Annotated in this window: 191 protein-coding genes, 7 tRNA genes and 15 pseudogenes (2 of these 213 only partly in view); 137 read left to right on the top strand and 76 right to left on the bottom strand. The window is 39.3% G+C overall.

Annotated features, from left to right (window positions below; genetic code table 11):
* The 9 genes from GNP35_RS12095 to mrcB all read left to right on the top strand — a co-directional run.
* On the top strand, positions 1-1,384 hold the 3' portion of the coding sequence (locus GNP35_RS12095) for an isocitrate lyase (RefSeq protein WP_155696361.1). It extends 212 nt beyond the left edge of the window; 1,384 of the gene's 1,596 nt are visible here — the last part of the coding sequence; its start codon lies off the left edge, out of view; the stop codon is at positions 1,382-1,384.
* A gap of 356 nt (positions 1,385-1,740) precedes the next feature.
* Positions 1,741-3,489 carry a bifunctional ornithine lipid synthase OlsF gene (gene olsF, locus GNP35_RS12090; protein WP_155696360.1) on the top strand — a complete coding sequence of 583 codons (1,749 nt, stop codon included), beginning with the start codon at positions 1,741-1,743 and terminating at the stop codon, positions 3,487-3,489.
* 48 nt (positions 3,490-3,537) lie between these two features.
* Entirely contained in the window at positions 3,538-4,371 is an 834-nt protein-coding gene (locus GNP35_RS12085; RefSeq protein ID WP_155696359.1) for a UDP-2,3-diacylglucosamine diphosphatase, read from the top strand.
* Between the two features lie 45 nt (positions 4,372-4,416).
* Positions 4,417-5,373 (top strand): Ppx/GppA family phosphatase, encoded by a 957-nt coding sequence (locus GNP35_RS12080; protein WP_155696358.1) that lies wholly within the window; start codon positions 4,417-4,419, stop codon positions 5,371-5,373.
* Between the two features lie 129 nt (positions 5,374-5,502).
* Positions 5,503-6,039 (top strand): phosphatase PAP2 family protein, encoded by a 537-nt coding sequence (locus tag GNP35_RS12075; RefSeq protein ID WP_155696357.1) that lies wholly within the window; start codon positions 5,503-5,505, stop codon positions 6,037-6,039.
* Positions 6,040-6,050: 11 nt separating this feature from the next.
* Entirely contained in the window at positions 6,051-7,109 is a 1,059-nt protein-coding gene (locus GNP35_RS12070; RefSeq protein WP_155696356.1) for an MJ1255/VC2487 family glycosyltransferase, read from the top strand.
* An 80-nt stretch (positions 7,110-7,189) separates the two neighbouring features.
* Positions 7,190-8,755: a DEAD/DEAH box helicase gene (locus GNP35_RS12065; RefSeq protein ID WP_155696355.1), complete on the top strand. Its 1,566-nt coding sequence runs from the start codon at positions 7,190-7,192 to the stop codon at positions 8,753-8,755.
* Between the two features lie 4 nt (positions 8,756-8,759).
* Positions 8,760-9,770 carry an ATP-dependent helicase C-terminal domain-containing protein gene (locus GNP35_RS16360; protein WP_155696354.1) on the top strand — a complete coding sequence of 337 codons (1,011 nt, stop codon included), beginning with the start codon at positions 8,760-8,762 and terminating at the stop codon, positions 9,768-9,770.
* Between the two features lie 73 nt (positions 9,771-9,843).
* The gene (gene mrcB, locus GNP35_RS12055) at positions 9,844-12,108 is read left to right on the top strand and encodes a penicillin-binding protein 1B (RefSeq protein ID WP_155696353.1); all 2,265 of its coding nucleotides are present in this window, start codon (positions 9,844-9,846) and stop codon (positions 12,106-12,108) included.
* 193 nt (positions 12,109-12,301) lie between these two features.
* Here mrcB and hemL read toward each other — a convergent pair whose 3' ends face one another.
* The 4 genes from hemL to GNP35_RS12035 form a co-directional block, all read right to left on the bottom strand.
* The gene (gene hemL / locus GNP35_RS12050; RefSeq protein WP_155696352.1) at positions 12,302-13,594 is read right to left on the bottom strand and encodes a glutamate-1-semialdehyde 2,1-aminomutase; all 1,293 of its coding nucleotides are present in this window, start codon (positions 13,592-13,594) and stop codon (positions 12,302-12,304) included.
* Between the two features lie 24 nt (positions 13,595-13,618).
* Positions 13,619-14,623: an aspartate carbamoyltransferase gene (locus tag GNP35_RS12045; protein ID WP_155696351.1), complete on the bottom strand. Its 1,005-nt coding sequence runs from the start codon at positions 14,621-14,623 to the stop codon at positions 13,619-13,621.
* Between the two features lie 75 nt (positions 14,624-14,698).
* Entirely contained in the window at positions 14,699-15,211 is a 513-nt protein-coding gene (locus GNP35_RS12040) for a CopD family protein (RefSeq protein ID WP_155696350.1), read from the bottom strand.
* Positions 15,208-16,899 carry a chloride channel protein gene (locus tag GNP35_RS12035; protein ID WP_155696349.1) on the bottom strand — a complete coding sequence of 564 codons (1,692 nt, stop codon included), beginning with the start codon at positions 16,897-16,899 and terminating at the stop codon, positions 15,208-15,210. The genes GNP35_RS12040 and GNP35_RS12035 overlap by 4 nt, the downstream gene beginning before the upstream one ends.
* Positions 16,900-17,104: 205 nt before the next feature.
* Here GNP35_RS12035 and GNP35_RS12030 point away from each other — a divergent pair, with 205 nt between their 5' ends.
* Both GNP35_RS12030 and erpA read left to right on the top strand, forming a co-directional pair.
* Complete coding sequence (locus GNP35_RS12030) at positions 17,105-17,755, top strand: DUF6776 family protein (RefSeq protein ID WP_155696348.1); 651 nt, start codon at positions 17,105-17,107, stop codon at positions 17,753-17,755.
* A 69-nt stretch (positions 17,756-17,824) separates the two neighbouring features.
* The gene (erpA, locus tag GNP35_RS12025; protein WP_155696347.1) at positions 17,825-18,199 is read left to right on the top strand and encodes an iron-sulfur cluster insertion protein ErpA; all 375 of its coding nucleotides are present in this window, start codon (positions 17,825-17,827) and stop codon (positions 18,197-18,199) included.
* A 165-nt stretch (positions 18,200-18,364) separates the two neighbouring features.
* On the opposite strand, the gene GNP35_RS12020 is transcribed toward erpA, so the two are convergent.
* The gene (locus GNP35_RS12020; RefSeq protein WP_155696345.1) at positions 18,365-18,544 is read right to left on the bottom strand and encodes a hypothetical protein; all 180 of its coding nucleotides are present in this window, start codon (positions 18,542-18,544) and stop codon (positions 18,365-18,367) included.
* Positions 18,544-21,042 (bottom strand): penicillin-binding protein 1A, encoded by a 2,499-nt coding sequence (locus tag GNP35_RS12015; RefSeq protein WP_155696343.1) that lies wholly within the window; start codon positions 21,040-21,042, stop codon positions 18,544-18,546. Before GNP35_RS12015 ends, GNP35_RS12020 begins: the two co-directional genes overlap by 1 nt.
* 144 nt (positions 21,043-21,186) lie before the next feature.
* On the opposite strand from GNP35_RS12015, the gene GNP35_RS12010 reads away from it, so the two are divergent.
* The 9 genes from GNP35_RS12010 to GNP35_RS11970 all read left to right on the top strand — a co-directional run bounded on the left by GNP35_RS12010 (position 21,187) and on the right by GNP35_RS11970 (position 30,162).
* Positions 21,187-22,275, top strand: coding sequence for a pilus assembly protein PilM (locus GNP35_RS12010; RefSeq protein ID WP_155696341.1), 1,089 nt, complete (start codon positions 21,187-21,189; stop codon positions 22,273-22,275).
* Positions 22,263-22,832, top strand: a complete 570-nt coding sequence (locus GNP35_RS12005; protein WP_155696339.1) for a PilN domain-containing protein — start codon at positions 22,263-22,265, stop codon at positions 22,830-22,832. Before GNP35_RS12010 ends, GNP35_RS12005 begins: the two co-directional genes overlap by 13 nt.
* 62 nt (positions 22,833-22,894) lie before the next feature.
* Positions 22,895-23,437, top strand: a complete 543-nt coding sequence (locus tag GNP35_RS12000; protein ID WP_155697134.1) for a type IV pilus inner membrane component PilO — start codon at positions 22,895-22,897, stop codon at positions 23,435-23,437.
* Complete coding sequence (locus GNP35_RS11995) at positions 23,434-23,961, top strand: pilus assembly protein PilP (RefSeq protein WP_155696338.1); 528 nt, start codon at positions 23,434-23,436, stop codon at positions 23,959-23,961. Before GNP35_RS12000 ends, GNP35_RS11995 begins: the two co-directional genes overlap by 4 nt.
* A gap of 30 nt (positions 23,962-23,991) precedes the next feature.
* Entirely contained in the window at positions 23,992-26,052 is a 2,061-nt protein-coding gene (locus tag GNP35_RS11990; protein WP_155696336.1) for a type IV pilus secretin PilQ, read from the top strand.
* A 136-nt stretch (positions 26,053-26,188) separates the two neighbouring features.
* Positions 26,189-26,707, top strand: coding sequence for a shikimate kinase AroK (gene aroK / locus GNP35_RS11985; RefSeq protein WP_155696334.1), 519 nt, complete (start codon positions 26,189-26,191; stop codon positions 26,705-26,707).
* A 22-nt stretch (positions 26,708-26,729) separates the two neighbouring features.
* Entirely contained in the window at positions 26,730-27,797 is a 1,068-nt protein-coding gene (gene aroB, locus GNP35_RS11980; RefSeq protein ID WP_155696333.1) for a 3-dehydroquinate synthase, read from the top strand.
* Complete coding sequence (locus GNP35_RS11975) at positions 27,794-29,320, top strand: AAA family ATPase (protein ID WP_155696332.1); 1,527 nt, start codon at positions 27,794-27,796, stop codon at positions 29,318-29,320. Before aroB ends, GNP35_RS11975 begins: the two co-directional genes overlap by 4 nt.
* 8 nt (positions 29,321-29,328) lie before the next feature.
* Positions 29,329-30,162 (top strand): Dam family site-specific DNA-(adenine-N6)-methyltransferase, encoded by an 834-nt coding sequence (locus GNP35_RS11970; RefSeq protein ID WP_155696331.1) that lies wholly within the window; start codon positions 29,329-29,331, stop codon positions 30,160-30,162.
* A 23-nt stretch (positions 30,163-30,185) separates the two neighbouring features.
* Here the strand turns inward: GNP35_RS11970 and GNP35_RS11965 are convergent, their stop codons facing one another.
* The gene (locus GNP35_RS11965; RefSeq protein ID WP_155696330.1) at positions 30,186-30,365 is read right to left on the bottom strand and encodes a DUF2970 domain-containing protein; all 180 of its coding nucleotides are present in this window, start codon (positions 30,363-30,365) and stop codon (positions 30,186-30,188) included.
* 5 nt (positions 30,366-30,370) lie between these two features.
* Complete coding sequence (locus GNP35_RS11960) at positions 30,371-30,649, bottom strand: hypothetical protein (RefSeq protein WP_155696328.1); 279 nt, start codon at positions 30,647-30,649, stop codon at positions 30,371-30,373.
* A 162-nt stretch (positions 30,650-30,811) separates the two neighbouring features.
* Between GNP35_RS11960 and GNP35_RS11955 the strand changes: the two genes are divergently transcribed.
* Positions 30,812-31,681 carry a hydrogen peroxide-inducible genes activator gene (locus tag GNP35_RS11955; protein ID WP_155696327.1) on the top strand — a complete coding sequence of 290 codons (870 nt, stop codon included), beginning with the start codon at positions 30,812-30,814 and terminating at the stop codon, positions 31,679-31,681.
* 94 nt (positions 31,682-31,775) lie between these two features.
* A complete protein-coding gene (locus tag GNP35_RS15305) occupies positions 31,776-32,111 on the top strand; it encodes a ComEA family DNA-binding protein (RefSeq protein ID WP_196492512.1) in 336 nt (111 codons plus the stop codon).
* Between the two features lie 8 nt (positions 32,112-32,119).
* On the opposite strand, the pseudogene GNP35_RS11945 reads toward GNP35_RS15305, so the two are convergent.
* Positions 32,120-33,353 (bottom strand): annotated as a pseudogene (locus tag GNP35_RS11945) (EAL and HDOD domain-containing protein).
* 343 nt (positions 33,354-33,696) lie between these two features.
* Between GNP35_RS11945 and GNP35_RS11940 the strand changes: the two are divergent.
* A complete protein-coding gene (locus GNP35_RS11940) occupies positions 33,697-34,593 on the top strand; it encodes a methyl-accepting chemotaxis protein (protein ID WP_230961431.1) in 897 nt (298 codons plus the stop codon).
* A 27-nt stretch (positions 34,594-34,620) separates the two neighbouring features.
* Here GNP35_RS11940 and GNP35_RS16115 read toward each other — a convergent pair whose 3' ends face one another.
* Both GNP35_RS16115 and GNP35_RS16110 read right to left on the bottom strand, forming a co-directional pair.
* A complete protein-coding gene (locus GNP35_RS16115; protein WP_196492511.1) occupies positions 34,621-35,322 on the bottom strand; it encodes a GNAT family N-acetyltransferase in 702 nt (233 codons plus the stop codon).
* Entirely contained in the window at positions 35,276-35,848 is a 573-nt protein-coding gene (locus GNP35_RS16110) for a peptidogalycan biosysnthesis protein (protein WP_196492510.1), read from the bottom strand. Before GNP35_RS16110 ends, GNP35_RS16115 begins: the two co-directional genes overlap by 47 nt.
* Before the next feature lie 144 nt (positions 35,849-35,992).
* On the opposite strand from GNP35_RS16110, the gene GNP35_RS11925 reads away from it, so the two are divergent.
* The 25 genes and pseudogenes from GNP35_RS11925 to GNP35_RS11805 all read left to right on the top strand — a co-directional run bounded on the left by GNP35_RS11925 (position 35,993) and on the right by GNP35_RS11805 (position 57,839).
* Positions 35,993-36,760 carry a hypothetical protein gene (locus GNP35_RS11925; RefSeq protein ID WP_155696322.1) on the top strand — a complete coding sequence of 256 codons (768 nt, stop codon included), beginning with the start codon at positions 35,993-35,995 and terminating at the stop codon, positions 36,758-36,760.
* Positions 36,761-37,243, top strand: a complete 483-nt coding sequence (locus GNP35_RS11920; RefSeq protein WP_155696321.1) for a regulatory protein RecX — start codon at positions 36,761-36,763, stop codon at positions 37,241-37,243. It abuts the gene before it with no gap.
* Positions 37,244-37,275: 32 nt separating this feature from the next.
* Positions 37,276-39,898: pseudogene (gene alaS / locus GNP35_RS11915) on the top strand (alanine--tRNA ligase).
* Between the two features lie 40 nt (positions 39,899-39,938).
* Positions 39,939-41,190, top strand: a pseudogene (locus GNP35_RS11910) (aspartate kinase).
* Positions 41,191-41,308: 118 nt separating this feature from the next.
* Positions 41,309-41,500: a carbon storage regulator CsrA gene (csrA, locus tag GNP35_RS11905; RefSeq protein ID WP_155696319.1), complete on the top strand. Its 192-nt coding sequence runs from the start codon at positions 41,309-41,311 to the stop codon at positions 41,498-41,500.
* Between the two features lie 189 nt (positions 41,501-41,689).
* Positions 41,690-41,782, top strand: a tRNA-Ser gene (locus GNP35_RS11900).
* Positions 41,783-41,805: 23 nt separating this feature from the next.
* Positions 41,806-41,882 (top strand) — tRNA-Arg (locus GNP35_RS11895).
* A 22-nt stretch (positions 41,883-41,904) separates the two neighbouring features.
* A tRNA-Arg gene (locus GNP35_RS11890) sits at positions 41,905-41,981 on the top strand.
* 86 nt (positions 41,982-42,067) lie between these two features.
* A tRNA-Arg gene (locus GNP35_RS11885) sits at positions 42,068-42,144 on the top strand.
* 401 nt (positions 42,145-42,545) lie between these two features.
* Positions 42,546-42,779 (top strand): OadG family protein, encoded by a 234-nt coding sequence (locus GNP35_RS11880; protein WP_155696317.1) that lies wholly within the window; start codon positions 42,546-42,548, stop codon positions 42,777-42,779.
* 11 nt (positions 42,780-42,790) lie between these two features.
* Positions 42,791-44,602 (top strand): sodium-extruding oxaloacetate decarboxylase subunit alpha, encoded by a 1,812-nt coding sequence (oadA, locus tag GNP35_RS11875; RefSeq protein ID WP_155696316.1) that lies wholly within the window; start codon positions 42,791-42,793, stop codon positions 44,600-44,602.
* Positions 44,603-44,606: 4 nt separating this feature from the next.
* On the top strand, positions 44,607-45,737 hold the full coding sequence (locus GNP35_RS11870; protein WP_155696314.1) for a sodium ion-translocating decarboxylase subunit beta: 1,131 nt from the start codon (positions 44,607-44,609) through the stop codon (positions 45,735-45,737).
* Positions 45,738-46,001: 264 nt separating this feature from the next.
* A complete protein-coding gene (locus tag GNP35_RS11865) occupies positions 46,002-47,633 on the top strand; it encodes a CTP synthase (RefSeq protein ID WP_155696312.1) in 1,632 nt (543 codons plus the stop codon).
* Positions 47,634-47,692: 59 nt separating this feature from the next.
* Positions 47,693-48,983, top strand: a pseudogene (eno, locus tag GNP35_RS11860) (phosphopyruvate hydratase).
* A gap of 134 nt (positions 48,984-49,117) precedes the next feature.
* Complete coding sequence (locus tag GNP35_RS11855) at positions 49,118-49,768, top strand: hypothetical protein (RefSeq protein WP_155696311.1); 651 nt, start codon at positions 49,118-49,120, stop codon at positions 49,766-49,768.
* 95 nt (positions 49,769-49,863) lie between these two features.
* Entirely contained in the window at positions 49,864-50,127 is a 264-nt protein-coding gene (locus GNP35_RS11850; RefSeq protein WP_155697132.1) for a septum formation initiator family protein, read from the top strand.
* A complete protein-coding gene (gene ispD / locus GNP35_RS11845) occupies positions 50,127-50,840 on the top strand; it encodes a 2-C-methyl-D-erythritol 4-phosphate cytidylyltransferase (RefSeq protein ID WP_196492509.1) in 714 nt (237 codons plus the stop codon). Before GNP35_RS11850 ends, ispD begins: the two co-directional genes overlap by 1 nt.
* A gap of 38 nt (positions 50,841-50,878) precedes the next feature.
* A complete protein-coding gene (ispF, locus tag GNP35_RS11840; protein WP_155696310.1) occupies positions 50,879-51,391 on the top strand; it encodes a 2-C-methyl-D-erythritol 2,4-cyclodiphosphate synthase in 513 nt (170 codons plus the stop codon).
* The gene (gene truD, locus GNP35_RS11835; protein ID WP_155696309.1) at positions 51,388-52,449 is read left to right on the top strand and encodes a tRNA pseudouridine(13) synthase TruD; all 1,062 of its coding nucleotides are present in this window, start codon (positions 51,388-51,390) and stop codon (positions 52,447-52,449) included. The genes ispF and truD overlap by 4 nt, the downstream gene beginning before the upstream one ends.
* Positions 52,433-53,182 (top strand): 5'/3'-nucleotidase SurE, encoded by a 750-nt coding sequence (surE, locus tag GNP35_RS11830; RefSeq protein WP_155696308.1) that lies wholly within the window; start codon positions 52,433-52,435, stop codon positions 53,180-53,182. Before truD ends, surE begins: the two co-directional genes overlap by 17 nt.
* Positions 53,183-53,186: 4 nt before the next feature.
* Positions 53,187-53,822 carry a protein-L-isoaspartate(D-aspartate) O-methyltransferase gene (locus tag GNP35_RS11825; RefSeq protein ID WP_155696307.1) on the top strand — a complete coding sequence of 212 codons (636 nt, stop codon included), beginning with the start codon at positions 53,187-53,189 and terminating at the stop codon, positions 53,820-53,822.
* A complete protein-coding gene (locus GNP35_RS11820) occupies positions 53,822-54,403 on the top strand; it encodes a YqaA family protein (protein ID WP_155696306.1) in 582 nt (193 codons plus the stop codon). Before GNP35_RS11825 ends, GNP35_RS11820 begins: the two co-directional genes overlap by 1 nt.
* A 1-nt stretch (position 54,404) precedes the next feature.
* Positions 54,405-55,247, top strand: a complete 843-nt coding sequence (locus tag GNP35_RS11815; protein WP_155696304.1) for a peptidoglycan DD-metalloendopeptidase family protein — start codon at positions 54,405-54,407, stop codon at positions 55,245-55,247.
* Between the two features lie 62 nt (positions 55,248-55,309).
* A complete protein-coding gene (rpoS, locus tag GNP35_RS11810) occupies positions 55,310-56,290 on the top strand; it encodes an RNA polymerase sigma factor RpoS (protein ID WP_155696303.1) in 981 nt (326 codons plus the stop codon).
* A gap of 325 nt (positions 56,291-56,615) precedes the next feature.
* Positions 56,616-57,839, top strand: coding sequence for a hypothetical protein (locus GNP35_RS11805; protein ID WP_155696302.1), 1,224 nt, complete (start codon positions 56,616-56,618; stop codon positions 57,837-57,839).
* Positions 57,840-57,898: 59 nt separating this feature from the next.
* On the opposite strand, the gene mutS is transcribed toward GNP35_RS11805, so the two are convergent.
* The gene (gene mutS, locus GNP35_RS11800; RefSeq protein ID WP_155696301.1) at positions 57,899-60,514 is read right to left on the bottom strand and encodes a DNA mismatch repair protein MutS; all 2,616 of its coding nucleotides are present in this window, start codon (positions 60,512-60,514) and stop codon (positions 57,899-57,901) included.
* 218 nt (positions 60,515-60,732) lie between these two features.
* On the opposite strand from mutS, the pseudogene GNP35_RS11795 reads away from it, so the two are divergent.
* Both GNP35_RS11795 and recA read left to right on the top strand, forming a co-directional pair.
* Positions 60,733-61,237: pseudogene (locus tag GNP35_RS11795) on the top strand (CinA family protein).
* A gap of 109 nt (positions 61,238-61,346) precedes the next feature.
* The gene (recA, locus tag GNP35_RS11790; RefSeq protein ID WP_155696299.1) at positions 61,347-62,387 is read left to right on the top strand and encodes a recombinase RecA; all 1,041 of its coding nucleotides are present in this window, start codon (positions 61,347-61,349) and stop codon (positions 62,385-62,387) included.
* Positions 62,388-62,470: 83 nt separating this feature from the next.
* Here the strand turns inward: recA and GNP35_RS11785 are convergent, their stop codons facing one another.
* The 12 genes and pseudogenes from GNP35_RS11785 to GNP35_RS11740 form a co-directional block, all read right to left on the bottom strand.
* Complete coding sequence (locus GNP35_RS11785) at positions 62,471-63,712, bottom strand: hypothetical protein (RefSeq protein WP_155696298.1); 1,242 nt, start codon at positions 63,710-63,712, stop codon at positions 62,471-62,473.
* 1 nt (position 63,713) lies between these two features.
* The gene (locus tag GNP35_RS11780) at positions 63,714-66,056 is read right to left on the bottom strand and encodes a GGDEF domain-containing phosphodiesterase (RefSeq protein WP_196492508.1); all 2,343 of its coding nucleotides are present in this window, start codon (positions 66,054-66,056) and stop codon (positions 63,714-63,716) included.
* The gene (locus GNP35_RS11775) at positions 66,046-66,717 is read right to left on the bottom strand and encodes a methylamine utilization protein (RefSeq protein WP_155696295.1); all 672 of its coding nucleotides are present in this window, start codon (positions 66,715-66,717) and stop codon (positions 66,046-66,048) included. Before GNP35_RS11775 ends, GNP35_RS11780 begins: the two co-directional genes overlap by 11 nt.
* A gap of 162 nt (positions 66,718-66,879) precedes the next feature.
* Positions 66,880-67,983, bottom strand: a complete 1,104-nt coding sequence (locus tag GNP35_RS11770) for a phosphoribosylaminoimidazolesuccinocarboxamide synthase (RefSeq protein WP_155696294.1) — start codon at positions 67,981-67,983, stop codon at positions 66,880-66,882.
* Positions 67,984-68,107: 124 nt separating this feature from the next.
* Positions 68,108-68,704 carry a methyl-accepting chemotaxis protein gene (locus tag GNP35_RS15830; protein ID WP_230961430.1) on the bottom strand — a complete coding sequence of 199 codons (597 nt, stop codon included), beginning with the start codon at positions 68,702-68,704 and terminating at the stop codon, positions 68,108-68,110.
* Positions 68,670-69,425 (bottom strand): HAMP domain-containing protein, encoded by a 756-nt coding sequence (locus GNP35_RS15825; RefSeq protein ID WP_230961429.1) that lies wholly within the window; start codon positions 69,423-69,425, stop codon positions 68,670-68,672. The genes GNP35_RS15830 and GNP35_RS15825 overlap by 35 nt, the downstream gene beginning before the upstream one ends.
* Entirely contained in the window at positions 69,398-69,727 is a 330-nt protein-coding gene (locus GNP35_RS15820; RefSeq protein ID WP_230961428.1) for a hypothetical protein, read from the bottom strand. Before GNP35_RS15820 ends, GNP35_RS15825 begins: the two co-directional genes overlap by 28 nt.
* Positions 69,728-69,904: 177 nt before the next feature.
* Positions 69,905-70,672 carry an ABC transporter permease gene (locus tag GNP35_RS11760; RefSeq protein ID WP_155696293.1) on the bottom strand — a complete coding sequence of 256 codons (768 nt, stop codon included), beginning with the start codon at positions 70,670-70,672 and terminating at the stop codon, positions 69,905-69,907.
* Positions 70,672-71,607, bottom strand: a complete 936-nt coding sequence (locus GNP35_RS11755) for an ABC transporter ATP-binding protein (protein WP_155697131.1) — start codon at positions 71,605-71,607, stop codon at positions 70,672-70,674. Before GNP35_RS11755 ends, GNP35_RS11760 begins: the two co-directional genes overlap by 1 nt.
* A 27-nt stretch (positions 71,608-71,634) precedes the next feature.
* A pseudogene (locus GNP35_RS11750) lies at positions 71,635-72,218 on the bottom strand (flavin prenyltransferase UbiX).
* A 95-nt stretch (positions 72,219-72,313) separates the two neighbouring features.
* The gene (mpl, locus tag GNP35_RS11745) at positions 72,314-73,699 is read right to left on the bottom strand and encodes a UDP-N-acetylmuramate:L-alanyl-gamma-D-glutamyl-meso-diaminopimelate ligase (RefSeq protein ID WP_155696292.1); all 1,386 of its coding nucleotides are present in this window, start codon (positions 73,697-73,699) and stop codon (positions 72,314-72,316) included.
* Between the two features lie 13 nt (positions 73,700-73,712).
* Positions 73,713-76,118 carry a zinc-dependent metalloprotease gene (locus GNP35_RS11740; RefSeq protein WP_196492507.1) on the bottom strand — a complete coding sequence of 802 codons (2,406 nt, stop codon included), beginning with the start codon at positions 76,116-76,118 and terminating at the stop codon, positions 73,713-73,715.
* A 346-nt stretch (positions 76,119-76,464) separates the two neighbouring features.
* Between GNP35_RS11740 and GNP35_RS11735 the strand changes: the two genes are divergently transcribed.
* From GNP35_RS11735 to GNP35_RS11715, 5 genes and pseudogenes are all read left to right on the top strand, one after another.
* Positions 76,465-77,445 carry a class 1 fructose-bisphosphatase gene (locus tag GNP35_RS11735; RefSeq protein ID WP_155696290.1) on the top strand — a complete coding sequence of 327 codons (981 nt, stop codon included), beginning with the start codon at positions 76,465-76,467 and terminating at the stop codon, positions 77,443-77,445.
* 234 nt (positions 77,446-77,679) lie between these two features.
* On the top strand, positions 77,680-78,600 hold the full coding sequence (locus tag GNP35_RS11730) for a manganese-dependent inorganic pyrophosphatase (RefSeq protein WP_155696289.1): 921 nt from the start codon (positions 77,680-77,682) through the stop codon (positions 78,598-78,600).
* A gap of 252 nt (positions 78,601-78,852) precedes the next feature.
* Positions 78,853-79,994, top strand: a pseudogene (locus GNP35_RS11725) (MFS transporter).
* Between the two features lie 66 nt (positions 79,995-80,060).
* Positions 80,061-80,474: a hypothetical protein gene (locus GNP35_RS11720; protein WP_155696288.1), complete on the top strand. Its 414-nt coding sequence runs from the start codon at positions 80,061-80,063 to the stop codon at positions 80,472-80,474.
* A gap of 68 nt (positions 80,475-80,542) precedes the next feature.
* Positions 80,543-82,795 (top strand): EAL domain-containing protein, encoded by a 2,253-nt coding sequence (locus GNP35_RS11715; RefSeq protein WP_155696287.1) that lies wholly within the window; start codon positions 80,543-80,545, stop codon positions 82,793-82,795.
* Here GNP35_RS11715 and GNP35_RS11710 read toward each other — a convergent pair.
* From GNP35_RS11710 to rpe, 12 genes are all read right to left on the bottom strand, one after another.
* The gene (locus tag GNP35_RS11710; protein WP_155696286.1) at positions 82,778-83,194 is read right to left on the bottom strand and encodes an acyl-CoA thioesterase; all 417 of its coding nucleotides are present in this window, start codon (positions 83,192-83,194) and stop codon (positions 82,778-82,780) included. The genes GNP35_RS11715 and GNP35_RS11710 overlap by 18 nt on opposite strands.
* A 63-nt stretch (positions 83,195-83,257) precedes the next feature.
* Positions 83,258-84,052, bottom strand: coding sequence for an adenosylmethionine decarboxylase (gene speD, locus GNP35_RS11705; RefSeq protein WP_155696285.1), 795 nt, complete (start codon positions 84,050-84,052; stop codon positions 83,258-83,260).
* A 143-nt stretch (positions 84,053-84,195) separates the two neighbouring features.
* Positions 84,196-84,600, bottom strand: coding sequence for an OsmC family protein (locus GNP35_RS11700; RefSeq protein ID WP_155696284.1), 405 nt, complete (start codon positions 84,598-84,600; stop codon positions 84,196-84,198).
* A gap of 11 nt (positions 84,601-84,611) precedes the next feature.
* Positions 84,612-84,962: a DUF3802 family protein gene (locus tag GNP35_RS11695; protein ID WP_155696283.1), complete on the bottom strand. Its 351-nt coding sequence runs from the start codon at positions 84,960-84,962 to the stop codon at positions 84,612-84,614.
* Positions 84,963-84,996: 34 nt separating this feature from the next.
* Positions 84,997-85,803, bottom strand: a complete 807-nt coding sequence (locus tag GNP35_RS11690; protein ID WP_155696282.1) for a DUF1338 domain-containing protein — start codon at positions 85,801-85,803, stop codon at positions 84,997-84,999.
* 79 nt (positions 85,804-85,882) lie between these two features.
* The gene (gene astD, locus GNP35_RS11685) at positions 85,883-87,376 is read right to left on the bottom strand and encodes a succinylglutamate-semialdehyde dehydrogenase (protein WP_155696281.1); all 1,494 of its coding nucleotides are present in this window, start codon (positions 87,374-87,376) and stop codon (positions 85,883-85,885) included.
* Positions 87,377-87,384: 8 nt separating this feature from the next.
* Positions 87,385-88,410, bottom strand: coding sequence for an arginine N-succinyltransferase (gene astA / locus GNP35_RS11680; protein WP_155697130.1), 1,026 nt, complete (start codon positions 88,408-88,410; stop codon positions 87,385-87,387).
* A gap of 66 nt (positions 88,411-88,476) precedes the next feature.
* On the bottom strand, positions 88,477-89,682 hold the full coding sequence (locus tag GNP35_RS11675; RefSeq protein WP_155696280.1) for an aspartate aminotransferase family protein: 1,206 nt from the start codon (positions 89,680-89,682) through the stop codon (positions 88,477-88,479).
* Positions 89,683-90,062: 380 nt separating this feature from the next.
* Positions 90,063-91,208 (bottom strand): HDOD domain-containing protein, encoded by a 1,146-nt coding sequence (locus GNP35_RS11670; protein ID WP_155696279.1) that lies wholly within the window; start codon positions 91,206-91,208, stop codon positions 90,063-90,065.
* 38 nt (positions 91,209-91,246) lie between these two features.
* Positions 91,247-91,834 (bottom strand): anthranilate synthase component II, encoded by a 588-nt coding sequence (locus tag GNP35_RS11665; protein WP_155696278.1) that lies wholly within the window; start codon positions 91,832-91,834, stop codon positions 91,247-91,249.
* 7 nt (positions 91,835-91,841) lie between these two features.
* Complete coding sequence (gene trpS, locus GNP35_RS11660; RefSeq protein ID WP_330997852.1) at positions 91,842-92,849, bottom strand: tryptophan--tRNA ligase; 1,008 nt, start codon at positions 92,847-92,849, stop codon at positions 91,842-91,844.
* Between the two features lie 83 nt (positions 92,850-92,932).
* Positions 92,933-93,598: a ribulose-phosphate 3-epimerase gene (rpe, locus tag GNP35_RS11655; protein ID WP_155696276.1), complete on the bottom strand. Its 666-nt coding sequence runs from the start codon at positions 93,596-93,598 to the stop codon at positions 92,933-92,935.
* Between the two features lie 158 nt (positions 93,599-93,756).
* Here rpe and GNP35_RS11650 point away from each other — a divergent pair, with 158 nt between their 5' ends.
* From GNP35_RS11650 to GNP35_RS11645, 3 genes are all read left to right on the top strand, one after another.
* Positions 93,757-94,020: a DUF4404 family protein gene (locus tag GNP35_RS11650; protein WP_196492506.1), complete on the top strand. Its 264-nt coding sequence runs from the start codon at positions 93,757-93,759 to the stop codon at positions 94,018-94,020.
* Positions 94,021-94,186: 166 nt separating this feature from the next.
* Positions 94,187-94,381, top strand: coding sequence for a competence protein CoiA family protein (locus GNP35_RS15300; RefSeq protein ID WP_196492505.1), 195 nt, complete (start codon positions 94,187-94,189; stop codon positions 94,379-94,381).
* A gap of 47 nt (positions 94,382-94,428) precedes the next feature.
* Positions 94,429-95,151 (top strand): SapC family protein, encoded by a 723-nt coding sequence (locus GNP35_RS11645; protein WP_155696274.1) that lies wholly within the window; start codon positions 94,429-94,431, stop codon positions 95,149-95,151.
* A 238-nt stretch (positions 95,152-95,389) separates the two neighbouring features.
* Here GNP35_RS11645 and GNP35_RS11640 read toward each other — a convergent pair whose 3' ends face one another.
* From GNP35_RS11640 to GNP35_RS11615, 6 genes are all read right to left on the bottom strand, one after another.
* The gene (locus tag GNP35_RS11640; RefSeq protein ID WP_155696273.1) at positions 95,390-96,673 is read right to left on the bottom strand and encodes an inorganic phosphate transporter; all 1,284 of its coding nucleotides are present in this window, start codon (positions 96,671-96,673) and stop codon (positions 95,390-95,392) included.
* 35 nt (positions 96,674-96,708) lie between these two features.
* Positions 96,709-97,386: a TIGR00153 family protein gene (locus GNP35_RS11635; RefSeq protein ID WP_155696272.1), complete on the bottom strand. Its 678-nt coding sequence runs from the start codon at positions 97,384-97,386 to the stop codon at positions 96,709-96,711.
* Between the two features lie 235 nt (positions 97,387-97,621).
* Positions 97,622-98,326 carry a phosphate signaling complex protein PhoU gene (gene phoU, locus GNP35_RS11630; protein ID WP_155696271.1) on the bottom strand — a complete coding sequence of 235 codons (705 nt, stop codon included), beginning with the start codon at positions 98,324-98,326 and terminating at the stop codon, positions 97,622-97,624.
* 25 nt (positions 98,327-98,351) lie between these two features.
* Complete coding sequence (pstB, locus tag GNP35_RS11625) at positions 98,352-99,176, bottom strand: phosphate ABC transporter ATP-binding protein PstB (protein ID WP_155696270.1); 825 nt, start codon at positions 99,174-99,176, stop codon at positions 98,352-98,354.
* Between the two features lie 89 nt (positions 99,177-99,265).
* The gene (gene pstA, locus GNP35_RS11620; protein WP_155696269.1) at positions 99,266-100,915 is read right to left on the bottom strand and encodes a phosphate ABC transporter permease PstA; all 1,650 of its coding nucleotides are present in this window, start codon (positions 100,913-100,915) and stop codon (positions 99,266-99,268) included.
* A gap of 28 nt (positions 100,916-100,943) precedes the next feature.
* Positions 100,944-103,193 (bottom strand): ABC transporter permease subunit, encoded by a 2,250-nt coding sequence (locus GNP35_RS11615; protein ID WP_155696268.1) that lies wholly within the window; start codon positions 103,191-103,193, stop codon positions 100,944-100,946.
* Between the two features lie 225 nt (positions 103,194-103,418).
* Here GNP35_RS11615 and GNP35_RS11610 point away from each other — a divergent pair, with 225 nt between their 5' ends.
* Positions 103,419-103,931 carry a glycine cleavage system transcriptional repressor gene (locus tag GNP35_RS11610; protein WP_155696267.1) on the top strand — a complete coding sequence of 171 codons (513 nt, stop codon included), beginning with the start codon at positions 103,419-103,421 and terminating at the stop codon, positions 103,929-103,931.
* 105 nt (positions 103,932-104,036) lie between these two features.
* Here the strand turns inward: GNP35_RS11610 and udk are convergent, their stop codons facing one another.
* The 4 genes from udk to GNP35_RS11590 all read right to left on the bottom strand — a co-directional run bounded on the left by udk (position 104,037) and on the right by GNP35_RS11590 (position 110,180).
* Positions 104,037-104,666 carry a uridine kinase gene (gene udk, locus GNP35_RS11605; protein ID WP_155696266.1) on the bottom strand — a complete coding sequence of 210 codons (630 nt, stop codon included), beginning with the start codon at positions 104,664-104,666 and terminating at the stop codon, positions 104,037-104,039.
* Between the two features lie 18 nt (positions 104,667-104,684).
* On the bottom strand, positions 104,685-105,929 hold the full coding sequence (locus tag GNP35_RS11600) for an alkaline phosphatase (protein ID WP_414153703.1): 1,245 nt from the start codon (positions 105,927-105,929) through the stop codon (positions 104,685-104,687).
* A 213-nt stretch (positions 105,930-106,142) separates the two neighbouring features.
* Positions 106,143-109,292: a TonB-dependent receptor gene (locus GNP35_RS11595; protein WP_155696264.1), complete on the bottom strand. Its 3,150-nt coding sequence runs from the start codon at positions 109,290-109,292 to the stop codon at positions 106,143-106,145.
* A 51-nt stretch (positions 109,293-109,343) separates the two neighbouring features.
* Positions 109,344-110,180 (bottom strand): S1/P1 nuclease, encoded by an 837-nt coding sequence (locus tag GNP35_RS11590; protein ID WP_196492504.1) that lies wholly within the window; start codon positions 110,178-110,180, stop codon positions 109,344-109,346.
* Between the two features lie 260 nt (positions 110,181-110,440).
* Here GNP35_RS11590 and GNP35_RS11585 point away from each other — a divergent pair, with 260 nt between their 5' ends.
* Both GNP35_RS11585 and GNP35_RS11580 read left to right on the top strand, forming a co-directional pair.
* Complete coding sequence (locus GNP35_RS11585) at positions 110,441-111,328, top strand: PhnD/SsuA/transferrin family substrate-binding protein (RefSeq protein ID WP_155696263.1); 888 nt, start codon at positions 110,441-110,443, stop codon at positions 111,326-111,328.
* The gene (locus tag GNP35_RS11580; RefSeq protein ID WP_230961426.1) at positions 111,325-112,263 is read left to right on the top strand and encodes a hypothetical protein; all 939 of its coding nucleotides are present in this window, start codon (positions 111,325-111,327) and stop codon (positions 112,261-112,263) included. The genes GNP35_RS11585 and GNP35_RS11580 overlap by 4 nt, the downstream gene beginning before the upstream one ends.
* 116 nt (positions 112,264-112,379) lie before the next feature.
* Here GNP35_RS11580 and GNP35_RS11575 read toward each other — a convergent pair whose 3' ends face one another.
* From GNP35_RS11575 to GNP35_RS15810, 6 genes and pseudogenes are all read right to left on the bottom strand, one after another.
* Complete coding sequence (locus GNP35_RS11575) at positions 112,380-112,952, bottom strand: hypothetical protein (RefSeq protein ID WP_155696261.1); 573 nt, start codon at positions 112,950-112,952, stop codon at positions 112,380-112,382.
* Positions 112,953-112,967: 15 nt separating this feature from the next.
* Positions 112,968-114,140, bottom strand: coding sequence for a glutathionylspermidine synthase family protein (locus tag GNP35_RS11570; RefSeq protein ID WP_155696260.1), 1,173 nt, complete (start codon positions 114,138-114,140; stop codon positions 112,968-112,970).
* Positions 114,141-114,142: 2 nt separating this feature from the next.
* Positions 114,143-114,787 (bottom strand): DUF1190 domain-containing protein, encoded by a 645-nt coding sequence (locus GNP35_RS11565; protein WP_155696259.1) that lies wholly within the window; start codon positions 114,785-114,787, stop codon positions 114,143-114,145.
* A gap of 9 nt (positions 114,788-114,796) precedes the next feature.
* Positions 114,797-115,211, bottom strand: a pseudogene (locus GNP35_RS11560) (DUF350 domain-containing protein).
* Positions 115,212-115,303: 92 nt separating this feature from the next.
* Complete coding sequence (locus GNP35_RS15815) at positions 115,304-115,828, bottom strand: MATE family efflux transporter (protein ID WP_230961425.1); 525 nt, start codon at positions 115,826-115,828, stop codon at positions 115,304-115,306.
* 1 nt (position 115,829) lies between these two features.
* Complete coding sequence (locus tag GNP35_RS15810; RefSeq protein ID WP_230961424.1) at positions 115,830-116,651, bottom strand: MATE family efflux transporter; 822 nt, start codon at positions 116,649-116,651, stop codon at positions 115,830-115,832.
* 282 nt (positions 116,652-116,933) lie between these two features.
* Here GNP35_RS15810 and GNP35_RS11550 point away from each other — a divergent pair, with 282 nt between their 5' ends.
* Positions 116,934-117,170 carry a helix-turn-helix domain-containing protein gene (locus tag GNP35_RS11550; protein ID WP_155696258.1) on the top strand — a complete coding sequence of 79 codons (237 nt, stop codon included), beginning with the start codon at positions 116,934-116,936 and terminating at the stop codon, positions 117,168-117,170.
* Between the two features lie 23 nt (positions 117,171-117,193).
* Here GNP35_RS11550 and GNP35_RS11545 read toward each other — a convergent pair whose 3' ends face one another.
* The 5 genes from GNP35_RS11545 to GNP35_RS11525 all read right to left on the bottom strand — a co-directional run bounded on the left by GNP35_RS11545 (position 117,194) and on the right by GNP35_RS11525 (position 121,410).
* The gene (locus GNP35_RS11545; RefSeq protein ID WP_155696257.1) at positions 117,194-118,531 is read right to left on the bottom strand and encodes an AmpG family muropeptide MFS transporter; all 1,338 of its coding nucleotides are present in this window, start codon (positions 118,529-118,531) and stop codon (positions 117,194-117,196) included.
* A gap of 68 nt (positions 118,532-118,599) precedes the next feature.
* Positions 118,600-118,923, bottom strand: coding sequence for a hypothetical protein (locus tag GNP35_RS11540; RefSeq protein WP_155696256.1), 324 nt, complete (start codon positions 118,921-118,923; stop codon positions 118,600-118,602).
* 220 nt (positions 118,924-119,143) lie between these two features.
* Positions 119,144-119,653 carry a peptidylprolyl isomerase gene (locus tag GNP35_RS11535; protein WP_230961423.1) on the bottom strand — a complete coding sequence of 170 codons (510 nt, stop codon included), beginning with the start codon at positions 119,651-119,653 and terminating at the stop codon, positions 119,144-119,146.
* A 17-nt stretch (positions 119,654-119,670) separates the two neighbouring features.
* Positions 119,671-119,883: a YajG family lipoprotein gene (locus GNP35_RS11530; protein ID WP_155696255.1), complete on the bottom strand. Its 213-nt coding sequence runs from the start codon at positions 119,881-119,883 to the stop codon at positions 119,671-119,673.
* A gap of 330 nt (positions 119,884-120,213) precedes the next feature.
* Positions 120,214-121,410 (bottom strand): methyltransferase, encoded by a 1,197-nt coding sequence (locus GNP35_RS11525; protein ID WP_155696254.1) that lies wholly within the window; start codon positions 121,408-121,410, stop codon positions 120,214-120,216.
* Positions 121,411-121,454: 44 nt separating this feature from the next.
* Here GNP35_RS11525 and GNP35_RS11520 point away from each other — a divergent pair, with 44 nt between their 5' ends.
* From GNP35_RS11520 to GNP35_RS11380, 29 genes and pseudogenes are all read left to right on the top strand, one after another.
* On the top strand, positions 121,455-122,120 hold the full coding sequence (locus GNP35_RS11520) for an alpha-ketoglutarate-dependent dioxygenase AlkB family protein (protein WP_155696253.1): 666 nt from the start codon (positions 121,455-121,457) through the stop codon (positions 122,118-122,120).
* A gap of 60 nt (positions 122,121-122,180) precedes the next feature.
* Positions 122,181-122,509, top strand: a pseudogene (locus GNP35_RS11515) (BolA/IbaG family iron-sulfur metabolism protein).
* Between the two features lie 55 nt (positions 122,510-122,564).
* The gene (locus GNP35_RS11510; RefSeq protein ID WP_330997803.1) at positions 122,565-123,104 is read left to right on the top strand and encodes a TRAP transporter small permease subunit; all 540 of its coding nucleotides are present in this window, start codon (positions 122,565-122,567) and stop codon (positions 123,102-123,104) included.
* 1 nt (position 123,105) lies between these two features.
* Positions 123,106-124,471, top strand: a pseudogene (locus GNP35_RS16590) (TRAP transporter large permease).
* Between the two features lie 22 nt (positions 124,472-124,493).
* On the top strand, positions 124,494-125,591 hold the full coding sequence (locus GNP35_RS11500) for a TRAP transporter substrate-binding protein (protein WP_155696252.1): 1,098 nt from the start codon (positions 124,494-124,496) through the stop codon (positions 125,589-125,591).
* A gap of 121 nt (positions 125,592-125,712) precedes the next feature.
* A complete protein-coding gene (fabV, locus tag GNP35_RS11495) occupies positions 125,713-126,903 on the top strand; it encodes an enoyl-ACP reductase FabV (RefSeq protein WP_155696251.1) in 1,191 nt (396 codons plus the stop codon).
* A gap of 330 nt (positions 126,904-127,233) precedes the next feature.
* Positions 127,234-128,574 (top strand): Na(+)-translocating NADH-quinone reductase subunit A, encoded by a 1,341-nt coding sequence (locus GNP35_RS11490; RefSeq protein ID WP_155696250.1) that lies wholly within the window; start codon positions 127,234-127,236, stop codon positions 128,572-128,574.
* A gap of 2 nt (positions 128,575-128,576) precedes the next feature.
* Complete coding sequence (locus GNP35_RS11485; RefSeq protein WP_155696249.1) at positions 128,577-129,779, top strand: NADH:ubiquinone reductase (Na(+)-transporting) subunit B; 1,203 nt, start codon at positions 128,577-128,579, stop codon at positions 129,777-129,779.
* Entirely contained in the window at positions 129,772-130,539 is a 768-nt protein-coding gene (locus tag GNP35_RS11480) for a Na(+)-translocating NADH-quinone reductase subunit C (protein WP_155696248.1), read from the top strand. Before GNP35_RS11485 ends, GNP35_RS11480 begins: the two co-directional genes overlap by 8 nt.
* Positions 130,539-131,162, top strand: a complete 624-nt coding sequence (locus tag GNP35_RS11475; RefSeq protein WP_155696247.1) for an NADH:ubiquinone reductase (Na(+)-transporting) subunit D — start codon at positions 130,539-130,541, stop codon at positions 131,160-131,162. The genes GNP35_RS11480 and GNP35_RS11475 overlap by 1 nt, the downstream gene beginning before the upstream one ends.
* 4 nt (positions 131,163-131,166) lie before the next feature.
* The gene (nqrE, locus tag GNP35_RS11470; RefSeq protein ID WP_155696246.1) at positions 131,167-131,790 is read left to right on the top strand and encodes an NADH:ubiquinone reductase (Na(+)-transporting) subunit E; all 624 of its coding nucleotides are present in this window, start codon (positions 131,167-131,169) and stop codon (positions 131,788-131,790) included.
* 61 nt (positions 131,791-131,851) lie between these two features.
* Entirely contained in the window at positions 131,852-133,075 is a 1,224-nt protein-coding gene (gene nqrF / locus GNP35_RS11465) for an NADH:ubiquinone reductase (Na(+)-transporting) subunit F (RefSeq protein WP_155696245.1), read from the top strand.
* 5 nt (positions 133,076-133,080) lie between these two features.
* Positions 133,081-134,121: an FAD:protein FMN transferase gene (locus GNP35_RS11460; protein WP_330997801.1), complete on the top strand. Its 1,041-nt coding sequence runs from the start codon at positions 133,081-133,083 to the stop codon at positions 134,119-134,121.
* A 2-nt stretch (positions 134,122-134,123) separates the two neighbouring features.
* Positions 134,124-134,336: a (Na+)-NQR maturation NqrM gene (gene nqrM / locus GNP35_RS11455; RefSeq protein WP_155696244.1), complete on the top strand. Its 213-nt coding sequence runs from the start codon at positions 134,124-134,126 to the stop codon at positions 134,334-134,336.
* A 137-nt stretch (positions 134,337-134,473) separates the two neighbouring features.
* Positions 134,474-135,907: an MFS transporter gene (locus GNP35_RS11450; protein WP_155696243.1), complete on the top strand. Its 1,434-nt coding sequence runs from the start codon at positions 134,474-134,476 to the stop codon at positions 135,905-135,907.
* Positions 135,908-135,992: 85 nt separating this feature from the next.
* The gene (gene dinB, locus GNP35_RS11445) at positions 135,993-137,060 is read left to right on the top strand and encodes a DNA polymerase IV (protein ID WP_155696242.1); all 1,068 of its coding nucleotides are present in this window, start codon (positions 135,993-135,995) and stop codon (positions 137,058-137,060) included.
* Positions 137,061-137,138: 78 nt separating this feature from the next.
* Positions 137,139-138,677 carry a M17 family metallopeptidase gene (locus GNP35_RS11440; protein ID WP_155696241.1) on the top strand — a complete coding sequence of 513 codons (1,539 nt, stop codon included), beginning with the start codon at positions 137,139-137,141 and terminating at the stop codon, positions 138,675-138,677.
* A 31-nt stretch (positions 138,678-138,708) separates the two neighbouring features.
* Positions 138,709-139,563, top strand: coding sequence for an MBL fold metallo-hydrolase (locus GNP35_RS11435; RefSeq protein ID WP_155696240.1), 855 nt, complete (start codon positions 138,709-138,711; stop codon positions 139,561-139,563).
* A 32-nt stretch (positions 139,564-139,595) separates the two neighbouring features.
* Positions 139,596-140,273 (top strand): cache domain-containing protein, encoded by a 678-nt coding sequence (locus GNP35_RS11430; RefSeq protein ID WP_155696239.1) that lies wholly within the window; start codon positions 139,596-139,598, stop codon positions 140,271-140,273.
* Positions 140,246-142,306, top strand: a complete 2,061-nt coding sequence (locus tag GNP35_RS11425) for an ATP-binding protein (RefSeq protein ID WP_155696238.1) — start codon at positions 140,246-140,248, stop codon at positions 142,304-142,306. The genes GNP35_RS11430 and GNP35_RS11425 overlap by 28 nt, the downstream gene beginning before the upstream one ends.
* A gap of 215 nt (positions 142,307-142,521) precedes the next feature.
* Positions 142,522-142,869: pseudogene (gene ampD / locus GNP35_RS11420) on the top strand (1,6-anhydro-N-acetylmuramyl-L-alanine amidase AmpD); the annotation flags it as partial.
* A gap of 33 nt (positions 142,870-142,902) precedes the next feature.
* Positions 142,903-143,859: a regulatory signaling modulator protein AmpE gene (gene ampE, locus GNP35_RS11415; RefSeq protein ID WP_155696237.1), complete on the top strand. Its 957-nt coding sequence runs from the start codon at positions 142,903-142,905 to the stop codon at positions 143,857-143,859.
* Between the two features lie 134 nt (positions 143,860-143,993).
* The gene (locus GNP35_RS11410; RefSeq protein WP_330997800.1) at positions 143,994-144,746 is read left to right on the top strand and encodes a GntR family transcriptional regulator; all 753 of its coding nucleotides are present in this window, start codon (positions 143,994-143,996) and stop codon (positions 144,744-144,746) included.
* A 32-nt stretch (positions 144,747-144,778) separates the two neighbouring features.
* Positions 144,779-147,455 (top strand): annotated as a pseudogene (gene aceE, locus GNP35_RS16585) (pyruvate dehydrogenase (acetyl-transferring), homodimeric type).
* Between the two features lie 21 nt (positions 147,456-147,476).
* Positions 147,477-149,477, top strand: coding sequence for a pyruvate dehydrogenase complex dihydrolipoyllysine-residue acetyltransferase (aceF, locus tag GNP35_RS11400; protein WP_155696235.1), 2,001 nt, complete (start codon positions 147,477-147,479; stop codon positions 149,475-149,477).
* A gap of 150 nt (positions 149,478-149,627) precedes the next feature.
* The gene (gene lpdA, locus GNP35_RS11395) at positions 149,628-151,052 is read left to right on the top strand and encodes a dihydrolipoyl dehydrogenase (protein WP_155696234.1); all 1,425 of its coding nucleotides are present in this window, start codon (positions 149,628-149,630) and stop codon (positions 151,050-151,052) included.
* Between the two features lie 190 nt (positions 151,053-151,242).
* Positions 151,243-151,914 (top strand): tRNA-uridine aminocarboxypropyltransferase, encoded by a 672-nt coding sequence (locus tag GNP35_RS11390; protein WP_155696233.1) that lies wholly within the window; start codon positions 151,243-151,245, stop codon positions 151,912-151,914.
* Between the two features lie 17 nt (positions 151,915-151,931).
* Entirely contained in the window at positions 151,932-152,435 is a 504-nt protein-coding gene (locus tag GNP35_RS11385; protein ID WP_155696232.1) for a DUF1543 domain-containing protein, read from the top strand.
* Positions 152,436-152,544: 109 nt separating this feature from the next.
* A complete protein-coding gene (locus GNP35_RS11380; protein WP_155696231.1) occupies positions 152,545-154,623 on the top strand; it encodes a M13 family metallopeptidase in 2,079 nt (692 codons plus the stop codon).
* A 141-nt stretch (positions 154,624-154,764) separates the two neighbouring features.
* Here the strand turns inward: GNP35_RS11380 and GNP35_RS11375 are convergent, their stop codons facing one another.
* The 4 genes and pseudogenes from GNP35_RS11375 to GNP35_RS11360 all read right to left on the bottom strand — a co-directional run bounded on the left by GNP35_RS11375 (position 154,765) and on the right by GNP35_RS11360 (position 160,250).
* Entirely contained in the window at positions 154,765-155,676 is a 912-nt protein-coding gene (locus GNP35_RS11375; RefSeq protein ID WP_196492503.1) for a DNA ligase, read from the bottom strand.
* Positions 155,677-155,821: 145 nt separating this feature from the next.
* Positions 155,822-156,664, bottom strand: coding sequence for a hypothetical protein (locus tag GNP35_RS11370; protein ID WP_196492502.1), 843 nt, complete (start codon positions 156,662-156,664; stop codon positions 155,822-155,824).
* Between the two features lie 312 nt (positions 156,665-156,976).
* Positions 156,977-159,182, bottom strand: a pseudogene (locus tag GNP35_RS11365) (S9 family peptidase).
* A 99-nt stretch (positions 159,183-159,281) separates the two neighbouring features.
* Entirely contained in the window at positions 159,282-160,250 is a 969-nt protein-coding gene (locus GNP35_RS11360) for a tRNA1(Val) (adenine(37)-N6)-methyltransferase (protein ID WP_155696229.1), read from the bottom strand.
* Positions 160,251-160,274: 24 nt separating this feature from the next.
* On the opposite strand from GNP35_RS11360, the gene srmB reads away from it, so the two are divergent.
* From srmB to arfB, 11 genes are all read left to right on the top strand, one after another.
* Entirely contained in the window at positions 160,275-161,498 is a 1,224-nt protein-coding gene (gene srmB, locus GNP35_RS11355; RefSeq protein WP_155696228.1) for an ATP-dependent RNA helicase SrmB, read from the top strand.
* A 138-nt stretch (positions 161,499-161,636) separates the two neighbouring features.
* Entirely contained in the window at positions 161,637-162,155 is a 519-nt protein-coding gene (locus GNP35_RS11350; RefSeq protein WP_155696227.1) for a retropepsin-like aspartic protease family protein, read from the top strand.
* A gap of 76 nt (positions 162,156-162,231) precedes the next feature.
* Complete coding sequence (gene nadC / locus GNP35_RS11345; protein WP_155696226.1) at positions 162,232-163,077, top strand: carboxylating nicotinate-nucleotide diphosphorylase; 846 nt, start codon at positions 162,232-162,234, stop codon at positions 163,075-163,077.
* Between the two features lie 270 nt (positions 163,078-163,347).
* Complete coding sequence (locus GNP35_RS11340) at positions 163,348-163,845, top strand: pilin (RefSeq protein WP_196492501.1); 498 nt, start codon at positions 163,348-163,350, stop codon at positions 163,843-163,845.
* A gap of 277 nt (positions 163,846-164,122) precedes the next feature.
* Positions 164,123-165,826, top strand: coding sequence for a type IV-A pilus assembly ATPase PilB (gene pilB, locus GNP35_RS11335; RefSeq protein WP_155696224.1), 1,704 nt, complete (start codon positions 164,123-164,125; stop codon positions 165,824-165,826).
* Between the two features lie 24 nt (positions 165,827-165,850).
* Entirely contained in the window at positions 165,851-167,086 is a 1,236-nt protein-coding gene (locus tag GNP35_RS11330; RefSeq protein ID WP_155696223.1) for a type II secretion system F family protein, read from the top strand.
* Between the two features lie 78 nt (positions 167,087-167,164).
* Positions 167,165-168,061: a prepilin peptidase gene (locus tag GNP35_RS11325; RefSeq protein ID WP_196492500.1), complete on the top strand. Its 897-nt coding sequence runs from the start codon at positions 167,165-167,167 to the stop codon at positions 168,059-168,061.
* Between the two features lie 5 nt (positions 168,062-168,066).
* On the top strand, positions 168,067-168,720 hold the full coding sequence (coaE, locus tag GNP35_RS11320) for a dephospho-CoA kinase (protein WP_155696222.1): 654 nt from the start codon (positions 168,067-168,069) through the stop codon (positions 168,718-168,720).
* 60 nt (positions 168,721-168,780) lie between these two features.
* Positions 168,781-169,530 (top strand): cell division protein ZapD, encoded by a 750-nt coding sequence (locus GNP35_RS11315; RefSeq protein ID WP_155696221.1) that lies wholly within the window; start codon positions 168,781-168,783, stop codon positions 169,528-169,530.
* A gap of 11 nt (positions 169,531-169,541) precedes the next feature.
* The gene (gene yacG / locus GNP35_RS11310; RefSeq protein ID WP_155696220.1) at positions 169,542-169,772 is read left to right on the top strand and encodes a DNA gyrase inhibitor YacG; all 231 of its coding nucleotides are present in this window, start codon (positions 169,542-169,544) and stop codon (positions 169,770-169,772) included.
* A 1-nt stretch (position 169,773) separates the two neighbouring features.
* Positions 169,774-170,187 carry an alternative ribosome rescue aminoacyl-tRNA hydrolase ArfB gene (arfB, locus tag GNP35_RS11305; protein WP_155696219.1) on the top strand — a complete coding sequence of 138 codons (414 nt, stop codon included), beginning with the start codon at positions 169,774-169,776 and terminating at the stop codon, positions 170,185-170,187.
* A 19-nt stretch (positions 170,188-170,206) separates the two neighbouring features.
* Here the strand turns inward: arfB and GNP35_RS11300 are convergent, their stop codons facing one another.
* Positions 170,207-171,631, bottom strand: a complete 1,425-nt coding sequence (locus GNP35_RS11300) for a hypothetical protein (protein WP_155696218.1) — start codon at positions 171,629-171,631, stop codon at positions 170,207-170,209.
* 203 nt (positions 171,632-171,834) lie between these two features.
* Here GNP35_RS11300 and ndk point away from each other — a divergent pair, with 203 nt between their 5' ends.
* The 6 genes from ndk (at position 171,835) to GNP35_RS11270 (ending at position 178,718) form a co-directional block, all read left to right on the top strand.
* A complete protein-coding gene (ndk, locus tag GNP35_RS11295; protein WP_155696217.1) occupies positions 171,835-172,266 on the top strand; it encodes a nucleoside-diphosphate kinase in 432 nt (143 codons plus the stop codon).
* Between the two features lie 207 nt (positions 172,267-172,473).
* On the top strand, positions 172,474-173,670 hold the full coding sequence (gene rlmN / locus GNP35_RS11290; protein ID WP_155696216.1) for a dual-specificity RNA methyltransferase RlmN: 1,197 nt from the start codon (positions 172,474-172,476) through the stop codon (positions 173,668-173,670).
* Positions 173,671-173,702: 32 nt separating this feature from the next.
* Positions 173,703-175,607, top strand: a complete 1,905-nt coding sequence (gene pilW, locus GNP35_RS11285; protein WP_155696215.1) for a type IV pilus biogenesis/stability protein PilW — start codon at positions 173,703-173,705, stop codon at positions 175,605-175,607.
* A complete protein-coding gene (locus tag GNP35_RS11280; protein ID WP_155696214.1) occupies positions 175,607-176,779 on the top strand; it encodes a RodZ domain-containing protein in 1,173 nt (390 codons plus the stop codon). Before pilW ends, GNP35_RS11280 begins: the two co-directional genes overlap by 1 nt.
* A gap of 16 nt (positions 176,780-176,795) precedes the next feature.
* Complete coding sequence (gene ispG / locus GNP35_RS11275; RefSeq protein WP_155696213.1) at positions 176,796-177,899, top strand: flavodoxin-dependent (E)-4-hydroxy-3-methylbut-2-enyl-diphosphate synthase; 1,104 nt, start codon at positions 176,796-176,798, stop codon at positions 177,897-177,899.
* A gap of 132 nt (positions 177,900-178,031) precedes the next feature.
* Positions 178,032-178,718: a peroxiredoxin-like family protein gene (locus tag GNP35_RS11270; protein WP_230961421.1), complete on the top strand. Its 687-nt coding sequence runs from the start codon at positions 178,032-178,034 to the stop codon at positions 178,716-178,718.
* A gap of 87 nt (positions 178,719-178,805) precedes the next feature.
* Here the strand turns inward: GNP35_RS11270 and GNP35_RS11265 are convergent, their stop codons facing one another.
* From GNP35_RS11265 to folE2, 3 genes are all read right to left on the bottom strand, one after another.
* Positions 178,806-180,212, bottom strand: coding sequence for an FAD-dependent oxidoreductase (locus GNP35_RS11265; RefSeq protein ID WP_155696212.1), 1,407 nt, complete (start codon positions 180,210-180,212; stop codon positions 178,806-178,808).
* Between the two features lie 9 nt (positions 180,213-180,221).
* On the bottom strand, positions 180,222-184,724 hold the full coding sequence (gltB, locus tag GNP35_RS11260; protein WP_155696211.1) for a glutamate synthase large subunit: 4,503 nt from the start codon (positions 184,722-184,724) through the stop codon (positions 180,222-180,224).
* 368 nt (positions 184,725-185,092) lie between these two features.
* On the bottom strand, positions 185,093-186,019 hold the full coding sequence (gene folE2, locus GNP35_RS11255) for a GTP cyclohydrolase FolE2 (protein ID WP_155696210.1): 927 nt from the start codon (positions 186,017-186,019) through the stop codon (positions 185,093-185,095).
* Positions 186,020-186,246: 227 nt separating this feature from the next.
* Here folE2 and GNP35_RS11250 point away from each other — a divergent pair, with 227 nt between their 5' ends.
* Both GNP35_RS11250 and GNP35_RS11245 read left to right on the top strand, forming a co-directional pair.
* Positions 186,247-187,542, top strand: a complete 1,296-nt coding sequence (locus GNP35_RS11250) for a type 1 glutamine amidotransferase family protein (protein WP_155696209.1) — start codon at positions 186,247-186,249, stop codon at positions 187,540-187,542.
* Positions 187,505-187,984 carry a hypothetical protein gene (locus GNP35_RS11245; protein WP_155696208.1) on the top strand — a complete coding sequence of 160 codons (480 nt, stop codon included), beginning with the start codon at positions 187,505-187,507 and terminating at the stop codon, positions 187,982-187,984. Before GNP35_RS11250 ends, GNP35_RS11245 begins: the two co-directional genes overlap by 38 nt.
* Positions 187,985-188,000: 16 nt before the next feature.
* Here the strand turns inward: GNP35_RS11245 and GNP35_RS11240 are convergent, their stop codons facing one another.
* The 4 genes from GNP35_RS11240 to trmB form a co-directional block, all read right to left on the bottom strand.
* A complete protein-coding gene (locus tag GNP35_RS11240) occupies positions 188,001-188,645 on the bottom strand; it encodes a YfiR family protein (protein ID WP_155696207.1) in 645 nt (214 codons plus the stop codon).
* On the bottom strand, positions 188,638-190,215 hold the full coding sequence (locus GNP35_RS11235; RefSeq protein WP_330997799.1) for a sensor histidine kinase: 1,578 nt from the start codon (positions 190,213-190,215) through the stop codon (positions 188,638-188,640). Before GNP35_RS11235 ends, GNP35_RS11240 begins: the two co-directional genes overlap by 8 nt.
* A gap of 300 nt (positions 190,216-190,515) precedes the next feature.
* Entirely contained in the window at positions 190,516-191,592 is a 1,077-nt protein-coding gene (locus GNP35_RS11230) for a methyltransferase (RefSeq protein ID WP_155696205.1), read from the bottom strand.
* Between the two features lies 1 nt (position 191,593).
* Positions 191,594-192,343, bottom strand: a complete 750-nt coding sequence (gene trmB, locus GNP35_RS11225; RefSeq protein ID WP_155696204.1) for a tRNA (guanosine(46)-N7)-methyltransferase TrmB — start codon at positions 192,341-192,343, stop codon at positions 191,594-191,596.
* A gap of 151 nt (positions 192,344-192,494) precedes the next feature.
* Between trmB and mutY the strand changes: the two are divergent.
* Both mutY and GNP35_RS11215 read left to right on the top strand, forming a co-directional pair.
* Positions 192,495-193,567: pseudogene (gene mutY / locus GNP35_RS11220) on the top strand (A/G-specific adenine glycosylase).
* Between the two features lie 77 nt (positions 193,568-193,644).
* Entirely contained in the window at positions 193,645-193,917 is a 273-nt protein-coding gene (locus GNP35_RS11215; protein ID WP_155696203.1) for an oxidative damage protection protein, read from the top strand.
* Between the two features lie 106 nt (positions 193,918-194,023).
* Here the strand turns inward: GNP35_RS11215 and GNP35_RS11210 are convergent, their stop codons facing one another.
* Positions 194,024-196,831, bottom strand: coding sequence for a hybrid sensor histidine kinase/response regulator (locus GNP35_RS11210; RefSeq protein WP_155696202.1), 2,808 nt, complete (start codon positions 196,829-196,831; stop codon positions 194,024-194,026).
* Positions 196,832-196,973: 142 nt separating this feature from the next.
* Between GNP35_RS11210 and GNP35_RS11205 the strand changes: the two genes are divergently transcribed.
* From GNP35_RS11205 to GNP35_RS11175, 7 genes are all read left to right on the top strand, one after another.
* On the top strand, positions 196,974-197,438 hold the full coding sequence (locus tag GNP35_RS11205; RefSeq protein ID WP_155696201.1) for a response regulator: 465 nt from the start codon (positions 196,974-196,976) through the stop codon (positions 197,436-197,438).
* A 16-nt stretch (positions 197,439-197,454) separates the two neighbouring features.
* The gene (locus GNP35_RS11200) at positions 197,455-198,129 is read left to right on the top strand and encodes an EAL domain-containing protein (protein WP_196492499.1); all 675 of its coding nucleotides are present in this window, start codon (positions 197,455-197,457) and stop codon (positions 198,127-198,129) included.
* 149 nt (positions 198,130-198,278) lie between these two features.
* Positions 198,279-198,354 (top strand) — tRNA-Phe (locus GNP35_RS11195).
* A 48-nt stretch (positions 198,355-198,402) separates the two neighbouring features.
* Positions 198,403-198,478 (top strand) — tRNA-Thr (locus GNP35_RS11190).
* A 27-nt stretch (positions 198,479-198,505) separates the two neighbouring features.
* Positions 198,506-198,581 (top strand) — tRNA-Phe (locus tag GNP35_RS11185).
* Between the two features lie 363 nt (positions 198,582-198,944).
* Positions 198,945-199,652, top strand: a complete 708-nt coding sequence (locus GNP35_RS11180; protein WP_155696199.1) for a sulfotransferase family 2 domain-containing protein — start codon at positions 198,945-198,947, stop codon at positions 199,650-199,652.
* 34 nt (positions 199,653-199,686) lie between these two features.
* Complete coding sequence (locus GNP35_RS11175; protein WP_155696198.1) at positions 199,687-201,012, top strand: Na+/H+ antiporter family protein; 1,326 nt, start codon at positions 199,687-199,689, stop codon at positions 201,010-201,012.
* Between the two features lie 17 nt (positions 201,013-201,029).
* Here the strand turns inward: GNP35_RS11175 and GNP35_RS11170 are convergent, their stop codons facing one another.
* On the bottom strand, positions 201,030-201,956 hold the full coding sequence (locus tag GNP35_RS11170; protein ID WP_155696197.1) for a serine/threonine-protein kinase: 927 nt from the start codon (positions 201,954-201,956) through the stop codon (positions 201,030-201,032).
* 280 nt (positions 201,957-202,236) lie between these two features.
* Here GNP35_RS11170 and GNP35_RS11165 point away from each other — a divergent pair, with 280 nt between their 5' ends.
* The 5 genes from GNP35_RS11165 (at position 202,237) to GNP35_RS11145 (ending at position 209,819) form a co-directional block, all read left to right on the top strand.
* Positions 202,237-203,403, top strand: a complete 1,167-nt coding sequence (locus GNP35_RS11165) for a hypothetical protein (RefSeq protein ID WP_155696196.1) — start codon at positions 202,237-202,239, stop codon at positions 203,401-203,403.
* Entirely contained in the window at positions 203,403-203,942 is a 540-nt protein-coding gene (locus GNP35_RS11160) for a polysaccharide biosynthesis/export family protein (protein ID WP_155696195.1), read from the top strand. Before GNP35_RS11165 ends, GNP35_RS11160 begins: the two co-directional genes overlap by 1 nt.
* 2 nt (positions 203,943-203,944) lie before the next feature.
* The gene (locus GNP35_RS11155) at positions 203,945-206,086 is read left to right on the top strand and encodes a GumC family protein (RefSeq protein WP_155696194.1); all 2,142 of its coding nucleotides are present in this window, start codon (positions 203,945-203,947) and stop codon (positions 206,084-206,086) included.
* Positions 206,087-206,160: 74 nt separating this feature from the next.
* The gene (locus GNP35_RS11150) at positions 206,161-208,461 is read left to right on the top strand and encodes an ABC transporter substrate-binding protein (protein WP_155696193.1); all 2,301 of its coding nucleotides are present in this window, start codon (positions 206,161-206,163) and stop codon (positions 208,459-208,461) included.
* A gap of 17 nt (positions 208,462-208,478) precedes the next feature.
* The gene (locus GNP35_RS11145; RefSeq protein ID WP_155696192.1) at positions 208,479-209,819 is read left to right on the top strand and encodes a sigma-54 interaction domain-containing protein; all 1,341 of its coding nucleotides are present in this window, start codon (positions 208,479-208,481) and stop codon (positions 209,817-209,819) included.
* Between the two features lie 60 nt (positions 209,820-209,879).
* On the opposite strand, the gene GNP35_RS11140 is transcribed toward GNP35_RS11145, so the two are convergent.
* Together GNP35_RS11140 and GNP35_RS11135 are read right to left on the bottom strand one after the other, a co-directional pair.
* On the bottom strand, positions 209,880-210,626 hold the full coding sequence (locus GNP35_RS11140) for a PRC-barrel domain-containing protein (RefSeq protein ID WP_155696191.1): 747 nt from the start codon (positions 210,624-210,626) through the stop codon (positions 209,880-209,882).
* Positions 210,623-212,293: a diacylglycerol kinase family protein gene (locus tag GNP35_RS11135; protein ID WP_155696190.1), complete on the bottom strand. Its 1,671-nt coding sequence runs from the start codon at positions 212,291-212,293 to the stop codon at positions 210,623-210,625. The genes GNP35_RS11140 and GNP35_RS11135 overlap by 4 nt, the downstream gene beginning before the upstream one ends.
* 327 nt (positions 212,294-212,620) lie before the next feature.
* Between GNP35_RS11135 and GNP35_RS11130 the strand changes: the two genes are divergently transcribed.
* From GNP35_RS11130 to GNP35_RS11085, 11 genes and pseudogenes are all read left to right on the top strand, one after another.
* Positions 212,621-213,064, top strand: coding sequence for a hypothetical protein (locus GNP35_RS11130; protein ID WP_155696189.1), 444 nt, complete (start codon positions 212,621-212,623; stop codon positions 213,062-213,064).
* Positions 213,057-214,438: pseudogene (gene nhaA / locus GNP35_RS11125) on the top strand (Na+/H+ antiporter NhaA). The gene GNP35_RS11130 and the pseudogene nhaA overlap by 8 nt, the downstream one beginning before the upstream one ends.
* Positions 214,428-214,589 carry a hypothetical protein gene (locus GNP35_RS16640; protein ID WP_330997798.1) on the top strand — a complete coding sequence of 54 codons (162 nt, stop codon included), beginning with the start codon at positions 214,428-214,430 and terminating at the stop codon, positions 214,587-214,589. The pseudogene nhaA and the gene GNP35_RS16640 overlap by 11 nt, the downstream one beginning before the upstream one ends.
* 29 nt (positions 214,590-214,618) lie before the next feature.
* Positions 214,619-215,119, top strand: a complete 501-nt coding sequence (locus tag GNP35_RS16635) for a Glu/Leu/Phe/Val dehydrogenase dimerization domain-containing protein (protein WP_330997797.1) — start codon at positions 214,619-214,621, stop codon at positions 215,117-215,119.
* Positions 215,091-215,786, top strand: coding sequence for a hypothetical protein (locus tag GNP35_RS16630; protein WP_330997796.1), 696 nt, complete (start codon positions 215,091-215,093; stop codon positions 215,784-215,786). The genes GNP35_RS16635 and GNP35_RS16630 overlap by 29 nt, the downstream gene beginning before the upstream one ends.
* A gap of 131 nt (positions 215,787-215,917) precedes the next feature.
* A complete protein-coding gene (locus GNP35_RS11110) occupies positions 215,918-216,193 on the top strand; it encodes an HU family DNA-binding protein (RefSeq protein WP_155696186.1) in 276 nt (91 codons plus the stop codon).
* Positions 216,194-216,349: 156 nt separating this feature from the next.
* A complete protein-coding gene (locus tag GNP35_RS11105) occupies positions 216,350-217,363 on the top strand; it encodes an extracellular solute-binding protein (protein ID WP_155696185.1) in 1,014 nt (337 codons plus the stop codon).
* 24 nt (positions 217,364-217,387) lie between these two features.
* Positions 217,388-219,013, top strand: a complete 1,626-nt coding sequence (locus tag GNP35_RS11100) for an ABC transporter permease (protein WP_230961420.1) — start codon at positions 217,388-217,390, stop codon at positions 219,011-219,013.
* A gap of 9 nt (positions 219,014-219,022) precedes the next feature.
* Positions 219,023-220,075: an ABC transporter ATP-binding protein gene (locus GNP35_RS11095; RefSeq protein WP_155696183.1), complete on the top strand. Its 1,053-nt coding sequence runs from the start codon at positions 219,023-219,025 to the stop codon at positions 220,073-220,075.
* 152 nt (positions 220,076-220,227) lie between these two features.
* Positions 220,228-220,566: a P-II family nitrogen regulator gene (locus GNP35_RS11090; RefSeq protein ID WP_155696182.1), complete on the top strand. Its 339-nt coding sequence runs from the start codon at positions 220,228-220,230 to the stop codon at positions 220,564-220,566.
* Positions 220,567-220,574: 8 nt separating this feature from the next.
* Positions 220,575-221,837: an ammonium transporter gene (locus tag GNP35_RS11085; RefSeq protein ID WP_155696181.1), complete on the top strand. Its 1,263-nt coding sequence runs from the start codon at positions 220,575-220,577 to the stop codon at positions 221,835-221,837.
* 23 nt (positions 221,838-221,860) lie between these two features.
* Here the strand turns inward: GNP35_RS11085 and GNP35_RS11080 are convergent, their stop codons facing one another.
* The 3 genes from GNP35_RS11080 to GNP35_RS11070 are packed head-to-tail and all read right to left on the bottom strand — an operon-like array spanning position 221,861 to position 225,932.
* On the bottom strand, positions 221,861-222,814 hold the full coding sequence (locus tag GNP35_RS11080) for a GGDEF domain-containing response regulator (RefSeq protein WP_155696180.1): 954 nt from the start codon (positions 222,812-222,814) through the stop codon (positions 221,861-221,863).
* A 2-nt stretch (positions 222,815-222,816) separates the two neighbouring features.
* On the bottom strand, positions 222,817-223,239 hold the full coding sequence (locus tag GNP35_RS11075) for a response regulator (protein WP_155696179.1): 423 nt from the start codon (positions 223,237-223,239) through the stop codon (positions 222,817-222,819).
* A gap of 8 nt (positions 223,240-223,247) precedes the next feature.
* Positions 223,248-225,932, bottom strand: a complete 2,685-nt coding sequence (locus tag GNP35_RS11070) for a PAS domain-containing protein (RefSeq protein ID WP_196492498.1) — start codon at positions 225,930-225,932, stop codon at positions 223,248-223,250.
* Between the two features lie 293 nt (positions 225,933-226,225).
* Here GNP35_RS11070 and GNP35_RS11065 point away from each other — a divergent pair, with 293 nt between their 5' ends.
* Entirely contained in the window at positions 226,226-230,074 is a 3,849-nt protein-coding gene (locus tag GNP35_RS11065; RefSeq protein ID WP_155696177.1) for a response regulator, read from the top strand.
* A gap of 146 nt (positions 230,075-230,220) precedes the next feature.
* Positions 230,221-230,686: the 5' portion of a PAS domain-containing sensor histidine kinase gene (locus GNP35_RS11060; protein WP_155696176.1), read on the top strand. It continues 1,322 nt past the right edge of the window; the window shows 466 of its 1,788 coding nt (coding positions 1-466); its start codon is at positions 230,221-230,223; the stop codon falls past the right edge of the window.

The raw sequence follows: 230,686 nt of genomic DNA, 5'->3' as shown, positions 1-230,686 counted from the left end.
AGGTTGCTGGCATGGTTTTATTGGCCAACAAAAAATGATTTCTATCAAAAAGCACTTCCAAACTACTGAGAAAAAATACTTATACCTGTCAGGTTGGATGGTTGCGGCACTTCGCTCTGAGTTTGGTCCACTACCTGACCAGTCAATGCACGAGAAAACATCTGTAGCATCGTTAATTGCTGAGCTTTATACATTTTTACGTCAAGCAGATGCACGTGAGCTAGGCGGTTTATTCCGTCAACTAGACGATGCCCGTGAAGCTGGCGATGAAGTACTAGCGCAAAAAGTACAAAACGAAATCGACAACCACCAAACACACGTTGTTCCAATTATTGCTGACATTGATGCTGGTTTTGGTAATGCAGAAGCAACGTACTTAATGGCTAAACAAATGATTGAAGCCGGTGCTTGTGCCATTCAAATTGAAAACCAAGTTTCTGACGAAAAACAATGTGGTCACCAAGACGGTAAAGTAACGGTTCCTCACGAAGACTTCTTAGCAAAAATTCGTGCTGTTCGTTACGCTTTCCTTGAACTAGGCATTGATGACGGTGTTATTGTTGCTCGTACGGATTCATTAGGTGCTGGCTTAACTAAACAAATCGCGGTAACTCGTGAGCCTGGAGATTTAGGCGACCAATACAACAGCTTCTTAGATTGTGAAGAAGTGGCACCACAAGATTTAAACAACGGTGACTTAGTACTTAACCGTGAAGGCAAGCTATTACGTCCTAAGCGTTTACCTTCAAACTTATTCCAGTTCCGCGCTGGTACAGGTGAAGATCGCTGTGTTCTAGATTGTATTACATCATTGCAAAACGGCGCTGACTTACTGTGGATTGAAACGGAAAAACCACACATTGGCCAAATTGGTGCCATGGTTGACCGTATTCGTGAAGTGGTTCCAAATGCGAAACTCGTTTACAACAACAGCCCAAGCTTTAACTGGACGCTTAACTTCCGTCAGCAAGTATTTGATGCATGGTTAGAAGAAGGTAAAGATGTATCAGCTTATGTTCGTGACGAGTTAATGGGTGAAGTTTATGACAGCACTGAATTAGCACAAGAAGCGGATTCACGTATTCGTACTTTCCAAGCGGACTCTGCGCAACAAGCGGGTATATTCCACCACCTAATTACGCTTCCAACTTACCATACTGCTGCATTGTCTACAGACAACTTGGCAAAAGAGTACTTTGGTGATGCGGGCATGTTAGGTTATGTAGAAGGCGTTCAACGTAAAGAAATTCGCCAAGGTATTGCTTGTGTTAAACACCAAAACATGGCTGGTTCTGATATGGGCGATGATCATAAAGAATACTTTGCTGGCGAAGCAGCGCTTAAAGCTGGCGGTAAAGACAATACGATGAACCAGTTTGGTTAATTGTTAGTTATTTATGGTTAATTGTTGGTGAAGAACCAGCAATCACCATAACTGAGCGATAAGTTCAAAATTTCCAAAGTTATCCTTTCTTTGGATACAAAGCGCCTGTTAGCAATAACGGGCGTTTTTTTATTTTCGTTTAACTGTTTTTTAGTTTACCCGCTGAAACTTATACAACTGAAGTTGAAATTGGATTTTAGATTGTTTGTTCAATTGTCATGAAGTTTAAGTTGAGATTGAAATTGGAGGGAGATTAAAATTGGAGTGAAATTGTCATCAAATTGAAATTTTTTGTTCAACTCTCTGTCATCAAGTCCGCCTAATTTATCACTTAACTCATAGTGTAGGTGAACGTCATGATTTCAGTAAAAAATGTGGTAGCAGAGCAGTTTCCAGCAATTGAAAGTGGCAACCCATTTCTAAAAAATTCTTTCCTTAGGTTTCTTCGTTTTATATTTCACGAAAGTGAATTCCAACGTTTTGAAGCGTTATACCCACATGTAAAAGGCATCGATTTTGTTGAGCAGGCTTTAGAGTTTTTTGAATTTGATTATAGTGCCAATGAGCGTGAAATCAGAAACATTCCAACGTCTGGCAAAGTCGTAGCCATCGCTAATCATCCAATCGGTAGTTTAGATGGGTTGGTGCTACTTAAGCTGTTGAGCAAAGTTCGCAAAGACGTAAAAGTGGTCGCCAATGAGTTACTTTGGGCGATTGAGCCACTCAGACCTATGTTGCTGCCTGTTAACAATATGGGTGGTCGAAATGCAAAAGAAAACATGGCGGCTATCGAACAACACCTCACCAATGGTGGCGCATTACTTATTTTTCCAGCCGGAGAAGTTTCAAGGTTATCAGCAACAGGCATAAAAGACGGCGACTGGCGTAGCGGCTTTTTAAAGTTCGCACAAAAAACACAGTCTGACATTTTACCGATACATGTTGATGGTAAAAACTCGGCGTTTTTCTACGGCTTGTCTATGTTGGCTAAACCTTTGAGCACCATTTGGCTAGTTCACGAAATGTTTAAACAACATGATCAAGAGCTAAAGCTTCGGATTGGAGCGCCTATTGCGCCGAGCACTTATAATAACCTGCCGATTGATAACAAACGATTGATAAAACTGTTTAAAAAACACGTTTACGCTCTTAACAAACGCCGTTGTGTACCAGAGTTTAGTTCTAGTTTAGAAAGCATTGCCCACCCGGAGTCACCAACCTTAGTAAGAGAAGAGCTAAAGCAAAGCCAACGCTTAGGTGAAACTACAGATGGCAAACAAATATATTGTTTCCAGCCCAAAAATGATGATGCGTCAGCCGTAATGAGAGAGCTTGCTCGTCTTCGGGAGTTTACGTTTAGATCAGTAGGCGAGGGCACAGGAAAAATGCGCGACTTTGATGCATATGATTGGTTTTACGATCACGTTATTTTGTGGGACGACAATCAGTTAGAAATTGTTGGCGCGTATCGCATGGTAGCCATGGAAAAGGTGAGAAAGCATCATACTGCGGAAGGCCTTTATACCGATACTTTGTTCGACTTAACCGACATGCCAGAAGCTTTGAGTAATAAAACATTGGAGTTAGGACGCAGCTTTATTCAGCCTAAGTATTGGGGTAAACGAAGCTTAGATTATCTATGGCAAGGTGTTGGTGCATACCTAGCAACAAAACCGCAAATACAATATTTAATAGGGCCAGTGACCATTAGTAATGAGCTCCCTAAACAATGCCAGGCGAGTTTAATTCGATATTACCAAACCTATTTTGGCGGCAAAGAATTAGCCTTTGACCGCAACAGTCTTAATCACAGTTCAACATGGCCAATTGCACGTAACCCTTATCAACTAAGCAACACATTAGGTATTCAATTTGATGGCAATAATGCGGTAGATGACTTTGTGAAATTAAAATCATTTATGAAAGAGCAAGGTTATGCAATCCCAACTCTGTTTAAACAATACACCGAGCTGTGCGATGAACAAGGGACGCAATTTTTAAGTTACAACATTGACCCAGATTTTGCTGACTGCATAGATGGTTTTGTATTTATAGATATCGAAAAAATGAAACCAGCCAAACGAAGTCGCTATTTAAGATTCTGAAAACTACAGAGTCAGCACGTTAGTTTTTGGAAAGTTATAGGAGCAAACATGAGTACTAAACATCATTATGAAAGCCTTTGGATATCGGACATTCATTTAGGGTGCAAAGATTGTAAAGCAGAGTTTTTATTATCCTTTTTAAAGAGCTGCGAAGTAAAACGTATTTTTCTTGTGGGTGACATTGTTGACTTTTGGGCTCTGAATAGAAGAACTTTCTGGCCAGAAGCGCACAATAAAGTGTTTAATCATTTATTAGAATTGTCACAACAGGGCGTGGAAGTCATTTATATTCCAGGCAACCATGACGACGTGGTTCGCTCTTATCAGTCCTTTAATTTTGCCGGCATGAAAATACACCAAGAATATATTCATGAAACCGTGTCAGGTAAAAAGTTACTGCTATTACACGGCGATAAATTTGATCAGCAAGTATGCTTTGGTCGCTTTCATGCGAAGTTAGGCGATGCGCTGTATGATTTGTTGTTATTTTTAAATAGGCAATTACATAAAGCCCGAAAAGCAACCGGAAGACCTTATTGGTCGCTCGCTTCCTATTTAAAAACTAAAGTTAAAAAGGCCAATGAGGCCATTGAACGATATAAACAAGCTGCATTATCGGAAGCCAAACTTCAGCAGGTAGATGGTGTTGTTTGTGGGCATATTCACCATCCTCAAATATGTTTAGAAAATGGTCTGATGTACTGTAATGACGGTGATTGGGTGGAAAATTGTACTGTGCTTGTAGAGACAGAGTTAGGCGATCTTAAATTACTACGCTGGAACGATGCCATTGATAACGTTGATGTTTTAGGTCAAGTTAATTGGAGCAAACAGCAACAGAACAACAATAATCGACAAGTAGACCGGAAATGGGTATCTTAATTGTATTAAAATTGCATAAAACCTTATTTTTGGACAACCTTTTAGATGACAAACTCCCAACCGGGATCGGGCGATTTAGCATTTAGTGATACCACCAAAATCGCTGTACTGGACATTGGTTCAAATAGCTTCCACTTTGTCGTGGGAGAAATGAGTAAACAATCAGTAAAGATCTTATATAAATTAAAACAAAAAGTTCGTTTAGCCGACGGTTTGTCGGATGACATGGTGCTTTCTAATGCCGCAATAGAACGTGGTGTAGAGGCATTGGAGAAGATCAACCAACGAATTCAAACCTATAAACCTGACTTTGTTAAGGTGGTGGGTACTTATACACTTAGAAACGCCACAAATATTGCTGACTTTGAGCGTGCGGCAAAATCGGTATTTTCATATCCCATCCAAATTTTATCTGGCGAAGAAGAAGCTAAACTAATCTTTAATGGTGTGGCTAGAAGTCATACGTTAGACAAATCTACTTTGATTATTGATATAGGTGGCGGTAGTACGGAATTTGTCATTGGCCAAAATAAGCAGTCTGATTTAGCCGCGAGTTTAGACATGGGTTGTGTTAGTTATTCGCACCGTTGTTTTCCTCAAAATATCATGACCAACGATGCCTTTGATAAAGCTATTAACGCGGCAAAAAATAATCTCAAAACCATTGAAGGCTCTTTTGTAAATAAAGGCTGGGAAGTTTGCTTAGGCACCTCAGGCTCGGTAGAAAGTTTAGTGAGTGTTATAGCTCAGGAAACCGGACAACCTTTGTCTAAGCAGGCTATTACGCTTGAAGACTTATACAAACTAAAGCGTTTGTGCATTAATGCTGGAAACAGTGAAGCGTTAAGTATTGGCGAAATTAATGAATGCCGAAAACACGTGTTTGCCGCAGGATTGTCAATTATGATTGCGGCTTTTGAAGTACTAAACATACAATCGTTAAAAGTGGTAACTTCAGCGTTAAGAGAAGGCGTGATGTATGAAGTTTTTGACGCCATGTAAGTAAATGATAAAGCAGAAACTATCATCTTCATTTCATCAATTTGTCTTGTAAAAGTAACATAGAAGAAATATAGCTCACCTAATATTGAATCATGCAAACAATGCATTTCACTAATAGGTGAGGTTACTATGTTCGGTATCGCTAAAAATAACAAGTTACAAGAGTTAGACACTCAGCTTTTTTACCAACTCAATCGCATATCAAAACATTCAATCAAAAACACAAGCAAGTGGGTCTCAAAAACAGGCGATGGCCACTTATACTTTGTTATCGCGCTCGCCACTATTGCTCTTAGTGATGAGTTCAGTCCTGACTTTTTTTATACTGCGTTAGTCGCCTTTGCTGTTGAACTACCAATTTATATACTTTTAAAAAACGTAGTTAAACGTAATCGACCCTTTGAAAAGTTAGTGGCATTTAAGTCTCATATTTCCCCATCAGATAAGTTCAGTATGCCGTCTGGGCATAGTGCCGCTGCTTTCTTATTTGCAACGGTTGTTGCTTCCTATTTTCCTGCTTTGGCTGTGTTTGCTTACATATGGGCGAGTTTAATAGCACTTTCTCGTGTGTTATTAGGCGTACACTTTCCTGGCGACACCATTATTGGTGCAGTACTTGGAATCGCTTGTGCAGAGTTTGTTATTAATACGTTGAATGTTCTTTAAAAGGTGAATTTATGAAAATCTTATACGGAATACAAGGTACTGGAAATGGCCACATAACTCGAGCTAGAGTAATGGCAAAAGCGCTGGCGAAAAAAGGCCTTGAAGTGGATTACGTTTTTTCAGGTCGACCTGCGGGACAGTATTTTGATATGGAAGATTTTGGAAATTACCAAACCTTTAAGGGTCTTAGTTTTGTGTCTGAACATGGCACCATTAGTTATTTAAAAACGATTCAAAAAGCGCGTCCGCTAAAGATGTATAAAGACATCCAAAATTTTGATGTTAGCAGCTACGACTTAATCTTGAATGATTTTGAGCCTATAACAGCGTGGGCAGGACGTAAAGCGGGCAAAAAGGTGATCAATATTAGCCATCAGGCGGTCTTCACAAAAGATAAAGTACCATCTTTAGGATTAGGTTGGTTAAACAGACAAATACTTAGAAATTTTGCACCGAGCGACATTGCCCTTGGTGTGCACTGGTACCATTATGGCCAGTCAATTATGCCGCCCTTTATTGAACGTGAAGTAAGCAGCAGTTCAAGCTCTGAAAATGTACTGGTTTATATGCCCTTTGAGGACATAAATGAAGTGGTTGAGTTATTGGAAAGCCAGCTTGATCAAGAGTTTGTGTTGTATCACCCTGATGTTAAAGCACAAAGAAAAGTAAATAACGTGTTATTTAGACGCGCTTGTAGAACTGGCTTTTTAAAAGACCTTGAGGAATCAAAAGGCGTCATCGCAAATGCGGGTTTTGAACTTAGCAGTGAAGCACTTTGCGCCGGTAAAAAGCTGTTATTAAAACCTTTGCAAGGCCAGTTTGAGCAAGAATCAAATGCTGAAACCCTTCGTAGCTTGGGGCTGGCTACGGTTATTAATGGGTTAGACGAGTCAGAGTTGGAGCGTTGGTTATTATTACCAGACAATGACGCTATTAATTATCCTAGCGACCCAACGCCGCTGGTGGAGTGGTTGATTAGTGGTGATCATACTCAACCCGATGTTTTGTGTAAGCAACTATGGGCGTCAATTTCGTTACCGCAGTTTTCTAGGAGCGTTTGGTCTAAATAAGCATTTGTATTGAATGTTACTTATGAAGACTGACTTCTTGGCATATAATGACGCCAATTTACGTTGTTGTGAGCCATTAAATGAGTCTTCAATCTTTACCTGTTGATCAAATTTTTCCAGAATTATGTTCGCTATTAAAACAGCAAACCCGTTTAGTATTGCAAGCGGAGCCTGGTGCAGGTAAATCAACACGACTCCCATTGTTATTGGTAAAAGAAGGCGAAAATCTTTCTGGTCAATTTTCTCCTAACAATCAGATCATCATTCTAGAACCTCGCCGAGTCGCGGCTCGACAAATAGCCCACTATTTGGCAAAACAATTAAACGAAAAAGTAGGCCAAACCATTGGTCTTGCTATGCGCGGGGAAAATCACACTAGCAGTCAAACCGTATTGACCGTAGTGACGGATGGCGTGCTGGTTAAAATGCTCCAACAAGACCCAGAATTAAGCGGTATTGGGCTGGTGATTTTTGATGAATTTCACGAACGTTCATTGTCTTCTGATTTAGCATTGGCCTTGAGCATGGATTGCCAGCAACTAAATGAAAACCTAGCATTATTGATTATGTCGGCCACTATCGACATTAAAAACATATCTGAGCAATTAGATGCATCAGTTATAAGTGCCGCTGGACGACAGTTTCCAATTGAGTACAGATACGTACCAAGCGAACTTATACCTACTGCTGACAACATAGTATCGGCAATAAAAACAGCGTTAGCAGAAACCCACAGCTCTATTCTGGTATTCCTACCTGGAATGGCCGACATCAAAAGAGTATCAAGTTATATAGCGAGTCATTTACCCAATAACACTGAAGTTCATTCACTGTTTGGAGGCTTGTCGATTGACCAGCAAGTGAAGGCAATTGAACCTGCGCCTAAAGGTAAACGAAAGATTGTATTGGCCACCAATATCGCGCAAACCAGTTTAACTATCGACGGCATTGATGTTGTTATTGATAGTGGCCAAGAGAAAGTGAATGTTTACCAACCTAGAATTAATGCAGACACTTTAATTAGCCAAGCAATATCTAAATCTTCTGCGGCACAAAGAGCCGGTCGAGCAGGGAGACTAAGGCCAGGCGTTTGTTATCGTTTAGGCAGTGAAGAACACTGGGGCCGTAAACCAACCTTTGATGTTGCTGAAATTGAACGAAGTGACTTATCGCAGCTGCTGCTAGAGATCACCCTGTGGGGAAGTCAATTTGATGATTTGTTTTGGGCATCTAAACCAGAAATAAGTGCACTAAAAGCCGCAGAGAAAAAGCTCGTTGCACTACAATATTTAGAACGCAGTCAAACAGAAGTTAAAAAGTTAGGTCATGAGGCATCGACTGAAAACGCTCAGTCAAAGTTAATAACTACAACGCTGTCCACTCAATATCAATCATTTGGCAGTGACATAAGGCTCACGCGTTTACTGAGTTATGCAAAACAAATGGGGCCGGTATTCATACAAACAGGCTGCTATTTATCAGCATGGCTAGATGTTGGGTTAAATGACTCACAGATCCGAATTCCTGAAAACATAAGTGACATGCTTAGTGTTAATCCGGCTAAACCAGACAAAATGCCGACTAGGGTTGCAAAACAATACAGAAAAATTGCTACCAAGCTTTCTATCGAAACCGTCAAAAGGTAATACAGTGGATGCTGATGTATTTGGCGTGTTGCTGGCGCATGCCTTCCCAGATCGAATTGCTAAAAAAACAAGTAAGCGTTGGAAAATGAGTAATGGTGGAGCCGTTGAATTTCATCATAGTAGCGTACCAAGCAATAGTGACTTTATCGTGGTTTTGGATTTTAGTGCCAGTAAATATGGTCATTACATTAGGCACTACGCTGAACTGTCTGAAAGCCAAGTTGATGAGTATTTATCAGATTTAGTTGTGACCAAAGAAAGCGTGACATGGTCTTCACAAAAACAGTCGCCTGTTGCTTTTGTGGAAACAAAAATTGGTGAATTAGTGCTAGAGCAAAAGCCGATTAAAGTGAACTTTAGCGAACAACAATGGCAAAAAGTATGGCTTGATTATGTTTCGCAAACGGGTCTTAAAAGCTTTGGGGCCAATGAGAAAAAAATACAGGTGTGGCTGACAAAGTTAGCCTACATTACAAATTCGGTAAAAGGCACCGAATCTGAAACATCAAGTAAAGCTCAATCTTGGCCAGAATGTTCGGTTGAGTGGTTAATGGATAATACCGAAAAATGGCTAAGTCCTTTTTTAGATAATGTAAGAAGTTTACCGCAACTGCAAAAACTAGATGTGATAACTATGCTAAATAGCCTACTAACGTGGGAACAACAACAGCAGTTAAAAACTTGGTTTCCGTCGCATTATGAAACGCCAGCAGGGACTCGTTGCAAAATTGACTACAGCAATACACCACCAAAAATATCAGTTCGATTACAAGAGATGTTTGGTGAACCCGCGTCACCAGCTATTTTTCAGGGAAAAGTAGCGCTTCTAATTGAGTTGCTGTCACCTGCGCAAAGACCGATTCAGTTGACTCAAGACTTGGCTCACTTTTGGAATAACGCTTACGTTGAGGTGAAAAAAGAAATGAAAGGTCGCTACCCAAAACACAGATGGCCGGATTCTCCACAAACGGAGTTGGCGGGACATTCGCTTAAGAAAAAAATGCCTTCCAAATAGTTTATTTACGCCTTTGGAAAAGGTAAGGTGAGATACGCGTTAAAACAATAATTATTAGAATAAATATAACCTTATGAGCAATGATGTCGACCCAAATCAGGTTTTAAAATCAGGTAGTTACCGAGCACTAAAGGTAGTTATCTTTATTCTTGTGTGTTTGGCATTTTACACTTTGTATATGGATGCCTGGGTACAAAAACGCATGTCAGGCCAAAAGTGGGACACCCCGGTTCAGGTATTCGCTAGACCGTTGTCTTTGTATAACCATAAATTTTTACCTAAACAAGAGCTAGTGGATGAGCTTAAGTTACTAGGATACAAATCTACATCTGTTGTTTCAGAGCCAGGTCAGTACAGTATCAACCAGTCTTTTGTTGAGGTGTATCGTCGAAGTTACATTGGTTTTGATGGCTTGGTTTCTCCTCAAAAGTTGCGTATTGGTTTTAACAATAATCGAATTGCCGCATTACAAATATTAGTGGAGCAACAATGGCAAGCGGAATCACTTGCTTATGTTGAACCTTTGTTAATATCTAGACAAGCAACCGAAAGTAAAGAAGATAGAGAGATACTGGATTTATCAACCATTCCTGAGTGGATGATTGACGCTTTGTTAGTGGTTGAAGACAAGAATTTTTATCATCATCACGGTGTTGCACCGTTAGCTATTGTAAGAGCCTTATTTGCTAATATTGCTGCTGGCCGAAAGGTTCAAGGCGGCAGTACTATTACCCAGCAGTTAGCAAAAAACTTGTTGCTCAATGACAACCGCAAGTCCTATTTTAGAAAATTTAAAGAAGCCATCATTGCACTCATATTGGACTACCGATATAGCAAAGATGCCATATTAGAAGCGTATTTTAATGAGATATATTTAGGTCAGAATGCCAGTCGTGGTGTGCATGGTTTTGCGCTCGCGAGTAAATTTTATTTTAACCAGCGGTTAGCTGATCTGACACCTGGTCAGTTTTCTATGCTGGTGGCAATTGTAAAAGGGCCCTCCTACTACAACCCGATTCGCCATCCTGAGCGTGTTCAAGAGCGTCGTGATCTGGTTTTGCAGCTTATGGTTTCTTCTAATGTGATTAGCCGTGATGACTATCAGCAGTATGTAGATCAGCCGATTAAGCTATCGGTTAACAAAGCAAAACATCGGGCTCGTTTTCCATCCTATTTGCAGCAAGTAGACAGGGAGCTGAAACAACTAGACGTGGTTGCGCCTCTTAACAGTGGCTTGATGGTTTTTACTGGATTAGACCCGTTATTGCAGTCTCGTTACGAATCATTGTTTTCAAAGAGTATAGGTAAGTTAGAATCTGGTTATAAACAAAAAGACTTAAATGGGGCAGTCGTTTCTCTTAGTCTAGAAAATGGCACTATTTCAGCCTTGATTGGCGATAAAAACAATGCCTCTGGTGGATTTAATCGAGCTTTAGATACACAAAGAAACATAGGCTCGTTAGTTAAGCCTGCGGTATACCTTACGGCACTAAATGAACCTGACTATCATTTGGGAAGTCTTTTGCCAGATAAAAAAATATCAATGAAAAGTAACCAAGGAAAGCTTTGGGAGCCCACTAATTACGATAAAAAATTGCGCGGCGAAGTCTTGTTATTTGATGCTTTGAGTCAATCGTTAAACCTACCTACGGTTCATTTGGGTATGGACGTAGGCTTAAACTCGGTTATATCGACACTTAGAAAGATGGGTGTTGAACAACAAATAAATAAATATCCATCGTTACTGCTTGGTGCTTTACCTATGTCGCCTTTACAAGTTGCCGAAACCTTTCAGCCCATTGCTAATTTTGGGCAAAAGTTCCCTGTTAGGGCCATTACCCATGTAACCGACAACAATGGCATTCGGTTACTTACTCAAAATGAAGATAGCCAAATCATATTTGATTACGCCACAAGTTATGAATTGGCCTATGCGCTCACTCAAGTGACTAAAATAGGCACTGCAAAAAGGCTAGCAACTGAGCATAAAGGCATCCAGTTTGGTGGCAAAACAGGCACCACTGACGATTTACGAGACAGCTGGTTTGTAGGTTTTGATCAGAATAAGGTAACTAGTGTTTGGGTCGGCAAAGATGACAACTCACCTATAAACCTTACAGGCAGTCAAGGCGCTTTGTTTATATTTAGTCAATTGCAAAGTGCTCGAAAAGCAGAGTCGGTGAACAAGCCAAAACCAAATAATGTGGAATTTAGATTTATTGAGAAAGAGACAGGACAAGTATTGTCTGATGAATGCGGTGAGAATGTCAGTTTGCCAGTTCGGGTAGATAAAATTACAAAAATTAAAGACTGCCCATCACTTTTTGATTGGCTTTAAACGCTGAAAACCTAAACCTTAAAGTTTCTAAACAAATAGTCAGAATTCCAATGCGAAAGGTCAATGAACAGGCACAAAAAAAGCCACGCTTGGTGGCTTTTAAACAACTGTTAAAACACTTTTGGTCAATCGCGACTTTTAAACGCAGCTTTTAACCCGGGCCTATATTCCTGACGTTAGCAGTCGCCAATAATTAATTCGCTTTTGCTAATTCCGCAAATGCTTCACCAATTACTTCAATGGTCTTGTCTAGCATTGGACGGTCGTGCTTAATAGATACAAATCCAGCTTCAAACGCTGAAGGTGCTAAGTAAACACCACGGTCTAAACAAAGGTGGAAGAACTGTTTGAATCGCTCACCGTCACATTCACAAACTTGAGCAAACGTGGTTACTTTAGATGCTTCCGTGAAGAAAATACCAAACATGCCGCCCGCTTGTGCCGTTGCAACAGGAATACCGTGCTTAGCAGCTTGTGCTTCAACACCTTCTAATAAATAGGCAGTTTGTGCAGTTAGCTGCTCGTGAAAACCATCTTTTTCAAGTTCAGCTAGTGCCGCAAGACCAGCAGCCATAGCCACAGGGTTACCAGACAAAGTACCTGCTTGATAAACAGGACCGTCTGGCGCTAGGTGTGCCATCACTTCTTTTTTGCCACCAAAAGCACCAACAGGCATGCCGCCGCCAATAACTTTACCTAACGTTGTTAAGTCAGGTTCTACATTGTACAGCCCTTGTGCGCTGCCTTTATGGACACGGAACCCCGTCATTACTTCATCAAAGATAAGTACCGCATTGTATTCATCACAAATCTCACGCAGACCTTCTAAAAAGCCAGCAACAGGAGGAATACAGTTCATGTTACCTGCTACAGGTTCAACAATAATACAGGCGATGTCATCGCTGTGCTGCTTACAAATTTCTCTAACTGAATCTAAGTTATTAAACTCTGCTGTTAAAGTGTGTGCTGCAACGTCAGCAGGAATGCCTGGAGAGCTCGGTACGCCCATCGTTAATAAGCCAGAACCAGCTTTTACTAAAAGCGAGTCTGCATGACCATGGTAACAGCCTTCAAATTTAAGAAGCTTGTTTTTACCTGTGTAACCACGTGCTAAACGAATGGCACTCATGGTTGCTTCAGTACCTGAATTCACCATTCGAACTTTTTCTATTGAAGGCAAAAACTCAGTGATTTTTTCCGCCATGGTAACTTCAATTTCAGTAGGGGCACCAAAACTTAAGCCATTTTCAACGGCAGCAATTACGGCATTTTTAATAGCTGGGTGGTTGTGGCCTAAAATCATAGGTCCCCAAGAGCCAACATAATCGATATAAGCTTTGCCATCGACATCATAAGCAATAGCGCCATCGGCTTTTTCGAAAAAGATTGGTGTGCCGCCAACGCCATTAAACGCGCGCACTGGAGAATTTACACCGCCAGGGATGTGCTGTTTAGCTTGTGCAAAAAGATCTGCTGATTTAGTCATAAAACGTTTATTACCTATTTAAAATTATTTTGAGCTTACCCAAGGAACATCACACTGAAATTTATCGACCTTGTCGGCTACTCCAAGTGTTAGTGCAAATAATGCCATTCTAATCAGAACGCCATTGTCTGCTTGGCGAAATATAGCCAAGTTTGGGTTTTGGTTTAAATCGTTGTCGAGTTCATTCGCATCAGAGCGAGAGTCTCTTGGCAGTGGGTGCATGATTACCGTATTAGACTTACAATATTTTGTATAAATATCGCTATTTAAACGGAACTGACCACGGTATTTATTGGCTTCATCTTGGCTATCAAATCGCTCTTCCTGTATGCGGGTTTGGTAAACAATGTCAGCACCAATATTATTTTCCATTTTGTCACTGATTGTGACCTTATGGCCCGCATTTTCTAGCGTATCAATAACGTAAGATGGCATTGATAACTCGTTTGGAGAAACCAAACTAATATGCATATTTTTATATAGCGCGAGCAACTTCGACAAAGAATGTACGGTTCTGCCATTTTTAAGATCACCCACCATTGCGATGTGCATGCCATCCACTTTTTGAGCAAAAGCGGCGAGCTCCTTTTGAATGGTGAATAAATCTAACAATGCTTGTGTTGGGTGTTCATTAGCGCCGTCGCCGCCATTAATAACAGGCACTCGACTACCTTCGGCAAACTCTGCTACAGATCCGGCTTGCGGGTGACGCATGGCAATCACGTCGCTGTAACTGCTAATTACTCGAGCTGTATCGTAAAGTGATTCACCTTTGGCCAACGCTGATGTTTGCATGCCAGTGGTTTCTCTAACTTCGCCACCAAGCAGGTTAAACGCGCAACCAAAGCTCACTCGAGTTCTGGTGGACGGTTCAAAAAAGAGGTTTCCTAAAATTGCACCATCCAATACTTTGGTTCTCAACTGGCGCTTTGCGTAAGGCTCCATTCGGCTAGCAATATCAAAGATGTTTTGTAAATCGTCACGATTAAATTGATTAACTGAAAGTATGTGTTGCCCAGTAAAGTTCATCAGCTTAGTAGCCTATTTAAAAGAGTGGAACATGGTTGGAAGGCAATTTTAGCAGACCAACCCAGACTTCGACAATTAGAAAGGCTTAACAATCGCTAAGATAATAATTGCCAATAAAATTAATACAGGTACTTCATTAAAAATACGGAAAAAGCGAGCGGACTTGTCATTTTTATTATCTTTAAAACGCTTCAGTAAAACAAAACAATAACCATGATAGATATATAAAAATGCCACTAACAACAATTTTGCATGTAACCAATGGCTCATTCTAAACCAGTCCATGCCGTAGCTATGGATGAGTAACAATCCAAATATTAAAGTGAAGATGGCGAAGGGCGTAACAAAATACAGTAATCGACGCTCCATCACTTTTAGGGTTTCAGATGTGTGAAAAATAGACTCGGCTGGTATCGTTTTTTGACTAATATCAGCCTGTTCTTTAGAATCGTTTCTGATTTTATCTTCAGGGTCTGAAGCAGCTTCATTTTCCGCATGGTAAACAAACAGACGCGGCAAATAAAAAATACCAGCAAACCAAGCCACCATAAAAAACACGTGAAAAGCTTTATACCAAAGTATGATCATAACAAGGCGTTCCTATTCATTAGTATTGTGCGTAATTGTTCCCACGTGACGATGCCTACAATTTTTTCTCCGCTGGTGCTGGTAATTAATGTCGCGCCGTCACGTTGATCTTTAATAAGTTCCCAAACGTGCGCTAGAGTTGAACGTGTATCCATTGTCAGTAACGGCGTGTATTTAACTTTGTCGTTGTTACGTGAGTAGCTGGTATCAAATTCTGCCAAAGAGTAATCAACGCCAAGGTCATGTTTCATAGCAACGATAAGCCACTGTGATTCATGCTTGTCGTTTAAGTGGAAACGGACATCCTGCTCAGTCACATAATTGATGAGTTTTAAATTAGTGTCCATTTCTGCCAATACACCAATTTTTTCCAATACGGTGGTTGCTGGCGGTGTTTGATACATCAGGCCTTGGAAATCAAGTTGCTGTAAGAAAATAGAGCGGTTTTTTAACCCTTGAGAACTGGTGATATACGCACTGGCAATAACAATAATAGCGGGCGTTATGGCAGCTGGATTATTGGTTAATTCAACCACAGCTACTAAGGCCGCTAACGGTGCATGTAAACTTGCAGCCATTAAACCAGACATGCCTAATACGGCGTAGGTCCCCATAAAATGAATGCTAGGATCGATAAGCATGACCAAGTTGGCAACAATTAAACCAATCAAAACACCTAACCCAAAAACTGGGCCTATGATGCCGCCAGGAATACCTAAACCTATTGCTACAAGCGTTAAAAATAATTTTGAAATAAGCAGGATTACAAGTAATTCTAGATTTGTAGGGGAGATCATTGCCTGATTTATTGCGCTTGTACCGTCACCTAAGGCTTCAGGCACAAAATAACCGACAATAGCCGTTAAAACACCGGCTAATAAAAGACGTGGAAACATGTTCACATATCGGAAGGTTCGAATGATACGCATTAGGTTAGTATTAAAAATATATGCGCTGACGCCTAAAATAATGCCTAGCAATATTAGCCAAGGGTAGTGGCTACCTGGCAATGTAAATACACTAAGCTGCGCAAATTCAATGTGCTGGCCAAAAACAGCTTGGGTGATTATAGAACCTGCTGAGGAAGCCAACATCACTGGAATAAAAATGTGTATTTTATATTCCCGCAATACTACTTCCATAACAAAAATAACCGCAGCTAGAGGGGTGTTAAACGACGCTGAAATACCGGCAGCTATACCACAGGCTGTTAATGTACGAACTGCGTTATGTGGAAGCCGAAGCCATCTTCCAAAATAACTAGCACCACTAGCACCAATATGAACGGAAGGGCCTTCTCGTCCAACAGAAAAACCACTGGCGAGCGCTAAAATGCCACCTACAAATTGATTGGCTGTATTCCAAAAAGGCATGTTGCCATAATGAGCTTTGATTCGGTGGAGAACAAAAGGGATGCCGAGTCTGTAGTGCTTGTAGCCAGTAATATCTGCGAAGATAGCAATTAAAATGGCTGCAAAAATAGGTAAAGTAGGTAGTAAATAATCTAGGATGCTATCGAAAGGGCCGCCGGCTGAAAACGTCTCTTGAATAAATTCAATTGCTAGGCGAAAAACAACAATCAATAATGCCGCAGCGATACCGCCAAGCAGGCCTAGAATACTAAGCTGTATACTTGTTTGAGGTATTGCTAATCGTTTGCGCAAAGCATAAAGACTGTTAGATAGCATCTATGTTCCGGTATATTCTAAAAATACAGTGGTTACCTTCTTGGGTAACAAACCTTATAATGATGATTATAGTTAAACACAACTAGTCAAACTAAGGTCGCAAAGTGTACCATAAACCAATGACATATAATAAAAATTATCCAATATGAATGAGTGGCTCAGTTTTAATGGCCTAAAACAAAAATTAGGTCGATTTAGATTTTTAATGTTACTGATATTTGTACTGTCACTAACAGCATATATCAGCTACCAGATAGGTGGTAGTGTAAATCACTGGCAAAAGCAGCAATTAGTTAAACAGCAATCTCGGCTTGAAAGTTTGTATCAAGAAATTGATCAGCACGTAAGAAAAAACAACTATTTAACGGTTGAGTTGCAAGTTGAAAAAAAGGCATCAAAACAAACTCAAGAAGAGTTAGTGATGTTAAGAGAAGAGCTGTTTCAATTGCGTAAAGAACTTAGCTTTTATCAAAAGGTATTGGCGCCAGAGCTAGTTGCCGACGGCTTGGCCATTGAGCAATTTAATATCGAACAAGATAAAGGCCAGAATCGTTTTAAATTTCATTTTGCCGTTGTACAAACCGACAGCAAGAAGCGTAATGCAAAAGGGAATATCAGTTTGAACATTGTTGGGTATGAAAATGGCCAACGTTCAACAATTGATCTTGATAAGTTAGCAAACTTAACAGCAAAAGATTTACTCTTTAGTTTTCATTACTTTCAATATTTTGAAGGGCAATTTCAGTTACCGGAAGGTTTTACGCCTGCTCATATTGAAATTAAAGTAGTGCAACCTAAAACTCGATGGCAACCGTATAAGGCCTTTACTGAAAAGAGGGATTGGCCCGATTTATAGGCGCTGGAATACTTGATTAAATTTGTCAGGTATTAGATAATCGCGCCCCGTTTTTAAGAGGTACTTTTTATGACTAACATTGTAACACCGACTGCAGAATCAACAGAGACTCCAGAATTGCCAATTCAATTTTCTGATTCGGCTGCGATCAAAGTGAAGCAGTTAGTTGAAGAAGAAGAGAACCCAGCCTTAAAACTAAGAGTTTATGTAACGGGTGGCGGTTGTTCAGGTTTCCAATATGGCTTTACGTTTGACGAAGACGTAAACGCAGGCGACATGGAAATTGAAAAACAAGGCGTTTCTATGGTGATAGATCCAATGAGCTTACAATATTTAGTTGGCGGCATTGTTGATTACACTGAAGGCCTAGAAGGGTCACGCTTTTTTGTGAACAACCCAAATGCAACAACAACCTGTGGTTGTGGAGCAAGTTTCAGCGTTTAGTATTCAGTAAGCACTTTAAAAGTGAACGTTAAAAAGGTCGATTATCATCGGCCTTTTTTTGTACTTACGCTAAGAAGTTCATTACACGTAAATTACACGTAAGTAGTTAAGTGCGCACAAGTAGTTAAGTGCGCACAAGTAGTTAATTGCGGATAAAAATAGTAGTTAATTTAAGTAGTGATTTAGCCCGTACATCAAACCGAAAAACGCAGCAAGTGCCACTGAGAACGCGATGATATAGAAAAAGCCTCGCTTTCCTTGCTCTATGCTCCAATTATTTATTCTTAAGTACTGCCACCAAATAAGGCTTAGCAACAGCGGTATAATAAAGAAAAACTTAATCATTAAAATATCCCTTCTTCTTCGTCAATGAGATCTTTTTCTTCATCGATAGTAATAGGTGAAAATTCGTCTACATATTTAGTGGGCTCAGTACCCTTTATGAAGTACTCAAACTCCGTTGTGTGGTCAGTTTTTCTAGAAAGCAGCCCTGTTTTTCTATCAATCCTTACGGAAACAATGCCTTCGGGGATCTCTCTATTGGCAAGCGGAATACTATCTGAAATTTGAGATATAAAAGTAACCCAACCTGGCAATGCAGTTGTAGCACCAGCCTCGGCACCTGACACTTGTTCATTGTTACCTAAATTAGAATTGAATGTCGTTCGACCAAGCGGTCTTCCTGGCGCATCAAAGCCAACCCAAGTAGTGGCAACAATCGATGCATTAAAGCCAGTAAACCAAGTATCAGCGGCGTCGTTTGTGGTACCCGTTTTACCACTGAAGTCGCGTCTACCAATAGCGCGAGCTCGCCATGATGTCCCATTCCAACCGTTACCTTTAGACCAAGTGCCGCCGCCCCAAATAGAGCTATTTAAAGCTTCAGATATTAAAAACGCATTTTCAGTAGAAATAACTCGAGGTGCAGGCATTTCTGCAGAAGGTGACTTAAACGTTTCTTCTAAGTTTACCGTCTCTTCTAGGTTAGCTACCATTTTAGTCGCCTGGTAAACCGTGTCACCAGCCACGTTTTCAATTCGTTCTATTAGGTTTGATTCAACCAAAAATCCACCATTAGCGAATGCACTCATACCCGTTACTACGGACAAAGGAGATAAGGCTGCAGAGCCTAACGAGATAGTCTCATTAGATGGTAAGTCTGCTTTTGAAAAACCAAAGCGAGTCAGGTAATCCACGGTTTTATCAACACCCATGGTACGCATTAACCTGACGGCCATTACGTTTTTCGATTCCGCTAAGCCTCGTCTTACTCGTGTAGGACCGTTATAAGTTTCTGGTGAGTTTGAAGGACGCCAAACGCTGTTCTTTTCCCATTTAGTAATAGGCGCGTCGTTTATTAACGTTGCTAAAGTGGCACCATTATCAAGCGCCCCAGAATAAACAAACGGTTTTATGTTTGAACCTATCTGTCTTTTGGCTTGAGTTACACGGTTATATTGATTGTGAGAAAAGTCGTAGCCGCCTACTAACGCCAAAATATCACCGTTATTTGGATTCATAGCAACAAGTGAGCTACTAACAGTAGGCTTTTGCCCTAATCTGAAGTTACCGCTTTCATCTTCGCGAACCCAAACTAAACCGCCTTCCTTCACTATTTGCGACGCGGTTTCAGGAGCATCACCTTGCTTAGTATCACTTATGTACGGACGAGCCCATTTTAAATTATCCCAATCAATAATTTCTACGTTGCCGCCTTTTACCAACACATAAATTTGTTGTTCCATTACATTGGTGACCACTGCAGGAACTAAATCACCGTAATTTTTTATTCTAGACAAGTGCTTAACAATTTTTTCACTGGACCACTCAGCACCAGCTTCAGATGTGGTATCTAAGTTTTCAGCGTCCCATAAATAGCGACTTGGACCTCTATAGCCATGACGTTCGTCATAGGCATGAATGTTAGAACGCACCGCTTGACGTGCTGCTATTTGCGCATCACCTTTTATGGTGGTGAAAACTTTAAACCCTTCGGTATAGGCTGCTTCTAAGCCAAAACGCTCAACCATCTCTTTTCTAACTTGCTCAGCAACATAAGGTGCTGGGGCAGTAATTTTTGCACCGTGCAGTTTAGCGGTAATAGGCGCACTTTTAGCTTCTTCAAAGGTTGCAGTATCAATAGCGCCCACAGTATGCATCCGGCCTAAAACAACATTTCTTCGCCATTTTGCTAAATCTGGATTTCTTATTGGATTGTATCTGGTGGTTGCTTTAGGGATTCCTGCAATCATTGCCAATTGCGGAAGAGTTAATTCACTGATGTCTTTGCCATAATAAACTTGTGCGGCTGCACCAATACCAAAAGCTCGATTACCAAACGGAATCTTGTTTAGGTACAAGGTTAATATCTCTTCTTTCGACATTATTTGCTCAATGTGTAATGCGATATACAGCTCTTTTATTTTTCGCATCCAGCGTTTATCAAGCGAAAGAAAGACATTTCGAGCTAACTGCATGGTTATCGTGCTTGCACCTTGAGCCTTGCGGCCGGTGGAAATGACAGCAATGGCTGAACGCACAATACCGATTGGATCAATACCGAAGTGATCGTAAAAACGAGAGTCTTCCGTTGCAATAATAGCGTCTTTTAATTCTTGCGGAATTTCAGAGTAGAGTACCGGTGTTCTTCTTTTCTCACCAAATTGAGAAATGAGCTCTCCCTCTGCAGTATAAACTTTCATTGGGATTTGAAATTTAACATCACGTATTAAGTCTTCAGTTGGAAGGTCATCTTTAACGTAAAAATAAAACCCGATAACAACTAATATGGACAACAATGTCCCAAAAAATACTAGCTTGCCTAACTTTTTGAGCCAACCCATTGAATAAACCTAGAAAAAAATATGTTATGACGATAATGTAGGTAGTATAACCGGAACAGGATTCTATAAAAGGCTTTTTATTCATACAAAAAAAGTCTAATCTTTAGTTTGTAGGATAAATAACAGGTAGCTCAGTGACTTGACATGTTAGATACAATTAGGAAGTTATTCACAAAAAGTGTTCCCTATATGGTGGGGATAGACATAGGCTCTCATTCTGTTAAAGCTGTATTGCTGTCAGAGCAACATGGTGTATATAGAGTAGAAGAAGCGCTTGTGGAACCTATGCCAAAGGGAATGATAAAGGATAGTGAAATTCAGGACATTGAAGCCGTTGCTCGTGTCGTGAATAAAATCAGAAAGCAAATCCCAAAATCAATTAAGCATGCCGCTGTTGCCATTTCTGGCTCAAGCGTCATTACTAAAGTCATCTATATGGACGTGACTCTTTCAGATTCTGAATTAGAAAGCCAAATTGAAATAGAAGCGGATTCTTTAATACCTTATCCCCTTGATGAGGTTAGTCTGGACTTTGAAAAGATCGCAGTAAATAAAGCAGACCCTTCAAAAATAGATATTCTTTTAAGTGCTGCCCGAACCGAAAATATTGAAGCTCGCTCTCACGCTGTTAATGAAGGCGGTTTTGAGCCTAAGGTGCTAGACGTTGAAAGTTATGCATTGAGTAGGGCTGGCCAGTTATGTATTGGTCAATTGCCTGATGACGCAGACAAGAAAGTAGTTGCATTTATTGATGTGGGCTCACAAATAACCTTATTAAGTATTATTGAGGGCGAACGCTCTTTATATACCCGCGACCAAGTCTTTGGCGGCGAGCAATTTACTAACTCAATTGTTTCTTATTATGGTCGTTCTTTTGAAGAGTCAGAGAAAGCAAAAGTAAACGGTGACCTTCCGCCTAACTATACTTTTGAAGTGCTAGCTCCTTTTCAAACGGCACTATTGCAGCAAATTAGACGTTCTATTCAAATGTTTTTAAATACCAGTGAAAAAGACAACGTCGATTATATTGTTTTATCCGGCGGCACCTCCTTAATATCAGGCTTAGATAGATTACTTATTGATGAGTTGGGTATTCATACAGTAATTGCAAAACCATTCGCAGAGCTTGAAATTGCTGCGGAACTTGATTCAGAAGACATAGACTTAATTCAGTCCCAGTTAATGATTGCGACTGGCTTGGCATTAAGGAGCTTTTCACAATGCCATATATAAACCTCTTACCTTGGCGAGAAACCGCTAGAAAAGAATTACAACAACAGTTTTTGGCGATTTTAGGAATGCTATCTGCTGCTGTGGTGATTTTATTATTCCTTTTAAGCGTTTATTACTCTAAGCAATTAGAAGGTCAGCAATATAGAAATAATTACCTACAAAGCGAAATTTCAATTTTAGATCAGCGTATTAGAGAAATAAGAAACCTTAACGACACTAAGGCCGACCTTAATAAGCGAATCGAACTCATCGAGCAACTGCAAGAAAGTAGGAACTTAGGCACTGAAATTTTTAATGAAGTAGCCGGTATGGTACCAACAGGTATTTATCTAACAAAAATTGAGAAAAAAGGCCCTGCTTTACTCATAAACGGAAAGAGTGAGTCTAACAATAGACTTTCTAATATGATGAGAAATATAGAAAAATCGGACTTGTTAGAAGCCGCAGATTTAGATTCTATTGTGGCTGGTGAAAAAGACGCCGCGCTATTAAGTGACTTTACAATGACAGTGTCCGTGAAAAAGTACGTTGTTGAAGATAAAGGAGATAAAAAGTGAATTTAGATAAATTTAACTTTGATTTCTCGGACTTTGATATCAATGACATCGATTTCGAAAATATGGGCTCTTGGCCTAAAGCCGCAAAAGTAGCGATGGCAGCAATCGTTTCTATCGCAGTGGGCATTGGCAGTTACATGTTTTTTGTGAGCAGTGAAGTAGAGGCGCTGGAAAATGCAGAGCTTCAAGAAATTCAGCTGAAAAATAACTACCGTATAAAATACGGTGCGGCAGTAAACCTAGACTCGTATAAGAAACAGATGGTTGATATGGAAGAGAAGTTCTCTTTACTCCTCAAACGTCTGCCTACCTCACATGAAACGCCTGGTTTGCTCGATGACATTACATACGTGGGTACGACTTCCGGTTTGTCATTTATCAAAATTAACTGGCTCCCGGAGCTAGAAAAACAATTTTACACGGAATTACCTATTCAAATTGAGGTGATAGGTGACTATCACGAGTTTGGACAGTTTGTAAGTCAAGTTGCTGCTCTGCCAAGAATTGTAACCTTACATGACTTTTCTATTAACGAAGCTGATGGCGACAAATTGCGCCTTAATGTTGTCGCGAAGACTTATCGTTATAAGGAGACTGAAAAATGAGTAGAGTTGTTTTATTAATACTCAGTTTATTTTTAGTTGCCTGTAATGATGATGTTTCTGACATACAGCAATACATGAATAAGATTAAGTCTGGTACGCCAGTGAAAATCGAACCTATTCCTGCGGTAAATCAATTTCAACACATTGACTACTCGATGATATCTCGACGTAGTCCGTTTGATTTGCCGTCACCAGAAGTTATCCAAGAAAACTACGAGCCAGCTCAAAATTGTTTGGCTCCAGATCCTAGACGACGTAAACAACCGCTGGAAAAATTTGCTTTGGACAATTTGAGTATGAGAGGTACTCTAGGTACGGACAAAGAAGTTTGGGCGTTAATTCAAGCTTCAGATGGGTCATTACATAGAGTGACAGAAGGGAATTTTGTTGGCTTGTATAATGGCCGCATCACATCGGTGAGTGACAATAGAGTTATTCTTGTAGAATTAATTCCCGATGGCGCAGGTTGCTGGAAAGAACGCACTGCGAGAGTACAATTGGCCGATAGTTCGGTAAATGAATAAAACTAATAAGAATATGGACTGCTAATTACAATGAAAAGTAACGTTATGTTTTATAGAATATTGACGGCATTTTTTGCGCTATTTTTGACTTTCACTGCTGCCTCAGTGCCGCTACTTTATGACATTCGCTATACACCCATTGTAAAAGGCGAAACAGAATTAGAGTTTGTTTTTGATGAAAACTTGTATTCTGATCCGAGTGTGCAGGTATTTAATGAGCCAGCCAGAATAGAATTGTTTTTCGATGAAACCGATTTTGATGAAAGTTTGGTTAATATCCTGATTCAAAAAGAAGGCGTTATCAACATTGAGACAAAGCATCAAGAGAATGGTGTTTTAGTCAGCGTATTATTAGATTATCTCAAACTGTACAAATCTAGAGTTGAAGGTAACAAGTTTTTCATTCGAATCTCTGATAATCCAACCACTGAATTGCAATCAAACAATAATACTAACATTGAACTAATCAATAGAATTCAAGCACTGGACTTTAGGCGTGGAGAAGAAGTTAACTCTGCAACAGAAGGGCGCGTTCTAGTATTTTTACAAGACAATATGGCAGCCGTAGACGTTACCTCTAAAGAACAACAAATATTTATACAATTCCATAACACTGACATATTAACCGACTTACTTTATAAAATGGATGTTGTGGATTTTGGTACCATTGTAACGGGATTAGAGACCTTTCAAAGCGGAACTAACAGTCAGCTAGTTATCGATGTTGAAGGTGATTTTGAATATGATTTTCAGCAACTGGATAATATCTTTACGTTAACAGTAAATCGCGCTCCAGAGCAGCAAGGTACATTGGCAGGTGGCTCAGAGTATCAAGGGCAGCCAATGTCGCTTAACTTCCAAGATTTACCAATTCGTACTGTGTTACAGATTATCGCAGATTTTAATGGCTTTAATTTAGTGGTTTCCGACACGGTTTCAGGAACATTAACGCTGCGATTAAACAGTGTTCCTTGGGATCAGGCATTAGATATTGTGCTTAGAACAAAAGGTTTAGACAAACGAATGGAAGGCAACGTTTTAATGGTGGCGCCTTCTGATGAATTAGCTGCAAGAGAAGCACGAGAATTAGAAGCTAAAAAGAAAGTAGAAGAATTTGAAGTTTTAGTATCCGAGTTTATCCAGATCAACTATGCTAAAGCTTCTGAAATAGCGGCGTTACTTAAGTCTGAAGGTACCTCAATTTTAACACCTCGTGGTCAGGTTTCGGTTGATGCTCGTACTAATACTCTACTTGTTAAAGATACAACAAGCGGTATTGAAACAGTTAAAAAAGCAGTTAAAACATTAGATATCCCAATTAAACAGGTTCTTATTGAAGCTCGTATGGTGACAATTAGGGATAATATTGATGAGCAATTAGGTATTCGTTGGGGCATCTCAGGCAATAGTTCAGATGGTAGTAGCTCAACGGGCGTTTCTGGCTCGCTAGAAGGCGCTAGTCAAACTCGTTTGGGTACAATAGGTTCTGACTCAGGTCCTAGATTAAACGTGAACCTACCTGTGGCAAGTCCAGCTGGTAGCATCGCGGTGCAAATTGCTCGTTTGGCGGATGGCACATTGCTTGATTTAGAGTTATCAGCTCTAGAACGAGAAAATAAAGGTGAGATTGTAGCAACACCAAGAATTACTGCGTCAAACCAACGCATGTCGCGTATTGAGCAAGGTACTGAGATACCGTATGTTCAAGCAGCATCAAGTGGTGCAACATCAGTTTCATTTAAAAAAGCGGTGTTAAGTTTAGAGGTAACTCCTCAAATTACGCCGGATAATAGTGTTATTTTAGATTTAAACATAACTCAAAATGCTCGTGGCGATACAGTTTCAACTCCAACTGGTCCTGCTGTAGCAATTGATACGCAACAATTACAAACCCAGGTTACTGCGCGAAATGGCGAAACCATTGTTTTAGGTGGTATTTACCAGCAGCAAGTAATAAATAGTGTTAGTAAAGTGCCTTTGTTAGGTGATATACCATTTATTGGAAGAGTATTCAGAACGGACACATCCTTCAACGAAAAGAGAGAGTTACTGATTTTTGTAACACCAAAAATTGTAACGGATGCATTATAAAAGCATTTGATCGTCAACTCTTTCTTGCATTTTAGCTACTTTTTTTGCGATAATTCGCGCCTTATTTTTTGGGCGCGACTTTTTGTGTCTGGGGCTTGTTTGTTAACACACTAAAAATGTATTTGAATTAGGTAATATGGCTGAAAAACGTAACATCTTCTTAGTTGGTCCTATGGGCGCAGGTAAAAGTACTATTGGTAGGCACTTAGCAGACCAGTTGCATTTACAATTTGTCGACTCTGACCAGGAAATTGAACGTCGTACCGGTGCAGACATTGCCTGGGTTTTTGATATTGAAGGTGAAGAAGGGTTTCGTCAACGTGAAGAAACTGTTATCACCGACCTTACAGAAAAACAGGGAATCGTGTTAGCGACTGGCGGTGGTTCAGTTGTTAGCAAAGAAATTCGCAACCGATTATCGGCACGTGGAATAGTAGTTTATTTAGAAACTCCTATTGAAAAACAAGTTGCTCGTACGCAGCGAGATAAACGTCGTCCTCTACTTCAAACTGAAGAGCCGGCTCGTGACGTTTTGATTCGACTTGCAGAAGAACGCAACCCTCTATACGAAGAAATTGCTGACATCGTTGTTAAAACCGATGAGCAAAGCGCACGTGTAGTGGCGAATGAGATAATTAGTAAACTAGACTTCTAAACGATATAAAAGGGAGCTGTGAATGAAAAGCCTAACGGTAAACTTGGCTGAACACAGCTACCCAATCTACATTGAGCAAGATAGTAGTAACTTTAAATCTTTGCTCAAAACACATATCAAAGCAAAACAGGTAGTGGTTATCTCGAATGAGACCGTGCTACCTATTTTCTCTACTGCAATATCAGACGCACTTTCAGACTATGATGTAAGGTTTTTTACTTTACCTGACGGTGAAGAATACAAAACACTCGCAAGTTATGAATCAATAATGTCGTTTCTCCTTACTGAGCAGGTTGGTAGAGATGTCACTTTGATCGCGCTTGGCGGCGGTGTAGTCGGTGATATCACTGGCTTTGTCGCTTCAACCTATATGCGCGGTGTCGACTTTATTCAAATCCCAACTACGTTATTATCACAAGTTGACTCCTCTGTAGGCGGCAAAACCGCAGTGAATCACCCTCTAGGAAAAAATATGATAGGGGCTTTCTATCAACCTAAAGCGGTATTGATTGATGTATCCTCTTTACAAACTTTGCCTCCAAGAGAATTTGCTGCTGGCGTTGCGGAAGTTGTGAAATACGGTTTGTTGGCTGATTCGGTATTTTTTGAATACTTAGAGGAACATGTTGCTCAACTTAAAGCGCAAGACCTTAATGTATTGTCTTACGTTATTGGCCGGTGCTGCCAAATAAAAGCTGAAATTGTAAGCGAAGATGAAAAAGAGCAAGGCAAGCGTGCGCTACTTAATTTAGGTCATACCTTTGGACATGCAATAGAAGCTGAGCAAGGTTATGGAAACTGGTTACATGGTGAGGCTGTGGCTGCTGGTATGGTTCAGGCTGCACAGTTATCACATAGCAGGGGTTGGTTGTCGCTTAACGACATAAAACGAACCACGAGTCTTTTAGAGAGTTTTGACTTGCCAGTTCAAGGGCCAGCTTCTATGAACCTAGAGTCTTATCTTAAGCATATGAAAAAAGACAAAAAGGTTCTAGCCCAAACCATTAGATTTATATTGCTCAAATCTCTTGGTCAAGCGATACTGGTTTCAGATGTTAGCGACGAAGAATTGAAAACTATATTGGTATGACAAATACACAAATTACAAACGGCTTTTATATTCCTCCTTCACGTCAACGATTTTTAAATACGGTTCAAGAACTGCTCTCTCGAACTGGTATAGTGGCAATGGAAGGCACTGTAGGCATAGGGAAAACCTCTATGCTTGAAGAGTTGTTAACGTCTGCATTGCCAAACGCCAATAAATGTTACTTAACTGCCGTTAGTTCAATCAATGATATACAAGTTCGTAGCCGCATCATTGAGCAACTTTTTGGTAATGTATTATTTGATCCTGAAAAGCCAATGTTAAATGCGTTTCTTGAGTTTGGTGGAAATACTGAACTTATGATCGCAATAGACAATGGGCATCACTTGTCGGGGCAAATTATAGGTGAAATTTTACAGGTCGTTGCTGAATTTAAAAAACAGTCCCGCGTGATTTCTATTTTGTTTACCTTTGACAAACAAATATCCAATACGATTGGAAGCATAACGTCGGCTTTAATTAGTGTTATGCCCATCCCTAAATTTTCAGAAAAAGAAAGCTATATTCTCATTAAACAATCATTCGATGATGTTCCTAGCCCTGATACTGCGAAAGTAAAACGCTGGATTGAAAACGCTCAAGGGAATCCTATTCAGTTATTGGCATTTGATACACAAGACGCCCTAAAATTAGCTAAACCCGTTGCGATGAATATTAAACTTTGGGTTTCTAATCTTGTTGTTGCTAGTTTGCTATTGGCCCTTGGCGTGTATATGTATCGGTTATACTTCACCGAAGAACAGTCGTTGCCTAAAACCATTAAAGAAAAAACAATTAAGCCTACGGTTGAGCCGATGGTGTCTGATTGGTCGAGTGCTAAAGTTAAAGAGCATGTAGTTAAAGTTAAACAAACTCAAATGCCTGAAGATAATACTGCATCAAGTAGTGATATTTTAGAGGCGCTTAATAATGCCATGGAACCTCAAAAAGAAGTTGAAGCTGTAACCGCTAATATTGAAGCCGTAACAGCTAATATTGAACCTGCAGCAGAAACCCTTGAGTCAGTACCAAATGTAAACAAGCAAAGTTTACCCGCCGAAATAGCTAAAGAAGCCATTTCTGAACCTGTTGTAAATCTTCCAGAGGGCCCGCCGAGTGAGAAAGAAATCAGTCTTGCTCCTTCAGAAGCAAAGTTTGGTTTAGAGTCAGAGTCAGAGTTAAACTTGCCTTCAAGTATCGCCCCCTTAACCGTTGCAGGTTATCGTGTTAACAACCAACAAATGTTAAGTTTGCCGAGTAATAAATTTGTTTTACAACTAACGGCAGTGAGTCAAGAATCCACACTTGAAACTTATTTAATAGAAAAAAGGTTAGATGCGAAGTTAACTCGAATTTACAAAATAAGCCGTAATAATTCAGATTGGCTAGTCGTAACCTATGGATTATTTGATACCATAGCGTCTGCACGCGAAACAGCAAAAAACATTGACCAAAATGCTTGGGCTAAATCCACAGAGGCTATTCAGCAGCAAATAAAGTCATACAATGAATCACTAAGCCAATAGAGTTACCAATGAAAAAGAAAACTAGAGCCTTTTTAAAATGGGCTGGCGGAAAATATGGCTTAGTAGAACAAATTAACGGTCGATTACCAGAAGGTAAAAAGCTAGTAGAACCTTTTGTTGGTGCAGGCTCCGTATTTTTGAATTCCAATTTTGACAATTATTTATTAAATGATGTGAATCCCGATTTAATCACTCTTTATAAATATGTTAAAGCTCGCCCCGTTACCTTTGTTAAAGACGCTAGAAAACTCTTTTCACAAAAGAATAATGACAAGGTTGCCTACTATGGTCTTAGGGCCGAATTCAACCAAACAGACGACCCGTACTATCGCTCGTTGTTATTCTTGTATTTAAATCGCCACGGTTTTAATGGCCTCTGCCGATACAATCTAAAAGGGGGATTCAACGTTCCTTTTGGTGACTATGGAAAGCCTTATTTCCCAGAAGATGAAATCTTCGCTTTCTCTGAAAAAGCCAAAAAAGCAAAATTTGTTTGTGAAGATTATAAGAAAACCTTTTCTAGGGCTCGAAAAGGCGCTGTCATATATTGTGATCCACCCTACGCTCCGCTATCTAGCACGGCCAACTTTACGAGTTATGCGACGGGTGGTTTTGACGCAAATGAGCAAGCAAAGCTAGCCAAGGTTGCTGAACGAGCAGCGTTTAAAAGGAACATACCTGTTTTAATCAGTAATCATGATACTGAGTTAACTAGGAAACTCTATGATCAGAGCGAGCAAAGCTTTGTTAAGGTTTCTAGAACAATCAGTCAGAATGGTGCGGGCCGTCAAAAGGTCGGTGAGATTTTTGCGTATTACGCTAATAAACCGAATGATAAATAGCTATTTTTCTAGAAGGTAACTAGCTACCAAAGAACGATATTAACAATAGTAATAAGCAATAAAACTAAGCCGATGGCTAGAATTACTCCAGCAAGGATAAAGGGGAATGGTGTTTCAGATTCGAAATCTTTTTCATGCGATTCGGATTTTTGTACTCCAAAAAAAGCAGCAGCTGCACTTTTAAACGCCTGAATTAAAGTCAAATTATTTACCTTATGCTTTTACCCGGTGTATGGTCTGAAAATTCTGGATACTTAGGTGTTTCATCAGCATACATGAGTTCAATTAAATCAAAAAAATGAAATTGAGTAGTTTTGTTATCCGTTAACCAACCCCACCACGTTACTTTCTTCACTTCCGATAACTGACAGTCTTTATGATCAGTACCTTCATGCAGGCAAGGCAAGGCATCAGCATTAACTGAAAGTCCTACACCGGCTAAGAACAGGGTAGCAATAACAAATTGTAAAGGCTTGAATCTAATCATTAGATGTTCCCTAAACAAGTCTCTTGTATGTAGCATAAGTTTATTTTTATACATTACACAATTAATGCGTTAAACCACCAAGTTTCTGGGTCAAAATTGAAAAAAACTGGTTATTAATTTGTGATAGTATCAGCGATTACTTTTTTAGAACCATATATAACTATGAAATTGCCTAAACTGCAACAATTAAAATACTTAGTTGCACTTCATGACACGGGACATTTTGGCCATGCAGCAAAAAAGTGTTTTGTCTCTCAATCAACATTATCAAGTGCCATTCAGGCGTTGGAAGAGCAGCTCGATTCTCAGCTAGTAGAACGAGATCACAAAACCTTTGTGTTTACCGCATTAGGTCAAGATGTAGTTGTGAAAGCCAGAAACATTCTAGAGTTGAGTGCCGACTTGGTGGCATCATCATCGTCAAACGGTGATGAATTTTTAGGTGAATTGCATGTTGGTATTATTCCAACGATAGCGCCATTTTTGCTTTCTGAGTTAATTCGTTACTGCAGTGTTCAATATCCGCACTTAAAGTTATATTTACGCGAAGACACGTCAGAAAATAGCCTGTCTTTGTTAAGAAGCGGACAACTGGATATGGTTCTTTTGGCTACACCTTACGACACAAGTGAATTTGTAGAGCTTAGTTTAGCAAGGGACCCTTTTTATAGAGTTTCACATCCTCAGAATTCTGAAGGTAAAATCTACTTACTAGAAAGTGAACACTGCCTTTCTGATCACGCAATATCAGGCTGTCATCTTACTGATAACTCGCATATTCAACCGTTTCAAGCAAGTAGCCTAAACTCTTTACTAGCCATGGTAGAGGGTCACAAAGGTGAAACTTACTTGCCTAAATTAGCCATTAACTCTGGGGTTTTAAATGGTTCGGAGCTTTTAGCTGAGCCGTTAACATTTGAAGATGCGGCTCGAAATATTAGTCTGGTTTGGCGTAAAACCAGTCAAAGGCGTGAGTTTTACGTAGCGGTTGGAAACTTGTTTGAGTCTGTATTAAAGACAAAACTTCAATAAACTAGACCTAAAACTGCACTGACCTACACTCGAAAAATAGCCTTTTTTAAATGACTCTTATTACAGGGAAATAAGTCCCTTATAAGGAGATATTATGAATAAATTAAATAAGGTTGTTGTCGCATTTTTGCTATCTAATGTTAGTTTTTTTGTTACCGCATCAAATCAAAATACAAGTGAAGTAGGGGCTGTGCCTTACACTGAGTCTGATACCTCAATGAAAAGCTCAGTACAAAACACCAAGCTAGATGTTAATGCCGCAACAGCGGAACAGCTAGTCTCAATTAAAGGTATTGGTCCATCTAAAGCTGCCGCGATTATTAAATACAGAAATGAGATTGGCGGCTTCACCTCTATCGAGGAGTTAGTAGAGGTTAAGGGAATTGGCCAAAAAGCGTTGGCCAATTTGAAACTATTTCTGAAAGTTTAATTAAGTCGTTAAAACTCAGAGTCATTTTGAAGTACTGAAATTTGCTCATCAGCCCAATTGACGGCACTTGCGTAAATTTCAGGTACTTTGGCATCCGTTAGATTTAGTGCTTTTTCAGCCTCATATTCTGAATCCCAGTCACCGCGTTTCATAAGCTTTTGCTAGTTTTAGAAATTCAGCTAACTTTCCTTCACCTTCAATTAATGCCACTTTGATCTCGTTAGCCAATGGTAATTGTTCCATCACTTTCTCAATCGTTTCATCTAAAATGGCATCTATCAAAGACATCATTCCGGTTAAAAATGCTTTGCCTATATCTTGGCTTTTTTCTGCTAGTGCTAGTTGCTCGCAAAAACGAGCTCTAACCATCGACATTTTTAATAATTCACCAGGCTTTGAGCTATTCGCTTGAGTAGAAAAAAGAAGTGATATGAATTTCTTCAGTTCTAAATGACCTAGGGCAATAATAGCTTGCTTGATTGTTGAAATCTCAGATACGCGAGAAAAAGCGGCTGAATTCGCATACCTCAATAACTTGTACGAGAGGTTGATATCCCGCTCAAACACCTGAGTTATTTTAGGGATATTCACATCTTCATTTGATGTTTCATACAATAATTCGGCGAGTGTCATTTGAGCAGGCGATAGGTTTTTAGTTTTTACCATTTCAGGCTTAGAAAAGAAAAATCCTTGAAAGTATGTAAAACCGAGAGATTTACACCACTCAAACTCTTCGAGTGTTTCAACTTTTTCAGCTAAAAGAGTGATTTCAGGGTATGCCTTTAAATCAGCTAGTACAGAGGTCACTTCGTCTTGAGACATACTTCTAAGGTCAATTTTTATCATGCTTATATACGGATAAAAATGTTTCCATACAGGCTTATGCTCATAGTCATCTAACGCGATGGTATAACCTTGTTCATGTAACTTTTGGACTTCAGATAGTAAACGCTTGCCGGGCTGAATAGTTTCTAATAACTCAACCACTAATGTGTCTGGCGACATCATGCTCGGATATTTTTTTGCGATTGTTTCTAACGTGAAGTTGATAAATGCGGGTTTGCCGTCTGTAAGGTCTTCAAGGCCGAAGTTTATTTGGGCTCCTTCGATAATTCGAGACGTTGCCATATCGCCATCGACGTCAGGAAAAACATTATCTACGCCATCCCTAAATAAAAGTTCATATGCGTAAAGGTTTTTGTCTGCGTCAAGGATAGGTTGACGAGCCGCGTAAAAGTACATTAAAAATTCACCGCGCTAAGGGTTAGAGAGATTATGGAATAATGTAGTGATTTTAGACTCAAATGCTGAAAAACTCATCTTATTTTTGAATAAATTCAGTTCGATACAAAATTTATGCATCAAAACCTGTTAAATATAAATGCTAAATTAAATTTATTTTAAGTAACTTTTTGATTACATACTATAATTACTGAAACTTAGTGGTTATCAGTAAAGTTTTTCTTAATCTGACCGATAACTTTAAAGCTAGTTACTTGATTAGACTTAAATAATATTTCTAATGAATTATAGCTTTCCTAAATTTTTAAACTTTAATCTCACTAAAAACCGAAGGTTTACACTAATGTTGAATTTTTTGAAGCCAGCTATTCCTGCTGGGCATACAACAATAAGCATAAGAGAGTTGAATGAGCTAAAAGAAAAAGCTCAAGCTTTTGATAGTTCATCAAATGAAAACTCTCTTGAAATTGCGCATCAAATTCATGATACCGCTAAGAGTGTAAATCAGGTTGCCGAAGATAAGCTGCATTCTGTTGACGCAGGCGTTCAAGAAATTACGGCGTTTTTAGATCAGAGCAGTGAAATAGAAGTAAACTCTTCAAGCTCGCAAGAAAGTGCCAATGAAACGTTTCAAATGAGTCAAGAGTCTATAGAGCAGCTTGCAAGCCTAGTAAATACAATTAAGAGTTCAGCGACTTTTATTTCTGAATTCACTCAGCTTTTATCTTCGTTAGATGAGAACAGTAAAAACATCGACCACTTAGTTGAATCGATTAAAGGAATAGCAGAACAAACAAATTTACTCGCGCTAAATGCAGCAATTGAAGCAGCGAGAGCGGGCGAACATGGTCGTGGCTTTGCGGTAGTTGCCGATGAAGTTCGTTCACTGGCGAATACCGCCAATAGTTCTGCTGATCAGATTCAAACTGAAATGAAGAAGATCATGGATATCTCGTCTTCTATTATCACCAAGCAGTCAGAAGTAGAACAGTTAATGGACACCTCTGTTGGTATCGCAGATGAGACTACCGTTAGGTTAAGTGCGTTAGCAGAGCTAGCTGAAACCAGTAAATCTTCTGTAGAACAAACTATTACTATGGTTCAGCATCAGCTAACTTCATCACAAGATATAATGAGTCATCTTGCGCAGATACGAGAAGAAACTGAAAATACCATCAACGGTTCAGCAAAGAACTTGGCGTTAAGCGCTCAATTAATTGAATCATTGCAGCAAAAGTAATTAGTTATTTTTAAACAGAGGCCGACATTAATTGTCGGCTTTTTTATAGGGTAATCGCTCATCGCAAGCTTGCATATAGCTTGAATTGTGAAGGGCTTCTTCAATGCAAAACTGTTCAACTGCGTTATGAAAAGGCTCAAGGGCTAATGTATGTAGGGAATTAGTTTCAATAGGCTTAAATCCTCTCGCTATTTTGTGTTCGCCCTGAGTACCTGGATTAAAGCGTTTAAGTTTGTGCTCAATACAAAACTCAATTCCTTGATAATAACAAGCTTCAAAATGTAGCTGTTCAAACTCACCAAGCGCTCCCCAATAGCGACCATATAGAGTTTCGTCATCAACAAAATACAGCGCGCTAGCAACAACTTTATCTTCATAATTACAAAGTAATAGTCTTACTTTATTTGCCATGGTTGAGAAAATTTGCTTAAAAAATGTTTTGTTTAAGTAGCCTGCTCGGCCTCTTTTTAAGTAGGTGCTTTGGTAACTTAAATAAAAAGCTTCTAATTCATCATCGGTAATTTCATTACCTCGTTTCCAATAAAAACTGAAGAGCTGACTAACCTTATTACGCTCCTTTTTAATCATCTTTCTTTTTCTGGCCGTTAAAACAGACAAGAAGTCGTCAAAGTCTTGAAAATAACTTTCTGGCTCTATGTCTAAGGCACCGGCTAAAGAATACTTAGTAGCAACCGTTTCTGTTGTTAAACCAATGAAATTGATTGCCAACTCGGCGAATAAAATTTTGGTTAGCTTCTGGTAACGTTTTACCAGCCAGATCTTCAAGGAAAAGTAAGTGACAACCAGAGTAACCTTTTTGGTTTGCATAATGATTGGCAACATCAAGTGCTGAGTCTATGCTCAAACTGCTATTTCCTATCCATTTTGAACAAGGAATTGGCGAGTATGGAATGGCGATTGTGTATTTAGGGTAATACTCTATTCCGTTACGGTGATAAGCATCGGCCCAAGCCCAATCAAAAACATATTCACCATAAGAGTTTGTTTTTTTATAACCTAGCAATAAACCGCACTGTCCCTTATTTTCAAACAGCAAATACTCTGGCAGCCAACCCGTATGCTTGCCAATACTGCCGCTATCCTCAAGTGCAGATAAAAACTCAAATGAATTAAAAGGCGTCGTTACATTACGAAATATTTTACTTCGTTGAGCGTCCGTTAAATCATGTATAGAGTATAAAACTTGCCAATGTTCAGGCAGCAATGAAGTTGTATTCGTTCCGGTGTCAGACACATTTTTCCTTACAGGCAAGTAATTCAGCTTTTAGGTGATGGATTTCACTATTTATTAAGGTATTATTATCTATTGGCTAAATATCAACAATTAATCGACTATTTTTAACGTAAATAGTAAAAACCAATAAGTAGACTTTAAGATATGGAATTAGAAGTAACAAGAGCAAAGGTGTTTTCCGGTGTTACTTGGATAAAACAAGGTTGGAAAATTTTTACATTAAAACCTTCTGTATTTATGGCCTTGAGTGCAATCGTTGTTGTTATATCTATATTGCCAGGGTTAATTCCGTTCGCTAACTTTATTGTATTGTTTTTAATGCCTTTTATTTCATTAGGTTATTACCAAACAATTACCAATGTAGAACATGGCGAAAAAGCTGAAGTTCCTGATGTATTTCAGTATTTAGGTAAAATTCCACAGTATGGTGTGCTACTCAGAGTTGCAGCGGTTTCCTTGTTATTATCAATACCTGTCACTTACATAATGACTGATATGCAAGCTGTAATATTGCAAGAACAAATACCGCCTTTTCATAATATTCTAACACTAGCTGTTTTAATGTTTTTAAATGCAATGCTAACGGTTTTTGCAGCACCTACTGCATGGGTTGCACCTAAAACACCACTTAGTGTTATTTTAAAAAATAGTTTCAAAGCTTGTTGGATTAATGCAATGCCATTAACAGTTTACGGCTTACTCGTTTTTATTATCGCGACAATTAGCATGCCGTTTATCCTTATAGGTTGGTTAATAGCATATTCACTAATTACCATTAGTTTTCTACAAGCCTTTTTAGACATTTATCAACCAGTCCATAAGGTAAATGAACCATCTGAAGAAGCAACGGTGGAAGATATCACACAAGCAAACCTTGAATCTGATGATACGAATACTGATATAAAACAATAAATGAGTTATAAACAACCGATAAAATATGACCCAATAATTGACCCTAAAAAGCTATACAACAGGGCTTTGTATTGGTTGTCGAAAAGAGATTATTCGGTTGCTGACTTTCAAAAGAAGTTAGATAAAGTTTGTGAAATAGAAGAAATGAAAAGCTCTTTAATCATTCGTTTAATAGAAAACGATTGGTTGAGTGAATCAAGATATATTGCTGCATTTGTTCGAAGCAAAACTGCAGCAGGGTTAGGAACATATAGGATCATTAATGATCTTAAGCAGCACGGTGTATCGTCAGCAGACGCTGAAGCTTGTATAGAATCTCAAACCACTGATTGGTTTGAACAGGCCAAAGATACATATCACCGAAAGTACGGTGAAACAGAAGTAGAAGAATATAAAGAACGAGCGAAACGATTTAGGTACATGCAGTACCGCGGCTTTTCGGTTGATCAAATTAATTATGCGATGTCGCCAGAAGAAGATTGAGCGACTATTACAAACATTTTTAGGTAGCACATATGTACAATACAACGGCCAGTTTAAGAACCGCCTTTTTAGAGTTTTTTGCAAGCAAGCAACATCAAATTGTTGCCTCAAGTTCTTTAGTTCCAGGTAATGATCCAACATTACTATTTACTAATGCCGGTATGGTGCCGTTCAAAGATGTATTTTTAGGTGCTGAACAACGTCCTTATACTCGTGCAACTAGTGCACAACGTTGTGTTCGTGCAGGCGGAAAGCATAACGATTTAGAGAACGTTGGTTACACAGCGCGTCACCATACGTTTTTTGAAATGTTAGGTAACTTCAGCTTTGGTGATTATTTTAAGCAAGATGCAATTCAATATGCATGGGAATTCTTAACTAACGTTTTAGGGTTACCAAAAGAGAAGTTGCTTGTTACCGTTTATGAAACTGATGACGAAGCATTTGATATTTGGAATAAAGTTATTGGTGTTCCTGCGGAAAAAATCATTCGTATAGGTGACAAGTCTTCAGACAAAAAGTTTGAATCTGATAATTTCTGGTCAATGGGCGATACCGGACCTTGTGGTCCATGTTCTGAGATCTTTTATGATCATGGTGAGCACATTTGGGGTGGTCCTCCTGGATCTCCAGAAGAAGACGGCGATCGTTTCATTGAAATCTGGAATATTGTTTTCATGCAATTTAATCGTTCGGCTAATGGCAACATGGATAAACTGCCAAAACCGTCGGTTGATACAGGTATGGGTATTGAGCGTATTGCTGCAATCTTGCAAGGTGTGCACTCAAACTATGAAATTGATATTTTCCAAACATTGATCAAAGCAACCGCTGACTTGCTGAACGTTACGGATTTAGAAAACAAATCACTACGAGTGATAGCTGACCATATTCGTTCGTGTTCATTTATGATTGTTGACGGTGTAATGCCGTCAAATGAAGGTCGCGGATATGTGCTAAGAAGGATTATCCGTAGAGCCGTTAGACATGGTCACCAATTAGGTGGCAAAGGTTTATTCTTTAATAAATTAGTAGCAACGCTGGTTTCACTAATGGGCGAGGCTTATCCAGAGCTGGCACAGAAACAAGCAGTAGTTGAGAAAATGTTAAAAATTGAAGAAGAGCAATTTGCTAAAACTCTAGAACGAGGATTGGCTATGCTTGAGTCTCAATTGGCTGATTTATCAAGTACTGAAATTCCAGGCTCTGTAGTATTTAGTTTGTACGATACATATGGCTTCCCAGCAGATTTAACCGCTGATATAGCTCGCGAGAAAAATTTAACAATTGATGAAGCTGGCTTTGAGGCTCATATGCTGGAACAGCGCAAAAAATCACAAGCGGCCTCTTCATTTAAAGCTGACTATAACGATCAGTTAACAACAACGCATCAATCTGAATTCACGGGTTATTTAAATGATGCCTCAACTGCAGCAGTGCTTCAGTTATTTAGTAATGGTGAATCTGTTGCTGAGTTAACCGATGGCGAGCAAGGTATCGTGATTTTAGACTCTACACCATTTTACGCTGAGTCGGGCGGTCAGTCTGGTGATAAAGGTGAAATCGAAGTAGCTGGAGGCACATTTGTTGTCGCAGATACTCAAAGTTAGGCAATGCTGTAGCTCACTATGGTACAGCCAATGGCGTGATTAAAGTTTCTGATAAAGTAAGTGCCAAAATAGATACGGCTCGCCGCGATGCAATTCGTAAAAATCACTCGGCAACACACTTAATTCACGCAGCACTTAGAAATATTATTGGTGAACACGTTGGTCAGAAAGGCTCACTAGTTGAAGCTGATAAATTTAGATTTGATTTCTCTCATTACGAAGGTGTAACAGCGGAGCAAATTAAACAAGTTGAATTACAAGTAAACGAGCAGATCCAAAAAAACCACATTTTAGCAACGGATGTTATGAACATTGACGATGCTAAGAAAAAAGGTGCAATGGCGTTATTTGGTGAAAAATACGATGACGAAGTTCGCGTCGTTACGATGGGTGACTATTCAATTGAATTATGTGGTGGTACACACGTAGGCCGCACGGGTGACATTGGTTTGTTTAAAATTATCAGCGAGGCTGGTATTGCTGCTGGTGTACGTCGTATTGAAGCGGTAACAGGCTTAGCTGCGGTAGAATACATGCATGGCTTGGAGACAACGATATCTCAGGCGTCGGCTTTGTTAAAGTCAGAACCATCAGCGTTAGTTGAGAAAGTTGAGCAGTCTGTTTTAAAAACTAAAGCATTGGAAAAGAATTTCGCCAGTTACAAGACAAAGTAGCCAGCGCACAGGGCAGTAATTTATCTGAACAAGTTAAATCAGTAAACGGCGTTAATGTTCTGATAGTTAACCTTGGTGAAGCTGATCCTAAGTCTCTTCGAGGACTTGTGGATGACTTGAAAAACAAGATTGGCTCAGTTGCTATGTTACTAGCGGCTTCAGCAAACGGAAAAGTAAGTCTTATTGCTGGTGTAACTAAAGACTTAGTTGGAAAGGTAAAGGCGGGTGAGCTAGTAAATGTTGCCGCAGCTGAAGTTGGTGGTAAAGGTGGTGGTCGTCCTGATATGGCACAAGCAGGTGGTAGTCAGCCAGAAAACATTGAGGCAGCTATTAAAGCCGCTGATGAGTTCTTGGCCGGTAAACTAAGCTAAACCAATTTAACTTAAATCAATTTAAACTAGGGAATGTGCATTGGCACTACTAGTCCACAAATATGGCGGCACATCGGTAGGTTCAATAGAGCGTATCAATGCTGTCGCCGATAGAATCATTCAAACAGTACAGCAAGGCCACCAATTAGTTGTTGTGGTCTCTGCAATGAGTGGCGAGACAAATCGTCTTATCAACTTAGCGACTCAATTGGATAACCGCCCCTCGAGTCGTGAGCTTGACGTTTTAATGACGACGGGTGAACAAGTTACCGCTTCACTACTTTCTATTGCGCTGGTTTCCCGTGGTTACTCGGCCATTTCACTAATTGCTGATCAAGTTGGTATCAAAACTTCTTCTCACTTTGGTAAAGCTCGTATTCAGTCGGTTAATTCTGACATTCTTAAAGAACATATAGAGCATGGACGTATTGTAATTGCGGCAGGTTTTCAGGGGCGAGACGAAGAGAATAATATAACAACTTTAGGGCGTGGAGGTACAGATACGTCTGCGGTGGCTATTGCTGCAGCCATTGGAGCGGAAGAGTGTCTTATATTTACAGACGTTGAAGGGGTTTATACAACTGATCCGCGAATTGAGCCAAAAGCGAAGAAGCTAGATTCTATTTCTTTTGAAGAAATGATCGAGTTTCGCCAGTCTTGGGGCAAAAGTGCTCCAGAAGCGCTCGGTGGAGTTAGCGGGTAAATACCAAGTAAAACTGCGAGTTCTTTCTAGTTTTTTGCCATTAAGTGCAGATTTATTAGAGCAGGGTACATTAATTACTTATGAGGGCAGGAAGTTGGAAGACTTTGTTATATCTGGTATTTCAGTTTCAAAAGATGAAGCCATGATCTCTTTTTACGATGTTAGCGTAAATAATTTTAACAGTGCAGAAATTCTTACTGAACTGTCGGAACAAAACATAGAGATAGATATTGTTAGCCAAAGTGCAGTTAATGCCGCTAGAGGTGGTGTAATGGACTTTACTTTTACACTAGGTCAAAGTGACTATGTACCTGCATTAGTAATATTAAGGCAATATATTGAAAGAAATAAAAATATTTCAATAGAAAGTATGCAAGGTGATGAATCTGTTGCTAAGATTTCTTTAGTTGGAATTGGAATGAAGAGTCACGCAGGAGTTGTTAGTAAAGTTTTTACCGTACTAGCAGCTGAACACATTCCTGTATTGTTAGTTTCAACATCTGAAATTAAGATTTCAGTACTGATTGATCAAAGGTATACGGAACTTAGTGTAAGGGCGCTTCATAACGCCTTTGAATTACACATGTAAAATCAATTCAATTGTAAGATGCTTTAACTGTAGGTAGAATAGCAACAGTCAGCCCAGTGCTGGTATGGAGCTTTCGCTTTATGAAAGAAACCTAAGTAAGCATATTAAGGAGCTTAGAATGCTTATACTAACTCGTCGTGTTGGTGAAACGTTAATGATCGGTGATGAAGTTACCGTGACTGTCTTAGGAGTGAAAGGCAACCAAGTAAGAATTGGTGTTAATGCCCCTAAAGAGGTAGCGGTTCATCGTGAAGAAATTTATATGCGAATTCAGGCAGAAAAAGGCGGAGCGCCTTCTGAAGCAGAATAGCAGACAACCGGCTTAGGCCGGTTTTTTTATGTGTATAAAAGGTCTAGTGTTTAGATTTTAACGGTGAAGATAAAAGCATTTATTATCGCTTTGAATTAAATTGGTTAAAATGAAGGCAAACAAACATAGATTTACAAATTTTTGTTTGACTTATATTCTTAGATCATTACTATACACCCCGCATTGATTGGAGAGGTGGCCGAGTGGCTGAAGGCGCTCCCCTGCTAAGGGAGTATAGGGTTTGTAGCCCTATCGGGGGTTCGAATCCCCCCTTCTCCGCCATTCTTTGTGTTTTTATGTATTGCGCGCTCGTAGCTCAGCTGGATAGAGTACCTGGCTACGAACCAGGCGGTCGGAGGTTCGAATCCTCCCGAGCGCGCCATTCATAAAGTTTTAAATATTGCGCGCTCGTAGCTCAGCTGGATAGAGTACCTGGCTACGAACCAGGCGGTCGGAGGTTCGAATCCTCCCGAGCGCGCCATTTAAATCCCCCAAGTTATTCAAAAAATAAACCCTGCATAAACGGAATTTTCACACTAGGTTTAGTAAGTTTTAAAAGACTATTGCGCGCTCGTAGCTCAGCTGGATAGAGTACCTGGCTACGAACCAGGCGGTCGGAGGTTCGAATCCTCCCGAGCGCGCCATTCTTTTAAACACACCATCTAAAAATTCAAAAAAATATCGTCATAAAAATAAGATCCGTCTCGGGTCGGATCAGAGCCCTCGTTAGGTTCGATATTTTGTATCGAACAAAATTAAATGCCTTTATTCGGTATCAACTTTTATGCTTTATTTCCTTTTTTAGCCTAAGCTTACTTTTTAAACAAAACATCTTTCAAAGCACCTATTCTATTCACTTTTAGTTTGAATTTTGTAAATTTCATTTACAGAACTTTAGTAGTATTTTTCGCTAAAAACTTTTGTTTTTAAGTGCTTTTATGGTAATTAAGAGTTAAAGCTCTAAAAGCAGGTGAACTGTCAGTTGTATTATTATTCAATCTGCGTAGTTTAAAATTCATCTTGCAATGTGAATTAAGGAAAAGTGATGTCAGTATCAGAGTTATTGTATGAGGCGGCAATCCTCATGGTTGTAGGAATGGTCGTCGTATTTATATTTCTTACTTTATTAATTTTTGCGACAAAACTATTGTCCAAATTTGCTGGGCAAGAGGAAGCGCCAGTAAATAATCCTGTTCAACCTTCAAACCTCAATGCACCCGCACCTGTCATTGCCGCAATTAGTGCAGCAATTCATCAATATAAACAAAATAATAAGTAAAGGACTAAGACATGAAAAAGCCCTTGTTACTAACAGAATTAGTACTTCGTGACGCACACCAATCATTATTGGCAACTCGTTTGCGTCTAGAAGACATGTTACCCATCGCTGAGAAGCTGGATAAAGTAGGTTATTGGTCAATGGAGTCGTGGGGAGGAGCAACCTTTGACTCATGTATTCGATATTTAGGTGAAGATCCTTGGCACCGTATTCGCGAATTAAAGAAAGCAATGCCAAACACTAAGCAGCAAATGCTACTTAGAGGTCAAAACCTACTGGGCTATCGTCATTATGCTGATGACGTAGTTCAAAAGTTTGTAGAGCGAGCGCATCACAATGGTGTTGATGTTTTTAGAATATTTGACGCAATGAATGATATTCGTAACCTAGAAACCGCGATAAAGTCCGCTGTTGATGTTGGTGCTCACGCACAGGGCACAATTTCTTACACTGTATCGCCAGTTCATAACCTAACCACCTGGTTGGATATGGCAAAGCGTTTAGAAGATATGGGAAGTCACTCTATTTGTATAAAAGATATGGCTGGATTGTTAAGACCATATGAATGCGAAGAGTTGATTACAGAGTTGAAATCAACGGTTGATTTACCAATCGCAATGCAATGTCACGCTACCACTGGCCTATCAACGGCGACTTACCAAAAAGCCATTGATGCTGGCATTGATATGCTGGATACCGCCGTGTCTTCAATGAGTATGACCTATGGACATACAGCAACAGAAACCACAGTAGCAATAGTAGAAGGCACTGACCGAGATACAGGTTTAGATCTTGAGTTACTTGCGGAAATTGCTGCCTACTTTAGAGATGTTCGTAAAAAGTATGCAAAATTTGAGGGTAGCCTAAAAGGCGTAGACTCTCGTATTTTATTGGCTCAGGTGCCAGGTGGCATGTTAACTAACATGGAAAACCAGTTAAGAGAGCAAGGTGCAGAAGATAAGCTAGATGACGTTCTAAAAGAAATCCCTCTAGTTCGTGAAGACTTAGGCTTTATTCCTTTAGTGACACCAACCTCCCAAATAGTAGGCACTCAAGCCGTTCTTAACGTGTTAACTGGCGAACGTTATAAATCAATTACAAAAGAAACGGCAGGCGTTTTAAAAGGCGAATATGGTGCAACTGCTGCTCCTGTGAACAAAGAGTTGCAGCTTAAAGTACTTGATGGTGCTGAAGCGATAACTTGTAGACCTGCAGACGTGCTAGACGATGAATTAGAAAAACTGACATCTGAGTTGTCTGAAAAAGCCAAGGAAAAAAATATAGAGTTAGCAACAGATGTTGTTGATGATGTATTGACCTACGCACTGTTCCCTCAAATCGGTCTTAAGTATTTAGAAAACAGGAATAACCCAGATGCATTTGAACCTGCACCAACGGGTTTAGAGCTTCAACAAGAGGCTTCAAAATCGGCAGCATCAGATAGCACAAGCAATAATAATGTTGCAGAAGGTTACTCTGTATCTGTAGATGGTAAGGTTTATGACGTTGTAGTAGGGCCAACGGGTTCTGTTTCTAGCGTGCAACCATCTGCTTCTGCGGCACCTCAAGCAGCACCACAAAACGCCCCTTCTGCTGTAAGCTCTTCGAATGCTACTCCTCTTGAGGCACCGCTTGCGGGCAATATTTTTAAAGTATTAGTTAAGCCTGGACAAGCAATTCAAGAAGGTGATGTGGTCATTATTTTAGAAGCCATGAAGATGGAAACGGAAGTAAGAGCACAGCAGGCAGGACAAGTAGTATCGGTTGATTGCAAAGAAGGCGATGCAGTATCTACCGGTGATGTGTTACTGAGCATAGGGTAAATTTATGGAAGGCTTACAAACACTCTGGGCATCAACGGCATTAGCTAATTTTGAGATTGGTCAAATAGTAATGATGTTAGTGGGTGGACTACTGTTATTTTTAGCGATTAAAAAAGGTTTTGAACCTTTACTGCTTTTACCAATTGGTTTTGGTGCCGTATTAGCAAATATTCCCCTGGCCGGTTTTACTGAGCCAGGCGGGGTGCTTTATTACATCTATTACGTTGGAATAGAAACGGGCGTGTTTCCTTTGCTTATTTTTATGGGCGTAGGAGCAATGACCGACTTTGGCGCGTTAATCGCAAATCCAAGAATGTTGTTCTTAGGGGCCGCGGCTCAGTTTGGGATTTTTGCCACTCTATTTGGTGCAATTGCGTTAAATTTAGTACCAGGCTTCGACTTCTCTTTAAAAGACGCCTCTGCTATTGCCATTATTGGTGGTGCCGATGGACCAACCGCTATATTTTTAGCATCTAAGTTAGCACCAGATTTACTCGGAGCGATTGCTGTTGCAGCTTATTCTTACATGGCACTGGTGCCTATTATTCAGCCTCCAATTATGAAGGCATTAACAACACCAGAAGAACGTAAGATAAAAATGGAACAACTTCGTCAAGTAAGCAAAAAAGAGAAAATCTTATTTCCTTTAGCGGTTCTGTTTCTAACGATTCTATTTTTACCAGCAGCAACCCCGTTGGTGGGCATGTTTTGTTTAGGTAATTTGATGAAAGAGTCGGGTGTTGTTGACCGTTTGAGTAATACCGCACAGAACGAACTTATTAATATTGTTACTATCTTCTTAGGTTTGGCGGTTGGCTCAAAGTTAAGTGCAGATCAGTTCCTTACAATTGAAACCCTAGGAATTCTAGGTTTAGGCGCGGTTGCTTTCAGTATTGGTACTGGCACAGGTGTCCTGATGGCAAAGTTAATGTCTAAGTTTAGCGATAAGCCAATTAACCCTTTACTTGGGGCTGCGGGTGTTTCCGCGGTGCCAATGGCCGCACGTGTTGTAAATAAAGTCGGTTTGGAAGCAAACCCACATAATTTCTTATTAATGCACGCAATGGGGCCTAACGTAGCAGGGGTGTTAGGATCAGCAGTTGCAGCAGGTATTTTATTGGCTCTGGTAGGCTAAATGTTTACCGGCACATAACCCTGTAAAAATATAAAAACAGAAGCCCATTAAATTAAATATTTAGTGGGCTTTTTTTATTATGAAGAAATCGCACATCTTCATTGTTGGAATACTGTTCGTTTGTTATACTTTTATCCCGTCCTATGTACATCCAAATTATTTCTTAATACTCAATTCGCTGTGGTTTTCTATGAGCGAAGTTTTTTGTATTGGCGTTGGCAATGTATGTAACCAAAAATAGCAATCTAACTTGTAAAGGTTTGTATGACGACTCGATATATTTTTGTCACTGGTGGTGTAGTTTCTTCACTAGGTAAAGGCATAGCGGCGGCTTCTTTAGCGGCAATTCTTGAGGCACGTGGATTAAACGTGACCATTCTTAAATTAGACCCATATATTAATGTTGACCCAGGCACCATGAGCCCGATTCAGCATGGTGAAGTTTTTGTGACCGAGGACGGTGCAGAAACAGATCTAGACCTTGGTCACTATGAGCGTTTTATTCGAACCAAAATGACTAAGAAAAACAACTTCACTCAAGGGCGTGTATATCAAGACGTTCTAGCGAGAGAGCGAAGAGGTGACTACTTAGGCGCGACCATTCAGGTTATTCCACATATTACCAATGACATCAAACGCAGAGTAGTTGAAGGCGCAGAAGGTCATGATGTTGCTATTGTAGAAGTTGGCGGCACCGTAGGTGATATTGAATCACAACCGTTTTTAGAAGCGTTACGTCAATTAGGCACTGAGTTAGGACGTGAAAATGCAATGTATATGCATTTAACGTTAGTTCCATACTTAGGTGCTGCTGGTGAAATCAAAACAAAACCAACGCAACACTCTGTAAAAGAATTACGTTCGATTGGTATCCAGCCTGATATTTTAGTTTGTCGTTCAGACCGCTCTATACCAGCTAATGAACGTGCAAAAATTGCATTGTTTACCAACGTTGAAGAAAAAGCGGTTATTGGCTTAAAAGACGTTAGTTCAATTTACCAAATTCCAGCATTGTTGAAGTCTCAAGGCTTAGATGATCTTATTTGTCGTCGATTCCATATTGACCCGCCAGAAGCGGACTTAGTTGAATGGGAACAAGTTTTATATGAAGAGTCTAACCCAATTGGCGAAGTGACTATTGGTATGGTTGGCAAATATGTAGAGCTACCAGACGCTTATAAGTCTGTGAACGAAGCATTAAAACACGCTGGACTTAAAAACAGACTAACAATCAATATTCAATATGTTGATGCACAAGATCTAGAAATCAAAGGGACTGAAATATTAGCGGATTTAGACGCAATTTTAGTTCCAGGTGGATTTGGTGAACGTGGCACTGATGGCAAAATTATAGCGGCTCAATATGCGCGTGAGAACAAAGTGCCGTACTTAGGTATTTGTTTAGGTATGCAAGTTGCGTTAATTGAATTTGCTCGAAACGTGGCTGGACTTGAAGGTGCTCATTCTACTGAATTTGATTCAGATACACCGCACCCAGTTGTTGGTTTGATTACAGAGTGGCTAGATGAAGATGGCCAAGTAGAAATGCGTTCTGAAAAGTCAGACTTAGGCGGCACAATGAGACTAGGCGCTCAACAGTGTTTCTTAAAGCCAGATTCTAAAGTTAAAGAAGTTTATGGGGATGAGTGGATCACTGAACGTCATCGTCATAGATATGAAGTAAATAACAACTACATTGACCGACTAGAAAAAGCCGGACTTGTATTTGGTGGTTTATCTGCCGATAAAAAACTGGTAGAAATGATAGAAATACCAGGCCACCCTTGGTTTGTTGCTGGTCAATTCCATCCTGAATTTACCTCAACGCCTCGTGATGGGCATCCATTATTTACTGGCTTTGTTGGTGCAGCAGGCCAATATCATAAGAATAAATAAAATGAGTGTAAACGCAGCGTAATGGCTGCGTTTTTATATTTAAAAATAAGGAATTGAGAATGTCTCAAATTGTAAAAATTATTGGTCGTGAAATCATGGATTCACGAGGCAACCCGACAGTAGAAGCTGACGTTTACTTAGAGTCTGGTGCATTTGGTCGCGCAGTAGCACCATCTGGTGCATCAACCGGTTTCTCGTGAAGCACTTGAATTAAGAGATGGCGACAAAAGCCGTTACCTTGGTAAAGGTGTTTTAAAAGCCGTAGCCAATATCAATGATAAAATCGCACCTGAATTAATTGGTAAAGATGCACAACTTCAAGTGTTAATTGACCAAACAATGTTAGACCTAGATGGCACAGAAAATAAAACTGAACTTGGTGCTAATGCAATATTAGCCGTATCGTTAGCAAATGCTAAAGCGGCTGCCCTAGAGAATGGCATTGCTTTATTTGAGCACATTGCAAACTTAAATGGGACAAAAGGCGAGTTTTCAATGCCAGTGCCAATGATGAATATCATCAATGGTGGTGAGCATGCGGATAATAATGTAGATATCCAAGAGTTCATGATTCAGCCTGTATCAGCGCCAAACTTCAGAGAAGCGCTTCGCATGGGTGCTGAAATATTCCATAGCCTTAAAAAAGTATTAAGTGAAAAAGGCCTAAGCACGGCAGTTGGCGATGAAGGTGGTTTTGCTCCTAACTTAGCATCTAACGAAGAAGCGTTGTCGGTAATCGAAGTAGCAATAGACCGAGCTGGCTACAAACTGAACGAAGACGTTACGCTAGCGCTTGATTGTGCAGCATCAGAATTCTATAGCGACGGTGTTTATAACCTTAAAGGCGAAGGCAAAGAGTTTGACTCTGCTGGTTTTGTTGATTACTTAGCTGAGTTATCTGAACGTTACCCAATTGTTTCTATTGAAGACGGTTTAGACGAGTCTGACTGGGATGGTTGGAAACTATTAACAGAAAAGATTGGTGAAAAAGTTCAACTTGTTGGTGACGATCTTTTTGTTACTAATACTAAGATCTTGCGCCAAGGCATTGAAAAAGGTGTTGGTAATTCAATCTTAATTAAGTTTAACCAAATTGGTTCGCTAACTGAAACGCTTGAAGCCATTCGCATGGCAAAAGAAGCGGGTTATACGGTTGTTATTTCACACCGTAGTGGTGAAACAGAAGACTCAACGATTGCTGATTTAGCGGTTGGCACAGCTGCTGGTCAAATTAAGACGGGCTCTTTGTGCCGTTCAGATCGCGTATCTAAGTACAATCAACTACTTAGAATAGAAGAGCAACTTGGTGAAGTAGCTTACCGCGGCCGTCAAGAAATCAAAGGTCAATAATCATTCAATAAGCATTCACCTGCTAAATGGTTAAAAATTGTATAAATAAAGGAGTGCATTGTCGCTCCTTTTTTGTACACTTATATTTAGTAACATCCATATGGATTCATATTAAATAGAATTAAGTTAACTTGATGTCACAAAATGATTTACAGAACAGTCTTTGGCAACAGCGCAGTAACCTGCAGGTTAAGGCCGAGGTGTGTAATGTTTTATACGAACGTGAATTGGCAAGGTTAGCTTCAGATCAAAATTTAACGCATTCAAACTTAAGGAAAAGCCTTAAGTCGCTGGCTTTTTATATCTCTAAAGCAGCGGAAAGTATTATTAATTCAAGCTCTCCATTAGACCTCGATAGCAGTAATGCAAGTTGGCTTAGCCCGCCATCAAACAAGCCCTTTAGCTTAAAGGCTAATGCAGATAACACCGAATCCTTTTATACTAAAAACAGTCAAATGGCATTAATCATCCCCGTTGCAATAAACCTTTATGGTATCGAATATATTGCTTTAGATAGTATTGATGAAATAGATAGTGAAAATCAGAAAGTGCATTGTAATCAGCACGGGTGGTTCAATTTTAACGGAACACAACTCAGTCCAGAATCATCAAAACAAAAGTTGCTATTAAAACCTGGAAAACCAGTAATGGCAGCGGCATGTTGTGGGCATCAATGGAAAAATAATCAAAAGACAACATCACGTGCTCTCTCGCTACGTGAATTATTATTGGCAACTCGAATTAATTGGCACAACTTCTCTAAATTAATCGCTGCAAAGCGTTAAAATTAGAAAATCTTCTTTAACTATGCGATTGAGATTTGCATAATATCAACTTGCATTAACTAAAAGGAAATTACGTGAAACCGTTAAACATATTGATGGTCATTTGCTCAGTTTTATTAATTGTCCGATTAGTGGCCGGCCACAACGGCATGCAGTTTTATTCAGACAACAGAGCAGAAGTAAACAGTTTAAAACAAGACAACGACGAGCTAATGAAACGTAACGAGTTGTTGGCCGCAGACGTAAAAGATTTGAAAGTAGGCTTGGAAGGCATAGAAGAGCGTGCAAGAAATGAACTTGGTATGATCCGTCAAAATGAAACGTTTTTCAGGCTAGTACCTAATAATGATGAGAAATAATGAGTCTTATTGAATCACCGGATATAGAGCAAGTCGTATTAATTATCCCGGCGTCAGGAGTAGGTAAACGATTAGGTGCAGAAATACCTAAACAATATATAACCCTTCTCAACTTACCTCTTTTAGAGCACACCCTACGGAAATTTTTAGCGCTTCCTTTTATAGCCAAAATTGTTGTTTCCTTGGCTGAAAATGACGTTTGGTTTTCAACTTTACCCTCAGCTTCCCATGCAAAAATCCATATTGTTGCTGGTGGAAAAGAACGCGCCGACTCAGTACTTAATGGTGTTCGTGAAGCTAACAAAATGGGCTTTAGAAATGTAATGGTGCACGATGCTGCAAGGCCATGTGTACTGGTATCTGACATAAAGTCACTTTATGAAAATGGAATAAATAACAGTCGCTCTACCATTTTAGGCACTAGGGTTCGAGATACAATGAAACGAACAGTGGCAAATGAGCAAGGGGAACATGGCATTCAGGGCTGTGCCGCCATTGGTAAGACAGTGGATAGGAATGATCTTTGGCATGCCTTTACGCCCCAGTTTTGTAAAACTGAAGAGTTACTTACCGCGCTTGAACAGCAACTAGACCCTCAAGGGTTAGTTAATACTCAAGTAACCGATGAAGCCTCCGCTTTAGAGTTGGCAGGTTTTCCAGTCGATATTATTAATTCGAGTGCGCGAAACATAAAAGTCACCGAAACCCGATGACATAGAATTAGCGACATACTATTTAGAAAGTGAGAAACATGAATATTAGAATTGGCATGGGCTATGACGTACATAAGTTTGGCGGAGAAGGCCCGCTTTCATTAGCTGGCGTTAAAGTGCCATTTGATCAGGGCTTTATAGCTCATTCCGATGGTGATGTAGCCATACATGCATTATGTGATGCTATGTTAGGCGCGTTAGCAATGGGCGACATAGGCCAACACTTTCCAGACAATGCATCAGAGTTTGAGAATATAGATAGTCGTATACTGCTCCGTCATGTTAATGATTTAATAATTAAAAAAGGTTATGCCGTGTCTAACTGCGACCTAACTATCGTTGCCCAGGCGCCCAAAATGGCCCCTCATATTGTTTTAATGAGAGAGACGTTAGCAGCAGATTTAGGTGTTAATGTTGATCAGGTTTCAGTTAAGGCTACAACCACTGAAAAGCTAGGTTTTGAAGGTCGCAAAGAAGGTATTTCTGTTCAAGCAGTGGTGTTGCTACAAGGTAAGTTGCAGCAGGGCGAATCGCAACAGGTGAACAAATGAGCGAAGCTAACTTTTTTCAAGACTGGGACCTATCTCATTGGAATTACTTGCACGGCAAACCGGAAGGTGAAGCGGATTTTAAGCAAATACCTGAAGACTTTGTGGTTACCGAAAAGCTGCCTTTTGAGTTAACCGGTGACGGCGAAAATCTATATTTATTAATAGAAAAGCGCGAACTAAACACCCAGCAAGTTTGTCAGCATTTAGCTAAAGTATTGGGTAAAAGATTACGTGACGTTGGTTATGCGGGCTTAAAAGATAAGCAGTCAGTTAGCCGCCAGTGGTTCTCGGTGCAATCAAACGTAACACAAGAATTAGACTTGTCAGGCATTGAAACTGACAATATTAAAATTGTAGAAACAAAACGACATCAGAAAAAGCTGAAAGTAGGTGCTTTAGAAGGCAATGGTTTTTCTATTCGTCTTCGAAATGTATCGAACAAAGAAGAACTGTTGGCTCGATTAGAAGCTGTTGCTGAAAAGGGCGTTCCAAATTATTTTGGATTACAGCGCTTTGGGTTTAAAGGTAATAATTTAAACTGGGCAAACCGCTGGGCGGATGGTGAGTCAATTCGTGACAAAAAGATAAAAGGTTTTGCCTTGTCTGCGGCTCGTTCGTTTATTTTTAACGAAGTAGTCAGTGCTCGAGTGGAGCAGGAAAAGCTTTTTACACCTATAGCTGGAGACGTATTTGTTTTGGCTGGCAGTAACTCTTACTTCACCGGTGAGTTAGATGAGTCCATTGATAGACGATTGGCAGAGCGAGATATTTTACTGTCTGCGCCAATGGTAGGTAAAGGTGATGCCATTGCTGAGTCTGACGCTTTAGAGTTTGAAAACACAATTGTTGAGCAACACATGTCTTGGAATGCGTTATTAGCTGAGCAAGGTTTAGAACAGCAAAGACGAGTGATACACCTAATTCCAAATAATTTAATTTGCCAAGTGCAAGACAATGATGTGGTAGTAAAGTTTGACCTACCAAGTGGCGCATTTGCGACGTCGGTTTTAAGAGAGTGTATTAACTTTAGAGTACATGAACATGAAAATACTAATTAGTAATGATGACGGTGTTTTTGCACCAGGTATCGAAGCCTTATATGAGGCATTAAGTACAATTGCAGAAGTCACGGTAGTGGCGCCAGATAGAAATTTAAGCGGTGCTAGTAGTGCGTTAACACTTACAAACCCATTACGATTACATAAGCATAAAAATGGATTTTATAGCGTTAATGGTACTCCTACAGATTGTGTTCATTTAGCCATTAATCAGTTACTGCCAGAACCGCCTGATATGGTTGTTGCAGGTATCAATCACGGTGCAAATTTAGGTGACGACACGTTTTACTCTGGTACTGTCGCAGCCGCAGCTGAAGGGCGAAATCTAGGTTTGCCTGCGATAGCTATGTCTTTAGCTAGTCGTTCAGAAGATAATATGAAGTGCGCCGCTCAAGTGGCGAAAAAGGTAGTTGAACACTTAAAAGAGCATCCATTGAAGTCGGATCAGATACTTAATGTGAACGTACCTGATGTTACTTTTGAAAACATTAATGGCTTTTCAGTAACACGTCTTGGTAAGAGACATAAAGCCGAAATGATGACAAAGCAACAAGATCCATGGGGACGCGAGATATATTGGTATGGTACATTAGGTAAAGAGTTGGATGCCGGAGAAGGCACTGACTTTTTTGCGGTAAATAATAATGAAGTTTCAATTACACCACTAAAAATAGATATGACCGCATATTCAAGTTTAGAAACGGTGTCTTCTTGGGTCAAAAAAATAAAGTAGTGGCATGAATCAATATACTCGTAGCGGAGCTACGCTAGCAAATCAAGTTAAAGGGTTAGGAATAGAAAACCCTGTGGTACTCGATGCAATTTCATCGGTCCCTCGCCATCTATTTGTCGAGCAAGTCTTGGCACATAAGGCTTATGAAAATACGGCATTACCTATTGGGCAAGGCCAAACGATCTCGCAACCTTATATTGTTGGCAAGATGACCCAAATGCTAGTTGAGCATGGTGTTACTTCTAACGTGCTAGAAATTGGTACTGGCTCAGGCTATCAGGCGGCAATATTGGGTCGTGTGTTCAGTCAGGTATTCTCAGTTGAAAGAATTCGCCAACTTCAATTAATCGCCAAACGACGACTCCAGAAATTAGACATTTATAATGTTCAAATGAAACACGGTGACGGCTGGTTAGGTTGGGAATCAAAAGCTCCTTTTGATGCAATTATTGTTACCGCTGCACCAGAGTCTGTGCCTCAAGCTTTAAAATCACAATTAAAAGACGGCGGCATTCTAATACTTCCAGTTGGTACTGAAAACCAGCAACTAGTTACCATCGTTAGAAGCGGTGATGAGTTTATTGAAACCCAACATGAACCGGTTAAATTTGTACCATTAGTATCTGGAGATACCGCTTAATGAAAGTATTTACGCAGTTGTATGACGCGTGTATTCGCTGGGCTAAACATAAATATGCAACTTATTACTTAGCACTACTAACGTTTTCTGAGTCCGTATTTTTCCCTATACCGCCTGATGTAATGCTGGCTCCAATGGTCATTAGTCAGCGCGAAAAAGCTTGGTTCTTAGCATCAATTACCACTATCAGCTCCGTAGTCGGCGGTATCGTCGGATATATGCTAGGCGCTTACCTTTACGAACCTGTCGTACTCCCTTTTATTGAAATGATGAATTATCAAGATAAGTTCGCAACAATTGTTGGGTACTTTGATAAATTTGGTGTTTGGATTGTCTTTTTAGCTGGTTTTACGCCCATACCGTACAAGCTATTTACGGTTAGCGCCGGTATGTTATCAATGACATTTTGGCCATTTGTAGTAGCCTCTAGCATTGGGCGTGGTATGCGATTCTTTTTAGTAGCCGGAATTTTATATTTTGGTGGTGAAAAAATGGAGCATAAAATCAGGCAGTATGTTGATGTTCTTGGTTGGCTTGTTGTCGGTTTAATCGTTGCTTACGTGGCTTATAAACAGTTCTAAAATGAAAATACTCCTCTCTCTAATCTTATTATTATTAATTGCAGGCTGCGCGAACCGAAAGTATCCAGCACCAATTGTAAAAATAGATCAGGTGTCTTCGCCTTATTCCGAAGTGCACAAGAATATAATAACCGATGACTCATACCAGGTTCAAAAGGGTGAAACGTTATATTCTATTGCTTGGAAAGCTGGGATAGATTTTAGACTTTTGGCACAGATGAATAACATTTCTAAGCCCTACGAAATTTTTCCAGGCCAGAAATTGAACTTGTCACAAGGGGCTGTTTCGATAGCCAAGAATAAAACAATAAAACAACCTGTTACCGAAATAAAAACAACACAAAAAAATAATAAAAAAACTATTGCAAAAGAAAAACCAGAGGAGTACGGTAAAAACCAGACGAATCAAAAAGTACAAAAAAAAGTTCAAAAAGAACCAATTAAAAAAATAGAAAGTGATTCGTTTCCTAGCAAGGTTCGCAAATGGCGTTACCCTAGCGATGGAAAAATTATCGATACCTATTCCACCAAGGAAAATGGTAACAGAGGCATCGATTTCGGAGGAAGACCAGGCGATCCTATTATTGCAGCAGCAGACGGCAAGGTAGTTTACGCAGGTAGTGCGCTAAGAGGGTTTGGTAATTTAGTTATTATCAAGCACAACAACGATTATTTAAGTGCTTATGCTCACAATCGTTCTTTGTTAGTTAAAGAACAAGATTGGGTTAAGGCAGGACAAATTATTGCGGAAATGGGCAGCTCTGGAACCGATAAAGTCAAACTTCATTTTGAAATTCGATTTCGTGGCCGAACTGTAAATCCTCATAAATACCTGCCTAAATAGTCATAAGCTTATATTGTTAACCTAAAAAATATTGCAAAAGCAATGTATCTGGGAGTCGCACTATGGGCCAAGAACTGGTATCTGAAGTTGAAGAAACTGTAAAAACAAACGCAGAGTTTTCCGAGGGTCAGCTTAATGAAGTTGATGATGCGGAAGAAACTGTTGAAGAGGAAGTTGTTCTCAAAGCCGAGCAGCCCAAGAACCTCGACGCCACTCAAATCTACTTGAGTGAAATTGGATTCTCTCCACTACTTACCGCAGAAGAAGAAGTATTTTTTGCCCGTAAAGCATTAAAAGGCTGTGACGCATCTCGAAAGCGAATGATAGAAAGTAATCTTCGCCTGGTTGTAAAAATAGCTCGCCGTTATAATAATCGTGGTTTAGCATTATTAGACTTGATCGAAGAAGGCAACTTAGGCTTAATTCGTGCGGTTGAAAAATTTGATCCTGAAAGAGGGTTTAGATTCTCTACCTACGCAACATGGTGGATCAGGCAGACGATAGAACGCGCTATAATGAATCAAACACGCACGATACGGTTGCCTATTCATGTAGTTAAAGAATTAAATGTTTATTTAAGAACAGCGCGAGAGTTAGCTCAGCAATTGGATCATGAACCAACAGCAGAAGAGATTGCAGCTAAACTTGATCGTCCCGTTGAAGACGTGTCAAAAATGTTGCGCTTAAATGAACGTATAAGCTCAGTAGACACACCGATTGGTGGTGAATCAGACAAAGTTTTATTAGATGTTATTGCCGACGATCGCTTAAAAGGACCAGAGCTTAAAACAACAAATGACGATATAAACGATAATATTGTCCATTGGTTAGAACAACTTAATCCAAAGCAACGTGAGGTTTTAGCTCGTCGTTTTGGTTTGTTAGGCTATGAGCCTTCTACGCTAGAGAATGTAGGTAAAGAAATAGGGCTTACAAGAGAACGTGTGCGCCAAATACAAGTAGAAGCTTTACGTAGATTAAAAGATATGGCTTTGCATGAAGGGTTAAACATGGAGTCTCTGTTTCAAGTAGAAGAACACTAGTTTTTTACAAAATATCAAAAAAAGCCGGTGTTAATTACCGGCTTTTTTTGGCTAAAATATATAGTAATCTATCTTTTCCTGGCTTTGGATGGCCTGACTAAAATGTATTGAGTGTTCATCGATTGAATATAAATTTTTTTTAAAGATAGCGATTATCTTTACATTACTTAATGTCCCCCTTATATCGGCAAACCAGCCGGAAGCCCCTATTCAAAAAGAATTTAAGCAAGAGAAAACCATTCTTCTGCGTACACCTCCTCCTCATTCTCAAGGCTACTTTGTATCGGAAGTTCTGACCAAGCTTTATAAAAACCTCGGATACCAGGTGGAGTTTATCAATGTTCCAGGTATTCGAGAGTTAGAATTAGCGGAAAAATCGATGCTGTCAGGCGTTCTCGCTAGAGATAATATTATTGAACAAAAGTATAAAGAACTGACAAGAGTCGACTTTTCACTTTTTGAATATCAAATTATTTTAACCGGCGACCGTAGAGTGTGTGGATATTGCTTACCTGAGCATATTGATATTATTGCTTACCCTAATGGACTTGAAGTCTTTCCAGAGATTATAAATAAGTATTTTAAAGACCCTAAAGTGATGACGCTAACGGATACAAAAGATGTTGAAGAAGTTGTTTTAAAGCAACGATTGCCAGCTTTTTTAAATGCAAATATCGATTATTCTGAGCAACTTAATGTTAGCCCACACATTGTTAAACATATTTTAGAGGTTCGCTCTGATTACCATTATCTTTCTCCAAAATATGCCTTTTTAAAGCCGGCATTAGAGGAAGGTCTGAACGAAATGCAGTCGAGTGGAGAGTTAACTGCTTTAAAGAATAAGTTCGCGATAGAGTCATATGCCAAACCTACTCAATTACCTAATAACGTTAGTATAAAAGCAGTAAGCGGAAACTGGGAAGAATATACAGAAGTTGACGGTAGTGGTGTCTATTGGAGAATGGTAGACAGTGGGTTTGGTAAAAGTAGAAAGCTTGAAAAGGAAGCAACCTCTTGGCTCCGCGCTGTTCGGTTATTTGAAGAACAAAAAGCGGATGTTTTAGTAGGCACTTACAAAAATTCACTTCCTGGTTATTTACCTTCAAAGTACCACATTGATTATGAAACAGAAGTCTACGCCTTTACGCATGATGAGGAAACGCTAACTAGGTTTAAAAACAACGATAAAGACTTAACTGTATGTGCATCAGAAACATACGAACTAGTGGTTAGTAAATTGCCTTCGAAAACTTCAATTTATAATTCCGACTTCTTTATGTGTGAGCAGTTGTTTACAAATAAAAGAGTAGACGTTTTGATTGAATATCCTTATAACGTCCCATCCTATTTTGATACTTACAAATACACTCAGTTCCATGAGTCTTTGCCATTATTTTTGCTATTTCACAACAATGAAAAAGGCCGTGCTTTGAAGGACTGGTTTGATAAAGGTATAGAGAAGACCAGGAGAGAGAACCAATTGTCCCAGCACTTTTTATCTTTACAAGATTATAAAAATGCTAGGATTGAAGCCTCTAAGGTCAACTAAGTTTAATCAGAAGACCTTAAGCCTATTAGAAGGCTAAAAGTTTATTGATACCCCTTAAGCTATTTAAGGGTTTGCTTTAATTTGCTTATTAATTCCCATGCTTGTCGTGGCGAAAGGTCATCAAGTTCTGTATCTGATATAACATCAGCAACTTGTAACTTCGACATTTCCATCATTGACAGAGGTTTTGCTTGTGCGTTTGTAGGGGATTGTTCAGCGTACACTTCATTATTAAGCTCTTCTTGTGGGTTCTTCATTTCCAACTGGTGAAGTTTCCTTTTAGCGTAGTGTAAAACCTCTTTTGGCAACCCTGCCAATTTAGCCACTTGTATCCCAAAGCTTTTACTGGCTGCTCCTTCTTGTACAGCGTGCATAAATATTATGTCATCACCGTGTTCCTGCGCATCTAGGTGGACATTAACTACGCCTTCATGGTCCTCAGCAAATTCAGTCAATTCAAAGTAGTGCGTTGCAAATAGTGTTAGGGAGTGAAGTTTAGAAACTAAATAATCCGCCGTCGCCCAAGCTAAACTTAGGCCATCATAGGTACTTGTACCTCTGCCAATTTCATCCATCAAAACCAGAGAGTTTGGAGTTGCGTTGTGCAATATGTTTGCAGTTTCTGTCATTTCCACCATAAATGTGGAACGACCCGAAGCAAGGTCATCCGATGCGCCAATACGAGTAAATATCCTATCTAATTCGCCAATTTCAGCAGACTCTGCAGGTACGTAACAACCAATGTTAGCCATTAGCGATATTAGCGCTATTTGTCTCATGTAGGTCGATTTACCACCCATGTTTGGCCCTGTAATTACTGCAAGTCGACGGTCAACATTGAGGCTGACTGGGTTGGCAATAAATGGGTCGGACATCACCTGTTCAACAACAGGGTGACGACCGCCTTCAATATTAATACTTCGGCCGTGCACTAAAGTTGGTTTGTTATAGTTTAGGGATTCTGCTCGTTCAGAAAAATTACAAAGTACATCCAGTTGAGCAATACCTTCAGACGTATATTGCAGTGGCTCTATAACATCATTGAGCTTGGTAATGAGTTCGTCATACAACTTCTTTTCTAGCGCTAGTGAGCGACTTTGACTGGTGAGGACTTTTTCTTCATGCGCTTTTAACTCAGGAACAATGTAACGTTCATTGTTTTTTAACGTTTGACGACGAATATAATGATCTGGAACCTGCGCCGAATTTGCTTTGCTTACGTCTATAAAAAAGCCGTGCACTCTGTTGTAACCAACTTTAAGAGTGGCAATACCAGTTTGCTCGCGTTCTCTTGCTTCAAGCTCTTCGACAAAGCGAGTTGCACCTGCGCTAAGTTCCCTAAGTTCGTCTAGGCTTTCATCAAAGCCAGGCTTAATGACTCCACCATCACGGATTAATACTGGTGGACTTTCAATAATTGCCGACTCCAACAGTAATGCTACGTCAGGTAACTCTTGAATATTTTGCTTAAGGGCATTGAGCCTTGCGGACTTTGTATTTGTCAGTGAAGACTTTAAGTCAGGTATAATTACTAGCGCATTTCTCAATCTAGCCAAGTCTCTTGGTCTAGCGGAGCGTAGTGCTAGCCGTGCAACAATTCGTTCTATGTCGCCAATTTGCTTTAAAAAGCCTTGAACTTCTCCGAAACGGTCGCTAACTAACAGTTCTTCAACGGCGTCCAGTCTAGCTGAAACTTCAAGTTGCTCTCGACTCGGCATGTGGATCCAACGCTTCAACAATCTACTGCCCATTGGCGTCGCCGTTTTATCCAAAATTTGGGCTAACGTATTGTCTAATCCACCAGATAGATTTTGTGTAAGCTCTAAGTTTTTTCGGGTAGCTGAGTCTATCAATATACAACTTTGTAATGACTCTACCGTTAGACTTCTAATATGCGGTAGTGCTGTGCGTTGGGTATCTTTTACATATTGCATCAAGCAACCGGCGGCACATAAACCAACAGAGTATTCCATAACGCCAAAGCCAGTTAGCTCTTTAGTTTTGAATTGTTGATTTAGAACTCTATGAGCCGTTTGTAAATCAAATTCCCAGTCGGGTCTGCGTCTAGCACCTTTAGCTCGGACCACGCCATGCAATTCAGTGACGGACTCTGCATATAACAGTTCGGCAGGAGACAGCCTAGTTAAAGTAGCACTTAAATCGCCAATATTTGAAAATTCATTCAATAAAAAACGTCCGCTATTAATGTCTAAATAAGCTAGCCCAAATAAAGTATCAGATTTAGTTTTCTGCTCAAAAACAGCAGCAATTAAATTGTCTTGTCTGTCAGGAAGTAGGTTTTCGTCAGTCACAGTACCTGGTGTTACAATTCTTACGACCTTTCGGTCCACAGGCCCCTTGCTTGTAGCCGGATCACCAACTTGTTCGCAAATTGCGACTGATTGTCCCATTTGAACTAATCGAGATAAATAATTATCCACCGCATGATAAGGCACACCTGCCATTGGGATTGGCTGACCGTGCGCGGTACCTCTTTTTGTTAGTGAAATATCAAGTAGTTCTGATGCTCGTTTGGCATCATCAAAAAAGAGTTCATAAAAGTCACCCATTCTATAAAATAGCAGGACGTCTTGATGATCCTTCTTTAACTTTAAAAACTGTTGCATCATTGGCGTTTGTGCCGAAATACTCGCTTCACTGTATAAATCAATCATTTTTGCGGTGAACTGATGGTTGTCTCATAATGTTGTATATTGTCACAGATCGATCCACTGCTGTCTCGTAAAATTTAAAATCTATGGAATTGCATTCAATAAAATTAGGCCCGTTAAAATGCTTATTAATATAAAGCTCATTAATGAAAAGTTATTTAATAAGGCTGGGCGCTAAAAGTTAGAAACAAGTGTTCCATAAACATAAGGCTAAACGGAAGATGCAAAAGCGCACAGAGATACTAGAAAACTTAGCTGCACTATTAATAAAAAGAAAATGGACAGTTACCACTGCCGAGTCATGCACAGGCGGTGGAATTTCCAGTGCCATAACCGAACTGGCTGGCAGTTTCTGGATATTTTGAACAGGCGTTTATTACTTATAGTAACTCTTCAAAACAAAACCTAGTTGGTGTAAAAGAAGATACTTTAATTACGCATGGGGCCGTATCCGAACAAACCGTAAAGGAAATGGCAAAGGGTGCATTGATAAAGGCTGGTGCGAATGTTTCCATAGCCGTAAGTGGTATTGCGGGTCCTGGTGGCGGTACAGAAAACAAACCAGTTGGAACAGTTTGGTTTGCTTTTGCTGTTAGGGATGACAACACTGACAACAGTAAAATAGAACTGTTTAGTGAGCATCGGTTATTTGATGGTGATCGTATTTTAGTCCGAGAGAGTGCGATAAATTTTTCTTTAAATCAGTTGGTTAGTGTAATTTCTTAGAAAAACACTAAAAAAAATCTCATACAGTATTGATACTGTTTAATTATACAGTATACTCGTTTCATAAATTTTGGCTTACCGCCATGACATAGTAATTCTGGAGAAATAAATGGACGCGAATAAAGAAAAAGCACTTGGTGCTGCGTTACAGCAAATCGAACGTCAGTTTGGTAAAGGTTCTATCATGAAGTTAGGTGATAGTAAGGCACTAGATATTGAATCAATATCTACAGGCTCTTTAGGACTTGATATTGCTTTAGGCATAGGCGGTTTACCATGTGGTCGTATTATTGAAATTTATGGACCAGAGTCATCAGGTAAAACAACATTAACATTACAAGTTATTGCCCAGGCCCAAAAGGAAGGTAAAACTTGTGCATTCGTTGACGCTGAGCACGCGCTTGATCCAATTTACGCTGCTGCGTTAGGTGTTAATGTTGATGATTTACTGGTATCTCAACCAGATACAGGTGAGCAAGCATTAGAAATTACAGACATGTTAGTTCGCTCAGGCGCAGTTGACGTGCTTATTGTTGACTCCGTGGCAGCACTTACTCCAAAGGCCGAAATTGAAGGTGACATGGGTGATTCACACATGGGTCTTCAAGCTCGTCTAATGTCACAAGCATTACGTAAGCTTACTGGTAATATCAAACGTTCAAATACTCTATGTATTTTCATCAACCAAATTCGTATGAAAATTGGTGTTATGTTTGGTAACCCTGAAACAACAACGGGTGGTAACGCCTTAAAATTCTATGCCTCAGTTCGTTTAGATATTCGTCGTATTGGCTCTGTAAAAGAGGGTGATGAAATCATTGGTAATGAAACTCGGGTTAAGGTTGTTAAAAACAAAGTAGCACCGCCGTTCAAACAAACTGAATTCATTATCATGTATGGTAAGGGCATCTCTAAAGAAGGTGAACTTATAGACTTAGGCGTTAAGAATAACGTAGTTGATAAAGCCGGTGCATGGTATGCGTATAACGGAAGTAAAATTGGCCAAGGTAAAGCAAACTGTATTAAGTTCTTAAAAGAAAACACAGAGATTGCGGAAGAGATTGAAGCTAAGCTTAGAGATATGTTACTTCTTCAAGCGACCATCAAAGATGAAGTTGCTGAAGATAAAGACGCAAGTTTAGAAGGCTAATTTACACCCTCAAAAGTTGACCCTGCAAAAGTCGCCTCAGTTCAAGGCGGCTTTTTTATGCCTAAAATTTATAACCAGTTTGTTTAGAAACGATATTGAGTAGTAAAAGAATATGACGCTTGATCTTGTTTGGCCTGCCAGCCAGACCATAACTCGCGGTTTTTGTTTTCACTTTTAGTAATCGTAATTTCGGCACCAATTTGCAAGGACTTTGAAGCTTGGTAACGATAGCTAGCCGTTACGCTATTACCCTTACTTTCATTTGGATCGTAAGGAGTGACGTCGTTGTCTGTTACGCTAAACTTATCATACCTTATGCTAGCTCTATGCTTATTTAGTTTATAGTGGGCTAACAAGTACCAAGAAGAGAAATCATTGTGCACGCCGTTCTGTCTGTCACCCATTTCCGTATCTCCAGACATATATTGCCCTAATAGCCTAAATTGAGGCGTTAACTTATGTAAAAAAGAAGCGGAGATAAAGCGAGTCCGCCAGCCGTACTGCATATCAGTTTCAATTGAAAATGGATCGGCCTTATTATCATAATAATAGACTCTTACGTCTGTGCTTCTTTGATATTGAACATGACCTCCGACGTAGTAACCCACTCGACCGTCAGTTTCATCATTTATATCTACATAACTTGGATTAGGGTTTTCAACAGGCTGGAACTGGAAGTAATTGGCAAAGTGCACTTTTTCGCCGACAACAGACTGGCGGTTATGGATAGCCCAGCCTCGCCATGCTAATAGCGATGCCACGCCATCATTTTGCACATAAGCTGATATAACGCCGGTATAACTAAAGTTACTATTGTACTTTCTACCAGGGCGTTTGAATTGCCACTCGAATCCTAAGGGCTTTATTTCTTCCCCAACCCAACTGTTTATTGCTGAAAAGTTGAATGTGTAAGGACTTGTCCACCCAATATCTGAGTTTTCTAACGAAAATTGAGGATAAAAATAGCCAACTTTAACTTGATGTTTTAATCCTTGGCTTAGAGGCTGATAATTTATGTAAGCCTCGTTAAAACCTAATTTACTGTCACCGTCTGGGGTATATTGAATCGTTGAAATAATAGAAAAGTCGGTTGATATGTCGACATTTACTTCTGTTAGAACTTGATCTAACGTTAACTGAAAATCGTCACTGTAGCGATGTACCCCAACGCCTTTATCTAACCATGATTTTAGCCAGTCTGTTTCGTTGTTATTTATACGAAGGCTAGCTTCTACCAGAGACTTTGTCGAAATTTCTGCGGCGACATTTATGCTAGCGATTAATGCAAGGCTAGTAATGATATAAGGTAGGTTTTTTATTTTCATTCTAACTTTTAAATACACCGTTGTTATCCTGTAACCAGGATTCTAGAATGTGAGCCTCTACCGGTCTGCTGATGAAGTACCCTTGTGCAGTTTCAACATTCAGTTTTCTTAATGCGGTTAAACTGCCGTTATCTTCTACGCCTTCAGCTACTATTGTCATGCCTAGGTTATGGGCTAGGCTAGTAATGGACTTAACGATTATCAAGTCATCTTTATTGGTAGCTAAATCTAATACAAATGATTTATCTATTTTTAACTCATCTACAGGTGCTCTTTTTAGTTGTTCCATAGAAGAATAGCCAGTGCCAAAGTCATCGATTGAAAGCTTGATTGACATGTTTTTAAGCATGTTTAATGCAAGCATAGCTTTGTCTGGGTCAGACATAATAGCACTCTCAGTGACTTCAAGAATTAATGAGCTTGGAGCTACAGAGTACTTTTCTAATAGATTGCTGACAAAAGGCGGAAGCTCCAAATCAGAGACATCAACGGCAGAGATATTGACGGCCATCTTAATGTCAAAACCGATCTCTCTTAAACGAACGTGTTCCTGTAGTGCCGTTTCAATAGCCCAATGAGTAAGGTGCCTAATATTACCTGTTTGTTCTGCAAGAGGTATAAACTCATCCGGAAATATAAAACCATGCTCAGGGTGTTTCCACCGAACCAAAGATTCAACGCTTACCACTTTCCCGCTCGCGACATCTATTTTAGGTTGATAGTTTAGAGTGAGTTGGCCTTCTTCAATTGCTTGTTTTAATTCCGTCATTAAGCTTAATCTAACAACAGAGTATTTGTTATTAGACTCTTTATATCTTGTAACGCTGTGGTGTTGTTCTTTAGATTCATACAAAGCGATGTCGGCATATTGCATCAGCTTTTCGCTAACCTTTGTATCATTAGGGTAAAGTGAAACACCAATACTGACGGAGACATCTAGCGCGATCTCGTTTACGACAAAAGGACGATCAAAAAGGTGGTCAATTTGATTTGCAGCGACCAAGGCTTCTTGTTCGTTTTCAATGACGATATAAGCAGCAAACTCATCGCCGTCTAAATAAGCCAAAAACATGTTTCGTTGAGCGTTATCTTCAAGTCGCTTCGCTATTGCTTTTATGACTTCATCGCCAAATTCATGACCCAACGTATCGTTAATGTCTTTGAAGCGATCAACATCCATCCAAAGTACCGCGAATGTATGATTTTCATATGTTGCAATCTGCTTTTTGATTTGCGACGAAAAGTAGATCCTATTAGGCAATCCAGTTAAAGGATTATAATAGGCTAGCTTATGGTTTTCCTTTTCTCGTTTTTGGATTGCGCTCTGCATACCTGCTAATGCAAATGATAGGGTTTCTACCTCTGACAATGTCTTATCGTGCTCAATAACGGGATATTCTCCCTTTCTAATCTGATTGGCTACGTTTGCCAGTAGACGAAGAGGTTTCGCAATGCTTTTAGAAAATGAGAAGGTTAAAAAAGAGATTAATACCATAATAATGGCAATGGCCGCAGAGAGTTGAAGAATCAGTTGGTCATAATTTAGGTGAGCTTTTGACTCAGGAAGTGTAAAGAATACATTGATAGGTTTTTCATTTAGTTCACCTAGGTATGATTGGTAAGAGATACTTGGCTTGTTATCTAAAAAAACTAAGTTTGAGTTCTTTATTTTAGAGCTAGCAGTTAACGGCACTAAGTCCGTAAACGCACTTGTTAGTTGTTCTGGTTGTACGTTATCAATCGTACTTGCTTGCACTGTATTAGCGTAACGCACACTTAATTCAAAGTTAGTAATGGACTTTATATCTTTAGAAAATAAGCTAGAAACGTTTAACCCAGCGATTATATAGGCGTTTGGTTTAGGGATCCGTTCTACTTCTTTAATTGCTTGTATTGATATTAAGTATAGGTTTCCGTTAATTAGACCGAAGCGCAAATTATTATTTAGTGGACCTATGTCCATAGGCTCTTCTAATATCTGCGTGCTAACAACGGGTTGCCTATTTTGATCAATAACTGCCATGAAATCTGAATTAAGACGACTCTGATAATTAACCAATGCCACTTGAAGAGATGTTGGATCTTTTTTTCCGCCTAAAATTAAGCTCTTTAGGCTAAAGTTTTTACTTGCAGCCTCTAAACCTCTATTTAGACCTACCGCTTCAGACTCTAAGCGATAAAGAAGCACAGAATGTGAGCTTTCAAATTGAGCATCAATCTGTTTAGTCGAGTGCTCATAGGTTTGTTGTAAAGTAACGGCTAGAACGGAACTAACCGTAATAATTAACGCGAACAGGAAAAGGAAAAAATTACGATTTTGTAACGAGCGAAAATTAATAAGCATCAAATTCATCGCCTTCGTCAAAACCGTCGGTAGCTCTCAATAGAGGCTGTTTTAATGACATTGTAATATTTTTGTTGTCAGTTATTTTAACTGTCTTAATAAGCTCACTGTCTTCAAATTGCAATAACGGATTGTGTAGTCGAAGCTCATAGTCACCGGCTGGCAATTCTAGTTGAACAAAACCAGATTCATTAGTTTTAGCAAAGTAAGGGGTATCGACCACATAAACATACCCCAACATCCAGTCATGTATATTACAGCCCAGAGTTACGGTTCCAGCTTTATCAAATGGAATGGGCTCTGGCTTCTCCTCTTTGTATAACCTAAGCTCAAACTTTTTTGCTTCAGAAAAGGAGTAAACATGGTGTTTTACATTATCCGCATTTGGGAAGCTAATTTCCGCACCCATTTGAGCCATTAAAATATGAGGTGAGAATTGCGTATCAATTTGTTGAACTACTTGGGGTTCCGGTGCAGTAGCGTAACCGGTTTTTGGAATATTTGTAGGTATTAACGATATGCCTACATTTGGAACTGATTGATGCTCAGTAGACAGCACTAATATGTCTACTTTATGAGAGGTAGCAGCGCTGACGGAAAAGCTACTAACTAACAATAAGGTGCTGAAAGACAACAAGACTGAAAAAAAAGTGAATCGCATAAATACCCCAATAAAATCGCTCATAACCAGTGTACTGACATTACTGACTGTAGGCAAAAAATAAATAGATGTAGCGATATTGAGTAATTATTTTTATTAAAACGGCATGCTCTCAATAGAGGATTGTTATTAAAAACATGCCTTTGCTAAGGTTTACAGTGGTTACTTTATTAAATCAAAATCTGATTTAAGGATATTGATGATTTCTTCTTTTGGGTTTTCAGATAATTGAATTGTGCGACCTGTAATTTTCTCAGCTATGTTTCTATATGTTCTAGAAACGTCCATTAAAGCTTCTGCGGGTAGTGCGTTATTTTTTGCCAACGCTTCACGCTCTGGCATACGATTTTTGTTAAGTAAAATATCTGGATCTGGGAAGTGATTCAAAAGCATCTGTCTGAAGCCTTCTTTAGAGTTCTCTACTATATTGCCATTGTTATATTCTGCCGTATCCCAAATACGCGAAGAGTCTGGTGTGCCTACTTCATCCATATAAATTAGCTTATCGGTACCAGCAGAATTTTTAACGTAGCCAAACTCAAATTTTGTATCTACAAATGTTTGATCTATTTTTGCTAGCTCTGTGCTAATTAAGTCAAAACCTTCCAGTAAAAGACGTTGATAAAGGCTAACATCTTCTTTTGACTTAAAATTAAAGGCATCAAAATTATCGATAATATCTTTATTCGCAATGTTGGCATCATCAGCTTCAGGCACATTAGGTATACCTTTTAAGATACCTTTGGTTGATGGCGTAATGAGTTTTTCTGGTAGCTTTTGGTCTTTGCTCAATCCTTCTGGAAGAGTAATACCGCAAAATTCGCGTTCGCCTTTTTCATAGCTTCTCCACATAGAGCCTGTAATGTACTGCCGAGCAATGGCTTCTATCATGACTGGTTTTGCTTTTTGGACTATCCAAACAAAAGGGTGAGGGATATCTAAAATATGACTATCAGCAAGACCATGTTGCTTAAACAAGCTGAACCAATGATTTGAAATTGCATTTAGTGCTGCACCTTTACCTGGTACACCTTGTAATCCACCTTCACCATGCCAAACACAATCAAAAGCTGAGATACGATCGCTAATAACCATAATTGCTAGCGGTGTATTGGGCTCTACGTCATAGTTCTTCTCAGCAATAAGGCGTTGGCTATCTTCAGCCTTTAACCAATATACAGATCGGACTTTACCGCTGTGTACAGGTAAGTTTGTTTTGATAGGAAGATCATCATTTACAGCAAGTACAGATTGAGCCAAATTCATTGAGAGGGAATCCATTAATGTGAGGAAGCAAATTTGGCTTTAAAGTCTATCAAAATGAACACCGAAATAGAAAACAAAAAAGGCCGCTGAGCGACCTTTTTTTATCAAATCTAATAATTGCAGCTTAAAGCTTAAATTTGGACGCCGCTTCAAGTAGATCATCAGACAGTGTATGGAGACTCTTCGATACGTCCCTAATACCATCCAACGCTTCAAGAGAGCTACCAATTGACTGGTTCATATCGTTCACGTTTGTCATTACCGTATTCGCAACAGAAGTTTGCTCTTCAGTAGCTGTCGCTATTTGAGTATTTAAACCGTTGATCGTATTAATGTGTCCAGCGATTTTATTAACGGACTTGCCTGTTTGCGCAGCATATTCTTCGTTGCGCTCAGCTTGAGCACTTGCACTTTCCATCGAGTCAACTGAAGCTGTTGCAGCTTCCGTTAACGCATTTAATAACTCTCGAATCTCAGTTGTAGATTTTGATGTTCTTGAAGCTAGCTCTCGGACTTCATCTGCTACAACCGCAAAACCTCGACCTTGTTCACCGGCTCTCGCAGCTTCAATTGCGGCGTTAAGGGCCAGTAAGTTTGTTTGTTCAGCGATTGACGTTATTACGTCTAGAATTTGATTAACGTTTTGGGTGTCTTGCGCTAACTTATGGATAACTGAAGATGCACCTTTAATCTCGTTGTTTAGAGCTTGAGATACCGCCATTGACTGGTTCAAGATATCTAAACTTTGATTGGCTTCGTTTCTCTGCGTTTTCCGTTGCTACTGCTGCTTCATTAGCTGAGTTAGAAATCTCATTAACACTTTGGTTCATCTCTTCCATGGATTGTTTAACCATCTCCGAGTCTTCACTTTGCTTATGCATTGCGGATTCGGCAACTTCCATACGTTGTATTAATCGAGTGGAATTATCTAAAAGCGGTTGTACTACAGCCATTACGTCACTGATTGCGGCTCTTAGTACTTCCATAAAACCATTGAAGTTTTTCGACATTTGGCCAATTTCATCTTCGCTTCGAACGTCTAGCGTTGATTTCAAATCGCCATCGCCTTTAGCAAGCTCACCTAGCGTTTCTGCAGCATCTGATGCTGCTTGTCGTATAACACGACCAATGAATACACCAAGCAGTACAATAAGAATTACTAATACCACTGAGACTGCAATACTTTGCATTATGGTATTTTCAGACCGTTCTTTTGCATTTTCTGCAAGCTCGACATACTCACGGTCTGATTGGGATTTATATTGCTCTAAATTGTCATTTAGTTGTTTAAACAACTCTGCTTTTTCAGAAGACTTTTGTTGAATGACAGAGAAGTCGGCATCTCCGCTCAAGAAAGAGGTAACTATTTCTTGAGCTATCGTATTGTATTGATCAAGGGTTTCTTCAAAAGTTTCTAATTTCGCACGATTGGCTCGGTCCAATTTAAGAATGCTTTCAATATTCTTTTAAGAACTTGATATTCTTCATTAGCTTTTGAAATTAGCTCTTCATCTCCAAACGAGACGGCTTGGCTATACAACTCATCAATACGATTTATGATAAATGAATTAGCTGTGGATATTTTAGCGATTTGATACCGACGATCTTTTAGATCATCAATATTTTTATTGTTTTCCTGACTCGCTAGGGCATTTAAAACAATTACAATAATCAGTGCAATTAATGCAATTAATGTAATGACATTAATCTTAATGAAAACGCTGAGATTTTGAAATTTATTCACACTTCATCTACCTATTGTTTTGTCGAGAGCATTTAGTATATCGGCGCTTGCCGCTAGCCCTTTAATAATAAAGGGCTGTTTAATGTTCGTCTGGTTGTAATTTAACCATAACTACTTGTAACGACTTAAGTTTAGACAAAGAATCCAATTCAACAAGGCAAACTAAAAAATAAATATTTAGCTGCGTATTCCAATTCCTTTGTTAATAAGTGTCATCGCAATTGTAAAGAATATAACTACAAAGCCCACAATCATTGATATAGCGACTGAAAGGTCAACATCTGACACGCCTAGGAATCCGTACCTAAAAGCGTTAACCATATATACAATTGGGTTTATTTTAGAAACAGACTGCCAAAACTCAGGCAATAAACTCAAGCTATAGAAAACGCCACCAAGATAAGTCAGTGGGGTTAGAATAAAAGTAGGTATAATTGAGATATCGTCAAATGAATTAGCAAAAATAGCGTTAATTAACCCAGCTAAGGAAAACACCATAGAGGTCATTAGCACAGTAATAATTAATGTAAGTACACTGTGTATTTGAATATCAACAAACAATAGCGATACACACGTTACGATTAAGCCAACCAGCAAACCTCGCAACATTCCGCCGCCAATAAAGCCAAGTACAATGACAAAGTTTGGAACCGGTGCTACGAGCATTTCCTCAATGTTTCGCTGGAATTTTGCACTATAAAAGGAACTTGCCACATTTGAATACGAGTTAGTGATCACCGACATCATGATTAAACCCGGGACAATAAAAGACATGTAGTCAAATCCGCCCATTTGGCCAATTCTAGAACCTATTAGATTACCAAAAATAACGAAATACAATGTCATCGTAATAGCAGGTGGCACTAGGGTTTGAACCCATATTCTTAGAAATCGAGTGCACTCTTTTATTAATATAGCTCTTAACGCTACTGAATAACTGCCCATTACGCGTTTGCTCCTTTTTTACCGTCTTCTACTAATCGAACAAATAACTCTTCTAATCGATTGGCTTTATTTCGCATACTTAGAACTTGAATACCTTGCTCTGTTAATTGAGTAAATACACTGTTCAAGCCTTGCTCTTTAAGTACTTCCACTTCGATAGTATGGTTGTCTTTAATATTTGTATTAAATCCAGCAATTGTTGGTTCTTTGTCAAACTCGGCGGTATCTAGTACAAAAGTTTCCACGTTCAATTTAGACAAAAGGCTTTTCATCGAAGTGTTTTCACCAATAACGCCTTTATCAATAATCGCAATATTGCGACAAAGCATTTCTGCTTCTTCAAGATAATGGGTTGTCAAAATGATGGTAATGCCTTCTTTATTAAGCTTTTGCAGGGCATCCCACATACTGCGTCGAATTTCTATATCTACGCCAGCGGTTGGTTCGTCTAAAATCAATAGCTTTGGCTCATGCATTAAGGCTCTTGCTATCATTAGTCGTCGTTTCATACCGCCAGATAATGTGCGAGCTTGAGAGTCTTTTTTCTCCCAAAGATCAGTTTGTTTTAAGTACTTTTCTGCACGCTCAAGGGCAACTTTGCGTTCTACGCCATAATATCCAGCTTGGTTAACAACAATTTGCAGCACCGTTTCAAACTGGTTAAAGTTAAATTCCTGCGGTACTAAACCGATATGAGACTTAGCGTCTTCAAGGCTGGAGTCAATGTCATGGCCAAATACTTTCACGCTTCCTGAAGATTTGTTTACCAATGAGCTAATCACACCAATAGTCGTAGACTTACCAGCGCCATTTGGGCCTAACAGTGCAAAAAAGTCGCCTTCTTCCACCGTTAGATTAATACCTTTTAAAGCCTCTACCGTTCTGTTTTTTGACTGATAGGTCTTTTTTAAATCTTTTATTTCTAATGCAAACATAGAATTCAAGTTTCTCTGTATATTTGATTAACGAGTATAGCCCCATCTAGGAACTAGTGATTGTTCAATATTTAAATGATCCATGACTCTAGCAACCATAAATTGAACAAGGTCTTTAATTTCTTTGGGATGATGATAGAAACCCGGTGCCGCAGGCATAATTGTTACACCTAGGTTAGACAATTTCAGCATATTTTCTAAATGAATAGATGAAAATGGTGTTTCGCGCGGTACAAGGATCAATTGACCCCGTTCTTTTATCACTACGTCAGCGGCTCTTTCAATTAGGTTGTCTGAGCTGCCAGTTGCTATTGCCGATAGTGTACCGGTAGAGCAGGGCAGCACTACCATTTGTTTTGGCGCTGCTGAGCCTGACGCTGGCGGGCTAAACCACTCTTCTTTGCCAAGCACTATAACTTGACCTGGTTTTGCTGAAAAATGGGTTTGGCACCATTGTGTGGACTGAGTCGGTGCGCTTGGCATGTCTAACGACATTTCGGTTTTTAAAACTACCTTTGCAGCCGATGAAAGCAAAAGATAAATCTGGATGTTTTATCAACGAGCTGTTGAATAAGCTCAAATGCATAAGGCGCACCTGAGGCTCCAGTCATCGCAATTGTTATACGGCGATCAAACTCAGAACTATTAAATGAGCTGTCTGAGGTGCTATTAAAAGTGTTGCTACTTTGTTCAGTCATAAAGACGATTAGCCTTGCTGTAAAATTACATTCTTAAGTTTTTGATGGATACCACCAAAACCGCCATTACTCATGACAACAATATGGTCATTAGGCTCTAAGAGTTCAACCACATGCTGGATAATAGCATCTATACTGTTGAAAATATTTAAGTGTGTTTGATTTTCAGCTAAATCAAGTGACCAGTTTTTATCTGTATTTAAAACCAAGACCTCGTCAGCATCTTGCCATGAAGACGCAAGCGTTGAATTGTGAACACCCATCTTCATGGTATTTGAGCGAGGCTCCAAAATCGCAATTATTCTATTGCTGCCTACTTTAGCTCTTAAGCCTTCCAACGTGGTTTTAATGGCGGTAGGGTGGTGAGCAAAGTCATCATAAAGTGTTATATCATTATGCTCGAGTAGCACTTCCATTCGGCGTTTTGCGTTAGTAAAAGCACTTAACGCCTGCACACAGTGTGTGATTTCCATGCCGCAATGTCTGGCAGCGGCAAGAGCGGCCAAACCGTTATGTATATTGTGTAAGCCCGTTAAAGACCACTTCACCGTACCAATACTTTCACCGTTTAATAGAACTTCAAAGTGACTACCATCTTTAAGGCCATGCTCATTAGGAATGACATTTACCTGCCAGTGCGCCGCAGTTGATTTAGTTTTACCTGAGGCCTCAACGCTTTCTATTGGACTCCAACAGCCCATTTCTAAGGTTTCTTTTATATATTGATCTTCAGGATTAGTGATCAGCAAACCGTTATTAGGCAATATTCTCATCAAGTGATGGAACTGCGTTTTAATCGCCTCAATATCTTTAAATATATCGGCATGATCAAACTCAAGGTTGTTAATGATCAATGTTTTAGGAAGGTAGTGAACAAACTTGCTGCGCTTATCAAAAAACGCGGTGTCATATTCATCGGCTTCTATAACAAAGAACGGACTGTCACCTAATCTCGCGGAAACATCAAAATTGCCAGGTACGCCACCTATCAAATAACCAGGGTTCATTCCACAGGATTCCAATAGCCAAGCTACCATTCCCGAGGTGGTTGTTTTACCGTGGGTTCCTGATGCTGCAACTATCCATCTATTTTGCAATACTTCCCGCTTAAGCCACTCTGGACCTGAGGTATAAGCTAGGTTTCGTGCCAATACATACTCTACGGCAGGGTTCCCTCTAGACATAGCGTTGCCAATAATGACTAAATCAGGTTCTGACTTAAATTGTGCCTCATCCCAGCCTTTAGTTAGTTCGATGCCAAGTTGCTCTAACTGAGTCGACATTGGCGGATAAACATTTAAATCTGATCCTGTGACTTTGTGACCTAGTTGTTTGGCGATGGCGGCAATACCGCCCATAAAGGTGCCGCAAATACCTAAAATATGAATATGCATAATACACTACTGCTTAAATTGGAGAGCCTGGTGGCATTGTACTGAGATCTACCAAGGGTAGCCATTTTCTATGTTCAAAATACCATGATAAGTGATGACTGAGTAGGCGGTAAAAGCCTCGTTGGCCCGAACTTGCGTTATGGGACTCTTTTTTAAGCCACTCATTTAGCTGCGACAACTCATTGAATAAATCACTCTTTACTTCAATAGGAGTAGACTCAGCAAGCAAACGACTCATCATCAGTTCAATAGTAACAGCATTAACTCGTTGCTGAACCGCGGAGTTTAGCCCGGCGCTTGACGGTTGCTTTATAGTATTTTGTAATATTGTTTGTAAATACTCACCTACCGTCCAGTATTTACTATTCAGGTTAGATTGCTGTGCTATTCGAGTGAGCCTAGCGCTATTTAGTAATGCGGATAATGTATGGTTTGCAGCGGCTGACGCGAGTGTCACCGGATCAAAAGCTAATCCCGTTTTCGTGGGACCGCTCTCTCTATTGCGGTAATTACCATATGCCTTAGGTGGAATTAAACTAATAATAGATTTAGGTAAGGTTAGGTTTTCGTTTTGCAAAGTAGCTAACAAAGCAGATAAAGCTTGTGATTGATGCTCAAAACTTACCGGCCTCGCATTTGTTGCACTGCTTTTGCTGTCGCGTTCCTTCACTACATAGTCATAATTTACACCGCCAATCAGTTTAACCGCGGCAGTGGTTTGGTATCTGTGATAAAAATAGATTGGCATCAAGATTTCTTGTAAGTCTGAAATAGGTCGGTCAAATGCCAAGTTATTAAGACCAAAGTTTTTTAATGCGACGCCTCTCACTTGCATTACTCGAGTTAACTCTGCGGCGGCGTCTTTGCCGTTATCCCATAGATGGCCGGTTGGGTGTGCGCCACTGCTTGGTCGAGCATCCGAGTCAGACATATAAAGTAGGCCTTTATCCTGCGTACTGCTAATTAATGATGCTAAGGCTTTGGCTTCTTGTTCTGGGTTTTCAAATTTTTGGTAACCATATTTAATAACGTACTTATCCCACTCGCCTATGCCTTCTGCATACGCGTTTGATAAGTCGATTTTGGCATCTATTAGCTCCACAAATGGATGCGGATAGTCCATAACAGACGCTCTGTTGTTTGCAGAAGCAGCAAAGTTATGAGCAATACCTAAAGTATGGCCAACTTCATGGGCCGCTAGCTGACGAATACGAGCTAAGGCCATTTCTTTAATCTTGTCTGTGTTTGACTCTGCTCCATCATTAAATGGCCCAGTGAGCCCTTGCCCCAGTAAATAGTCGTGCCTTACTCGCAGCGAACCAAGAGTAACGTGACCTTTAATAATTTCGCCGGTTCTTGGATCAATAACGGAAGAGCCATAACTCCAGCCTCTTGTCGCGCGGTGAACCCATTGAATGGTGTTGTATCTCACATCCATAGGATCTGCATGTTCTGGTAGCATTTTAACGATAAACCCGTCTTTAAAACCGGCTTCTTCAAACGCTGTGCTCCACCATCTTGCACCTTCTAGCAATGCTGCTCTTACTGGTTCTGGTGTACCTGGGTCTAGGTAGTAGGTTATAGGTGTATTCTTATCTAAACGGTGCCTAGGAATAACTTTTACATCCATACTTTCATCAAGAGATACGGCGTAATCTTTATGGCTAATACTCCAGTAACCACTGAATGGGTGAAAGCGTCTAGCTTGGTATTTGTCGTCTGGTAATTTGATAAGGGAGTGATGCATGTGAACGGTGATGTTTTCACTGTCTGGTGCTATTTGTCTAACGTATTGTCCAGGGTTTGTGCCAGTAAACGAAACAATAGACTCTAACTCTGTATTTTTAGGAAATGACTTACTTTTTGCAAAGTGAACAGCGCTTCTATTTTTTACCGGTCTATAACTTCCTTGTTTTCTCGATTTGAGTGTTTTTGCAACACCGTGAATATCACTCAACAAGAATGGCGTATAGTCGATTATAACTGTGCCACGATCCTTTGCTTTGATTTCGAAGCCGTAAATTACTGATTTCGCAAAAGCCTCTTCAACGCTTTTCTGCTCGGCTCTGTTATCACTATTAGCGCGATAATCCATATTCAACTGAGTTAAAAGCACTTTATTGCCATAACTTTCAAACTGAACGACTCGCGTGGAGCCTAACTGACCGCGGTCTAAGCCAATATCGTTAGAGCCTAAGCCTCGAGGAAGACTACTTTGAAATAAAAATGGTTCGTTTTGCTGGTCTACTTGCAAAAAGAGTTGGTCATTTTGTTTGTCATAATAGAACGTAAAATACCCATCAACCTTAAGCATACCGTTAGTAAAGTCTGCAATTGATTTAACACTCGCAACGGCGTTGGCTGTCATAAAACAGCAAAAAATGATGGTTATACTTGTTATAAGACGAATTGTTTTCATAGTTATTCCCGAAACCATATAAGTTTTAGTAGCTTGACTCTTATTTATACTATTTTAGTGTGCCGCAGATTCATAATGAAGTGAACCAATAACTTAACGAGTGCTGATAATTAAGTTGGCCTAAAAAGGTTAAACGTTAAAGATGAAAAGTAAACTCTGTAAGTTGTATTGAATGTTTTCATAAATTTGATCCAAAATACTGCAACTCAGCTTAAAAATTGGTTAGAATAGCGGCATCATAAAAACGCACTCCCACTTTTAAATTAGTGTTTGATGTGAAAGTTTATTAACTTGCCTTTAAGTGTTTCCTATTGGCAATAAAATTAGATAAAAGGCTTTAATTACAATGAAAAGACTCGCACCTGAATTGCGTAAAGATGGCGTGGAATTAGATTTGATCTCACTGATCAGAACCATTTTGGCAGCCTGTAAGGATATCTCTTTTCGTGTGGGACAAGCTGATTTGTCTGGCGTGCTTGGTTCAACCCTGAATGAAAACATACAAGGTGAGACACAAAAAAAGTTAGACATACTATCTAATCAGTTACTTAAAGACATGTTGCTTGAGTCTGGTTTTGTAAGAGCTATAGCGTCGGAAGAAGAGGACTATATTGTTGAAGGCGAGCATGGCGGTCGCTTTTTAGTTGCCTTTGACCCGCTTGATGGTAGCTCAAATATTGATGTGAATAGTTTAACGGGTACTATTTTCTCTATTTTACCAGTACCAGAAGATAAGTTAGATGGTACGCCAATTACCGAACAAGACTTTTTACAGCCTGGCCGTAACCAAGTGGCTGCAGGTTATGTTATGTATGGTCCATCTACGATTCTAGCGTTAACCACCGGTAAAGGTGTTGATTTTTATACGTTAGATAAAACCCACGGTTCTTTCTTAAAAACCCGAGATAACATTGCTATCCCTGAAGAAACCAAAGAGTTTGCAATTAATAGCTCTAATCAGCATAAGTGGGATATACCAATGCAACGTTATATCCGCGATATCCTAGATGGTAAAGCGGGTATCCGTGGTAAAAACTTCAATATGCGTTGGATTGCCTGCATGGTTGGTGACGTGCACCGCATTTTGTGTCGTGGCGGAATATTTACCTACCCGGCACATACTGATAACCCAGAAAAGCCAAATAAATTGCGCTTGTTATATGAAGCAAACCCAATGGGCATGTTAGTAGAGCAAGCTGGTGGCTTAGTATCGACTGGCGAACAAAACATCCTTGATTTACAGCCAACCGAATTGCACGAACGAGTGCCAGTTATTCTTGGTTCTAAACAAGAAGTTAAAATCTGTTTGGATTATCACAACCAGTAATTAAACCGCGTTCCTCAAAATCAGGGTGGCGTATTTGAGCAATGAATACGTCACCTTGGTTTTTCCTCATTTTTAGTTACAACGAGTAAATATAGAATTTCGCTAATTCACACTCGAATTCTACGCTGGTTTGGTTATAATTCACGCCATCAAAACTATCATTTATCGCAGCGCCTTTTGTTTTTGTAAAGTCATTAGGCAGCGGCTTAAAAATCAACGATTTAAAGGTGTTCTATGCCAAATTATGTAGTGGGCCACAAGGTTCCAGATTCGGACTCAATTTGTTCAGCTATCGCATTGTCTTATTTAAAAACTGAATTGGGTGAGCCAACAGTACCTGCTCGTTTAGGTGAACTATCGCCAGAAACTATGTTCATACTTGACCGTTTTGGTTTTGAAAAACCAGAATTAAAATTAAGCTATGCAGGCGAAAGTTTATATATTGTTGATCACTCTGACCGTGTTCAAGGACCTGACGATATTGATGATGCGACTATTTTGGGCATTATTGATCATCATAAATTGGGTGATATCACTACATCAACGCCACTAGAGTGTTGGATCCGCCCTGTAGGTTGTACTAATACTATTATTAAAATGATGTATGACTTTGAAGGCATCGAAATTCCTAAAGACATTGCTGGTGCAATGATGATGGCTATTTTAAGTGATACGGTTTTATTTAAATCACCAACGTGTACAACTGCTGATAAAAAATGTGTTGAAGCACTCGCTGAAATTGCTGGTATTGAAGATTACCAAGAACTAGGCATGGATATGTTTAAGGTTAAGTCTGCGGTAGAAGGTACGCCAGCGCGTGACCTAGTATTAAGAGACTTTAAAGACTTTAATATGAAAGGGCAGCTAGTTGGTATCGGTCAATTGGAAGTTATTGACTTAGCAATGCTTGACGAAATGAAAGATGGCTTACATGCTGATCTGCAGTCTTTAAAAGAAGAAGGCAACCGTCACTCGGTTATCTTGTTGCTAACAGATATCATGAAAGAAGGATCAGAATTATTGGTCGTTTCAGATGATACTAGCGTAATAGAAAAAGCATTTGATGTAACGCTGACTGAGAATCGTGTTTGGATTGACGGCATTTTAAGTCGTAAAAAGCAGGTAGTTCCGCCGTTACAAGACTCCTTTAAGTAATGGGTTTTAATCAATAAGCGTTTAAACGTTTGTTGAGTATTGAAAGAGCCGTGATTATGTCGCGGCTTTTTTGTAACCGAACTAAACAGCGAAGTAACGAGGTTATAACTAAGGTATAAGTACAGTATAGCCAAAGGTTATCTGAGTTATGCCAAAATAGAGCATACAAATAAAACCCATAATATTACCTAGCATTAACTAACTCCTGGAGTTGCAGTGAACCGTCTTAGCCCTAAAATTTTTTTATTGGCCATGGCATTTATTTTGCCATTTGTGTTTTCAGTGTGGGCCACGCTGTTAAATAACTTTGTTATTGAAAAAGCCGCTTTTACTGGGGCTGAAATTGGGCTGCTGCAATCAATTAGAGAAATTCCAGGCTTTTTGGCATTTACCGCTATTTATATTCTAGCCTTTATCAAAGAACAACGCTTTGCCATTTATTCTATTGGCGTGCTCAGTATTGGTGTCGCGTTTTCACAGGCTATTTCCCAACAGAATATGGGCTATATGCCACTACGTTTATTATGTCGGTTGGCTTTCATTACTACGAAACTACACAGCAAAGTTTAACCTTGCAGTGGGTTGATAAAAAAGAGTCGGCGCACTTTTTAGGTAAAGCGTTGGCAATGAAGTCCTTTGCATCCTTATTAGCGTTTGGCGGGATTTGGCTATTGATGGATTGGTTTGATGTTTCATACAAGACAACCTATTTACTCGCTGGTGGAATAGGCTTTTTGGTCACCGTATTGCTTTATTTTGGCTTTCCAACGTATGAACAGCCGCATGTACAAACTAAAAAAATAGTTTTGAAGAAGAACTACGCATTATATTACGTCCTCACCTTTTTAAGTGGCGCAAGACGACAGATATTTATGGTATTTGCTGGCTTTATGATGGTAGAAAAGTTTGGCTACTCGGTAGGTGAAATTAGCCTCTTGTTTGGTATTAACTATATATTCAACCTGTTATTTGCTAGCAAAATTGGACAATGGGTTGGCAAAATAGGCGAACGAAAAGCTTTAACATTTGAGTATGTTGGATTGATTTTTGTATTTGTCGGTTATGCCTTGGTAGAAACGGCTGAGCTCGCAGCTGCGCTATACGTAATTGATCATATGTTTTTTGCTTTGGCCATTGCCATAAAAACATATTTCCAGAAAATAGCGGATCAAAAAGACATCGCGGCAACTGCCTCTGTCAGTTTCACTATTAATCATATTGCAGCAGTTATAATTCCTGTTTTACTTGGCATGGTATGGCTATATTCAAGCACATTAGTATTTATGATAGGCGCGGGCTTTGCTGTATGTAGTCTTGTCGCAAGCCAACTTATTCCTCTTGTGCCAACAGAATCTAAACCTTTTCGCTTTTCTAACAAAGTAAGTACGGACTAGTAAAGCATATGATGATTAACGATTAACGATTAACGATTGACGATTGATGACTGGTGAGGAGAAATTGTGTACAAACGACAACTAAACTCAAATAGACAAAGTCGCGTTACACACTCTTCGAAAGGAGGCTTTAAAGAAGCCTTAATCGACAAGCAAGTCTTGGTGATACATGCAGCCATCGCAGATAAATTAATTGCTGCTAATGAAAAAGGCGACAGAAGCTACCTAGAACAAATACAGAATACCCTAGATAGCCGCAGAAATTCAGGCCGTATGAGGTATGGAGAGTATCTGACTTGGCTTAGTGTGTTAGAGGTAATTGATGATTCAATTGCCTTTAAAAATGCCATTCTTGAAGACTCGCATCAAATGAAAAAATATAGAAGGCGAACGCCTTTAGTTGGAATACTTACTGAAGCTGAAAGGCAGCGAGCTATTGAAGAGAATGCCGTTGGTTCTATAGATAAGGCTCTTTTTTAGACGTTGACACTCGCTAATAGTGCAATACAATCATGGTATGGAAAGTCGAAATGGTCCAATAGTAATTCGTGAATATTGAACAACTTAATAGTTTGTTATTTCAAGATGTTAACATTTTGTCCGAGATAGCTAATGGTCAGTCTGATGAAGCTATTTTGAATAAAATTTGCCAAAATTTAGAGCTAGTATCTGGCTTTAGCGATATTCAATGCGCGGTTTTTGAAGTTATAAAAAGCAATTTATATATAGTCGCTTGCCCACACAATCATATTCAATCTCTAAACGACTTAGACGATACTCCACTAAGTCATTTTGGTTACGATCATTCGTCTGTAAGTGAGTTGAAAAATAAAGATTTATTAAACCACCGTTCCTTTGAAATTGAACAGCTTACTGCACCAGATACCCAAACAATTGAAAAAAATAGCCTGTTATTTAGTGTTGATGTTCCCCTTATTGATAAGAACGAGCTTATTGGCCTGTTAGTTATTTTCTCAAAAGAAAAGCTATACGTAAGCCCCAGACAAACTGAGTTCATAAGATTTTATAGTCAATTGGCTTCTGCTGTATTAATTGCCGTTAGGCTTAGACAAAAGTCTGAGTTGCAATTCGATTCTCTGAAAAAAAGTAATGAAAAGTTTCAAGCATTTGTAAAAGTAATGCCAGACTTGGCGCTTATTATCGACGAAACAGGTGTATATGAGGATGTGCATGGCTCTCCAAGTAACTTAACGTACATATCTGCGACGGAAATCATTAACAAAAATGTGAACGATATATTTCCGGCTGATGACGCAAAGAAGATAATGAACGTTATAACTACTGCGCTTAAAACCGACGAAACTCAAGAGTATGAGTATTCTATTGAAGGTGAAAATGGAGTCGCGCTATTTGAAGGACGAATAACCCCTATACACTATAACGTGGACGAGAAAGAGTCGGCAAAACATGTACTGTGGATGGCTAGAGATGTCACCACCGCAAAACAAATCCAGAAAAAAGTCAAAGAACTAGCCTATTTCGACCCATTGACTCAACTGCCTAATCGAAGAATGTTTAACGAGCGTTTAGAATTGGCGGTAAAAAGTAAATCAGTGTCTAATGAGTTTGGAGCGATATTATTCTTAGATTTAGATGAATTTAAACGTATTAACGACTCATTAGGGCACTCTGCGGGAGATAAACTTTTAAAGGATGTATCCGAGCGATTAAGAATAAGTTTACGCAAGTCTGATGTTCTGTCGAGAATTGGTGGTGATGAGTTTGTTATTCTTGTGGAAAATACCGGTAGAACTATTGAACAAGCACAGTCTGAAGTAGCGATGGTGGCTAAAAAAGTTCAAGAGTCTTTCCAAGAGAAGTTTCAAATAGAAGAATTGGTATTCCAGGTTTCCTGCAGTATTGGGATTTGTATTATAGACGGCTGCACTGACGCCCAAAATGTGATGAAGTTTGCCGATACCGCCATGTATAATTCAAAACGTAAAGGTGGAAATAGCTATAGCTATTACGATCCTAAACAACAAACCTTGTTAGAACGACAACTTACATTTGAATCTGAGATATCAACAGCAATAGAAAATAGAGACTTTTGTGCGTTTTTCCAACCGCAACTAAATGGAAACGGTGAAGTTACCGGCGCTGAAGCGTTAATACGTTGGATACACCCAACAAAAGGAATGATCCCACCAGATGAGTTTATTTCCATTGCTGAGCAATTTGGTTTAATTCAAAGTTTACAAGATATTGTTTTAGAAGATATTTGTAAGCTACTGATGGAGCTTGAAAGTACTTCATCCATACCGGCTGATTTTAAGTTGTCGATAAACATAAGTCACTCTCAGTTTCGAGCTTCCAACTTTAAACAGTCTTTAGAATCAACTATTGATCAATTTGGAATCGCGGCCAGTAGAGTAACCTTAGAGATCACTGAGAGCATGTTGTCCCATGACATTGCAAAAACAGCTCAGCAAATGACAGAGATATCCGACAAGGGATTTACTTTTTCCATAGATGACTTTGGTACTGGATATTCAAACTTATCTAATTTACATGCTTTTCCTGTACACGAGCTGAAAATTGACAAATCATTTGTTGACAGAATGTTAGATCCTTCGGGCTTGAGTATTGTGGAAACCATTATTAACTTAGCTAAAAACCTAAATATGAAGGTGGTTGCTGAAGGCGTTGAAAGTGATAAGCAAGCTACATTATTAAAAGAGCGTGGCATTGATGTACTTCAAGGTTATCACTTTGCAAAGCCTCTGCCATTTGATGAGTATCTTAAATGGCACAGTACGCATTTAGCTCAGCGCCAATAGTTGCTCTTTATCCACTAAGTGGACTTCTAATTGCTCTCGTTCGTTGTCATTAATAGCAGATGAGGAGTTGGTTGAATAATCAAACTTTACCATAACGCATTCACCCCAAGCTACACGTTTCCCCTCTTGCCACACTTCTTGCAGTATATTTAAAGAAGAACGGCCAAGTTTACTGACATGAGTTCTAATTTCTACTTCGTGTTTATAATGGATTTGTGCAATATAATTCACTTCAATCTTAGCAATGATTAAATTCCATTGCTCAAGGTCTTGCTCAGGATTAAAGATCTTAAAAATACCTGGCCTAGCACTTTCAAACCACACAGGAATGACCGTATTATTGATATGAGCTAACGCATCGGTTTCTTGAAAACGAGGTTGGATTTTTATAGAAAACATTGATCACCTTTTTGACATAAAAAAACGGCACTAAGGCCGCTTTAACTTTTGTTAGTTTTTATATTACGCCATATTTCGTGCATAGAAAATTTCTTGCATCTCTTTGCGTAACTTGTCTCTAATTTCGTCCTGCTGTGCGTCAGTTAACTCTTCAGTACTGATACCAAATAGATAATTATTAAGATCGTTGTCTTTAATCATCATTTTTGTATGGAACATATTCTCTTGGTAAACGTTCACATCAATCATGTCGTATTGATCTAAAATATCGTCGCCGATAAAGTTTTGAATAGAGTTAATTTCATGATCAATATAATGCTTGTTACCTTCAGTGTCGCGAGTAAAACCACGAACACGATAATCTAAAGTTACAATGTCAGACTCTAAAGCATGAATTAAGTAGTTCAACGCTTTTAGTGGTGAAATAACCCCACAAGTAGACACTTCGATATCAGCTCGAAATGTACAGATACCATCATTAGGGTGAATTTCCGGGTAAGTATGAACACAGATATGACTTTTATCTAAATGACTAACAACGCTCTCTGGAATGGGTCCTGGCGTTTCACTTTGGTCCACTTCGTCAGGCGACTTAATCTCTTCTTCACTAACAAGAATGGTTACAGAGGCACCTTGAGGCTCATAATCTTGACGAGCTACGTTTAATACATTTGCGCCAATAATATCGCATACTTCTGAAAGTATGTCGGTCAAACGGTCGGCGTTATACTGCTCATCAATATACTCAATGTACTCTTGGCGTTGAGCTTCTGTTTGTGCGTAACAAACATCATAAATACAAAAGCCTAAGCTCTTTGTTAAGTTGTTAAAACCGTGAAGTTTAAGTTTAGATTCCAACTAACAATTCCTTAATAGGTGTGGGTAAATTAAGGGGCGGATGATAAATCAAACCGCCGCTATCGCAAAATTATTTTTAAAACTATAGAAGTAAATTATGTAGGAATCAATTACGCCAATAAGAAGGCATTGGCGAGATAGTTTTAAATTTCTTTAATTTCAAAGCTATGGCTAATTTCAACGCTAGCTTCCAACATTTTTGCCACTGAGCAGTATTTATCGGCAGATAACCTTACTGCACGTTCAACATGGTTTGCTGATACGTCCGTGCCTGTCACAATAAAAGTTAAATGAATTTTAGTGAATACTTTTGGTACGGTTTCAGCTCGTTCTGCATCGATGTCGACTTCAACGTTTTTCACGCTTTGGCGCGCTTTTTCCAGTATTGAAACTACATCTATCGCACTACAAGTTGCAGCAGATAGTAATACCATCTCCATTGGGCTTGGAGCAGTACCTGGATTGTTGCCATCTAAAACAACTTTATGACCAGATTCAGTTTTTCCTTCAAAGGCCATGCCTTCAAGCCATGATACATTTGCTTTCATTTAAATATCCATTAGTCGAGAAGATCAGCGATAGCGCTGTCGAATACGTTTTTAATTAGCGAGGTGAATTCTGTAATGAATTCAACCTGGCTAGGAGTCACATTTTGATGCCAGTAATCAGCCAACACTTGTTGCATGTCGTAAACAATCCCGTCTACCTCACGAACAATTATTGACCTATGATTTGTCTCAAGGTCGTCGTGCTGGCTACATAGGTTAATTATTTGAGTCGCAATTTCATTTTCAACCAATACTTCAAGCGTCTCATCTAATGTTTGTTCACTAGTAGAAGTTAAAAAAACTTCTTTACTACTAGTAAGATAATTCATCAATTCGATGTATGCGGCTTTATCGGTGACCATAAAATATTCCTTTTTTACAACTCAAACCCTAAATTTACCCTTTTACGTTGGTACTTTCAAAGATCTTATCTGCAGAAGCTGCAACAAATCCTGAATATAGCGTTCCAGGTAAAACTTCATAACGTTTTGCAAACTCATAAAAACAACTAGGAACAAGCTCATCACCGTCTGTAAATGGAACCGTTGCTTTGTCAGCCATCGTTGAGGATTGCTCTAATAACACTTCTGGTGAGCCTTTTATTTCGCCACCCGATGTGTTTAATACAAAACCTTCATCTTTAAGCGTTTGATTTACACTTTCTAGTGTTTCGTATTTTGTTAGTTGGTTCACGCTAACTGTAAAGTGGTTTGGGATATATCCCCATGCTGCCATCCAAGCGGCATACTCACTTTCTTCTAACAGCACTTTATAGTCGTTTGAACTAATTTGCCACTGAGTTCCAGAGTACAGGAAGTTATCTGCAGTAACAGAAGAAGCGTCAATTTGGTCAACTAACTCTTTGATAATACGTTGGGTATTCTCAGAAAATTCTTCAACTAATAATTCACTGATAAATACTTTTGGTTGCGTCGGGTCTGGATGTTCAAAGTGCTTCGCTTTTAGCTTTTTCGCTTCAAAGTCATAATCGCCGCCATCTTTGTAACCTAAAGAAAGAAAGTGTTGTGCGAGTTTATCTAGATTAACTTTTTCGATGTTAAACGTTCGCAAAGCAATATGGTCATTAATAACGTCCTTACCATTTCCTTCACCTAACAGTGCATGAATTTTTTCAGCTGAAGGAGTAACAGTTAGGTATTTAGCCCACATATTGTCAAAAAGATCATTTACGTTGGTATGCATTACAGTTCCTTGAATCTTCTAAATAACGATAAAACAAATTTGATGTTTAAAAAAAGCGGCTAAGCCGCTTCTTTTTATATTAAATGCTTAAGCCGGGGCTTAAGCTTGCTGGCATGGCAACTTCTTCAAGTTCAACCGATGCAACAGGGTATGCACAGTAATCAGCAGCATAGTAAGCACTTGCTCTATGGTTGCCTGATTGACCAATGCCACCAAATGGTGCTGCACTGCTTGCGCCAGTAATTGGACGGTTCCAATTTACGATACCTGCACGAATACGGCTTAAGAACTTGTTGTACAGTTCTTGATCATCGCTCAGTAGACCCGCTGACAAACCGTAGTTTGTATCATTTGCAATTTTAATAGCTTGATCAAAATCATCAAAACGGAAAACTTTTAGCAATGGACCAAAATGCTCATCATCTGGGAAGTCTGCAATATCAGTACAGTCGATGATACCTGGTGATACAAAACCGGTATCTTCTTTTAAGTGAGTAAGTTCAACAAGAACTTTACCGCCCAGATCAACTAGCTGTTGCTGAGCTGCAACCATGCCAAGCGCCGCTTTGTCAGAAATCATAGAGCCCATGAATGGTTGCTCAGAAGCTTCATCTAAAGAATCGCCAACAACAATTGAGTTTGTTGCTTCAATTAACTTAGCAAGTACTACGTCGCCTTCAGCACCTTTAGGTAAAAGTAACTTTCTTGCACACGTACAACGTTGTCCTGAAGATATAAATGCTGACTGGATAATGTCATGCACAACAGCGTCGGTATTTTTTGCATCTTGGATAATTAGAGGGTTGTTGCCGCCCATTTCCAATGCCAAAATTTTACCAGGTTGCGCTGCAAACTGCTTGTGAAGTAAATGACCTGTACCTGAACTACCCGTAAAGAATAGGCCATCAATTTGCGGGTGATTAGCAAGTGCTTTACCTGTTTCTACTTCACCTTGTACTAGGTTTAGTACGCCAGCAGGAAGGCCTGCTTTTTGCCATAGCTCAACGGTAATTTGAGCAACCATTGGTGTTAGTTCACTTGGCTTGAAGATAACAGTGTTTCCAGCAATTAGAGCCGGAACAATATGACCATTTGGTAAGTGGCCTGGGAAATTGTAAGGGCCATAAACAGCAACTACACCGTGTGGACGGTGACGTAACATAGCACGACCAAGAGGCATTGGATTTTCTGTAGTACCAGTACGCTCGTTATAGGCTTTTTCAGAGATGGCGATTTTACCAATCATTGCACCAACTTCAGTGCGAGTTTCCCATAACGGCTTGCCTGTTTCTTTGGCAATAGCGAGGGCAATTGGCTCTTTATATTCGCCAAGTAGCTCAGCAAAACGTTTAATAATAACTAGACGTTCTTCAACTGTTTTATCAGCCCAAGGTAAAAAAGCTTCTCTTGCTGCCATTACAGCTTGATCAACTTGTTCCGCAGTTGCGGTTAATGACTCCCACAAAAGCTCGTCTGTTGCTGGGTTTAGTGAGCCAATTAAGTGACCTTCACCGGCTAACCATTCACCATTAATGAATTGGCCATTTATATATTTATTTTCGTTATTTGACATAAATAATCCTATTTTAAAAGGGCTGCTCGCACTTGGTCGCCAGCTTGAACATTTAAAAGGCTCGCGTATTCAGCCGTTAACTGAACGGTTTTAGCGTCCATGTTCATTACGGTTGTTAAGCCCGTTGCTCTAAATTCTTTAACTGATAGATTAGCAATGATGACACTTTTGTCAGATTCAAGCTCATTGACAATTTCAACTGCAAATAAATCACTGTTTTGAACCGTGTGAATTTGTGAAATATCAGCTTCTACCGTTGGTCCACCATCAAAAATATCAACATACTGTTTGTAGGTGAAACCTTCAGACTTCAATAACTTTAATGCAGGTTCTGTATTCTTATGAACTTTACCAATTACGGCTTGCGCTTCTTTAGATAACAAGTTCACATACACAGGGTATTTAGGCATTAATTCGGCAATAAATACTTTTTGGCCAATACCTGTTAAATAGTCTGCAGTAGGGAAGTCCATTGAAAAGAAATGCTCTTCTAACCACTTCCAAAACGGTGAGTCGCCATTCTCATCTGAAACGCCACGCATTTCTGCAATAACAGTATTAGAAAAACGCTCTTGGTGTTGAGCCAAAAATAAGAATCTAAACTTACTTAATACTCTGCCTGTACTGCCTTTTCGAAATTCTTCGCGAAGGAATAGTGTGCATAATTCACTAGCACCAGTATAGTCATTACACAGCGTTAGAATATCGGCTGTATTGTAGATATTTAATTGACGGCTATTGTGTACTACTTTGCCTAAGTGATAATGGTAAAACGCATCATCAAGTCCTACATAAGACTCAATACCGCTGGTTCCCATTATTCTTCCGGTAGCCACATCTTCCATAACAAACAAAAATCCGTGTTCTTGCTTTTGTTCAGTCAACTCAGACTTGAACGACGCTTCTGCACGTTTAATTTTGTTAGAAATAAGCTCATCATTTACCGGTAATGACGTAAAGCCATGCCCTGACTCTTCCGCTATTTTAAGCAGTTCAGGAAAGTCTTTCTCTTGGATTGGACGAATTACAAACATCACATCTTCTTCCTTCAGAAAAAAAGCCAATGAGACATTGGCTAATTTAATTTAAATAACGCTAGATTAAGCGTTTACAATGCTTGCAACGGCTTTTTCAAATTGAGCCATGCCTTGATCAATGTCTTCTAAAGGTACAACTAGAGAAGGAGTGAAGCGTATTACGTTTGCGCCAGCAACTAGAATCATAGTGCCTTCTGCTAAAGCAGCATTAACAAACTCTTTCGCTCTACCAGCAAACGCATCTGTTAACTCTGCGCCCACTAACATGCCTTGGCCACGGATATCTTTAAATACGTTGTACTTGTTGTTAATTTCTTCAAGTTTAGCTTTGAAGATTGCTTCACGCTCTTTAACGCCGTTTAATACTTCAGGAGTATTAATAGTGTCTAATGCCGCTTCTGCAACAGCACAAGCTAATGGGTTACCGCCATAAGTAGAACCGTGAGTACCAATTTTAAGGTGCTTAGCTAGCTCAGTTGTTGTTAGCATAGCGCCAATTGGGAAACCGCCACCTAGGCCTTTAGCAGAAGCTAAGATATCAGGATTAACACCAAGACCCATATAAGCATAAAGCTCACCAGTTCGACCTGCACCAGATTGAACTTCATCAAAAATTAATAGCGCGTTATTGTCATCACAAAGTTGACGAACGCCTTCAATGAATTCTTTTGTTGGTGGGATAATTCCGCCTTCACCTTGGATTGGCTCAAGCATTACCGCACATGTCTTATCAGAGATAAGTTCTTTTAGGCTGTCTAAGTTGTTGTATTCAGCGTGAACGATGTCACCTGGTTTTGGTCCAAAACCGTCTGAGTAAGCTGGTTGACCGCCAACAGTAACAGTGAAGAAAGTACGACCGTGGAAGCCTTTCTTGAACGAGATGATTTGAGTTTTATGCTCACCATGTACATCAATTGCCCAACGACGCGCCAATTTAAGGGCTGCTTCGTTTGCTTCTGCACCAGAGTTTGCAAAGTAAACTTTATCTGCAAATGTTGCATCAGTTAATTTTTTCGCTAAACGTAGTGCTGGCTCATTTGTCATTACGTTACTAAGATGCCAAAGCTTTTCGCCTTGCTCTTTTAATGCACCTACTAATGCAGGGTGACAGTGACCAAGACAGTTGACCGCAATGCCGCCAGCAAAATCGATGTATTCTTTATCGTTTTGGTCCCAAACGCGTGAGCCTTGACCTCTTACAGGTATTACAGCCGCTGGAGAATAGTTAGGTACCATTACGTCATCAAATAAAGCACGTGTTACAGTCATTTTTGTTTCCTTAAGTTCAGCACATTTCGAAATTTCATACGAATTCAAAATGAGAATTTAAAAGTAAATACCCGCCAATTATTGCAGAAATCATCGCAAATGTCTCCATTTCAAAGCGTCACAAAGAGCTTGATGGGTAGTTCTAGCTAAATTATGAATAATTAGTGAATAAATATTTGTGTGTGTTGGAGAGAGGCAAAAAAGTGCCTTATCTGAGCGCTAGTCTAAATGCTAAAAAATAGTTAAAGAGGACAAGATTGTTTCAATATGGTGCAAAAAGAGGAGATGAATAGATTGTCAAAAAAAAATCACTAAAATTATTCGTTTTTACCTAAGATTAGTGACTTTTTAAAATAATTGACTAATAAACTACCTAAATCCTAACCTGTAACTCGTCTGTTGGTTAGATTTAATTTGGTGAGGTTTATAGCATTTAATGAAGTAACAAAGTCATTATTTATTTTACTGCTCATTAGAAATCGTTTTGCTTCTGGAAGCTCAATAAGGCGAGCTTTTTGCAATAATTTATATTGAGAATAAGTTTTAGACTTCAGTAATAACGCTGCCATTGGAGTCATTTCATCAACCGCAAGATTGTTAACAACCTCTTCCATTGGTAGTGCTAGCGCTGCAAATTTAAGTTGTAGGTGCTCTAACAGTAAGTGACTTGCTTGTAAGCCATGATTCATAACCAGTTCACTAGCGAACTCACCATCTAAAACTAAAGAGTTCAGTACTTTTTCTATGTCTGCTCTACCTGTCGAGCGGGCTTTATGCATCTCTTCCAGTCGAATTTTCTCAAATGTACGTAGGTACATTCGCATGACCATGCCATACCCAAAGCTGTGCAGTAATCCCAATGTAAACGCATGTAAAGGCTTTACACCAAATACGTCTGCTTGTGTTTCCATACAGTTTGCTGTGGCAATTGAGTATTGCCAAAGCTTTGCTTTAAAATCAGAAAATGGTTCCGTGCTATGCGGTAGCCACTGTTTAGCGACCAATGCGAGAATAGGGGCTTTTATGTTATCTATGCCTACATAACGAATCGCCAGACTCACGTCTTCTTGAAAAGGTTTAGTAGACCCTTTTTCTCGAAAAGGTGGTTTGTTAACTATATTGAGTAAATCTCTTTTTATTGCCGGATTAGGTTCAATTAACTCTGCTAGTTGTTTTGTATTTCCGGCATTTGATAAACAAACATCAATGATTTTGGACAGGTTAGGATCTAATTTTAATACTTCCGAAAAAAGGTATTCTGGGTCAGAAATTTTACTTTCTATATAGTCGAATAGTGTGTCGTGGAAATATTCGTTAATGTAAACTTTAAACTCTTCTTCCGTTTTAATTTTGCGTTCTTTTACCTGCTGAGCATTTGCTTCAACAGATAATAATTCACGTTTGTTAACTTCTTCTTCAACGGTTTGTATTAATCCTAAACGACGCTTAGCCACTTTGTCCGATACCATAAGATCGACAAAGCGGGCTTGTATAATTTGTTTAAATTTATTGACTGCAGCGTCCATTATTTATCTGTCACTTTTAATTTGTTAATTTAAATTTGCTATTTAGTTGTTAAAACAAAGTTATTCAACATTGCCAAACCTGATTCTGACATTACTGACTCTGGGTGGAATTGTACACCCATAACTGGGTATTCCTTCATTGCCATGGCCATGAGTTCATCATGATTTACCTGGGATTCTGTTTCCACCCAAGCTGTTGGCTCAATAAAAGTAGGCAAGGTGTCATGATCAACGATGAGTGAGTGATACCTAGTTACAGACAGAGGGTTAGGTAAACCTTGAAACATTCCCTTTTTACTATGGGTAATGATCGATGTTTTACCGTGCATAACTTGCTTTGCTCGTTTTACTTGCGCGCCAAACTGTTGTGCTATTACTTGGTGTCCTAAGCACACGCCTAAAATAGGCTTTTTATGATAAAAATTAGCAACAACATCAAGTGATATCCCAGCCTCGTTGGGTGAACGAGGTCCGGGTGAAATAACTATTTGTGTTGGGTTTAGTTGCTTTATCTGATCAATGGTAATGTCATCATTACGCTTCACGACAACTTCTTGGTCTAAAGACTCAAAGTAGTTCACTAATGTATAAGTGAACGAGTCGTAGTTATCTATCATCAACAACATAAATTAATTATCTAGGATCGGCTACAAACCCTAAGGCATCATAAACAGATTTAAGCGTTTTTTCTGCTTTTGCTGAGGCTTTTTCAGCACCAACACGCATGATCCTATCTAGCTCAGTTTGGTCTTCTCTGATCTCTTTGAATCTGGCTTGAATAGGCTCAATCATTGAAACTACAGCATCTGCTGTGTCTTTCTTTAAGTGACCGTACATTTTGTCTTCATACTCAGGCACTAGCTGTTCAATGGATTTACCAGTTGCAACGCTTAATATAGTCAGTAGGTTAGAAACACCTGGCTTTTCAACAGTATCAAAATAGATCCTGGCTTGCTCGTCAGAGTCGGTGACTGCTTTTTTAAGTTTCTTTTCAATCTTTTTAGGCTCATCCAACAGCATAATATAGCCATTTGGATTTTCATCTGACTTAGACATTTTCTTTAGAGGATCTTGAAGGCTCATTACACGAGCCCCAAATTCTGCGATCTGAGGTTCTGGAACTGTAAAAGTATCACCGTATATATTATTAAAGCGAGTGGCGATATCTCTTGTCAGCTCTAAATGTTGCTTTTGATCTTCGCCAACAGGAACTTTGTCTGCTTGGTATAACAGAATGTCCGCTGCTTGAAGTACAGGGTAGCTAAATAAACCAACATTAATGTTGTTGCTATGTTTACTCGATTTGTCTTTAAACTGAGTCATGCGGTTCAATTCGCCCATTTGAGCGTAGCAATTTAAAACCCAAGCTAATTGCGCATGTTCCTTAACTTGTGACTGAACAAATAACGCAGACTTGTCTGGATCAATGCCACAAGCTGTATACAGGGCAACGCCGTCTAGAGTGCGGCTTCTTAATGTTTCAGGCTCTTGTCGAACGGTGATTGCGTGTAAATCGGCAAGCATAAAAAAACAATCGTGGTTTTCTTGCATAATGCGCCACTGGTTTATAGCACCAATGTAGTTACCTATTGTCATGCCACCAGTTGTTTGAATTCCACTTAATACTGTACTTTTCATTATATTGCCGTTTATTTAGCTAGTTTAAAATCATGAGTGCGCATTGTAACCTTAATGTACCAGTGCGCAATCTTGTATGTTGTATTTTAAGAAAGGTTGGCGATAATTTGTGCAATGCGGGCCGATCTGTTCTCTGCATTAAAGATAGCTGAGCCCATTACAAAAGTATCAGCGCCAGCATCCGCAACCTCTCTAACATTATCAGCGTTCACACCGCCATCTACACTTATCCGAATGTTTCTGCCTGTTGCATCCAGTTTCTCCCTTAGGCGGGTTATTTTGTCTAGAGTTGCTGGGATAAACGACTGACCACCAAAACCTGGATTTACCGACATCACTAAAACCATATCCAGCATATCTAACACTGCATCTAGTACTTCAATTGGTGTACCTGGATTTAATGCGAGTCCAACTTTACATCCGTGGTCTTGGATAATAGACAGTGAGCGGTGCAAGTGTTTACTGGCTTCTGGGTGAAAGGTAATCATGTCGGCACCAGCTTTTGCAAATTGTTCAATCATATCGTCTACAGGTTCAACCATCAGATGAACGTCAATAGGGGCTTCAATTCCGTGGTCTTTTAACGCTTTACATATCATTGGTCCGAAGCTTAAGTTTGGCACGTAGTGATTGTCCATCACGTCAAAATGCACCCATTGGCAACCCGCAGCTAAAACCTCATTAACATCATCACCTAATTTTGCAAAGTCAGCTGATAAGATGGAAGGAGATAAAATAAACTCGTTTTTCATAATGATCCTAGATTGATAAAGCGGAAGTACTACTTATTTAGATTTAGCCTATATTATAAAAATTATTAAACAACTTCGAGATTAATATGAGTCTTTCAGACTACCCTTATTAAATAATCATGACTAAACTTTAATTTAACAACATGGAGGAATTTAATATGTTGCCTGTAGAACTTGTTGATTCGCTATCAAAGTTGCACGCTGAATTAGAAACATCAAAAGATGTAGACCCTCAAACTCTGAACCAAGTAAGAGAGTTAGATAAACAGTTACATGAAATGTTGAAATCTAATGAATTAAAAGCAGAAGAAACAATGTTGTCACAACTTTTAGCATTAGAGGCCAAGTTTGCTGCCGAACACCCAACCCTTGAACGAATTACGCGAGACGTAATTGATAGATTGGCCATGATGGGCGTCTAGATATTCACTTTTGTTATATAAACCTATATTTATAAAACCACTTCGTGCAAAACGCTTGTTATTTGAGCAAGCAAAAAATTAATTCATGTTTTCTATTGCGAGAGCCTTTAATTATGGCTTATTGTCCTCATGTACTTTCATAAGATATCCAGTATAGAAGGTGAGGATGGACTTTTCAGACCTCAATAAAGCGACTGCTAACTCTTTTAATAAACAAAAAGCAATAATTAAGAAAGTGTTAGCCGGTCAATCGGTTTACTGCCCTTCATGCAAACAGCTATTGGTACTCAAGCCCAGCGAAAAGACGTTAAAGGTTGAGTGCTTAAAAGGCTGTACCGATATTCAACTTGAAACAGAATAATAATTATAGAAGTCAAAAAGACTGACTCGGAACTTTGGAGAAAGAACATGGCGACAGATTTTCAGCCGTTACATAATGAAACACACAAAGATGTTAAATTAGGCAAGATTAAAGACGTATCAGACCTTAAAGAGCAACATGCTCTAGGTTTGGTAGTACAAGAGTTTACACAAGCTTGTGGCGAGTTCCCGATTGTATTTTTAAAAGATCCAAAAGGCGATAGATACTTCCCTGTAGCTATGATGGGTGTAGAACAAGGTACTAACGTATTTGTTACTGAAGACGGTAAGTGGGATGCAACTTACATGCCGGCTCGTTACACTCACAAACCACTAAGCGTTATTCCTCACAAGGATGACAAAAATAAATTCGCTATCGCAATTGATATGTCTAGCCCACTAGTTTCTGAAGAAGGCGAAGCGTTATTTGATAGCGAAGGTAAAGAGTCTGAGCATTTAGAAAGCCGTAAAAAGTCTTTAATGTCATACATTGAGCACGAGCAAGTAACAGTTGCTTACATGAAGACACTAGAAGATTTAGACTTAATTCAACCTCGTAACTTAAAAGTAAATGTTAAAGACAAAGAGTATAACTTAAATGGTCTTTACATGGTTGATGAGCAAAAGCTTCATGAACTATCAGATGACAAGTACCTAGAGTTACGTAAAAAAGGTTATATTGCTGCGATATATGCTCAATTAAGCTCTTTAGCTCAAATTAATAAAGTACTAGAACGTCAGTCAAAACGAGTTGACGTTAAAGCTGCATAATTTAGCTTTAAATCAAATATTAGAAACCAGCGGAAGCTGGTTTTTTTATGCCTGAAATTTACTTATTTAGCTCGCTATGTGCAAAGCATGTTTTGTTCAAGCTTGGTGAATAAGGCTCTAATATTATCCATAACGTCATTATCGATTGAGTTAGCAAGGAATAGAGTTTGCTCTATTAAGTTTCAGGCATAAAAAAACCGAGCACTAGGCTCGGCTTTTTTAGCGTTACAGGTGAAGCTTAAACTACACCAAATACCGCTTTTAGAACTAGGAAACACATAATTGAAAGTGCTGCACCAATTGGCAATGTGATTACCCAAGATACAACGATGTTTCTTACAACACCTAGGTTTAGAGCTGCGATACCGCGAGCCATACCTACACCTAACACCGCACCAACTAGAGTTTGAGTAGTAGAGATTGGTAAACCAGTACCCGACGCGATGATAACTGTAGAAGCTGCTGCTAATTCAGCGGCAAAACCACGGCTAGGCGTTAGGTGAGTAATACCATTACCAATCGTCTTAATTACTCGGTGACCAAATAGAGCCAAACCTGCAACAATACCAAACGCACCTAGAGGAAGAATCCACCAAGCTAAAGAAGCTTTAGGTAGGATTTGACCATCGTTAGATACAATGCTTACAACCGCCGCCAAAGGACCAATTGCATTTGCAACGTCGTTTGAACCGTGTGCAAAAGCCATACAACAAGCTGTTACAACCATTAGTACTGCAAAGATTTTTTCAACGTTGTTAAAGTGCATTTCTTTGTCAGCAGTAGGGTCAATTTTAATTTTACTAATAAAATACTTACCAACAAGGGCTACTAAAATACCAGCGAGGATTGCATAACCATAGGCTTCTAGACCCGAGATAGATAAATCACCAGATTTAACTACGTGTTTTAAACCTTTCTTGATAGTGACAAGTGCCATTACAAAACCAGCTAAGAACATGTAGAAAGGAACGTATTTTTTAGCATTCTTAAGCGGCTCTTCAGTATCAAAGATAAGCTTTTGCGCTGAGATAAAGATTAAGTAAGCGATAATACCTGACAGCAACGGGGTTACTATCCAGCTACCAACAATGCCACCAACTTTTGCCCAATTTACTGCGTCCATACCAACACCAAAAGCTGCGAAACCAACAATGGCACCTACAATTGAGTGTGTTGTACTAACAGGCCAACCTAAATATGAAGCAACGGCTAACCAAATTGCAGCAGCAAATAGTGCGGAAATCATGCCTAAGACTAAATACTCTGGGTTTGGAATGAATGGAGCTGAATCAATGATGCCTTTACGAATTGTTGAGGTTACTTCGCCACCGGCTAAGTAAGCACCTGCGAATTCAAAGATCATCGCGATAATAATTGCTTGTTTAATAGTTAGTGCTTTTGAGCCAACTGATGTGCCCATAGCATTTGCTACGTCGTTTGCACCAATACCCCAGGCCATGAAAAAACCAACGATAGCGGCAGTGGCGATTAACATAACGCCGTAAGTAGAAATAATATCCATTGAATATACCTAATATGTTTTAAATTGGTTGCTGCTTAACGAGCAAGCATAAGTTCTAATCGAGAACCTACACGTTCTGCTAAGTCCGCTAATTCCCCAATCCATTCAATCATTCTGTATGTCACCATGACATCGATAGGGTTTAACTGATCTTCGATTTCTTTTAGTTGTAGACGAATAGAAATTTGCATTTCATCTGTATCGTCTTCAATTGCGTCTAATTCTGTGATCATGCGCTCAACAAGTTCTACTTCACGGCCTTTAAAGCCCGTTTCTAGTAGTTCGTCAAACTCATTGATTGCTTTTTTTGCTTGTGCAGTGGCATCAATGTTGCGCTCTACAAAAGCCATGAAGCTTTCTTGAATTTGCGGTGGGATAGTTAATTCACGACCTAAATAACGACCCGCCAAGTCTTTTGCTTTGTTAGCGATCTTATCTTGTTGTGTGATTAACTCTAAAATATCCGTTCTTTCTACTGGTAAAAATAAACCTCTTGGAAGATTCATTCTTACATCGCGTTTAATAACATCCGCTTTTTTCTCAAGTTGAGAAATTTGATAACGAAGTTCCGTCGCTTCAGTCCAATTTTCTTTGCATACCGCTTCAAAAAAAGGCTTTAATAATGAAGCCGCAGAGTGAACGGTATTAATGTGCTCTTCTAGTGCTTTTAATGGCGACTTAGCAAAAACACCTAAAATTGAGTGACTAGCCATAGTGAACCCTTATTTAATGGCAAAAAAAACCAGCATTTGATTGCAGGCTTATATCAATATCATAGTTTACTATAAATTCACGGAAGTGTGAGTAAATAGCTTCGAGGCTATTATATGACACATTTGTGACAAAAATGTTACAGGCGGGGTAAAAAAGATCCGTTCGCTTGATTTATAACCGGACGGATCTCGTTTTTCATGTGTGGCTTTTTAAAAGTCTAATTTTATCAGTATCTTATAGGACATTGTCCTTAATGTCAGATTGAGACGTGTGACGGACATCTTTTCCTTTTACAAAGTAAATAATGTATTCAGAGATGTTCTGACAACGGTCACCAATTCTTTCTAACGACCTAACTGACCAAATTACGTCCATTACTTTTGGTATTGAACGAGGATCTTCCATCATATAAGTCATTAATTGACGAGTGATGGCTTCGTATTCTTTGTCGAGTACTTTATCGGCAGTATGAACTTTAAAGGCAGACTCAACATCCATGCGAGCAAATGCGTCTAGAACATCATGCAACATTACCAAAGCTTTACGGCCCATGTTGTCCATTGATACTAAAAACTCTTGCTGCTCTTTGTTAAATGACTCTAACGCTACTTTGGCAATACGTTCTGCCTCGTCGCCGATACGCTCAAGGTCAGTAATTGTTTTAATAATGGCTAACACTAGACGTAAATCCGATGCTGCTGGCTGACGTTTAGCGATAATTCGAGTACAAGCTTCGTCAATTTGCACTTCCATTTTATTCACTTGGAAGTCGGTTTCTAAAACATGACGCGCCAATTCTTGATCTGCTTCAGTTACTGCATTTAGGGCATTTGTTAACTGTTGCTCAACAAGTCCGCCCATTTTTAATACGTCGTTACGTATCTGTTCCAATTCAACGTTAAATTGGCCGGATATATGTTTATTTAAATTAAGTTCCATTGTTGCCTCTCAAACTACTAATTGGTTAACCGTAACGGCCAGTAATATAATCTTCAGTCTTTTTCATCTTAGGTGTTGTGAATAAAGCATTAGTATCTGAATGCTCAATTAGCTGACCCATGTACATGAATGCTGTTTGATCAGAAACACGCGCTGCTTGTTGCATGTTGTGCGTAACGATAACAACGGTGTACTTGTCTTTAAGTTCAGTGATCAACTCTTCAATAGTTAATGTCGAGATTGGATCAAGTGCTGATGTTGGTTCATCAAGTAATAGCACCTCTGGTTCAATTGCAATAGCTCTTGCAATAACAAGTCTTTGTTGCTGACCACCAGATAAACCTAAAGCACTGTCATGTAATCTGTCTTTTACTTCATTCCATAACGCCGCATTAGTCAGAGATTTTTCAACAACTTCATCAAGCTCGCGTCTGTCGTTAATACCTTGCAAGCGAAGTCCATAAACTACGTTCTCGTATATACTTTTTGGGAATGGGTTAGGGCGCTGGAATACCATGCCTACTTTACGACGAAGTGATGCAACATCAACAGAGCGGTCATAGATGTTTTGGTCGTGAAGTAAAATTTCACCTTTAATATTACAAGTATCAACAAGGTCATTCATACGGTTCATACAGCGTAAAAGTGTCGATTTACCGCAACCTGATGGTCCGATAAAGGCTGTTACTTGGCCTTTAGGAATAACCATGCTGATGTTTTCTAGGGCTTGTTTTTCGCCATAAAAAAGATTCAAATTTTTAATTTCTAGAGCAATTTGCTCTTTCGTTAAATTATCGATGTCTATATTAGATGAAGACTTGTTACTCATGTCTGGTGCTACCGAAATCATCTTAAAACCTCATATCTAAATTTAGTGTAAAAAGCTGAGCTTTGTCAGCTTTGTTAAAATTGTTAGTCATTGAATTAACAGTGCTTGAATTAGTGCTCAAGTGACTTATATTTTTCGCGCAAGTGGTTACGAATGCCAATTGCTGTAATGTTCAACGTTATGATAACGGTAACAAGTAAGAACGATGTTGCATAAACCAATGGTCTTGCAGCTTCAACGTTCGGGCTTTGGAAACCAACATCGTAAATATGGAAGCCTAAGTGCATAAACTTGCGATCTAAGTGAACATACGGGAAGTTGCCATCAATTGGCAACGTAGGCGCCATTTTAACAACACCTACTAACATAAGCGGTGCAACCTCACCAGCAGCACGTGCTACAGCTAAAATAAGACCTGTCATGATGGCTGGTGACGCCATTGGTATAATGATGCGCCAAATAGTTTCAGCCTTAGTAGCGCCAAGTGCTAACGAGCCTTGTCTTAATGAACCCGGAATTCGAGACAAACCTTCTTCAGTCGAAACAATCACTACTGGTAGCGTTAGTATAGCCAATGTTAGTGCTGACCATATAACACCAGGCGTACCAAAAGTTGGCCCTGGAAGTGCTTCAGGATAGAAAAGCTGATCCAGTGAACCACCAAGCATATAAACAAAGAAGCCTAAGCCAAATACACCGTAAACAATAGAAGGTACACCAGCTAAGTTAATTACCGAGATACGTATTACCTTTGTAACGGCATTGTTACCAGCATATTCATGTAGGTAAATAGCCGCTACCACACCAAATGGAGTTACGATTACAGCCATTAATAGCACCATAAATACAGTACCAAATATAGCTGGGAATACACCACCTTCTGTATTTGCTTCACGAGGATCGTCAGAAACGAATTTGCCTAGTTGTTTGCCGTACTGAATCACTTTTTCAAAGAAGTTCATGTCGTTTGGAAACGAAACGTCTAGTACATAAAAAATAGGCAAGGTTACCAGTTCGCCACGCATGTCTTTTACGATAACTGAATCACGTCTTGCTTCATCTCTAAAGGCAAATAGCTCTTTCTCGTATACTTTGTACTCGTCTCTTAGCGCTTGGCGCTGGTTTTCTAAATCACGTAACGCAGCGTCAGTCAGTTCATCTTCGAGTTCAAGCTTACGTTCTTTTAATCTTAACTTTTCTAGTTGATAGTTAATCGCTCCAATTTCGTCATTCTGCAAATCAAGAGCTTGATCATTTAAATCAACCGCTCTATCTATCGCTGCAAATAAAGCGTCTTCTTTATTCTCACGAATGGTTTTGCCATCAACAATCACTGAATCTACAAAACCGTAAAAGTTACCATTTTTGCTACGCTCAAATACGGCGATGCCAGAAGGTCTAGTTTCTTTAACAATTTCAGGGCCCAATACCCATTGGAAATCCAGCTCAACGTACTCACGGTTACCGGTTTTAATTAAGTAACGCTCTACAAACTCGCCTTGTTCTTTATCGAATTCGATACCAGAGGTAATTAAACGTTGTGTAGGAACCTGTTCAGATTCATAAACTTCACCAATAATAACGCTAGTTTCACCGCTTGAGTTTGCAATCTCAAACTGGTGAATATCTGAAGGCCAGAAAAATGACAGGCCTCTAGATGCAATGAGTAACAATAACCCAATTACTGATAATAAACTGATACTTACCGCGCCGGCTGTCATCCAAACCCACGGAGCACCCGACTTAAACCATAACTTCATATTAAATCTCCAAAAAAATAGGTGCTAATTAAAGTGAACTGTACTTTTCACGAAGTCGTTGACGCACAAACTCCGCAATCGTATTAAAGACAAAGGTGAATATAAACAGTACAAAGGCCGCTAAGAATAGGATTCGATAGTGTGAACTACCTACTTCAGACTCCGGCATTTCCACCGCTATATTCGCAGACAACGTACGCATGCCTTGGAAAATACTCCAATCCATAATTGGTGTATTACCGGTAGCCATAAGAACAATCATTGTTTCACCTACAGCTCGGCCTAATCCCATCATTACTGCTGAGAAAATACCTGGACTTGCTGTTAATAAAACAACTTTTATAAGTGTTTGCCACTGCGTAGCACCTAGTGCTAGTGAGCCGCTAGATAATGTTTTAGGAACACTGAATACTGCATCTTCAGCAATTGAGAAGATAGTAGGTATAACTGCAAAACCCATGGCGATACCAACAATTAAAGAGTTTCTTTGGTCAAAGGTGATACCTAATTCGTTAGTAATGTATAGACGTGTATTACCGTCGAACAACCACTCTTCTACTAGTGGGCTCATTTCAAATGAGAAGTAACCAACAAAAGCAACAATTGGGATTAACAGAATTGAATCCCAGCCAACAGGCATGCGGTTTCTAATTTTTTGCGGAATGTTATGCCAAGCAAATGCCGTTAAGAAAATAGCAACTGGCAATAACAATATTAATAGAATTACGCCTGGTAGTTTTTCTTCAATTAGTGGAGCTAACCAAAGACCAGCTAGGAAACCTAGTATAACCGTAGGTAACGCTTCCATAATCTCTACCGTTGGCTTTACAATTTTACGTACACTTGGGGCCATAAAGTAGGCTGTGTAGATAGCTGCCGCTAAACCAATTGGAACAGCAAATAACATGGCGTACATAGCCGCTTTTAATGTACCAAAAGAGATTGGTACTAAGCTGAACTTAGATTCAAAATCATCACTTGCAGAAGACGACTGCCAAACATAGTCAGGCTCAGCATAACCTTCGTACCAAACTTCTTGCCATAAGCCAGACCAAGTTACTTCAGGGTGCTCATTTTCTACGTTAAGTACGTCAAGTTGATTTGCTGACAAAACAACAAAAGCGTTAGAACGAGGAGAAAAAGAAATGTCAGTGATGTTATCTGTTGGTAACTTACCTTGCCATAAGTCCGCTTCAGATGTGGTGTGGAAAAAGTTAACTTCGCCTGAAGAAGTGGTGGCGATAAAGGTTCTACGATAAAACTCTGGATAGATTTCAGCCACGGCTTTATCGCTGCCTTCAACGTCCATAGTAAAATCTCTTACTTGAACAAAGTCACGTCCAGCTTTGCCGTTAACTTCAAACCACTGAGTAATTTTACCGTCTGTGTAACCTAGCATTAAAGAGTTAGCACTAGCTAAAAGTTTAGCAGTAGTAATTTGTTGGTTAGGGCGACTAATGTTTTTTGTATACAGTAATTCAACTTCGCTGCCTACGCGGCTGTTAGCGACATAAATTTCATTTTTAGTCAGAATGAAAATACGAGAAGCATCTGGAGAAATGAGTAGTCGCTCTACTTTTCCATCTACAAAATCAAGTTCAGATTGTTCAACAATCCACTCAATTTCTTCAGTGAACATATTTTCTTCACCTTCAAGGCGAGCGTATCTTACAGCGCCATTTTGAAGTTGGTAAAGAATGCCAAGTACGCCTTCTTCTTCAGCAAATACAAATTTTTCAACTGTGTAACCTTCTTCATCAAGCAACTCAGGTAGTGGCTCTTCACCAAAGGGTAATTGAACACGTGGAGTTAAAGAACGAGTGTTATTCTTGAAGTCGATTTTGAAAAAAGGTTTGATGATCGTTAAGCGAGCATCGTCATTCATAAAGCCGAACAAGCCTTTATGCGGAGCGCTTTGTGAGTAGGCTGTTATTTCGCCAGGGACTTCAGTTGCTATTGAAGCAATCTGTTGTCCAGACATACCATCTTCTGCGTTAAAAAAGTCTACAGTTGCATTTGGCGTTATGGCGTATGAAATTTCAGTTTGTTCTTCAATTCCCGTTGCAAAATAGGCTTTATCTAACGTAGATGTCGCCTCTCTTGAATCTACGTGAGCAGAGTCAAAAACTGGTTTAACTACATATAATAGATAGAAAAAAATCAATAATAATGCGCATAGTACTAAGATGCCACCGGTCATTACACCGTATTTAGCGAACTTATCTTTGAACTTTCGAGTTGACTCAGTCTTCAACGCAATGTTTGTCTGTCCAGACATATATAAATACCTACCCTTTATCAGATGCCGCGAATTATATTTCATTAATGTTACAGTAATGTGACATTGGACTTTCAGTCTACGTTGAAAAGCAGAGAAAGTCGGTACTAGGATAGACGGCACTTTTGGAAGTTGTTAGGGACATTTAGCCTAAAAAAGGGACTGGATTATTTAACATTTATTGTTAATACTTGAGTTAATAAACATCAACTGGAGTGCATCTAAATGCAACACCTTGTATTAACGGTTATTGGCGCCGATCAGACAGGCTTAGTTAAGTCACTGTCTGAAATTCTTAATAAGAATGAAGCTAATTGGTTAGCGAGTAACTTATCTCATTTACGTGGGTACTTTGCAGGTGTTATTGAGGTAGCAGTACCTGAGAGCAATTTAGTAAGCTTAACAAACGAGTTGTCTAATATAGTTGGTTTAACCGTCACAACATACCTCAGTAATCATGTTGAAGCGCACCAAGAGCAAGAGTTAGAATTTGTTATCACAGGTAATGACCGACGTGGAATTGTGCAAGACTTAGCGTCTGTTATTAGCCATAAAGGTGCCAATATTGTTAGTTTTGTATCTACTCATCAAACTGCGCCAAACTGGGGTGGTGAATTATTTCATGCTGTGGCTAGAGTCATCCTTCCTGCAGGATTAAGCGCTGATGTAATCGTAGAAGCGTTAGAGCAGCTAGCGTCGGATATCATTGTTGATGTTGAGTTAGACAAAGCGAGTTAAAGCTTAAAGATAGTTGTCACGTATCATTTGAGTTCTAATGTAAATTGTCTCAAATAAAAGAGCCAACGGCATATTATTCATGCCGTTGGCTTTTTAGTTGTCACATTAGTTTAATAAAAGCTGTTTTATTTGGGCTTTTAATACATCAATTGCAATTCTGTTTTTGCCACCATTCGTAACAATTAAGTCAGCAACCTGTTTTGAAGGTGCTATAAATGCTTGATACATAGGCCTTACTGTCGTCAGATATTGCTTTATTACTGAATCGAAGCTTCTGCCACGCTGTTTAATATCGCGCTCTAGTCTTCTTACTAAACAAATTTCCGGCGGAGTATCCATAAACACCTTAATATCAAACTCACTATATAGTTCTGGGTGTGTTAACAGCATAATACCTTCGATCAAAATGACTTGAGCCGGCTGTACCGGTGTCGTTTCTTTTAATCGAGTGTGGGTCTTATAACAGTATTGAGGCATTTCAACGGCTTTGCCTAATTTAAGATCACGAAGATGCTCGATTAGTAAGTCATGTTCAAATGCTTCAGGGTGATCATAGTTCGTCTTTTCTCGAACGGCCATTTCCAAATGATCTTGGTTACGGTAATACGCATCCTCAGATATAAAGGAAATTTGATCTGAACCCAATTCCTGCGCCAACTCTTCAAATATAGTGGCTGTTAATAGTGTTTTACCAGACGCCGAAGCGCCTGTAATTGCTAATATAGTGGTTTTCAAAAGGAGTCTCTTCTCTTGCTACTGTGCCGAATTCAATTGTTTAAATAGTTTTTTAGCAATATCCGTATTGTCTTGTTGTCCATTGAATAGATGACTGTTTACACCAGACGCGAATACTTGCACATCACCAGCAGTATGACCGCCAGTTGTCCAACCGGTTAACGTAGTGTCATTAATAATAGCTTTAATTTCACGAGTCATCTTTTCTTTCTTTAACTTACTACTTAGAGCCGACTTTAAAGTCTCGATTTGACTTGCTGACAGATCAAAATCCACATGTTTTTTCCATGTAGACTGGATAACTTTGTCAGTAACATCTTTCTCTAAGCTTAAAAATGCCGGGATTATAACAGCTAATGAAGAATTTATTTGCTTAACTTTATCTGTTTTCCAATCATAAGTGCCATTAGCACCAATACTTAAGCCACCGGTAGCATGGTCAGCGGTAATGATTAACAACGTTTCACCATTTTCTTCAGTAAATTGTTTTGCGTACTCAATAGCTTTTGCAAAGTCTTCTAGTTCACCCATTGCGCAGGCAACATCGTTACCATGAGCACACCAATCAATTTGGCTTCCTTCAATCATAATAAAAAAACCATTGTCTGAACTTTGAGTGGCTAACAAGTTCAAAGCAGTTTTTGTCATGGCCTCAACTCTATTTGGCAACGCATCACTGTCTACAGCAAATGGAAGGCCAACAGGGGCAAAAAGGCCTAGTGCTGGTAACGTATTTAATTCGTTTAGTTTTGTTAAATCGTCAACGTAACTATAGCCTAAGGATTTGAATTCGTTAACGATGTTTCGGTCTTTACGAATAAAGTAAGAAGTACCACCACCAAGCATTAAATCAACTTTAGGTGCGTAATTAATTTTTTCGTCGATGTATGCATCCGCAATCTGATTATAATTACGACGCGACTCATTATGAGCTATAAAACTAGCGGGTGTTGCATGATTAATTTGAGACGAAGAAACGATACCAGTAGTTTTACCAAGTTGTTTCGCTCTTTCAAGCAGTGTAAGAACAGGCTTTTTATTTACATCAACGCCAATTGCTCCGTTATATGACTTAACGCCAGAGCTTAAAGCCGTTGCGGAAGCTGCTGAATCTGTAACGTAGGTATTGTCATCAGGATAAGTTGAAGAGGTACCTACAAGAAGTTCATCAAATACAGTGCGTTCTACTTCTTTTGTCGCTTTATCATCAGCGAAATAACGATATGAAGTTGTATGTGCGACACCCATGCCATCACCAATCATAAAAATGATATTTTTAGGTAGCGTATTAACGTCGTTTTTAACATTTGAATTGGCACACGCCGTGATTCCAAGCGTTATAGCGGCAATGGTGAACAGTTTATTAATAGCATTGTTCTTCAAAAGATTTCTCCATAAACATTTATGCATGAGTAAAATACAAAAATGCCCGCCTATAAAATAGGCAGGCATCTTATTTTAGCAAGTAATTATAAATTAAAAGCTATATTTAACACCAACTTTCATTGACCAAGAAGATTGTTCAACTTCGAAGTTATCGTAGTTGTTAGTGTTAACACCACCAAAACGGTTCTGAAGTAGATACTTACCTTGGTCATTTGTTTCTAAGTCAAATAGAGGTTGTTGTGGGAAATTCATATTATAAATTTTACCCCAATCATCATTCAATAAGTTAGCAAAGTTATCAATGATGAAGTACAACTGGCCTTTATGACCGTCAACTAAACCAGGAAGTTCCTGAGTAATTGCCAAGTCCATGTTCGTAGTCCATGGTTGGTTACCAACATACTTAGGAATAACGCCACCCGCATACTGAGTTACACCAGCAGCTTCCATAAGTGCATAAGTTTCTTCATAGCTTACGCTTGAGAAGTCAAAGTTTGCATCGTTTGGACCAGTTGGTAATTCAGGTAGGTATGTGCCTGCACGGTAGAAACGCGATTGGTCACCAAAGTCTCTATCGTTATAAAGACCTAATGTCCAAGAGAACGGCTTGCCAGACTTACGCTCGTAGAATAAGTTGAATGAAGTTTCATAACCTTCAAACAGCTCAGTTTCGTAGCCTAAGTTAAGAACAAAACGGTGCTCAACTTCATAGTAAGCACGGCCCATTTCTGGGTTGTTACGGTTTGTTGTAACTTCATACTGGAAGTTTGATGTTGCTGTTGAGCTTGTACCAGGGTTCACTTCATCAATATTTTGATTAGTGTAAGACATATTTAGTGATACGCCATTATCCCACTTTTTGTTTAATGCAGTTGATAAGAGACGGCTGTAACCGCCTTTATCTATGTTTGTTAACTGTAGGTCGTAACGGTCACGGTTATCCCAACGGTTTTCATACACGATACGTTCGTTACCGATTCGCTCACCAGAGTCTACACGAGCTTCGTCTATCCAGTATGCAGAGTTTTCGCGTTCAACAAATGTAAATTCTGTGAACCACTGGAAGTTGTCGCCAAGTACAGGAAGGTCAAACGTGTAGTCCGCTGACACTTGGTAACGCCAATCTGAAGGCATTTCGAAGCCTTTAGCGATTGTATTCGTATTACCATTACCTGGTACTAAAGAATCTTGCAGAGTTTGAGGTACTTGACCAAACATTACTTGTGAAGGATCTGCGATTACAGCATTTTGAGCGTCTTCTGTTGAAGAAATCAACGTAACACCATCGTTTGTGTATGCGTTAGAAACCCAAACTAAAGGCATGCCACCTGAGAATCGACCAACGCCACCGCGAACAGTTAAGTCGTCGTTTACAGTCCACTCAAGACCGATACGAGGAAGGAAAATATCCGCGCCATCTAAGTTTTCTTGGTTGTCATAACCATATTCGTTTAGATAGTTTTGGTTTAAAGTTGGCTCGTCTTTAACTGATAGACGCTCATAACGAACACCAGCAGTTAACATTACGTCGTCCATGATTTCAGTGTTAACTTCACCGTATAGCGCGTATTGTGTAGACTCAACAGAAAACGCTAGGTCTTGCATGTCGTTTGTAAATGCGTTGTCATAAGCAATCGACGCAGGTACTTTATTTTCGAAGTCTTCTAATGAATCAAAAGTCCAAGTCCCTGATGCATGACGAGCATAAAGGTTGTAATTTTCTACATTTTCAACTTCTAAACCAAACTTATACTCTAAGTCGCCTACTAAGTATAAACCGTGGAAACCAAAGCTTAATGTTTCGTTAGAAAGTTCATTACCGTGACGGTTTTCATCTTGACCAGCAACAACAGTACCACCGTCTAAGCGAACATTGATTTCACCTAAGTCAGATGCTGTGTTTGATGCTTGTACGTAGTCTTTATATGCAAAGTTGAACTCAGTAGAGAAGTCTGCATTCCAATCAGAGAAAAGGTGACCAGTTAGGATCTCAGTATCAGAGTCTTGCGACCAAGCGTTAGACGCTAAATTTACTGTACCGTCACTGTTTGTATAGTTACGAGCCGCTGAGTTTTCTTGAGTGCTGTATGTTAAGTCAGCTCGGTGATCATCATTGATGTTCCAATCAAGCTTAAGTAATAGCTTTTTGTCGCTATCTGGAGCAGGCGCAGCGCCCATTGAATCAGAGATTCCGTAAGTATTTTGAAGAGCGTCAATTACGCTTTGTACTTGCCCTGTTGTAAGGTTATGACCAGCAAGTGTTGCTGGGTTGAATGTTACAGGAACATCTTTTTCCCACTCTTCATAAGAAGCAAAGAAAAATAGTTCATCTTGAATTAATGCGCCACCAAGAGCTGCACCAAATGTCATTTCTTCATTTTCTAATGAGTCTTTGTCAAACTCAACCGTCTCGTATTCACCTTCACGACGGTTAAATGACTGTTCATCAGTTGCAGAACCGTTAAATGGTACTCGCTCGTAAAATACAGAGCCAGACAAATCGTTAGTACCAGACTTAGTTACTACGTTAATAGTACCGCCTGAGAATTTTGCAGCACGTGCATTAAACGGTGCAAATTCAATGCTAACTTGGTCAACCGCGTTTAAAGAAACCGGTGGACGCTGAGCAGGGTAACCGTTTGAGTTAAGGCCGAATGTATCGTTTACGCCAACACCGTCAACTGTTAGTGAGTTGTACTTAGGGTTTGAACCAGCAACACTCAATTGAGTACCAGATGCATCAACAACCGCTAGAGGGTTAGAGCGAACGATATCTTTAAGGTCACGGCTAACTGTTGCTGCTTTAGCAATGTCATCAGAAGTAAATACAGAGCTAGAACCAGAGTTAGCAAAAAAGTTTGCAGAACCAGTTACTGTAATTTTTTCGATGCTGCTGCTTGTTTCAAGCTTTGCAGAAAGGTCTAAAATGTCATTAAGTTCAAGGTATACGTTTTCGTATACTTTACCTTGGAAACCTTCAGAAGCGATAGTTACCATGTATGGACCACCAACGCGAAGACCACGGGCACGGTATGCACCTTCTTCGTTAACCGTTACTTCTTTTACGCTACCAGATGGTACGTGTAAGAAAGTAATAGTTGCGTTGTTAACAGATTGGCCTGCAACTGTCTGAATTGTACCGCGAACAGCCGTTGAAGTTTCAGCCGCATTAACGGTAGCCGTACCTAAAGCAGCTGTTACAGCTAGTGCTAGAGCGCTATGTTTAATGACATTTTTCATTGTCTTTTCCTGGTTGTTGTTTTGTTAAAATTAAAAATTGTTGTTTTATTATTATTTTATCTTTACGCCGTTTTTGCCTACTTTTACATTAGGATCAAAAATTGCGTTTAAAATACCAGCCAATCGAATTCCGCCTTTGCGCAATTGGTCTTTAACTGTTGGCATATGTCTATAGATATAGTCATATGAAAATTCGCCGTCTTTTATGTCGTAAACATCGTCACGAAGATTAAAAGATTCAACAACCCAATCTCTTGGTTGAGTTGAAACATAATTAGACACAAGTTTTGTGTCAGTTGTATTAATGAATCGTGCAAATTCGGTAAAAGATAAATTTTGGCTTTCAATTAGTTTTGTGTCCCACAAAGTGTGCAGGTTCATTTTCTCTCTGAAAAACTCAACTTGAATAGTATTGCCGCCTTTATCTTCGGCACGACCAACATGCAGAGGCATGTGCAAGTCACCAACTAAATGTGTTAGGAAACGTAGGTAAAATTCTTTTTCTTGTTGTTTTGATTTTGGAGAGGAGAGAACGTCTATTGCTTTGCAGATACCGGTGTATACATCTTTAACTTCATCTTCGAACTTGTATGTATCAGGTTTGAAATCATCAATCGTATTTAAACTAATATAATGCCACTTAGTTCGAGACCACCATTTTTTGTCTGGTGATGAGCGCATTTCGTCTGCCCATGTTGTTACTTCTGGAAGGTGGTCGCCACTGAGTAACTTTTCTATAGCTTGTTTAGTTACTGGGGTTAAATGCCACTCGGCAATTTGACCAATAATACGATGACCATTTTGGCCATAAGCTGCAGCATTGTTTGAGACCGCTAACAGCATTATAGACGCTAGTGTTGTAAATAGCACAAGCTTAAAATTCTTCATTTATTAATTTCCGTTTCTACTTTTGTAATGTAATTGTAAAAATTGAGCTGGTCAAATATCAACCACAATCTCTCTGAAACTGTCGCTATTATGCTTGTTTTTTAAATATTAGAAAGGATATGTTGGGATTCATAATTACATGTTAATAAAGCAATAAAAACAATGGGTTACAATTAATGAGTAAAATTACTTAAAACAATAAGTAAATAAGGATAGAATAAATTTGTAGCGTAATGCAGGGTTTAGAGGAATTTGAAAAAATGCACTTGCTTTTATCCAAATTAAATAAGAGTTGGTATGTCACCTTTTTTATAGGTGCTTGTGTTGTTGTTTGGATGACAGCCAAGTTACATACAGACAGCCAAATAGTGCCATTGTCGCCATTAATAGAGACCTCAATAGACTGCTCAACACAGTCAAAAAACAATAAAAGAAGTTTTGTTATATATAGCGGTGGTGAAACAAGCTCTCTTTTGTTAAATGAGATTGCCTGCGCAGATCCAATAATTAATAGACAGTATGGCGAGGTTTCTTCTTACTGGGGAGTAAGCGATGTTAATACGATTAGAATGTTAGGTAATGGCAAAGCAGACTTAGCGTTAGTTAAAGAAAATATTATGTCCGCACTTAAAGCTGAAGACACTCATGGTTATAAAAAGGTGGCTTATTATCCTAATTATAAAACCTACCTAATTTCACTTTATGAAAAACCAGTATTAACAAAAGAGTATTTCCTGGATAAAACCATAGGCTTAGTCGATTACCCAACTAGTCGCTCAGGTCATATAGTACCTAAAAAGCTGTTTACGGAGCTTGGCTTAACGCTGAGTCGTATGAATATCGTTTATGCAAGCTCACATAATGAATTGCGAGAAATGTTGACCGCTGGCAAGGTTGATATCATATCTTCATATTGGCAATCAGAAGATCAAGAAAAGCTTTCCCGAAACTATATAACAAGTATTGCCGATTCAGTCTCAGGAACGTCGTGGTATTTAAGACTCGCTAAACAAAATGAGGACTTATTGTGCGCCTCGCAACGATTTTTAAAGGACTTTGCATCCCAACAAGAGTCCTCTTACTATCAAAAACTTACCTTAGTTAAAAGTAACTGCTCTAGTGCTGAAAAGAATGAAGGGGAGTTATGATGAGGAAGTTAAATAAATTATTTATGAATTCTATTAAGCTTCAAGCGGTAAGTACCTTTTTAGTTAGCTTAGTCTTGTTCTCCATTGTGCACCAAGCAAGTGTTGCTATGAGTCATTTAAAGCATGTGGCTGTTACTAAACAATATGTATTACAGAGAGTTGCCCTAGACTTGCCTATTATTCCAATTAAAAGAGAGTGGCTTAATGAATCAGGCGATAGTCAAGAAGTTCAAAATTACATAAACAGCCTTAATGAAGCAATTGACAAATACCAGTGGCCACTTAAAGTTACATTTATAGGGCCTAAAAAGCCTGTCGCTGATTATGAGGAGCTGTCTTCCGCTGAGCAAAGTGTCTACATTTCCTTTAAAGAAAAAGCGTTTCCATTGCTCCACAGCCTTAGTGCAGTACCAATGTTATTTGCTCTGTTTTTCACGTGGTTATTAGTCTTCCGACAACATTTGATGCAACACCACAAGCCATTGGAACAAAAAGTGACTAACTCCCCATTATTGTTAACCATTGATCTTCGAAGTAAGTTACTCATTAATGCTCGTATTCAAAAAGAAACGGCGTTATCTAACAAGCCGCTTTGTTTTTATTGTGCGTTGGTTGAGTATTGTATAGCTAACCCAGGTGTTAGTTTGAACATGAATAAGGACTTACCGGAAGAGTTTTTAGTATTAGCGCAGAAGTATTTTTATCGTTTGATAGAACTTGGGCATACGATTAGAAAGCGACCTAACTTTGAAAGTAACTTAGATAAAACGTTAAGTGAAATTAGAGCGGCATTAGAGGACGTTTTAGAGCAAGATATAAAGTCCAAAGAGATGCTAATACCTCCTAAGGCAATAGGGGAAGGGTCTCGCTCTAAGTTACATAGCTTTGGTTTGGGCGAAATTAATGAGAATATAGTAGAAATAGTCGGGAAATAAGTCGACGAAACAAAAAAGGCTTCATTTATTAAATTGAAGCCTTTTTATTATCTACAAGCCAGGTTGGTTAATAAGGTTAGCTAGTAAAGTTAGTGAATAGGGTTAACCAATTTTGGCTAGTTTCCTTTTTCAAGTTCTCTATCTAGTTCTTGTTGTGCTTTATACGCTTTAAACTCTTGGTATAAAACGCTTTCATCATTCATAGACAAATTCTTGTTACTTGCACTTACTAAACTTTTGAACAAACTCTCTGTTTTGTCAGGGCTCAATCCAGTTAAAACACATAATTGATTTTTGCCATTAAAGTTTGCGTAGCTTGTTTTTAATGGAGTGGCACCTACAAGTGCTTGGTTAGTTACTTGTTTAGATACTGAAGAGAACGTTGCACCAATAGCAGAGTTACCATCTACGTCTACTCGTTCTTGGAACGTTTTATCTAACGCTTTTACGCGAGTGCTAATTTGTTGAGCTAAGCCAACTCTAGCCAATGCTATGGCTTGTGCTTTGTCGATAGACATATTACCAGAACTTGAAACACACTCAGCATGCGCGATGCCGTTTTCAAGTGACGGGTTTAATACCCAGTCAGGAATGTTTTCATTAAGTACTTCTGGAGTCGGGTTTGAACTACATGCCGAGAGAGCAACTGTGATTGCTGCTGCCAAGGCCAATTTGATATTTTTTCTCATGTTAAATCCTTTCATCTAATTTAAAATAATATGCGGTACAAACCGACTTAAATCTTGTGTTATAGGCTGACTATCTTCTCGAATAGAGATGCCAGCCGCTTTATCATTTACCAACCAACTGCCTATAAGAGTGTAGTTGTCTCCAAACTTAGGCAACAGATGTTTTTCTTGGTATATATACCCTTCCTGACCGTATGGTCCATCTGACATGGTTGTCGCCTGCGTTCCATCAATAAAGCTAATATTAGCTCCCTCACGGGAGAAAATGGGTTTTTTTACCAAACTTTTGATACTTGAACTAAGAGAAAGTTCCTCTTCAAAATATGCAGGCAATAAGTTTGGGTGGTGTGGAAAGTGTTTCCAAAGCATAGGTAATATTGCTTTGTTAGAAATTAGACTCTTCCATGCAGGCTCTAGCCAAGCCATTTCCGTGTCTACTTTTAGCGAGTCACCAAAGGATTCGTTAAACATAAATTCCCAAGGATATAATTTAAACATCCAAGTGATAATTTGATCATCTAAGTCAGTATATTGCTGACCATTAGAGATACCAATGTCCTCTATATAAACAAATTTATTGGGTACACCAGCGGCTGACGCACAGTCTTGAAGGTACTGAACTGTCCCCCTGTCTTCATCGCTTTCTTTACAACAAGAGAAGTGCAATATGTGGCCAGGCTTGTTCAATAATAACTGCCTAAACCTATGAATTAGCTTGTCCTGAAGACTATTAAATTGATCACTTCTACGATGGAGAATAGTGGAATCTACGTTGTCTTCAAGCCACAGCCATTGCCAAAAACCAGTTTCATATACTGACGTTGGAGTATCGGCATTATTCTCGTATAACTTAGCAGGAGAGTGTCCATCGTAGGCAAAGTCTAGTCTTGAATACAAACTATCTTCTTTAGCCAACCAAGAATCTCGCACGAAATCCCACTTGTGTTCGGGAATACAAAACTTTGTCAGTAAGGACTCGTCTTTTACGACCCTATCAACTATATCAAGACACATTTGATGAATCTCTTCCGTCGGCGACTCAAGATCTTCTTCAATTTGCTTTAAGTTAAACTCGTAATAAGCACTTTCATCCCAATAGGCTTCACCGTGCATAGTATGAAATTTAAAACCTAGTTTCTCTGCAAGTTGTTGCCAATTTTGACGTTGTTTTATAGGGTGCCTGAACAAAATTAGCCGCCCCAACTGCGATTTCGATTGGTTGAACGTCTTTGATTTATTTTTACTTTTTGTGCTGCTACTTGGCCAAAGCCTCCGCGAGATACGGTTCTTGCGAAAGTCGGCTTAGGTTTTAATGAATTTTTTGGAACTTTAAAGGCCATTTTATTCATGGAGCCAAGCGCATTACCGTCCGCAAACATGTATTTATTATTAAATTTGGAGCCTTTTCGCTTGTATCCAAATACCGGTGTATAAGTACCACGATACTTGCGCTTTTTAGAGTCAAATAACGCATCTGCAATTAGGTAACCCGCCATCAATGGGAAAAAGTAATTTGTATCATTATCTTGATAGCAGTTTTCTGCTCCAAATTCCCATTCGCAGTCTTGCTCATTAAAAAAGCTTGGGCCTGTTCGCTGCGCTTCTTCTAGAGCTTCTTGGTAGGCGACTTCGCATTGTTGGAAGTCTAAGCTGGTATCGGCAACACAATCTTCTACCGTATTGGCAACAATGGCGGTGTAGTCAGGCTCACCACAACCAGAAAGTAGTAAACCAGTTAACCCTAAATATAATGGTCGAGTAAGTTGACGCCCAGTATTACTAAGTCCATCAAAATTAGCGGCATTAGGAAGGAGAGTTATTTTACTTCTCTTCATCGTAACTCCTTAGTAACTCATGCAAGCAGCATTTAATAAGCCAATTGCAATGCTCGTTGCACCTAATACAACACCCGCACTAATTTCATTTTGCTCAATTCGTTCTACAATTTTAGGCATGAAAATAAAGCGAAACCACTGCAAATGCGAGGCATTGTGCAATTAAGGCAATAACGCCCCACGTTGCGAAATCTAAAAGAGAAACAGAATTACTTGCTGCACTTGCTAAAGCAATAGCAAAACCTATGATTGCGCCACCAAAACCTATAGAAGCCGCAACGTTTTGTTGGTCTTTTATCAGAGTCCACTCGTCATGTGGTGTGACTATTGTATAAACAAATTTGAATAGCATTAGAAAAACTAAACTAATGCCAAAATATAAAGCAAAATTGCCAATAGCAATTAAAATATCAGGGGTTTCCATTAAACATCCTCAAGCAAAATCAATTTATTCGTAATTGCTTTCACTTTAATAGATAGCTTAACTAGGGTCAAAATATAAAAGGTTTCAAAACTTTACGACGTTAGGTTTTTCATCCAACGTTTATTCTTTACTCGCCATGCAAACATGAATATTTTACAAAACTCTTCTGAGTACATAATTACAACAACCCAAAAAAATGACAATTGCCAATAGAATGCCGCCAGCCATACTAACGGAATGCTAATTAGCCACATACAAATTGTGTCAGTGAGTAAGCAGAAGCGATTGTCGCCGCCAGCTCTAAGAATACCCATTGCTAATGTCATGTTTATAACTTTTAGCCAAGCTAAGCCGCCCACGATATAAAAAATAGACTTGGCCAGCAGTCGAGTTTGTTCTGATATCCCTTCATAAGGAGATAACACAATATCATTAAATAGGATTAGCAAACCGCCCATCAGCAAAGCTACAAAAGGGCCTAAAACAGAAAAAATCTTGGCCATGCTCCAAGCTTCATCTAATTGATTGGCACCTAAATGCTGACCCACCACAATAGAACATGCCGAGGCGATACCAAAAAATATGGATAGAAATATGCCTTCAACAGGAAGGAGCATACTAATAACTGCGAGTTTCTGTTGTGCCTATACGCCCAAAGATAAGTTGGTAGGTAAAAGAACCAAGTGACCAAATACCAAAACTGAACATCATAGGGAGAACTAAACTTAGTAATTTCTGCCAATGCAATTTTACTTTTAGGAAATCAAAATCATTTAAAGAGATGTGCAATATATGTCGTTGAGATTGTAGAAAAGTAACCAGTGCAATTAACTGAAATAGACGAGAGATAGACGTTGCCCATGCCGCGCCAGCAACACCAAGTGCGGAAATACCAAGGCCACCATTAATGAGCCAATAGTTGAGTACAACGTTTAATATGATAGAAATGGCACTGAAAACGAGCGGTATCTTTACTTGGTTTATACTTCTTAGTGCATTCTCGAATATTTGAATAATGGCAACAAAGACCATGCTAGGCATTGTGATCCAGAGGTAAGTTTCACCTAATGCAATAACTATAGGGTCTAGGCTACCCAAGCCCATTACATCGTCTGACAAGTAATACGCAGCAACAATTACAGGAATCAGTGCAATAAAAGAGTAACAAATAGCGATAATAATAGTGCCACGAATTTTATCGCCATTACCGGCTCCGTGATACTGCGCAGATAGAATACCGACGGCCCAGCTTAGGCCCATGATAATGACCATTACTACAAAAAGTACACGATTTCCCAACCCTACTGCAGCAATGGCTTCATCACCCAAATGACTAACCATCATCACATCAATCATACTTAAAAAAGTAACCAACATACTTTGCAATGATATAGGCCAAGCAAGTTTTAGGGTTTTACGTAGTTGTGGGTTTTTAGTCATAAAAATGAACCTCTGAATAGAGCGCGCAGAATGCCTGTTTTATCTTAATTTGTCGATAAGAGAAAACCTGAATGACAACGTATTCCATATGACAAATATATTACAAGCGTATATTAATGTGGTTATTAAATTCCATTTAAAACAGTATCTTATAAAAAGTGTTAGGAAACGTTAACAGACAGTTGATGGGCCTCTATTGCTGTGTTACTAATATACTCTGCTGATATGGGAGTGTCAGTCGGGGTTAAAATTAAAAATTGTATATAAATGGGAGTAGTAACTATGATGAACGGTAGCGTTTCATCTGACGAAAATAAAATTTTAATGGCGTGGCTTAAAGTTAAACGTAAAGAAAAAGGCCACACCATGCGAACGTTGTCTCAAATTATTGGGACCCCACACTCATTTGTGGGTAAAGTCGAAAATCAAGAACGCCGTTTAGACATCATAGAGTACGTCAGATATTGCAAAGCGCTTGATATTGATCCTTTGGAAGGTTTAAAAAAGATCGCTCAATAGTATTTCAGACAAAAACGGCATGCTTATGCATGCCATTTTTGTTTTATTAAAATAACGAGAGCAATGATCGTTGGCAAACCTAATAAAGCTGTGAGTGTAAAAAAGTTAGTGTAACCAATACTTTCAAGCCACACCCCTGAAAACCCACCAATAGACTTTGGCAGTAACAACATTGCAGAGCTTAGCCAAGCATACTGAGTTGCAGTAAACTCCTTGTTAGTTAATGAGCTTAAAAACGCTATTAATGCCGCCATAGCAATGCCAGCACTTAGATTATCAATAGATATAACCACGGTTAGTAGTTCAGTGCTGTGGGAAGACTGTGAAAGCACTACAAACAAAAGGTTTGTGACTGCTGATAATATGGCGCCAGCAAGAAGTATTGGCAAAATACCAAAGCGATTTATTAAACCACCGGCAAAAAAAGCGCCGAGTAGGGTCATTATTACACCAAATACTTTAGAGATAGCCGCTATCTCTTGTTTTGTGTAACCCATATCGACGTAAAAAACATTGGCCATTACGCCCATTACAATGTCCGAAACTCTGTAGGTTGCAATTAGTACTATGAGTAATAAAGCGTGGGTGCGATAGCGCGATATTAAATCCAGTACAGGATCAATAAATGCTACTTTAAACTTTTCAATTGGGGTTTGCTTAACTGAGTTAGGCGAAGAAATAGTATTTGTTGGTGTGGGCTCTGGCGAAGTAAGCGTAATAAACATGGTGCTTGCCATTAAACCAGCCATTATGAAGTAGCTAGACTGCCAAGCGTTGAAGTCGTAGTTCTGAGCCGATTCAAATAGGGCGGTAAAGTAAAGGACACCCGCTGTGGCCACGATCATTGCTAGTCGATAACCAATCATGTAAGCCGCTGCCATCGCAGCTTGTTGCTTATCATCGCCTGACTCGATTCTATAGGCATCAATGACAATATCTTGGGTAGCAGAAGAAAATGCCACACATACTGCCGCAATGGCCATTACAAAAAGGTTATCCGCTGGGTTTGTTAGTGCCATTGCTGCAATGCTAAAAACTAAACAGCTTTGGCTCAGCAATAGCCAGCTTCTCCGACGCCCTAAAAGTTTATGCAGAATTGGCAGCTTGAATTTATCTACGGCTGGTGCCCAAATCCATTTTATTGCATAGGCCAGCGTTATCCAGCTAAAAAAGCCTATTGCACTTCGTTCGGCACCGGCTTCTCGCAACCAAAATGACAGTGAAGAAAATACCAACATAAGCGGTAGACCAGCCGCAAAGCCAAAAGCAAATAGACGAATGACATTAAGCTGAAAGTAAACTTTAAATGAAGCCAGTAAATTTAATAGAGTTTGGGAATATGTTGAAAGTGCGGTGCTCAAAATAAAAATCGGCCTAAAAGTAAAACTAATAGGCCGATTGTTGTCAAGATTTTACCGAATATCAAGTGTTAAGGTCGAATGCCTGAACAAAAGTCAGGAAATCGACCATACCCTTGCAGGTAACTAATGCAGGAAACCATTTCATTTTTTAATTTTTCACTCGTCTGAATTTCAGATGAGCTCCAAAATGAAATCTGATGCAACAAATACCAAAATGCACTTTCCAACGGTGTTAGGCATGCTTCTTTAGCGTTAATTTGTGACCATTCCTCTATAGTATCCCAACAATATAAATCAACTTCTGAATCTTGAATCTCTCCATCCAATAATGCATTAGCGTAGTAGCTTAGCTGATCCGTTTTGTTGTGGATAAATCGGTGTGTTTTTACCACTTTAATCACCCCTATTTGTTATTTGTATTAGTAAAGGGTACGGTTTAACGATACTGCCTTTTTCGTTAAACCTAAGTCAGTATAGACACAAAAACCTATATGGACAAAATTTGAACGGAAATTATTTTTATTTCTTTCTTAGGATAATTAGGCCAGCCAAGCTCTTCGGAGTATTCACTGCCAATTTCTATCGCCTTTTCCAGTACTTCGAAACCTTCAACTACTTCGCCAAAACGGTGTAACCCCACTTTTTTCCTGGATTTAAACTGTCGTTATCCGCTAAGTTGAAAAAGAATTGGCTGGTTGCCGTATGTGGCTCATATTGCCTTGCCATAGAAATAGTGAACTGTTTGTTTTTTAATCCACTGCCCGACTCATTGATAATTTCCTTGAACTCTTTGACTTGAGAAACATCATCCATTTCTTTTTTATAACCACCACCTTGAAGCACAAACTCAGGCTCTAAACGATGGAAAATAGTACTGTCGTATCGCTTGGCAACAACATAACTTAAAAAGTTATCTACGGTAATTTGAGTTTTACTTCTATCAAGCTCAATGATTATCGAGCCGATGCTTGTTTCCATCTTTACTTTAGGAAAGAGATTATCAGGTTGTATGTATTCACCTCTTGGTACCTCACTTGAGTGAGATAAAGGAGATTGAACTGCAACTAGCAATAACGAACAGCACAGCAGAGCGTTAAACAGTGTGTTTAATCCTTTTTTCATTCAGTGAAACTCCTTGTTTAGCGGCTTAACGCTTTTTGAAACTCTTCATCTTGAAGCGTGCGTTCTAATAATGTGCTCAACATAAGGTTCATATTTTTAGTAACGTCTTCTTGGCTAAATTTCATTGGCCCGTCTTGGTTAATGCCCGTTTGATAACTCTTTTTCCATGTGCGGTTTGCTGACTCTAACGTCACGGTCCACTCAAGTACGGCTTCTGACTCAAAAGACATGGCGTACTGTTTATGTAGCTTGTAGCCGTCGTAATATCAAAGTTTAAGTTGTTTCGACCATTTGAACTTGTTTTTAAGGTGTTTTTTAGCCAAGGTGAAACTAGTTTCGTAATATTAGCCACTTCCATGAATTCGCTACTATTCACCATTGCCATGGCCTGTTGTGCGCGTGAATCGCTTACCGTGATGTTTTGACACTCATTAGTAGTTTTGGAGACATGGCGATTGGCGCTAATTTTACCGCCTGTTCAAATTGATTCGCACAGCCACCTAGTATTAACGTTAATAATGCTGCAGAGACTATATTTATTAGTTTTTCATTGTTCTACCTTATCTTTTATTTACGTTTTTATGTTGGCACATATATATAACAAATTTCGAGTTACTCGATAATACAGTAAAGCCACCAAATGTATCTTTTAACATCTTCTGGTAGGCGAGGTGTGTATTAGCAACAAGCAAGATTACGCCGTTACTTTTTAATACCGTTGCAGACTGCTTTATCATTTGCTCAGTAATATGAGTTGTGATGGTATTTTGCTGGTGAAATGGCGGGTTGCACAATATCAAATCCGCCGAATTATCAAGTTGTTGCGATAAACAGTCATCTTGACTGAAATTACATACATTTATCAATTCATTGGCATTGATTTCGACATTTTGTTGTACTGAATTTATTGCCATGTGTGACTCATCAGTGAAGATCATTTTAAAATCTAGATTTTGTTGTGATGCTTCGTCTGTGATTAATTCTTTAATGCGGTCTTTATTTTGTTGCAGATAACACAAACCTAGTAATCCGTTGCCACAACCTAAATCAATGACAGTGAAGTTATTATCCTGCTTTGTTAACAATGGTAAGTGATCCGCTAAAAAACGGCCACCAATATCAATTTGGTCTTTGCTAAAAACGTTGGCGTGTGAACGCAATACTAAATTTTGCTCTGGCCATTTGGCCTCAAACTTAGGTTTCAATAGATTGGCATCGTCTACTAATTTGTTGTGTTGCTTTTTAGCAAAGATCAACCGACTCTTTTTCTTAGCTAGGCTGCTAGAAACATCATCAAAATAACGCTCAAATAGCTTCATAACGGAAGTGGTTACAAGCGTTGTTTTACCGGTCGCAATAATGTCACAGTTTTCTTGGTACTGATTTATAGCCTGTAATTGGTGCTCCAGGTAAGCTAAGTTTTTAGTTAATTTGATAACAATAATTGAGGCTGCGGATGGTTTTTCTAAAGAGTTATAAACGATAGGCGAAACTTTTGAATTGTGTTCATGGTTGTATTCAATTGCCATTTTACTAACGTAAGAATCTACCACACAGCTTAGCGGAAAGTTATTTAAGGCTAGCGAAATTGCACCAAATAAGTCGTCATAAACTAAAATGTCAGGCAGAGGTAGAGTGTGCTGGTAGGTGTCGAGAACATGTTGCACCACTAAGTCATCAGAAACTGTCCCAGGCTTGTAAGGACTTGTCATGCTGATTAGGTGGATAACGATGTAACTCAAATTGAGTATTGGCAACTGTCCAGCTTGTATTCATAGCTCGCTCTTTGGTAAATTTGTTAATGGGTATTGTCCCACCGCTGGGGAGAGATGTAAATTTGCAAACAGACTTATTCAACGAATTAAATGATATAGAAGTTAAAAGTGAACATGCCATACCAGAATTAGTAAAACCTTGGTTGGAGTATGTTCCAGACTTTTTGTCTTTTATCGACGCCACTGAGCTCTACCAGCAACTTGAGCAACAATTGGATTGGCAACAACCTGAAATTGTTGTGTTTTCTAAACGACATCCTATTCCTCGGCTACAGTGTTGGCAATCCGATGAAGGAGTACAGTATCAGTATAGTGGGAAAGCCTTAAATGAAAACGCTTGGCACCCACTACTAGAAAGAGTCAGAGATCACATTCATGCGCAGCAAGGTGTATATTTTAATTCTGTATTGGTGAACTTTTATCGAAATGGCGAAGATAAAATGGGTTGGCATTCAGACGATGAACCTGAGTTAGGCCCAAACCCTATCGTGGCCAGTTTATCTTTAGGTGCTTCACGGACAATGCACTTTAAAGACAAAAAGACGAATCAAACTGCGGCGGTTGAGCTATCAAATGGTGCATTGTTGATGATGAAAGCCGGCATGCAACGTGCGTTCAAACATCAGGTTCCGTCTAGGAAAAAGGTACGGGAGGGCAGGATTAGCCTGACATTTCGTTACATTCATAGATAGACTCAAAGCCAAACTTTTGTTTTACTCTTTATTGAGCTGTTTATCAAAGGAATAAAAATAATGACGTCAGGTGTAATTGAACTAAAGATAATTGAAAAATTAACCAATACTTTTTTACCAGATATATTAGATGTGGTGAATGAAAGCAGTCAACACAATGTTCCAGAGGGTAGCGAATCGCATTTTAAAGTTGTTGTTATTTCCAAGACTTTTAAAGATCAAAAGTTAATCCAACGCCATAGAGCTATTAATAGTTGTTTAGCTGATGAGCTAAAAATGACATTCATGCACTGGCTATCCACACTTTTACACCTAAAGAGTGGCGAGAAACAACAGACGTACCACTGTCACCAAAGTGTCTAGGTGGGAGTAAATTCGACCGCGCTTAACCAAATATAATTCTATAAAAGCACGTTACCAATAATAAAAATAAGAGGTAAGTTTGTGGTATTTATTGAAAAGTTATCTGAGCAAGTAGGTAAAGCCGTAAGTTGGTTAACATTGCTAATGGTTATTTTAATGACGTTAGTTGTGACACTTAGGTATGGCTTTAACCTTGGCTGGATAGCGCTACAAGAATGTATTATATATCTTCATGCCGTAACGTTAATGTTAGGAATGTCTTATGTACTCAAACACGACAAACATGTTCGAGTAGACATTTTTTACAATAGATTTACGCCCCAAAAACAAGCTGTAGTAAACCTCGTTGGGCATTTATTACTGCTCATTCCTACCTGCTTATTCATTATTTATATTAGTTTTGATTACGTTGCGCAGTCTTGGCAATTTATGGAAGGGTCGCAAGAAGCGGGTGGCGTGCCTTTTGTGTACTTACTAAAAACGTTGATCATCGCAATGCCAATTTTATTGGTCACTCAAGCCATTTCAGACAGTGTTGTTAGCGTCAAAAAAATCAGGGCTAATGAACAACCTCAAGATGTGAACAAACAACCTCAAAATATTAACAACGGAGCTAATTAATATGGAATGGATGGCCATTTTGATGTTTGTCACCATTTGTTTGGTATTGCTATTGGGTTACCCAGTTGCATTTAGCTTAGCGGGCACCGCTCTTATTTTTGCCGGTATAGGCTCTTTAATGGGAGGTTTTGATACTTCACTTTTAATGGCATTGCCAAGTCGTATATATGGTGTGATGACCAATCAAACTTTATTGGCCGTACCGCTATTTGTTTTTATGGGGGTCATGTTAGAAAAGTCAAAAATAGCTGAAGACTTATTAACGAGCATGACTCAAGTGTTCGGGCGTTTGCCAGCAGGTTTAGGAATAGCCGTCACTTTAGTTGGGGCTCTAATGGCGGCTAGTACCGGCATTGTTGGAGCAACTGTTGTTACTATGGGTTTATTGGCACTGCCGTCCATGCAAAAAAATGGTTATAACGAGAGCTATTCAACCGGCGTAATTGCGGCAACAGGTACGTTAGGCCAAATTATTCCGCCGTCAATTGCGTTAGTTTTGTTAGGTGACGTGTTATCAAGTGCGTATCAGCAGTCTCAATTATCCCAAGGGATTTTTTCTCCAGAGACTATTTCTGTTGGGGACTTGTTTGCAGGAGCGTTAATACCTGGGCTTATTTTAGTGGCCATGTATTTGCTTTATTCATTAATGGTAGGACTGTTTAAACCTGAGTGGACACCGCCAGCGGACAAAACGAAACCAATTGAGTATTGGAGCCCTGATATCCAGTTTAGTCCCGCCTCTTGCCTTAATGGTGATTGTTTTAGGATCCATTCTGTTTGGAATCGCAACACCAACCGAAGCCGCTGGAATAGGCGCTTTTGGTGCCATCATTATCGCTATTCAGAAGAAACAGTTAAACCTAAGTACGCTCAAAACTGTGATGGAATCAACATTGACCGTTACTTCTATGGTGTTCTTAATTTTAATTGGCGCGTCAATATTTTCATTGGTGTTCAGAGGATTTGGTGGTGAAGAGCTAGTTCATTCACTCTTTACTGACATGCCAGGTGGAAAGGTCGGGGCAATTCTAACCGTCATGTTAGTTATTTTTGTTCTTGGTTTTATTTTAGATTTTATCGAAATTACATTTGTGGTCGTACCTTTAGTGGCGCCTGTTTTGTTTATGATGGGCGTAGACCCTATTTGGTTAGGCATAATGATAGCGATAAATCTGCAAACCTCGTTTTTAACACCTCCATTTGGTTTTGCTTTGTTTTATTTGCGAGGCGTGACGCCAAAGTCCATACCAACAAATAAGATATATAAAGGGGTTATCCCATTTATTCTCATGCAACTATTACTGCTGGTGATATTAGTCATTTGGCCGGAGCTCGCCACTATGCTGCCTGAGTATATTTACGGTTAAGATACTTTTAAAAGGAATGTTAATGAAAAAGTTAGTTAAGTTTTTGTCGCTAGCAACAATTGTCTCTTTGGGATTAATGGGCTGTGGTGGCAATGAAACACAGAACACAAGTACAACGGCAGAAGTAAAAAAATTGAATTGGAAGTTAGTCACAAGTTGGCCTAAAAACTTTCCAGGTCTAGGTACAGCTCCAGAGAACTTCGCAAAACTCGTAAACGAAATGAGTGGTGGCCGATTAACCATTAAAGTATATGGTGCCGGTGAAATTGTACCTGGCTTTCAAGTGTTTGACGCGGTATCTCAAGGAACCGCTGAAATGGGCCACGCAGCATCATATTACTGGAAAGGTAAAATGCCTGCTGCGCCAATTTTCACTGCCACACCTTTTGGTTTAAACGCCCAAGAAACGAATGGCTGGATTCATTACGGTGGTGGTTTAGAACTATGGCGTGAATTGTACGAACCGTTTGGCGTGATCCCATTTGCTGGTGGTAATACGGGCGTGCAATCTGCTGGCTGGTTTAAAAGAGAAATTAATAAGGTAGATGATCTTAAAGGCTTAAAAATGCGCATTCCTGGCTTAGGTGGTGAGGTACTACAAAAGCTTGGTGGTGTTCCGGTGGCGCTTACAGGCGGTGAAATCTTTACATCTTTGCAGTCTGGTGCAATTGACGCAACTGAATGGGTTGGTCCATATAATGACCTAGCGTTTGGTTTCCATAAAGTTGCTGAGCATTATTATGTTGCTGGTTGGCATGAGCCTGGCGCGATGCTTGAATTTACTGTAAATCAAAAAGCATTTAACGCCTTACCAAAAGATCTTCAAGCTATTGTTGAAGTAGCAACTCGTGCCGTTAACCAAGATATGTTGGATGAATATACCGTTAGAAATAACGCCGCGTTAGAGCAACTTCAAAACAAACATAATGTTGAACTTAAAACATTCCCAAGAGACGTTATGTTAGCGCTCAAAAACGCGAGTAAAGAGGTTATCGAAGAGCAAAAAGCTAACGATCCTACGTTTAATAAGATCATGAACTCGTATCAAGCGTTCCAAAAGCAAGTGACTCAATATCATAATTTGTCTGAGCTTGAGTATTACAATAATAGAAACCAATAATGCTGGCTAGTCAGATCTGTTAAACGTAAAAAGACAGGTACACTGACGCCAGTTTTTGATATCAAGCCAAAATGATTGAATGTGTTTTGGCTATTTTTATTTAGGTTAAGGAAATTCATATATGGTTATTAAGCCAAAAATTCGTGGCTTCATTTGTACTAATGCACATCCAGTTGGTTGCGCAGAAAGTGTTAATCGTCAAATCCAGTATGTAAAACAACAAGACTTTGGTACTAACGGGCCAAAAAATGTATTAATTATTGGTGCTTCAACTGGCTATGGTTTAGCGTCTCGTATTGTTTCCACGTTTGGTTACAACGCCAATACCTTAGGCGTATTTTTTGAAAAGCCAGGAACAGAAAAGAAAACTGGTTCAGCGGGTTGGTACAATACAGCCGCTTTTCAAGAGGCTGCGGAAGCTAAAGGTGTGTACTCGAAAAGCATCAATGGCGATGCGTTCTCTCACGAAATTAAAGCCAAAACCATTGAAACTATTAAAGCGGATATGGGAAAAATAGATTTAGTTATTTATAGTTTAGCTTCTCCGCGCCGCACGGATCCTGACTCAGGCGAGACTTACTCTTCTACATTAAAACCAATTGGTAATGATGTAACCACTAAAAACCTTAATACCTCGAAGCGCATTATCGATGAAGTGTCCGTTGAAGCGGCTAATCAAGATGAAATCGACAATACGATCAAAGTAATGGGCGGCGAAGATTGGGAACTTTGGATCAATGCTTTGCAAGAAGCTGATGTATTGGCCGTTGACTTTAAAACCACTGCCTATACTTATATAGGTAAAAAATTAACGTGGCCTATCTATGGACACGCGACTATTGGCAAAGCAAAAGAAGACTTAGACAGAGCTTCAGCAGCAATAAACAGCGCTACCGCTAATATAAACGGGAAAGCCTACGTTTCGTCGTTAAATGCGGTCGTTACTCAAGCAAGCTCTGCAATCCCAATTATGCCTTTATATATTTCCGCTTTATTTAAAGTGATGAAAGAAGATGGCACTTACGAAGGTGTGATCCAACAAATATCAGGTTTGTTTAAAGAAAACTTGATGTCAGATTCACCTCGACTAGATGATGGTGGTCATTTGTTCCAAAACTATAAGGAACTTGAAGACGACGTTCAGGCTCGAGTACAAACTATTTGGGATACAGTGAATACAGATTCAATTGACGAGTTAACAGATTACATTGGTTATCACCAAGAATTCCTAAACTTGTTTGGTTTTGGTTATGACAACGTAAACTATGAAAATGAAGTGAATCCAGATATAAAAGTTAACGGTTTAGTTTAACCTAACTGACTGAAAACAAAGGTCTGTACAAACTTTGTACATAACAAGGAGCCAGTTGCTTAAAAATTGCACTGGCTTTTTTTGTTTTTAGGACTATGCATCAATCTTTCTTTACAGTTCTTTTATTTTTATTCGAATAATGAGCGCCTTGCGACTAAAATAAGTCCAAATTCGAATGGTCAAAATATTGAGATTAATGCTACAATTGTCGGCTGTACCGAAACTAAACTATATTCAGGTCTTGGTACTTACATAATTTTATAAATATGCGATTTAATCGGGTATTTGAAAGAATTCCATTTCTTCCAACTTAAACTAGTGCATATGCGTATGATCAACATAAAAAAAGGTTTGGATCTGCCTATTGAAGGTGTTCCACAACAAGCCATCCACGATGGCCCGACAGTGAAAACTGTTGCTACGCTTGGCGAAGAGTACAATGGTATGCGTCCTACGATGTATATCAAAGTCGGTGATAGTGTTAAAAAAGGTCAGGTTCTTTTTGAAGATAAAAAGAATCCTGGCGTTAAATACACTGCACCAGCCGCCGGTGTTATCAAAGAAGTGAACCGTGGTGAAAAGCGTGTTCTGCAGTCTGTTGTTATTGAACTATCTGGTGATGAACAAATCACTTTTGAAAGCTATAGCGCTGACCAGCTGAACGGTCTTGACCGCGAAAAAGTCGTTGCAACTTTAGTAGATTCAGGACAATGGGTTGCTTTACGCACTCGTCCGTTTGACAAAGCGCCTGCAATTGACAGCACTCCGTCTTCAATATTTGTAAATGCAATGGATACTAATCCGTTAGCCGCTGATCCAGCGCTAATTATTGCAGAGCAGCAAGCAGCATTTAACGCTGGTCTAACTGTGTTAAGCAGATTGACTGAAGGCAAGTTAAATGTCGTAAAAGCTTCTGGCTCATCAGTGAAAGCTGAAGCACCAAATGTAGACCTTCATGAATTTGGCGGTAAACACCCAGCAGGCCTGGTTGGTACTCATATTCACTATATTGATCCTGTTTCTCTAGCAAAAACGGTTTGGCATATTAATTACCAAGAAGTTATTGCTTACGGACAACTTTTCCTAACTGGTGAAATTAATAACCAACGTGTTATTTCATTAGCTGGCCCAGTTGTTAAAAACCCTCGTTTAATTCGTACAGTATTAGGTGCTTCTACAGCCGACCTAACGTCAGGCGAAGTTGAATCTGGTGAAAACCGAATCGTATCTGGTTCCGTATTGTCTGGTACTGCTGCACAAGGCGTTCACGGTTATTTACACCGTTTTGATCTGCAAGTGTCTGTTTTAGCAGAAGGTCGTGAAAAAGAATTATTTGGTTGGATTCGTCCAGGATCAAATCAGTTCTCTATCACTCGTGCGTTCTTAGGTCATTTATCGCCTAAGAAACTATTCAATATGACAACTACAACTTATGGTTCTGACCGTTCTATGGTTCCAATTGGTAACTATGAACGCGTAATGCCATTAGACATTTTGCCAACATTATTGTTAAGAGATCTAATCTCTGGCGATACTGAAGGGGCACAAAGCCTAGGTTGTTTGGAATTAGGCGAAGAAGATTTAGCGTTATGTACCTTTGTTTGCCCAGGCAAATATGAGTACGGCTCAATTCTTCGTAATTGCCTTACCAAGATTGAAAAAGAGGGCTAATCATGGGTCTTAAGAGTTATTTAGAAAAAATTGAACCTAATTTTGAGCAAGGTGGAAAATACGAAAAGTTCTATGCTTTGTATGAAGCAGCTGCAACTATTTTCTACACGCCAGGTTTAGTAAATAAAGGTCAAACTCACGTACGTGACAGCGTTGATTTAAAACGTATCATGATCATGGTTTGGTTAGCTTTATTCCCTGCAATGTTCTTTGGTATGTTCAATGTTGGACATCAAGCAGCTGATGCCTTATCTCAAGGCTTTGCGTTAGGTGATTCTTGGCAAGTAGGTTTATTCCAAATGCTAGGCGGATCGCTAACGGCTGAATCAGGCTGGGGCATGAAAATGCTCTATGGTGCTTGTTTCTTCTTACCAATTTACGGCACAGTTTTCATCGTTGGTGGATTCTGGGAAGTTATTTTCGCTTCAGTTCGTAAGCATGAAGTAAACGAAGGTTTCTTTGTTACTTCAATCTTATTTGCACTAATTCTTCCTGCAACTATTCCATTATGGCAAGCCGCGCTTGGTATTACATTTGGTGTTGTTGTTGCGAAAGAAATCTTTGGTGGTACAGGTCGTAACTTCTTAAACCCAGCGTTAGCCGGCCGTGCATTCTTGTTCTTTGCATACCCAGCTGAAATCTCTGGTGACACTGTATGGACAGCAGTAGACAGCTTCTCTGGCGCGACTATGTTAAGCCAAGCAGCATCTGGCGGTTTAGACTACAACAACATTGCTCTTTGGACACAAGCTTTCTACGGCTTCATTCAAGGCTCTGTAGGTGAAGTATCTACTCTTGCAATTGCGATTGGTGGTTTGTTAATTATCTATCTACGCATTGCTTCATGGAGAATCGTAGCCGGTGTATTCGCAGGTACAATTTTCTTTGCATCTTTGTTAAACATGGTTGGTAGCGATACTAACGCAATGTTTGCAATGCCTTGGTTCTGGCACGTTGTAATTGGTGGATGGGCTATTGGTGCATTCTTCATGGCAACTGACCCTGTATCAGCTTCGTTCACTAACCGTGGCAAGTTCTGGTATGGCGCACTAATCGGTATCATGGTTGTACTAATCCGTGTTGTTAACCCAGCGTTCCCTGAAGGTATGATGCTGGCAATACTATTTGCTAACTTGTTTGCACCATTGTTCGACTACTTTGTTGTACAGGCAAACGTGAAACGGAGGCTTGCTCGCAATGTCTAGTAATAAAGAATCATTTGGCAAAACGGTTGGTTTCGTATTTATCGTTTGTCTAGTTTGTGCAGCGTTGGTATCTGTATCAGCGGTTCAATTGAAGCCGTTACAAACAGCTAACAAACTATTAGATAAGCAAACTAAAATTTTAGAAACTGCAGGTTTACTAGAGCTAGCTGGAAAAGACATCGTTCCTACTTACAACAAGTATGTTGAAGCTAAGATGATTGATCTTGACACTGGTGAGTATGTCGACGGTGACGTTAAGATGTTCGATGAGCGTCGTAATGCTCGTGACCCACAGAAATCTGAAAAGCTAGAAAACGATCCAGCAGGTATTAACCGCCAATCAAACACAGCTGTTGTTTATCTTGTAAAAGATGAAAAAGGCGCTGTTGAAACGGTGGTATTCCCTGTTGTCGGTGCTGGCCTTTGGGACCTAATGTACGGTTATGTAGGTTTAAAGTCTGACCTAAATACAGTTTCAAAGGTTATTTACTCAGACCATAAAGAAACTCCAGGATTGGGTGCAGAAGTTATGAACCCTAAATGGAAAGCATTATGGCCTGGTAAAAAAATCTATAACGACAATAACGAACCGGTAATTAAGTTAGTTAAAGGCGGTGCGAAAAAAGGCGATGACTACGGTGTTGATGCCTTATCTGGTGCTACTTTGACAAGTGACGGCGTTACAAGAACGTTACAATTTTGGTTCGGTGTGCAAGGTTACTTACCTTTCATCGAAAAAAATCGTGGGGAGCTTAACTAATGGCATCTGAAGCGAACAAGGTTTTAACTAAACCAATTTTTGATAACAACCCAATTGCATTACAAGTACTAGGTATTTGTTCTGCTCTAGCGGTAACAAGCTCAATGGCCAATGCATTAGTAATGACATTAGCCGTTGTTCTGGTAACTGCATTCTCTAACTTATTCATCTCAATGATCAGAAACATGATCCCATCAAGCGTACGTATCATCGTACAGATGGCGATTATCGCTTCTCTAGTTATTGTTGTTGACCAGGTGTTGAAAGCTTTCTCTTACCAGCTTTCTAAAGAGCTATCTGTTTTTGTTGGCCTAATCATTACTAACTGTATTGTTATGGGTCGTGCGGAAGCGTTTGCTATGAAAGAAAAGCCAGGTGTAAGCTTCATGGATGGTATCGGTAACGGTTTAGGTTACGGTTTCATTCTTATGACAGTTGCTTTTTTCCGTGAACTATTAGGTTTCGGTACTATTTTTGGTATCGAGATTCTTCCATTAGTTCAAAACGGTGGCTGGTATCAAGCGAATGGTCTTTTAGTATTACCATTTAGCTCGTTCTTCATCATTGGTTTAATCATCTGGGCTATCCGTCAATGGAAACCAGAGCAAGTAGAGAAGGACTAATCTGATGGAACATTATTTAAGTTTATTTGTTAAAACGATATTTATAGAAAACATCGCATTATCTTTCTTCTTAGGTATGTGTACTTTCTTAGCAGTATCAAAGAAAGTAAGCACGGCCATTGGTCTTGGTGTTGCGGTAGTTGTGGTTCTAGGTATTTCTGTACCTGTTAACCAAATCATCTATCAAGGCATTCTTGCTCCAGGTGCGCTAGACGGTGTTTTAGGCATTACTGACCCAGCTCAGTCTGTTGATCTGAGCTTCCTAAGCTTTATCACGTTCATTGGTGTTATCGCGGCATTAGTACAAATTCTAGAAATGATTTTAGATAAGTACTTCCCGCCGTTGTATAACGCACTAGGTATTTTCTTACCATTGATTACGGTTAACTGTGCAATATTCGGTTCTGTATCTTTCATGGTATCTAAAAACCTAACTTTCACTGAAAGTGTTGTTTACGGTATCGGTTCTGGTATCGGTTGGGCGTTAGCTATCGTATTGCTAGCGGGTATTCGCGAGAAAATGAAATATTCAGATGTACCAGCAGGTCTGCGTGGTTTGGGTATTACATTTATTACTACTGGCTTGATGGCGTTTGGCTTCTTGTCTTTCGGTGGTATCTCTCTGTAAGGTTAATGTCGGTTTGTAGCTTAGGCTGCAAACCCTTAGATAAGAATTAAAGGAAAGGTCGATGGAAATAGTTCTCGGCGTATCGATGTTTACCGCTATTGTAGTAGCGTTAGTTTTGGTAATTTTATTTGCCAAATCTAAGCTAGTATCAACGGGAGACGTTAGAATATTAATCAACGAAGACGAAGATAAGTCTGTTGTTGCATCTGCAGGCGGTAAGCTACTTAACGTTCTAGCAGACAAAGGTATATTCATCCCATCAGCATGTGGTGGCGGTGGTACTTGTGGTCAGTGTCGTGTACACGTTCATTCAGGTGGTGGTGATATTCTTCCAACTGAAGAAGGTCACATTACTAAGCGTGAAGCAAAAGAAGGTTGTCGTTTATCATGTCAGGTTGCTGTTAAGCAAGACATGGAAATTGAACTTGAACCTGAAATCTTTGGTGTTAAACAGTGGGATTGTGAAGTTATTTCTAACGATAACAAAGCAACCTTCATCAAAGAACTTAAGCTACGTATTCCTGATGGCGAAAGTGTTCCTTTCCGCGCAGGTGGTTACATCCAAATCGTTGCTCCACCTCATCATGTTAAGTATTCTGACTTTGATGTTCCTGACGAATATCGTCCGGATTGGGAACGTTTTAACTTCTTCAGTATTGAGTCAAAAGTAGACGAAGAGACTATTCGTGCATACTCAATGGCAAACTACCCAGAAGAAGAAGGCATTATCATGCTTAACGTTCGTGTTGCTTCTCCTCCACCAAATAACTTGTCATTACCAGCTGGTAAAATGTCATCTTATATTTGGAGCTTAAAAGAAGGCGACAAAGTAACAATTTCTGGTCCATTTGGTGAGTTCTTTGCAAAAGAAACTGAAGCTGAAATGGTATTTGTAGGCGGTGGTGCTGGTATGGCTCCAATGCGCTCACACATATTTGACCAATTACGTCGATTAAACTCTAAGCGTAAGATCAGCTTCTGGTATGGTGCTCGTTCTAAGCGTGAAATGTTCTACGTAGAAGATTTTGACGAGTTAGCAGCAGAAAACGAAAACTTCGATTGGCACGTTGCACTTTCTGATCCTCAACCAGAGGACAATTGGGAAGGTTATACAGGTTTCATTCATAATGTATTGTTTGAAAACTATTTACGTGACCATGAAGCGCCAGAAGACTGTGAGTTTTACATGTGTGGTCCTCCAGTGATGAACGCGGCCGTTATCAACTTGCTTAAAGACTTAGGCGTTGAAGACGAGAACATCCTTCTAGATGACTTTGGTGGTTAGTAGAAGTGACTCGTAAACAAGTCGTATTAACATGGCTGGCCCTTATCGGGCTGGCCATTTTGCTTTTTTTTCCAAAGCAAAATGAAGATCATGCACAGCCAGTTTTACTGCAAGGTAAAACCATGGGCACTACATTTAATATAAAGCTTTATCCTACTCAAGAACAGTTAGCATCAAATAACTTGTTTGAGCTGGTTAACGGTGAATTAGAGAATGTGAATAGCTTGATGTCTACCTATAAGCCTGATTCAGAGCTTAGCTTGTTAAATAAAGCTAAAGCTGGTGAGTCACAACTGCTGTCTGGCGATACAATTGCCGTATTAAATGAGTCAATGCGTTTATATAACGAAAGCAATGGAGCGTTTGATCCTACGGTTGGTCCTATGGTTAACTTATGGGGATTTGGTCCTGATGGTCGGGTTGTGAAGCAACCTGAGCAAGAGTTAATTGAGCAAACTCGCAACTGGGTTGGTATGGATTTATTAGCGATTGCAGGCAACTCAGTAACCAAGGCACATGATGACTTATATGTTGATTTTTCATCAATTGCCAAAGGTTATGGTGTTGATCAAGTTGCTAATGCTTTAGAAAAGTTAGGTATATTTGACTACTTAGTAGAAGTCGGTGGTGAAATGCGTTTGTCCGGTTCAAAACCAAATGGTGAGAAGTGGGCGGTTGCAATAGAAAAGCCGGTTTCAGATCGAAGAGAAGTGCAGCTTATTGTTAGGCCTGTAAATCTTGCGATGGCAACATCAGGAGATTACCGTAACTATTTTGAAGAAAATGGCGTACGTTATTCTCATACTATCGATCCAACGACTGGCAAGCCAATTACACATAAACTAGTTTCAGTTACTGTCATGCACCCGTCAGCCATGACTGCCGATGCTGCAGCAACCATGCTTAATGTAATGGGGCCAGAAAAAGCAATGGAATATGCAGAACGCACTCACCTGCCGGTTTACCTTATCGTTAAAAGTGACCAAGGTTTTACAGGTATGATGTCGAGTGAATTTAAGAAGTTATTCCCAGAAGAAAAGGGCTAATCATGCAAATATTTTTGTTAACTCTTGGCTTATTGTTGATTGTTTTTGTTGCTATGTCTATTGGTTACATCTTGCAGAAAAAAACACTAGCTGGTAGTTGTGGTGGTTTAGGAAGTTTAGGTATTGATAAAGCCTGTAACTGCGACAATCCATGTGATCGTAGAAAAGAAAGACTAGAAAAAGAAGAGCGTTGGAAACAAGACCAAATCTTGTAACGTTTTAGGATTTTACTAGTTTAATTATAAAGAAAGGGCATTAAGCCCTTTTTTTGATCCCTAAAATCAAATAGATTAGCGGGATAGCCAAAGAGCTAAAAGCATAATAATAAGAATTATAATAATAGAGAATAATAATGTTAAAGATTCAACAGTCACTCAGTCGCCGTTTTTACATGTTATTGAGTCTGCCTTCTACCGCGATGGGATTCGCACTTTCAGTTCAAATATCTGCATTAAGCTGGTTGCTAAGCACCCAATATGGTTTGGATATCCATGAAATTGGCATCGTGTGGGCTGCTGGTCCTATTGCCGGCATTTTAGGGCAAGTAATTGTTGGTTTTATCAGTGACAAAGTTTGGTTTTGGAATGGTAGGCGTAGACCGTTTATTTTAATTGGCGGTGTCTTAGCTTCATTGTCATTATTAGCCTTACCCAATATAGGCATCATCTCAGAGTCTCTTGGCGGAATAGGTATCTTAGCAGTAGCCATTGCCATCGCACTATCATTAGACTTGTCTATAAATGTAAGTTTTAACCCAACGCGTTCAATTATTGCAGACGTTACTCCAGAAGGAGAAGCAAGAACTAAAGGTTACACATGGATGCAAACTGTATCTGGGACCTTCGGCGTTTTGGCTTATGTAATTGGTGGGTATTGGAATAACTTTGTTTTAATTTATTTTGGCGCAGCTTTAGTTTTACTGTTTTCAATCTTACCAACTTTTTTTGTTATAGAGCCAAAAGAGCTACCAAGCTCTGGTGAAAATCAAGAAACAGATAAACACAATTTTAACATCGTCCAAGTATTAAAAGACATAAAACCACTTTGGGGCTTCTTAGCTTATTCACTTTACGCCAGTGTTTTACACCTAAGTAACATAGAAGTGAGTCATTACTGGGGGGAAACATTAGCTTTGTTAGTTACGTTGTTTTTTGTTTTTGAGACTCTATTCAAAAGTGAAGACAATGAAAGTAACAAATCAGGCAAAAGTCACTTAGGTTTTCAAAAAGTACTTGCTGCACATTCGTTCAGCTGGATTGGCATTCAAACTATGTTTGTATTCACCTATGCATTTTTGCAAGAAAAAATGACGTTATTATCTGACGACGAATTAGGCCAAACTATCTCTTACAGCTTTGCGATTTTAAACGGTATCGCAGCGTTATTACCTGCTTTAGCGTTAGGACCATTAGCCAATAAGTTTGGTCGTATTAAGGTTCACGCAGCGGCGTTATTAGTGACTGCATTTGCCTATTTATATATTGCCTTATTTACTACATCACCTATATCAATGTACATCATGATGGCCTTTGCCGGTGTTGGTTGGGCAGCAATTGTTAGCTTACCGTTTGCAATTATGTCAGAACGCGTTGAAAACTCTAAGATGGGTTTATACATGGGCCTATTCAATTTGTCTGTGGTGTTGCCTCAGTTAGTTGTAAGTCTTGGTATAAGCTTATTCTTAAATAAAGTTGATGATAAATCTATGGTCTTTATTGTTTGTGCCGCTTCTCTACTAATATCAGCGGTGAGCTGGTTAATGGTAAAAGAAAAACAAGCTGACTGAATAGAGTAAATATATTCTTGCTCAATTAACTGTTTTTATATACAGTTGTTAAAAATAGCCTATCGTATTTGATAGGGCGAGGTTAATGAGCAAGCAGAAAAAAATTATCCATGTTGATATGGATGCCTTTTATGTATCCGTTGAGATACGAGATAACCCTAGCTTAGCTGGTAAGCCTGTTGCTGTCGGCGGTCGCTCTGATCGCCGTGGGGTTTTATCTACCTGTAATTACATAGCAAGGCAGTTTGGTGTTAGTTCAGCAATGCCAACCTCTGTCGCTTTGCGTAAATGTCCCAATTTAGTTGTAGTGCCAGGTCGAATGCACGTGTATCAAGAAACCAGCCAGGTCATTCGACAAGTCTTTAAACGTTTCACCGACAAAATAGAACCACTCTCGCTAGATGAGGCTTATTTAGATGTAACAGATTGCGAGTTGCATCAAGGGTCTGCAACATTAATAGCTGAACAAATAAGACAAGAAATCTTTGAAGCTACAGGACTGACAGCCTCAGCAGGAATCGCGCCTATAAAGTTTCTTGCAAAAATAGCTTCTGATCAAAATAAGCCCAACGGCCAATTTACTATAACCCCTAATGAGATCATTCCTTTTATTAAAACCATGCCGCTTAAAAAAATTCCAGGCGTTGGTAAAGTGACCGCTGAAAAATTAACAAACCTAGGCTTAAGTACGGGTGCTGATATTCAACAAAGTAATGAATCATTTTTGGCACAACACTTTGGAAAGTATGGATATGTATTATGGAGTCGATGCCAAGGTATTGACCCAAGAGAAGTGGAGGTTTCTAGAATTAGGAAATCAATAGGCGTTGAGAGAACGTTCGAGAAAGATATTAGTGACCTTGAGATCCTCTTTAAAATACTCAACGTAAGTTTACTGCCAGAGTTAAACAAGCGCTGTGAAAGCAAAGTGGGTAATCGAAAGTTAGGAAAACTTGGAGTCAAAATTAAATTTAGTGATTTCCAACAGACCACCAAAGAGCTTAAGTATGAACGTATTGATGAAGCTGTGCTTCAACAGCTAATGATCGAGGCCCTTGACAGAGGCAACGGAAAAGCCGTTAGGTTATTGGGCATCCATGTTGGCTTGTCGGACCAAGAAGATGACAAACATCAATTAGACTTAGGTTTTTAGGATTAACTTACGTATCATTAATGAATAAGTTGAATTCACAACATTGTTTACTAACATTATAAATTTAGAGAGATTTTTATGGCTCACCCAACTCCACTAGTAATATCAAATATCAACACGGCACTGAATGATTCAAATTGGGACGCTTTAGTTATTGTCGGTCAGTCCTTTGATTCTGGCTTGACCGATGAGTTATTAGAAGAGATTGCTAAATTAGCAGAAGTTGACAAGCGTATTGGAAAATCAGAAGTAAGCTTCGTTTCTGATTCAGTTAAACAAGGGCGAGTTGTGCTTGCACCAACAGGCCCATTAAATCGCTATTTTGACGATGTTCGACGTTATTTTGATGCAGCTAAGTCTGCTGCTAAATCGTTACTAGAAATGGGATCGGTAAAACCGCTACTAGTGGTTTTAGGAAATGAAGACGTTAAATATCAAAACGCCACAGTTGTATCTTATTTAGGCTTTTGCCAAACCTTTTGGCAACCACTAGAAGCACGTGAAGCGTTAGGAGACAGCATTGAGCCAGTTGGCTTAATGGGGCTTGTTGGCGAAAATGTTGACGCTGCAGAAGCTAGTGCAATTGCTAATGGTCAATATGTAGCAAGAGACTTGTGTGGAACAGAGCCAGAGAGAATGGCACCACCGCGCTTTGCAGAATATTGTGTAGAAGAATTTAAAGGCACAAATGTTGAAGTATCAGTAATCGATGATATGGCTAAGTTAGAGTCAGAGTTTCCATTATTGTGGTCAGTAGCTCGTGCATCTATTGAAGTAGAACGCCATCAGCCTAGAGTGATCAGGTTGGAGTACACACCAAAAGGCAATATTGAAAAAACCTTAATGCTAGTGGGTAAAGGCATTGTTTACGATACCGGCGGCGCAGACTTAAAAGTTGGCGGGCATATGGCTGGTATGAGCCGTGATAAAGGCGGTGCAGCCGCAGTAGCTGGCTTTATGAAAGCGGTATCTGAATTAGCACCAATCGGTGTAAAAGTAGTAGCTGAAATAGCCGCTGTACGAAATAGCATAGGTGCGGAAGCATTTGTAGCAGATGAAATTATCACTGGCCATTCTGGTATTAGAGTAAGAATTGGTAACACAGACGCTGAAGGCCGCTTAGTAATGGCTGATCTACTATCTAAATTGCGTGAAGAAGCGCTCGATGAAGTTAATCCAACGCTATTCACGGTTGCAACGTTAACAGGTCATGCTGCTAGAGCGGTTGGTCCATACACGGCGCTAGTTGAGAATGGCGCTGCAAAAGCGGCTAATGTGGGCTCAAAAATGGTTGAAATGGGCGATTTAATTGCTGACCCATGTGAAGTATCTCTATCAAGACGTGAAGATTACGACTTTGTTGCACCAAAAACAAAAGCAGACGACTTACTATCATCAAATAATGGCGCCTCAGCAGTAACTGCTCGTGGTCACCAGTTCCCGTTAGCGTTCTTAGCCATTGTATCGGGCTTAGATAAACATGATATTGATAGCGAGCAGCCTTTGCCTTACGTGCATGTAGACATAGCTGGTAGTGGTATTGATGGTGGAGATTGGCAACATGGTAAGCCTTCTGCAGCGCCAGTGTCAGCGCTAATTAAGACTTTTATAGGCTAAGTTTGCCTATTAAAAATATTAAGGATATAAAATGAACAAATTAACCTTTGGTATATCAATGTTAGCAGCAACAATGCTGAGTCCAGCGGCAATATCCAACTCTATGGATGATGTTGTTATAAAAGCTCAGCAAGTGTCCAACAATGTGTATATGTTGGCTGGTGCTGGCGGTAACATTGGTGTGCTTCTTGGGGCTGATGGAACACTGATGATTGATGATCAGTTTGAGCCACTAGCGCCTAAAATTGAGCAAGCCATTGCTAATATAGAGTCGGCTAAGCAGCCAAAGGTTAGTTATGTTGTAAATACTCACTATCACGGGGATCACTCTGGTGGCAACGTTTACTTTTCTAAATCAGCGAGTTTGTTAGCACATGAAAATGTAAGAAAACGACTAGCAAAAAAATCTAATCAAGGATTGCCCGTCATTACTTATGAGTCCGGTGTAAAACTTCATTTAAATAATGAAGATGTGCATGTGATGCATTTGCCTGCTGGCCATACGGATGGTGATTCAGTAATTTATTTCGCTAATGCAAATGTTTGGCATTTAGGTGACTTATTTTTTCAAAATCGATTTCCATACATTGATACAGATGGTGGCGGTTCAGTAAAAGGTTATATTCAAAATATCTCTAGTTTACTGCTTAAAATTGACGAATCTGCACCCATTATTCCGGGTCATGGCGAGCTTGCTAATAAAAAAGATCTGCAAAACCTGCTTAGTATGATTATTGCGACTAAACTAGAAGTACAAACTAAGCGAGCTAAAGGTGACTCTTTAGAAGATGTTATCAAAGCGGGCCTTAGCGAAAAGTGGAGTAGTTGGCATTGGTCTTTTATTACAGAAGAAAAATGGATAAAAACTCTATACAATTCAAAGTAATAAAAACAGAGTTTGGTCGCTTCGGATAATACATGCGTTTACAACAAAAAGCGGTTCTATTTACACTACCTTTTATATTAATACCCACCCTAATTTTAGGGTGGTTGTCTATTCGTTATACAGAAAGCGCGCAGCGTCAGATTGCAAACGCCAGTTTACAAACTGATGTTAATTACAGAAGCGATACTTTAAATCGATATTTTGAATCAGAACGAACCACTTTAAATACCTTTTTGAACAGTAGTGAGTTTAAAAAGGTCACCTCTGAATGGTCTTTAGACAATGACTCCTTAATGTTTGAAAGCCAATTATCTCAGGCTTCTAGAGTGTTCTTTAACACTTATCCGAACGTAGTGGCAGTTAGAGTATTTGATAATAGTTTAAGTGAGGTCACCACCTTTTGGACAGATGGCCCCTTATCTAACTTTAACACCAGTGGCTTTTTGAAGAGTTATAATGACTGGCACATCTTAGATCATGAAAGTTCAAACACGCCATTATCTATGATCCAAACACCTTGGTTTTCAAGTGATGTGTCTGGCCACTCAATGCTAAATTCTATCGGCTTTATTCAATTAATTAGCAAACCAAACTGGTTAAAAACGCTTCGTTTAGACAGCAAGGATGGAAATAGCTTTTCTAGCGAACACCAAATTATGATCACAAGTCAAAAGGCAAAATATTGTTTGCTTACCCACAGTTCGACTTAGGTGATGAATTACCCGCTCAAATATTTCAAAAATTAAAAGACAGTGCCACCACCCACGCAGCTATTGAAACCACGAATAATGGGTTGCAAATGGATTATGCGGCGCGCATTGTTGAGAATCGTTTTCTTGTGCTTTATGGGCATAAAAAGCAGAGCGTTTTTGCTGCAGACACGGCTTACACTTGGATTTCGATTTTAACGGTATTATTAACCATCGTCATTTCTCCTATTTTGCTTTACGTCAATTTTAGTCGAATGATTGTTGAGCCTATTGAAAAGTTAACGTCAGCTAAGAGGCAAGTAGCACAGGGTAACTTGGACATAAAATTAGACATGCCAAGACAAGATGAAATTGGCGATTTGTTTGCAGCATTTAATGTGATGGTAAGGCAGTTAATAGTCTATCGTGAAAATGAAAGCGATAGTCGCTTAAAGCTTGAATACAAAGTTAGAGAAAGAACAGAAGAGCTTGAATCCACAAACACAGCTTTAGCCAAATCAAACAAAGCATTAGAAAGTGCAAAAGAATTGTCCGAACAAGCAAATGAATTAAAAAGTGCATTTGTTGCGAACATCAGTCATGAAATTAGAACACCGCTCACCGCGATACTTGGTTTTACCGAGCAAGTTTTATCGACGGAACTAAAAGACCCACACCAATCAGAGTTGTTAAATAGAGTATTAAAAAGCGGTCGCCATCTTTTGGCATTAATTAACGATATTTTGGACTTATCTAAAATAGAATCAAATAAGTTAGATATTGAAATTCAAGAAATTCAACTGTTCGATTTACTGCAAGACGTCAATACACTACTTGCATCACAAGCGAATAAAAAAGATCTAGACTTCAATTTCAGTTTTAGGTTCCCGTTACCAGCAAAAATTTGGACTGACCCTACTCGGCTGAGACAAATCCTCATTAACTTAGCAAGTAATGCCATCAAGTTTACAGAGGCCGGCAGTGTTAATGTAGATGTTTGGTTTGACCCTGACACCAACAAGCTTTTTGTAAAAGTTATAGATACAGGCATTGGAATGAGTGAAGAGGTTCAGAAACGGATTTTCTCACCGTTTGTGCAAGCTGATGTCAGCATATCTAGGAAGTTTGGAGGCACTGGTTTAGGCTTAGTGATTAGCAATAGCCTAGCAAAACTATTGGGCGGAAACATCGAATTAGAAAGCCAATTGGGGCGTGGAAGTACTTTTACTATTAATATCTCAGTTGCTAATGACAAACATCCCCTAGGCGATAACTTTATTAATAACGAAGCTGACCTAGCGGCGATAACGACAAAATACGACTCTCAAGAGGTCTATACTGAGAAACAAATATCAGGCAAGGTTTTAGTCGCAGAAGATGTAGAAGATAATCAATATTTGTTCGCAATGATATTAGACTCTTTAAGCCTAGATTACGAAATTGTTGGCAATGGTAAATTAGCAGTAGAAAAAGTACTGACTAATGATTACGACCTTATTCTTATGGACATGCAAATGCCAATAATGGGTGGCCTTGAAGCCACTAAGCTTATACGTCAAGCCGGTGAAGATACGCCAATTTATGCATTAACAGCTAATGTGATGCGCGAAGATGTTGCTTTGCATATAGAAGCTGGATGCGACGGAACGATTGGTAAACCTGTTGATAGAGCTGAATTGATTACCATCATAAAGTCTCATCTTACCTCCGAATCTAATGATGAGTCTAAGCTCATAAATGATGACACAATGAAGGATTTGATAACGTTTTATAAATCTCAGCTTGAAAAGCAAGTTGAACTGTTACAGACGTTAAAAGGCCCTCAAGATATTGAAGCGCTTAAAGGTGAATGCCATAAAATTAAAGGCTCAGCTGGAAGTTATGGATATGATCACTTAACAGAAGTAGCTGGCGAGCTTGAAAGCGCGTGTCGGGTGTTGATTGATCAATCTGGAACTGACGCGGTTAGTAATATGCAGTGGCAAACGGTTCAACTTATGACAGATGAGCTTATTGCTGATATTAAAAAAGTAATTACCGGAAGCGACGAGTAAAGGACTATTAGCCATGCTAAATAGAGAGCCCGTTTGGTTAAAGGGGGCAATAAAAATTGAGTCGGATCATTGTGACCTTCGCGAACAGAAGATATTAGCTTGCTGGTTATTCACAATATAAGTTTGCCGCCTGCTAGCCAAGAGTCTGACTTGATAATAAATATGTTGAAGATTTCTTCACTGGACAGTTAAATCCTTCGACTCACCCTTATTTTGAAACTATAGCTGGAATAAGAGTCTCGGCTCATTTATTTATAAAGCGTGATGGAAGTTTAGTGCAGTTTGTGCCGCTCAATTATCGAGCATGGCACGCTGGTGTTAGTAACTTCAAAGGACGCACTAAATGTAATGACTTTTCAATTGGGATAGAGATGCAAGGCACTGATGAAATGCCTTATACCGATGCTCAATACGAAACCTTGGCTAGAGTGACAAAACAAATAAAAGAAATTTACCCAGATATTGTTGATGAAAATATTGTGGGTCATAGTGACATCGCGCCCGGACGAAAAACCGATCCGGGTGATAGTTTTGATTGGCAACGTTATTTTAGCCAATTATAGTGGTACTTAACTAAAGGAATTGAAGGCTGAATTATGACTCTTATTTTATTACTAATGGTGTTACTCGTTGAGCGAGTTGCTCTGCAGTCTTTGCCATGGCACGCCACAAGATACCTTAAATGGTACTCAACAAAATACAGCCACAAAATAAAAGACAACGACACCTTTAGCTTGTTGTTGTTTTTAGTTGCACCAGCCGTAGCGGTTGGCATCTTCCTTTTTATCTTTGACAGTAGACTAATCGACTTTGTTGTTAGCTTATTTGTTCTAGCAATCTGTGTTGGTCATTACCCACTTCGAAAGTACTATCGCCAGTTTTTAAATGCTCAGCAGAGGAAAGACACTGAAGCTGCTTCAATTCTACATTACAAATTAATGGGTGAGCCGCTAGAAAATGAAGGCGCCGAAGGCAACAAGTCTGAAAGCGGCGATTCAAGTAATGAAGAGATAGAAGATCCGGGATCAGAAAATGAAGAGGCAGAACGTCCAGATTTTGATTCTGCGGAGAACAAAAACGAAAGTGTGGGTGAAACATTAGTTTGGATTAATCTTCAATATTACGCGGCACCTATTTTCTTTTATGTCGTGTTAGGTGTGCCAGGCATTATTTTATATACCACCGTACTTTATATTGCCGAAGGTAAATTCATCGATTCATTAAAAGACGATAGTAATCAAGCCACAGCGTCAAAATGGCTAGAGTGGTTATTGTGGGTCCCAGCAAGACTGGTGAGTGTTGGTTACATGTTTGTTGGTCATTTTGGTCGAGGATTAGAAGCATGGTTAAAATATTCTGCAAATTTATCAAAATCTTCTAAGTTTGTAGTAACCCAAGTTGCGTTAGCGGCCGAGGGACTAGAGAAAAGTAATGCGGATATAGAAGCCGTTAATGCAGCTAATGCAGAAAAGATGGTTCGTTTAGCAAAACGTAACATGGTCTTGTTCTTAGTAGTTGTGGCTTTATTAACGCTTTATGGTCAGATTGTATAAATTTTTTGATGATCATTTGTTCTGGTCATGCCACTTAGTTAGTGGGTTTACTTTAAAAATTTGAGCTGTTACGATCCTGGTATATTGGTAAGACCAATTTACCAATTTGAATTCAAACATGAATGGAACAGCTCGTGACAAAAGTAGTGACTAAAAAAGTATCAGAACAAGTGGCATCGCAATTAGAAAGCCAAATCATTGATGGTACTTTTGCGGCGGGTGAAAAACTCGCTTCTGAAAGAGATCTTGCCGAGCAATACGGGGTTTCCCGTCCTTCCATTCGAGACGCAATAAAACAACTTGAAGCTAAACGCCTAGTAACTCGTAAACAAGGTGGCGGTACGTTTGTAAGTCAGCAACTTGATGCGCCGTTTGCTGCACCACTATTCGACCTTTTGGCAAACAACCCAGAGTCGCACTATGATTTATTAGAATTTCGTTGTGCGCTGGAAAGTGTCGTTGCCTATTACGCCGCATTACGAGGCGACGAATCGCAGCTTAAATGTATTAAATCTGCATTTGAAGGAATAGAAGCGCTTGATGATAGTGATCTAGATTCCGTTTCAGATGCTATTGTTATGTTTTATCTAGCAATTGCAGATGCCGCTCAAAATGTTTTATTGGTTCACCTGTTAAGAGGTGTAAAAGATTTATTAAGGCACAACATTAAAGAGAACCTGTTGGTTTTTAAAGATCATAAGTCAATTCGAGTTCAGCTTAATGAACACCGATTTGAATTATTAAGTGCGATTTTAAATAGTCAGCCTGAGGCTGCAAGAGTAGCAAGTGGTCAACATTTGGCCTTTATAGAACAGTCTTTATTAAAGCTTGATCAAGAACAAAATCGACTTCAAGGGTCGGTTCGCCGCTTATTAAGCAGTCAGTAAATTTTAAATTATTAATTATAGGAACCTGAAATATGTCAGAGAATCCAACTCTAAATCAGGATATAGATCCACAAGAAACTCAAGAATGGCTTGAGTCGTTAGAAGCGGTACTTGAAGTTGACGGTGTTGAGCGTGCTCACCATATCTTAGAGTCATTGATTGATAAGGCTCGTCGCAACGGCGCTCACTTACCTTTTACACCAACCACTGCCTATCTAAATACAATCCCTGCGGGCCAAGAGCCTCAAATGCCGGGCGACCGTACTTTAGAAGCTAGAATCCGTGGCGCCATTCGTTGGAATGCACTTGCCATGGTTGTGCGTGGTTCGAAAAAAGATTTAGAACTTGGTGGACATATTTCATCATTTGCATCTTCTGCAATGCTATACGATGTAGGTTTTAACCACTTCTTTAAAGCTGACAAAGACAATTCAGGTGGCGACTTCCTTTATATTCAAGGACACGTATCACCGGGTATCTATTCTCGTGCATTCCTAGAGGGGCGTTTATCAGAAGATCAACTTGATAACTTCCGCCAGGAAGCGGATGGCGAAGGTCTATCTTCATACCCACACCCTAAATTAATGCCAGACTTTTGGCAGTTCCCTACGGTATCTATGGGCTTAGGTCCAATAGCTGCTATTTATCAAGCTCGTTTCCTTAAGTATCTAACGGATCGCGGAATTAAAGATTGTTCAGATCAACGTGTTTATTGCTTTATGGGCGACGGTGAGTGTGATGAGCCAGAAGCACTAGGAGCCATTGGTTTAGCTGCACGTGAAGGTTTGGACAACTTAACGTTTATTATTAACTGTAACCTACAGCGCCTAGATGGTCCGGTTCGTGGTAATGGTAAAATTATTCAAGAGCTAGAAGGCACATTCCGTGGCGCTGGTTGGGAAGTGATTAAAGTTATTTGGGGTTCATATTGGGATCCATTACTGTCTCGTGATAAAGACGGCAAGTTACTAGATATCATGGAAGAAACCGTTGATGGTGAATACCAGAACTACAAAGCGAAAGGTGGCAAGTTCACTCGCGATAACTTCTTCTCTAAAACGCCAGAAACAGCAGCGATGGTTGCTAATATGTCTGACCAAGATATTTGGCGTTTAAACCGTGGTGGCCATGATCCAGTAAAAGTTTACGCAGCCTATGACCGCGCGACTAAAACTAAAGGTCGTCCACAAGTTATTCTTGCTAAAACTGTTAAAGGTTACGGCATGGGTGACGCTGGTGAAGGTAAAAACATTGCTCACGGTGTTAAGAAAATGGATATCGATGCGCTTAAAGCTTATCGTGACCGCCATCATATCGATATCTCTGATGAAGATTTACCAAATGTACCTTATGTTAAGTTTGAAGAGGGCAGTGAAGAGTGGAAATACCTTCATGGTCGTCGTGAAACATTAGGTGGATACTTACCAGCTCGTCGTCGTAATTCAGACGTTGAAGTTGATACACCAGATTTAAAAGCCTTTGACGCAATACTTAAAGGTTCAAATGGTCGTGAAATCTCAACAACTATGGCATTTGGTCGTATTTTGTCAGCGGTTATCAAAGACAAACAAATTGGTAAACGAATTGTTCCAATTATTCCAGATGAAGCACGAAACCTTTGGTCTAGAAGGTTTATTCCGTCAAGTGGGTATTTACGCTCACGGAGGCCAAAAATACACGCCTCAAGATGCCGACCAAGTTGCTTACTATCGTGAAGATAAAAAAGGCCAAGTTTTACAAGAAGGCATCAATGAATTAGGTGCTATGTCAGACTGGTTAGCAGCGGCAACATCATACTCAAATAACAATGAGCCAATGATCCCGTTTTACATCTATTACTCAATGTTTGGTTTCCAACGTGTGGGTGACATGGTTTGGGCTGCCGGTGACTCGCAAGCAAGAGGTTTCCTAGTAGGTGGTACGGCTGGCCGTACAACACTTAATGGTGAAGGTTTACAACACCAAGACGGTCATACTCATTCTCACTTCGGAACAGTACCTAACTGTATTACTTATGACCCAACTTATGGTTATGAGCTAGCGGTTATTGTTCAAGACGGTATGCGTCGTATGTATGGTGAAAACGAAAACGTTTTCTATTATGTCACTGTAATGAATGAGAACTATGTTCAGCCAGCACTTCCTGAAGGTGTTGAAGAAGGCATTGTTAAAGGTATTTACAAACTTGATCGTGTTGAACCGAAAAAAGCGAAAGCGAATGTTCAGCTGTTAGGTTCAGGTACTATTTTACTGCAAGTACGTGAAGCCGCTAAGATTCTTGCTGAGAAGTTTGATGTTAGCTCTGACGTATACAGCGTACCGTCGTTTAACGAGTTAGGTCGTGACGGATTAGAAGTAGACAGATTTAATATGTTAAACCCAGAAGCGCCAGCACAAAAAGCCTATATCACTGAAATACTAGAAGGTAATGAAGGTCCTGTTGTTGCAGCTACCGATTACATCAAGTCTTATGCTGATCAAGTTAGAGCTTGGGTACCTTCAGATTATAAAGTATTGGGTACCGACGGTTTTGGTCGTTCAGATAGCCGCGCAAACTTGCGTCGCCACTTTGAAGTTGATCACAACTACATTGCTGTTGCTGCATTAAGTCAGTTAGCACGAAGAGGCGATATTGAAGCTTCAGTGGTAACTAAAGCTATTGAAGAGTTTGGCATTGATGCCGACAAACTTAGCCCACTTTACGCATAAGCACCTGAGGAGATTAAATAGATGGCTGAATTAAAAGACATTTTAGTCCCAGATGTGGGCGGCGATGAAGTTGAAATCATTGAACTATGTGTGGCCGTTGGTGACACAGTAGAAGCAGAAGATGCGTTAGTGACGGTAGAAAGCGACAAGGCGTCGATGGATATCCCAGCGCCATTTTCTGGCAAAATTGCTGAAATCAAAGTTGCTGTTGGTGACAAGGTTTCAGAGGGCACTTTATTGGTTAAGCTTGAAGAGGCTGGAGCATCTAGCTCTGAGTCTTCTGAAGCGAAACCAGAAACTAAAGAAGAGCCTAAAGCTGAGGCTACTCCAGCATCAGATAGCAAAACAGAAACATCTGGCTCAGCAGGAAAAACAATTGAAGTTGAAGTTCCAGATATTGGCACGGACGATGAAGTTGATGTAATCGATGTGTTAGTTGCTGAAGGGGATATCGTTAGCAAAGAAGATGGCCTAATTACGCTTGAAACTGACAAAGCGACAATGGACGTACCTTCGCCAGAAAATGGTAAGGTTGTTTCGTTAAAAGTCGCTGTTGGCGACAAAGCTGGTCAAGGTAAAGTGATAATGACCTTGGCGATAGAAGGCGAAGATTCTTCATCATCGGACACACCGAAAGCGGATACTGCCAATACAAACCAAGCTCCTCAAGCAAATGAAAATGCTGGTGGACAATCGAGCGCTACAGAAGTTAAAAATGTAGAAGTGCCAGACATTGGTACCGATGGCGAAGTTGACGTTATAGATGTTTTAGTTGCCGTTGGCGACACTGTGGAGGCTGAACAAGGCCTTATCACTCTAGAAACAGACAAAGCAACAATGGACGTGCCTGCACCATTTGCAGGTGTTATCAAGTCGCTTGAAATTGACAATGGCGGCAAAGTTGCAATGGGAACATTGATTGCAACAATTGAAGTAGCAGGCTCATCAAGTGCGCCAGCTAAATCAGAATCTACAAATAGCGCACCAGCAAACCAAGCAAAAGATACTCCAGCTAAAGAGAGCAAACCTGCTCCTAAAGCTCCACCTGTGCAGTTAGCACATCCTTCATCAGTAGGCGGAAATGGCAAGTCGGGCAACCTACATGCAACGCCTTCGGTAAGAAGACTTGCTAGTGAATTTGGTGTTGATTTAACAAAAGTTAAAGGCACAGGTCGTAAAGGTCGTATTTTGGCAGAAGACATTAAGTCGTTTGTTAAGTATGAGCTATCACGTCCTAAAGCAACGGCAGCGTCAAGTGTTGCAGCCGGTGAAGGTGGTCTTCAAGTATTGGCTGCGCCTAAAGTTGATTTCGCTAAGTTTGGCGAAATAGAAACAAAAGCTTTAACGCGTATTCAAAAAATATCAGGACCAAACTTACATCGTAACTGGGTAACTATTCCACACGTAACTCAGTTTGATGAAGCGGACATCACTTCACTTGAAGCGTTCCGCAAAGAACAAAACGCAATGTTGGCGAAACAAAAGTCGGATTTAAAAATCACTCCGCTTGTATTCATCATGAAGGCAGTGGCATCGGGCCTACTAACGTATCCACAATTTAACTCTTCATTAAGTACCGACGGCGAAAGCATTGTACTTAAGAAGTATGTTCATATTGGTGTTGCGGTTGATACGCCAAACGGACTTGTTGTTCCTGTTGTACGTGACGTTGACAAAAAAGGCGTTAATGAAATCTCTCGTGAGTTAATGGAGATTTCAGGTAAGGCGCGTCAAGGCAAGCTAACTGCAAAAGACATGCAAGGCGGATGTTTCACTATTTCTAGCCTTGGTGGCATTGGCGGCACTGCATTTACGCCAATTGTTAATGCTCCAGAGGTTGGAATTTTAGGTGTGTCTAAATCTGAAATGAAACCAAAATGGAATGGTTCTGAATTTGAGCCTAAACTAATGCTACCACTTTCATTATCTTACGATCATCGTGTGATAGATGGTGCGTTAGCAGCGCGATTTGCAGTACATGTTTCAAGTGTCCTGTCCGATATACGAAAATTAGTACTATAATCTGAAAGAAAGTCCTGTACTAACAGGACTTTCGACTTTTGCAGTGATAGACTTTGCAGACAAATTTTTTGAAGGGGCAAACGCGCCTTCTGTTTTAATCCCAAAAGATGAATAGTTTCGTCTTTTACTCTGAAAAGATAGAGGTTAATAATGAGCAACGATATCAAAACCCAGGTAGTGGTTCTTGGTGCTGGCCCTGGTGGCTACTCTGCTGCATTCCGTGCGGCTGATTTAGGTTTAGACGTAACGTTAGTTGAAGCTGGTCAAACGCTTGGTGGCGTATGCTTAAACGTTGGTTGTATCCCGTCTAAAGCATTATTACATGTTGCAAAAGTAATTGATGATGCAAAAGATATGGCATCACACGGTGTTACCTTTGGCGCGCCTGAAATTGATCTAGACAAGATTCGCGATTGGAAAGACAGCGTAGTTGCTAAATTGACTGGCGGCCTAGACGGCATGGCTAAAATGCGTAAAGTAAATGTAGTTAATGGCTACGGTAAATTTACAGGCAGCAACACGTTAGCGGTTGAAGGTAAAGACGGTGTTACAAACATCAACTTCGACAATGCAATTATTGCGGCTGGTTCAGAGCCGGTTAACCTACCATTCATTCCAAAAGATGATCGTGTAATCGACTCTACTGGCGCACTAGAAATGAAAGACATTCCTGGTGAAATGCTAGTTCTTGGCGGTGGCATCATCGGTCTTGAAATGGGCACAGTGTATAGTTCACTTGGCTCAAACGTATCAGTAGTTGAATTCTTAGACCAACTAGTTCCTGCTGCAGATAAAGATATTGTGCAAGCTTATACTAAGTACAATAAAAACCGCTTTAACATCATGTTATCAACAAAAGTTGTAGCCGTTGAAGCAAAAGATGACGGTTTATACGTTACTTTTGAAGGTAAAAAAGCGCCAGCAGAGCCTGTACGTTATGACAAAATTCTAGTTGCTGTAGGTCGTAAGCCTAACGGTAACCTTTGTGATGCTGACAAAGCGGGTGTTAAAGTTGATGAGCGTGGTTTCATTAACGTAGACAAACAATTACGTACAAACGTAAATAACATCTTTGCAATTGGTGACGTAATTGGTCAACCAATGCTTGCTCACAAAGCCGTTCATGAAGGTCATGTTGCTGCCGAAGTTATCTCTGGCAAAAAGCACTTCTTTGAACCTCAAGGTATTCCTTCAGTAGCTTACACAGATCCAGAAATGGCTTGGGTTGGCATCACTGAAAAAGAAGCAAAAGAGCAAGGCTTAAATGTTGAAGCGGCGAAGTTCCCTTGGGCTGCTTCAGGTCGTGCGATTGCATCTGCTCGTACAGAAGGTTTCACTAAGTTAATCTTTGATAAAGACACGCACCGCATTTTAGGTGGCGCAATTGTTGGTATCAACGCTGGTGAAATGCTTGGTGAAATTGGCTTAGCAATTGAAATGGGCGCAGACGCAGAAGACATCGCGTTAACTGTTCATGCTCACCCAACGCTAAACGAGTCAATTGGTCTTGCTGCAGAGATTTACGAAGGTTCTATTACAGATCTTCCTAATCCAAAAGCGAAAAAGAAAAAGTAATTACTTATGTAAATTACTCTTAGAGAGTAAATTGCTAAAGTACTTGAGAGAGCGGCCATTGGTCGCTCTTTTTGCATTTTAGTCGTGCTAAAATAGTGATACAGACAAGTGCCGTTGGCATAGATTTCAGCATTATCGTTTTAATATTCATGGTAATTTCACCTCCATTATTAGGTATTTAACAGGCAACATGGCACATATCAATTCAGTTCGAAGATTAAGAGAGCACGAATTACAGTTCTCAAAAAAAGAATTTAAGGCAAGAGGGGCGGCTTTAAAACGCTGTTCTGAGTGCATGTTAGAGGAACGTGAATGTATTTGTGGCTCTGTTACGCCAGTACCAACAGACATAGCGGTGTGTATGTTGATGTATCACGCTGAGTACTACAAGCCGTCTAATACAGGTCAATTAATTTGTGAAGTAGTGCCAGACAATTATGCCTTTCGTTGGCATCGCACTGAGTTAGAAGAAAGCCTAAAGGCTCTGATTGAAAGCGAAGCTTGGTATCCCATTATTGTATTTGTTCATGACGCCGCTGAACCTGACCGACAAATTCATAATATTCCAGTGCAAGCGGAGCTAAACGGCAAACGTCCGTTATTGATATTTTTGGACGGTACCTGGCGACAAGCAAAAAAAATGTTTATCAAATCACCATATTTAGATCAGTTTCCAGTTTTACAATTGTCTGGTTTTAATAAAGGCTCATACCAATTAAGAGAGTCATATCATGAGCATCACTTGAGCACCGTTGAAGTGGCTTTTGAGTTGTTTAGACAAAACGGCGAGTTGGAATTGGGTGATACTTTAGAGCAATTGTTTAATAATTTCAGAACCGCTTATCAAGTTCATAAGCGTTAACTCGGGGTACTTTGTAAATGAAACTCTTTATGGTTTATTTAGGTGGCTCTGCAGGGCAGTCCAATATTGAAGTCCATGATGTACGATTTGTTGTTGGGAATACTATCGATGACACAATTCCGCAGTTAATTGCTGAGTGGTATGGCAATAGAAAAAATCTACACATTGACTGTTATATGGAAGTAAACCACATAGATGGTTACAAAATAGATATCGCCGACACAAAGTGTTCATCAGGGTTAAAATTATATTTTGTAAACTTAGGCGGATACCAGCCTACAAAGTTTACCGAATTGCATGAGTTTGGTTTGTTTGTGGCAGCCTCAAGTGAAGATGCTAAGCAACAAGCCAAAGCAACTTTGTTAAAAGACTCGGTTATTCCGCATAAAGACAACCTCATGGAAGTGGATGAATGTTTTCCGGTTTCACTATTGGACGGGCAACATTTTGTGCATTTAACTGAATCACCCGGTGGGCAGATTATAAAGCCTGACTGGTTTGGTTATCGCGTTATAACTTAAAGGGTATTACAGGATTTGATTGGCATTCAATTAGAGTCGTTGACTTTGAATTTGCTTTCATTACTCTAGAACTAATTATAAAAAAATAACATGAATTGGGGATTACCACATGAAAAAACTAACTACGGTTGCCGCGGGCGTCGCGTTAGCGTTGGGAGCAATGTCTTTGACAGCTTGCTCACCAAAAACAGAACAAGCATCACAAGAAGTTAAAGTAGAACAACAAGCAGAAAAGCAGTTAACGTCAGGTATTTCACTAGAGAACATGGATACTAATGCTGCTCCACAGGAAGACTTTTACGTATATACCAACGGTACTTGGCTAAAAAACCAAACAATTCCTGCAGACAAGTCTAACTATGGTTCATTTACAAAACTATATGATGATGCTCAGAAAAACCTACGATTAATAATTGAAGAAGCGTCTTCAATGAAAAATGCAGCAGTAGGCAGCGAAGAACAAAAGCTAGGTGATTTCTATAATGCATTTATGGATCAAGAAGGTGCCAATACCAAAGGTGTTGCTCCTCTTAAACCTCTATTTGATGCTATCGACAGCATTAAGTCGCATGACGACGTTGCAGAAACATTTGGTAAGCTATATCGCAAAGGCGTAAGTGGCCCTCTAGGTGGTTATGTTTACAACGACGCTAAAAAGTCTGACCAATACATCTTTTATGTAGGTCAATCAGGTCTTGGTCTTCCAGACCGTGACTACTATTTTAAAGAAGATGAAAAAAGCCAAGCAAACCGTGAAGCCTATGTGGCTTACGTTGGTGATATGTTAGAAATGGCAGGTGTTGAAGATGCTAAAGGTGCAGCAGAACGCATCATGGCACTAGAAACAAAACTAGCTGATAAGATGTGGACTCGTGTTGAAAGCCGCGATGCGAACAAGCGATATAACAAGTATTCTACAGCTGAATTCTCAGAATACATGGGTGACTTTGCATGGGATAAATATGCTGCTGCAATGGGCCTTTCTGCTGAAGAGCTAGTAGCTAGCCAAAACACTTACATGAAAGCCTTAGGCGAAATGTTTAAAGATATTGACGTAGCGACATGGAAAGAATACATGAAGCTTCGCACTTTATCTGAGTATGCTTCACAGCTTTCTTCAGACTTTGAAGATCGTAATTTTGCGTTTTATGGAACAACATTGCGTGGTATTGAAGAACAACAACCTCGCTGGAAAAAAGCCGTATCGGGTGCAAACTCAATTCTAGGCGAAATGCTAGGCAAACTATACGTAGAGAAACACTTTAAGCCAGAAGCTAAAGAGCGTATGGAGCAGCTTGTTCAAAATGTAATTAAAGGTTTTGAAGTAGGCATCAAAGAACTAGAGTGGATGAGTGAAGAAACGAAAGTGGCTGCACTTGAGAAACTATCTAAATTTACGCCAAAAATTGGTTACCCAGATAAGTGGACTGATTACTCTGCATTAGAAATTAAAGCGGGTGACTTAGTAGGTAACTACATCCGTGCAAGCGAATTCGAAATTCAAAAGAATTTAGACAAACTAGGTGGTCCAATTGATAACACAGAGTGGGGCATGACACCTCAAACTGTAAATGCTTATTATAGCCCAGTTAAAAATGAAATCGTTTTCCCAGCAGCAATCCTACAGCCTCCTTTCTTTAACTTAGATGCTGAAGATGCGGTTAACTATGGCGGTATTGGTGCTGTTATCGGTCACGAAATTGGCCATGGTTTTGATGACCAAGGTGCTAAGTACGATGGCGACGGTAACCTAAGAAACTGGTGGACAAAAGCCGACGAAGAAAACTTCCAAGAACGCGGTAAGTTGTTCTCTGAGCAATATAGTGGTTTTGAAGCGCTAGAAGGCGAGTTTGTAAACGGTGACTTAACACTTGGCGAAAACATTGGTGATTTAGGTGGTTTAACTATCGCATTTAAGGCTTATAAAATGTCTTTAAATGGTAAACCATCTCCAGTACTTGATGGTTTCACTGGTGAGCAACGTGTTTTCTTAGGATGGGGACAAGTATGGCGTCGTCTATATCGTGACGAAGAACTTCGTACACGCTTAGTAACAGACCCTCACTCACCTAGTCGCTATCGTGTAAATGGCATTGTTCAAAACATGCCAGAGTTCTACGAAGCGTTTGATGTTAAACCGGGTAATGCTCATTATCTGCCTGAAGAAAAACGCGTTAAAATTTGGTAATAATCTAAATTTTATTTGCCATGAAATAGATTGAATATTATTTCATGTTAAAAGCCCAGCTACTTTGGTTTGAACCCAATAGCTGGGCTTTTTTGTACAGGCGTTAATAACACCCGCAACCCACAGCAAGTTATTGTTGTGTTATAAGTCAGTTCTTATTTTGGAGAATCGCGCAAAGCGAGGTAGCCCAGTTTTGCTAAATCCAGAGTATTCATAAGTAATAACGGCGCCCACTTTGGGTGGAGAACGGCGTTCTTCATCGGTAAAGCCCGAGCCAATTTTAAATATTTGACCTTTATTATTACGAACCCAAAGTGCACCTAACAATCCTTTATATTTCCCTTTTCCTGGTTGGTAAGCCGTTACAACGGCCTCAGCATCATAAAGAGGTTTAACTTTGAATATGTTTTTACTTCGGCCTGCTTCGTAAGTGGCATTCCCTACATTCACCATAATGCCTTCGCCAGCACCTTTTATTACGGAGTTAAAGTAACCTTCAAGCTCTACCTTTGTATCGAAGACCAAATGAGATACTAGCTGCAGCCAAGTTGGAAAGTCAGGTGCTGGACTCGTAGTGTCATCTTCTAGAGTTCGCTCAACATTGGGCAAAGGTTTATTGCGATTGAATAGTTCGAGTAAGCGCTCTTTTCTTTGATAAAACGCCAGATTGTGAATAGGTATATCAAACACCATAAATTTAATCATGCGCCACTCATTGTGATTTGGTTTATGGCGTCTTATGGCTGCTGAAACACTGTCAAAGTTGTTTCGGGATATCCAGAGTTCACCATCAAGTGCTTCGCTAGGGAAGTCCTTTGTGAACCATGACGGCGCATTGATAGTGTTGCCTTGCCGAGTTAAAAAGTGACTGCCAGTCCAATAAGCTCTTACGCCATCGTACTTTTCACTAATATAGAACCCAGACGTGTTATTGGGTAATGACGCCAGCATTTTTGTGCTTGCTAGCATGACTTGGGGAGTAGACTTTGATGCTAATACAACAGGGGCAAAAACAATTATTAAGCAGATAAGCAGTGTAATAAAAAACGGCATTTTCATTCCTTTAAATTAATAATATTCAAAGGTTAGGAGAGGCTCCTAGAAAATGCCGCTGTACTCGATGTTTCTGTACGATCAGTTTTTAGTAACTGTACTTTGAAAATGCTACTTTAAAAAGAACGACTTTAAAATAAGGATCTTAAAAATAACTACCTAAAACAAACGTCCATTCCGTGAACCTAAAGTGTTGCGATGCGCTGTCCGCTTCAAATTCAGTGGTTCTAATATCTGGCATATCTATATAGCCTAATTTAACTTCAGAACGGAAGAAAAACGACTTGTAACTCAATTCTAAACCGCCTTTAATGTGTGTTCCCCAACCTGAAAAGTGGAAGTCATCGTGGCGTTCATTATTAAGCAACGTCGCATTTGTTTTTGGCAACATAACGCCAATACCGCCACCCAGCAGGCTAGAAACAATTAAGTTCTCGCTAAAGTGATGAAGTTGATCAAAGCGCGTCACTTCTGCATTTAGATAATTTAAACCATCTGAGTGTTCAAAAGCTAAGAATGTAACGTCGCCTTCTTCATCTTTGTGTCCAAGATAAAATGGCTCATTGTTATACGTTCCATCAAACTCACTACCTACATTAATTTGGCCAGTGATTTCTGCCGTTTGCTCTTGATCCATGATGTATTTCATATGATCAACACCAAAAGAAACAGAATAATTGTCAGCAAAAAAGTACCCAACTCTAAAGTTAGTTTGTGGGCGAGTCATATCAAAAGGGTTTAAGTACGGGTCTATGCCAATGGTTGAAGGACGATCCGAAGCGCTAATATCGTTTAACTCAAATTTATAATTGTCACCCTCGAGTGTTAAATCTGACGTAGAGTAATAACCGCGGTTCCATCCCCAATAGGCAAAAAACGATCCTTTATCATGGATACCAGGTTCACTTTCAGTTTCTTCAGCTTTAGACGATGGAGACATAACCAAGGATACAAAAACTAAACCAAGAGTGATTAACATTTTAGACATCTAACTTTCCCTTTTGACTGTGTACTTATATTTTAATGAGGCGCTTTGAGCCCTGCGCGAGAGGCAAACATGCTAACTCATATTTAAAAGTCGTGATACTCATAACATAAAATAGTTAGGTGAAAACAAGATAAGCGAAACAAAAAACCAGATAAACGGAACAAGGCGTTACTAGGATGAAAATAGTTAGAACCTAAATAGAAGTAGGTGGAACTGGGTAGAGCCGGACGGAACTAGATAGGCAGGTGTTCAGATATAAAAAAGCCACTACAGAATAGTGGCTTGATTAAGTATTTGTAGTTTCAGGCGAAATTACAGGTTCTTGTCAAAGTAGCGAACGATAGTTTTTGCTAAGTGAAGGCCTGTCTTTTTACCACGAATACTGTGTTTACTGCCTGGGTAAGTCATTACGTCAAACTCTTTACCAAGATCTTGTAAGTGCTTGAATAACTTAGTGGCGTGCGTAAATAATACGTTGTCATCGGCCATGCCGTGATAAATCAATAAGTCGCCTTGTAAGCCATCAGCATACATAAATACGTTACTCTTATCGTAGTCTTTACCATCAACGCCAGGGTGCCCTGCATAACGTTCAGTGTAGTGAGTATCGTATAATGTCCAGTCGGTAACTGGAGCGCCAGAAACGCCTACTTTAAACACATCTGCTGCTTTAAACATGCTCATGATCGTCATGTAACCGCCGTAGCTATGGCCATAAACACCAATGCGTTCTGGGTCTACAAAGTCTAACGTTTTAACGTAATCCATACCTACTAGCTGATCTTTTAATTCAATATCACCTAAGTGCTGGTAAATTGGGTCTTCAAACTTTTTACCACGGTTATAAGAACCTCGGTTATCAAGTTGGAATACCACGTAACCTTTTTGAACTAAATGTTGAAGAATAAAATTACGGCTGCTCCAGCTATTTGTTACTAACTGCGCATGTGGACCGCCATATACATAATTTACAACTGGGCGTTTACCTTTAAAGCCTTGTGGTTCAAAGATTCTGTAATGAAGGGTTTGGCCATCTTCAGCCGTTAACGTACCAAAACGAGGTTTCACCCAATCCGAAAGGTATGGATATAAAGCATGTTGCTTATTAACCTGGTTTTGTTCCATCCACGTTAGCATTTCGCCAGTGGCTTTATGCAAACTTACTTGAGTTGGTTGTGCAGTATTTGAATATGAATCTAAGTAAATACTAGAGTCTTTAGAGAAGGTGATGTTGTGGAAACCACTTCGCTTAGATACACGAGTAATGTCTTGTGGTTTGTTTAGGTTTACCTTGTATAAGTGACGCTCAGTTGGCGTGTCTTTACGGCCTGTAAAATAAACATCGCCAGTATTTTTATCAACGCCTTCTAAAGCATCTACAATCCACTCGCCTTTAGTAAGCTGAGCTTGTAGCTTGCCATTGTAATCATAGTGGTAAATATGTTGGAAACCATCGCGCTCAGATGCCCATAAAAAGCTATCGTCTAGGTAAACTAGAGCTTCATGAAGGTTAATCCAAGTATCAGATTGTTCAGTAATGGCGACTGTTTGTTTTAGAGAATCACGTTCAACAAAACGAAGCTCTAATTTATGCTGCTTTCTGTTCTGCCATTGGTAGCTAAACGTTTTGCTTGTAGGTAACCATTTGCCGCGAGTAATGTAGATGTCTTTCTCAGCGCCTAAATCAACCCAACGAATAGCACTTTCAGACTTAGATACGTCTAATAAACCCAGTTCGATGTTCACGTTATTTGTACCAGCAAATGGGTAACGTTGGTTAAATAGCTTGATGCTGTCGGCGTAAATTTCATTACGAGTTGCAACTTGAACTGGCGTTGTATCTACTTTTGTTAATGCGATTGTAGACTCATCAGGTGCCCACCAGTAACCAGTCATGCGGCCCATTTCTTCTTGAGCAACAAATTCCGCCATCGCGAATTTAGTCGTATCGCCACCGCTTGTTGTAAGGGCTCTTGTTTTACCGGTTTTAATTTCAATTAAATATAAGTTTTGGTCACGAACAAAAGAAACAAAAGTGCCTTTAGGCGAAAACTTAACGTCGGTAGCAAAACCTTCACCGTTAGTTAGCTTTTTCGCTTTTTCCGAAACCTAGCTTAAAGTAAAAGATGTCGCCATTTAATGGAAACAATAAAGCGGTGCCGTCTGCTGAGAATGTATATTCTAGAATGCCTTTACCAAAAATACGTTGGCGTTCACGACGCGCTTTTTCTTCATCCGACAAGTTTTCAGGGCCAGAATATAAAGCTTCTGAGTCAACTAGCATTGAGCGCTTGCCAGTTTCTACATTGTATTGCCAAAGGTCAAAACGGTTGTAGTCGTTTTCACGGGCTTGAATGTAAGTAGCGCGTTGTCCGTCAGGTGAAAGTTTTAATTTACGAGGCGCCGTTCCAGATAATGAAGGATCGTCATAAATTCGTTCGAGTGTTAGTTTTTCAGCATGTGCTGTAGAGCAAAAAGCAACAGCTAATGCACATAGGGTGTTAATGAGTTTTTTCATATTATTTTCTTATCGTTAACAGATTAACAAATAGAGCCGCAAAGCTCTGAGGTAGGGCAATAATGCCAGAAGATGGTAAGCGATTAAATAGAAGGTGGTTTAATCGGACATTTTTAGATAAAAAGCACGGCACAAATTTGTAAACTTAGCGCTATATTTGCCATTTTCATCACGAATAATGACTTCATCAACATCAACATCAACATCAACATCAACATCAACATCAACATCAACGTTTTCCGCAGGGAGATGTAAGTTTGTGTTGTTATGGCCTTCAAAAGAACCAGTTTTTAAACCAAGCTTTATCAATGTTCTTGAAGGTGCTTTATTTGGCGTTGTTTTCACGTAAGTAAGCGCAAGCTTTTTAAAGGCCAAGTCGGCGGCAAGGCTTAAGAAAGTAAGTGCTTCATCGCAGGGCAAAATTAATTCAAAGGTGCCGTTGTCTTTTAGACGACTTTTTACGACGGCTAGCAAATCCCTAAACGGCAAACTGTCATTATGCCTAGCTTTATTCCTGGCATTATCACCGCCAATGAGTGAGTCAGTAAAATAAGGCGGATTGCATACAATCAAATCAAACTTGTCAGTGGTTTGTTCATTCCAACTTCGGATATCGTCATTAACAACATTTAATAAGTTGTTCCAGGGACTTTGGGCAAAATTAAACGAAGCTTGGTTCGCAGCAAGTTGATCTAACTCAACGGCAGTAATACTGATATCTGTGGCGCTAGTGTCACTTTCCAAGCTCCCTTGTGATTCATGGTTGTTGGGGGTTTTGCTGTTTTGATCTGTTTTGTTTGATTGTTGTTCTTGTAAACGTTGCGTTAACATCAAAGACAACAAGCCCGTGCCGGTACCAATATCCAATACTTTTTTAGTATTTGGGGTGATAGAAGCCCAAGCGCCTAATAAAATGCCGTCAGTACTTACTTTCATTGCGCATTGGTCGTGCCAAACACTGAATTGTTTAAATCGAAAGTGAGGTTTTGCCAACATGGTCAATTTTAGGCTATCCGTTAAGTGTGAATTTCCGCTATAATAACAAATCTCTGTCTGTTCCCAAGACATTAGCGTAAACAACTCGGAAATTGCATGACATTTAGTGAATTTGATTTAGACAGCCGTTTAGAAAAAGGGATCCATTCCCTAGGCTACGTAAAACCTACAAAAGTACAACAATCGGCAATTCCCGAAGCGCTAGAAGGTCTTGATATATTAGCCAGTGCACCAACAGGTACTGGTAAAACAGCAGCATTTTTAATTCCAGCAATTCAATACCTATTGGACTTCCCAAGAAATGCCCCAGGTTTTGCGCGCGTTATGGTTTTAGCACCTACTCGTGAATTAGCGTATCAAATTCATGAAGTAGCAGAAGGCTTATGTAGTTTTACTGATCTTAAAATCGGCGTTATCACAGGTGGTATTAACTACGGAAGCCATAAAGATATTCTAGAGAAGAACAACGACATTCTAATCTCTACGCCAGGTCGCTTAATGGAATACATGGACGCAGAAACTTTCCACTGTGAAAACGTAGAAATTTTAGTATTGGATGAAGCTGACCGCATGTTGGACATGGGTTTCAGAAACTTCATGAGCCGTATTGCTGAAGAATCTCGAAATCGTAAACAAGCGATGTTATTTAGCGCCACGCTGGAAGGTAGAGGCATTATTGAGTTCTCTAACCAAGTATTAACGGAAGCGGCGCGGGTTGACTGTGATGCACCTCGTCGTGAACGCGGAAAAATAGTTGAGTGGACACATTTAGCAGACAGCAACGATCATAAACTTGCGTTGTTAATGCACTACTTAAAGCAAGAAGAAGTTCAAAAGTCTATTATCTTTGTAAAAACACGTGACAGACTAGACGCGCTTGTTAAAGATTTACAAAGCGAAGGTATCTACGCGACATATTTACAAGGTGAAATGCCGCAAGACCGTCGAATGAAAGCTATCGACAAAATGAAAAACGGTCGAGCAAAAGTATTAGTCGCTACAGACGTTGCAGCGCGAGGGTTAGATATCAACGATATTACTCACGTTTTTAACTTTGATATGCCTAGAACAGCTGATGTTTATGTTCACCGTATTGGCCGGACAGCACGAGCTGGCGCAAAAGGTTTTGCTATTAGCTTAATAGAAGCGCATGAAATGGGCATTCTTAAAAAAGTAGAGCGTTACACTGACCAAGTGTTTAAGCACAGAAAAGTAGCCGGACTTGAACCAAAGAATAAAGAAGCGAAAGTACCTGCTAAAAAGAAAAAGCCACATAAGAAAAAGCTCGCAAAAGCGAACGCAAAAAAATCGAAGAAGTGATTTGAGTCGTATTTAACGAACAACTTTTAACTAGAGCGCTGAAAAATAGAGTTCTAAAAAGTATTAAGAACAACACTGAATTGTAGTAAGTTTCTTAAATGTTATTGTTAAATATGACCGTTATAAATAGGGAAAACCATGAGCTCAGACAATATAAAAATAGGTAAGCAGTTTTCAGTAATTTTCTGGATTTTATTTTTAGTTGTCGGTTATTGGTTTTTCTCTGACCAGCTTGAATCACAGCAAAATCCAAATCAACAACCTGTTAGCTTTGTTAATGGCTCAACCAGCACGCTTGTTTTAAAACGAAATAGGCAAGGTCATTATGTTACCTCAGGTTACATTAACGGGCAGCCGGTGACCTTTTTATTAGATACGGGCGCAACTGATGTGGCCGTTCCTGAATACATAGCAAGTTCGATTGGCCTGCAAAGGGGTCAATCAGTAAGAGTTGGTACCGCTAATGGCTCTGCAGTCGCTTATCGAACTGAAATTAATGAGCTTAAAATTGGCGAGCTAAGACTTCGTGACCTTAGGGCTTCAATTCTTCCAGGAATGAAGTCAGATCAAGTATTACTAGGTATGAGCGCCCTAAAACAAGTGGCTTTTTCTCAGTCTGGTGACGAGCTCACCATCCAATTTAATCAGCCTTATTGATTAACCTAATTTAATAGCACTAAATTAAACTAAATCTATTTCACCTTATTTATTGAGTACACATTAGGATACAAGAATGTATAAGTCGTTAATTCCTCAACAAGTTTCACAAGCATTACTTGAAGACTTAGATAATAAAGATGCCTCTGCGGACATTACCGCGCAACTTATCCCTGCCGAAGCTCAAGCTACAGGTCAGGTAATTACTCGCCAATCAGCAGTAGTTTGTGGTGTTGAATGGGTGAATGAAACGTGCAAGCAAGTTGATGAAAAAATTAAAGTGACTTGGTTAGTGAAAGACGGCGACCATGTTGATCCTAATCAGGCGTTATTTTCGTTTTCAGGCCCTGCTAGAGCAATTTTAACTGCTGAGCGCACAGCATTAAACTTCTTACAAACCTTGTCAGCTACAGCTACTTCTACGTTTAATTACGTCAAAGCTGTCAAAGACTTAGGTAGCAAAACTGAAATCCTAGATACCCGTAAAACAATACCTGGGCTACGTTTAGCACAAAAATATGCAGTTACTTGTGGTGGCGGTAAAAATCATCGTATTGGCTTATTTGATGCCTACCTAATTAAAGAGAATCACCTCCAAGCCGCTGGTGGCATTGATGCCGCTGTAAGTCAGGCCAAACAACTTAACCCTGGCAAACCTATTGAAGTTGAAGTTGAGTCTATAAATGAACTTCAACAAGCGATGAATGCCGGCGCTGATATCGTGATGCTCGACAACTTTAGTGTTGAAGAAACAAAGCAAGCGGTGGCATTAGCAAATGGCCAAGTGAAATTAGAAGCTTCGGGTAATATGGATGGTGAAAAATTTAAGTCGTATGCGGCCCTAAATGTAGATTATATTTCTATTGGCGGTTTAACAAAACATATTGATGCTATAGACTTATCCATGAGATTTAACGACTAAAGTGCTCATTTGTACCAATTTTGGCTTGCATTTAAGTACATAAATAGTGTAAAAATCTCACTGACTGGTTTTCGTGTTCGCAATTGATGTAGTGTTGAATGCAAATTTAGTAAATCTGTCGATAAATTATTAGTGATGAAAAAGCGTCCTTAGATTAAAGGTTTTGCGCGTTGAATTAAATTGCATCTTGTAATTTGATTGAAGTGAGTCACAATGGAAACAATTTTAAACAATAATAATTTCATTAAAATACATATCAGGAGTATGAATATGAAAAACCGTCAACAAAAAGGTTTTACCTTAATTGAATTAATGATCGTAATCGCGATCATCGGTATATTGGCATCGGTAGCGGTTCCTCAATACCAGTCCTACACTTTACGTACTGAAGCAACGACATCAGTAGCAGCGAGTATGCGCCCAGTTCAAAACGCAATTTCTGAATTTGCTGCGCTAAACAACGCGCTACCATCAAGCACAGATGATCTTGAAGATGTAGGCTACGTTGATTCTGCAGGTGCTAAGTATGCAGCATTAACAGATGTTGGTGGTTCAGGTGATATTGATAAAATAGCGTTGGCAGCTCCTTCTGCAGCATCAGGAGATGCAACTCAATTAATGACAATCACATTTACAAGTGGAGCTGATGAGCCAGCAGAATTTGCAGGTAAAACTGTAGTTATAACTGCTACTTTATCTTCAGGTGTTGTTTCTTATGCTGTAACCGGTGGAACTCTAGCTGCTCAATACCGTCCTCGTATCGGCTAATTATATTTAATAACCTCGCCTTTAATCTAAAGGTCTAGGTTACGTTCCAAAAGGTCACTCCGGTGGCCTTTTTTGATCGTGAAATTCGAGTGTTTACTCCAAAATTAAAGTGCTTGGCGGAAAATTAAATCCATTAAAAAGAGAAACTTTAAATCTATACCTTAAATGCGCTAAAAACCTCACTAAATCCCTAATTCCTTTTAAGAAACGGTTGCTACCAAACGTTATACACTACATAATCTTAAGTAATAATAATCAGGATTAGTTTATTTAAGATATGCCAAATTCATACAAAGGTGCGTTGTTACGTCAGCTTTTAAGCCATCAACTGATTTCGGATGAAGACGTTGAAAAGGCACAACAAAATCGAAAACAATATCACTCTATGCCCGAAACCTTGGTGGCAGAGAACATTGTTAGTGCCGAAAACCTAGTACTCTTTGTTAGTCAACGTTTTGGTGTTTCTCGCTTTGACATAAGTCAGTTTGATATTGCCACTATTCCTGATGATGTAAAAAATGAAAAACTAGTTTCAAAACATCAAGTTTTACCTGTTGCAAAAAAAGGCCGCACGTTATTTTTAGCGACAAGCGATCCTACCGACGTTTCCGCCCAAGAAGACTTTGAGTTCAATACCGGTCTGCAAACTGAGTTTGTTGTATGCGAACCAGGCCCACTTGCTGAAATGATACACAAAGCATTTTCTTCGTTGGAAGAAGGCTTAGGTGTTGATGAAAGTGACATGCTGGAACTTGCGGACTTGGAAACCGAATCTATTGATTCAAACCAAGATAATGCCGACGAAGACGGTTCTGATGATGCCCCGATAGTTGTTTATATTAATAAAATTCTTATGGATGCCATTCGCAAAGGCGCATCGGATTTACACTTCGAACCTTATGAAAAAGAATATCGAATTCGTTTTCGTGTAGACGGAATTTTAACAGAAGTAGCAAAACCGCCAACGGCATTAGCAGGGCGTTTATCAGCGCGTATTAAAGTCATATCAAACTTAGATATAGCAGAAAAGCGTAAGCCTCAAGATGGTCGTATAAAGCTAAAAATATCAGCTAAGAAGTCCATTGATTTTCGTGTCAGTACGCTACCTACTATCTGGGGCGAAAAAGTAGTAATGCGTATCTTAGATTCGTCGAGTGCTATGTTAGGCATCGACGTATTAGGTTACGAAGAAGAACAAAAACGACTTTATATGGAAGCGCTAGAACAGCCGCAAGGGATGATTTTAGTTACTGGGCCAACGGGTTCAGGTAAAACCGTTTCTTTGTATACAGGCTTAAATATACTAAATACCCCTGAGCGAAATATCTCTACCGCGGAAGACCCAGTTGAAATAAACCTTTCGGGTATTAACCAAGTTCAAATGAACGTCAAAGCTGGATTAGACTTTGCCTCCGCTCTAAAAGCCTTTTTACGTCAAGATCCAGATATCATCATGGTAGGTGAAATTCGAGATTTAGAAACTGCCGAAATTTCAATAAAGGCCGCGCAAACAGGTCACTTGGTTTTATCTACTCTGCATACCAACTCGGCTCCAGAAACTCTCACGCGTTTGGCTAACATGGGCGTTCCGGCTTACAACATCGCCAGTTCGGTATCGCTTATAATTGCGCAGCGTCTTGCTCGTCGCTTATGTTCAAAATGTAAAGAACCAGAAACTGACCTTCCAGAAGTAGAATTGCTAAAAGAAGGCTTTACTGAAGAACAAATTAATACCATGACCTTGTTCAAACCTATTGGCTGCAACGACTGCACAAATGGTTATAAAGGGCGTGTAGGTATTTACGAAGTTCTAAAACTAAGCGAAAGAATGCGAACTATTATCATGGAAGGTGGTAACTCGTTGGATATAGCCAAACAAGCCGCGGCTGAAGGTATGAATGACCTTCGTAAGTCTGGGCTTATTAAAGCGGCGTCTGGCATGACAAGTTTATCTGAAGTTAACCGCGTAACAAATTCTTAACCAATGGATTATTAAGCGAAAATTATGGCAGAGAATAACAAGAAAAAAGTCGCTAAAAAGCAAATTGCCTACGTTTATGAAGGTCTAAACCGTCGTGGTGGAAAGATCAAAGGTGATATGTTTGCCATGTCGCCGACTGAAGCCAAAGGAATGCTTAAAAAGCAGGGCATCACACCGACAAAAGTTAGAAAAAAACCAACACCATTATTTGGTTCAGGCAACAAGCCTATAGACAGCAAAGATATTGCTGTATTTACCCGCCAGGTAGCGACAATGCTAACGGCGGGTGTGCCATTGGTACAGTCATTAGAAATGATTGCCAAAGGAGCGGAGAAGGCGAACTTACAGAAATTAGTTAACGACGTGTTATTGCACGTCCAGTCGGGTTCACCGGTAGCGGACGCACTAAGAACTCAACCTAAATACTTTGATGACCTGTACTGCGATTTAGTGGAGTCTGGAGAAAAGTCTGGCGCACTTGATAGTATATTTGATCGTATTGCGGTTTATAAAGAAAAGTCAGAAGCGTTAAAGTCTAAAATCAAAAAAGCCATGACCTACCCAATTGCTATTTTAGCTATCTCATTCATTGTTGTTGGTATTTTATTGGTTTACGTAATCCCGAGCTTTGAAGATATTTTTGCTAGTTTTGGGGCTGAATTACCAGCGCCAACACAAATGGCTATCGCGGCGTCTAAAGTTGCGCAAGATTATTGGATTTATGTTGTCGCCGGGATTATTGCCGGGATTTATCTATTTAAACGCGCGCTTCGTACCAATAAGCGATTTGCAGATTCCATGGACGCGTTGTTATTAAAAGCGCCGATTGTAGGTAACATTGTGAACAAAGGGGCGATTGCACGTTATGCCCGAACGTTATCTACCACCTTTGCTGCAGGTGTTCCGCTTCACGAGGCACTAAATTCTGCTGCTGGCGCGTCAGGCAATGCCGTTTATAAACGAGCTATTCAAGAAATCAAAGCGGATGTATCAGCGGGTAATATGATGCATGTTGCAATGCGAACAACTGACTTGTTTCCAGACATGGTGACTCAAATGGTGTCTATTGGTGAAGAGTCAGGTGCGCTTGATACCATGTTAGAGCGAGTGGCTAATGTGTATGAGCAAGAAGTAGATGACGCGGTAGATGGTATTACAGCACTTATAGAGCCTTTTATAATGGTATTTTTGGGTACCGTTATTGGTGGTTTAATAGTTGTAATGTATCTACCAATCTTCCAAATGGGTAATGCCGTTTAATTTTTAAAAGCCGCCTGGAGGATTAACTCCGGGTTGGCCGTTTCTTTTCAATAAATCAGTGAGTAGAAGACACCATTCATGTTTGATCAATTTTTCTATTTAATGGAGCATTCAACTCCATTCTTAATTACCGTTGTGACTATTTTGTCTTTGTTAGTGGGCAGTTTTTTAAACGTGGTGATATACCGCTTGCCCGTTATGATGGAAAAACAATGGGCTTGTGAGTGTCGTGAGTTACTTGAAGATGAATTAAAAAAAACCAAACAGTCTCAGCAACAATCCGCCAAAGATGCTCAGTTTAATTTGGTAAAACCAGACTCACATTGTCCATCGTGTAATGCGCCGGTAAAAGCTTGGCAGAACATTCCGGTAATTAGCTACCTACTTCTAAAAGGTAAGTGTGCAAGCTGCTCAACACCAATTTCTTTGCGTTACCCAGCTATCGAACTGCTAACCGCTATTGCTTCAGCTGTAGTCGCCGTAAAATTTGGCTATTCATTACAGACTTTAATTTTAGTGCCACTCACATGGGTTTTCATCAGCCTTATTTTTATCGACATTGATAAAATGTTACTGCCGGATCAGTTAACTCTACCGCTATTGTGGTTGGTATTAATGAGCTCGGTTTGGGACGTGTTTTTAACGCCGAAGTGGACAATTATAGGCGCCGCGTCTGGTTATCTCGCTTTGTGGTTTGTTTATTGGGGCTTTAAACTCCTAACTGGCAAAGAAGGTATGGGTTTTGGTGACTTTAAATTGCTCGCGGTGATTGGCGCTGTTGTTGGCATTGTTAAACTACCAATGGTTATTTTATTGTCCTCTGCAGTAGGTGCTGTCATTGGTTTATCAATGATGGCTTTTGGCGATAAGACTAAAAATTCACAAATTCCTTTTGGCCCATACTTAGCCATCGCAGGTTGGATAACAATGTTGTGGGGCGATGAAATGCTTAATGCTTATTTAGGGTTTATGTAATTTATATGTCGGATAATGCATTAGAAACCGAATTTTCTGATCTACTTTTTTATATAAAAGATAAACTCATTATTGGCTTAACGGGCGGAATAGGCTCTGGGAAAACCGCAGCCAGCGATCATTTTATGAAACTGGGTGTCGACATTGTTGATGCGGATGTTATTGCCCGTGAAATAGTTAAACCAAATAGTAAGACCTTAAGTAAAGTTGCAGAACAATTTGGTGCAGATATTTTATTAGAAAACGGTGAGCTGAACCGAGCAAAACTGCGCGAGCGAATTTTCACCAATGATGATGATAAACAAGCGCTAAACAGCATAATGCAACCCGCTATTAGATACGCATTACTTGAGCAGTTAAACAAAGCACGCTCTGAGTATGTAATTTTGTCTGCACCGCTACTATTCGAAAACGGCTTAGAAAAGTATTGCCAGCGAGTACTTGTGGTTGATGTTCCAGTAGAAACTCAACTACAAAGAGCCAGTAGTCGAGATACGGTATCGAGTAATCATATCCAATCTATAATAGATAGTCAGATAGATAGAACCACGAGGCTGTCGAAAGCGGATGATGTTATCGATAATTCTGCAGATTTGACGCATTTATACAAACAAGTAACTCAATTACATAATAAATATTTGACACTAGCGGTTGGTTAACCCATATTGGTTCAATATGTAGCCAGTTGGACCTAAAACAATAATAAAGTACGGTTAACCATGAATTCTGTTGTTTACGAACACCCATTAAATGAAAAAGTTAGACTGCTTATGCGGTTGGAACTGCTGTTTACACAATTATCAACGCATCAAGACGTAAGTGATCAAATTCATATACAGCCCTTTTTTAACTCTTTGTTTGGAACAATTGAAGTTTTAGAGCGGAACGACATTCGCGGCACATTAACTTACTACTTAGATTTACTCGAAAAGAGCATGTTGCGCTGGTCTGCGCATCCAGAAATTCATAATGAATCATTACAAAAAAATCTGAAAGAAACTATCAACTTACAGTCTCAAATTTCCAAAATGAGTAAAGCTTGTCAGGTTCTAAAAGAAGATAAATTTTTAGCCAGTTTACGACAACGTTTTGGAATTGCTGGTGGTACATGTGATTTTGATTTGCCACAATTTCACTATTGGCGTTTAAAGCCGATAGAACAGCGCCAAGAAGATATAAAAAAGTGGCTACAAGTGTTAGCGCCACTAGAACAAGCGTTAAACTTTTCGTTGTTGTTTATTCGTGAATCCGCAGAGTTTTCTGTGCAACAAGCACCAAATGGCTTTTACCAAGACAGCTGCAGCGATAATATTTCATTACTTCGCGTCAAATACGATCCTGAACTAGGCTACTTCCCTACTGTTAGTGGTAGCACTCGCCGCTTTGCTATTAGCTTTATGCGACCGGATAAAAGTTCTGTAAAAACTTCAGTCAATGATACAATCACGTTTGAACTAGCAAACTGCTGATTAGGTAATCCATGACAACAAAAGTTAACTGTCCTACATGTGACACTAAAGTCACGTGGGAACCTGCATCTGAATTTCGTCCATTTTGCAGCAAACGCTGCCAACTAATTGATCTTGGTGAGTGGGCTAGCGAATCAAATAGAATCGCTGAGTCTCCATTAGTTTCGTCAATGTCGGAGTCAGAATTGGATCAAGTTGAACGTTTATTAGAACAACGTTCTCAAGACTATTTAAATTCTTAATATGATACAAATTAATGAAAATGTAAGCCTTGCTGACAACGAAGTCGAAATTCATGCGATTCGTGCTCAAGGGGCTGGTGGGCAAAACGTCAATAAAGTTTCGTCGGCTATTCATCTTCGCTTTGATATAAAAGCATCAAGTCTGCCACTGTTTTACAAAGAAAGATTGCTGACGATGAAAGATTCGCGTGTGACTAAAGACGGTGAGTTGATCATTAAGTCTCAGCAAAGTCGTACGCAAGCGCAAAATCGTGAAACGGCAATTGAACGTTTAGTAGAAACAATCCGCTCAGCGATTAAAACATTGCCGCCACGTAAGCCAACTAAGCCGACTCGTTCGTCGCAGCGTAAACGATTAGACAGCAAAACCAAACATGCTCAAATCAAAAAGGCGAGAGGCCGAGTGGACTTTTAAAGTTTCACAAAACCTGTACTTAGTTTTTTCTCATGGCGTTGTCACGACGCCAAAAAGTATCTTGGTTTATTTCTATTTCCCATACTTCTGCAGGGTTCCAAGTATATCCTCTAGGAAATTGCTTAGCATAAAAGGCAGCGCCAAAGTCAGAGTTCTTTCTAGCCTCATGATTTAGCAAGTTGTAATCAAAAGTAATAAGTGCCTGAGAAAAATCATCGTACTTTATTTGGCGACGAGTGATTTGCTTCACAATTGCAGAGTTGTATTCGTTTGGACTCATGCCAATCACAATAGCGCGCTCTGGCTGACCTGTTTCTTTTGAAATAAAGTATATTCCAGCCCCTAACGGATACTGCCCAACTAGCTTCAAAAAAACCTTTGCGAAAGAGGCATGAATTAAACCTTTTTCAATCCCACTTTTTATAATGTCGTAGGCTTTATAAATAATCGAATAGTCGTGTTTGGGCTTAGTAGATAACAAAAATGATGCGTAAATCATTGGTATTCTAAGCAAGTTACCCATAGCATTAGATGGTTTTATATAGTTGTCTAAAATTGATTCCATCAAATCATAACGAGCCATTGCGTTTTGGTAATCATCCGCTTGTTGGTTATGAAAGGCTTCTTTGTCTGGTTTGCCCAAGCCAAACTCAATATACTTTTTAGTATTCGAAAAAATAACACTGATTAAAGCTTGGCGTTCTTTGTCACCCAGTAAACGGTATCGGTTTCCTTTGTAAAAGGCATCGGCTTCAAGGCTGTAGCTGCCTATCTGGTGTAGCAGAGCAGCGCTAACGATAGGTCTCAATACTTCTTTTATATAAACATTAAGCATTTCAGGATCTGGCTCTTTTACCTCTTCATTGTCTGCCTGCTCAATCATTCTGGGCACGAGCGCAACAATTCGTTCATCATCGATTAATTTATCTTTAATCAATTGATGGAATAAACAAATAGACCAAGCCGCTATGTATATAGGTTTGTTTTTTTCATTACTTGGACATCTAGAGTGAGATTGCGGTAAAGGCGATCGTAATACCAAAGAAGTAATAAACTTATTAGCGTCTTTTTCATTAAGGGTATTTTCAATGATGAGATCTGCAAGCTCATTCACCATTAATGTTCGTCGTCTAAAGCCGCCTAGTATTTTAGGCTCTAATGAATTTACCGTTGCTTTAGATTTATCAACAATATTTTGTAATTCACCAAGGTATAACTCAGTGTCTGACTGATCTTTAATCGCAGGGTAATAGCCGTTGGCCTTTTCAAACGCAACGATAGTTTCAAGCTGATTGTGCGCTTCGTTTAGTCGGTCAAGTTCACGCTGGTAAGTTAGAACCGTGTCATCAAACTCTGCATAGAATTGTTGTGCGTCGCTGATTAAGGCTAAATACTTATTTTTCACTTGTTTCAATACATCGGTGATGAACAACGGTGAAGCCATTAACAATCCTTAAAAAGCTATATTTTATAAGCGGTTAAGCGCTTATCTATTTTTAGTACATTTATTTTCGGAGCACAACCTAGTCGCTACATTATGTTATCGAATGATAAATATAAGCAAACATATTTTTTTTAATAAAGTTCGCGTATAATTCGCGCCCAGAATTCAGAATCTTTAATTTTAATTTATAATGGAGTTTAACCATGGCGTTAGAACGTACTTTTTCAATCATTAAACCAGACGCAGTAGCTAAAAACGTAATCGGTGCTATCTACAACCGTTTCGAATCTGCTGGTCTACGTATCGTAGCATCTAAAATGGTACACCTTTCACAAGAGCAAGCTGAAGGCTTCTACGCTGAACACAGCGAACGTCCTTTCTTTGGCGCTCTAGTATCTTTCATGACTTCTGGTCCTGTTATGGTTCAAGTTTTAGAAGGCGAAAACGCTGTTCTTAAAAACCGTGAAATCATGGGTGCTACTAACCCTGCTGAAGCACTAGCTGGTACTTTACGTGCTGACTACGCTGCATCAATCGACGAAAATGCGGTACACGGTTCAGACGCTCCTGAGTCAGCTGCACGTGAAATCGCTTACTTCTTCTCTGCAGACGAGCTATGTAACCGTACTCGTTAATCTTTGCAGATTAGTTGATAATAGAAAGGGACTTTAGCTTGCTAAGGTCCTTTTTTATATTTTTGCTGTGACTTTTTAACTTTAACTTTAACTTTCGTTTTTGCAATGTGCCTTTTACTACAAAGTGTTAATCAGGGTATATCGCAAAAACAATGTACGCGTGTAATAACGCATCTTAATAACGATACAAGTTACATAGAGGTAAATATGTCTGTAGAAAATGTTCAAACTAACGATCAAGCCAATGCTCAAGCCAATGCTCAAGTCACAACCGTGACACCAAAGGCTCAAAAGAAATTTAACTTACTAGATTATGATCGCGACGCAATGCGTCAGTTCTTTAAAGATGAGTTTAACGAAAAATCATTTAGAGCCGACCAGGCGATAAAGTGGATTTATCAAATGGGTCAAACAGACTTTTCTGAGATGACTAACTTCTCTAAAGCACTTCGCGCTAAGTTAAATGAAAAATGTGAAGTTCGCGCACCGGAAATTTCAGTTCGCCAAGAATCTACAGACGGTACTATCAAGTACGCAATGCTATTAGAAGGCGGACAAGAAGTAGAAGCAGTTTGGATCCCAGATGGAGACCGCAGAACCTTATGTGTATCTTCGCAAGTTGGCTGCGCATTAGAATGTACTTTTTGCTCTACCGCTCAACAAGGTTTTAACCGTAACTTAACCGTTGGTGAAATTATTGGTCAGGTTTGGCGTGTTGCTCAAGATATTGGTTGGGACGGACAGTCAACTAATCGCGCAGTAACAAACGTGGTAATGATGGGCATGGGCGAACCACTTTTAAACGTTAAAAACGTAGTGCCAGCGATGGAATTAATGATGGACGACTTTGCATTTGGTTTATCAAAGCGTCGAGTGACAATTAGTACATCTGGTGTTGTTCCAGCGTTAGACTTATTGAAGACAAAAATTGACGTAGCCTTAGCAATTTCTCTTCATGCGCCAAATGATGAACTAAGAGACATTCTGGTTCCAATTAACAAAAAATATAACATCGAAGAGTTCTTAGCATCATGTCGTCGTTATATTGATGGCTCTACAGCAAACAAAGAGATCACCATTGAGTACGTTATGCTAAATGGCATTAATGACTCAATGGAACAGGCTCGTGAATTAGCGCAAACGTTAAGAGGCACGCCATCTAAAATTAACCTAATCCCATGGAACCCGTTCCCGGGTGCGCCATATGAAAAATCTTCGAATAGTCGTGTAGATAGATTCGCAAAAGTAATGCAAGAAGAAGGTTATACCTGTATTGTTAGACGTACTCGTGGCGACGATATTGATGCCGCGTGTGGGCAGTTGGTGGGTGATGTGGTTGACCGAACAAAACGTTTGTTAAAAAAACAGATGAAAGGTGATTCAATATCAGTCAAACTGGTTTAGTTAATAATAATAATAACTAAAAGAAGTGGGTTATGGGACGAATTCTATATTTGCTTTGCTGCATAACATTGTTATCAGCATGTGTTACGGAAAAAACATTTATCGACTCAAAAAAACAGGTACGTAGTTTTGAGTTTGATCGAGATGAAGCAGCTCGTACCCGCTTGATTTTAGCGCTTAGCTATTTAGAAACGAACCGTTTTGAACAGGCTAAGTTTAATTTAGAAAAGGCGCTAGAGTTTAATCCTGAACGCGCCGACGTCAATTACAGTTTGGGTTATTACTACCAAATGGTTGGCGAAATGGAAATTGCCGAAAAGTACTATCTTGAAGCAATAGACCTAGAGCCTCAAAATCCAGATACATTAAACAACTACGGTACATTCTTATGTAATGTAGGCCAGCTTGATAAAGCGGCGGTTTATTTCAAAAAAGCCATCAATATTTCTAAGTACACTCGTGCCGCTGACAGTTATGAAAACTTAGCGATATGCGCGTTGTCAAATGACCAAATTCTTCAAGCGCAAGAATACTTTGAGATGTCTTATAAGCACAATCCAAGTCGTGCCTATAACCTATTATCTTTGGCAGGCATTAAGTACGCAACCGGAGATTTAATAGCTGCACTAAATTTTTACACTCGCTTTAACCGCATTGGTCAGGCAACACCGCGAAGCCTTCTACTAGGTTATATTTTAGAAACGAAGCGAGGCCGACTAAATCAAGCCAACCAATATGCTGATCAAATTATTGCTAATTTCCCTGAAAGTAATGAAGCATTATATATAACCACCAAAACGGTGATTAATAGTGAATTTGAGCAGCTTCGCTTAAAGTATCAGGCGAAACATAACAATTCGCCAAAAATTAAAATCACTCGAAAGACAGCCAGCAACTCATTAGTAAAACCTAAAAAAGTAAACACGCCGAGTAAAGCGACTTATCAAAGTAAACCAGGCGGCAGTGCATTAGCGTTGCCAACGGTAATTGCTACAGCGGTAAAACAAGTGGCTACGCAGTCAGAGTTTGAAGCTGAATTACAGCAAAAAGTAGCGATGTTTTCTAAACCGTTAACCGATACAGAGTCTGTTAGCTTGCCAGCGGAAGTTAAGTCTGCCGTGGTGATTAGACAAGAGGCGCCATTGCCAACGGAAGAAATTTTATTAAAAGAAGTGGCCAGTGCAAAATTAGTTAACGATCGCGCAACAACAGTTAATAACCGTGAGTATACAAAAGTACAACCGGTTAAACTTATTGTACCGACTTATGAAGTGCAACTGGGCGATAACTTATACCGTATTTCGGTGACTTTTAATGTAAAGGTAGAACGATTAGTCGCTTGGAATGCATTATCTAAAGCGGAAGTCAGTGTAGGCCAAACACTATTTGTGGCAGACCCAGAGCCTTATGTAGTACTTCAAAAAGAACAACAATTGTCAGATGTAGCAAAACAGCAAAAAGTTGAACTAGAAGCACTATTGAGATGGAATAGCCTAGACCAAGATGGTTGGTTAAAAGAAGGTCAAAAAGTCTTAGTTGCTGATCCTTCATGGTATACCACTCGTCAACAGGCAGATGCAATGGCGGGACTTGGAGAGCCAATTGCAGTAGATAATGCGACTATCACTATACCTACGCATAAAGTTAAATCAGGCGAATTTTTATATAAAATATCAAAAGATTACAATGTGAAGTTAGATTCACTGATTAAGTGGAATAATCTAACATCAAAAGCTAAATTAAAAGTTGGCCAAGTTATCTACGTTGGAAACCCAGATGTGTATTACACATTGCCGCAAAGCCAGAGTATGGAGCTTACGGCAAAACGCATAGGTATTAACGTTCAGCAGTTAAAAGATTGGAATAATATAGACCAAGATGGTGTCTTATCAGCAGGGACCAGGTTATTGAAAGTGAATCCGGAGCAGTATCAATAATGAAAGACGAAAATCAAATCGATTTAGTAGATGAAACATCAACGACAGAAGTTCAAAAAGAGTCAGTAGGACAAATATTATCTAGTGCGCGTGTTGCGCAGGGCATTAGTTTAGAAGACTTATCTGAACAAATTAGAGTACCAATGAAGGTGCTTGTTGGTATTGAAGCTGATGACATCCCAAATACGTTACCTGAAACTTTTATCAGAGGTTATATTCGCAGCTATGCGAAAAAGGTTGGTGTGGAAGAGTCTCGAGTATTAATAGAGATAGAAACTACGGCGGCAAGTTCGCCAGACGCAATGGCCATGCAGTCATTTTCTAAGCGTAGCAAGCGTAAAAAAGTTGAACGCAGATTAACAATTATAAGCTGGTTAATTTTTATTATCTTAGGCTCGGCATTGGTTATTTGGTGGTATCAAACTAAAGGGATTGAAATGCTTAACCCTGCAGAGCCAACCACTAAAGTTACTGAAAGTGAAGATAACGCCGTTCAAGATCTTAATACTTCTGAGTTAACTCCAGCTGTAATGGAAGAGTCTGAAGGTGATAGCAAGATTGAAGAAAATGGAGACTTAGCAGCATCTCCTTCAGAGGCACAGACGGATGATTTTCCAGCAAGTGCATTAAGAGTTCAAAAGCCAGAAGCTCAAAAAACAGAAACTCAAAAATTAGAAGCTCAACAAGCTGATGTTGAGAATACTTCAGTAAACACAACCAATGTAGTTACAGAAAACCCTGAGAACACAGTTGCACAAAATGTGAATCAAGAAGTTGCAGCTGCAACTCAAACGCTTGAAGCAGCGCAACAGAAAACGGTTAATACTGATGAAGAAGCTGGCGTAAAACCAGTTCAATCGCCAATTGTTTTGAGCGATGAAGAAAAACGTTTGTTAGCCGAAAACGGTGAAATAGACGAAAACGACTTTATTAGAGTTGAATTTAAGTTTGAACAAGAGGTTTGGGTAGAAGTTTATGACGCTTACGACGAGCGTATTGCAATTGGCAATAAACCAGCAGGTTACCTAATGAAATTGAACGCACAAGGCCCATTCAGAGTATTACTTGGCAGCACTTATGGTGTCACTATTTGGGTGAACGATAAAGAATACGACATTTCAGAATATCCAACTAATCGAGTTGCTCGATTTGATATAGACACACAACAGTAAAAGAGAATAGATAAAGATGTTTGGTGAAAACCCGATTAAAAGACGTAAATCCACCCTAATTATGGTCGGCGATGTGCCGGTTGGGGGAGATTCGCCGATTGCAGTTCAATCAATGACAAACACCGACACAAATGATGTTGCGGCAACCGTAGATCAAATTAACCGTATTCAAGCCGCAGGTGCCGACATTGTTCGCGTATCTGTGCCTACTATGGATGCTGCGGAAGCCTTTAAAGAAATTAAGAAACAAGTTTCTATTCCTTTGGTTGCTGATATTCATTTTGATTATCGTATTGCCCTCAAGGTTGCTGAGTATGGCGTTGATTGCCTTCGCATAAACCCAGGTAATATTGGTAATGAAGAACGTATTAAAGCCGTTATTGATGTAGCTAAAGAAAAGAACATTCCAATTAGAATTGGTGTAAACGGTGGTTCTTTAGAAAAAGACATTCAAGAGAAGTATCACGAGCCTACTCCGGAAGCTTTAGTTGAGTCAGCGATGCGTCATGTGGAAATTCTACAACGTCATGACTTTCATAACTTTAAAGTGAGTGTAAAAGCGTCGGATGTTCATTTGGCTGTTGGCGCTTATAGATTGCTTGCTCAAAAAATTGATCAACCTTTGCATTTGGGCATTACCGAAGCCGGTGGCTTTAGATCTGGTGCAGTAAAATCTGCAGTAGGTTTAGGTATGTTACTGGCAGAAGGCATTGGCGATACAATCAGGATTTCATTGGCTGCTGATCCAGTTGAAGAAATTAAAGTTGGCTTCGATATTTTAAAGTCTTTAGGTATTCGTTCAAGAGGCATCAACTTTATTGCTTGTCCTAGTTGCTCACGTCAAGAGTTTGATGTGGTAGGAACGATGAATCAGCTAGAAGAACGATTAGAAGACGTTGTAGAGCCGGTTACAGTATCTGTAATTGGTTGTGTGGTAAATGGTCCTGGTGAAGCATTGGTCTCTGACCTAGGCCTTGCTGGCGCGAATAAACGCAGTGGTTTTTATATCAATGGCCAGCGTCAGAAAAAACGTATCGACAATGACAATATTGCAGAGCAATTAGAGTCTGAAATACGAGAGTTTATTGCGAATAAGATCCAAGTCGAAAATATTGAATAAACTTATCTTTTAGTTAAAAAAATCAGACATTAGTGAAATTACTTTCGGTAATGTAGGGTCTAGTAAAATAACCGGATGCACTTCTTTGGAAGTGCATTTTTATTTTTAAAGGAAAACCCTTACAGGAACACTATGAAAAAACATTTGATTCAATCTCTACTATTAGCAGCTTCTTTTTTCATTTCGTCTTTTTCAGCTTTTGCACAAGCGGCCAATGCCAATGGCATAGCCAATAGCATTTCGGAAGTTAGGCCAACCTTACCAGGCATGATTATCCCTAATACTTGTGTAGAAAGTAGCGATAAAAGCAAAGTCTGCACTGAGGCGCTATTTGCTGAGAAACCAACGGTACTCGTTGTATATCGAGGCGGGTGGTGTCCTTATTGTAATGCTCAGCTTAATAGAATGAAGTCTATTGAGTCGGCACTTGAGTTTTTGGGTTTCCAAATCGTCGCTATTTCGCCTGACAGTAATAAAAATATTGCAGAGCAGCAGTCTCGAGAAGAGCTAGCTTACAACCTACTTGCTGATCCTAAGTTAGAATTAGCGAAAAACATGGGTTTGGCGTATTTCTTAGATAAGAAAACAGAAGAAAAGTATCGCGATAAGTTAGGTGTGCCATTTATTGATATTGATGGCGATTCACGTGTAGCGCTGCCAGTACCTGCGGTTTATATTATCGATCAGCAAGGCAAGGTTCACTTCCAATATGTTAACCCTGATATATCTGTTCGTTTAAGTGAAAACTTACTATACACAGCAGCGTCAGAAACAATGAAAGTGATTAACAAAGTAGAGCAAAAAAAAGCGAATAAATAACTTTTAAGCTAGGTTATTATTGATGGCAAGGCTTATTATTTAGCCTTGCGCATCAAGCATCAAGCATCAAGCATCAAGCATCAAGCATCAAACCTCTAGCATATCCATTATTCCAGCGGCCGCATCTCGGCCTTCTGCAATGGCTGTAACGACTAAATCTGCGCCTCTGACGATATCGCCACCAGCAAAGATTTTGGGGTTACTGGTTTGATAAGCAAATTCGCCATTAGCGTTTGCTTTAATGGTATTCCAATCTGTTAGTTCAACACCAAAAGGGCTCAACCAGTCAAGCGACAAAGGTTGAAAACCAAAGGCAATAACCACTGCATTAGACTCCAATATAAAGTTGCTGTCAGGCACTGCTTCAGGTCGTTGACGGCCATTAGCATCGGGTTTACCTAAGGCTGTTTTTACAAACTCTACGCCGCAAGCTTCACCTTTTTCATTTACTAAAATGTCTAGTGGCTGTGAATTCCAAACAAACTGTACACCTTCCTCTTTTGCATTTTTCACTTCACGGCGAGAACCAGGCATACTCTTCTCATCTCTGCGGTACACGCACTTAACGGACTTAGCTCCTTGGCGAATAGCAGTACGAACACAGTCCATAGCCGTATCGCCACCACCAAGTACAACAACATCTTGGTCTTTGAAGTCTATTTCTAACGGGCCTTTTTTCATGACGTGGCGAGTATTGCTAATCAAGTAAGGCAGTGCATTGTAAACACGCGGTGCTGACTCATTAGTAAAGCCACCTTTAAGGTTTTTATAGGTGCCTACCGCTAAAAATACTGCGTCATATTCATTGATTATCTTATCTAGTGAAATGTCTTTGCCCACTTCAGTATTCAGTACAAATTCCACACCCATTTCTTCAAATACGTTACGACGGTTTATCATCACTTCTTTTTCGAGTTTAAATGCCGGTATGCCATAAGTAAGCAGACCGCCAATTTCATCGTATTTATCGTAAACCGTTGCAGATACTCCATTGCGAACCAATACGTCGGCACATGCAAGCCCAGCCGGACCAGCACCGATAACTGCGACCTTTTTGTCCGTCTTAATCACATCTGTAATATCTGGTCGCCAACCAAGCTCAAAGGCCTTGTCCGTAATGTATTTTTCGATACTGCCAATAGTCACGGCACCAAAGTCATCGTTCAGCGTGCAGGCGCCTTCACATAAACGGTCTTGAGGACAAACTCGTCCACATACTTCAGGAAGGCTGTTTGTTTTGTGGGATAACTCAGCTGCTTCAATTATTTTGCCTTGATTGGCTAACTCCAACCACTGAGGAATATAGTTGTGAACTGGGCACTTCCATTCGCAATATGGGTTGCCGCAGTCTAAACAACGATCGGCTTGGCCTGCAGCTTGATCTTCATCTAATGGTTTATAAATTTCTATAAAGTCAGATTGCCTAATTTTAAGAGGCTGTTTTTTGGGGTCGATGCGTTGGACATCTACAAATTGATAAATATTTTTATTCATAATTCAGTCCTACATCGCTTCAATGCGTAATTCGTTTGACGAACGCTGTCTGTGGCCTAATAAAAGGTCTACATCCACTGACTTAGGCTTCACAAGTTTGAACTTGTTATGCCATTGTGAAAACTCACTTAATATCTCTAATGAACGAGTACTTTGTGTCGCTTCGTAATGATCGTTTATTAAGCCTCTTAAGAACTCTATATGTAATTGGTTTGGAAGTTTTAAGGCTTCAACGTGTTGTGGGTTTATTTTTTCATCTAAAGTGCCATCTTCATCTAGAAGGTAAGCGAACCCTCCCGTCATACCTGCACCAAAGTTAATGCCTACTGATCCTAAAACAACGACAGTTCCGCCCGTCATATATTCACAGGCATTTTCACCTGCACCTTCAATTACGGCATTTGCACCTGAGTTTCTAACGGCAAATCGCTCACCTGCACAACCAGCAGCTAATAGTTTTCCGCCTGTTGCGCCGTATAAACAGGTATTACCCATAATGGCAGACACATGACTTAAGTAGGCAACACCTTGCGGAGGATGAATAACAATAGTGCCTCCCGTCATGCCTTTACCAACATAATCGTTGGCGTCGCCGGTTAATTGTAAATTCACGCCGCCAGCATTCCAAACTCCAAAGCTTTGGCCTGCAGTACCTACAAAGTTTAGTTTTATAGGATCGCCAGCCATGCCTTGGTTGCCATATTTTGCTGCTACTTCGCCTGATAATTGTGCCGGAACGGAACGGTCAGTATTGCGAATAGGGTAACTAAACTCGCCTCCGCTACGTGCTTTTAATACGGCTTTAGTATCCGCAACAATTTTACAGTTTAGTTCAGCGGTATCCGCTGGGATATTGGCCTCAAACTGATAAAGAGGTTGTGCGCTATTTAACGTCACTGAGTCTAAAATGTTTTGCAGGGCTAAATTTTGTTGTTTAGCGGTTTGACCCTCAATTATCTCAAGTAAGTCGGTACGACCAATTAAGTCCACTAGGTTAGCAACACCAAGTGACGCTAAGTGTTCTCTGGTTTCGCTGCCGATGAACTTAAAGTAATTTTCGACCATTTCAGGCAACCCAATAAAATAACGTTGCCTTAATGTTTGATCTTGTGTTGCAACACCTGTTGCACAGTTATTTAAATGACATATACGTAAATATTTGCAGCCCAAGGCAACCATAGGTCCCGTTCCAAAACCAAAAGTTTCAGCGCCAAGAATGGCTGCTTTTACAATATCGAGTCCGGTTTTTAAGCCACCATCCACTTGTAGTCGTACTTTATGACGTAGTCCATTCTCAACTAAAGCTTGATGCACTTCTGCTAAACCAAGCTCCCAAGGACAGCCTGCATGTTTTACAGAAGTTAGAGGGCTTGCACCTGTACCGCCGTCAAATCCAGAGATAGTTATTAAATCGGCGTTGGCTTTAGCGACACCTGTAGCAATGGTGCCAACGCCTGGCTCAGAAACGAGCTTCACAGAAATTAATGCTTTAGGGTTTACCTGCTTCAAATCAAAAATTAGCTGCGCCAAATCTTCAATCGAATAGATATCGTGATGTGGCGGTGGAGATATTAATGTCACACCAGGAATTGAGAAGCGTAACTTGGCGATTTCTGGGCTTACTTTTTCTCCAGGTAACTGACCGCCTTCTCCGGGTTTTGCACCTTGAGCGACTTTAATCTGAATAACTTCGGCATTTCTTAAATAATGAGGCGTAACACCAAAACGGCCTGAAGCAATTTGTTTTATTTTAGAGTTTTTAACGGTGCCAAAACGCTTAGGATCTTCACCACCTTCACCTGAGTTAGAAAATCCGCCAAGTCTGTTCATTGCCACTGCGAGTGCTTCATGTGCTTCAGGACTTAATGCTCCGATAGACATAGCGGCAGAATCAAATTTTGGGAATAGGTTTTCTACAGGCTCTACTTGTTCTAAAGGAATAGAGCTGGAAGAGTTTAATTTAAACAAATCTCTAAAATGACTGGCAGGTCGATTATTTACGGCATCGGCGTAAGCTTGGTAGTCGCTGGTATTGCCGCTTTGCACTGCTTTTTGTAAAAGTTGTACCACGTCTGGGTTATAAGCGTGATATTCGCCGCCGTGAACATATTTTAAGAACCCGCCATGCTCTAATTCTTTGCGAGCTAACCAAGCGTATTTGTTGAGTCTAGATAAGTCTGATTGCACATCCACAAACTCTGCACCGCCAATTCGGCTTACAATGTGAGGGAAGCACATAGACATGATTTCAGATCCAATGCCAATAAGCTCAAATAGGTTAGAACACCGGTAGCTTGCCACCGTTGATATGCCCATTTTAGACATGATTTTTAACAAGCCTTTATTGAGACCTTGGCGATAATTAATCATGGCTTGTTTGGCGTTGAGTGGTATATCGCCTTTTTGAACATATTGCTCAACGGTTTCATAAGCTAAATATGGATAAACAGCGGTAGCGCCCAGACCAATAAGCACAGCAAGTTGATGAGAGTTACGCACGCCACCAGTTTCAACAATAATATTGGTATCACAACGCAGTTGCTGAGTAACAAGTGTTTCTTGCACGGCGCCAATAGCGAGAGGTGCTGGAATAACAAGTTGATCTTTAGTGGGGTTTTTATCGGACAAAGTAACAATAACCGTCTTGTTTTCAGCCACGCTGTGCGCCACTTTTTTACATAGGCCCTGTATTGCTGACTTTAAATCAAATTGTTCGGCGTTAAAGCAAAGTGAAAACGTTTCTGAGCGGTAATGCTCTTGATCATACTCTTTAAGTTGTTTTATATCGGTATACATCAATACAGGTGAATTGAATAAAACACGGTCAGCATATCCTGAGGTTTCAGCAAAAACGTTTTGTTCTCGACCAATACATGTTGCCAACGACATAACATGACTTTCTCTAAGAGGGTCTATTGGTGGATTGGTAACCTGAGCAAATTGCTGACGAAAATAGTCGTAGTAGTCTCTAACTTTTTGGGACATCACGGCCATTGGCGTATCATCGCCCATGGAGCCTGTTGCTTCTTGTCCGTCACAAGCGAGTACTTTGATGACTTGTTCTATTTCTTCGTAAGTGTAATTAAACAGTTTATGCAAAATACGTTGTTGTTTATCGTCATATAAACGAGTGCCAATTTGATCCGCAGGGTAGTCTTCAAATGGAATAAGTCGTCGAATATTTTGTTCAAGCCATTCGTTATATGGATGTCGGTCTTTTAAATCATGATCAATTTGGTCTGAATACCAAACTTTACCGTTGTAAGTGTCAACGGCGAGCATTTCACCTGGACCAACACGCCCTTGCTCTATTACTTCATCGGGTGTGTAGTCCCAAATGCCAGACTCTGACGCTAGGGTTAGCAGTTTATCTTTGGTAATAATGTATCGGGCAGGGCGTAAACCGTTCCTGTCCAAGTTACAGGCGACATGTCGACCATTGGTAATGACTATTCCCGCAGGGCCATCCCAAGGCTCCATGTGCATAGAGTTAAACTCGTAAAAAGACTTTAGCTCTTTATCCATGTGTGGGTGTTTTTGATAAGCTGGTGGAACTAATAGTCGCATCGCCCTGAATAAATCCATGCCTCCGGCTAAAAAGAGCTCAAGCATGTTATCTAGCGACGCGCTGTCACTGCCTTGGTAATTAACAAAAGGTGCAGCATCTTTTAAATCGGCAATCAGAGGAGAGTGGAATTTATATTCTCTAGCTTGCGCCCATTGTCGGTTACCCTTAATTGTATTGATTTCGCCATTGTGAGCTAAGAATCGGAAGGGTTGAGCTAGTTTCCATTGAGGCGTTGTGTTTGTTGAAAAGCGCTGGTGGAAAACACAGATGGCGGTGGACATTCTAATGTCCGCGAGATCTAAGTAAAAGTCGGCAAGATCCTTTGGCATGACCAACCCTTTGTATATGGTCACCAAGCAGCTAAGGCTCGGAATATAAAAGTCTGGATCGTGGATCATTTGTTGTTCTATTCGACGCCTTGCCATGTAAAGTCGTCGTTCAAAGTCCTTTTTACGCCAGCCTGGAGGTGCATTTATAAAGACTTGTTGAATATCCGGTAAACTTTGACTTGCGATTTCACCAAGAACCTCATTATTGGTGGGAACCTGACGCCAGCCTACAATCTGTAGCGTTTCTTTTTCTAACTCTTTAGTGATAATAGCAATGGCTTGCTGCTTTAAGACAACGTCGGTACTGAAGAAAATATTGCCGACGGCGTATTTTTTGCCAAGACGCCATCCATTTTGTTCGGCAATTGCTGAAAAGAATTGATCGGGCTTTTGCATCAACAAGCCACAACCATCACCGGTTTTTCCATCGGCTGATACACCGCCACGATGTTGCATTCGAGCCAAGCTAGTAATAGCCGTTCGAACTATCTTATGGCTAGGTTCACCTTCAAGGTGAGCGATTAGGCCAAACCCACAATTGTCTTTTACCCAATCTTCATTATGTAAAGTTGTTTGATTGCTCGTTTTGATTTTATTGTTATTGTCGTTGCTCAAAATTAACCTCACAAGTGCGACCCAATGCGCAAATATCTAAATTAGTATAGTCATAAATTAAAAGTACTAATGTTCAGGCTTGTTTAAATGCATCGATATAGCGGGTCGTGATGAATATAAATTCAATAATTGTAAATAATCTATCCTTGCGAAGGTTTTAAATCAAGTGGAAATTAGAACTATGACTCTAAAATAATGTTGTAAAAGTACAATTTAATGAGTTCGGGCTAGTGGTTTTGGTGATTTTTTGAAGGGTTTTCTAAGTGTTGAGGTTTTTTGTGTAGTTTAGTAACAAAAGAGGGCGTAAAAAAGCAGCTCGTAAAAAATAGGAGCTGCTTTTCAAGGAACTTTAAATATTGAATATTAGCTTATTTAGAAGCGTAACCACCATCAATGCCTTTACTTGCAACAGAAACGGCGTCGTGTGCATGTAAAGATTCATAATGGTTTACTCGTAACCAGAAGTCACGGTAGCCATCAATGCTGTTTAATGATGCTTTAATGCGTCGTCCAGCATCTTCACAGAACATTAGGTTTTGACCATTAAGGCGAGCAAACTCTTGTTCGTCTTCACGTTTTACGGCTGCTTGAACTGGCGTTTTAAGAGCAAACTCAATAGCGTCAACAAGATCAACAATTGGGAAGTCTGAAACTGAATCAGCTAGCTTAACTTTAACTTCAGCAATAGAACGTTGGCTGTGTGGAGTAGCTACTATGCCTTCAGTAGATCCTAACCATTCGTGAACAGTTTCTGCATTTACTTGAGCTTGTCCGTCAAATGTTTTTGTAAACTGATTTTGAATAAGCTGGCGCGCAAGCGCTGCTGAACACGGACACGTCGATGAATAAGGCACTTTAACCGCTAATTCAATATCAAGTACACCGTCAGTCAGGTTTCCAGTGATCACAACTGGATATGCTTTCCAGCCTAACTTTCCACTGATCAATGATTTGCGGCGCATATGATAGTCAAACTCAAACTTTAGGTGGGCAGAGTTTGATAGGTCATGGTGACTTTCAATGAAGTTGTTTAAAAGCGACTTTAAATTCTCGATATTTAGTGCACTTTCAACTGAAAGCTCATCTAACATAAGATACAAGCGAGACATGTGAATGCCTTTAGCCTTAGGCTCTTTTAAATTAACAAACGCCTCTACAAGCGCTGAAATAGGACGAGTTTCACCCTGCATCTCAACCATTAAAGGCATTTCGATGTTGCTCATCCCGACCCAATCAAGTACGCCTTCAGTTTGGGCTTTCGCTTGATTTGCGATGTCTGGCATTTTAGTTGGCATGTAATCTCCAAAATTTTCAACAACAAAAGCCCTCATGTGTCATAGAGAGGGCTATTAAAATTAGTGTTTAGCTTATAGTGGTCATTTATACCACATTTTCAAGGTCTAGTTCATCAAATAACCTAGTGTTTTACTCAACTTTTTATTATAAGGTTCAAAAATAAATTATAAATATGCTAGTGTTGAATCGGGATTAAACTTATAAGTTCATAGGATAGTGATAAAGCATGTTTCGGTATTTCAAATTAACCTCTTACTTTCTTTTGGTTTTTTTAATATCAACCCAACCTGTTTATGCAGAAAAGTTTGGTACTGTATTAATAGGTGGTGGGTTAGACGTTTGTACATCCGCCCATTCGCAACACTGCAAAACTAAATTAGCAGTTAACGAAAATTCACATAGTACTCACCGTTATCTTCTCAATACAAAAAACATAAATACCTTGGCGTCACTTTATTATGCAGACCCTTCTATTCAAACTAAACAAATGCATGAGTTTTTAACAAATATTGGCAAGCTTAATGAGCTATCGAAATCCTATACGGAAAAAGGTTTAAGTCATTTCTTTAGAAAATCTAATTTACCAGATGCGACTAAGCTAGATGCCTTTCACTGGCAAATGATATTAGATGTTTTTCAAGAGAGAGTAATTGCTACTCGCTTTTTGCAAAGAGACAGGTACAAAAATGTCAACATAGACGTCTTCAACAGTAAACAACTATTTGTAGCAAAAGCTTTAAGAGAGTTTGTGGACAATGTGTCTGGCGACAACATTTTAATTGTTACGGCGGCGAATAGAGATGCTTTTGAAGACGTATATTGGTTAATTAAAACTTTTGAACAGTTTGATTTAGATGTGAAATGGATGCCTTTAGATTTAGCTGTAGCAGAAATATGGAGAACGACAGATATTTCTAGCTCAGATAAAGTGGAAGCCGCATGTAAAAGTATTAATGAAACCAGACACAAGATAGCAAAGCGATATTTCAGAGATCGTATTTACGGTGACTTAAATGAAGAGCTCATAGAGAGTTGCAGCGAGCCAGATAAAGTTATCGATCTTGTGGAGGAAGCGGACGGGATCTACTTTCATGATGGAGACCCAATCGTCCTTCGAGATAGCTTAATGATTAACGATATTGAGCCTAATCATGTTTGGAAACGGATTTTGTCTCGCCATCAAAATAAGCAAATAACCTTAGCCTTTAATGGTGGAGCAATTCGTGCGCTAGGCGGGAATGAAGGGCGCAATGGTTTTGTTATACAGGGGTCGAGTAAAGATAGCCTTAACGATGGTTTTGGAATTTATTCAAACTTAGAAGCTTCGAAAAAGCATGTGAAAGGCAACGAGCCTTTGATGAGCATGGCGGGATTAGGTTTGTTTGACGGCATAAGCTTTGACAGTGAATTTAATAACATTAGCCGGCAGGGCCGACTTTTCGGGTTGCTAGCAATGATGAAGCTACCTTACGGCATTGGCATTGATGAACGAAACAGTACTGGCGATAAAACAAAATGCTAATGACCTAGAGTTGAAAGTAAGTGGAGAGGGGGGTGTGACAGTTGTTAACAATACAGAAACTACTAGAGCATCTTTGGCGCCCGCAAAACTGACTGATATTGTAATGAGCTTTATGACACAAGACGACACTGCGCTATTTAAAGACAGCAAGTTTAGTTTTGATTTTGCGAATTGGAAGTATAGTTCAAGCCAATACTCGCAGCCTGTTGTTAGGGCTGGCAAAGTATTTCGCCCAGAAACATTTTCAAAAACAATGTACATGTTGTGTACCACTGGCGCCAGAAAAGCACTATTAAAGCATATAGAGCTCGGCAAAGGGCATGTGCTAAACGTTGGTAAGTTATCTAATTCTGTATCTGTGTCTGGTAGCAAAAATGTGAATGGCGAAAATTACAGTTATTGTTCTTATCGTGGTTACACTATTTCGATAAAACCTAATTAGAAGGGAAACCTTTTATTTAAGGTATAACCACTGAAGCCCTAATTAGTTGATGGTTAACTTCTAGCGATGAGCGCCGCAAGTGTTTCCGACTGAAAACAAAGGTGACGGCAGTGCCTTGGAACGAAATGCTAGCAATATTGCCAGTTTCTTTAAGATTAACGTTGTTCGCAATAGTCATCGACTCTTCTGATAATGCTTTAGTTATCTCTTTATCAGATGGTTTAGGATCTGCGTTATATATAATGTGGCAATAGGATAAAGGTACGTCTGAAGCTTGTTGCCAATTGCTGATAGACACATCAATGTTTCGTTTTCGACTTTCATGTGTTTGTTTCAGTATTTCACCAATAACAAAACTCTTTTCACCAACAAAACAGAATTCAGGCTGTGCTTCTTTTTGTGCGTTGTTGAAGTCTATAAAAAAGAAGAGCTGATAGATTATTGCTGCTGTTTTTTTTGCCTTTATATCTGGAACACCATTGAGCGTTGTACTATCAACCGCAGTTCCATTGATCGTTGCACTATTAACCTTACTACCATTGATCGTTGCACTATTAACCTTACTACCATTGACCGTTGTACTATCTATAAAGTAAGCGCTGACTTCGTTAGGCAAGCTAAATAGTACAAAGGTGAGAATTACAGAAACAAGTTTAATCATGTTTTGAGCTCTGTAACTTACTTGGAAACTCTATTGTGAATATTGCACCTTCCGTTAATTGGCTCTCAACAGATATACTACCTTGAAGTGCTTGAGTGACTAAGTTGTATACCAAATGTAAACCTAAGCCTGAACCTCCATCGCCGCGCGAAGTTGTGACAAAAGGATCAAAGACCTTTTGTTTAATTTTTTGTTCAATACCGCAACCGTTGTCTCTAAAAATAATTATACAGTTTCCGTTACTTTCCTCTGCTGTTATAGATATGTCACCTTGCTCCATAGACTTAAACCCGTGCAGAATGGAGTTCATGATCAAGTTTATAATTATCTGATTGAGTGGACCTGGTTTTGTAGTAATTGAAATTCTGTCATCACAATCCACCGTAATAATATGGCGATATTTTTTTAAGGTAGGCTGCATAGAGGTAATAATTTCATCCAAATAGGAATGGAGATTAATCTCTCTAATCACGCCTGCAGTTTGATCGACTGCAACCTGCTTAAAGGAGCTAATTAAATCAGCTGCTCGAGTTAAATTGCGATAGATTATTTGGGTGTTTTCTTTGCTCTCTGTTAAAAAAGCCGTTAATTGACCTGCACTTAATGTCTTATCATCAAGTTTGCTTGAAATCTCGTCTATCCGGTCGGAAAGCATTGTTGATGCTGTTACGCCAAGCCCTATTGGCGTATTAACCTCATGTGCAACGCCAGCAACCATTTGTCCTAAGCTTGCCATTTTCTCCGACTGAATAACTTGTGACTGATACTGATGAACTTGTTCCAGCGCAGTTAATAGCTCTTGGTTAGACTCTTTAAGGGCTTTTGTTCGGTATACAACCTTTTCTTCAAGGTTTTGATTAAGCTCAGTTATTTCTTCTTCTGCCAATGAAAATCGCCTAATTTGCTGGGCAATTTTAGCAAGTAGTTCATTTACGGCGTTGGTAACAACACTAATTTCGTCAAATTCAATTGGAGAAACTTTTTTAGCAAATGACGGATCTCGGCTCGCAGTTTCTAATTCGTCTACAAATCGAGTAATAGGTTTTAATATTCTGTTTCTTAGGGAATGAGCAATGACAAAGGCGACGATAACAACCGCAAGTATAATTATTAGATTAATCTTCAGTAATTCATATAAATCATTGTGGTAGCTTGATGTAGACAGCTTTATATAAATGTAACCAATAACGGTATCTAGCTTTGTGTGCGTTATGGGCAAAGAATATTCTAAATAGTTTTCATTAAAGCGAGGGGTCAGTAGATTATTTAACCGATCTTTTTGTTCTACAATGGGAGCAATGTCACCACTGTTGTAGCTAGTAAAAAACTTTATACTTTGAGATTCTTCATCCACTTTGTAAATATGAACATTTAGTATTTCTTTCACGCTTTTTAGGGTGTTTAAAAAATCGTTTAGGCCAACGCGTTGGTCAAAAGCAATGGGTACGGCTGCGTTATAGGCAATTATCTCGCTAATGGTATTCGCTAAATATATTGATTCGTCTTTCTGATTTTTTTTATAGGTCAAAGTGGATATGGTAACGGACACCACAAGAGTCAATATGCTCACGAGCAGTATTGCTGTGTTTATTGCGGATTTTAATGACAGACTATTGTTCATAATTTATGTTAACTATCTTGCTTTAATTAACCCAAAAGAAACGAAACAAAAATTCAAACTTATACACCTAAATTAGTAGACCTAATTAAATAGAATAGTTGTTATTATAAAGAAAGGAAGTGGAATTAAGCGATTGCTTTAATTATTTTTTATCGTTCTGAGTCTATAGCTAAGAAATAGCTAAAGTAGGGGCAAAAAAACAGGTAAGAAAGGGGCTACATTAAGCCCCTCTAGATAGAATTTTTAAGACTAGCGGATGTGATAAACCGAAAAACGTTTATTATTGATTATCGTTTTTCCGCTTTTAAGGTATTTTTGAAATAGTTCTGGGTAAGGCAAGAATGAATTAGCCACGACCCACATATTGAAACGGTTTTTAAGTAATACAGCGCTATTTTTTAAAAATTGATCAACTATTGAATAGTCTGTTTGCAAGCCTGTATGAAATGGCGGATTTGAAACAATAAAGTCAAACTGATTGGCTTTGTTCATCAAATTAGCAAGTCCATTTGAGTGGATTGCCGTGGCAGTTACGTTATTCAATTCAAACGTGCGCTTACTACTTTCTATCGCAAGAACGTCAACATCAATGCCAATCACTTCATTTTTAGAATCTAGGCTCAGTACCGTCGCAATAACACCGCAACCACAACCAAAGTCGATGCCCTTTCCTTCAACGGGCAACATGTTTTTTAGCAACAGTTCAGTACCGTTGTCTAGACCTTTAGCGCTAAACACGCCAGGTAAGGACGCAAGCGTTACTTTTTTAGTTTCACCAGACACGTTAATTTCTAGGTTGGTTTCACTAAACCAGCTTTCCATTGTTTTATTGCATGGCTCATTGTTTGATACAGCATTAAACAACATACAATGTCTAGCAGAGTCGATTTTCCTCGCTCCAGTAGTAAATTTGTTTAAAACCTTATCGCAGCCTTTTACGCCCCCCTTTTTTTCACCAATAACAAAATATTCGCCATCAGTTTTTAAAAGCTGGCTGACCATCGACAAATAATAATCAAAGCGAAGTTTAGCTTTAGGGTAATAGATTATCACAGCGTCAAATTCACCCGCTTGTGCTTTTGTTAACCAAGCAGACTTGTGAACTTTTAGGTTGTCTTGTGATGACACAGACTGAGAGGATAAATACTCAGCGGTATCAATATAAGGCGTGTAAACAGTCCAATGAATATCAGGGCGTAGTTTTGATAACTCGTTTAATGATGCGTCTGGTAACGCATCCATCAATAAAATATTGCCTGCAGGTAAATGGTCTATATTGCGAATGATAACTTGGTTTTCGCTTTGAAAAGCACTGTTAGAAGCCATGTTATTTTACTCGCTCAAACATAATGTCCCATACGCCATGACCTAAACGGTGACCACGTTGTTCAAACTTCGTTAGAGGACGGCTGTCAGGACGTTCAACAAATACGCTTGTTTTATTTGCGGCACTATTAATTTTTGATGCGATATTAGAGAATGTGTCCGTTGAGTCCATTACTTCAATCATATGTTCAGAATAGTTTTCCCAGTCTGTGGCCATATGGAAAACACCGCCCATTTTCAATTTGGTACGAAGACTCTCAACAAAGGCTGGCTGTACAATTCTTCGCTTGTGGTGACGAGTTTTGTGCCACGGATCAGGGAAAAACAACTGTACAGTTGTTAAAGATTCATCTGCAATACAGTCACGTAATATCTCAATGGCGTCATGATTATACAAACGTAAGTTGGTTACGCCTGCTTCGTCTGCCGATGACAAACATGCACCTACTCCTGGCAGGTGAACTTCAATTCCAACAAAGTTTTTGTCAGGCGCATTTTTGGCCATTTCAACCAGTGACGCACCCATGCCAAAACCAATTTCTAAAACAACAGGGTTGTCATTGCCAAACACTGTTTTAAAGTCGACTAAACCTTGTTTATGCTCTAACCCCATTGTTGGCCAGAACTGATCTAATGCCTTTTGCTGACCTTTTGTTAGACGGCCTTCGCGCTTAACAAAACTTTTGATAGTTCTGATGTATTTGCCTTCAGCTTGCGCCTGTTCAACAGTGTTACGAGTATTATCAGTCATGACTTCTTAATTTTTTAGTTGAAATTGATTAAATTTTGGCGCGCATTATCTTACAGCAGAGCAAGTGTCTCAAGCTGTTTACGTCAATTCGTTAATTATTTGTTATAGTGCGCTGCATTAAAGATAGTGAAAAATGACAAAAAGAACAGTTATGCCAGAGTTAACAAAAACAGAATGCAGTTGGTTTACAAAACAATCTTTAGATTGGTACGACATCAATGGTCGTAAACATTTGCCTTGGCAACAATCAGTTACGCCATATAGAGTGTGGTTGTCGGAAGTGATGTTGCAGCAGACACAAGTAACAACTGTGATCCCATACTTTGAGAAGTTCACTGCAAATTTCCCTGCAGTTTCTGATTTGGCGAACGCACCTGAAGATGAAGTGTTACATCTTTGGACAGGACTAGGCTATTACGCGCGCGCTCGGAATCTGCACAAAGCCGCTAAAAAAGTTCGTGATGAATACAAAGGCGTATTCCCTTCAGAGTTTCAACAAGTTTTAGATTTGCCAGGAGTAGGGCGTTCCACTGCTGGCGCAGTTTTATCACTTTCACTAGGTCAGCACCACCCAATCCTTGATGGAAACGTAAAGCGAGTACTTACTCGTTTTTATGCAGTGGAAGGTTGGCCTGGAAAAAAACAGTGGAAAATACGTTATGGAGCTATGCAGAACAACTAACACCCTCGTCTAGACCTGGAAACTTTAATCAAGTGATGATGGACTTAGGGGCAATCGTCTGCACAAGAAGCAAACCTAAATGTGAAATTTGTCCATTATCTGAAAAGTGCGAAGCAAAAGCGCAATCAAGGCAAACGGATTTTCCCTTTTCTAAACCTAAAAAAGAAAAGCCGATCAAGTTTGTTTATATGCTGATGCTTAAAAATGGCTCTGAAGTATTTATGTATCAACGCCCACCATCAGGCATTTGGGGAGGATTATATAGTTTCCCAGAGTTTGAAACGTTAGACATGTTACAGGATTACCTCAATGAGCTAGGTTTAGAGGACGCTGATTTGGATTTTGATGAAAACTTGTTGTTTAGGCATACTTTTAGTCATTATCATTTAGACATCCAACCGCTTGTATTACCGGTTGGATTCTTATCAAAAGTAAAGCCTGCAGTTGGTGAGCACAAGAAGTTGTGGTTTAACGCTGGGGAAATAGAAACGAACAAAGTTGGATTGTCGGCGGTTGCTAAAAAGTTACTGCAAGATTTATAGAGATGAAACTGGGGTAGCATATGCACTCTAACCTTATTACAATACGTTTAAACACTAATTAGAAGCGAATATAAACTATGGCTCGTCAAGTATTTTGTGAACACTTAAAAAAAGAAGCAGCAGGGTTAGACTTTCAATTATACCCTGGTGAAATTGGTACACGCATTTTTAACGGAATTTCGAAAGAAGCTTGGGCTGAGTGGCAAAAGAAGCAAGTCATGCTAATTAACGAACATAAGCTTTCTATGATAAACCCTGATCATCGTGAGTTGTTGGAATCAACAATGGTTGGCTTCTTATTTGAAGGTAAAGACGTTGAAATTGAAGGTTACGTACCGAAAAGCAAATAGTCCGGATTTTCAGCCTTACCTCTAATATGAAAAGTATTAGTTACTGGTAAACGCTAAATACGCTGGAAAGTAAGGCCTGATAACAATTTGTCGTCAGGCCTTTTTGTTATTTATATTCGCTGTTAACGTAGTTGATAACATCGTTAAATTGCTGTTGAATTTTAATAACCAATAAACCAATGTCAGCGCTATCGGCTGTATGCGCAACCTCTTCCAATTCAAAAGCCGAATTAAACAATGGCATTGCGCCGACACTTTTAGACATAGACTTGAACTGGTGAGCTAAGTTCTTAAGATTTTCACGATCTGTATGCTCAACAGAGATATTCATTTTATCAATTAACTCGTTGCCTCTCGCTTTGAACATATCCAAGTATTTTACGTGTCTTTCTTTATCATTACCTAAGTAACTTACCAACACAGATTGCTGAATTGGCTCTCCAGAGCTTGGAATAGTTTCGGTTACTTTTGTTCTGCTCACTTCTTTCAACGATGACGCTGCTTCATTGTTGTCTATATTTAGCCATTTTTTCATGACAACTTCTAAATCATTTAACTCTAGAGGTTTTGTAAGATAACCATCCATGCCTAAGCTAATACATTTTTGTTCTTCGCCTTTTAGGGCATTTGCTGTAATAGCTACAACGCGAGTAAAGTTTTCGTTGTCACTGCCATTAGGACCTTCTTCACGAATAGTTTTTACTACGTCGTAGCCGCTTTTATGAGGCATATGAAGGTCAGTAAGTACTAATGGATATTTATGCTCACGCCACAGCTCAATCGCTTCCTGTCCGTCGTTCGCAACTTCAACGGCGTAACCAAGCATATTCAGTTGCTCTGATATTACTCGTTGGTTCATCGCGTTGTCTTCTGCCAGCAAAACGAGTTGATTCTTTTTACGTGCTTCATCAATAGTCATTGCTGCTACTGATTTTACATTGGATTCTTTTGGCGCAGACGGGTCGTGTTTCTTATTGTCAGCCACGTCTTGAATTAATTCTAATAAATTACTTCGGCACAGTGGAGTTGCATGCATATACCAAACACGGTCATGTTCCTGAACCTGATTGTCCATAGTGCTACTTAGTACTAAGAATCGTGTGTTTAATAGGTTAGGGTGTTCAAGTAGGTCGTATACTAAATTTACAGTATCGTCGTGTTGAATGGTTGCGTCGATAACCCAAATTGACTGGTGAGACTGTTCAAAACGATAATGTTCTGTAACCTGCTTTAAGGCTTCTGCAGTATGGCAGGCGGTAACATTCGCGTTATAGTGTTTAACGTAAGATTCCATTGCCGCAATGTTGTGGTAGTCACTAGAAAAGCATACTAAGTCTAACTCTGAAAATTCGTGCTTAGGTGTTTGTTGTGTATCTACGCTTGAGCGCAGCGGCAGCGACACGGTAAACTCGGAACCTTCACCTAATTCAGACTTAACATCAATGTGACCATACATTAAGTCGGTTAACCTTTGGCAAATTGTTAAGCCTAAACCTGTGCCGCCAAATTGACGAGTTACAGACCCTTCAGCTTGATTAAATGGTTGGAATACATAGTTGACTTGTCTGTCAGTCATGCCTTTACCGTTGTCGATCACTCTTAATACTACATTGGTAAATTCGAGGTTTTTTTCGCTTATTTCAGCTCTTATCTGAACAACCCCTTTTTTAGACTTAGACGAGTTTGTAAACTTAATAGCATTGCCGGCTAAGTTAAATAAGATTTGACGAATTCTAATTGGATCGCCCATTAGATTTTCGCTGATAGCAGGGTCGCAGTATAGGCGCAGCTCAACATTCTTTTGTTCCGCTACCGACAGCAAGGTTCTTCCTACTGCTTCAAGAATGTCGTTGATAGACATAGGAATACTTTCTACTTCAAGTTTACCAGCTTCAATTTTAGAGAAATCTAAGATGTCATCGATTATTCTTAAAAGTGAGAACGCGGACTCTCGAATGGTATCGGAAAGTCTAAATTGATTTTGATTTAATGTGCTTCGACGAAGCAAATCAATAGACCCTATTATGCCGTTCATTGGCGTTCTGATTTCGTGACTCATCGTTGCTAAGAAGGTAGATTTAGATTCATTCGCTTGTTCAGCCTCTTCCATAGCCATACGAAGTGCGTTGGTTCGCTCATTAATCTTACTTTCCATGTCTTGCGCTAGCTTGTCATTCGCTAAATCTAATTCTGAATTGTCTGCTCTAAGGCCGTCTACCTTTTTAAGTAGGCTGTTAATGGTTGCCGCTAACATAGCAAATGGACCAAATCGTTTGGGAGCTAAACGCTTATCAAACTTCTCTTTATTTAAAATTAAATTGGTCTCGGCCATTAAAGGCATAGTGTTCTTATTCACATTCTGATTGAACAGTGAGATTAATAAGCGAGTTAAAACAATGGCGCCAATAAGTGAAATAAGGAATAAACTGAATATAAAACTAACATCAGCCTTTTGTTTGAGCATTGTGCCAATTAATAGACCCGTTTCTTCGCCATTTACTGTGATGATTTTTCTAATCTCTACCCAGCTATTTAAGTCTGAAACGTGGTTGGCCAAAATTGGGCTAGGGATATAACCTTTAAGCTGACTTGTGCTGGCTTGTTTAATAAGTTGTCCACCTTCGAGGCGATATAGGAAAAAGGCTTTATTCTTCGACTCACCATGAATGGCGTCAATGTAAAACTGAGCGGCCGTTTGATTTTCGATATCCATGATGTTGTCAGGCATGCCTTTAGCAATTGAATTAACATGCTTTTGAAGATCTGTGGTGAGTTGGTCTGGTTTTAACCATTGTGAGAATGTGTACAAACCCCCAATACCGGCCATTGCAGCTAAGCACCCAAACAAGACAAACCAGATTAATACTACGTGTGCTATCTTTACAAACTTGAGCTTTTTAATTTTATTATCCATTTAAGAGTGACTTTATTTATTGATTATTATTAGTAACTAGCTTAATAATAGATACTAGTTGTTCACTTTTTGCATACAAATGTCCGTTAAGTAAACAATACCTCCTTCAACTCCGTTTAATCAAGGTTTTTGTGCTGGGAATATGGAATATATCAATTTATTAAATAGGATTACCGCAGTCGATGATGATCCTTTTTTCTTGCATTTTATTGAAGATAAATTTCAAGAGATTGGGCTGAATAACGTTAACTTATTTAGTGATCCTAACTTAGGTTTAGAAAGCCTTATTGTTAGTTCTGAGTTTAATGACCTTGTGTTAGTTGACTTACAAATGCCTGAAATAGATGGCATTGCATTTTTGAAATTACTTGGGGATGCTGGGTATAAAGGTCAGGTTATTGTTATCAGTGGGTTTGAGTCTAAAGTGTTGCAGATGGCGGAGTCTATCGCAAAACAACGAGATTTAGCTATTTTAGGGCAATTGACAAAACCATTCTCGGCGGTGCAATTAAATGGCTTGGTTGATAGAGCTCTATCACGAATTATCTCGGCAGAGAATCCTGAGTTTCGTAGCTTCAGTAGAAAATTACGACCCAGACAATTTTGAGATTAATGAAGTTTCGTTGTGTCCAGTTATCCAGCCTCAAATAAACATCGAGAACGAAAGTATTGTTGGTTATGAGATCTTATCTCGACTCAAAGCAACTGACGGCACAATTATTTATCCTAACCAGTTTATAAGTGATTTTGAAGAAAACGGCCGAATTTCTGAATTTAATAAAGTGCTGTTTAGAACATCATTAGCTCGAATGGCGAAATACCCAAATATAAACTTTTCAATGAACCTGTCCATGCGAGACTTAAACTCTCACAGAATTGTTGACGAGATTGACTCATTGCTTAGAGAGTTTGGTGTTCAGGCTAGCCGCTTGACCATAGAGATTACAGAAACCTGTCTAGTGGAAAATTTATTAACAGCTCAGGAAATTGCAACGCGGCTAAGACTGTTAGGTTGCTCACTAGCCATAGATGACTACGGTACTGGTTATTCCACGATGAAACAGTTAACGGAGTTTCCTTTTAAAGAGTTAAAAATAGACCGACAGTACATCAGTAATTGTCATACACACGAAGAGCACCAAATTATAATTCGTTCAACAGTTGAAATGGCAAAAGCGTTGGGCATGAAAACCGTTGCGGAGGGTGTTGAAACAAAAGAAGAGTTAGAGTTTGTAAAAGAAGCGGGTATTGAAATTGTGCAGGGATATTACTATTCGAAGCCTTATGTTTGGGCTTAAATGCTATTTTTTGCCCAATTAGTCTATTTTATGCCCATTCGATTAAAGTATTTAAAAAACTAGTTGACTTAAAACCCCAAAATCCGTTTAATACACGCCGCACCAAGTAGGACTGTTTAAAACACGAAAACTTGATGCACGCACTTAGTGCCTCGATAGCTCAGTTGGTAGAGCAGAGGATTGAAAATCCTCGTGTCCCTGGTTCGATTCCGGGTCGAGGCACCATTCTTCTTGAATGTGTGCAGAAGAAAATCCCAGCAATGGGTTGGTGTCGCCGACTTAGCTCAGTTGGTAGAGCAACTGACTTGTAATCAGTAGGTCGCCAGTTCGATTCCGGCAGTCGGCACCATTTCTTCTTTTTCAAGCACTATAATGTGCCTCGATAGCTCAGTTGGTAGAGCAGAGGATTGAAAATCCTCGTGTCCCTGGTTCGATTCCGGGTCGAGGCACCATTTAGCTAAAGCTAAATAGAACCTTATACCGCATCGAACTTAGATTATAAAATACCTCCTTGTATTTTACCCTTCGGGCCAGCTAAAGCTGTTAAAAATTGATCCTGTCAATTTTGTCCGGGTCGAGGCACCATTTAGCTAAAGCTAAATAGAACCTCATACCGCATCGAACTTAGATCATCAAACACCTCCTTGTATTTTATTTTTAACCTAACTAAAACCATTCAAACTCAAAGTGTTAATTTTGTTGCCTAAAAGTATAAAAAATGACATGGATATTGAGTGTGTTTAGTCATTAAAAGACTTAGATTCGATATTACTTTTTGCTATCATTCTGAGATTAGAATTCGTTAAGGTGGTGTTATGCAAGAGCGTGTTGCTCGTTTTGTAGATAAGTGGGTTGTTCAGTCAATACGTCCTAATTTCGTTAGTCAAAATGTAGAATGGATTTCACATCATGTACCTAAAACTGCTGGTACATCTTTAAGAATTACCTTTGAAAAAGCATTTACCGAGAAAGGTGTTTACGGTATTTATTCTGAAACTGGCGCCAGAAACTTTTCCAAAGGCGAGAGTATTTATATTCCTTCAAGCACCAAAGTTTTACACGGACACTTTAAACCACATGTAAACCAACAAACACTTTTTCCAAATGCGAAGCGTACGGTTTGGTTACGAGACCCTATTGCTAGAGCATGGTCACTACTAGGGCATACTTTAGCTTTAAAACAAAACAATCATTTGTATGGATATATCGAAGAAACATATTTAAATAAAGGTCTTGATGACAAAGAAGAGCTTTTTTATAAATTATTGAAAGACCCAAAAACAAAACATGCTTTTATGATGTATAAAAGGTATTTTAAATCAGTTCCTCTAAAACAGTTCGAGTTTGTAGGTTACGTTGAACGTTATGAAGAAGACTTGGCTAAGTTTTCAAACATCATTGGCGTTGAATTGAAACAAGAAGAGAAAAACGTTCGAAATGCTAAGAAGGTTATGCCTGAGTTTAAGTCGAGCCTTAGGGCGCAATTTGACGAAGAATATAAGCTTTATGAATCTAGGCTTTAATTAATAGGTTCCGCTTTAAAGTAGAGTTTAAGTAATGAACGCCGTTGTTGTTGCTGTTTTGTTAATGGTTGGGTTGAGTTTAGTTCGCGTTAATATTGTTTTAGCGCTAATTGTGAGTGCAATGGTAGGAGGTTTAATCGGCGGATTAAGCCTTATTGAAACCGTAAATGTATTTACAAGCGGTTTGGGTGGCGGAGCTGCTATCGCTTTAAATTATGCGATGCTTGGTGCATTTGCCGTTACTATTTCTAAGTCTGGCGTTACCGATGTTTTAGCTGAAAAAATCATAGGTAAAATTAACTCCCAAACCGAAAGGCAAACCAGTACGCTTTGGGTAAAAGCGGGTTTAATGGCGAGTATTTTATTGGCAGCTATTTCTTCCCAAAACGCTGTTCCGGTTCACATCGCATTTATTCCAATTCTTATACCACCATTATTACACGTTATGGCTCAACTAGAGTTGGATAGAAGGGCAGTAGCCTGTTTATTAACTTTTGGCCTGACAGCAACCTATATGTTGTTACCTGTTGGTTTTGGTAAGATATTTTTGAATACAATATTGTTTCAAAACCTGGTGGATAATGGTGTTGATATTCAAGTTAGCCAATTACCTTTAGTTATGGCGATACCGGTGTTTGGTATGTTTGTAGGCTTATGTGTGGCTCTTTTTATCAGCTACAAAGGTAAACGACGTTATTCAGTGGAAAAAATATTGGCTGCAGAGCCTGAAAAAGTATCAATTAAACCTAAGCATTTGTTAACAGCTTTAGTGGCTATTATTGCTGCTTTGGCAATTCAGCTTTATACAGGTTCCGTTATTATTGGCTCTTTAACCGGCTTAGCTGTATTCATTGCTGGTGGCGTTTTAAAGGTTGATGAGACTCAGGATGTGTTCTCCAAAGGCGTGATGATCATGGGCGTTTTTGGTTTCATTATGATATCTGCCGCTGGATTTGCAGAAGTTATGAAGGCTACAAGTGCTATTGATTCATTAGTTTCGTCAACGGTAAATATGGTTGGTGATAATAAATTACTGGCTGCTACATTAATGTTAGTGACTGGTTTATTGGTAACAATGGGAATTGGCTCATCGTTTTCAACTATTCCGATTATTGCTTCTATATACGTGCCTTTGGCTTTATCCTTTGGATTTTCGCCAATGGCAACAGCCGCCATTGTTGGCGCCTCGGCTGCATTAGGGGATGCTGGATCGCCAGCTTCAGACTCAACGCTAGGCCCGACATCGGGTTTAAATGTAGATGGTCAACATGATCACATTTGGGATACCGTTGTACCAACCTTCGTTCATTTTAATATCCCGTTAGTGCTGTTTGGTATTATCGCAGCGATGATACTTTAATTGAACCAACGGCGAAGTTAGTTTCTAAGAAGGATAAATGCCGAAGTGATTGCAATAAACGCAGCTATATAAAGTACTATTTTTGAGAGACTTCGAGGTGTGCTCGTAGATAAGTCTGAATAGTATTGCTCAATTGCAATTGAGACTGTATCTGGACGGTTGCTAACTTCTGCGTCGATTAGCGAAAGAGTCCAACGCTTTAATTTTGCGAACTGACTCCTGTTAGCTTCAAAACGAGGCTTGTTGGCTTGTTTTTCATGAATGCTTTGAGCTTTTGTTTTTGCTGGGTAAGGTAGCTTTTTATTAAACAACTGGAAAAATAATACTCCTGCAGCATATAAATCAGTTGTCTGGTTTACCGAAGCATCTTCAAGGTATTCCGGTGGTGCATAAAAAGGACTGCCGCTGTCTTTACTCGAGGTCATGTCTTTGTTTAAAACAGACAAGCCAAAATCTGCTACGTAAAGGTGGCCAGTAACATCGAGCATAATATTTTCTGGTTTGATATCTAAATGTTTTGCGGTTGAGTTTTGCGCATAGTGCAACCCTTCAAGAAGCTGTTGAACAATATCTAGAACTTGGCCATCTGATAACGTATGACTTGCCATAATGTTCTCTAAACTATCGCCCTCTATCCAATCCATAGTAATAAAGTGCAGGCCATTATGATGATAATAATCCTGTAGTTTGATTATGTTTGTATGTTCTAACTTTTTGACAGAATCCAGTTTAGCCTTGAAACTAGACATCATTTCACTATTTTCAGTAATGAATGAGTCTAAAACTTTTAAAGCAATGAGTTGACCAGTAGACATATCTTGCGCTTGATAAACCAAGCCATATCGACCTTTGCCTTGTAAACTCTTAATTTCATATCGATCTAACAATACTTCCCCATCAACTAATGGGCAATTTTTAGACGCGATTTTAATACTGTCTGTCATGCGGTAATTATTTTCCTGCGTAGGCTATACGCCATTTTACTATTTGAATTAAAATTACTCACTTAAATTTAACAAAAACTTCTTAATTACATTCGTATTAATGTTTTGTTGTTAACAAATGACATATTTATAGGTGGTATTACCTTTTTTTGCATTGTACGCCAAAAAATACTAATAAAACGAAATAAAAAGTATCCTTAATGGCTAATTTTAGTTAAATTTACGCATAGCTGATTAATATTGATCAGGTTGCGATTTAAAAATAATAATCATAAAAGTTGTGCGCACTCTAAGTATTATAAGTTTCATCTACATCGTTGGTAGTTTTAATGGCTACGCCAGTACCAAATGGAGTCAGCAAGAATTCGCTGTCATAGCATCTCTCGCTCAAAATTCAACGGAAATATATCAAGACTCCATATCAGAAACTAACTTAGCTACTAATATCGCAATAACCAAATTATTTGAAGGTGTTGGTTTAAAAGGCAATGTTGTCATTTCCAGTACTGACTTCTCAGAATCCTCAGAAAGTATCAATGTAAGCTCAAAAGTAGATTACGACATTGCATTGGAAAGCCGGCTATTTATTAGTTCGCTGGTTGATATTGATCTGAGCCTTAGCAAAAGCGATACCCTTGGTGCCACGTCATTAGAAAAAGCTCGTTTCCAGAATCAGTTTTCAAATGTTGTACAAAGCTTGCGAGATCAACAAAGTGTAATCGTTAGCATAGGTTCTGCTGCAAAAAATAGGTCCTTGGTGTTATCAGCTCAACGAAAAGCAAAAACTGAATACCTGTACGATATAGATCAACTGTTCAAAGACGAAACAATCGTTTCAGGATATTTATTATATTCAGACCGCTTTTCTGAAGATTCACACTTTTTATTCCGCGTTGGGCACTATGTAAATGAAAGTGAATTTAACCAACAATCTCAGCAAGCCTTTGATACCGTTTTAGATGTAACTAATACTTATATTGGCATGAAGACATCCTACTTAGGCAACAGTCAACTAAGTGTATTAATAGGCAACAGTCACCAATTTGCTGAAAGCAGTTCACAAGAGTCAGATTTATTTTCTTGGAGTATTACCAATAAACTCAATATCACTGAAAATGTTCAGTTTGATTTGGGTACCTCAAGAAAAATCAGTGGTTCACCTGATCCAGCATTTCAAAGTGTTGAGTTAACTGGCTACGAAATGACATTTGCTTGGAAGGTTAGTCAAAATGTTAGGTTAGTGACCGATGCAAATTACCAAGACTATCAATTCGAAGGCGGTACGACGGCATCTAGCTTGGACGTGAAACAGTCTTTATTTTGGCAACTATCTGACCACCTTTCGGTTAACTCTTCTGTTTCATATCAAGACTTTGATGGCTCAAGAAAAGCGTTGGTTCATGATGGCTTAAACTGGTCTGTTGGTATTAACTGGGAGTTATTTTAATGCTTAAATTAATAACTTCAAAGTTAATGCAGTTGCTGGTAATTACTTTCTTTATTTTAAGTTCAAATCTGTCTCAGGCTTCATCTAGCGAATATCAGTTAGGTCCTGGCGACGAAATAGAGATATTTGTATTTCAAGAGCCTGAATTGAACGTGAGAGCAAAAATTAGCCAAGCAGGCTTCATCAACTTACCTTTGATAGGCCAAGTTAATTTAGAGGGACTTTCCGGTGAAGAAGCCAAGCTAAAAGTAGAAAACCTCTTTAAAGATGGATACTTAGTCAATCCTTATGTTACGTTAACTGTTAGACAGTATCGTCCGTTTTTTATTCACGGCGAAGTTAAGAACCCAGGAAGCTACAAATACCAAGCGGAACTTACCATCGAGCAAGCAATCGCCCTGTCAGGCGGTTTAAAAGATAGAGCATCAGGATCAGAGTGGGTTGTATTGCGTGGATATCCGCAAAAGCCTTTAAGAGCTAAAAAATCAACAATTATTATGCCAGGTGATGTTATAAAAATTGAAAAGAGCTTTTTCTAATTATGGAAGAGCAAAACAAGCAAATTCATCAATTAGATGATGTTATTGATTTAGGAGAACTGTTTTCGATCGTTTGGTCGAGAAAATGGTTTTTGTTGCTGTGTGTTTTGCTCTCAGGTGTACTTACTTATAACTACCTTCTAAAAGTGCCAGACCGCTTTACTTCTTCTACTTTAATCATGTTTAAAGAAACATCTTCAAAAGCAGATGCCATTCAAAATATAATGACAAGTGGACTTACCGTAGCAGACAATACCGAGACAGAGCTTGAACTGCTACAAAGTCGTCGTTTTGCCGGACAAATAGTAGATAATTTAAACTTGATTCATAACGTACATTATCAAATGCAGTCAGGTTATGAGCCCTTTATCCATTCGGAACAATTACTAGTAAAAAACCGTTCTTTCGCCATCGATATTCTAAGTGAGAATATTGATGTTACACCTAAGGCTGGTACTAACTTAGTTAGAGTATCTTACGAGTCACATTCTCCTAGCCACTCAGCCATTGTTGCTAATGAAATTGCTAAAACATTTATTACTTTTAAAGAAGAAATAATGGAAGGCAAGAATAAAGATAATGCCTATTGGCTTGAGTCTAAATTATCTGGCGTAAAACAAAACCTTTTAGATGCCGAACAACGAATATCTGAACATCAAAATGAGCATGGTTTTATTGACATAAATAGTGCGATAGCGGTAGAAAAGTCTAAATTAGAAAAGTTGACGAAAGAACGCTATGACACCACACGTGAAGTTGAAAGGTTACAGATATTAAAGCAACAAATACTTAAACATAAGTCTTCTCCTGAAGAGTTATTTAGTATTCCTGCAGTTGCTAAAGCTAAAGCTCTTGGTCAAAGTAAAATAAAACTTCAGAATACTCAGGAAGCGTTTGGACAAGTTAAATTACGCTACGGGCCTAAACACCCTGCTTATATAAAAGCCAAGCTGCTATTTGAAGACGCACGTTCCGATGTCACGCTTGAGCTAGATAGTCATATTAAGACTATTGATAAAACCCTACAACTCGAAAAGTCTAACCTTTCGTCAGTTGACGAAGCTCTAACTGAGGCGACTTCAAGGCTCAGGGATTTAGGTATGATTGAGTTTGAATACCAGAAGTTACGACGTGAGTTTGATGCAAATTTAGAGCTTTATGAAAATCTAATGAAGCGACTAAAAGAGTCTGAAATGATGCGTGACTTAGCTAATGCATCTAACTTATTAGTGGTTGAGAAAGCGGAAGTTAGCTCTAGCCCCAATAACAAAAAAACGGTATTGACCTATACGTTAGCCGCGTTAGCCAGTGCCTTATTAGCGGCCATGATAGTACTTATTGAAGCTATGCTTGCCAGTAAGGTTTTACAATTTAGAAAAGTAGCAAGATCGTACAATACAAAAATTATTGGTGTGATCCCTAAAATTAGAGTTCGTGGAACAAGGAAAAAACCTTTGTTTAAATTGGACTCTGCAAAACACATGAACTTCATGGAAGCGATGCGTTCAACCAGAACCAATATTCTGCTCGATGGCAAGCTATCGCGTCAAAAGGTTATTGCGATAACTTCAATCACGCCAAACGACGGTAAATCTAGTCTTTCTATTCAATTAGCCCATAGCTTTTCAGAGCTAGAAAAAACTATTCTTGTTGACGCCGATTTGCGTTTTCCATCAATAGGTGATGCTTTAGGCATTAATGTTAATAGCCCAGGATTAACAAATCTTATCGCTAAAAAGCAGAAGTTAAGTGAAAGTATTCATCGAGATACCGAGTACAAATACCATGTTCTTACTGCTGGGTTCCAATCTAAGAATCCTCTTTTATTTTTGTCTCAACCAAGACTCAAAAAAATAGTCGATGCGTTAAAATCCAATTACGAACGTGTTGTTTTAGAATGTCCGCCAGTGATGTCGGTAAGCGACGCGTTTGTTATCTCCAAACACGTGGATAGTATATATCTAATTGTTGATGTTGAAAAAACCAGCCAAAACGAATTAAGTAACTGTTTAGAAGAGCTGGCTCAAGCTAATATTATCGTTGGCGGTATTGTCTTAAATAAGGTTAAAAAGACTGAAAAATACTATACTGGAGCCTATTCAAAATACCTGAAACCTGACCTTTCTAAAGCCCGCACAGCATAAAATAATACTTCTTTTGATATGTCAGTTTGTAGGAGTTACGCTATGATTATTCTTAAATATTAAAGGAGTATCGTGTGCGCAGTATCTATTTTTTACTATTGTTAATTAGTACCTTTACTTCTTTTTCTGCTATGCCGAGAGCGTTAGAGCCGGTTTCATTGCAATTAAAATGGATGCACCAGTTCCAGTTTGCTGGGTATTATGTTGCCTTGGAAAAGGGTTATTTTACAGATGCTGGATTTGATGTAACCATATTAGAGCGGAATGTTAAAACATCACCAGTAGATGATGTTTTGGAAGGCCGAGCAGACTTTGGTATTGCAGACTCTAGTGTTGTTTTGCAACGACTGCTTAAAAAGAAAATTGTCATCGCCTCTACTATCTTCCAATCTAGTCCTCTTGTATTAATGAGCCTTAAAGAAAACGACATTAAAAGTCCCTACGACTTAGTCGGCAAACGTATTATGTATCAGCGTTCTGTGGACGATGCGTCCATACAAGCAATGCTACAACTATTTAACATAGGAGATAGCGAATATACTGCCGTTCCTCATAGTTTCAACAACTGGGCTCTTGTTGATGATCAAGCAGATGTAATGTCAGCCTATACATCTAACCAACCACACTTGTATGATCTTGCTGGCTATAACGTTAATGTGCTAGACCCCAGTAGTTATGGTATTGATTTTTATGGTGACCTCATATTCACCTCTCAAAGCAGAGTGGAGCGTGATCTGGAAAGTGTTCAACGTTTTGTAGATGCAGCACGAAAGGGCTGGCAAGACGCTGTATCAAACCCCAATGAAGCAATTGATATTATCTTATCGAATTATGCACCAAAGTCAGAGCGCAAAAAGCTCGAACTTGAAGCTAGGTCGACTCAAAATTTGATTAAGGAGTCTTTTGTACCTTTAGGGACTATGTACCCAGAACGTTTTCAAAAAATAGCGAATTCTTATAAAGGTTTAAAAATGGCACCTAGTGACTCCTCAATAAACGGACTACTACTAACTGACTATATTGAAAAACCTTATAAAATAACTACTAATGTTGTTTTAGCGATTGCCCTTGTCACTAGCTTAGTTTTAGTCTTTTTAGGTTATCAGTTGATATTTAATCGCCGTTTAAAAACAATGGTTAAAGACAAGACGATCGCTCTTGAATTGTCTAATGATTATCTAACGCACAATTTAGAATTATTAAAAGAAAAAAATGAATTGTTAGATAAGTCAAAGCAAGAGGCAGAGGTCGCTACTGCTGCTAAATCTGCGTTTTTGGCCAATATGAGCCATGAAGTTAGAACCCCAATGAATGGTATTTTAGGTACATTGCAGTTAATTGCTATGGAGCCACTTACAAGCAATGTTAAACAGTTAACTGATCAAGCTTTAATCTCAACTGAGTCTCTGCTAACTATCATTAATGATATATTGGATTTTTCCAAAATTGAAGCTGGTAAGTTAGCGCTCGAAGAGATTCCTTTTTCTTTTCAAAATATAGTCCAGCAGGTAGTGAGCTTTCAAATGGCACTGGCAAAGGACAAAGGCATAGCGTTAGTAGTGGAAGTTGATGAGGGCTTTCATGACTTTTGGCAGGGAGACTCGACACGAGTCCTGCAGATATTGACCAATATTGTTTCAAACGCCGTAAAATTTACCAATCAAGGCTCTGTGATTATAAAAATTTACAGTGAAGATGAGCATAATCAGAGCCAACTGTGTTTTAGTGTTGCAGATACGGGGATAGGAATGGATGCCGAGGCTGTGAGCAAACTATTCCACCGTTTTGAGCAGGCCGATAGTTCTACCACTAGGAGTTTTGGAGGCACTGGGCTTGGTATGGCTATTACAGATATGCTGATATCTCAAATGACGGGTTCAGTTAGGGTAACAAGTGAAGTAGATAAGGGGAGTTGTTTTACTGTCTCATTACCGTTGAAAAAGAGTGAATCTGAAACCCAGCAAGAGAACCAGAATTCGTCGGATAAAATTGACGTTCCAGACTTTACATCCAAACGTATTTTAATTGCGGAGGATAATAAGGTGAACCAAATCTTATTTCGAGCCATAATGGTGAAAACCAATTGCGACTTTGACATTGTGGATAATGGGCAAATTGCGGTCGAGCACATTTTAAAAAATAAATATGATTTGGTATTAATGGATATTCAGATGCCTGTGTTAGATGGTGTATCTGCTTGTGAAATTATAAAAAAAGACTTTTCGGTGTTACCCGTTATTGCCATTTCGGCAAATATTATGGTGGACGATATAGAAGAATATAAGCAGGCGGGTTTTGACGAGTTCATCGGAAAACCCATTAATATCAAAGAAATGTATGAAACCTTAAATCGTTTTCTTTCTAAACCCGAATAATTTAACAATAGGACGTTATGACTAGTTTAACCTTTTTGATTGACCTTACGGATACTGCGCTTCTTAAGTCTATACAGACCAATGTATCTGGCCCAGGTAAACAGTCTTATTATGTTTCTGAGCCTGGCGAAGCCTTGTTTCAACTTAAAGACAATGATGCTGACATCGCGCTTGTCCAAGCCAATAAATTTACTGCTGCTGACTTGGTGCTACTGAAAGAAGTTAATCAAGAATCAAATACAGAAGTTGTTTTATTCAGTGATGGCAAACCAAACCCTTATATAGACCAAGCAATGTTTAACGGCGTAACTTATCATTTTCGTTCGCCTTATGATTATGAAAGTATTAACAGTACGTTAAGCGAATTAATTGAAGACTTGAGTGAGCAAAAGCACGTTTCCAAGTCAGCCAAAACCAGTGTTCTAGATCAATTTGGTTTGTTACTCGGTTCATCAACGCCAATGAAAAAGCTGTATAGGACGCTACGAAAAGTGTCTTCTACAGAAGCAAATGTTTTTGTAAATGGCGAAAGCGGCACTGGTAAAGAGTTAGTGGCCAATACAATACACCTCGTGAGCGACCGTTCATCAGGCCCTTTTATAGCGGTAAACTGTGGCGCTTTAAGCCCAGAATTAGTAGAAAGCGAGCTTTTTGGGCATGTTAAAGGGGCGTTTACTGGCGCTAATCGAGATCACAAAGGTGTATTTGAACAGGCTGATAAAGGTACTCTATTTTTAGATGAAATCACAGAGATGCCCTTAGAACATCAAGTAAAGTTACTTAGAGTGCTTGAAACCGGTGAATACCGACCTGTTGGCAGTGATAGAGTTTTAAAGTGCAATGTTCGCGTTGTTGCTGCATCTAACCGTGTAATGGATGAGTCCATGAGTGAGTTTATTCGTGAAGACTTATATTACCGTTTAGCGCAGTTCCCATTGCAGTTGCCACCGCTAAGACAAAGAAGTACTGATATTTTAGGTTTAGCGCAGCACTTTTTAGCGTACAGGAACATGGAGAACAGCGCGTCAAAGTCTCTTTCGGCTGCAGCCATAGCGCTATTGGAGTCACATCAATGGACTGGTAATGTTAGAGAGCTTAAGCACGTAGTAGAGCGCAGTTTTATTTTAGCTGAGGACGTTATCGGCGCCGAACATATACTATTTGATGATATGTCTAGTCCTGAGGAGTCTTCCTTATCGGAGGGTATTCCTTTAGACGTTCCTTTGGAAGATATTGAGAAAATAGCGATAGAAAAAAACCTTGAGAAAAATAAAGGGAACAAATCGGAAACAGCAGATAAGCTTGGTATCAGTGTCAAAACTTTATATAACAAGCTTGAAAAGTACAGTGAAGATTAATTCCACTGTACTTAAGTTTCTTTCATTAAACTGAGATGTGCTAATAGTAAATTTAGCCCATCATTTTTGATTTATAGTTGCAGATAGTTCCATCATTGCTAAAAACGACTCACTATTAAGTAGTTTCCTCTCATAGTGGGGGTTGCCTAACAACTGATGAGAGGATATTTGCAACGTTATCAATTGTTGATGCCAATTATACTCTTCAATTGCATCTACCTTTATTAGACAACGCTCAGTTGCGATCATGCCGTTTTGAGCATCAACAGCGGCAAAGCTTATTTTCCACGATTTAGTATTAAAGATATAGTCTGCCATCTGATGGTGTTTATCATCATCGGTTTTAACTAAATAACCACAAACTTCATTGATCGAACGCAGCGGAATGTCACTTTCTCGTATATCTGGCGCTGATTTATCTAATACATTGTGTGGCCTTAGTAAGGCTGGATCTGAACTCATCCCCCACAAATCCGCTCCCATCCAGTAGTATCCATAGCCATAATAGCGATAAAGCTCAGATTCAAAGTGTCGAGACACGGTTTCATGCTCTTCGATACCTGGCGCCGCTTTTATCTTTTCTATATCAATGCTTAAGCATACCTCCTCAGCGTCAATATTGATGTAATACACTGAGATAGGCGAAATTAAAACTTTACGACTTAATGGATTCCACTTTTGAGGATCGATAACAAGGTAACGTATTACATGATCTTCATGGGAGAACAGTACGTCGGAAACAGTGCCATATTCACCATCAATTGTACGTATTGTGAAACCTAAAATTTTCTGAATATTGATGTTCATGATTCGTCTCCATCTGATTTTGCAGATATTGCGGCAGGCGTATCTGGGTCAAGCAAAATGTTTAAAGAAGCAGGTTGCACCAGAATTTGAATATGATCTGATTCAAACGTTTCACCATCAATTACATAACCAATAGGTGTTTTACTTCTAATCGTTATTTTTTTAGCTTTTGCTGTGTGAATCGAGTCCGGTGCAGACGATTCGGAAAGCCCTGCTATTGTTAAATTAGCAACATCTGCAATGTTTTCAATAAATTCATTCTTTTCATCAAACCAAGTAATATTTAACAAACCGTCATGGAAGTTAGGGTTGCCATCTCCTTGAGCAAGAACCGTAGAAAAAGGCGCGGCATTAGCGATAACTAAGCTTTTCGTTTTAATGTTCTGTGCAGGTTCTGAATCAAACTGCACCATTAAGTCCAAGTTGCCTTCTGAATTAAGAGCCTGCCAGAAGCCGTATAAATAGGCAAACTGACCCAGTTGGTTTTTAGTTTCTCGGTCAGCAGAGTGGATCATTTTCTGTTCAATACCGACAGCAGCAACGAGTAACATAGTTTTGTCATTGCATACTGCCGTATCCATACTCACGGTATTGTCGCTTACGATATGTTTAATGGCAGTTTCTATTGGAATTACTTTGCTCGAAATACCAAAAAGGGTGTGAGCCAGTGCGTTTGCTGTACCAAGTGGGATGATACCAAATTTTATATCCGAGCCAGTTAGCTCTGTCGCCACTTCAGCAAGAGTTCCGTCGCCACCAGCTGCAATGACCATTGAGGTTTTACTAGCAACTGCTTCTTTTGCCCAATCTTGAGCGCTCTTTTCTTCCGTGGTTTCAACTACTTTTAGGTTAAACTTTTGCTCTAAATAAGCTTGTATCTTTAATTGATACTTTGGCCACTTGCCTTGACCTGAAACTGGGTTGGCAATCAACCAAGCTGGTTGCATTAATTTTAATAAACCTGCTTCTCTGTATTGAATAAGGCGTTTCAATTGCTTTTTGTTTAAGCCTGCTTGGTTTCTAATATCGGTTATATTTGATAAAACATCTCTTACTTCTTGCTCAGGATGTTTTGCAAGTAAATATGCAGCAACACAAAATAATGAACGACCACGCCCTAAAGCACAGTGCACCATTACAGGCTTGTTCTGTCTGCGTTTATTGTCTATCCAGTTTAATGCCTGCCTAAGTTGTTCAGTGGTAGGGCTTCGATGGTCTAAAATTGGAATGTTAAGATAATCCATATCTACAAAACGACTGCTCCAATCCAATGCATCAAACTCAGCAGTAACATCTAGCACTGCTTTTACGTCATGTTCTTCAAGTTCTAAGGCTTCTTCTGCTGACAAGCGACTGGCAAGATAAATATCATCTTGAATGTGGTGAATGTAGTGACGATCCTTTTTGGCATCTTTGCTTTTTGCGGCATAGTTATAAAGCTGCACACCAATCATAAAGGGTAGAAAAATAACTCTGATAACAGCCGGTATGCTGCCGTCGGTTCGTTTCCTAAATATTCTTGGCTGATTTGTCATGTACCCCACAAATACAACCAATAACGATATAGCTACCCAATTCAGAAGGATACTGAGGATGATAGAGTCAGTAAGGGTTGCGAGATAGGCAAGAAGACCGCCAAAAATTCCATATAAATATTCGATGTACATATTAACCTCAGTTAACTTAGCGCTAACATTTTAGAAACGAACTTAGGTCTTTGCTAAAACCATGCCTATCTTGTAAGTATATGAAAATTATAGATTGTTATTGATCTTTTGCCATCTTTTAAAGGTATCTTTAGGAACATACTGTAATTTTTACATTGTTGTTATGTTAATTATTCTCAGACATCTCGAATTTTTATTAACAAAAGGGTGTGATAATCGCTGACTAGATCTCCAACTTATTGTTATTTATAGTCTTTTGGTTTGTGTTTTATAAATGGCATAAACCTAGCTTTAACAAGGTAATGTTTTAAAGTAAGTAGGTTGTATATGACATCAAATAACCCAAATCTTCCTGAGGTTGCCTTTTTAGAAGCAAGTCAGTTTTACAGTGAGTTAGCAAATCATGTTGAGGATCTTTCTATTCGTCATGGGTTAATTAAAGTATCGAGTGTATTTCAAGAAATCCATGAAAAAGTAGGTAAATGGAAAACCAAATCTAAATGGACACGACCGCTACATGAACTCTTTTGTAGTTGGAACAATAACCTTAATCAAATGCGAGTAGGGAATACGTCCACACCGGAGTTATCTTTGTTGGAGCAACGTTTACAAGTGGAGTCGGCAAACCTATCTAAGCTAAGAAAAGCATTTAAAGAATCCGAGCCGGAACAAGAAAAGCGATATATTGCTGATCTTATTGCAACGTATTTTAATGTTGTTGATATCTTGACCAAAATGACACGTAATCAAAAGGGAGAGCGTTATGCATAAGGAAGAGGTAGCCGTACCGGGCATTGAAAAAAAGGTAGAGAAACTGCTCAATCCATTTCAGCGCTTTATCGCAGACCAAACTACAAGTAGTAAAGTTTTATTGCTAACAACGGTCGTTGCGCTCGCTTTTGCCAATTCAGGTTTTGCTGAACAAGTGTATGCAGGGCTTCATAGCATGTTTGGTTTTGCTATAAACGATAACCTTTATCAAATGTCCGTTTTACATTGGGTTAATGACGGCCTGATGGCGTTGTTCTTCTTGTTGCTAGGCATGGAAATAAAACGAGAAGTTTTAGTTGGAGACTTGAGCTCGCCAAGTAACTTAATTCCAGTTTTAGCGGCGGCGGCTGGAGGAATGTTTTTCCCAGCTATTATTTTTGCCACTTTAAATTTAGAGACACCTTATATAGCAGGTTGGGGCATCCCAATGGCAACTGATACAGCGTTTGCTGTAGGGATTTTAGCACTGCTTGGCTCTAGAGCTCCACTGGCCGCGTTTTCATTTTTAACGGGTTTAGCCATTATTGATGATATTGGTGCCATTATGGTTATTGCCATTTTCTACACGGATAGTATCAACGCGTTATATATTGCTTTGTCTGCAGTATTAACCGCACTGCTATTTGTGCTTAATTATTTAGGTATTAGAAAGCCTTTTTGGTACCTAGTTATCGGCGTTTTACTATGGCTTGCTGTATTGAGTTCAGGAATTCACGCGACTATTGCTGGTATATTAATCGCAGCCGCAATACCCGCTAGACCAAAGTATAAAGCGTCTGTAATGGTTGAACGACTTGCCAAAGTAACACAGCGGTTTCAACGTTTAGTCATTAATCGAGGTGCAAACCAGCCTGTACTCGCATCAAAAGCCCAGCATCAACTTGCCGATGAGTTAAAAATCACTGCTAACCAAGCTACAACTCCGCTAAGGCGCTGGGAGAAGTTACTTCACACTCCTGTAGGCTTGCTGGTACTGCCTATTTTGCCTTCTCAAATGCAGGTGTTCAACTCGATGCATCTAGTTTAAGTTCAACACTTAATAGCACTCTAGCTTGGGGAATATTTTTAGGCCTTGTTGTTGGTAAAGGGATCGGTATTCCGCTGATGGTATGGCTAACTATAAAGACAGGGATTGGCAAGTTACCCCAAGGTTTACACATGTGGCATATGGTTGGTTTAGGTATGCTAGGAGGAATTGGTTTCACCATGTCGATATTCATCACGGGATTAGGCTTTGCAGGGGATCTAGCCGCACAAGAAATTGCCAAAACCGCAATTCTTTTCACCTCTTTATTTGCGGGTGTGTTAGGTTATATTTTGTTCAAAGTCGCTCCTTCAAATAAAGTAAAAAAAGGGAATCAGTATGCCGGATAGCCAATATGTAGCTGAATTAAAAAAACGCATTCAAGAGCGTAATCCAAATCAAAAAGAGTTCATCCAAGCGGTAACCGAAATTTTAGACAATGTTGCGGGAGAACTTGATGACACTGAACAGTACCGTCGGTATCGTATTTTGAACGCTTAACTGAGCCAGACAGAATAATTTCATTTAAAGTGGAATGGTTAGATGATGACGGCTGTGCACAATTAAACCGTGGTTGGCGAGTTCAGCAATCTAACTTGATTGGCCCCTACAAAGGTGGCCTTCGTTTTCATCCGACGGTAAGCGAATCAGTCATTAAATTTTTAGCTTTTGAACAGTGTTTTAAAAACGCGTTGACGGGTTTGCCTCTTGGTGGTGGTAAAGGTGGATCGGACTTTGATCCAAAAGGGAAAAGTGACCATGAGATCATGAGCTTTTGCCAAGCGTTTATGACCCAACTTTATCGTCATATTGGCGCAAATGTTGACGTGCCAGCTGGAGATATTAATGTGGGCGCTAGAGAAATTGGTTTTCTATACGGTCAATATAGGAAAATCAGAAACCAGTTTAGTGGCGTATTAACAGGTAAAGCACTAGAAATGGGTGGTAGCTTAGTACGAAACCGAAGCCACAGGTTTTGGCGTTATCTATTTTCTAAAGCACGTGCTTGCATTAAAGAGTATGACTCTTGAAGGTCTTAAGGTGGCAGTGTCAGGCGCAGGTAATGTGGCGCTTTACGCTGCGAAAAAAGCGTTAGAAAATAAAGCTAAGGTAATTACTCTATCAAACTCCAGGGGAGTGCTTTATAAGGCCAAGGGTTTTACTAATAGTGATATTGATTGGCTAATAAAATACGACAACATAAAAGATAATACTCTGCTTTCATTTTCTGAAGAAGATTCTAAAAAATCTGAGGTTGAATGGCGCGCTGGAGAAAAGCCTTGGCAGTATCAATGTGATGTTGCGATACCTTGCGCTACTCAGAATGAGATGAATGGCGAAGAGGCAAAACAGCTGATTGATAACGATTGTAAAGTTGTTATTTGTGGCGCGAATATGCCTTGTACCTCCGAAGCAATTGCGGCGATTCATGGCGCAAATGACTGTTGCTACATTCCAGGCAAAGCATCCAACGCTGGTGGAGTAGCGGTATCAGGATTAGAAATGTCTCAAAATGCCGGTTTTGAAAGTCAGACCTTTGAATACCTTGATGGGCGTTTGCAGGACATAATGAAACATATCCATGCACAATGTGCAGAATGCGGAAAAACTGAAAATGGTAGCGTTGATTATGAAAAGGGAGCAAGTATTGCAGGCTTCCATATTTTAGCAAAAGCCATGTTAGCTCAAGGGGTATAAGGCTTGAAACGCTTTATATAGCAACAAAATAGCAAAAAAATAGTGGTTTTTGTCGATAATAGGCAAACAACTGTTGAATTTTAGAAATAGGTTCCATAGGATAAGCCTTGTCTCAACTAAAGGATAAAATAATGAACAAAAGTGAACTAATCGAAAAAATGGCACAAAGTGCTGACATGACTAAAGCTGATGCAGAACGTGCACTTAACAGCCTAGTTTCTACAGTAACTGAAGAACTTGCTAAAGGCGGCGACGTTTCTTTAGTTGGTTTCGGTACTTTCAAAGTTAACGACCGTGCAGCTCGCACAGGCCGTAACCCACAAACTGGTGAAACTATTCAAATTGCTGCTGCAAAAGTTCCTGCTTTCAAAGCTGGTAAAGCAATCAAAGATGCAGTTAACGCATAATTTACCGAGTCTCTCGATAAGTTGACAAAAAAAGCCTCATTAGAGGCTTTTTTTATATTCGGAACTAAATAAGTCTGTACATTGTAAAAACGTTAGTTAAAATAAATGAGAATCATTCTCAATTAGAAAATAGATAACACTAACAAAGGGTACATAATGAAACGTATATTTTTAGTCGCATTAACACTTTTCACTTCTTTGACTACAACTTCTGCATTTAGCGCAGAAACGGTAAATATCTACTCTTTCCGCCAACCTTTTCTTATTGAGCCTATATTGGAGCAATTTACAGCGGAAACTGGTATTAAAACAAAAGTAGTATTCTCTAAAAAAGGCTTGATAGAGCGCTTAAAAAGAGAAGGTAAATACAGTCCTGCAGACGTTGTATTGACATCAAACTTCAATAAGTTACTACAACTTAAAGGCGAAGGTTTAACGCAAGAGATTAAGTCTGAGCAAATAGACAAGAACGTTCCTAGTCAGTTTAGAGATGAAGCCGGGCACTGGGTTGCATTAACTAAACGCGCTCGCTCACTTTATGTAAGTAAGTCATCTACTTTAAATACATCAACTATTTCTTATGAAGACCTTTCAGGTGAAGCTTTATCAGGTAAAGTTTGTACCAGAAGTGGTAAACACCCGTATAACTTAGGCCTCATCGCATCAATGATTGCGCATCACGGAGAAGCTGAGACTGAAACTTGGTTAAAAGGCGTAAAAGCTAATTTAGCTCGCAAGCCGCAAGGTAATGATAGGGGCCAAGTTAAAGCAATTAAAGAAGGGCTATGCGAAGTTTCTTTAGGAAATAGCTACTATTATGGCAAAATGCTGACTGACGAAAACCAAAAGCCGTGGGCGGATGCTGTTAATCTAGTTTTCCCAAACCAAGATAACCGTGGTACACACATTAACGTATCAGGTGCGGTATTAACAAAATATGCGCCGAACAAAGCGAACGCAGAAACGTTAATTGCTTACTTAGTTGGTAAATCAGCTCAAGAGCAATATGCTTCAGTTAATATGGAATACCCAGTTAACCCAAGTGTTAAGCCTTCAGAAATGGTTTTGAGCTGGGGTGAGTTTAAAGAAGATAATATTTCGTTAACAGAAGTTGCTAAGTATAGAGAGCAAGCTTTACAATTGGTTGATAAAGTAAAATTTGATTTATAAGATTCTATTAATTAAAACATGCATTTGAAATTTAATAGGCTGACATCTGCGTCAGCCTTTCTTGCTTTACTCATCGCGTTACCTATTTTTGCTCTGCTGTTTACAGCTACGACAGAGACTGGACAAAGTTTTGAGCACATAAGAGATACAGTACTTGCTGACTATATTATTAACACTGTGTTGTTAATGACGCTGGTAGGTATCATTGTGACTTTAATAGGCGTGCCATTAGCATGGTTAATAGCATGTTGTGAATTTACAGGAAAACACCTTTTTAATTGGGCATTAGTTTTACCTTTGGCAATGCCTGGCTATTTAATAGCTTATACATATACTGACCTGCTTGACTACGCAGGGCCACTTCAAACTTTTTTAAGAAATACGTTTGGTTGGTCGTCACCCGATGATTATTGGTTCTTTGAAATCAGATCGTTAGGCGGGGCGGCTGCAATGCTATCTTTAGTTTTGTTTCCCTACGTGTATTTAATGGCAAAAGCTAACTTTTTAAATCAAAATGCGTCATTAACACTCGCGGCCAGAACCTTGGGTTATTCACCACTCAAGAGCTTCTTTTCCGTTTCATTACCTATAGCAAAAAACGCTATCGTAGCCGCTATTTCGTTGGTATTAATGGAAACTATTGCTGACTTTGCCACCGTCTATTATTTTGCCGTTAATACGTTAACCACGGCTGTTTACGATACTTGGCTAGGTTATTATGATTTAGCTAGTGCTGCTAAAATATCAATGCTAATGATTGTTGGTGTTTTTGCTCTGATTATTTTAGAACACAAAACAAACAAACGAGGTAAAGACAGCAACAGTGCAAAAATGTCTGTTCAACCTCTTAGCTATAAATTAACGGGTAGGCAGAATGTGTTCGCATTCCTCTTCTGTAGCCTTATTTTTGTTCTTGGTTTTGCGGTGCCAGCATTAACCTTGCTGAGCTATGCCATTGATTACTATCAAGACGTTTGGTCAATGGACGTAATAATGTATGCGTGGAACAGTACATATATTGCAATCGCAGTAGCGGTAATTAGCTTACTAATATCACTCGTTATCAATGTTTCGTTGCGAGAAAATAAGTCTTTAGCGAATAAATCTTGGTTTAACTTGGCAAATATGGGTTATGCAGTGCCAGGCACGGTTTTAGCGATTGCGGTTATTATTCCCTTTAGTGGTTTGGATCATTGGCTAAACAGTACGGCTGAATCATTTGACCTTGAAGCTCCTGGACTCATATTAAGTGGAACCGTGGTAGCGATTATATTTACCCACATTGTTAGATTTGCTGCTGTCGCCAATAACAATATTAAAACGAATTTTCAGCAACTTAATAAAAGTTACGATTGGGCCGCAAAAAGTTTGGGGGCGAAGCCAAATAGACTGTTTAGGCAAGTTCATTGGCCTCTTCTAAAACGCAGCGCTTTGGTAGCCGGTTTATTAATTTTTGTAGAAAGCATGAAAGAATTACCAGCAGCACTATTACTTAGACCTTTTGATTTCGAAACATTGCCGACATACGTATTTCAGTTTGCAAGCGATGAGCAACTTGAACAAGCTGCCCTTGGGGCAATACTTATCGTTATAGTTGGATTAATTCCGCTTATTTTTATTAATCGCTCCATTGAACAAAAACAGAATTAGGAAGCTTTCATGTCGTTGCTATCAATTAAAAACCTGTCTGTAAATTACGGTGAGCATGCCGTAATTAAAGGGTTGGATCTGTCAATTGCGAGTGGTGAAATTGTAGCGCTGTTTGGACCTTCAGGAAGCGGTAAGAGTACAATTTTAAAAGCGGTAACAGGACTTTTAAAACAAACCACTGGCGATGTTGTCTTGTCAGGAAAGGTTTTAAACTCAGGTACGGTTAACTTGCCTACAGAGCAACGTAATATAGGGCTTATATTTCAAGACTATGCGTTGTTTCCTCACTTGACGGTATTTGAGAATATTACTTTTGGAATCCAGAATGTTGAGAAGAAAGCTCGTCATAAAAAAGGGGATGAGCTGTTAGCGTTGATAAAAATGGCTGAGTATAAAAACAGCTATCCTCATCAGCTTTCAGGTGGTCAGCAGCAACGTGTCGCTATCGCGAGAGCATTAGCAACGCAGCCGGACTTATTGTTATTTGATGAAGCTTTTTCTAATTTAGACCCTCAGTTTCGTTTTGAGCTAATTGAAGAAATCAGAGATATTTTAAAGTCGACTAAAACAGCAGCACTTTTTGTTACTCATAATCAGAATGAAGCGTTTATTTTTTGTGACAAAATCGCCGTTTTACACCAAGGTGAAATAGCTCAAATAGACACGCCTTCTGACTTATTTGATTACCCAGTAAATGAATTTGTCACAGAGTTTATAGGGGCAGGGGTATGGTTGCCAGCGGTCATCAAAAGCGAGTCCGAGTTACAAAGTGAGTGGGGGCCTTTGCCCTATAAAGGAAAGACAGACTTGAGTGATCGAGTAGGTGAAACTATAATAGTCTATCTTAGACCTCATCAAATAGGATTAAACGCTCTTAATGAGAGTGACACTAGTATGGCAGGCCCATCTTTTTCCATTGCCAGTGAGCGATTTGTAGGTGAGTTTTATGAGAGCACACTGACTTGGCATGATCAGTCAATCAAAGTAAGAACGCACGATTCATTTTATAATCAAAAAGTAAGAGTAAGAATCAAACAGCCCATCAAACAGGTTTACTTTTAGAGTGATTGCACCAAATACATAAAACTTAGCACCAATTTGGTGCTTTTTTTTTGCCCCAAAATCGAGCAGTGTAATATTTCCTTTAAAATCAGTTGTTTAATTTTTGGCATTGTTCTTCCAATAGTTTTTGCAAACTTAAGGAGAATAATAATATGAAAATGGTCACCGCGATTGTAAAACCATTCAAGTTAGATGATGTAAGGGAAGCTATCAGTGATATAGGCATTGAAGGCTTAACCGTATCCGAAGTTAAAGGGTTTGGACGACAAAAAGGTCATACTGAATTGTATCGGGGCGCAGAATATCAAGTGGATTTTTTGCCAAAAATGAAACTAGAAATCGCTGTGCTAGATGATCAGGTCGATAGGTTAATTGAAGTGATCTTAGAAACTGCAGGTACAGGTCGTATAGGTGACGGCAAAATATTCGTGACAAGCCTAGAGCAGGTGATTCGAATTCGTACCGGTGAAACTGACGTTAACGCAATTTAGGAGGCGACATGGAAGTACAAATTTCTCATTTACAATATGCCATAGATACGTTCTATTTTTTAGTTTGTGGCGCACTGGTCATGTGGATGGCTGCTGGTTTTTCAATGTTAGAAGCGGGCTTAGTTCGCTCTAAAAACACAACGGAAATACTCACCAAAAACATCGCGCTATATTCTATTTCATGCATTATGTATTTACTCTGCGGCTACGCCATTATGTATGATGGCGGGCTGGGTTTAATTGCTATTGAAAGCGTTAAAGAGTCTGAGGTATTGGCGTCATTTGCTGAAAAAGAAAACCCATTATTAGGTGATGCAGTATACTCCTCCGCATCGGACTTTTTCTTTCAAGTGGTCTTTGTTGCAACGGCTATGTCGATTGTTTCAGGTGCCGTTGCTGAACGAATGAAACTATGGGCATTTTTAGCTTTTGCTGTGGTTATGACCGGCGTGATTTACCCTATTGAAGGTGCATGGACTTGGAATGGTGCTTCAGTGTTTGGCATGTTCAAGCTAGAAGACTTGGGTTTTTCTGACTTTGCAGGTTCAGGCATTGTGCATATGGCTGGTGCTTCTGCTGCCTTGTCAGGCGTACTCTTTTTAGGCGCAAGAACTGGTAAATATACACCTACCGGGAAAGCTGTGGCTATTCCAGGTGCGAATATGCCACTTGCAGCGTTAGGTACATTTATTTTATGGATGGGTTGGTTTGGTTTTAATGGTGGTTCGGTGCTTAAATTGTCAGATATTGGCAGTGCCAACAGCGTTGCAATGGTGTTTTTGAATACTAATGCAGCTGCGGCTAGCGGAGTAATAGGAGCGCTATTAACCAGTATGGTTTTATTTAAAAAAGCGGACTTAACAATGGCCTTAAATGGCGCACTAGCCGGACTCGTAGTGATTACAGCGGAGCCTTCTACTCCAACAGCGTTAACGGCAAGCTTATTTGGTCTAATTGCAGGGATTGTCGTGGTATTTTCAATTCTTGGTTTAGATAAATTGAGAATTGATGATCCGGTAGGTGCTATTTCTGTGCATGGTGTTGTCGGTTTGTTGGGCTTACTCATTGTTCCAATTACAAATCCGGATGTACTGCTAGTAGGCCAAATTGCAGGAGCGTTAACAATATTTGTTTGGGTATTTGTGAGCAGCTCGGTTGTTTGGTGGATACTAGATAAAGTCGTTGGCTTAAGGGTTACTAAACAGCAGGAATATGAAGGGGTCGACCGTTCTGAATGCGGTGTTGATGCTTATCCAGAGTTCATTAAATAATGAACTCTGAACAAAGCATGTAATCACTCTTGAGCTTTAGAACTATTAACAAATTCACGTAACACCGGGGTATCAGCAATGGCTATCCCGGTTTGCTGTGTTTTTGCTTTATACATGGCTTCATCAGCCGACTTGAGTAACTCATTAGCTGATTTACCATGGGTATCAAAAATAGCACCACCAATACTGGCTTCTACAATGATATTCTTTACTGCTTGTTGAGAAGTCTCCACCGCATAAGCGCCACTAATGACATCAAATTTTATTTTAGCTAGCTGTCTTAGCTGCGTCAGCTCTGAGATGTTGGGAGCGAGTAATACAAACTCATCGCCGCCATAACGAGCAACATAATCAGAACCCCGGTTAAAAACATTTAAACGAGAACCAACAGACTTTAATATTTGATCGCCAACAAGGTGCCCATATTCATCATTTATTTGCTTAAAGTTGTCTAAATCTATAAATAACAAAGCAAAAGACTTTTCATATCGAGTTCCCTCATTAATCATCTCTTCAAGCTTAACATTGAATGACTCACGATTATTAAGCAGTGTTAAAGCGTCTCTAAACACGTTTTCCTCAAGGCTTTTCATTAGTGCAAAGCGTTCTTTTGAAAAACGAATAGAGCGTAACAATAGTGATTTGTGTAAATCTGATTTTGGAATATAGTCTTGAGCACCCAACTGTATTGCTCGTTCTCCGGTTACCTCGTCGTCATAACCGGTAAGGACTATAATAGGAAAGTCCTTAGCAAACTTTTTTACCTTAACAAGCGTTTCTAAGCCTACGCTATCAGGCAAATTTAGATCTATAATTAGTAAATCTGGCAGCATACTTTTCATGCCAGCTTCTAAATCAGAAACGCTCTCATAATTAGACATTTTGAAATGAGACTTAAAATTACCGACGAGCATTGATTTAACCAAGTAAACGTCATCTTTGCTGTCTTCTAACAAGTATATTAGTTGGTCATTCATTTTTAATGTACCTTAGGTAATTCACAATAATTAAACCAGTATTCATTGGCGGATGTTAGTAAATCGGAAAGCAACTCAATACTGGCCTTTTTGGTGATATAAGATTTCGCACCGAGCTCATAAGCCATTTCGATATCCTTTTGAAACGTTGATGTTGTATACACAATTATTGGTAGTTTATTTAATTTACCATCCTGTTTAAGTTTACTCAGCACTTCCAGTCCTGACACTTTAGGTAGATTTAAATCAAGAAAGATAAGTGGCGTACCTACGCTGTTGTATGCACTTTCATCATAAATAAAATCTAGTAATTCCGCTCCATCACGAAATACCGAAACTTCGCATTCAGAAGCACTATTTCGATTTGCACTTTTAAAAAAATAGACATCATCATAATCGTCTTCTACTAGAATTATATGGTTCATATTAATCCTTAATTTGGAAGCGTGATGGTAAATGTTGTACCAACACCTATTTTACTAGAACAGCTGATGCTGCCACTATGGACTTTACAAACTTGTTGACAAATTGCTAACCCAATACCGCTACCTTGATATTTGTCTTTGCTATGCAACCGCTTAAACGGCTCAAATATTTGTTTACAATATTTACTTTCCATACCTATTCCATTGTCCTTAATTACTATCTTAGTCGAATATTCCGTATTTTCCGCAGTTATACTAATAAGTGGTAATTGCTCTGACTTAAACTTGATGGCATTACCAATTAAGTTTTGAATTAATTGAATCATTAGTGATTTATCTACGTTTAGCAAAGTCTCTCCATTTTTAATGGTAATCGTTGCTCCGCTGTCTTCTATCACAAGCTGCAGTTGGTCTTGAGCCGATGCAATAATATCTCTTAGCTCTGTTTTAGTTCTATGCACTGAAAAGCTACTAATCTGAGATAAACCTAAAATATCAGTAATCATGACTCTCATTCTGTTTGCTGCATCTTTTATTCGGTCAAATTGATACTTGCTATCGTCATCAAGGTCATATTGGTTTTCTAAAGTGTCGGAGAGTAACCCGCTGAATGTGACTATTTTTCTAAGTGGCTCTTGGAGGTCATGAGATGCAACCATGGCAAAACGTTCCAAGTATGCATTAGACTCCTGAAGTGAATCTAAAAGTAGAATTTGCTCAGATATATCAATAAAAGTCGTTAACATTATTAGTGGATTATTATTCGCATCTCGCTTAATAATTGAGGTATAGGTGCGGCACCATCTCCAATCTCCATTTTTGTGTCTATATCGGTACTCAATTGAATGTGAAGTATTTAAAGGAGATTGGATTACCACTTCAATATGCGTAGAGATTTTATTTAAATCTTCAGAGTGGTATAGATTTAACCTATTTTCGGGGGTGTTTATTTCCTCAATGTTATAGCCTAGTATATCTGTGAAACGCTGATTTATTTTAGTGGTTTTTTGTATCGTTAAATCGAATAGGCTTGCCGCACAAATACTAGAGTCTAATATGTTTTCTAAGAAAATTTTATTCTCATTGAGTTGGAGTTCAATATCTTTTTGAGAAGTTATATCAATGGAAGAGCCTACAATTCTAACAACATTGCCGTTTTCTAAAATGGGATAAAGAGAAGTATGGTACCAACAAGGTTGACCATCCATCGGTATCATTTCTGTATACTCAGAAATTGATTTAATATCTACACAAGCCTGAAGGTGATCCGTTAATTTATTCACTACGGTTTTACTCAGAACGTTGTTATCTATTTCTAAAAGGCGCTTTCCTGCTATATTTTCAGGTTTAGAGCCAAGCTTCTCGCTGGCAGCTCGGTTAAATAATAAAAAACGAAACTGTTTTGTTTTTTCTACCGCTACGACCCAAATTGAGTTATTTGCCCCTTCGTATATAGCGTTTAATAATTCAGTTTTCTCTGCAACTTGTCGCTTTAAGGCCTTGCTATCTTGTATATAACTTAAAGAGCCGGAGATAGTGACTGGCTCTTTAAGCTCGTTTAATGTGGTTTTGCCAATTAAATTAAACCAACCAAATTCTCCCTTTGAATTAATGCCCAGATATTCAATGGAAAAACGTTTGTTAGCATTGAAGGCGCTTTTAAGTTTTTCAATAACAGAATCAACATAATCTTCATGCACATGCTCTTTCCAAACCTCAATAGTTGGCGTTTTATCGTTCGCACCTATTAATTCATTAAACCGGTGAGACCAACTAATAGAGTTGTTCTCAATTGTGTATTCCCATAATCCATCTTCCGTAGCGTCAATTGCTCGTTGTAATTTTTGGTTTGATTCAAAAAGCTGATATTTAATATCTGTCATTTCTGTTTGGTTTTGTGCTGTGAAAATATAGTAGTCACATTCATTAAATACTTTTCGTGCTAATCGAATTTCGGCAGGAAAGGTCTTTCCATTAACACTTTTTAGCTGGACGATTATTTTACTGATTAGTGCATTAGAATTGCCTTTTTCTATGTTTTTTACTAGAGAAGTTAGTGTTTGTACGCCTTCACTATCGGTACTACTTATTAAGCTGAATAAGGGTAAGCCCACCTCGTCGCCTTTTTTAATAGCCGTGTCTTGATAAAAGGTGTCATTACATAAAGTAACTTCTAGGTTTTTATTAAGTAAACAAGCACCAATTGGCATACTATCAAGCATAAATTGAACTAATTTTTGCTGTTCAATTTGCATCGATAGTTGATTGCGTTCTTGTGAAATCGAATTTAGTTTCTGCTTAATTCCCTCAACTTGTTTTGGGGTAGAGATTGTGATTAAGGTTGGGAGAATTCGATATAAATAAATAGCCGTTGAAATTGACACAATAGCTGTCATCGATTTAAGTAATCCATGCCAGCCATACAAACCTTGCCAGATAGTGATAATGCCAAACAAATGAGTAATACCACAGCATAGAATAAACAATGAGAACAACCAAACCACTTTCTGATAGCCCATATCGGGACGCCTCTTGGCGAATACCATTAGTGCAACTGGAATTGAAAAGTATGCAGCTGCGATCAGTAAGTCGGCAATGACATTTGTCCAAAGTATGTGAGGTTGCCACATGTAACAGTGACCATGAGGCATATAGTCGCTGTAAAAAAAGCTATCCATATTTGTAATTTGCATTACAACTCCATATTGGAAAAAACTAACATCAATTGAAAACGAATAATTATTATTAATTCTTAGCGCAAAAATGAATAAATGTCCAAGAAAGTTAAATAAATTCATGTGTTTATCATGGGTACAAAGTTGACTCTAGCCACTGTTAGTATTTGTTTTTTAGCGATTTTAGGAAAAGTAAAAGTATGATTGGTGCTGCTACGAAAAGCCAAAAAAATATAACCCTATAAAAGTATTGGTAAATCTTTATTTATCAGCTAAATTTTAAACATAATTGTGAATCAAAGGCGAAGACCTTGTTAAGTAAGAAACCAATCTTTAAACCACTGCCAGCGCTGTGCGCTATTTTTGTGATGCTACTAGGTAGTTTAGTTATGATGGGTTGGGCGGTAGAAAACCAGTCCATAGTACAATTACACAAAAGTTTTGCGCCTATGCAGTTTAATACGGCCTTGTTATTTTTGCTTTCAGGGTTGAGTCTATGGTTCTTAACAGAATCGCAATTAAAATTAGCGAATATAGTAGGCGGAATAATCTTTGCTGTTGCGTCTTTATCCACCCTCCAATATGTACTTGATGTAAATGTTGGCTTAGACCAATTGTTTGTTTCTCACTTTATAGATATAAATACAACATCTCCCGGAAGAATGGCGCCTAATACTGGTATTTGTTTCAGTTTAATAGGTTTGTTGTTACTAGTGGTTGGGCCTTTCGAAAACAAGCGCTGGCCGGTTAACTTTGCTATTATTTTAGCAACAATTTCATTTGCTACTGCCTCTGTTGCGCTCGCTGGCTATTTCAATAATGTAACCACTGCTTATGGTTGGGGGCAAATGACGCATATGGCATTGCACACATGCATCGGTTTTATTACGATTTCAACCGGCTTTATTGTGTTTTTTGTCCAAAAAGCAGTTTCCTTCAAAATTAAAGTAGACACTACTTTACTTCTTTTCATCTTTTTCACTTCTGTGACATTAACCCTTTCACAAGCATTACTCGGGCATGAACGCTTGCAACTAGAAAGGCGTTTAGCATTCTATATTGAACATGTTGAGTCTGAAATTAATGACAAACTTCTCGATAAAAGTAATCAAGTATTAAAGTTGAGTGAAGTGTTACAAAGTGAAGGTCTCAACTCGAGTAATCAAAATAGCTTAGTTTCCTATCTACAAAAAAACAAAAGTAACAGTGGTTCGGTAGCAATATTTGAAGACGGTCGCAAACAGGCTTTAACTGAGTTTAAAGTATCAATAGACACTGAAGAATTAGAAAGCTTATTAGTAAAAGGAAAAACGAGTGATAGGTATCCTATTATTGGAAACTCTAACGCTTATATTATAAATATTAGTACGTTAATAAAAGATAGTGAATATTTTGCTGTTTATTATAAAAACCCTGATGTCAATTTCAGCTTGGTGCAGTTTGTTCATTTTAGTTCGTTTCTTGGTGACTTAGATTCTCGTTATAACAAACTAAATATAGCTATAAAGATTGAAGATAGCCTGGGTAACTTAGTGAATCGTTTTTCTCCAATACAAGCAGAAGAAGATGTGTTGTCATATGGTCGAGTGTTTAAGTCAAGTGGATGGACGGTAACCTTGTATTCCGAGCGCTCAAGCTTGAGCGACGGCAGTCTAGCAAATGTAATTCTTATGTTCGGCATTATCTTTTGTGGACTAATGGTAGGAATATCTAAATTGCTTATGGACAGCAAAGCAAGAGCAATAGAAATATCAAAAGAGTCAGAGGCACGAAAGGACGCGTTGAAAAAAGCAAATGAAGCTAGGCTTATAAATGAAATGGCTCGAAAAGTTTCGGGGTTGGGCATATGGGTGTGGGATTTAGATAAAAAAGTTGTCTCCTGGGACAATAATATGTTCGATTCTTACCATATGGACCCTAAGCTTATTGATGAATCCTTACTTTACGATTCCTGGGTCGGAGCACTTCACCCAGAAGATGCTGAAAGGGTTGAAAGTAGCTTACAAGATGCCGTTCGAAATAAACAAGATTGGTACTGTACGTTTAGGTTAACGTTAGAAAATAATAAAGTTAAATACATGATTGCATCGGGAACTTGTATAAGTGATGAATACGGTAACGTTATAAAAGTGGTGGGCGGTAATTTTGATGTTACTGAATTAAGAGAAGCTCAAGAGCGATTAGTCACATTAAAAGAGCAAGCAGACCAAAATAGTTTGGCTAAAAGCCAATTTTTAGCCAATATGAGCCATGAAATAAGAACTCCAATGAATGGTGTTCTAGGTATAACTGACTTACTGAGCCAAACGCCTCTAACGCCGATACAACAAGAGTATTTAGACTTAGTTGTGAATTCAGCATCGTCGCTACTTCGTATTTTAAATGACATTTTGGACCAGTCAAAAATAGAAGCGGGAATGATGGAACTTGTTGAAGAGCATTTTTCATTAGACAACAAAGTAGGTGACATACTTAAAGGTTTTGCACCTACGGCCCATCAAAAAATGATTGAGTTGGAATACAACATCGACGGCCACGTGCCAAATTGTATTCGAGCAGATGAAACCCGTATTAGCCAGATGATCTTTAATGTTGTTGGCAACGCAGTAAAGTTTACTGAAACAGGTGAAGTAATTTTAGAGGTCGTTTCACTCAAGCCCGATAAAGAGTTAGAAATCGGTGACCCATTTACACTAATAATCACGATAAAAGACACTGGTATAGGTATCCCGGAAGACAAGTTACTATCAATATTTGAACCATTTGGTCAAGTGGACAGCACCACTACTCGCCGATTTGGTGGAACAGGGCTAGGTCTTCCAATAGTTAAGCAGCTGGTAAACTTAATGGGGGGTAATGTGGAGGTCTCTAGTCAACCCTCTATTGGCACAGAATTTAAAATTAATTTACCCGTCAAAAAGGGCGACATAGCGCAGCTGAGTAATGATGAAGGTCATGCTCATATAATAAACCAGTTTGATTTTACAGGTATAAGTTGTTTAGCCGTTGATGACAATGCAATTAATCGCCGTTGGTTAAAAAGTATGATTGGCTCATGGGGCTGTAAACCAATAATGGCAAGCTGCAGCGACCAGGCTATTGCGTTATATGATGCTGAAATTGATGCTGGCCGAAAAGTGGATGTTCTTATCGTAGACAAGGATATGCCGCAAAAGACGGGACTCGATTTCATTATTGAATTAAAAGCCAAATATAAAAATATTCCTCGAATTATCATGATGCTTACATCTAAAGAAATTAATGACTCTTTAATGAAGCTAGAAGAGCTAGACATTGAGCACTATCTGTTAAAACCGGTTAAGCAGTCAGAAGTGTTTAACATGCTAATGAAGGTTATGGAGGTTGATCGACCAGACTTACACTATTCAAAAAAAGACGAACTAAGTCCACCAGAAAAACTGCTTAATGTTTTAGTTGCAGAGGATAACCCGATTAACAGTCGTCTTGTACACGATATCCTTACCTATCGCGGTCATCAATCAACACTCGTATTTAACGGTAAACAGGCTTTAGAGCAATATAAGGGGCACGATTACGATGTAATATTAATGGATGTACAAATGCCTGAAATGGATGGGTTAGAGTCAACTAAACTTATTAGGCAATTTGAACAGTTAAACAATAAAGAAAGGGTAAAAATTATAGGCTTAACAGCCCACGCTTTATCGGGAGACCGACAAATATGTATTGATGCGGGCATGGACAATTATTTAACTAAGCCTGTAGACTCCAAAAACCTGATTTTGACAATAGAGTCTTATTTTAATTTGAAGAACGATTCTGAAGTTATAAAATTAGACTCTCAAAAGAGTCAAGCTACGGACCAGAGTCAGGCCACGCAACAAGGTAACGCAGATGAAAAGTTGGAAAACGAACCATTAGTAATACAGGAAAGGCCTGTACCTTTACGTTACATCTATCTTGATCTTGATGGAATACAACGTGTATCTGGTGGTCAGCAAGAAACAATAGATGCTATTTCTGAAATGACGTTAAAAATTCTGCCTCAAGAAATTGAAGATGTAGAAAGTCTGTTAGGCAGGGCAGAGTTTATTACGTTGGCTAAACTACTACACCGATTAAAGGAATGGTTGCTAATCTTACAGGTTCATATTTTGAAAAGGGGTTTGTTCAATTAGAACAACTTGCCATCGATGAAAACTCCGAATTGATTGAGTCGAATTGGCCCCCGTTAAAATTAAAGTTAAAGGCATTTTTAAAAGAGCTACAACACTATACGGACATACAAGATAAGAACTGATCATGGACTATACAAGGAGGTAAAATGAAAAGGTTTGGCAATAGAAGCTTGTTACCGCATTTAGCGGTCTTTTTTACCGTGGTACTTTCTAGTGGCCTGTTCACACTTTACTTTGTCAGTAGCTCCAAATTAATCCAGTGGTTATTGCTAATATTTGTAGCTGCAGGCGTCTATTTTGCTATCGATAGATTGCTAGAGTTTATTTTTAAAGAGAAAGAGACATATAACGATCAGGTAAGGTCAATTTTCTATAATGAAATATTGCATCAAGGGTATAACCCCTGCTTATTAATATCTGTAAATGACTTGAAAGTCGTAGAAATGAATTATTCAGCAAGCAAAGCATTAACTATTAATAAAAACCAGTCCGTCTCTTTGTTGACGGATATATTTGTTGAAAGTGACAGTGAGGCTTTAATTGAATGGATTCAATCGATTAAAACACAAAATAATTACTCTACCCAAATTACTAATGTTCGTATTAAAGACC

The sequence above is a fragment of the Psychrosphaera haliotis genome (assembly GCF_009728465.1).
GTDB lineage: Bacteria > Pseudomonadota > Gammaproteobacteria > Enterobacterales > Alteromonadaceae > Psychrosphaera > Psychrosphaera haliotis.
Note: the sequence above shows the minus strand (reverse complement) of the source record. Positions and strands in the feature narration are given on the sequence as shown.

Bases quoted from the DNA above. Each gene is read 5' to 3' on its own strand.
- olsF (WP_155696360.1), top strand. From the start codon at position 1,741: ATGATTTCAGTAAAAAATGTGGTAGCAGAGCAGTTTCCAGCAATTGAA.
- GNP35_RS12085 (WP_155696359.1), top strand. From the start codon at position 3,538: ATGAGTACTAAACATCATTATGAAAGCCTTTGGATATCGGACATTCAT.
- GNP35_RS12080 (WP_155696358.1), top strand. From the start codon at position 4,417: ATGACAAACTCCCAACCGGGATCGGGCGATTTAGCATTTAGTGATACC.
- GNP35_RS12075 (WP_155696357.1), top strand. From the start codon at position 5,503: ATGTTCGGTATCGCTAAAAATAACAAGTTACAAGAGTTAGACACTCAG.
- GNP35_RS12070 (WP_155696356.1), top strand. From the start codon at position 6,051: ATGAAAATCTTATACGGAATACAAGGTACTGGAAATGGCCACATAACT.
- GNP35_RS12065 (WP_155696355.1), top strand. From the start codon at position 7,190: ATGAGTCTTCAATCTTTACCTGTTGATCAAATTTTTCCAGAATTATGT.
- mrcB (WP_155696353.1), top strand. From the start codon at position 9,844: ATGAGCAATGATGTCGACCCAAATCAGGTTTTAAAATCAGGTAGTTAC.
- hemL (WP_155696352.1), bottom strand. From the start codon at position 13,594: ATGACTAAATCAGCAGATCTTTTTGCACAAGCTAAACAGCACATCCCT.
- GNP35_RS12045 (WP_155696351.1), bottom strand. From the start codon at position 14,623: ATGAACTTTACTGGGCAACACATACTTTCAGTTAATCAATTTAATCGT.
- GNP35_RS12040 (WP_155696350.1), bottom strand. From the start codon at position 15,211: ATGATCATACTTTGGTATAAAGCTTTTCACGTGTTTTTTATGGTGGCT.
- GNP35_RS12035 (WP_155696349.1), bottom strand. From the start codon at position 16,899: ATGCTATCTAACAGTCTTTATGCTTTGCGCAAACGATTAGCAATACCT.
- GNP35_RS12030 (WP_155696348.1), top strand. From the start codon at position 17,105: ATGTTACTGATATTTGTACTGTCACTAACAGCATATATCAGCTACCAG.
- erpA (WP_155696347.1), top strand. From the start codon at position 17,825: ATGACTAACATTGTAACACCGACTGCAGAATCAACAGAGACTCCAGAA.
- GNP35_RS12020 (WP_155696345.1), bottom strand. From the start codon at position 18,544: ATGATTAAGTTTTTCTTTATTATACCGCTGTTGCTAAGCCTTATTTGG.
- GNP35_RS12015 (WP_155696343.1), bottom strand. From the start codon at position 21,042: ATGGGTTGGCTCAAAAAGTTAGGCAAGCTAGTATTTTTTGGGACATTG.
- GNP35_RS12010 (WP_155696341.1), top strand. From the start codon at position 21,187: ATGTTAGATACAATTAGGAAGTTATTCACAAAAAGTGTTCCCTATATG.
- GNP35_RS12005 (WP_155696339.1), top strand. From the start codon at position 22,263: ATGCCATATATAAACCTCTTACCTTGGCGAGAAACCGCTAGAAAAGAA.
- GNP35_RS12000 (WP_155697134.1), top strand. From the start codon at position 22,895: ATGGGCTCTTGGCCTAAAGCCGCAAAAGTAGCGATGGCAGCAATCGTT.
- GNP35_RS11995 (WP_155696338.1), top strand. From the start codon at position 23,434: ATGAGTAGAGTTGTTTTATTAATACTCAGTTTATTTTTAGTTGCCTGT.
- GNP35_RS11990 (WP_155696336.1), top strand. From the start codon at position 23,992: ATGAAAAGTAACGTTATGTTTTATAGAATATTGACGGCATTTTTTGCG.
- aroK (WP_155696334.1), top strand. From the start codon at position 26,189: ATGGCTGAAAAACGTAACATCTTCTTAGTTGGTCCTATGGGCGCAGGT.
- aroB (WP_155696333.1), top strand. From the start codon at position 26,730: ATGAAAAGCCTAACGGTAAACTTGGCTGAACACAGCTACCCAATCTAC.
- GNP35_RS11975 (WP_155696332.1), top strand. From the start codon at position 27,794: ATGACAAATACACAAATTACAAACGGCTTTTATATTCCTCCTTCACGT.
- GNP35_RS11970 (WP_155696331.1), top strand. From the start codon at position 29,329: ATGAAAAAGAAAACTAGAGCCTTTTTAAAATGGGCTGGCGGAAAATAT.
- GNP35_RS11960 (WP_155696328.1), bottom strand. From the start codon at position 30,649: ATGATTAGATTCAAGCCTTTACAATTTGTTATTGCTACCCTGTTCTTA.
- GNP35_RS11955 (WP_155696327.1), top strand. From the start codon at position 30,812: ATGAAATTGCCTAAACTGCAACAATTAAAATACTTAGTTGCACTTCAT.
- GNP35_RS15305 (WP_196492512.1), top strand. From the start codon at position 31,776: ATGAATAAATTAAATAAGGTTGTTGTCGCATTTTTGCTATCTAATGTT.
- GNP35_RS11940 (WP_230961431.1), top strand. From the start codon at position 33,697: ATGTTGAATTTTTTGAAGCCAGCTATTCCTGCTGGGCATACAACAATA.
- GNP35_RS11925 (WP_155696322.1), top strand. From the start codon at position 35,993: ATGGAATTAGAAGTAACAAGAGCAAAGGTGTTTTCCGGTGTTACTTGG.
- GNP35_RS11920 (WP_155696321.1), top strand. From the start codon at position 36,761: ATGAGTTATAAACAACCGATAAAATATGACCCAATAATTGACCCTAAA.
- csrA (WP_155696319.1), top strand. From the start codon at position 41,309: ATGCTTATACTAACTCGTCGTGTTGGTGAAACGTTAATGATCGGTGAT.
- GNP35_RS11880 (WP_155696317.1), top strand. From the start codon at position 42,546: ATGTCAGTATCAGAGTTATTGTATGAGGCGGCAATCCTCATGGTTGTA.
- oadA (WP_155696316.1), top strand. From the start codon at position 42,791: ATGAAAAAGCCCTTGTTACTAACAGAATTAGTACTTCGTGACGCACAC.
- GNP35_RS11870 (WP_155696314.1), top strand. From the start codon at position 44,607: ATGGAAGGCTTACAAACACTCTGGGCATCAACGGCATTAGCTAATTTT.
- GNP35_RS11865 (WP_155696312.1), top strand. From the start codon at position 46,002: ATGACGACTCGATATATTTTTGTCACTGGTGGTGTAGTTTCTTCACTA.
- GNP35_RS11855 (WP_155696311.1), top strand. From the start codon at position 49,118: ATGTCACAAAATGATTTACAGAACAGTCTTTGGCAACAGCGCAGTAAC.
- GNP35_RS11850 (WP_155697132.1), top strand. From the start codon at position 49,864: ATGGTCATTTGCTCAGTTTTATTAATTGTCCGATTAGTGGCCGGCCAC.
- ispD (WP_196492509.1), top strand. From the start codon at position 50,127: ATGAGTCTTATTGAATCACCGGATATAGAGCAAGTCGTATTAATTATC.
- ispF (WP_155696310.1), top strand. From the start codon at position 50,879: ATGAATATTAGAATTGGCATGGGCTATGACGTACATAAGTTTGGCGGA.
- truD (WP_155696309.1), top strand. From the start codon at position 51,388: ATGAGCGAAGCTAACTTTTTTCAAGACTGGGACCTATCTCATTGGAAT.
- surE (WP_155696308.1), top strand. From the start codon at position 52,433: ATGAAAATACTAATTAGTAATGATGACGGTGTTTTTGCACCAGGTATC.
- GNP35_RS11825 (WP_155696307.1), top strand. From the start codon at position 53,187: ATGAATCAATATACTCGTAGCGGAGCTACGCTAGCAAATCAAGTTAAA.
- GNP35_RS11820 (WP_155696306.1), top strand. From the start codon at position 53,822: ATGAAAGTATTTACGCAGTTGTATGACGCGTGTATTCGCTGGGCTAAA.
- GNP35_RS11815 (WP_155696304.1), top strand. From the start codon at position 54,405: ATGAAAATACTCCTCTCTCTAATCTTATTATTATTAATTGCAGGCTGC.
- rpoS (WP_155696303.1), top strand. From the start codon at position 55,310: ATGGGCCAAGAACTGGTATCTGAAGTTGAAGAAACTGTAAAAACAAAC.
- mutS (WP_155696301.1), bottom strand. From the start codon at position 60,514: ATGATTGATTTATACAGTGAAGCGAGTATTTCGGCACAAACGCCAATG.
- recA (WP_155696299.1), top strand. From the start codon at position 61,347: ATGGACGCGAATAAAGAAAAAGCACTTGGTGCTGCGTTACAGCAAATC.
- GNP35_RS11785 (WP_155696298.1), bottom strand. From the start codon at position 63,712: ATGAAAATAAAAAACCTACCTTATATCATTACTAGCCTTGCATTAATC.
- GNP35_RS11780 (WP_196492508.1), bottom strand. From the start codon at position 66,056: ATGCTTATTAATTTTCGCTCGTTACAAAATCGTAATTTTTTCCTTTTC.
- GNP35_RS11775 (WP_155696295.1), bottom strand. From the start codon at position 66,717: ATGCGATTCACTTTTTTTTCAGTCTTGTTGTCTTTCAGCACCTTATTG.
- GNP35_RS11770 (WP_155696294.1), bottom strand. From the start codon at position 67,983: ATGAATTTGGCTCAATCTGTACTTGCTGTAAATGATGATCTTCCTATC.
- GNP35_RS15830 (WP_230961430.1), bottom strand. From the start codon at position 68,704: ATGGCGGTATCTCAAGCTCTAAACAACGAGATTAAAGGTGCATCTTCA.
- GNP35_RS11760 (WP_155696293.1), bottom strand. From the start codon at position 70,672: ATGGGCAGTTATTCAGTAGCGTTAAGAGCTATATTAATAAAAGAGTGC.
- GNP35_RS11755 (WP_155697131.1), bottom strand. From the start codon at position 71,607: ATGTTTGCATTAGAAATAAAAGATTTAAAAAAGACCTATCAGTCAAAA.
- mpl (WP_155696292.1), bottom strand. From the start codon at position 73,699: ATGCATATTCATATTTTAGGTATTTGCGGCACCTTTATGGGCGGTATT.
- GNP35_RS11740 (WP_196492507.1), bottom strand. From the start codon at position 76,118: ATGAAAACAATTCGTCTTATAACAAGTATAACCATCATTTTTTGCTGT.
- GNP35_RS11735 (WP_155696290.1), top strand. From the start codon at position 76,465: ATGAAAAGACTCGCACCTGAATTGCGTAAAGATGGCGTGGAATTAGAT.
- GNP35_RS11730 (WP_155696289.1), top strand. From the start codon at position 77,680: ATGCCAAATTATGTAGTGGGCCACAAGGTTCCAGATTCGGACTCAATT.
- GNP35_RS11710 (WP_155696286.1), bottom strand. From the start codon at position 83,194: ATGTTTTCTATAAAAATCCAACCTCGTTTTCAAGAAACCGATGCGTTA.
- GNP35_RS11700 (WP_155696284.1), bottom strand. From the start codon at position 84,600: ATGAAAGCAAATGTATCATGGCTTGAAGGCATGGCCTTTGAAGGAAAA.
- GNP35_RS11695 (WP_155696283.1), bottom strand. From the start codon at position 84,962: ATGGTCACCGATAAAGCCGCATACATCGAATTGATGAATTATCTTACT.
- GNP35_RS11690 (WP_155696282.1), bottom strand. From the start codon at position 85,803: ATGCATACCAACGTAAATGATCTTTTTGACAATATGTGGGCTAAATAC.
- astD (WP_155696281.1), bottom strand. From the start codon at position 87,376: ATGTCAAATAACGAAAATAAATATATAAATGGCCAATTCATTAATGGT.
- astA (WP_155697130.1), bottom strand. From the start codon at position 88,410: ATGTTTGTAATTCGTCCAATCCAAGAGAAAGACTTTCCTGAACTGCTT.
- GNP35_RS11675 (WP_155696280.1), bottom strand. From the start codon at position 89,682: ATGACTGTAACACGTGCTTTATTTGATGACGTAATGGTACCTAACTAT.
- GNP35_RS11670 (WP_155696279.1), bottom strand. From the start codon at position 91,208: ATGGACGCTGCAGTCAATAAATTTAAACAAATTATACAAGCCCGCTTT.
- GNP35_RS11665 (WP_155696278.1), bottom strand. From the start codon at position 91,834: ATGTTGTTGATGATAGATAACTACGACTCGTTCACTTATACATTAGTG.
- rpe (WP_155696276.1), bottom strand. From the start codon at position 93,598: ATGAAAAACGAGTTTATTTTATCTCCTTCCATCTTATCAGCTGACTTT.
- GNP35_RS11650 (WP_196492506.1), top strand. From the start codon at position 93,757: ATGTTGCCTGTAGAACTTGTTGATTCGCTATCAAAGTTGCACGCTGAA.
- GNP35_RS15300 (WP_196492505.1), top strand. From the start codon at position 94,187: ATGGACTTTTCAGACCTCAATAAAGCGACTGCTAACTCTTTTAATAAA.
- GNP35_RS11645 (WP_155696274.1), top strand. From the start codon at position 94,429: ATGGCGACAGATTTTCAGCCGTTACATAATGAAACACACAAAGATGTT.
- GNP35_RS11640 (WP_155696273.1), bottom strand. From the start codon at position 96,673: ATGGATATTATTTCTACTTACGGCGTTATGTTAATCGCCACTGCCGCT.
- GNP35_RS11635 (WP_155696272.1), bottom strand. From the start codon at position 97,386: ATGGCTAGTCACTCAATTTTAGGTGTTTTTGCTAAGTCGCCATTAAAA.
- phoU (WP_155696271.1), bottom strand. From the start codon at position 98,326: ATGGAACTTAATTTAAATAAACATATATCCGGCCAATTTAACGTTGAA.
- pstB (WP_155696270.1), bottom strand. From the start codon at position 99,176: ATGATTTCGGTAGCACCAGACATGAGTAACAAGTCTTCATCTAATATA.
- pstA (WP_155696269.1), bottom strand. From the start codon at position 100,915: ATGAAGTTATGGTTTAAGTCGGGTGCTCCGTGGGTTTGGATGACAGCC.
- GNP35_RS11615 (WP_155696268.1), bottom strand. From the start codon at position 103,193: ATGTCTGGACAGACAAACATTGCGTTGAAGACTGAGTCAACTCGAAAG.
- GNP35_RS11610 (WP_155696267.1), top strand. From the start codon at position 103,419: ATGCAACACCTTGTATTAACGGTTATTGGCGCCGATCAGACAGGCTTA.
- GNP35_RS11600 (WP_414153703.1), bottom strand. From the start codon at position 105,929: ATGATTGGTGATGGCATGGGTGTCGCACATACAACTTCATATCGTTAT.
- GNP35_RS11595 (WP_155696264.1), bottom strand. From the start codon at position 109,292: ATGAAAAATGTCATTAAACATAGCGCTCTAGCACTAGCTGTAACAGCT.
- GNP35_RS11590 (WP_196492504.1), bottom strand. From the start codon at position 110,180: ATGAAGAATTTTAAGCTTGTGCTATTTACAACACTAGCGTCTATAATG.
- GNP35_RS11585 (WP_155696263.1), top strand. From the start codon at position 110,441: ATGCACTTGCTTTTATCCAAATTAAATAAGAGTTGGTATGTCACCTTT.
- GNP35_RS11580 (WP_230961426.1), top strand. From the start codon at position 111,325: ATGATGAGGAAGTTAAATAAATTATTTATGAATTCTATTAAGCTTCAA.
- GNP35_RS11575 (WP_155696261.1), bottom strand. From the start codon at position 112,952: ATGAGAAAAAATATCAAATTGGCCTTGGCAGCAGCAATCACAGTTGCT.
- GNP35_RS11565 (WP_155696259.1), bottom strand. From the start codon at position 114,787: ATGAAGAGAAGTAAAATAACTCTCCTTCCTAATGCCGCTAATTTTGAT.
- GNP35_RS15815 (WP_230961425.1), bottom strand. From the start codon at position 115,828: ATGCTCCTTCCTGTTGAAGGCATATTTCTATCCATATTTTTTGGTATC.
- GNP35_RS15810 (WP_230961424.1), bottom strand. From the start codon at position 116,651: ATGACTAAAAACCCACAACTACGTAAAACCCTAAAACTTGCTTGGCCT.
- GNP35_RS11550 (WP_155696258.1), top strand. From the start codon at position 116,934: ATGATGAACGGTAGCGTTTCATCTGACGAAAATAAAATTTTAATGGCG.
- GNP35_RS11535 (WP_230961423.1), bottom strand. From the start codon at position 119,653: ATGAAAAAAGGATTAAACACACTGTTTAACGCTCTGCTGTGCTGTTCG.
- GNP35_RS11530 (WP_155696255.1), bottom strand. From the start codon at position 119,883: ATGTCTTTTGAGTCAGAAGCCGTACTTGAGTGGACCGTGACGTTAGAG.
- GNP35_RS11520 (WP_155696253.1), top strand. From the start codon at position 121,455: ATGGGTATTGTCCCACCGCTGGGGAGAGATGTAAATTTGCAAACAGAC.
- GNP35_RS11500 (WP_155696252.1), top strand. From the start codon at position 124,494: ATGAAAAAGTTAGTTAAGTTTTTGTCGCTAGCAACAATTGTCTCTTTG.
- fabV (WP_155696251.1), top strand. From the start codon at position 125,713: ATGGTTATTAAGCCAAAAATTCGTGGCTTCATTTGTACTAATGCACAT.
- GNP35_RS11490 (WP_155696250.1), top strand. From the start codon at position 127,234: ATGATCAACATAAAAAAAGGTTTGGATCTGCCTATTGAAGGTGTTCCA.
- GNP35_RS11485 (WP_155696249.1), top strand. From the start codon at position 128,577: ATGGGTCTTAAGAGTTATTTAGAAAAAATTGAACCTAATTTTGAGCAA.
- GNP35_RS11480 (WP_155696248.1), top strand. From the start codon at position 129,772: ATGTCTAGTAATAAAGAATCATTTGGCAAAACGGTTGGTTTCGTATTT.
- GNP35_RS11475 (WP_155696247.1), top strand. From the start codon at position 130,539: ATGGCATCTGAAGCGAACAAGGTTTTAACTAAACCAATTTTTGATAAC.
- nqrE (WP_155696246.1), top strand. From the start codon at position 131,167: ATGGAACATTATTTAAGTTTATTTGTTAAAACGATATTTATAGAAAAC.
- nqrF (WP_155696245.1), top strand. From the start codon at position 131,852: ATGGAAATAGTTCTCGGCGTATCGATGTTTACCGCTATTGTAGTAGCG.
- nqrM (WP_155696244.1), top strand. From the start codon at position 134,124: ATGCAAATATTTTTGTTAACTCTTGGCTTATTGTTGATTGTTTTTGTT.
- GNP35_RS11450 (WP_155696243.1), top strand. From the start codon at position 134,474: ATGTTAAAGATTCAACAGTCACTCAGTCGCCGTTTTTACATGTTATTG.
- dinB (WP_155696242.1), top strand. From the start codon at position 135,993: ATGAGCAAGCAGAAAAAAATTATCCATGTTGATATGGATGCCTTTTAT.
- GNP35_RS11440 (WP_155696241.1), top strand. From the start codon at position 137,139: ATGGCTCACCCAACTCCACTAGTAATATCAAATATCAACACGGCACTG.
- GNP35_RS11435 (WP_155696240.1), top strand. From the start codon at position 138,709: ATGAACAAATTAACCTTTGGTATATCAATGTTAGCAGCAACAATGCTG.
- GNP35_RS11430 (WP_155696239.1), top strand. From the start codon at position 139,596: ATGCGTTTACAACAAAAAGCGGTTCTATTTACACTACCTTTTATATTA.
- ampE (WP_155696237.1), top strand. From the start codon at position 142,903: ATGACTCTTATTTTATTACTAATGGTGTTACTCGTTGAGCGAGTTGCT.
- aceF (WP_155696235.1), top strand. From the start codon at position 147,477: ATGGCTGAATTAAAAGACATTTTAGTCCCAGATGTGGGCGGCGATGAA.
- lpdA (WP_155696234.1), top strand. From the start codon at position 149,628: ATGAGCAACGATATCAAAACCCAGGTAGTGGTTCTTGGTGCTGGCCCT.
- GNP35_RS11390 (WP_155696233.1), top strand. From the start codon at position 151,243: ATGGCACATATCAATTCAGTTCGAAGATTAAGAGAGCACGAATTACAG.
- GNP35_RS11385 (WP_155696232.1), top strand. From the start codon at position 151,932: ATGAAACTCTTTATGGTTTATTTAGGTGGCTCTGCAGGGCAGTCCAAT.
- GNP35_RS11380 (WP_155696231.1), top strand. From the start codon at position 152,545: ATGAAAAAACTAACTACGGTTGCCGCGGGCGTCGCGTTAGCGTTGGGA.
- GNP35_RS11375 (WP_196492503.1), bottom strand. From the start codon at position 155,676: ATGCCGTTTTTTATTACACTGCTTATCTGCTTAATAATTGTTTTTGCC.
- GNP35_RS11370 (WP_196492502.1), bottom strand. From the start codon at position 156,664: ATGTCTAAAATGTTAATCACTCTTGGTTTAGTTTTTGTATCCTTGGTT.
- GNP35_RS11360 (WP_155696229.1), bottom strand. From the start codon at position 160,250: ATGTCTTGGGAACAGACAGAGATTTGTTATTATAGCGGAAATTCACAC.
- srmB (WP_155696228.1), top strand. From the start codon at position 160,275: ATGACATTTAGTGAATTTGATTTAGACAGCCGTTTAGAAAAAGGGATC.
- GNP35_RS11350 (WP_155696227.1), top strand. From the start codon at position 161,637: ATGAGCTCAGACAATATAAAAATAGGTAAGCAGTTTTCAGTAATTTTC.
- nadC (WP_155696226.1), top strand. From the start codon at position 162,232: ATGTATAAGTCGTTAATTCCTCAACAAGTTTCACAAGCATTACTTGAA.
- GNP35_RS11340 (WP_196492501.1), top strand. From the start codon at position 163,348: ATGAAAAACCGTCAACAAAAAGGTTTTACCTTAATTGAATTAATGATC.
- pilB (WP_155696224.1), top strand. From the start codon at position 164,123: ATGCCAAATTCATACAAAGGTGCGTTGTTACGTCAGCTTTTAAGCCAT.
- GNP35_RS11330 (WP_155696223.1), top strand. From the start codon at position 165,851: ATGGCAGAGAATAACAAGAAAAAAGTCGCTAAAAAGCAAATTGCCTAC.
- GNP35_RS11325 (WP_196492500.1), top strand. From the start codon at position 167,165: ATGTTTGATCAATTTTTCTATTTAATGGAGCATTCAACTCCATTCTTA.
- coaE (WP_155696222.1), top strand. From the start codon at position 168,067: ATGTCGGATAATGCATTAGAAACCGAATTTTCTGATCTACTTTTTTAT.
- GNP35_RS11315 (WP_155696221.1), top strand. From the start codon at position 168,781: ATGAATTCTGTTGTTTACGAACACCCATTAAATGAAAAAGTTAGACTG.
- yacG (WP_155696220.1), top strand. From the start codon at position 169,542: ATGACAACAAAAGTTAACTGTCCTACATGTGACACTAAAGTCACGTGG.
- arfB (WP_155696219.1), top strand. From the start codon at position 169,774: ATGATACAAATTAATGAAAATGTAAGCCTTGCTGACAACGAAGTCGAA.
- GNP35_RS11300 (WP_155696218.1), bottom strand. From the start codon at position 171,631: ATGGCTTCACCGTTGTTCATCACCGATGTATTGAAACAAGTGAAAAAT.
- ndk (WP_155696217.1), top strand. From the start codon at position 171,835: ATGGCGTTAGAACGTACTTTTTCAATCATTAAACCAGACGCAGTAGCT.
- rlmN (WP_155696216.1), top strand. From the start codon at position 172,474: ATGTCTGTAGAAAATGTTCAAACTAACGATCAAGCCAATGCTCAAGCC.
- pilW (WP_155696215.1), top strand. From the start codon at position 173,703: ATGGGACGAATTCTATATTTGCTTTGCTGCATAACATTGTTATCAGCA.
- GNP35_RS11280 (WP_155696214.1), top strand. From the start codon at position 175,607: ATGAAAGACGAAAATCAAATCGATTTAGTAGATGAAACATCAACGACA.
- ispG (WP_155696213.1), top strand. From the start codon at position 176,796: ATGTTTGGTGAAAACCCGATTAAAAGACGTAAATCCACCCTAATTATG.
- GNP35_RS11270 (WP_230961421.1), top strand. From the start codon at position 178,032: ATGAAAAAACATTTGATTCAATCTCTACTATTAGCAGCTTCTTTTTTC.
- GNP35_RS11265 (WP_155696212.1), bottom strand. From the start codon at position 180,212: ATGAATAAAAATATTTATCAATTTGTAGATGTCCAACGCATCGACCCC.
- folE2 (WP_155696210.1), bottom strand. From the start codon at position 186,019: ATGCCAACTAAAATGCCAGACATCGCAAATCAAGCGAAAGCCCAAACT.
- GNP35_RS11250 (WP_155696209.1), top strand. From the start codon at position 186,247: ATGTTTCGGTATTTCAAATTAACCTCTTACTTTCTTTTGGTTTTTTTA.
- GNP35_RS11245 (WP_155696208.1), top strand. From the start codon at position 187,505: ATGAACGAAACAGTACTGGCGATAAAACAAAATGCTAATGACCTAGAG.
- GNP35_RS11240 (WP_155696207.1), bottom strand. From the start codon at position 188,645: ATGATTAAACTTGTTTCTGTAATTCTCACCTTTGTACTATTTAGCTTG.
- GNP35_RS11230 (WP_155696205.1), bottom strand. From the start codon at position 191,592: ATGGCTTCTAACAGTGCTTTTCAAAGCGAAAACCAAGTTATCATTCGC.
- trmB (WP_155696204.1), bottom strand. From the start codon at position 192,343: ATGACTGATAATACTCGTAACACTGTTGAACAGGCGCAAGCTGAAGGC.
- GNP35_RS11215 (WP_155696203.1), top strand. From the start codon at position 193,645: ATGGCTCGTCAAGTATTTTGTGAACACTTAAAAAAAGAAGCAGCAGGG.
- GNP35_RS11210 (WP_155696202.1), bottom strand. From the start codon at position 196,831: ATGGATAATAAAATTAAAAAGCTCAAGTTTGTAAAGATAGCACACGTA.
- GNP35_RS11205 (WP_155696201.1), top strand. From the start codon at position 196,974: ATGGAATATATCAATTTATTAAATAGGATTACCGCAGTCGATGATGAT.
- GNP35_RS11180 (WP_155696199.1), top strand. From the start codon at position 198,945: ATGCAAGAGCGTGTTGCTCGTTTTGTAGATAAGTGGGTTGTTCAGTCA.
- GNP35_RS11175 (WP_155696198.1), top strand. From the start codon at position 199,687: ATGAACGCCGTTGTTGTTGCTGTTTTGTTAATGGTTGGGTTGAGTTTA.
- GNP35_RS11170 (WP_155696197.1), bottom strand. From the start codon at position 201,956: ATGACAGACAGTATTAAAATCGCGTCTAAAAATTGCCCATTAGTTGAT.
- GNP35_RS11160 (WP_155696195.1), top strand. From the start codon at position 203,403: ATGCTTAAATTAATAACTTCAAAGTTAATGCAGTTGCTGGTAATTACT.
- GNP35_RS11155 (WP_155696194.1), top strand. From the start codon at position 203,945: ATGGAAGAGCAAAACAAGCAAATTCATCAATTAGATGATGTTATTGAT.
- GNP35_RS11145 (WP_155696192.1), top strand. From the start codon at position 208,479: ATGACTAGTTTAACCTTTTTGATTGACCTTACGGATACTGCGCTTCTT.
- GNP35_RS11140 (WP_155696191.1), bottom strand. From the start codon at position 210,626: ATGAACATCAATATTCAGAAAATTTTAGGTTTCACAATACGTACAATT.
- GNP35_RS11135 (WP_155696190.1), bottom strand. From the start codon at position 212,293: ATGTACATCGAATATTTATATGGAATTTTTGGCGGTCTTCTTGCCTAT.
- GNP35_RS11130 (WP_155696189.1), top strand. From the start codon at position 212,621: ATGACATCAAATAACCCAAATCTTCCTGAGGTTGCCTTTTTAGAAGCA.
- GNP35_RS16640 (WP_330997798.1), top strand. From the start codon at position 214,428: ATGCCGGATAGCCAATATGTAGCTGAATTAAAAAAACGCATTCAAGAG.
- GNP35_RS11110 (WP_155696186.1), top strand. From the start codon at position 215,918: ATGAACAAAAGTGAACTAATCGAAAAAATGGCACAAAGTGCTGACATG.
- GNP35_RS11105 (WP_155696185.1), top strand. From the start codon at position 216,350: ATGAAACGTATATTTTTAGTCGCATTAACACTTTTCACTTCTTTGACT.
- GNP35_RS11095 (WP_155696183.1), top strand. From the start codon at position 219,023: ATGTCGTTGCTATCAATTAAAAACCTGTCTGTAAATTACGGTGAGCAT.
- GNP35_RS11090 (WP_155696182.1), top strand. From the start codon at position 220,228: ATGAAAATGGTCACCGCGATTGTAAAACCATTCAAGTTAGATGATGTA.
- GNP35_RS11085 (WP_155696181.1), top strand. From the start codon at position 220,575: ATGGAAGTACAAATTTCTCATTTACAATATGCCATAGATACGTTCTAT.
- GNP35_RS11080 (WP_155696180.1), bottom strand. From the start codon at position 222,814: ATGAATGACCAACTAATATACTTGTTAGAAGACAGCAAAGATGACGTT.
- GNP35_RS11075 (WP_155696179.1), bottom strand. From the start codon at position 223,239: ATGAACCATATAATTCTAGTAGAAGACGATTATGATGATGTCTATTTT.
- GNP35_RS11070 (WP_196492498.1), bottom strand. From the start codon at position 225,932: ATGCAAATTACAAATATGGATAGCTTTTTTTACAGCGACTATATGCCT.